The sequence below is a fragment of the Variovorax sp. SPNA7 genome, from assembly GCF_033807855.1.
Lineage (GTDB): Bacteria > Pseudomonadota > Gammaproteobacteria > Burkholderiales > Burkholderiaceae_C > Variovorax > Variovorax beijingensis.
Genome location: NZ_CP138514.1, coordinates 168,237 through 394,298 on the forward strand (window position 1 = coordinate 168,237; position 226,062 = coordinate 394,298).

Consider the following 226,062-nt stretch of genomic DNA (forward strand, 5'->3'; position numbering starts at 1 on the left):
GACCTCTACGACGTCCTGGACCACCAGAGCGCTGCCATGAGCTATCTCTGGGCGATCCCGACCGTCGGGGTGGAAAGCGCGCGGCAGATGCTGATGGACAACGCCGGTGCTCACAGCGGGGATCTCGTTTTGGTGTCGGGGTACCGCGACGTCAGCATGATGCTCGGTTCGAATGTCACGACTCCCTATGTGTTCGCCTATTTCAATCTTTCGCAGCAACCACTCGTCCTGCACTATCCGCGGGGGGCAACGGCGGGATCGTTGATCGACTGGTGGGATCGCCCTCTGTGCGACGTCGGCATGACAGGGCCGGATGCCGGTAACGGTGCCGTTTTCGTTCTCCTCGGCCCGGGCCAGAAGGCACCGTCGGACATTCCGAGCGGCGCGCATGTTCTGCGGTCACGAACATTCAAGGTCCTCATGTTCTGCCGTGGACTCGATGCAGACCTGAAGAAAGTGGAGGCGGTTTTTTCCGCCACGAAGGTTCACCCCTATGGCCAGAAGCCCGCACCAGCAAGCACACGGCTGCTGCGGTTCAAGACGCAGGGAGATCTGACGAGCATGGCCCACCCTCTGGGCCTTCCCTATTGGCAGCGGCTGGCAAATGCAATCCAAGGAGAGCCGGTCGAGGAACGCGACCGCTTCTTTGCCGCCATGCTCAAGCAGCTTGGCATCGAGGCCGACCGATCATTCAATCCAGACGCAAGACAGAAATCGATCCTGGAAGACGCCGCGGTTTTGGGCGAGGCGATTGCGAAGACCCTCGCATTCAAGAAGCGCATTGCGGGCATGCGCTACCGCTCCGACGCTCATTGGGAATACCTCATCGCGCCCAATTTCAACAACGAGCAGGATGTGCCCGGCGGCACGCTGTTCGAGGAGCGTACGGCGTTCTTCTACGAAGTGACCGGCACGTCGGCGGCCGTGCTGACCAAGACGCCTGGGGCCGGCGCAGCCTATCTCGCTGCCTACTACGATGCGACGGGCGCCTCATTCCATGGGGAGCGGAGTTATCGCCTTCGCGTGCCGCAGAACGTACCAGCGAAGCTGTTCTGGTCGATCACGCTGTACGACACGCAGACCCGCGGATTGATTCAAAACGCGCAGCAGCTCGCCGACCGCTCATCGCGTCAGGACCTGCAAAAGAACGCAGATGGATCCATTGACATTGTCTTGGGCCCGACACCGCCGTCCGGCCTCGAGAAGAACTGGATTCCAACGACACCTGGAAAATCCTGGTTCGCCTATTTCCGTCTCTTTGGCCCTCTGGAGTCCTATTTCGACCGCTCGTGGTCACTGCCTGACATTCAGCTTCAGTCGGGCTGATGCTGCCGGGCCGAGCAGACAATCGTACTGATGTCCAGACGTTCTAAGAGCCGTCCCAATCGGTGGGTCGAGATTTCCTGACAGCGTCCGGACCGTGCCTGCCAGTGGCTTGCGTGCCGGTTGCCTGCTGCAGGCCTTCGCTTATGCCGGCCTCGTTGCTCCCACCTGTTGGTACACGGCCGCCTCGAAGTCCATGAGCGTCTTGACGACGGGCATGTCAAAGAAGGGCAGCAACTGGGTCATGAGCACGCCACCGATGCCCTTCGAGCGGTCGATCCAATAGTAGGAGTTGAATAGGCCGGCCCAATCGGCGGTTCCGGCACTGCGCATGCCCGGCACGTCGGCAAGCGTCAGTTGGAATCCGAGGCCCCAGCTCTGCGGAACCGGCGGCGCAGGCACATCGTTCGACAACTCGGGAATGAGGGACTTCATCAGTTCTGGGAGTTTGATTCGCCCGAGGTGGTTCTGCAGCGCCATCTCCACGGTCGGGGCGCCAAGAATGCCGGCGCCATCGTTGAGCCAGGCCTGGACGAAACGCCCGTAATCCTGCACCGTGCCGTAGGACCCGTGCCCAGCGGCGTCCCATTCCGACGTCGGTGGGAGGTCGAGTGCTGACGGCGCGAGCTGACCGTCAATCTGGCGCTGCATCACGCGCAGCAACCGCCCGCGCTGTTCGTCGCTCGGCGTGAACGTCGAGTCGCTCATTCCCAGGGGCCCATACACGTTTTGCTCAAGATAGCTGCTCAATGTATGCCCTGACAGCTCCTCGACGACGAGGCCCAGCCAATCCGTGTTGACCCCGTACTCCCATGCGGTTCCCGGATCGTTGATCAGCGGTGCCGACAGGCTGCGCTTCTGACCGGAAAGCGCGTTGGGCTCTCCCGTGGCCTGGTGATAGCTCATCAGCTTATCGTTTAGAAAGAAGTAGCCCAGGCCCGCCGAGTGCGTCATCAGTTGTCGCACCGTGGCCTGGGTGGCTGGAGCACGCAGGCGTGGTCCGCCGCTATCGAATCCGTCCAGCACCTGCAGCCGACCGAATGCCGGCAGGATCGACTCGACGGTGGCATCCAGACTCAGCCGACCCTTTTCGACTAGTTGCAGCGCCGCCGTGGTGGCAACGGCCTTGGTCATCGAGGCATTGCGAAACATCGTGCGCTCCCCGGCCTCGCCGGCGGCGTGGTGGAACCGCAGGCCGCCGCGATCGACCACCACGGCGGCAATGCCGTGCACGGCACCTTTCGAGACAGCGCCGTCTAGCAGCGCCTTGATGGTCGAACCGTCGAATGACATGGTCGTCTCCTTCGTCGTGGATGGATTACATGTGCCAGAACTCCTCTTGCGCACTGGCACTTCGCGCCCGGCAGTTCGATGCAAGTCCCAGTGGCCCACTCATGCCGCGTTGGTGTCAGCACAAGAGGCGAGCCTCAGCTGGCAATTCGCTGCGCGCAGGATCGGGCCGGCCAAATTGGTGTTGCCCACGTGCGCTTCCTGATGTCCCGGCAACGTGCGCCGAGCACCGGACCCCAAGTTGGGCGCAATGGGTGGTGGTTGCTCAATCTGCCGTGACACCCCGTCCACGCCCCCGCGGATCCGCGACGGGCTTGGGAGTGCCGTTCGTGACCTGGATCGCCTGCACGTCCGTGTCGAACCAGTTCGTCGACACCGTATACCCGCGTGCAACCAGGTCGGCTGCGATATCGGCAGGAATGGGCGCGTATGGCTCGCCTTCGATCACCGTCCCTTGAGGCAATTGATGGTGAAAGCGGCGGTTCTTGACGGCTTGCTCAACATCCATGCCGTAGTCGACCATGTTTGCAAGCACCTGGTACACGGCGGTGAAGATGCGAGAGCCGCCGGGCGTGCCGATCACCGTGATGGGCTTGCCATCCTTCAGCACAATCGTGGGCGACATCGACGACAACGGTCGCTTGCCGGCAGCGACCTCGTTGGCGGTGCCACCTACGACTCCGAGTAAGTTTGGTTGGCCGGGAACAGTCGCAAAGTCGTCCATCTCGTCGTTGAGCACGAACCCTGCGCCACGCACGATCACACCACTGCCGTAAGGGCTGTTAAGCGTGTAGGTGTTCGACACCGCATTGCCCCACTTGTCCAAAATGGAAAAGTGCGTCGTGTGCATCTTCGGCGTGCCGGGTTTCACGTCCGCCGTCGGCGTGATGGCGGTGGGATTCACTTCCGCCGCTCGCGCGGTAATGTAAGTTGAGTCGAGCAGCCCGGTGATCGGCACATCCGTGAAGTCGGGATCGCCGAGGAAGGTTGCGCGATCGGCGAACACGCGCTTCATCATTTCGGCGGTGAGATGGATGTATTGCGCACTGTTAACCTCGACGCCGGAGAAGGTCTTCGAGAGCGCCGATTTCATGCCGAGCAACTGCGCCAACGCGATTCCCCCTGAGCTCGGTGGTGGCGCGCTCAGCACCGTCATGCCGTTCCACTCTATCGAAAGCGGCTCGCGCCAGACGGGCTTGTAGGCAGCGAGGTCGGCCTTCGTGATGATGCCCTTCCCGCCGTCCTGCGTCATCGCCGCCACCAGTTGGTCGGCAGTTTGACCCTGATAGAAGCCGTCGGCGCCGTTGGCGGAAATTCGATCGAGTGTCGTTGCGAGTTCAGACTGCTTGAACAGAACGCCCGTTGACATGCTGCCGAAGTACTCGGTCAGGTTGGCCGGATAGGGCGCTCCGCTGAACGCTTTGAGCATGAACTCGCGCCAGGAGATCGACTCCTTGGCCGGATAGTAGCCATCGCGAGCGAGCGCGATGGCCGGCGTCACGAGTCGTGACCAGGGCAGCTTGCCGAACTTCTTGTGCGCCTCCCAGAGACCCGCCACCGTGCCGGGCACCGCGACAGCCTGGGCGCCCCAGACACTGCTGCTGGGATCCTGTTGGCCGGAGGCGTCCTGGAACTGTAAATAGAACTTCGATGTCGCGGCCGCAGGAGCCGTCTCGCGATAGTCGAGGAAGTACGGCTTGCCGTTCATATAGATCGTCATGAACCCCCCGCCCCCGAGGTTCCCCGCTTCGGGATAGGTCACCGCGAGCGTGAATGCAGTGGCCACGGCTGCGTCGACGGCATTGCCACCTTCGCTGAGGATTTGCTTCGCGACTTGTGCGCTGTAATCGTCCCCGGTGGCTGCCGCGCCGGCGGTCATTGTTGGGGCGCTAGCGGTCGCTACTGCTGCGCCGGTGTTCAGTACGGCGTCGCTACCGCTGCCGCCGCAAGCGAACAGCACGGGCACCGGCATCGCCAGTGCAAAAGCAAGCAGGGAGCGCCGTGAGAGTGCGGAAATCTTCAACATGTGTTGTTTCCTTGAATCGTGACTAAACCCGCACCGCGGGGTGCTGATCGGAAATGGGCGCTCTAGTCCCCTATCACCGTTTCACGGTTCCGCGAATACCGGGACGCTGAATGTCTTGTCGGCAGCGGCCGGAGCTCTTTGTCAATATCGGCGCTGTAAGTCTTGGACCGGGCGAACTCGATAGTGAGGCTCATTGAGAAGTGCTGAACGTTGCTGGCAAGGGAGAACGACACGCCGCCGTCGCCGGCAGTGTGCGATCTCGGCGCGCCGGCCGCGATCCTCTTTGCGCACGAATGTCCGCAACGCGCAGCCCACGGGGGCTCGTTTGCCCCAGGGCCAAAGGCGCGCAGTTCAGACACACCGGCGCGAAGCGCTCGCCGAGCTACGGCCCGTTCCTAGGCTAGTGGCTCATTGGTGCATGTAAGGCGGACGGCGAATTTCGTGCACCGTCGAACGTCGGCGACATTTCCATGAGGCACTTGCCGCTGGCGTTCGCTCTTTCTGTCATCGCTATGGCGTCACAGGCGCGGGCCCCGTCCGATCAGGAACTGATTAATGCCGCTGAAGGACCCGCCGTGCTGAGGTGCAGCGCCGAATAGAAAGCCCAGCGCTACGGCCCGCGGAAGTGGGTTTACACCGGGGACGTCGAGTACCTCGCATCGATATGGGCGCTGAGCACGAACGACAATCTCGGCGATGTCGCGCAACCGGTCGGGCACGAAGGCAGCACCGACGACTCGGCCGGTCGCTTCACCTACAGTTGGCCACAGGCGGTCCTTCCCAACATTGGATCGAATGTCCGCTGTAGAACCGACAGCAGTCGATCCTTTTGCCTTCCAGAAGGATCGTCTGGACCAAAGACCTGCGATTTCAGGAGAAAAGTTCAGTCGCCCTTAAATCCGGAGGTCTTGACGATGCTCCCCCAGCGCAACGCTTCTGCTTTGAGCATGCGATCAGTTTCGGTTCGACCCGCACCCGTCACAGTGAATCCCGCCTCAATCAATTTTTGTCGAACCTCAGGCAACTGAACAGTCCGCACAAGGCCGCGACTCAGCGTGTCCAACGCGGCCTCAGGCGTTCCTGCGGGCGCAAGAATGGCGAGCCATGATGAGAATCTAAGACTTGGCATACCTGCCTCGGCCGTCGTCGGCACAGTGGGGATTAGCTGCGAACGCGTTTGGGCTGTCGTGGCGAGCGCACGCATCTTCCCCCCCTTGAGCTGGGCGCTCGCCACCGCTGTCGAGACCCATGCGCCATCGACATCGCCGGCGATGATGGCTGTGACCGCATCGCCGGTACTTCGGAAGTGAATGGGCTCCACTTTCACATCCGCCTGCGTGCCGAACTCCACGGCACCAAAGTGCCCAGGACTGCCTGCGCCAAACGTTGCGAAGTTCAATGCCCTGGACTTACCCTTGTTAGCGCCGACCATCTCTGCCAGCGTCTTGTATGGAGAGATGACGGGAACGACCAGAACGAAGTCGGCCCAAGCCAACTCCGCCACACCGACCAGTTCGCGCGCCGGGTTGTATGGCAGTTTCTCGAATGCGGTGGGAGCAATACTGACTGACCCAGCTTCAGCCATCAAAAGGTTGTAGCCATCAGCGGCGCTTTTCGCGACCAGCTGCGTGGCGATCTGCCCACCCGCTCCCGGCTTGTTGTCGACCACGACTGGCTGATTGAGAAACTCCGACAGCCGTTGTCCCACGACGCGCGCGAGCAGGTCAGGTCCAGTGCCCGCCGGAAAACCGACGCTGACACGCATGGGACGGTCCGGGTAGCTTTGCGCCGTTGCCGGAAAGGCGAAGGTTGTCGCGATCAACGCGACGCCGAGGGCGGTAAGGGTTCTACGACGTGGTCTTGTCATTCTGTCTCCTGTAGCTTTTTTTGAGGCGATCGGCGCTTTATGCGTTGCGCGTGAGTTCGAGGTTCACCTTGTCTGGCGAGCCTTCGAGGCCGCCCAGCAGTGCCCGCTGATCACCTGGGATGACCATGCTGAATTTGGAGTCCACGGACGTGTACTCGAAGTAGCCCATGCGAGCAATCGGGCGCACCTTCACGATGTCCACCTGTCCGTTGGCATCCAGGACTTCGTCCGCAATGTGAATAGCGACCACCTTCCCGAACACGACGTCCGAACTGCCCATTGGGCCGTTGCCAGGAAAGCGAAGTGTGTTCAGGTATTTGCATTCAAACTGAATGGGCGATCGCTTGACCCGCATCGCTTTCACCAGACGAGAGGGGGCTTTCTCAAGACCGGCGAGTTCAAACTCGTCCACATCCAAAGGCAACTCCTGCGCGCTGATGTTGACCGCTTCGCGCAGATCCCATGCCGCCATGTTCCAAACGAACTCGCCACTTTCCTCGGCATTGCGCACAGTGTCTTTCCGATTTCCCTTGCTGTCCTGGTTGGAGGCGAACATGACAATCGGCGGATTGAACGTCACGTTCTGGAACTGGCTGTAAGGTGCAAGGTTGTGATTGCCCTTGCCGTCGACGGTCGAGATCCATCCGATCGGGCGAGGCACGACGCAGGACTTGAACGGGTCATGCTTGAGGCCGTGGGGGATGTTTCCTGGTTCGTAATACATGGTTCTTGCTTTTGAGTTGAATCGGAAAGAGATCAGGCCTGACGTGTTGCGGCAACGAGCACAAAGAGCATGGTGGCCGGGACTGCACCGAGGTTGCGCCAGGCATGACGCGTGCCTTGCTGGATCACGACGTCATGGGGTTTGAGACGCTTGCGTTCGCCATCGTCCAGTTCGAGATGTATCTCTCCGTTCAGCAACATGGCGTAGTCGACGGTGTCCGTCGTGTGCATGCCGGGATGCTCAACCTCAAAGTGCTCGGCGAGTCCGGGAATCGCCTTCATATACTCCGCGCCCGCAGCGGCAGGATCGAAGTTCGGCGCGGCCATCACGCTGTCCGGTGGGAATGTGACGACCATGAGACGGGTCCCGCCTTCCTCGGGTACCCATGAGGTTGCGTCGGCTGCGGGGTCGCGAGAGCCTTTCGCAGGCACGACGGTGGATTCGTCCGTGCTCCAGATGAGCGAGGTCTCAAATCCCGGCACATGCTCGAAGCGGTGTATGCGTGGTGCTGTGGAGTCCGATGCGAACACCGATTTCCCCGATGCTGCATGCCCAGTCACGATGCGTCTGATTTCCATTTTTGCCTCCTGCAGGTTGCAACGATCAATGCATGATCACGACGTTGGTGAAACCACCGCCGCGCTTGTCTACCGCTTCGAGGGCTTCGTTCACCTGATCGAGCGAGAAGCGCTCGTGCTCGAAGACGCCAAGGTTCAACGTTCCCGCGTGAGCCATGTCGGCCATGTCCTGGCCTTCGGCGGTCGAGAACCACAGGGAACCGATGTACGACTTCTGCAGGCACATCAGCGGGAAAGGCTCGAGCGGGATCGGATCCGCAACGCCGCCAATGTTGATGGCCTTGCCTCCGCGGCGAAGCGCATTGAACGAGTCAAGGACCGTCGCAGGCGATGCGTTCGGACCCAGCGCCTCGATCAACACATCGACACCATATCCGCCTGTCGCTTCCATGACGATCTCGACCGTCGGCCGCTTGCCGAGCTCGATCGGGACGATGCGTGGGTCGAGGCCGCCGAGTTTCTCGAGAAGATTCGTATTGCGACCGGTCGCGAAAATCTTGGAGGCGCCCATCGCAAGTGCAAGGATGACCGCGCCGAGGCCAAGGGTGCCGGTGCCGCCGTCGACCAGCAGTGTTTGACCCGGCGCGAACTGCGCTTTGCGCAGCGCGGAATACGAGGTGCCGAGATAGCCGAAGCGAGCACCTTGCTCGAAGGTGATGCTGTCGTGCAGCTTGACCAGGTTCGCCGCAGGGGCGGTGAGGTACTGACCGAAGCCACCGTAGGGGTAGTCCTCGAAGATCTGCTGCGAGCCTGCGCCGAACCCGAAGTACCCCTGGAACGTGTAGGACGTGCAGTTGATGGGCTCACCCCGTCGGCAAGCCGTACAGTTGCCGCAGGACAGTCCCGGATTCACGTACACGCGATCGCCCACCTTGACCGAGCGCACCTGGCTGCCCACGGCCGCGACAACGCCAGCCGAATCGAGCCCATAGATCGCCGGCAGGCGAGGCAACGGCAAGAACGGAAACCACTGCGAGTAGTGGGTCACGACATTGCGCAGGTTCGGCACCACGCCGGCGGCCTTCACCTCGACCAGTACATCGGTCGGCCTGACTTCGGGCACCGGCACGCTATCCACCTGAAAAGGCTGGCCCTCGACATGCAGGCGCGCAGCACGCATCGACTTCGTCATCTTTGTCTCCTAGATCCGCAGTAGCCCGGTACTTGAGGCGCCCCGGGAGAAGGCGCAAATCGGCGGAGGCTGGTAGCAGCCCTGCTGGAATTTCGCCTTGGCGCTCAGCGGCCCAGGAACTCGACCACCATGCGGTTGAATTTCTCGGCGTGCTCCCACTGCGCCCAATGGCCGCAACGGCTGAACACGTGCAGGTCGGCCTTCTGAAGCCCTGCAACAAGGCGGAGACCGGTGTCCAGCGGCACGAAACGGTCGTCACGACCCCAGATCACCATCGTCTCGGCCGAGATTTCGCCCAGGCGATGGCCCACGTCGGGAAATTGCTTCGGGTTAGCTTCGGCGCTCTTGACGAAGTTCTCGAGGTGTTCGCGGCGCGACAACATGTTGTCCAAGCGCAGTCGGAAGAGATCCTCGGTGAGCGCACTCGTGTCGTACACGAACACATTCATCATTCGCTTCAGGTTCTCGATGCTGGGATCGCGGTACAGCGCGCCGATGAGCTTGATGCCTTCGGTGGGCATGGGAACGAACGAGCTGACACCGCCGGTGCCGCCGCCCATGAGCACGAGCTTGCCAACGCGCGACGGGTTCGCGAGAGCGAATGCCACGGCGCTGTGGCCACCCATTGAGTTGCCGATGAGGTGAGCCTTGTCGATCTTCAGGACGTCGAGCAGGCCTTTCAATGCCGTGGCATTGAGGTCGGAGCGCGACCCCTTCGACACGATGGGGTCGCTCTTGCTCCAACCAGGGGCGTCCATGAGGACGACCCGGTAGCCGGCCGTGACCAGCGGCTCGACGTTGCGGTGGAAATTCGACCAACCACTCGCGCCGGGGCCGGAGCCATGCAGCATGACGACGGTCTGCTCGCCTTTGCCTGCATCGTTGTAGTGGATCTGCAGGTCGAGATCGCCCTCCTTGATGCGCACAAGGCGACTGGTCGATGCATCTGTGATGGTCGTGCTTTCGGTGGTCATGTGGTGCTGTCTTTCAGAAAAGTCTCAAGAACTGGCGAGCGCTGCGGAGCCCAACACGAGCGATACAGGTTGCGCGGGCTTGTTCGCCAAGAGATCGAGCGCCACGTCGACGATCATGTCTTCCTGACCGCCCACCATGCGGCGCTTGCCGAGCTCCACGAGGATGTCGACGGTCTTCAGGCCGTACTTTCTCGCGGCTACTTCGGAGTGGCGCAGGAAGCTGGAATAGACGCCCGCGTAGCCGAGCGCGAGCGTCTCGCGGTCCACGCGCACCGGGCGGTCCTGCAGTGGACGAACGATGTCATCTGCGGCGTCCATGAGCTTGTAGAGGTCAGTGCCGTGGTCCCAGCCAAGACGGGCGGCTGCGGCGATGAAGACCTCGAGCGGGGCGTTGCCGGCACCAGCGCCCATGCCCGCAAGACTTGCATCGACTCGGTCACACCCTTCCTCCACCGCCACAATCGAGTTGGCCACGCCGAGGCTCAGGTTGTGGTGGGCGTGCATGCCCGTTTGCGTCTCCGGCTTCAAGGTGTCTTTGAATGCCCGGAATCTGTCGCGCACGTCGTTCATGCTGAGCGCGCCGCCGGAGTCCACCACGTAGCAGCAGGTCGCGCCGTAGCTTTCCATCAGCTTGGCTTGGTCGGCCAGCGCCTGCGGCGTGGTCATGTGGCTCATCATCAGGAAGCCGACCGCCTCCATGCCGAGATGGCGGGCGTATTCGATGTGCTGACGGGAGATGTCCGCCTCGGTGCAGTGCGTGGCGACACGCACAATGCGCGCGCCGGCGTCGTACGCGGCCTTGAGGTCGTGGACGGTGCCGATGCCCGGCAGCAGTAGCGTGGCGATCTTGGCGTGACGGATGACGCTGGCCACCGCCTCGATCCATTCCACATCGGTGTGCGCGCCGAAGCCGTAGTTGAAACTTCCGCCCTGCAGCCCGTCGCCGTGTGCGACTTCGATGGAATCGACCTTCGCGTCGTCCAGCGCCTTGGCGATTTGCTTGGCCTGTTCGATGCTGTATTGATGGCGGATCGCATGGCTGCCGTCGCGCAGCGTCACGTCCGAGATGTAGATTTTCTTGGTTGGTTTGCTCACGGTAGTTCCTTCAAACGCTTGCGGGCGCGAGCATCCGCTCCGCCATTGACTCGGCAGTGCGCAGCGCGGCGCTGGTCATGATGTCGAGGTTGCCGGCGTAGGCCGGCAGGTAGTGGGCTGCGCCTTCGACTTCCAGGAAGATCGAGGTCTTCAGGCCGTGCAGCCGCGCGCCCACACCGGGGATGCGAATCGGATTGCCGGGCTCGATCCTGTCGAACTGCACCCGCTGCTTGAGGCGGTAGCCGGGCACGTAGGCCTGCACGTCTTTGGCCATGCGCTCGACGGATTCGGAGATCGCGTCCTCGTCCGCCAGCTCGCTGAGCGTGTAGACGGTGTCACGCATCATCAGCGGCGGCTCGGCCGGGTTCAGCACGATGATGGCCTTGCCCTTCGCCGCACCGCCGACGACCTCGATGGCCTTCGAGGTGGTCTCGGTGAACTCATCGATGTTGGCGCGCGTGCCGGGGCCCGCACTCTTGCTCGAGATGCTTGCGACGATTTCACCGTAGTGAACCTTGGCGACCCTGGACACCGCAGCCACCATTGGAATGGTGGCTTGGCCGCCGCAGGTCACCATGTTGACGTTGGGCGCGTCGAGATGAGCGCTTCCATTGACGACCGGAATGCAGTAGGGACCGATGGCCGCAGGCGTCAGGTCGACCAGGCGAATCTCCGGCTTGTGCCGGCGCAGGAACGCGTCGTTCTTGACGTGTGCTCCGGCGGACGTGGCATCGAAAACCACGTCGATGTCCGCGAACACCGGCAGCTTCACCAGGCCCGCGACGCCTTCGTGCGTGGTGGCCACGCCCAGGCGCGCGGCGCGCGCCAGTCCGTCGGACTCCGGGTCGATGCCGACCATCGCGCCCATTTCGATGTGCCTGCCGTGCCGCAGGATCTTGATCATCAGGTCAGTCCCGATGTTGCCGCTGCCAATGATCGCGGCCTTGAGTTTTCGAGTCATGAATACCTCTCGCAACCCGCAGGCTGCTCGTGTGGATGAAGAAGGCGAATCGCTCCGCCGTTACTCGTTGCCGAAGCGTGCGCGGACGCTGCCGACGCCCTCGATGCGGGCCTCGAAGCGGTCGCCTGCTGCGACGGGGACCATCGGGCCCAGAGCGCCTGTGAGCACCAGGTCGCCCGCGCGCAGCGGCTGCCCCAGAGCCGCGAGCTTTCGTGCCAGCCAAACAGCAGCATTGAGCGGATGGCCGAGGCAGGCCTCGCCACTTCCGCTCGACACAGACTCCTCGCCGCGGTGCATGGTCATCTTGGAGAACTTGAGGTCCAGGCCGTTCAGCTTTGTCGGAACACCGCCAAGCACCACCAAGCCACTCGAAGCGTTGTCCGCCACGGTGTCGGTGAAGCGGATGTTCCAATTCGCGATGCGGCTGCCGACGATCTCGATCGCCGGCAGCACGTAGTCGACGGCACTCATCAGCTCGACGAGGGTCGTGTCTGCAGCCGGGAGGTCGCGCTCCAGCACCAAGGCGACTTCGGCCTCGACCTTCGGTTGCAGCGTGCGCGAGAGCGGCACGATCTCATCGTCCCCGTAGAGCATGTCGGCGAGCAGCGTGCCGAAGTCGGGCTGGTCAACGCCCAGTTGCTTCTGAACGGCCAGCGAGGTGAGCCCGATCTTTCGCCCGACGATGCGGCGGCCCTGAGCGACTGCGTGCGCAACGTTCGCCTGCTGGATGGCATAGGCGAGTTCACCACCAGCGTCGTCGCCGATTTCCTCGCGCAGGGGATTGATCGGTTCGCGCTGCTGCTCCGCCTGGCGCAGGCGCTCGGCCCATTGTTCGATTCGTTTGTCCATGGTGTTTACTTTCATTGGGGAGATGACTGCTCGAGGAACATCAAGCCGAAGCCTGCGATGTATTCCGGGATGGCCTGGTAGTGGCGGAAGGTGCAGGGAATGGCCTCATCGGTGCGCAAGGCGCTGCGGCCGACCAGCCAAGTCTTCGATTCGTGGGCCGACAGGCCGCCCTCTTGCTCGATGCTTTGCTCGGTCGTGGCGCAAAGCTCATCGAGTCCCGTGGTGCCTTGCGGCAGAAGGTCCATCCAGCGCTTATCCCAAGCCGGATTGAGCGGCTTCATCCCGCTGGATCCCGCAGCCAAGGCTCGGCCGGCGGCCATCACTCGCTGCGTCTTCGCCTCTCGGTCCTCAGGCGTTGGCTCGCTTTTGATGGTGATGCGCTCGCGCACCGCGAGATCGGGGTGAGACAGCGTCGGTACCGGCGGCTCATGCGACAGGCCGCCCGAGCCGATGAGCAAGGTTCTTTCCGAACGTCCGTCCAGGAACCTTCCAATGGCCCCGCCAAGGGCACGGCACCTGCGCAGGCGTGGGATGCCAGGCTGCGCCACCGCGTTCATGAACAGTGGAAGCAAGGGTGGCGTTGCCAGGCCGCCCCACAGCAACTGAAGTGCCTGCGAGAAGCCGTGGTCGACCTCCATGCGCCGCGACACAGCGATGTCGAAGTCTTCCTCCATCAGGTGTGTGGCCAAGGCCTCCGCAATGACGCCCTCGACGTTCAAGTCGCCAGCTGGCGAAAGGTAGTCGCCGACTGCGCGCGCTTGTGTCCCGAGGCAGAAGGGCGGCATGAGCTGGTTGAAGAAGCCGTTGTAGTGATCGGGTGCCACCAGCACGATGAGCTCCGGATCGAACCTCAGGACGTGCGCGCGTGCGATGGCAACCGCTGCCATCAAGTCACTCTCGACCGCAGGGGGAACCGGGTTCAGTCCCATCAACGGTGAGTGGGACATCCCGAGGAACGCACGGCGGGTCATGCGCGAATCGCCGCTGGTGCTGCGTCGAGCAGGGCAGCGAGGGCGCGCTCCAGTGCGACCGTTGCAGCGTCCACATCGGTGGTGGCGGCATGCTGGCGCCAGGCCACCACGCCATCCGGTCGCACGAGGATCGCACCGGCCTCGTCCACTTCGCGCAGTTCCTGCCAGCTGCAGTAGGAATCCAGGGCGCCCGGAGCTCCGACGACCAGCGTTCGCAGGTACGGACGGTCCATTGCCGCTGCCGCGTCCACCCAGGCCCTGCCGGCGATTCCCGTCAGCAGCGTGAAGCGTCCTTTGCCGACCAGATCGAGCGTGGACACGCGGCGACCATCGGCACCGACCAGCCAGGCGTGAGGCAGCTTCGCGCCTGGCCGCGTCGTGGCCTGAACATGGAGCTGCGGATCGCGCTTCCAGACCTCCTCGGCCGCATCGGCGTCCTGGATCACCGCTGCGGACACGCAGCGCTGGTTGAGCTCGACGCCCTGTGCGTTGAACTCGTAGTTCTTGACCTTGAGCGCATCTGCCAAAGCCGCCCGGCGGGCAAGGCCCTCGGGACCGGGGTCGGCGAGCTTCTGCAGGCCCGCTTCGACGGGGTCAGCCGCATCGGCATCGCGGAAGCACCGGTTCAACGGTGCGTAGTCGACGCGTGACTGATTGGCGCGCGCGACGATTTGGGCGCCGACTGGCGCACGCTCCAGCGTGTATGAGTCCAGCAACCGTTCGCCGGCGTAGCCCTTGACCACGAACGCGAGCTTCCACGCAAGGTTGAACGCATCCTGCATGCAGGTGTTGGAGCCAAGCCCGGACGAGGGCGGGTGGCGGTGCACAGCGTCGCCGCCGCAGAACACGCGTCCTTTGGAATAGATCGGCGCGTGGGCCTGGTTGACGTACCAGACCGATGTGCTCTTCACCTCGAACTCGAGGTCCGGGTCGCCGACCAGTAAGCGCACCTTGCGCTTGATCTCTTCAGGGGAGAAATCTGGCTCTCCCTTGCTCATGTCGAATCCCCATCCTGCGATCCACTCGTCCCACGGATTGATGGCGCGCAACAGGCCCATCCCGATCTCGCCGAAGGCCGCGTTGGAGGTGACGATCCAGTACAGGATGCTGGGCCGATGCGCGACATAGCGCGAGAGATCTGCCTTGAAGAAAACGTAGGCGGTCGCGGCACGTGCGAGCTGACCCTGTACCTGGAGCCCTGCATCGTCCATGACTTTCGAGCGCGCGCCGTCGGCGCCGATGAGGTAGCGCGCCCTGACCTGGTACTCGCGCCCGGTGGCCCTGTCCTGCAAGAAGACGGTGACACCTTCGCTGTCCTGCTCGTGGCGCAGGTACTCGGTGTTGAACGAGAAGACGGCGCCGCGAGCGGCCGCATTCTTCACCAGCAGGGGCTCCATCTTGTCCTGCGGCAGATCGAGCATCGTGCAGGGGCTGCCCTGCAGGTAGTCGCTGATGCGATCGTCCCCGGTACCCCAGGTGCGCAGGCGTGCAATCTCCTGGCCGGCGAGGCTGGTGGTGAACAGGGTGTCCCCCATCCACTCCCAAGGCGTGGCTTCCAGGCGCGCTTCCTTCTCCACGCCGAGATCCCGCAGCACCTCTACGGCGCGTTGGTTGGTGATGTGCGCACGCGGCGTGTTCGCGGTCCAGTTGAAGCGGTTCACCACGTGCACGCGCACGCCGTAGGTGGCCAGCGCCAACGCGGTCGTCGCGCCCATGGGACCGGTGCCCACTACGAGCACGTCGGTCTGGAACTGTTCCGGTCTTTTCACGATGGATCCTCTTCTTTCTTACTTCAGCGTGGCTTGAATGACAGTGCCGTAGGCATCGATGTCCTTGCGCAGGCGCGCGGACAGTTCGGCCGGCTCTGCCGGATAGGGGTCGCCCGAGGCGGACAACTTGTCCTTCATCGAGGGCTGCTTGAGCGCTGCGATGAACGCGGCGCTCAGGCGATCCACCGTGGCCTTGGGCGTGGCGGCGGGCGCGACGAAATACAGGTAGTTGGAGATCGCAAGGCCCGGGTAACCGCTTTCTGCGAGCGTCGGCACGTCGGGCATGAGCGGGTGGCGCTTTTCGCCAAGGGTCGCGATCGCGACCAGCTTGCCGGTCTTGACGTACTGCTGCGCGTAGTGGACCGGCATCACCATGATGTCGATCTGCCCCGCGATGAGGTCAGTCGCCGCGGGCGCCAGGCCCTTGTAAGGGACGTCGACGAAGGTGCCCTGCGTCAGGTTGTGCAGCTGGTGCATGTGCAGGAACCACGGGCTGCCCGAACCCATCGTGCCGAAATTGAGGCCGGACTTGTCGCCGCCCTTGGACAGCTGCACCACTTCCTTGACGGTGCGCGCCTGAACCTTCGGGCTCACGACCAGAACCAGCGGCACCAGGATCATTCCGGAGATCGGCACGAAGTCGCGTACCGCGTCGTAGGGCACCTTGCCACCAAGGATGTCTGTCGCCTTGGGGTTCTTCGCCATGACCTGGTTGATCGCGTGCGAGTCAGAAACGACCCCTATGGTGAGGCCGTCGGCCGGCGCGCGGCTGACGAGTTCGGTACCGATGATCGAGGAAGCGCCGGGGCGGTTGTCGATCAGGATGGTCTGCTTCAGGCTTTCGGAAGCCAGGTTGGCTACGGCACGCGCAGCCGAGTCGGCGTTGCCGCCTGCTGGGTAGGGCACGATGATGCGAATAGGCTGCTTCGAGGACTCTTGCGCCATGGCAGGCGAGATGGCGAGGCCGAGGGCGAGCGAAGTGCACAGAGCGCGTCGGGTGATGTTCATTTCATGTCTCCAGGTGGTGGCCTCTGGGGGCCGATGCGGTTTCTTGCTGACGTAGGGCAGTGTCTGAGCGCAAGTCGACGCCGTATAGTCGGTGCACCTAGTGCACCAAACAGAGAACGAAATGGCGACTTCCCCACGCACTCCGCAGGAGCACCTCTATCGCGAAGTCAGAGGCTTGAGCCGCGGGCTGGCCGTACTTCGGGCGCTGAATGCGTTGCCCGGCGGAATTGGTGGCGTCGTTGAGCTCGCTCGGATCACCGGCATTCACCGGACTACCGTCAAGCGGTTGCTGGAGACGCTGAGATCAGAGGGCCTCGTCCACCACAAGGACGACGGCGCGTCCTATGCGTTGGGCTTTGAAGTGCGTCGGCTCTCCGAGGGCTACGTTGGCGCGGACTGGATCGACCGCGTGGCTGCCCCCGCCATGCGTGCGCATTTGCGGGCGCTCTCGTGGCCCAGCGACTTGGCCACGCCCGACGCTGGCTTCATGATCGTGAGAGAGTCCACCCATCGCGTCAGCATGCTGTCGCAGCACAGAGCCACCATCGGTATTCGAATCCCGATGCTCGTTTCTTCCTTAGGGCGAGCGTGGTTGAGTTGGTGCGCTGATGAGGAACGTGTTGCTACCCTGGCGCTGCTGGCGCAGCGCACGGATGCCATCGGAGAAATGGCGCGCGACAGCGGCTATGTGAAGCGGGTCATTCGCGAAACCCGGCGCCGTGGCTACGCCATGAATAGAGGGGAATGGGCTTCGGAATCGAGCGTCACCGCGATCGGATTTCCGATCCGGATTGGCGAGCACGCCATCGGAGCGATCAACCTCGTCCTGCAGAACAACGTCGTCTCCGACCGAGAGGTGGCAACACGCTATGTTCCGCTCCTGCGCCAGTTGGCGGACGACATCTCCGAGGCGACCAGCAGCGCACCGCGCGGATGACCACTTAAGTAGTGAGGATTAGGGGATAACCCTCGATCTCACCGATCGCGCTGCGCTGTTGTGTGGTACCGCTGATCTCTAACGCTTGTCAATCACGCCAGGGGAGTGCGGAATGTCACTCCGAAAGCACCACTCAAAGAACTGGTCGAGTTCATTCGACTTATCGAACAGGGCATCGGCGCCCAACTCCAGACTTCGGCGCCGCATTTCGTCGGTCGGATAGTTCGTCAAGACAACCATTCGCTGATGCGACGCGCGTTCCTTGCAAGCTCGCAAGACGGACAACCCCGACCCTTCTCGCAAGAAGAGATCCACCACAGCCAAGTCCCACGCGTTGCCGAGATCTTTGAGGACGGTAACAGCGTCGCTTGCCGTTTCGGCCACGGCGACAACTTCCGCACTGGCGAGGTCAGCTAACGCCGGAATCAGCGCCTCTCTGATGGTGGTGCTGTCCTCGATGAGAACCGTCTGGAGCGACATGGCGTTGGAGCAGCGTTGCTCGATCCCACTTGTTGCGATAGGTTGCGGACTGTGAACAGTTATACGTATCGTCCAAGTTGATGATGTAGGTCAAAAGCTTGACCGCGCAGAGGCGACTGAGTCTTTGCTTACTGCCGACTAAACATCGGATTTCAAAGTGAAAGGTGTGTCATGACCCGCCCATCCCCCGACGACAGAGACGCCGCCGATTTGACCAAGGCGCTTGAAGACAACAAGCAAGCAACTGAGACGATCCAGGAAGTTGCGGAGGATCTCTCGGTAGTCCATACAGTGCTTGACAGTGAAGTGCCGAAAGGGACGTTGCATCCCGACGTCGGCCAGGCGATCGAGCAAACAGACCAGCTCAAGGACAAGCTCAGGTCGGCCGAGGAAAAGTTGAAGACCGTGAATGAGGCGCTTGAACAGAAGGTCGCCCCAAACGGCTCTTAAGGCCGCCAGCGCTAGATGATCCCCTGGCGCGCTCCTTGGGGCCCCGCACGCAAAGAGCGAACAACTCGCAAAGCGCGCCGGAGGGGAGGTCACATCATCCGCAGGCCCCGGGGCACCCTCAGCTGCGGTACGGGCGAATGTGATCCAGTTCGGATTCGATGACCTCGCGCACGACTTCCTTGAAGGCTGACACAAGCCGGGAATGAGGCGCATCGGGCGCGAGCAGGAGCGCAAGGCGCACCGTGATGGCAGGCTTGAAGGCTCGCACCTCGAAATCGAGATTGCGCTGCTCCTCGAGCGCCGCCAGCGGATTGATCACGCTCACGCCCAGGCCCGCAGCGACCAGCGAGCAGACGGAGGCGCCCAGGTCGGACTCCAGTACCGTCCGGGTCTTGACGCCGGCGGCGGCCAACACCTGGTCGATGCGTTCCCTCGGGCCGCTGCCCAGCGGGAATGAGATGAAGGCTTCGCCGTCCAGGTCCGATGCACGAACCTGCCTGGCCCGGGCCAGGCGATGTTCCCTGGGAAGCAACGCGACGCAATCCATGCCGAGCAGCGTTTCGACGTGCATGCCGGGCGGATCATCGCCATACAGGATGGCCAGGCCCAGGTCGCACAGGCCCGAGCTCACCCATGTGTCGACGGTCGTGGCCGCACCGGAGTGGATCGTGACGAGCGTCTCGGGGTGGTCGCGCTTGAACCGGACGACCGCCTGGCTGAGGACGCCTCCGGCAATTCGCGCCATGGCGGCCACTGCCAGGCGGTCGCCGCCGAACGTCCGGATGTTCGATGCCGCAGACTCCAGGCCCTGCAGCCCGGCGAATGCCTTCTCGACTTCCTGGAAGAAGCGTTTGCCTTCGAGCGAAGGCGCCAGGCGCGTGCCGCTGCGTTCGAAAAGCGCAAACCCGATGATCGCCTCCAGCTGCGAAACGAGGCGGCTCACCTGGGGCTGCGAGGTGTGAAGCCGGCGCGAGGCTTCGGTCATCGACCCCGTCTGCACGACCACCCGGAAGGCCTCGATGTGCTTCAAGGTCATGCGTCGGCTGCTCATATCAATATTGTATGACGCGCTGTTGAGTACGCATTTGCAGTATTGGCTGCCCGGAAGAATACTCGCGTCCATGCCCGACAAGATCCTGCACGTTGCCGACTCCGGACTGCCGCGCCGTCCATGCGCGGCTGGCGCCGTGGTGGACCTGCGCAGCGACACCGTGACGCTGCCGACCCCGTCGATGTACGGCCGCATGCAAACAGCCGCACTGGGAGACGACGGCCTGGACGGCGACCCGACCGTGCGCGCGCTCGAGGCACTGGCAGCGAGGACACTGGGCAAGGAGTCTGCCCTGTACGTGCCGACCGCCACGATGGGAAATCTCCTGGCCGTGCTGTCGCAGGCGGAGCGCCGCTCGCAGGTCGTGCTCGAAGAGTCCGCACACATGTTCGTCTCCGAGCGCGGCGGCGCCGTGTTCAGCGGCGTGACCTACACCGGCATTCCGGGCGTGGCTGGCGCGATGGACCTGGAGAGCCTCGCGCTGGTGCTGAAGTCGTCCAGCGAATTGCGCACAGATCTGGTCTGCATGGAAACCACGCACGGCAACGCGGGAGGAGCGGTGCTGCCGCTGGACCACATGCGGGCGGTCTGGAAGGCATCCAGTGACGCCGGCGTGCGCGTCCACCTCGATGGCGCCCGGCTCTTCAACGCTGCCGTGGCGCTGGATGTCGATCCAGTCGCGATCGCGTGCTGCGCCGACACGGTGACCCTCTGCCTTTCCAAGGGGCTGAGCGCGCCTGCCGGCGCGGTGCTCGCCGGGCCGTCCGCCACCATGGCCAGCGCCAGACGGTTGCGCAAGATGCTCGGGGGCACGCAGCGCCAGATCGGCGTGGTTGCCGCGGCGGGACTGGACGCCCTGGAAACCATGCCCGCACAGCTCACCCAGGACCATGCGTCGGCGTCGCGCCTGAGCGAGGCATTGCGCGCTGCATTGCCCGACGGGGTCAGCATCAGCACGCCGCCCACCAACATCGTCTTCGTCGACCTGCCCGAGGCCGCACCCGACAGCCTCGCCTGGGCGGAGGCACTCAAGGAATGCGGTGTCCTGGTTCGCCCATGGGGTCCGCGCAGGATCCGGCTCGTGACGCACCGCCACATCGACGCGGCCTGCGTGGATGCCGCCGCCACCGGATTCCGGCGTGCCGCGCAATCGCTGCTTGCCTGAATGCGTTCTCGCACGGACGCGCCTCCCTTCGAACACATCGCGTACTACCAGGAGCCTTGACGACCATGCCTTCCATCTGCCGCCGGGATTTCATCGCCTCTGCCTTCCTGATGGCCACCGGCCTGGGGAGTGGCAACACATTCGCCGGCGGTTTTCCCAGCCGTCCCATTCGCCTGATCGTGCCGTACGGTCCCGGAGGCGGTTCCGATTTTGTGGCGCGGCTGGTGGCCCAGAAACTGACCGAAACGGCGGGATGGAGCGTCGTCGTGGACAACAAGGCCGGGGCCTCGGGGCTGATCGGCACCGATGCCGCGGCCAAGAGCGCCGCGGACGGCTACACCTTGTTCCTTGCGGACGCCGCGCACGCCACCAATGCCGCGGTGCAGCCCAAACTGCCCTTTGATCCGATCAAGGATTTCTCGCCGCTCACGCTCGTGGGCTCTTCGCCGCAACTGCTGGTGGCGCATCCGTCGCTTCCGGCCAACTCCCTGCGCGAACTGATCGCGCTGCCACGTGCCCTTGTGCGCGAATACGGCGTGGGAACACCAGGGCAGGGGTCCGTGCCGCACCTGCTGTGCGAGACGCTCAAGCGCAAGACGGGCATGGAGCTGGTGCACGTGCCCTACAAGGGCGGCAGTGCCGCCTTGACCGATGCTGTCGGCGGGCAGGTCGCCATGGTGATCAATTCCGTGCCGGCTTGCATGCCGCACATCGAAGCGAAGCGGCTCAAGGTCCTTGCCATTGCCAGCGCGGCCCGGCATCCGAAATTGCCGGACGTGCAGACCTTCTCCGAAAGCGTGCCAGGCATGGTGGGCGGCGCATGGTATGGCGTGATGGCCCCTGCCGGGGTGCCCGCAGAGCTGCTGCAGCAGCTGAACGCGGCCATCGACAAGGTGCTGGACCTGCCCGATGTCAAGGCCAGGTTGGAAAGCTCGTTCGTGGATTCCATGCCCCGCGGGCCGCAGGCGTTCTCCAAGTACCTGAATGAAGAAATCGTGCGCTGGAAATCGGTCGTGAAAGAGACGGGGGTCACCATCAATAGCTGAGACGCCCCCAGATTGACATTGCTGGGGCGATGTGGAGGGTTTGCTTCATGGCGAAATCACAGAGAGGCTTGGGCACCTAAGCATCTGAGCCGTACCCTGGCAAATCTGACCGCGAACGCGCGATGAAAAAAGCCTGCTATCTGTCGATAGCAGGCTCTCAGCAACTGCGCGCTCGGTGGTGGTAGTGAGCCTTGCGTGGCTCGAACACCCGATCGCAGATTAGGAGTCCGAAATCAACTCAGGAAACCTACGGCGCTTGCTGCTTGTCGATCTTGCCGCCGCTTCGATCTTCGCCTTGACTTGGGTTGTCACGCGCGGAATGCCCTTGCTTGAGATGTTGAAAACGCGGCCGGGCGCTGCCTTCGCTGCCTTTGCGGGCTTCCTGATGGCTGTGGGGCTAGTCATGGGGACCTCCGACAGAGAATTTCTCACCCGTATAGGTTAGCAGTTTGACCCAGGACCTGCTGCCAGGCCGCAAATCGAAGGTCATCAGGCGCTGTGATCCTTCCGCCTCCCACCATGCCGGATCGACGTCCAGAATATCCTGGACAGTTCGACAGCCCCGCAGGTGCGGCGCGCTGCGCTGTTCATCGGGTAAGAGTGCGGCGTCAAAACCAAGCTTCGGCCAAACCTTGAACCCGACGTGGCGTTCCTGGAACCCTTTGCCGCCCGCGGCGATCAGCGAGATTTCGTCCAGCCCGGCCAAATGAGCGGTGATGGCACCCAAGGTGAAAGCAATGGCGCCCAGACCTTGGGGCGTCTGGTGCTTGTCCAGGAAAAAGTGGTCAATGTGTATGCCCTCGATGAAGAGACCTACAGTGCCAGTCTCTTCACTGAAGATCCCCAATCTGTTTTTGTGGCCCGCCTGGATGACCTTGGCGTTGATCACCGTGAAGTACATGCCTGGCGGCGCATCGTCGCGTCCCGGCCGTCTCTCGGCTTGTCCGTGCACGCGGCTGCCGTCGAAAACGGAGAACAGGTGGACGAACTCCAGCGTCGACAACGTACCGAAAGCGAACTCAAAACTGTTTGTTGGCCCGAGCTCAACGCCATCGAACCTGACGCGCGAGCCAGTCAGGTAAGTTCGCGTGATTTCATGGGCAAGCAGGACTTGGTGCAAGTCAGCGAGGTGTGATCGATAGAAGGGCGTTTGTTGAAGTGGCACGGTCCGAAGTCAAAACTAGATTGAAGCGCTCAGGCCGAGGGCTTCATGTTCATGATGTGGCTTTGCAATTTGCGAGGAATGGGCCGAGTTGGGCTGTAAGGCACGGTGCTCCGGGTTGTTCCACGCACCCAAAGCGATGTCTGCAGGCGTGGGGCCGGTCGGTAAATCGAGCGACGGTGGAATGTGCTTTGGCCTGACGCCGCGCAGGTGTTCTGGCCTCAGATGGGTGTATCGCTTGAGCATCTTCCAGTCCTTGTGCCCAGTCACAAGCGCAGCCTGCTCGATGGTGAACCCCGCCTCGAAGAGGCGACTGGCTGCTTCGTGCCGAAGATCATGGAACTTGAGGTCCTTGATCCCCAATTCCTTGCAGGCCCGACGGAAGGCTGTCCCGACAGAGCGGCCGTTGTACGGAAAGACCAAGCTGCTGTTCCCGGAGAACGGTTTCTGCTCCTCGAGAATGGCCCAGGCATCGAAGCCCGTGACATCGAGCAATGGCACCTTCTGGTCATTGCCGTTCTTGTCCCGTGGATCTTTTCGGTCACGCACGATCACGGTACGAGCCTTGGCATCGATGTCCTCCCATCGGATGCGGCAGATCTCGTCCTGGCGCATCGCGGTGGCGACCGCGAACCGCATGATTCGGCCCAAGGGGATGATCTGCCGTGAATTGCTGGCGAAGTAGTCGGCAAGCGCCTGCAATTCGTCGAGGGTAGGGCGGCGGTCGCGTTCCCGCCCTTTGCCGACCAGGCCCAGGCGCTTGAGCGCGATGCGGGCCAAGTCGATGGGCTCTACCTGAACACGAACCCCGTGGACGGCCGCCGCGTGAGAAACTACCAGCTTGATGTAGCCGATGTCCATGCTGATGGTGACGGGACCGGCGCCTTCCTTGGCGCGGTCCTTGCCGAACTGGATGAGCCGCTCGCGCGTGAGGTCCTTCAGCTTCAGCTTGCCCAGCTTCGTCTTGAGCGCATCGAGGGTGAAGGCCTTGGAGCGCCGAGGCGCCCGCAGCACCTCCTTCATGTCGGTGATGGACAAATCGGAAACCTGAGATAAATCAACTACTTAGGGGCATCCGTGTGCAGCGCGTGTGCACTGGTTTTGGCAAGTTGGAAGCGTTTCAGGTGATCTAGGTCATCGACCACCTGTCTGTCACGTCGGAGGTCGCGGGTTCGAGTCCCGTCCACTTCGCCAATAAATCAACGGGTTGCAGCAGAAATGCCGCAACCCGTTTTTCTTTGGCTGCGTCCGTGGGAACACTTATGGGAACACTTGAACTGGCGTGATGTGTTCTCCTTCTGTTGAGATACGCGGATCTGTGGCTCGAGATTGGACTTAGCCTCCATCGACTGGACCAGTCGAAGAGGCCGCATCGGCTTCAGCGGACGCTCTACGCCGGTCCATGCGACCCGAAGAGCGGTGGTGAGATGGCATTGCCCGTGGTACCGCTCCACGGTCTTCGCCGTGGTGCGAAAACATCCTTGCAGCCGATCGTCGGATTGCCATTGAGGTCTTGACCTCTTCAGGAGGAGGCAACTGCGGAAAGATCAGCGCATTGGGATTCGAGTCGTTGCCGCCTCCGCCGCAAGCGCTCAAAGCGAGCACAAGCAACAATGTACCGGCACATGACGCGGCCGCAGCAGCACGCACTTCTTCTTTTCTGGATGAATGAAGTCGTTGGATGTCTTTGAAGTTGATGGGTCACGATCAGCGCGTCAGATCTCTGTGGTGGCCGATGAACCAGTCGAGGTCCATGGCCAGCCTGTTGTCGTTGGGGGGCAGGTAGTGATCGGTGCGTTGCCAGAAGCGAAAGCCTTGCTGCGCCCAGGTCGCGGGCAGACGCGGCGCATTGCGTTGCGACCAGTCGGCGATCCATAGCGGGTAGCGCGCGAAACGCTCGTCATCGAGCCACTTCGTTCCCATGTCCCAGTTGGTATAGATCATGGGAACGCGATCTCCCTGCCGCTCCAGCGCTTGCAACGCGCGCAGCAGATCGGCCTGCACCTTCTCCTTCGATGGCGGTGCACCGGGAGGGAAGCTCTCGGCCTCGAAATCGAGCGCGGGGGCGATGTCGCCCTGCTCGGACGCGCCGCCCAGCATGCGAAGGTAGAACTGTGCTTGCTGGTCAGCGTCGATATCGACGCGGTAGAAGTGATAGCTGCCCCGCACCAACCCGTTGCTGCGAACCGCGGTCCAGTGGCGATCGAAGGTGGGATCAGCGGTCAGACCATCGCTGGCGCGAACGAAGACGAAGCTGATGCCCGCCAGCGATCCTTTCAGCTGGTCCACCCAATTCCCGTTCCATTTGGACACGTCCAGACCGTACAGAGGGCCCGCAGGTGTAGATGCGGTGGGGGTAGGCGTGGGCGCGGCAACAGCTGGCGTCGGTGCGCTGATGGAAGCCACCGACGCATGCGTGGCAGGCAAATCTTGTTGCATGGACACAGGCGCCGTGCGCACTGCGGCGACAGGCGTGGGGCCAGGCCCGGCCGTGCGTTCGTCAGGACGGACTGCGCCACCCAGCTGGATTCCCGCAATGGCGGCGCACACCAACAGGGTCAGCCAGGTCACCACGTTCAGACGAAGCATGGTCCGCGCAACGGCGGCGATGGTGCGAGATCCACCGCTTGGCGCTCTGGCATGCACTGCTTCCACCGGGACGCAAGCAGGGGCCGGTTGCGGTGCTGGACGCACGAGTGCCAGCAGTTCTTCCAGCGCGAGAGACGCATGCAGCGTCCCGCGCGCCCATTCGCGGGCCAGCGTGAAAGCATCGCCCTCAAGGCGCAGCCCCTCATACGCAACTTCGCCGCGGACACTGAGCACCTGGTGCGGCTCGCAGCTGTAGTCGCCTTGCGCGTTGAGCACGACGCGCGAGCGCTCGGGGCGCACGGCGTCGAAGGCCTCGCCGACCACCAGCAGGGGTGGCGCCATGTCGCCCTCGTCGTGTTCGACGGCGAGATAGCCTTCGCGTCGCAGCCACGCCAGCAAGAGCAGCAGCGCCATGAGTGAACGCCGCTCGTCCTGGGCCGCATCGGCCGTGGCCAGATGTGCGGGCCGCACGTAGCAATAGCCGAAGTGCCCGCGTGGCTGAAGGATCAACGCACGTCCGGCGGCGCGGCTGAAATGCAGGCGTGCCAGGAAGGCCGGGGCCGAGATGGGCCCGATGCGTGCCACCAGCACCAGGCACTCCAGCCAGGCGATTTCCTGTGAGTCGAAGCGGCGCATGGTGTGTCTCCTGTTGCCGGGGCTGCGAGCCGCTCGAGGGAACGCACAGCGCCTGGCCGATGCGTCATCGGGCCGTGGACGCTGGCGTTCCTGCCGGGCTCAGGACAGCACGACGTGGAAATTGAACATGAAGGCGTTCCAGTTGATCAACGTGACTTTGGCCTGGTTCGGATGCGTCGGGTCCGGTCCGCGAAAGCCGTAGGACCAGTTGCCGTTGGGGCCGCCCGGATGCGTCTGGCACCAGATCCGCAGGTTGTTGGCCTGGGCCGCCGGCATCGAGTAGTTGCCGGTGGGGTCCGTTCCGCAGTTGAAGAGCGTTTCGCCGGCCTGGATGCTGCAGGTGACCGGTACGACGCCGTTGTTGGTCGTATTGACGTTGATGGTGCCCACGGTGGGCGGGTTGTGGTCGTACGCGGCGAACGCGGCGTTGATGCAGTCCTGCATGGAGGCGAGGGTGATTTGAGGCATGGCTTGCTTTCGGATGGCTGGTGGAAAGAAAACTGGGCGGCTGTCGGCCCACCCGAGGAGCCGCGTGCGTACTCCGGGAATCGCTGCGCTTCACGCGGAAAACTGAAGCGGGTGCTCCTGTGCGGTCGTCTGGTTGCGCCTCACGGGCAGGTGGCCCTGCCGGTGGCTCCCACTCAGAGCGCGCAGCTCTGCGTGCTGTTGGGCCCCGCACCCGGCGGCGCGTCGATGGGACTCGGGCTCGCGCCCAGCAAGTGGTAGTGCTTGCTGCCGAAGTTCCAGTGCGCCCCGCCCCACCAGAGGAAGTTGGTGATCACGCGCTGGTTCATCGGCATCGCCGGCGGCGGCAGTGCGAACGGGTAGTTGTTGGGGTTGTAGTTGCGGACGATGGGCGCTGCGGCCCAGGCGGCCGGTACCGGCCCCGGCTGCACGGCGTCGACATAGGCCGCAAAGTGAATGACGTAGTTGCCCGCGTGCAGCGCCGCCAGGCTGCGGTGCGAGGGGTCGTGCAACACGCGCCAGTGGCCGGCCGCCAAGGCTGGTGCGGCCGGGTCGACGGCGCTGGCCACGAAGAGGGCGCACCCGTTCATGCCGGTGGTGAACAGCAGGTGCGCGTCGGCCGGGCCGGGCGCGATAGGGATGTCCACATAGGGCAACGCGTTCAACGCCACGCCGCCAATGCCGGCATGGCAGTAGTACGCGTCGAGCGTGGCGAGCGGCGCCAGGGGCGGCTGCGGCACCACGCCACCCGCGGGCACGGCGGCCGGCTGCATGCGCAGCCGCGGCAGGCTGCCAGGCGCCGGCGCCACACCGGGTGCGCCGGTGCTCAGGGTGAAGCGCGAGCGCTGGTTGTTCACCGGCGGGAAGGCCCCGCCCGGCATGTTCTGCCCGATCTGGTCCAACACGATCGGTGACCCGGCGATGAAGGTCAGGGGGTTGGCGAGGAAGGTCGCCGCATTGTCGATGGCCATGGCATTCTCCTGGTTGATGGGGCCGCTCAGGGCACGGAGCCCGTGACGTTCCAGATGGTGCCGCTGTCGAGGCTCTGGTTCAGCGCCGAGATGGCGGCGGCGGCCCCGCCCCTCTGGTTGGCGGCGTCGCCCATCGCCTGGATCGACCCGGCGACGAGTGCGCATGCGGCCGTGCTGTTGCCGATCTGCACCTGCAGGTTCGCGGCGCCGGCGGCGTTGTGCCCCTGCATGTCGAGGCGGGCCACGCCCACGGCATGGAGCGTGCCCGGCCCGCGTCCCAGGTCCGCGAACACGAGTTGGGCGATCACGTCCTGGCAGGCGTTTCGCTGGGCGGCATTGGGAACGATGATGCCGGCGATGGGGTTGCCGCTGTTGGCTTTGACGATGGGCATGATTTGTCCTTTCTGGTCGACTGATGAAATGGGGGGATAGGGCGCTCAGGCTGTCGCCGCCTCGGGCGCCGGCGCGGGCGCGGCGCCAGACGCAGCCGGCGTCGAGTCGTCGCCGGCGATCGCGAGGTAGCGGCCGGGGAAGTACTTGGCGACCCACATCTGCGCGAGCTGCACGCGCGTGATCGGCTTGGTGTAGTACATGATCGGCACGCCGATGTTGCCGGCCAGGGCCTTGTTCACGTAGTCCTCGAAGGCGACCATCATCGAGTTGGTGTCGATGATGTTGTTCTGCGAGTTGTCGATGTCGTTCAAGGCCGACAGTGCAGCGGTCACCTTGGCGTTCTGCATCGCCACGAACTGGCCGCCGGTGCGGGCCGCATTGGCCGAGGCATCGACCGAGTCTTGGTCCGCGGACGTGGCGTTCTGAAGCTTGGCCAGCGCAGCCATGCTGCTGGCGCCGTCGCTGTCGACGAAGCCCTTGACGCTCATCTGCACCTGGTTCGACTTGATCGAAGGGATCGAGCCCATCGCGACCAGGGTGCAATGCGAAGTGATGTTCTGCGCGCTCAGCAGGTTCTTCGCATCGTTGGAGAAGCTGTTCTCCACGCCGAAGCCGCCCTGTTCGTCGGCGAACCAGCCGCCGATCTTGAACGAGGTCTGCAACTTGCTGGCGACCGAGTACATGTCTTCGCTGGAGTCGGTGGTGGTGGTGTTGAGCACGTGCACCATGCCGATGAAGCAGGAGCCGTAGACGGCGCCCGAGAGCAGGGTCAGGCACTTGTCCTGGTCTTTTTCCACCTGCTTGGCGATGGTGGCCAGCGCCGAGGCCGTGGAGGTGTCGATGAAGAGATCCGGGTGGCAGACATTCCAGACCCGGATGGCCTTGTCGACGTCGATGATGAAGGGCGCCAGCAGCTGCGCGTTCTTGTGGGTGCAGGTGGCGCTGATCACCAGCGTGCCGACGACGTCGTGACGCTGGTGCTGGCTGTTGGTCTGGCTTTGTGCGGCCGTGCTCGCGGCGCCGGAGATGGAGTCGCCGAGCCACGATGTTTCGTCGCTGACGAAAGAGGCGATGGTCGCAGCATGGGTCTGGCTGCTCTGCGCATTCTTGTCGAACGCGAAGTACTGGACGTTCATCTTCATCGAGTCGGCCGAAATCGGCATCGACTTGATCTGCGTGCGGTTGTAGTCGATCGGGCTCTCGGGCCCCGAGCCCACTGCCTTGATCTTGCGCTTGAGCGGCAGGATGTCCTGCTCGGACTGGATCTTGGCCTTGCTGTATTCCACCGCGGCAGCCGTGATCTGCTTGTTGACCTCGCCGCGCTGCTTGGCCATGTCGGAGGTATCCACGTCCATGTCCATCAACTCCTGGATGGTCATGTCGAAGCTGCGGCGCAGGGTGATCAGGTCATTGAGGTGATCCTCGGCGTCGTCCGCCGGGCTTTGCTTGGCCGCGATTTGCGAAAGCAGATCGAGTCGCTCCTGCGTCACGAGGTTGCCGAGTGCGAGGGTCGGGTCGTAGGGAATGGTGGAAGGCATGGCGTTCTCCTGTTCGTCGAGGGTTGATCGAGCACTGCGCTCGGTGGTTGGGAATCGGTGGGCTGTTCGTGAAGTCATCGTAGGAACGGAGTGCTCTAAACGGTTTAAAGTGTTGCTAAACGTTCCTAAAGGGTTCGCACCTGCATGCCGCGAATGCGGCGGTGCTCGTGACGAAGCCCATTCGATCGATCAGGCAGGGAGTCGTCTTTCGTTGTCAGCCAGGTCGCCTCGCCAGGGGCGCCAAGGGGCGACCGCACCAGGAGCTTTCAATGGCCGCCTTGCGTCACGTTTGCATTTCCGATTTGCATCTGGGTGCCGGCTACAGCCTGCTCACCGGGATCGACGGTGCGGGCCATGTGGCGCCGGGAGCGCGTTGCGAAACCCTGGTCGCGCTGATGGACGCGCTGGCTTCCACGCTGGCGCCGCTGTGCGACGACGAGCCTCCAACGCTGGTGCTGCTCGGCGATGTGCTTGACATGGGCCTGTCGCCGATGAACACGGTGTCGCAGGCGTTCCGCATGTTCCTGCGCGAACTGGCGCGACTGCGCAGCCAGGGACTGCGCCTGTCGCCGCGAATACGGGTGGTGCCAGGCAATCACGACCATCACCTGTGGCGCATGGCGCAAGACCAGACCTTCGTGAGCCGTGCGAGATCCGGCGCGGATGCCGACATGCCGCAGATGACGACGCTGATGGATGCGCCGGGTCGCTCATGGCCGAGCTGCGAGTTGCTCGCCGCGCTGGCGGGCACCGAGCCGGGGCTGGACGACCTCCGTTTCGAACTGGCCTATCCGAACTTCGGGTTGGTCGATGCGGCCCGCCGTCGTGCGGTGGTGCTGCACCATGGCCACTATGTGGACCCGATGTACCGCGCGATGTCGATCCTGGTTGAGCACCAGACGCCGCGGCCGCCCCATGCGCCGCCGCGGCCGTTGACCGTGGAGCAGATCGAGGCCCGCAACGGCGCGTGGGTGGACTTCCTCTGGTCCGATTTCGGCAACGCCGGTGCCGTGGGACTGGAGTCCGAGAAGCTCTATGAAATCATGCGCGACGCGGGCGCAGCGCAGCGCTGGTCGCAACATCTCGCACGATGGATCACCGAGCGCCTCGGCGAGACCCTGGACGTTGCCGCCGTGATGCCCCTGATCCAGGGCGTCACCGTGCAGCAGGCCGTCAGCGGGGTGGTGGACGCCACGCTGGTCCGTGGCGCCGAAGCCCAGCGCAGAGACTACCGGCACCTGGTCACGCCCGACGACGCCGCTCAACTGCGGTGGTACCTCGGAGGCGCAGTGACGACGCAGTTGAAGAGCGAGGGCATCGATCCGCGGGACATGGACCTGCGCTTCGTCTACGGTCACACGCACAAGCCCTTCCAGGACGAGTTGCCCGTGCCCGGGCTGGTGCGTCCGGTGAAGGTCTACAACACGGGCGGTTGGGTGATGGATCAACCCACGATGACGAGCCCGCAGGGCGCGGCCATCGTGCTGATCGATGGCGATCTCAACCTCGCGTCGCTGCGGCTGTTCAATGATCCGGTTCACGGTGACAGCCCTGCCGTTCACGCTGCCGGCACAGGGACCCCCAGCGATCGTGACAACCCCTTGGTGCTTGCGCTCGATCAGGCCGTGGCGCATCACGCCGACGACTGGGAGCACTTCACCCGTTGCGTGGTGGCCGCTGCACAGCTTCACGCACGTGACTTGCTGGACGAGTTCTTCGACCCTTCGGCAAGCGGTGGCGATACCGGCCCGTCGCAACACCACGCTCGACCACCGGTGGCTGTGAACGGAGGTCCCGTATGAACGGCTACCAGACCATCTCACGTCCGCCCACCGAGATCGGCGACAGCTATGACGTGGTCGTCGTGGGCTCCGGCTATGGGGGCGCCATTGCGGCCTCCCGACTGGCGCGTGCGGGCCGGACCGTCTGTGTCCTGGAGCGTGGACGCGAGATCGCGCCCGGGCACTACCCCAACGACCTGCAAAGTGCACAGGCCGATCTGCAGATGGACGGCCCGCGCGGCAGGCTGGGGCCGCGCGATGGCCTGTTCGATCTGCGCATGAACGACGACATGCTGGCGATGGTGGGCTGCGGACTGGGGGGCACCTCGCTCATCAATGCCAATGTCGCGCTGGAAATGGACCCGCGGCTGTTCGACGACCCGGCATGGCCCGCATTGCTGCGCACCGACCCTGGCGTGCTGGAGCCCTATGCGCAGCGCGTGCGCACCGTGCTGGATGTGCAACCCTACCCCGAAGAGGCACCCGTTCTCAACAAGATGCGGGCGTTGCAACAGTCAGCGCAGGCGCTGCGGCGTCCGTTCCGCCGCGCGCCTCTCGCGGTCAATTTCAAGGAGCAGCTGAATCCCTTCGGGGTGCCACAGCCGGCGTGCAACAACTGCGGCGACTGCACCAGCGGCTGCAACGTGGGCGCGAAAAACACAACGCTGATGAACTACCTGCCCGATGCGTGCCGTCACGGCGCGCAGGTGTTCACCGGCGCGCTCATCACGCACCTGGAACGGGAGGGCACGCGTTGGCGTGTGCATTTCGAGGCCGTTCCACTGCGCTCGGCACGCGCGGGACTGCCATCCGAGCCCGTCTCGGCCGGCAGCGTCCTGGCCGACATCGTGATGCTTGGCGCGGGGGCGCTGGGTTCGACGGAGATCCTGTTGCGATCCAAGGCGCGTGGGCTTGCGTTGTCGGATCGCGTCGGCCGCTCTTTCTCGGGCAACGGCGACGTGCTCGCGCTCGGGTACGACAACTTCTGGCGCAACGGCGAACCGGGTCCGAATGGCGAATGCCAACCCGTCCCGGTCTACGGCATCGGCGCGGGCAGCAACAAGCTGCAGCCCGAGCAAATGCCCGGCCCATGCATCACCGGTGTGATCGACGCGCGCCGCGAAAAGAATCCGCGCGAGGGCCTGGTGATCGAGGAAGGGGTGATTCCCGGTGCGCTGGCGTCGCTGATGCCGCCGTTGCTTTTCGCGGCCAGCGCCATGGTCGGGGGCGAGACGCAATACGGCGCCAGCCAGGCCGCCACGCGTCTCGAAAGCGCGCAGGCACTGGGCGACGTGGTGCAGAACCGCCCCGGGTCCCTCACCGGGCAGTCCTACCTCGGCCCGGTCGCCCGCACGCAGACCTACCTGGTGATGAGCGTGGACGACGCCGGTGGCGAGCTCAAGCTGGTCGACGACCGTCTTCGCATTCACTGGCCGGATGCCGGCATGAGTTCCACCATCGCCAACGACCATCGTTGGCTGGCCGAGGCCAACGAAGCGGTGAAGGGTGTGTTCCTGCCCAACCCGCTGTGGAGCGATGCCCTGGGCCACAAGCTCATCACGGTTCACCCGCTGGGTGGCTGTGGAATGGCGGACGATGCGGAGCGTGGCGTGACCAACGCGGACGGGCAGGTCTATGCCGGCACCAGTGGCAGCGGGGTACACGAGGGGCTTTATGTTTGCGACGGCTCCTTGCTGCCTGCGGCCGCGGGTGTGAACCCGCTGCTGACCATCGGCGCGCTGGCGGAACGCTGCTGTCAGATCCTGTGCGACACGCGCGGCTGGACGCTGGATCTCACGCTGCCCGCTGCCCGGCCATTGCCTTACACGACTGATGAAACGGTGGCGCCGGAGAGCATCACGTCCCTGCAGGTGCAACTGGAGGAGGGCGCCGAGGATCTGCTGAAGTCGGCGTTGCAGCACTTGAAAGAAGGTGCGATCGACGCGGCGCGCAAGCTGTTGTCGCACTTGATCTCTGAGCACCCGGAGTACCTCAGCCCGAGCTTTCGGTTCACCGAGCGCATGCAGGGGTTCGTGAGCCTGGAATGCGAAGACGGTCTGGGCGAGGGCCTGTCGCCCAGGCTGGTCAGCCGCTACGAGCTGTCGGCCGCCTGGGGGCGTGCTGCCGGCCACGCGCTGGACTTCGAGCTCACCATTCGCACCGAGGACCTCTACCGCATGATCAGCGATTCTTCGCACGAGGCGCAGATCACCGGACAAGTGACCTGCGCGGCGCTGAGCCCCACGCCCATGCAGGTGCAAAGCGGCCATTTCCGACTGCTGCCTCCTGCGCCGGAGACGGTGGAGACCTGGACCATGCGCTACGAGATGACCCTCGCGCGGCCGGACGCCACACCGCTGCGCTTTGCAGGCTCCAAATGGCTGCACCAGCAGCCCGGGTCCTCGCCGTGGACCGACCTCACCACGCTTTTCGTGGACATCGATGAAGCGGGTCCCACGCCGCGCCGGATCGCGCAGGGCGTTCTTTCGCTGGGCCTGGAGGATCTCGCCTGGCAAGCCACCACGCTGTCGACGAGCCCGCCGCACGATCTCGACGGGTACCTCGAGAATCTGCTTCCGGAAGCCAGATCGGCCGTCGATCGCGCCTATCTGGCCAAGTTCGCGGGATTCTTCGGCCGCACCGTGTTTCGCGCTTACGGCGGATTGTTGTCGGATCTGGCGGCGGCCACGACAGCATCGACATCGTCCGCACCCCCGATCTCTTCGCGACGTATCCCTAGGCTTCCGGCCGCGCAGGTGTTTCCGCTGGACCTGGCCCATGGCGTGGTGCTGCGGCTCACCCGATACCAGGCGGGCTCCAAGGGACCGGTGATCCTCGCTGCTGGTGTGGCGATGCGGGCCTCATCCTGGACGGTCACGACGACATCGGAAAGCCTGGCCGAGGCGCTGTGCGCCCAGGGCTACGACGTCTGGCTTTTCGACTACCGTGGCAGCCCCGATGCCGTGGGCTCGCAACAAAGCTTCTGCATCGACGACATCGCGCGCACCGACTGGCCGGCCGCGGTGGACTTCGTGCGCCGTGCGACCCGTGCGGACACGGTGCAGGTGATGGGGCATTGCGTGGGTTCGATGAGCGTTCTGATGGCGTTGCTGGACGGCCTGCAGGGCGTGCGCTCGGTGGTTTCCTCGCAAGTCACGCTGCACCCGTTGACCTATTGGCTCAACCAGGCCAAGGCCGACATCGGCCTGGCGCGCTTGCTGGAGCACGGTCGGCAGCTTGGCGGCCTCTTCTCCCCGGTGCCGGGCACGACGCAGGCAGACCGCGAGGTGGACGTCATGGCCTGGAGCGTGCCGGTGCCGCAGGGGCAGACCTGCAAGAGCCCGGTGTGCAAACGGATCAATGCGTTCTTCGGACCGGTGGTCCTGCATGAACATCTGAACGAGGGAACGCATTTCGCCATGGGCGAGATGTTCGGCCCCATCTCCCTGTCCGTCTTCGACCAGCTCGCGCTGATCATGCGGCGCGGACGCGTGGTCGACGCGCAGGGCGGTGACACCTATCTCACGGCCGACAAGGCGCGCCGCATGGCCCTGCCCATCAGCTTCATGTCCGGTGGGTTGAATACCTTGTTCAACCCCGAATCGTCGCTTCGCACCGAAGCCTGGCTTGCGCAGCACAACGGGCCGCAGTGGTACCGGCGCCGTGTGATGGAGCGCTACGGCCATCTGGACAACTTCGTCGGGCGCGACGCCGCGCGCGATGTCTACCCCTGGGTGTTGGCGGAACTGGAGCGAGGAGACGCATCGCCTTGACGTGCCCGGGCGAGCAACATGCGCAGCGCGTTGCCGGCATCGCCCGCGACTTGCTCGCCGTGTGCCAGCGATGCAATGGCGACCTCATCCAGTCGTGCGCCATCGGCATACCAGGAAGCCAGCTCGGTCTGGGTGTGGAATTCAAGCACGCGGTCGCGGACGGCCGAAGCCACTTTCTGTTCCAGCCATGGCGTTGCTTCGCCGCGGTGCTGGCGGCCCGCGATATCGGCACCCTGCAGCATGGCGGCGTCACGCAGGCGCCCCTGTCCCGCCGCGAGGTAAGCCAGGGTGCCGGCGAACTGGCGCGCGCCGGTGGCGCGACGCATGAGCGGCAAGGCTTCTCGCAGGCGCTCCGTCGCGCGGTCCACCGCCCCGCGCTCCACGTCCAGGCGGATCAGGTACGAATGCGCGAAGGCCTCCGAGGCCGCCATCCTGAACTTGGCGCGTGCATCGCGTGAATCCAGGAATGCGAGCAGGCAGCTCTTGGCGTCCTCGAGCCGCCCTGCAAGGTGAAGGGCGACACTGCGGTTGGTGAGCAGGTAGGCCTCCGTGCGCGAGTCACCCGCAGCCTGTGCGAGCGGTATGGCACGTTCGATGCACGCCAACGCCGCGGCCGCATCGCCCTGGCCCAGATAGACAACTGCCGATGGAAAAAGCCAGCGCGCACGCATGGCACCGAGCGCAGGAAACTGGACAAACAAGGGCTCGCACGCATCGAGGTGCTGCTGCGCCTTGGCATATTGCCCGGCGACCGCGCTGATGAAAGCTGTCAGGCAATGCACCGCGACGAGTTTGTCGACCTGGTTGTGCTGCTTGAATACGGCGCCGGCCGAGTTCAGCAGCGCCATGCGCTCGTCGTAGGGCAATGCATAAAGCCCGACGACGGCCAAGCCGAACTCGAAGTTGGCGCGTGTGGCCTCGGGCGTGGTCGAACCGAGCAGCGAGCGCCCGGCCTGGAACCACTGGAGGCATTCGCTGAAGCGGCCGAGCTGGTACATCAGCGGTGCTGCCATTGCCAACAGGTCGAGCGCCAGCGGCGGGTCGCCCTCCGGTCCGCTGGTCCATTCGATGGCTGCACGCAGGTTGTCCACTTCGGGGGCGAAGGTCATCGTCCACTCGTCTTGCGTGATGCGCTCGGTCCCCTGTAGCGAGAGGTGGCTCCGAAGGGCCCGTAGCAGGCCTTTCGCGTGCCGGGTGCGCATCGCAGCCAGCTGGTCGTCCTCGGAGAGCTTCTCCAGAGCATAGGCACGGGCACTTTCGAGCAGACGGAAGCGCGGTCGTGCGTCGTCTTCGACGACCACGAGCGAGCGGTCGACCAGCGCCCCCAGCGCATCGAGCCAGGCGGCGTCGTCCCCACCCGGCGCCGGCTCGGCAACCTGTTCAGCCAACTCGAGGCCAAAGCCGCCGACCATCACACCCAGTCTGCGGAAGGCACTTTGTTCGCTTTCGGAGAGCAGCGCATAGCTCCAGTCGAGCGTCGCGCGCAGCGTTCGGTGACGCGCGTCGCGGTGGCGTTGCGCGCTGGTCAGAAGGCGAAAGCGCCTCGCAAGCTGGCGATGCACCCCGGCCACCCCCAACAGACCCACGCGACCGGCCGCCAATTCGATGGCCAAAGGCAAGCCGTCCAGTTCGCGGCAGATCTTGATGGCGGTGGCGACATTGCTGTCGTCGATGTCGAAGCGGGAGTTGCTGGCGCGCACGCGATCGCGAAACATGGCGATGGCGCCGGCTCTGCAAGCTTCATCGGCGCGTGTTCCGCTGGCCGGGACCTGAAGTGCACCGACTCGCAGCACATGCTCGACGTCCAGTCGCAGCGGCTCCTGGCTGGTGGCGAGCACGTGCACACCGCGCGTGCCGCTCAGCAAGGCCTCCGCGAAGATGGCGGCCTCGTCGATCACATGCTCGCAGTTGTCTAGTACCAGGCAAACTGACTGGTCACGCAGGCGCTCGGACAACTCCTCGATGGCCGGGCGCGTGCCTGCCAACTGGATGCCCAGCACTTGGGCGGCTTGGCTGGCCAGGTCGGCCGGCGGGCGCAAGCCCACGAGCTCAATGAGCCAAACGCCGTCGGCGAATGAAGCCGACAGCGTGTGGGCAGTCGCGACCGCCAATCGGGTCTTGCCAATACCACCAGGACCCACGACGGTGGTGAGCCGATACTCCGTGGCGACTTGGATCAGCTCAGCCAGTTCCCGGTCGCGGCCCAGCAGCGGCGCGCGAACGTGCGCGATGGCGGCGGAACCGCGCCATGCGGACGGTGGCTTCGGCATGGGCGGGGCTGTTGCGTCCGGCGTGACGACAGGTGCGGGACGGGCGGCGTCAGGCACTGCCACACGATCCACCTGCGCGCTGAGGCGATAACCCCGCCCGGGGATAGTCGCAATCAATTTGGCGCCGAGCACTTTGCGCAGTGCGCTGACCTGAACGGACAAGTTGTTTTCTTCAACCACCAATCCGGGCCAGACGCGATCAAGCAGCTCCTGCTTTGTCAGCAGTTGATCGCGGTGCTGGATAAGTACCAACAGCAGGTCGAAGGCGCGGGTTCCGAGAGCGACCTCCTCACCGTCAAGGAATACCGTGCGTTCGGTAGGGCGCACCTCGGCGAGACCGATTCGATAAATCTCTTGCATGTGAGGGTCGGCTGAGAGTTGAATCCGTGCGCAGTCCTGACAAGGGCTCCGCGCAGAACGCGGATGACGTTCACGGCGGATCAAGATTGGCACGAATCTTAAGGGAGCCCTCACCAACCGCGCATTTTCCGCACGATCCAGACGGACGTAGAAAAGATCGCCTCGGGAGTACCAGTCTTTTAGACGAGGGCGGAGTTTTTGTACGTGGCCTCGCATTGCCGACGAGCACAACAGTCGGGTGGGCCGGCCCATGCCAGAAAGGCTGCTGGATCCAATACGTCATGACTCAGAACGGCCGGAGCCGCTGGAAACCCGCCGTTCGCGCATGGACTACGAACACTACCTGACCAGGCAGCTCCAGCTGATTGCCGACAGGTTCCGATTGCGCCAGCAATGCCAAAGAAGAAACGCGGATTAGCGCATGCGGATTTCGCGCTTCGCTTTCCGTGCCAATGCCCGAAGAATCGCCCGTCCTGCCTTCGGGGTGAGTGTCTCCTCGTCGTATCCAAAGCGACGTTCCGCGGGCCCCCTGGGGTCCGTTTTTTTGGCTCGCGCATGCGGCTTCACGACGACTGGCGACTACAAATGAGCTCCTCTTCCACCAATCCCGACCACGCGGCGCAGGAAGCGCTGCGCCTGCTCGGCCCCGCGCCCGCCGACTGGGTGCCCGCGCATGCCGGCATCGATCACAACGTGGTCGTCGTCGGCGGCGGTCAGACCGGCAGCGCCTTTGCCTTCGCGCTGCAGCGCGCGGGCATCGGCGGCGTCAGCGTGATCGATGCGGTGGCCGATGCATCGCAGGCCGGCGTATGGCTCACGAGGGCGCGCATGCACAAGCTGCGCACCCTCAGGAACCTGGTCGGGCCCGAGGGCCCGGTCACGGCGCTGGGCTTCCAGGCCTGGTATGAATCGCGGCATGGGCAAGCGGCCTATGCCGCCATCGACCGCATCCCGCGCACCGCCTGGGCCGAGTACCTGGACTGGTTCCGCAGCATCACCGGCACGGCGGTACGCTACGGCACGCGCCTGATCCGCTTCGAGCCGGTGAGGGGGGTGGTGCCGCACTTGCGGCTGCACCTGGAAGTGAACGGCGAGCCGCGCACCGAGACCGCGCGCAAGCTGATCTTCGCGAACGGCGTGGCCGGCAGCGGCGCACCTTTCATTCCCGACCTGCTGGCAACGGCGGTGAGCCACGGCCTTGCGGCCCACACCGGCCACGCGATCGACTTCGCGGCGCTCGCAGGCAAGACCGTGGCCGTGATCGGCGCTGCGGCATCGGCCTTCGACGCGGCCGCTGTGGCGCTTGAAAGCGGCGCCGCGGCGGTGCACCTGTTCGCACGCCGCGACCGGCTCGCGGCCACGCCTGTCGCACGTGTGCGCGGCTATCCAGGCCTGTACGACAACTATCTTGCGCTGCCCGATGCCACGCGCTGGCACCATGCGGCACGCTACCGCCGCCTTGGCACCACGCCGCCGCTGGATTCGGTGGAGCGCGTGCTGAAGTTTCCGAACTTCCATCTGCATCTGGCCGCACCGTGGCAGGGCGCAGAGGTGCAGGGCGGCAAGGTCGTCGCCTCGGTGCACGACGAGCGCTTCCACTTCGATTTTGCGATCGCTGGCACCGGCTACACCCACGAACTCTCGCAGCGCCCCGAACAGGCGTCGCTGCGCGCTTGCGAGGCAGTTATTTTCCTGCTGCATTAAGAGGGGCGTGACCCCTCGTGGAGAGACCTACGGGGCGCGCTGCTGTGGAAACGGGCCGCTGCCTTCTGCAGTGCCTAACGCGATGGGTGTAGCGTGCTGGCGGCGGTGATCAACAGATCCGCCCTCACAGGCCCTTCCGGCCGCGCCAGAAGCCGTAGATGGCCACGGCGATGAGGAGGACCACCGCCTTGAGGATCATCCATTCGAGCACGCCATGGTCGACTGCCTTTCGATTGAGTGGATCGCAAGCCTAAACCTGCAGCGGCGCGAGCGCGCGGGGTATTTGTCATGTTCTTGCTCGGTCGAGGCAGGGCCTCATCGCGCAGCACACGCAGATTCAAGATGGCCCCGGTTCGTCCCATGACAAAGCATCGGGAACGGGCCGCCGTCCGCCCGGATTCCGGCCGGTGGTGCCGGACCGACGGAGCCTCAGTCCACATTGCGGTGCGGCCTTGCCGGGGTGGGTGGCCAGTGGGCTGGAAGGAGGCATAAAGACTTCTGCTTTAAACCCTACCTTGACAATGGCTTGGCCGGCGCCCACTGTCGCGCCCAATCTTGCCGATCTCTCCGATCTGGCGAGCGCGAAGGATGACCAATGCCGCGAACCCGATGAACACCTGGACCATACGACAGCGCATTCTGGCCAGCTTCGCCGCTGTGCTGGCGCTGATGATCGTCATGGGTGCTGTTGCCTATGCCTGCCTTGCGCGCGTGGCGGAGGACGCGACCGTCATCCAGAAGGATGCCGTGCCGGGGATGGCGGTCAGCGGTCAGTTGAAGGCCGCCTGGCTCGACAATTTCGCGCTCACGCAGAAGCACGTTCTCGAAACCGAAGATGCCGAAATGCGCAGTGTCGACGCGCAGCTGCAGGGCAACCGGGCCAGTCTCGAGAAGCTGTACCGCAGCTACGAGGCCACCATCTTCACGGCCAAGGACCGGGAGAATTTCGACGCATTCCTGAACCTTCGCGCTCCCTACCTGCGCGTGCAGGAGGATGTCCTGCGGTTGAGCACGGACAACAAGAACCAGGAGGCTCGGGCGCTGCTGCACAGCCAGCTCGATCCGCAGTTCGCGAAGCTCCGCGCCGCCCTCCAGGTCATCGCCGACTTCAACACGTCGAATGGCGAGGAGGCGGCCCGGCAGATCATGGGGGCGGTGACGACCGCCATCGTGTCCATCGTGGTCAGTCTTGCTGCTGCCCTTCTGCTTGCGCTGGCGCTCGGCTACGTGCTGCTGCAGTCGATCACGCGGCCGCTGGGCCGCTTGCTCACGGTTGCCGATGCGATCGGCGCCGGCGATTTCACCCAGCGGATGGACCTGGAGCGGCGCGACGAGTTCGGCACGCTGGCGCAGGGGTTCAATCGCATGACGGAGCAGCTGACGGTGCTGTTCGGCCAGGTGCAGAAGTCCGGCATCCAGGTCAACACCTCCGCGACCGAGATCGCCGCCACGTCCAAGGAACAGCAAGCCACCGCCAGCGAGATCGCCGCCACCACCACCGAGATCGGCGCCACGTCGCGGGAGATTTCCGCCACCTCGCGCGAGCTGGTGCGCACCATGAGCGAGGTGTCGGTGGTGGCCGAGGACACGGCCACGCTGGCGGGCGGCGGGCAGGAAGGCCTGCTGCGCATGGCGGAGACCATGCACAAGGTGATGGAAGCCGTCGGGTCGATCAACGCCAAGCTCGCCGTGCTGAGCGAAAAGGCCGGCAACATCAACCAGGTCGTCACCACCATCACCAAGGTGGCGGACCAGACCAACCTGCTGTCGCTCAATGCGGCCATCGAGGCCGAGAAGGCCGGCGAGTTCGGGCGCGGCTTCGGCGTGGTCGCCACGGAAATCCGCCGGCTCGCCGACCAGACGGCCGTGGCCACCTACGACATCGAGCAGATGGTCAAGGAGATCCAGTCGGCCGTGTCGGCTGGCGTCATGGGCATGGACAAGTTTTCCGAGGAGGTCCGCCGCGGCATGCAGGAGGTGCAGCAGGTCGGCACGCAGCTGTCGCAGATCATTGCGCAGGTGCAGGCGCTGGCGCCGCGTTTCGTGGCCGTCAGCGAGGGCGTGCAGGCGCAGGCCACCGGCGCCGAGCAGATCAGCCAGGCGCTCACGCAATTGAGCGAAGCCGCCCAGCAGACCGTCGACTCGCTGCGCCAGTCCGGCCAGGCGATCGACGGCCTGCACCTGGCCGCCGGCGGCCTGCGCAGCGGCGTCTCACGCTTCAAACTGGCGGAGGCGTGAGGCAAGCGAGGGCCGGCCAGATGCTGTTCCTCCTCTTTCAACTCGGCACTGAACGCTACGCGCTCGACGCAGGCCAGATCGTCGCCGTGCTGCCGCGGCTCGGCGTGAAAGAGATCCCCCACGCGCCCCCGGCGGTGGCCGGCCTGTGCCATTACCGGGGGAGCCCGGCGCCGGTGATCGATCTCGGTCAACTGGCGCTCGGCCGCCCGTGCGCGAACCGCCTGAGCACGCGCATCGTGCTCGTGCATTTTCCTGACCCGACCGACGGGCCCCACCTGCTGGGCCTGCTGGCCGAACGCGCGACCGAAACGCTGCGCTGCGACGAGGGCGACTTCGTGCCGGCCGGCGTCAGCATCGATGCGGCGTCCTACCTGGGCCCGGTGATCGCCGACGCGCGCGGGTTGATCCAGCGCATCGAGGTGCGGCACCTGCTGCTGCCGCCGCTGCAGGCGCTGCTGTTCCAAGAGACGGCGGCCGCGTGATGGACGTTGCCCCGTTCGAGCAGCTGCTGAAGCAGACGATGGGCCTGGACGCCGCCTCGATCGGCTCGGCCGTCGTCCGGCGCGCGGTGCAGGAGCGGCTGGCGGCCTGCCGGCTACCGGATGCGCAGGCCTACTGGGAGCGGCTCGGCAGCTCTGCGCCCGAGTTGCAGGAACTCATCGAGGCCGTGGTCGTGCCGGAGACCTGGTTCTTTCGCGATCCGGCGTCCTTCGCGGCGCTGGCACGGCTGGCTGGCGAAGACGGGCGCGCCGCGCAGGGGCCGATGGATCTGCGCCTGCTGAGCGTGCCGTGCGCGACGGGCGAGGAGCCTTACTCGATGGCCATGGCGCTGCTGGATGCCGGTTTTCCGGAAAGCGCGCTGCGCATCGACGCCGTCGACATCAGCACCCGCGCACTGGCGCGAGCGCAGGCCGCGGTGTACGGCCGCAACTCGTTCCGCGGCAGCGATTTGGCGTTCCGCGACCGTCACTTCGTCGCGACCGCAGGCGGCCACGGCCCGGTCGACGCGGTGCGCCGGCGGGTGCAGTTCCGGCACGGCAACCTGCTGGACGGCCTCATGGCCGAGGCGGAACGCTACGACGTCATCTTTTGCCGCAACGTGCTGATCTACTTCGACCGCGCCACGCAGGACCGCGCCATCGCGGTGTTGACGCGGCTGCTCAAGCCGCGCGGCTGGCTGTTCGTCGGCCCCTCGGAGACGGCCTTGCTGTCGGACCACGGCTTCATCTCCGCGAAGCTTCCGCTCGCGTTCGCCTTCCGCAAGGGGCCGGCGGCCGGCAGCGACACCAAGCTCCGTGCGACGCCTGCGCCGTTCATGCCCGTGCGCACGCGGGCTCCGGTGTCCGCGGCCCCGCCCACACCCGCCGCCCGGCTCCGAATGGTCCCCGCTCCGGCCGCGATGCCGCGGGCTGTTGCGGCGCCGGCCGAAGCCTCGACCGGCATCGACCGCGCGCGGCGTCTGGCCGACCAGGGTCACCTGGCCGACGCGGCTGCGCATTGCGAAGCGCACCTGCGCCGGCACGGTCCCTCGGCCGAGGTGTTCCACCTGCTCGGCCTGGTGCGCGACGCGAGCGGCAACGCGGAGGATGCCGCCGACCAGTACCGCAAGGCGCTCTACCTGGAGCCGGATCACCACGAAGCGCTGGTCCACCTCGCACTGCTGCTGCGCAAGCGCGGCGACGAGGCCGGCGCGCAGCGCCTGCAGCGGCGTGCGGGCCGGCTGCACCAGGGCGGCGGAGCCTGATCGATGGATGCCACGCCGATCCTCGCCGAAGGCCCAGGGCGTGCCGCGATCGACGATTGCTGGAATCGTATCGGCGTGCAAGGCGACCGCACCTGCCCGCAACTCAGGCAACACGCGCACTGCAGCCGGTGTCCCGTCCATGCCGCCGCGGCGCTGGCCCTGTTGGACCGGGAGGCGCCGCCCGGCTACCTCGCCGAGTGCACCCGCCACATGGCACAGGCCCCCAAGGCCAGCCCGGCCGACGTGGCCTCGGCGGTCGTCTTTCGCATCGGGACCGAATGGCTGGCCTTGCCGACGCAGGTCTTCCTGGAAGTTGCCGCCCTGCCTGCGATTCATTCGCTGCCCGCCCGGCGCGGGGGCATCGTGCAGGGCGTGGCCAATGTGCGCGGTGAACTGCTGGTCTGCGTGCTGCTCGGCAGCATGCTCGGCCTGGCGCGCGCCGCCGAGACCAGGCACGCACGGCCGCGCGTGGCATTGCAGCGCCTGGTGGTGATCGGCCTCGACGGCCAGCGGCTCGGCTTCGCGGTCGACGAAATGCACGGCATCGCGCGCTTCGATCCTGGCACGCTGAAGGAGGTGCCGGCCACCGTCGCCCGCGCCACGGCCCCTTACTCCAGGGCGATCCTGCCGTGGCACGCCCACATGGTCGGCCTGCTCGACGAGCAATTGCTGTTCTACACACTTCACCGGAGCCTGGCGTGACCGCCAAAGACCTCAGCGAGCTGTCGATGCTGGAGCTGTTCCGCGTCGAGGTGGAGAATCAGGCGCCCTTGCTGACGGCGGGGCTGCTCGCCCTGGAGCGGGACCCGGAGGCGGCCGACCAGCTCGAGGCCTGCATGCGCGCCGCCCATTCGCTCAAGGGCGCCGCACGCATCGTCGACATCGCCGCCGCGGTCGGCGTGGCCCACGCCATGGAAGACTGCTTCGTCGCCGCACAGGAAGGCCGGCTGCGATTGCGCCAGGGCCACATCGACCTGCTGCTCGGCGGTGTGGACCTGCTCGCGCGCTTCGCTCATTCCCCGGAGATGGATCCCCCCGACCCGCCGCAGGTGAAGGCATTTGCCGAGGCGCTGGAAAGCGCGATGCAGGACAACGGCCAAGGCGATCCGGCGCCGGACGCGGCGGTCCCGACACCGGACGCCCTCTCGAGGGCGCCCGCCCTGGCCGAAAGCGCCGCCCAGGACCGCGTCGTGCGCGTCAGCGCCGACAACCTGAACCGGCTGCTCGGCCTGGCCGGCGAATCGCTGGTGGCCGCGCGCTGGCTTCGGCCCTTCGCCGACTCGCTGCTGCGGCTCAAGCGGCTGCAGCACGAAACCGTGCAAAAGCTCGACGCGCTGCACGACGGCGACGTGCCGGCGGCATCTGCGGACGAGCGCGCCCGGCCCGCACTGCACGACATCAAGCGGCGCGTCGTCGAGTGCGAACATCTGCTGACGCAGGGGCTGGCTGATATGGAGACTTTCGAGCGGCGCTCGGCCGACCTGTCGCGCCGGCTGTACGACGAGGCGGTGGCCTGTCGCATGCGGCCGTTCGCCGACGGCGTCCATGCCACGCCGCGCATGCTGCGCGACCTCGGCCGCTCGCTCGGCAAGCAGGTCCGGCTCGAGATCGTCGGTGCCGCGACGCCGATCGACCGCGACGTGCTCGAGCGGCTGGACGCCCCACTGGGCCACCTGTTGCGCAATGCGGTCGGCCACGGCATCGAGTCGCCCGAGCAGCGCCGCGCCGCGGGCAAGCCCGCGGAAGGCGTCGTCCGGCTCGAAGCGCGCCACAGCGCCGGTGCGCTGGAGATCTCCGTCTCCGACGATGGACAGGGCATTTCCCTCGATGCGATGCGCCGCGCCGTGGTCGAGCGCAACCACACCAAGGCCGAGCTCGCGGCCGAGCTGTCGGAGGCCGAACTGCTGGAGTTCCTGTTCCTGCCCGGCTTCACCCTCAGCGACCGCGTCACCGACATGTCGGGCCGGGGCGTCGGGCTGGACGCCGTGCAGGACATGGTGAAGCAGGTGCGCGGCAGCGTGCGCGTGTGGACGCAGGCCGGGCGGGGCACGCGTTTTCAGCTGCAATTGCCGCTCACGCTCTCGGTCGTGCACACCTTGCTCGCGGACGTCGGCGGCGAGCCTTATGCCTTTCCGCTGGCGCGCATCGTGCGCACCTCCAGAGTCGCGCCGCAGCAGGTCGAACTGCTCGAAGGGCGGCAGCACGTCGAGGTCGACGGGCGGCGCATCGGGCTCGTGACTGCGCACCAGATCCTGCAGGCGGCGGAGCCCCAGGCCGCCGGCGGCGACCTCGCGGTCGTCGTCATCGGCGACCACGGCGAGACCTATGGCGTGGTGGTGGACCGCTTCCTCGGCGAGCGCGAGCTCGTGGTGCACGCGCTCGACCCACGCCTGGGCAAGATCAAGGACATCAGCGCCGGCGCGCTGATGGAGGACGGCTCGCCGGTGCTCATCATCGACGTCGAGGACATGATCCGCTCCGTGCAGAAGCTCATCGCGTCCGGCCACCTGAGCCAGGCCCGGCCGGGCCATGCCGCCGCCGATGGCAGCAAGCGCAAGCGCGTGCTGGTGGTCGACGACTCGCTGACGGTGCGCGAACTCGAACGCAAGCTGCTCGCGCAGCACGGCTACGAGGTCGAGGTGGCCGTCGATGGCATGGACGGCTGGAACGCCGTGCGCACCGGCCATTTCGACCTGCTGGTGACCGACGTCGACATGCCGCGCCTGGACGGCATCGAGCTGGTGGCCCTGGTCAAGAAGAACCCCAACCTGAAGTCCCTGCCGGTCATGATCATGTCGTACAAGGACCGCGCCGATGATCGCCGGCGCGGGCTGGAGGCCGGTGCCGACCACTACCTGACCAAGGGCAGCTTTCAGGACGAGACGCTGCTCCAGGCGGTGGTCGATCTGATCGGCGAGGCCGTCGCATGAAGATCGCCATTGTCAACGACATGCCGCTGGCGGTGGAGGCCTTGCGGCGCGTGCTGGCGCTGCGGCCCGAGCACCACGTCGTCTGGGTGGCCGAGAACGGCGCGCAGGCGGTGCAGCGCTGCACCGAGCTGAGGCCCGACCTCGTCCTCATGGACCTGCTGATGCCCGAAATGGACGGCGTCGAGGCCACGCGCCGCATCATGGCCGCGACGCCCTGCGCCATCCTGCTCGTCACCGCCGACATGGGCGCCAACACCGCCCGCATCTTCGAGGCGATGGGCCATGGGGCGCTCGACGTCGTCGATGCGCCGGCCATCGGCAGCGGCGATCCGCGGGCCGGCGCTGCACCCGTGCTGGCGAAGATCGAGATCATCGCCAGGCTGATCGGCGGGCGCGGCCGCTCCGATACCGGCAGGGCGCGGTTCGCCGCGGCACCCGGAGGGGGCTCCCCGGAAAGCCTGGTCGCCATCGGCGCATCGGCCGGCGGGCCGGCCGCGCTGGCCACGCTGCTGCGCGGCCTGCCGGCCGACTTTCCCGCGGCCGTCGTCATCGTCCAGCATGTCGACGAGCAGTTCGCCGCCGGCATGGCGCACTGGCTGGCGCAGCATTCGGTGCTGCCGGTCGAGCTGGCCCGGGAAGGCGAACGACCAACGCCCGGCAAGGTGCTGCTCGCGGCGACCAACGACCATCTGCGGCTGGTCGCGCGCGAGCGGCTCGCCTACACGCGCGCCCCGCAGAGCTATGTCTACCGCCCGTCCGTCGACGTGTTCTTCCACAGTGCCTGCGCGCTGTGGCGCGGCGAGATCGTCGGTGTGCTGCTGACCGGCATGGGGCGCGACGGTGCGAATGGCCTGAAAGCCTTGCGCGACAAGGGCCACCACACCATCGCGCAGGACCAGGCCAGCAGCGCCGTCTATGGCATGCCCAAGGCCGCAGTCGCGCTGGACGCCGCGGTCGACATCCTGCCGATCGAGGCGATTGCGGCGCAACTGTGCAATGTTCTTTCCACCCAGACCGAACCCGGGGGATCACCATGATCAAAACCGAATCGCAGGACGACGGCGTGCCGAGGGCGCCCACTGGCAAGGTCTACCGGGTCATGGTGCTGCTGGTGGATGACCAGGCGATGGTGGGCGAGGCGGTGCGGCGCGCGCTGCTGAATCAGCCGAACATGGATTTCCACTATTGCTCCGATCCGGCCGAAGCGCTCGCGGTGGCCGAGCAGATCCGGGCCACGGTTATCCTGCAGGACCTGGTCATGCCCACCATCGACGGCTTGACGCTGGTTCGCCGGTACCGTGCCAATCCGGCCACCGCGGAGATACCGATCGTGGTGCTGTCGACCAAGGAAGACCCGGCGGCCAAGGGCGACGCCTTTGCGGCTGGCGCCAACGACTATCTCGTCAAGCTGCCAAGCCAGGTCGAACTGATTGCGCGCATCCGCTACCACTCGAAGGCGTATCTGAACCAGCTGGAGCGTGACGAAGCCTACCGAGCACTGCGCGAGAGCCAGCGGCAGTTGATGGAGAAGAACATCGAGTTGCAGCGGATGACCCATTCGGACGGACTCACCGGGGTCTTCAACCGGCGCCGTTTCGATGAATACATCCAGGAGGAATGGAGCCGGGCGCTGCGCGACCAGAGCGCGCTCTCCGTGCTCATGATCGACATCGACGACTTCAAGCAATACAACGACACCTACGGCCACCTGGCCGGCGACGAGGTCTTGAAGAAGGTGGCGAGCACCTTGGAGCTGAATGTCAGCCGATCGACCGATCTGGTCGCCCGCTTCGGCGGCGAGGAGTTTGCGCTGGTCATGAGGACCACGCCCCAGGAGGGCGCGTTCGCCGTGGCCAGGAGGCTTCGCATGTCGGTGGAGGGGATGGGGCTGGTGCACGGCCGTTCCTCGGTGGCCGGGTTCCTGACCGTGAGCGTTGGCGGCGCATCGATGGTCCCTTCGCGCGACGGCTCCTTTCTCGATCTTATCGAGGCCGCCGACAAGGCGCTCTACGAGGCCAAGCGAGCCGGCAAGAACCGGGAGGTGATGTACGAGGGCGGGAGCGGGCAGTGACGGGCCCCTGCCTTCGCCCAAGCGATCCAGCCGGCAGCGGGGTGGCCGCCCACCTTCATCTTTTCGTCCGCCATGGTGTCGTGCTCCTTCAGCAACCCATAGGGTCGGGCTGCAATACCTTGCCATGGACAGCCGGGGCAGGCTGAATCGAGAGACCGCCCGCTTTCCATTCTTCGGAGCGCCAGCCTTTTGCCGAACGATCCCGATCAGGTTTTCACGTTCCCGGACGAAGAGCTGAAACGCCTTCCCCCCGACGAGGTGCTGTCTCCGCTCATCGCCGACTGGGCGCGCGCGGGCAAGCGCCTGGCCATCGTCTGCGACATCGATCTCGATCGCTTCAGCCAACTCAACCAGCGGCTGGGCATGGCCGGCGGCAATGCCGCGCTGGTCGAGGCGGCCCGGCGCATCAAGGCTCAGATGCCGCGCGAGTCGCTGCTGGCGCGCACCGGGGGCGACGAGTTCGCGGCCGTCTTCGCCGGGCTGGGGTTTCCGCAGTGCCACGAGGTGCTGGAGCGCATCCTTGCGGCACTGGCCGAACCTTGGGTGTGGCGGGACCACATCGCCGGCCTTGGCGCCAGCCTCGGCGCGCGGCTGATCGACAGCACCGGCCCGGCACCCGAACTCGCGCTGCGCGACGCCCAGCATGCGGCGTTCTTCGCCAAGCGCGCCGCCGACGGCAAGGTGCATTATTTCGACGCACCGCAGGCCCACGCCGACGCGCAGGTCGTGCGCCAGCGCCAGCGCATCCAGGAGGGGCTGGCGCGCGGCGAGTTCTTCCTGTGCTACCAGCCCAAGGTCGACATGCACCGCGGCGTGGTGGTGGGCGCGGAGGCGCTCATTCGCTGGCATCACCCGGAGCGCGGCCTGCTGCAGCCGATCCACTTCGTGCCCCTGCTGGAGGACGACACGCTGGCCGAGCAGGTCGGTCAATGGGTCATCGGCACCGCGCTGCGGCAGCTGTACGACTGGCGCGAGGCCGGCCTGCGCATGTCGGTCAGCGTCAATGTGAGTCCGCTGCACATGATGCGCCACGACTTCGTCGACCGGCTCACGGAACAACTGGCGCAGTATCCGAAGCTCGGCCCGGGCGCGCTGGAGCTCGAAATCCTCGAGACCACGGCGATCAGCCAGTTTGCCACCGTGGCCAGCTTCGTGGAGGCCTGCCGGACGCTCGGAGTGGCCGTGGCCATCGACGATTTCGGCACCGGCTATTCGTCGCTCACCTACCTGCGCCAGCTGCCCGTGTCGTCGGTCAAGATCGACCAGTCTTTCATCCGCGACATGCTCGGCAGCGAAGCCGACCGAGCGATCGTGCAGGGCATCCTGCTGCTGCTGAAGGCGCTGGGACGCACCGCCGTGGCCGAAGGTGTCGAGACCTTGGCCCATGGTGAGGCTCTGCTCGCGATGGGTTGCACCCTCGCCCAGGGATACGCCATCGCGAAGCCACTGCCGGCCGACCAGATGATGCACTGGGTGGCCGAGTTCGAGCGCGCGCCGCTGTGGGGCCGCGAACTGGCGCCCGAAGGTCTGCCGGCCGCACGGGTCGGACCGGCCTGCCTGCCTTAGGCCGTGGCGGCGTGTCGGGCGTTCTCAGCGCAGTGCCCGCAATCTGATGGTTCGAGAACCGCCTCGAACCAGCAGCAATCTCGCCCTTCGTCGGGGCTCGTCCGCCCCCATGCGCCACGGTCTCCGCTGGAAACTGGTCAATCGTGCACGATGACCGTATTTCGACTCGCTTGCTTGGCAAGGTAGAGCGCATCGTCCGCGGCGTTCAAAAGTTCGAACGGCGTGCTGTCCGGCTGCGGAATCCCGGACGCCACGCCAAGGCTGACGGACACGGTACCCAGCGCTGACGCCGCATGCGGAATTTGCAAGTCGGCCACGGCCAGCCGCGCCCTTTGCGCAACCTCGAACGCACCTTCGGCATCCGTCGCGGGCAACAGCAAAACCATTTCTTCGCCCCCGTAGCGTGCGACAAGATCGCCCGAGCGCCACACGGCCGAGCGCAGTGCCTGTGCGACCCGCTGCAAGCAGTCGTCGCCTTCCAGGTGGCCGTACAGATCGTTGTATTTCTTGAACTCGTCGACGTCGACCATGACGATCGCCAGCTGCGTCTGGCTTGCCAGCGCCTGTTGGAAGTTGAGGACCAGGCGGGCGTCGAAGTAGCGGCGGTTGGCAAGGCCTGTCAGCCCGTCTTCCTGCGCAAGATGTTCCAGCCGCTCGTTGGCCTCCGTCAAGGCGTCCCGGGCGCTCCGCAAGTGCAGTTCGGCCACCAGTCGTCTGCGCATCGAGCGAATCAGATAGCGGTGCTTGCGGCCCAGCAGGAAGAGGGCAGGCAGCGAGCTCAGCCCGCCTGCTGCTGCGTCCAGCCCAAGCGCTGTACCAGTGTGCGTTGCGATGTCATTCAATTGAATTACAATAAATCCATTGTTCTCTGACTTGAGAGGCCCGCCATGGTCGCAAACGCATTGGTACAGACCCGCATCGACGCTGACGTGAAGGAGCGCGCCACCGCAGTGCTCGACAACATCGGCCTCACCGTCTCGGACGTGATGAGGATAGTTCTGACACGTGTGGCCAAGGAGGGCGCATTGCCGGCGGGTTTTACCGTTGACGCTGCGGCCCATGACGCCTGGTTCCGAGCCAAGGTGCAGGAGGCCTTGGATGATCCGAGCCCTGCCGTCCCGCACGAGAAAGTTGAAGCGCATTTCGCCAAGCGCCGGGCAGCTGCGCTGCTCAAAGCGGGCGAAGGTAAGGCGTGAGGCTGGAGTGGTCGCTGTTGGCGATGGATGACCGGGAGCGGATTTTCGACTTCATCGAACAAGACGATCCGCGTGCGGCGATTGCAGTGGACGAGCGCATCGCCACGCAAGTGCTGATGCTGTTTCAGTTTCCAGAAGGCGGGCGTCCAGGGCGCGTCGAAGGGACGCGCGAACTGGTCGTTCGCCGCACGCCGTACATCGTGGCCTATCGGGTTGGAAAGGATTGCGTTCGCATCCTTCGAATTCTTCACAGCGCGCAGTTGTGGCCCGGCGAACTGACAGACCTGCTGTGAAGAGGGGTTGAATGTTGTTCGCCATCTGGTGTTTGCATGGCGAGAGCGTGCAAGGCGAAACCCCGGTTTCGACCTTCAGTTGATGGCGTAACTGACATGCTGAAGCCCACCATCCAACTGTATGAATGGACACGCTCATTGACGAGGGCGCGCGCCTCGTGAGCGGCTATCTCCAAGGCCAGCGCGGAACCAAGGCCACGGCAGGATCTGCTGCCAGCGGCGCGAACAACCGCAGCCTGCTTTGTGCAAGACCCTCATTGCAGCACCGGCGCGGGAGGCACGCGGCCTAAACTTTTGGGCATCCAAAGGACCGGCGCCGTGAACTCCTCCATCATCATCGAACCCCTCCGCAACGCCGGCCGCCTGCACCGCGTGTTCATCGACGGCGAATGGGTGGTACCGCAGGGCCAGGCCCGTGCCAGCGTCATCGACCCGTCGACCGAGGAGCCCATTGCGGATATCGCGCTGGGCAACGCGCAAGACGTGGATGCGGCCGTGGCCGCCGCGCGCCGCGCCTTCACTGCATGGTCCGTGAGTTCCGCCGAAAGCAGGGCCGTGCTTCTCGACCGAGTGCACACACTCATCCTCGAGCGCGCAGAACTGTTCGCGCAGGCGATCTCGCTGGAGATGGGCGCTGCCATCGGTTTTGCGCGCCTCACACAGGTGCCATCTGCTGCGGAGCACATCCGCGTGGCCCGCGACACTGCGCGCAGCTATGCGTTTGTCACCCATCGCGGGGACATGGCGATCGCGCGCGAAGCCATCGGCGTGTGCGGCCTGATCACGCCGTGGAACTGGCCGCTCTACCAGATCACCGCCAAGGTCGGAGCGGCCCTGGCCGCCGGATGCACGGTCGTGCTGAAGCCCAGCGAGCTGTCGCCGCTGAGCGCCTTGCTCTTTGCCGAAGCGATGCACGACGCCGGCATTTCGCCGGGTGTGTTCAACCTGGTGAACGGCAGCGGACCGGAAGTGGGCGCGGCCCTGGCGGCGCATCCGGACGTGGACATGATCTCGTTCACGGGGTCGACGCGGGCCGGTGTGCTGGTGGCCCAGGCGGCGGCCCCGACGGTGAAGCGCGTGGCCCAGGAGCTCGGCGGGAAATCTCCCAACCTCATCCTGCCCGATGCGGACCTGGCGCGCGCCGTGCCAGGAGGCGTGGCGGCGGGCTTTCGCAACGTCGGCCAGTCCTGCAGCGCTCCGACCCGCATGATCGTGCCCCGTGCGCGCCTGCAGGAGGTCGAGCGGATCGCGCTCGAAGCAGCATCCGGCATGGTCGTGGGCGATCCGCGTTCGCAGCAGACCACGCACGGCCCGGTGGCGAACCGCGCGCAGTTCAATCGCGTGCAGGAAATGATCGGCATCGGCATTGCCGAAGGGGCGCAGCTCCTTTGTGGTGGCCCTGGACGGCCGGAGGGCTTGAGCCGCGGCTTCTATTGCCGACCGACCATCTTCACCGCGGTGCATTCCCGGATGCAGATCGCGCAGGAGGAGATCTTCGGGCCGGTGCTCGTGCTGATCCCCTACGACAGCGTGGACGAGGCCGTGGAGATCGCCAACGACACGGTCTATGGCCTGGGTGCGCACGTGCAAGGGCAGGACCTTGCCGCGGCGCGTGCCGTCGCGGTGCGGATCCGGTCCGGGCAGGTGCACATCAACTATCCGGCCTGGAACCCCCATGCTCCCTTCGGTGGCTACAAGCGCTCGGGGAACGGGCGCGAATACGGCATCGAAGGTCTCGGGGAGTACCTGGAAACCAAGGCCATTCTCGGCTTCCAGGATGCCTCGGTGCCCGCTACCGAATGACAGATTTCAAACAAGACATTGCGTATCGCGCAGGAGCAATCATGACCGTGGCCCTCGTACTGCACCGCGCCGATGGAGCACCCCTTTCGACCGCTTTCCGCAGGGCGCCGTTCGGCAAGGACGACCCCTTTGCGCGGCATCGCGAGATCGCATGGGAAGGGCCCGGTGCGATGAGCGCGGGCCGCACCAGCTTCATCGGCGAGCTCGAAGTCGCGAGCTATCCCCACATCGAGACCATCGTCGTGGTCGAGGGCGAGCTGACCCTGACAACGGCCGGAGCGGCCCCGCTGGTGGTCGGTCCGCAGGCGGGCGCCGTCATCGGATGCGGCACCTCGGTGCATATCCAGGCCAAGTCCCGCGCGCGGTTCGTGTTTTGCGCGGCGGCTTGCGAGAGACCGACCCGACGCGGCGTCTTTCCGCTGCAGGCCGACGCCAGCTTCAAGCCCTCCGCCACGCTGCCCGCGGAAGTGCTGCTGGGCCCCTCGCCGGAATGCCGCAGCGACAACGTCTTCACCGACGACGGCGCGCAGTACCTCGCGGGCACCTGGGACTCGACGCCCTACCACCGGATCGTTCGCCCGCATCGCATGAACGAGTTCATGCATCTGCTGGCCGGCAGCGTGCGGTTCGCATCGCCTGATGGCAGCGTGCTTTCCACGGCGGCCGGCGACGCGCTGTTCGTGCCTCAGGGCGCACCGATCGGTTGGGAAAGCAGCGATCGCGTGGCGAAGTTCTACGTGTGCCAAAGCGTCGCGGCTTGAACGGGCGAGCGAGATTCATCATGTCCCCTCCGCTGCGCCACATTCAGACTTCGCCCACGCTGCCGGCTTCGGCCGACGTCGTCGTGATCGGCGGCGGCATAATCGGCGTCTTCACCGCCTACTACCTGGCCCAGCGTGGCCTTTCGGTCGCCTTGGTCGAGAAGGGCCGGATCGGCGCCGAGCAATCGAGCCGCAACTGGGGCTGGTGCCGGCAGCAGAACCGCGATGCCCGCGAGCTGCCGTTGGCGAGCAAGAGCCTCGACCTGTGGGAACAGTTTGCCGCCGAGAGCGGCGAAGACGCGGGCTTTCATCGCTGCGGGCTGCTCTATCTCAGCAATGACGAGGCCGAAATTTCCCGCTGGGCCAGCTGGCGCGATTTTGCAAAAACCGCAGGCGTGACGACCCACATGCTGAGCAGCCGCGAGGCCGCCGAGCGCGGGCATGCGACCGGCCGCGCATGGAAAGGCGGCGTCTTCTCGCCCAGCGATGGCACCGCCGATCCTGCCAAGGCCGCGCCGGCCGTGGCCGCTGCGCTCATCAAGCTCGGAGGCACCGTCCACCAGAACTGCGCGGCCCGCGGCATCGAGATGGAAGGCGGACGGGTCAGCGGCGTGATCACGGAAGCCGGCGTCATCAAGACCCGGACGGCCGTGATGGCTGGTGGCGCCTGGGCGTCGTCGTTCTGCAGGCAGCTGGGCATCCGTTTTCCGCAGGCCTCGATCCGCCAATCCATCCTGAGCGTGTCTGCTGTGCAGCAGCGCCTGCCGGATGCCGTGGTGAGCGCGGGCGTGTCCGCCACGCGCCGCAACGACGGACGCTATGCACTGGCCATCAGCGGCCGCGCGCGCGTGGATCCGACAGGGCAGTTCATGCGCTTCGCGCCGCAATTCGTGCCCATGTTCGCCAAGCGCTGGCGCAACCTTCGCCCGGGCGGCCTGGAAGCCATTCGAAGTGGCCATGAAACGCTGGCGCGCTGGCGGCTGGACGCGCCGACGCCCATGGAACGCGTGCGCATTCTCGATCCGAAGCCCGATCTGTCGGCGATCAGGGAGACCCACCGCCGCGCCATCGAACTGCTGCCCCAGCTTCGCGATGCCACGATCACGCACGCCTGGGCGGGCTACATCGACAGCACGCCGGACGGTGTTCCCGGCATCGGCGAGGTGCCGGGCATGCCGGGCTTCATTTTGGCTGCGGGCTTTTCCGGACACGGCTTCGGCATCGGCCCTGGCGCCGGCCACCTGATCGCGGACCTTGCCAGCGGCGCCGAACCGATCGTCGATCCCGTGCCGTATCGGCCGGAGCGCTTCAGCCACTCGGCATGGGGGAAGGTCGCTGATTTCTAGGCGTCGAGGCCGTCCTTTGCGCAGCTACGCCGACTTCGTCAAGGAGGCCGTTGCCGCTTCGCAGGCGGCGCGCCTCGCGACAGGTTGCGCTTGTGGCGGAGGCAGACATATGCAACCATCGCGCCGCCGTGCGGCGAGGCGAGAAAGCGCATCGCCATCACTCGTCGGGCGTCATACCAACAAGGGGGCCGCGTGGATCAAGGTGTTCAAAAGAAGGCATTCGTACTATTGCGCGGATTGCACGCGGCTCCTTCGGTTCTCTTGATTGCGGCGGCAATGCTGGTTGCCGCTTGCGGTGGTGGCGGTGGGAATGGCGGCGCTGTTCTTCCGATCGTCGGCATTCCACCTGCAAATGGCGGCGTGAGCCCTCCGGACAACGGCAACTCCGACGGCTACCCGCATGCGCTGGAGCCCATCGGCACGGTGCGCCAGATCTACGACGGTGCACTCTCCGCCGAACTGGCGGTCAACACCTACCGCAACATCGACCGCTTGTTTCCCACGCGCACTGTCGAGCCCGGCGGCACGCCGCTTGCGTTGCCCGCTGCAGCCACGCGGCTCACGCAGGTGAACTTCACTGTGAGTGCCGCGACCTACAGTCTCGCCAACTTCATGTCGGTGAATCGTGTTGCCGGTCTGCTCATCCTGAAGGACGGCAAGATCGCCAACGAGACCTATCAGTACGGCAACACGCAGCGCACGCGCTGGATGTCGATGTCGGTGGCCAAGTCGGTCACCTCGACGCTGATCGGGGCGGCCGTGAAAGATGGCTACATTGCCAGCATCGATGACCAGGTCACCAAGTACGTGCCGCGGCTGGCGGGCAGCGCCTACGATGGTGTGACGGTGCGCAATGTGATGATGATGGCCTCGGGCGCGCAGTGGAATGAGACCTACACCAACCCGAACTCCGACCGCCGCCAGTTGCTCGAGGCACAGATCAGCCAGAAGCCGGGCTCGGCCATGGATCTCATGAGCAAGCTGCCGCGCGCGGCGGCACCGGGCTCCGTCTACAACTACAGCACCGGTGAAACACAGGTGGCCGGCGAGATCGTCTACAACGCGGTCAAGAAACCCCTGGCGCAATACCTGTCCGAGAAGATCTGGTCGAAGGCCGGGATGGAGGCGCAGGCCAACTGGTGGCTCGACTCGCCCAACGGTGTGGAGATCGGCGGCAGCGGCCTCAGCGCCACCTTGCGCGACTACGGCCGCTTCGGCCTGTTCGTGATGAACGATGGCGTGGCTGCCGGCCAGCAGGTGGTGCCGGTCGGATGGGTCACGGAAGCGGGCACGCCCAAGGTGCTGACCGGTGGCAACCCGATCAACTATGGCTACCTGTGGTGGATACCGCCGAGTGGCCCGTCGGTCGCAGACGGCGCCTTCTACGCGAACGGCATCATGGGCCAGCAGATCTACATCAACCGCAAGGAAAAGGTGGTCATCGTCGTCTGGGGCGCGCAGACCGATCCCGCGGGAAACGGCACCTTGCCGGTGGTGCCGTTCTTCGATGCCGTCGTGGCGGCGCTCAGGTAGGCGGTGCGAATGTCCAGGCCAGCCGCAGTGCGCGCTCAGATCACGCCGTCGCGCTGCAGCCTGCCCAGCGCCTCGCCGCCAAGGCCCAGCGCCCCGTAGACCTCCGCGTTGTGTTCGCCGGCGGCCGGCCCGGTGCGCGGCGCCGCGGGCTTGAAGCCCGAGAAGCGCGGCACGATCGCGGGGGCGGGCAGCGATCCGAGGTCCGGATCGGGCAGGCGGATGATGGCTTCGCGCGCAATGAAGTGCGCATCGGCCATCACGTCGTCCACCGCATAGACCTTGCTGTGGGGAACGCCGCCGCGGGTCAGGGCCTCGGACAGTTGCGCGAGCGTCTGGCATTCGCACCAGCCGGCCACGATCGCATCGATCTCGTCGATGTTGCGCACCCGGTCCGGCGTGGTGGCAAAGCGCGGATCGTGCGCCAGCGCCGGTCGGCCCATGGCCTGGCAGATGCGCTTGAAGATGGGGTCGGACGATCCCACGATCGTGACCCAGTGGCCGTCGGCCGTGCGGTACATGTTGGACGGGGCCGTGTAGGTGGCCCGGCTGCCCGAGCGGCTGCGCGCCTGCCCCAGCACCTCGTGCTCGACCGGCAGGGCTTCGAGCAGCCGGAACATGGCCTCGGTCGCCGCGAGGTCGATCTCCCGGCCCGGTGCGTCCGGGTGGCGATGGCGTTCCGCGATGGCGGTGGAGATGGCGAAGGCACCGAACAGGCCCGCGATGACGTCGCCGAGCGGATAGTTCATGTGCTGCGGACTGCGGCCGCTTTCGCCGGTCAGGTGGGCGAAGCCGCTCATCGCCTCGAAGATGCGCGCGAAGCCCGGGCGCTGCGCATAGGGGCCGGTCTGGCCGAAGCCGGTGACGCGCAGGATGATGAGTCTGGGGTTGACCGACCACAGCGTCGGCGCGTCGAGCCCCCACTTGTCGAGCGTGCCGGTGCGGAAGTTCTCGACCAGCACATCGAAGGACGCGATCAGCCGCAGGAACAGTGCGCGGCCCTCCGGCTTGCGCACGTCGAGCGACACGCCTTTCTTGCCGCGGTTCGAGACCTTCCAGAACAGCGCATGATCCGGCGTGGTGGGCGAGAGCGAGCGCAGCGGGTCGTTGCCTTCGGGCAGCTCCAGCTTGACGACCTCGGCGCCCATGTCGGCGCACAGCGAGGCCGAGAAGGGCGCCGCGATCACGGTGGCCATGTCGAGGATCCGGATGCCGGCCAGCGGCCCCTGCGGCGTGGCGGGCGGTGGCGCGGGCTCCGCGGCTGCTGCGGTGTGTTTGGAGGTGTCGGATGGCATGCATCGAAGTCTGTTGGCGCGCTCCATTTGCCGCAACTCATGTTTCGACATCCTGAACGCGGCGCTGGCGCGCGCTATCGCAGGCCCAGCGAGAGCTCGATGCTGTGCGCCAGCGTGAGCAGCCGCGGCGCGACCTCCCGGCGCATCTGCGCGAAGCTGCCGCGCTTGGTTGCGACGGCGCAGTTCAGCACGAACTGCATGCCATCCACCAGGCCGTGCAGCGGCACGGCAAAGCCATGCCGGTTCGGCTGCCAGTCGGCGCGGGCACTGCAGAAGCCGTCGCGCGCCAGTTCTTCGCGCGCCAGCTCGGCGGCCACCGCGTGGCGCTCGAACTCGGCCGGCACGGCAACGCGGATCTGGTTCAGCACCGACAGCCGCTCCTCGGGCGCGGCGCGCGCGAGCCAGGCGCGGCCGATGGCCGTGGCCAGCATGGGAAGCGGCGCGCCGATGTCGGGCGTCAGCACGAAGTCTTCGCTGCTGCGCGCGGTCTCCACGTACACCATGTGGATGCGGTGGCGCAGCCCGAGCGAGACGGCGCCTTCGATCTCGCGCGCCAGTGTTTCCATCATCGGCCGCGCGACCGGGCGGATGCGCATGCTGGCCAGCAGCGGATGGCTCAGGCCGAGCACGGCCGCGCCCAGCCGGTACCTGGCGCTGGCCGGGTCGCGCCGCAGGTAGCCGAGCAGCGCCAGCGTGTGCGTCAGGCGCGCGACCGTGGGCTTGGAGAGGCCGGTGCGCTGCGCGAAGTCCTTGTTCGCGAGGCTCGATTCGCCCGGATGAAAGCACAGCAGCAGGTCGATGCCGCTCGCCAGCGTGGTGGCGAACTGGCGGTCCTTGGTGTCCACGTCTTTCATGGCACGGCATCCAGGTCGGCTTCGACGCTGCGCGCGAGCGCGACGAGGCGCGGGCCCACGCCTTGCTCGAGCTGGCGCGGGCCGAGCCGCGACGTGAGCACGCCGCAATTGAGCACCAGGGTCTCGCCGTCCTGTGGAATGCGGATCGGCACGCCGACCGCCTGCACGTCGCTGCGCCAGGCGCCGCGCGACACGCAGAACCCCTTGCGCTTGAGGTCGGCCTGCGCCCGCGCCAGGTCGGCTTCGTATGTTTGCACCTGGCCCGGTTCCGACGCTTCGATCTGCGCGAGCACGGCGTCGCGCAGCTGCTGCGGCGCGTGCGCGAGCCAGCTGCGCCCCATGGCTGTCGGCAGCATCGGCACGGCCGCGCCGATGTCTGGCCGCCACGCGCTCAGGTCGTGGCCGCGGCAGGTTTCGATGTAGACCATCCGCGTGCGGTCGCGCATGCCCAGCGAGACCGAGCCGCCCACCTCGTCGGCCAGCTGCTTCATGCGGCCGCGCGCGACCTGCCGGATGCGCAGGCTGGCCATCAGCGGATAGCCGATCGTGAGCGCCGTGGAGCCCAGGCGATAGCGCCGCAGGTGCGCATCGAAGACCACCAGGCCGCGCGCCGCCAGCGTGTAGGTCAGCCGCGAGATCGTCGCCTTCGACAGCCCGGTGCGCTCCGACAGCTCCTTGTTGCCGAGCGCGGGCTCGCCGACGGTGAAGCAGTGCAGCACCTGCAGGCCGTGCTGCAGCGTGGTGGCGAAGTCGGGGTCGGGGTGGCGTGCGGCAGGCATGTGGGGCTCGTGTTGCGCGCTGAATGCTACGTCCGGCAGGGCGCGCTGGCGAGCGGCGGCATTCAAGATAGAGAAACATCGTTTTCCATATGTCATGCCGCTGCGTAGTCTCCGGGCCCTGGCAAAGAATCAACCGGAGACTCCCATGCGCAAGATGTTCATGCTCGCTGCCGCCTGCCTGCTGGCCGCGGCTTCCGCGGTGCACGCCGACCCGGCCGCCTATCCGGCCAAGCCGGTCCGCCTCATCGTGCCCTTTGCACCGGGCGGCTCCACCGACGTGCTGGCGCGGCTGCTGGCCGCGGCGCTCGTGCCCGAGCTGGGGCAGCCCGTCATCGTCGAGAACAAGGCCGGCGCCGGCGGCAACATCGGCGGCGACTACGTCGCCAAGTCGGCGCCCGATGGCTACACGCTGCTGATCGCGGCGGCCGGCCCCACGGTGATCAACCCGAGCCTCTACGCGAAGATGCCCTACGACCCGGCCAAGGACCTGCGGCCGGTGACGCTGCTGATCCAGGAGCCCAACCTGATGGCGGTCCACCCCAAGATTCCGGCGAAGACGGTGCCCGAGTTCATCGCCTACGCCAGGTCCAGGCCCAACGACGTCAGCTTCGGCTCGGCGGGCAATGGCAGCCCGTCCCACCTGGCCGGCGAATGGTTCAACCAACTCACCGGCACCCGGATGGTCCACGTGCCGTACAAGGGCACGGGCCCCGCGATGAACGACCTGCTGGCCGGCCAGATCGCGATGATGATCGACAACATGCCCGCGCTGTGGCCGCATGTGCAGGCGGGCAAGCTCAGGGCGCTGGCGGTGTCCACCGACAAGCGGGCCACGGCCGCGCCCGAGGTGCCGACCGTCGCCGAGTCCGTCAAGGGCTTCAGCTTCGGTGCATGGAAGGGCCTGATGGTGCCTGCTGCAACGCCCGCGGCCATCGTCGAGCGCCTGCACGCCGCCACCACCAAGGCGCTCGAAAAGCCCGAGCTTCGCCAACGGCTGCTGGCGCTGGGCGCCGAGCCGGTCGGCAACACCCCGGCGCAGTTTGCCGAGCTCATCAAGGCCGACACGGCTTCGTGGGCCGCGCTGGTGAAGTCCACCGGAACCAAGCTGGACTGAGGTCCGCGCGCATCCACCCCCTGAAGCAAGGAGCAACACATCATGCAGCGTGATCCCGCCGCCTTCGAACAATTCCTGGTCAGCCTGCGCAGCTACGTGCGCGAGCGGCTGGTGCCGAACGAGGCGCGCGTGGCCGACGCCGACGAAGTGCCCGCCGACCTGGTGGCCGACATGGCGGCGCAGGGCCTGTTCGGCTATTCGATCCCCGAGGCCTATGGCGGCGCAGGCATGACGACCGAGGAGCTGGTGCTGGCGGCAATGGAACTGTCGCAGTGCTCGGTGGCCTTTCGGGCCCGTGTCGGCACCAACACCGGCATCGGTTCCGAAGCCCTGGTGGCCGACGGCACTGAAGAACAGAAGCGGCGCTATCTGCCCAGGCTGGCCAGCGGCGAGCTGACCGGCGCGTTCGCGCTGACCGAACCCGAAGCCGGCTCGGACGCCGTGTCGCTGCGCACATCGGCGCGGCGCGAGGGCGACCACTACGTGCTCAACGGCACCAAGTGCTTCATCACCAACGCGCCGATCGCCGGCCTTTTCACGGTGATGGCGCGCACCGATCCCCACGACCTGTCGGCGCGCGGCGTCACGGCCTTCCTGGTCGAGCGCGGCATGCCCGGGCTCAGCACCGGGCCGGCCTACAGGAAGATGGGACAGGCGGGCTCGCCCGTGTCCGAGGTGCACATGAGCGACTGCATCGTGCCGGCGGAGAACGTCATCGGCGGGCGCGAAGGGCAGGGCTTCAAGACGGCGATGAAGGTGCTGAACAAGCAGCGCATCCATCTGGCGGCCCTGTGCATCGGGCCGGCGATCCGCATGCTGCAGGACGCGGTGGCGTTCGTGTCCACGCGCAAGCAGTTCGGCCAGGCGCTCTCGGGCTTCCAGCTGATCCAGGCCTTGATCGCCGACAGCCAGACCGAGATCCATGCGGCCCGGGCGCTCGTGCTGGACACCGCGCGCAAGCGCGACGAAGGCATCGACGTGACGATGGAGGCGTCGATCTGCAAGTATTTCGCGTCCGAGATGTGCGGCCGCGTGGCCGACCGCAGCGTGCAGATGCTGGGCGGCTACGGCTACATCGCCGACCACGGCATGGAGCGCTTCTACCGCGACGTGCGGCTGTTCCGGCTGTACGAAGGCACGAGCCAGATCCACCAGCTCAACATCGCCAGGCGCACGCTGGCCAAGGCCGGCTACGGCGGCGAAGGCGCCTCCTGATGTTCGGCTACAGCGAGCGCCTTCCGGCGCTGCGCGAGGCGGTCCGGCGCTTCGTCGAGGAAGAGGCCATTCCGCGCGAGCACCCGGCGCTGGCCCACGACCTGGACGCGCTGGAAGCCGCGGTGCGTTCGCTGCGCGCCAAGGCCATGGAGGCCGGCATCTACGCGCCGCAGCTGCCGGTGGCGTGGGGCGGCCTGGGCCTGTCCTGGCGCGATCGGTCGGTGCTGCTCGAAGAGGCGGGCCGGAGCTTCCTCGCGCCATTGGCCATGAACTGCGCACCGCCGGACCAGCCCAACATGATCAACCTGCTGGCCGAAGGAACGCCGGCGCAGCAGCAGCGCTACCTGGTGCCGCTCGCGCGCGGCGAGGCCCGCTCGTGCTTTGCGATGACCGAACCCGAGCCCGGCGCCGGGTCCGACCCGTCGATGCTGCAGACGGTGGCCGAGCGCCGACCCGGCGGCTGGGTCATCAACGGCCGCAAGTGGTTCATCAGCGGGGCGGTCGGCGCCGCGTTCGCGCTGGTGCTGGCGAAGACCGGCGAGGGCGCGACGATCTTCATCGTCGATGCCGGCAACCCCGGCTACCGCGTGGTGCGCAACATCGCGAGCATCGACGGCTTCCAGATCGGCGGGCATGGCGAGATTGAACTGCAGGACTGCTTCGTCGAAGATGGCGCGGTGCTGGGCGAGGCGGGCCAGGGCTTTGTCCAGGCGCAGGCGAGGCTCGAACCGGCGCGCCTGTCGCACTGCATGCGCTTCATCGGCCGCGCCTCGCGCGCGATGGCATTGGCGCAGGACTACGCCAACCGGCGCCACTCGTTCGGGCAGCCGCTCGCGCAGCTGCAGCAGGTGCAGGCGATGGTGGCGGACTCGCACATCGACCTGCATGCCGCACGCCTGATGACATGGCACGCGGCCGCAAAGCTCGATGCGAAGCAAGGCATCAAGCACGAGTCGGCCATGGTCAAGGTGTTCGTGTCGGAAGCCGTGGGGCGCGTGGCGGACCGCGCCGCGCAGATCATGGGCGCGCTCGGCATGTCGGAAGACTCGCCCGTGTCGATGATCCTGCGCGAGATGCGGCCCTTTCGCGTCTATGACGGCGCGTCGGAGGTGCACCGCTCGACGCTGGCGCGGCGCATCCTGAAGGAATCGCTGCGTCCTTGAGACCTCACTCGCCGGAAGTCAGCAGGACGGTGCCGTGCGCGAGCACGCGGGTCCGGTCGTCCGATCCTTTCATGCATCCCTGCAGCTCGATGATGCTGCCGCCCTTTGGACGGGCCGCGATCGACGAAACGCTCCACTCGATCAGCACCGTCTCGCTCGCCAGGACCGGCCGCAGCAGATCGACGGAGAAGTTGATGCCCAGGACATTTCCCTTCTTCGCGAAATGCGTGGCGGTCAGACCCATCAGCAGCGAGGTGGTGTGCGTGCCGCTGGCGATCATTCCGCCGAAGCGCGTGCCTCTTGCGAACGCCGCATCGTGGTGCAGCGGGTTCTCGTCTCCCGCGGCCAAGGCAAATGCCCTGACCTGCTCTTCGTCGAAAGTGTGGGTTCGCGAGAAGCGGTAGCCGGGCTCGACAGGTGCACCGGCAGCGGGCTCGAACTCAACCATGGTGCGCGAGGCCGGTGATGGCCTGCCGGCTTCCGGCCTGCTCGCGCAGGCGGAACTTCTGGATCTTTCCGGTGGCCGTCTTCGGCAAGCTGCCGAACATCACCCGGCGCGGACACTTGAAGTGGGCCAGCCGCTCGCGGCAGAACGAAATGATCTCCTGTTCGGAAGGCGCCGGAACGCCTGCCCTGAGCTCGATGAACACGCACGGAACCTCTCCCCATTTCTCGTCGGGCTGGGCAACCACGGCCGCATGCAGGACGGCCGGGTGCCCATGAACGACATCCTCGACCTCCACCGAAGAGATGTTCTCGCCGCCCGAAATGATCACGTCCTTCGAACGGTCGGTGATCTGCGCATAGCCGTTGCCATGAAGAACCGCCACGTCGCCGGTGCGGAACCAGCCGTTGGCGAGCGCCTTGCGCGTGGCCGCCTCGTTCTTGAAGTAGCCCATCATCACCGTGTTGCCGCGCAGCATGAGCTCCCCCGTGGTCTTGCCGTCGCGGGGAACCGGCTCCAGCGTGTCGGCGTCGCCGACCATGAGGCCTTCGAACATGGCGGCCCGCACGCCCTGGCGCACCCGCAGCTTGCCTTTATCGGCCGGCGCGAGATCGTCCCAGCCGTCCTGCCACGCGCAACTCACCGGCGTGCCGCAAACCTCCGTGATGCCGAACACGTGCTCCACGTCGAAGCCCATGGCCAGCACGGCGTTCAGCACGGCCAGCGGCGGCGGGGATCCCGCGGTCAGCACCCGCACGCTGCGGGACAGCCTGATGTTCTGGGCTGAATCCGAGAGCATGGCCATCACGACCGGCGCCGCGCAGAGATGGTCGATCTGGTGCGTGTCGATGGCCTCCAGCACCGCTTCGGCGGAAACCCGGCGCAGGCAGACGTGGGTCCCGGCCGCCGCCGTCACGGCCCAGGTGAAGCACCACCCGTTCGCATGGAACATGGGCAGTGTCCACAAGTATTTCGGCGCCCGCGGCATCGCCCAGTTCGTGATCTGCAGCAGGCTCATGAGGTACGTGCCGCGGTGGCTGGCGACCACGCCCTTCGGGTCTCCCGTCGTGCCCGAGGTGTAGTTCAGCGCGATGGGCTGCCACTCGTCGCTCGGCCAGCGGCCGGGGAACGCCGGGTCGCCGCTTGCCAGCAGCGATTCATAGTCGGTCTCGCCGATGCGTTCGCCGGGCGGTGCGAGGTGGTCTTCGATGTCGATGACCGGGGGAGGGTTGTCCAGAAGTTTCAGGGCGGCGGCAACCGTTCCGGAGAATTCGCGGTCGACCATCAGCAGCCTGCATTCACCGTGGCGCAGGATGAACGCGATGCCTTCTGCATCCAGGCGATGGTTGATCGCGTTGAGCACGGCACCTGCCAGCGGCACGCCGAAGTGCGACTCCAGCATCGCCGGCGTGTTGGGCGCCAGCACCGACACCGTGTCGCCCGGCTGGATGCCCCTGGCCACCAGCGCCGACGCCAGGCGATGGCAGCGCTCGCGCGTCTGTCCCCAGGTTCGCGTCAGCTCGCCGTGCACCACGGCCACGCGGTCCGGATGCGCCAGCGCGGCGCGCTCGAGAAAGCCGAGCGGCGTCAGCGGCACATGGTTGGCCTCGCAGCGGTCGAGCCCCTTTGCATAGGATTGAGCGCTCATGTCCTTGTCTCCTTCATGCTGTCGTGGAACGTCGTGAATGCGGAAACCGGCTCCCGTTCGGTGACCAGCGAGTTCTCGATCGAAGCGTCGTCGGCATAGCCCAGGCTCATGCCGCAGACGAGCATCCGGCCCGCGGGAATTCCCAGGAACTCGGCAATCTGGCGATGGAACTTCAGGAACGCGGCTTGAGGGCAGGTGTGAAGGCCGCGGCCGCGCGCGGCGATCATCACGCTCTGCAGGAACATGCCGCAGTCCAGCAGGCTTCCTTCCTGGAGCGTGTGGTCGATCGTGAAGAACAAGCCCACGGGCGCATCGAAGAAGCGGTAGTTGCGCCCATGCTGCTGGTGCATGCGCTGCTTGTCGCCCTTGGCAATGCCGAGCAGCCCGTAAAGATCCCAGCCCACCTTGCGGCGCCGCTCCAGGTAGGGGGAGAGCCATTCGCGCGGGTAGTAGTCGTAGGGCTCGAGCAGTTCCCCTGATCTGCCGGGATCGTCGTCGAGCGCGGTGATCGCAGCGGACAGGCCGGCCTTCGCCGCCCCGGTCAGCACATGCACATGCCAGGGCTGCATGTTCATGCCCGAAGCGCTGTAGCGCGCGGTCGAGAGGATCGCTTCGATCTCTTCCTGCGGCACCGGCCTGGGCAAGTAGGCCCTGACGCTGCGCCGCGTGGCAATCGCCCAGTCGACGGCGCCTCGCAGCGCCTGCGTGCCCAGCGGCGGCGCCATCATTCGGTTCATTGCGGGTTTCCTCGTTGCTGGATTGCCGAGGAGCTTAGTGCCGCAAGCATTCGATGCCCATGCCCGCAGGCCTCGATCTGGCCGGGGCTTTCGGGCATGCGGATGTCTCATGGGCGGGCGCGGGCGCCCGGGGCTCATTCCCGCGCGTGCGCAGAGGAGCGATAGCTTCCGGGGCTCACGCCTGTCCATTTCTTGAAGGCGCGATGGAAGGCGCTGGTCTCCTGGAATCCGGTGCGGGCGGCGACTTCCGCCACCGTCAGCGTGGCGCTCGACAGCAGATCGATCGCGATGTCCCGCCGCAGGTCGTCCTTCACCCGCTGGTAGCTCAGCCCCTCTTGCTGCAATCGGCGCTGGAGCGTGGTGCCGGAGACGCAGAGCTCTTGCGCAAGCTTCTCCAGTTCGGGCCACGCATCGGGCATCTGGCTGCGCAACCGGTGCCGCACCTGTGCGCTGGTGCTCGAGTCATTGCGGTACTTGACGAGCAGGTTGGCGGGCGCGGCCCGCAGGAAGTTGTCGACGGTCTGCGGAGATTCCGCGATCTTCAGGTCGAGCAGCTCGCTTGCGAAGGTGATGTGCGTGGTCTCCGCGTTGAACTTCAGGTTCTCGCAGAAGCGCGTGCGGTAGTGGCTGTCATCGGCCGGAGGCGGGCAGCGGAACCGCATCTCGCGCAGGGGAATCCGCCGGTGCACGAGCCAGCATGCCAGCCCATGGACGAGGATGAACCAGGTGCCGTAGCCGAACAGCCGGCGCAGCACGCCACCGTCGTGCAGGATCACGCGCGCCTCGTCCGCCGATCGGACCAGCTCCCCGCGAAAGTCGTCCAGGGTGGCGTGAAGAAACCGGAGGATCCGTCGCAGCGCGTGCTCCAGGTTCTCCGAGTTGACCGCCGCGCGCGTCATGAGCGCATAGCTTCCACGGCGCAGCCCGTGGCTGTCCAGACCGAAGAACTCGTCATCCATCAGGTCGGCCAGGGCCACCCACATGCGCGAGTACGCCGCCGCCGGAATGCGCGCGCGCGGCGCGTTCAGCAGATCGCGGTCCAGCCTGGCGATCTCGAGCACGCCGCTGATGTCCATGTTCCTGAGCGCGGCGGCGCGAATCGCCTCGTGCACGAGCTCGATGGAAACGGTGCCCTTCAGCCCTGCTGACTTCATGCGAACTCTCAAAAAGCGAGATGGAACACTAGCGGCGGGGTTTCCAGTTCGAAACGGCCTGAAGGAAGGCACGCGTTTCCGCATAGGGCTCGGTGCGGCCCGGTGGCATGTAGCTGAGTTTCACGACCACCGTGCGAGTGGCCGGATCGACGTACGTGAACTGACCCTGCAGACCAAGGGCATAGTACGCGCCGGTTTGCGGAAATGTCCACCATTGATAGCCATAGCCGCCGTTCGGCGAGTTGCTGCCGGGGACCGAAGCGGTCGCGGCCTTGACCCACTTCTCGGGGACGATCTGCTTCCCATTCGCATAGCCGTTGTTCAGGAACAGCAGACCGAAGCGCGCCCAGTCCCTGGCAGTTGCGTTGAATCCCGCCCCCGTGAACTCACGGCCTGCGCCCGGAGCACCGTCCATGATGAAGAAGCCGTTGCTCGCCGCGCCCATGGGCTCCCACAGCTTCTCGCTCATGTAGCCCGCGAAGGTGGTGCCCGAGACGCGCTCGACCAGCCAGCCGAGCACTGCCGTGTCGATCGTCTTGTAGGCGAAGTGGCTGCCGGGGGGATGTGCACGCCCTATCGTCATGGCGACATCGGCAAAACGCGAGGTGTTCCGCACCAGGGACGACATGTGGTTGCTCGCTGCAATGCCGGGATTCTGGAAGTCGTACCGCTCCTCGTAGTCCACGCCGGACCGCATCTCCAGCACCTGCCGGATCGACACGTCCTTGTAGGCACCGCGCGCAAGCTCGGGGAGGTATTTGGCGATCGGATCCTCGATGGATGCGATGCGCTTTTCGTTCAGCGCGATGCCGACCAGCGTGGAAACAATGGATTTCGTCATGGACCAGCCCATGAATCGCGTGTCGCCGTCGCTCAGGTTTCGGTAGTTCTCGTAGACGATGGCGCCGTCCTTGATCACCAGCAGTGCGTTGGTATAGGTGCGATCGAGAAACTCCTCCGGGGTATAGGCGGTGCCTTCGAACTCGTATCTGAAGTCCAGGGGCGCATCGTTGCGCGGGATCGCCCATACCGCACGCCGGTGGGTGACTTCCCGGGTGTCGAAGATCCGGTCCATCGAGCGGAACGTCAATGCGTTGATGCCCGGATTCAACATCTGCCAGCGCACTTCCTGCAGCGCGATGGGAACCGAAGAAGTCGGTGCGCCTGCGGGCGCGGGCGGCATCGGTTGCGAATGAGCCGCGCAGGCAAGCAGTGCCACGCTGCATGCCACTGCAAGTCCGCGGGGTCGCAGGCAATTGGCCATAGTTCGGAAGCCGAGTCTCATGAGGAAATTCCTTGTGTCGTGTTGCCCGCTCTCGCAGGCTGGGGCTTTGGAGCCGGCAGCGTAGCGAGCGGCCTTCGTGGCCAGGCCTCTGCAAATGCGGAGGGGGCGGGAAACTACGGGGCCTCGCGGGTTCCCAGGCCCAGGGCTGAGCCAAGCTCGACCTTGTTGCGCACGCCGAGGCTGGCATACACGTTGCGCAGGTAGGTCCGCACGGTCGCAGGGCTCAGATCGAGCCGCTCGGCAATCTCCTTGTAGGAGCGGCCCTGAGCGTACAAGGTGGCGGCGCGACGTTCCCGCGGGGCGAGCGGATTCCCGGCACTTCGATCTTCAAGCACCAGCGCGAGCAGACGACCACAGGGCGCAACCGTCAGGCGATTCGATCGGCCCACCGCGATGGAGTACGGCGCCTGATGGGCCAAGTCTGCGATGGTTGGGGGCAACATCGTTCCCTGCCAGCCGGGATTGGCCTGTTGGAGAACTTGGCCCAGCCGTGCGCCCAGGTAGAGGAGACGGCCGCCTCCATCGGCGAACGCATACGTGTTCCACATGCGACCTGGCAAGGCACCTTGAAGACGGTCGAGCACGTCCCGCCAGTGCTGCACGAGGTGGCGGGTGAACTCGCCGAAGATGACCGCTTCCTCGTCGCGGAAGGCTGGACCGGCAGCGCGCCGATAGATCGCTACGAAGAAAAGCAAACCGCTCGACGGCAATTCGAGCGTGATCGCCATGGCGTGATGGAGGCGGTGTCGTTTGCAAAACCCGTCGACCGTGCCACCCGGCGTGTGCCTGCCGTCGCCTGCACCGCCGCGCAGTACCACGCCGCAGCGTGCAATGGATGCTCGGGCGAACTGGTCCGCATCTGCGAGCGCGTTCCATTCCTCTGCAAAGCCGGTGCTCAGCCCGATGCTGCCGTGCAGCCAGTTTCTCGGCGGGCTGTCGGTAGATCCGGGCGAAACTTCGCCCCACCATGCTGAGTCGAAGGAAACCAGCCGTTTCAGCACCTGGAGCGCCTCGCGGTGCATGTCTTGCGCATTGCCTGAACGCGCGAGAGTGACCAAGGCCAAAAGGCCCATCCCGAACTCCCTCAGCATGGCGAGAGCGGATCCCGTCGGCCCACTTTCAAGGAGGGCCGAGGTGGATGGAGTTTGCACGGTCATACGGATGGAAGCTGGGGAGCTTTCGGGCGTTCGTTCGAAAAGTGTACCGGCAGGTACCGGTCCAAGCGATTGGCGGTCGGAGCGCCTCGACGAAAGCGCGGTGGTCGACCTTCCGTTCTGACGGCAACCGCGGCGGGGGGTTGCGTCGCGGAAGGCAGAATGCGGACCAGAACCCGACGTTCGACTGCGCCTCTGAGTACGCTACAACTTAAAGCCGATGGCTACCTACTACGTCTTTGCCACCGCGACCCAGTCGCCTCCTACACCCAAAGCGTTCGACAACGCGCCAGGGGCGCCATGAAACGCGGGTTAGCTCTGCCGGAACTTAGTCCGACCCTTGGCCCTCTCGGCCGACGCACCAGGTTCTTTGGTGCATTCGTCACCGTCGTCATCTGCGTATGGGTTCTTGTTCGCCCTCAGCCTTATTGGGCGGCAATCTTGGCGGCGTATGCGGCCATCTTCAGTATCACTGTTGCGCCACTTGTGGCGAACGACTATTTTCGATTGCGGGAGCCTCGTGGTAATCCTCCGGATAAGACACGAATCAACATCGCAGCGCCCTTGAGCTGCCTTTCAGCGGTACTCCTTATCCGCGCGGTCCTGGACATGGACACGGTGGAGTTTGCGAAAGCAATATTTTTTGGACTTCTGGCGGGTTCGATGTACGCACTGCTGCTATGGGTCATAGTTCGGCGCGCATCCGTCGGCATCGCCGTTTTGATTGGTGTGTTTCTTGGGCCAGCCGCTTTGCTTCACACGAACGCCGCAACGCTTTCGGCCGAAGGTTATATGGAACGAGGTGTCGTTTCGGACAAGTACGTGAGTTCGAAGCCACGTCGCCACGTTCTTGTGGCATCCGTAGGCTCGAGCAAAGTGGAGCTAAGCGTTCCGAAAGAGTCGTTTTCGAACTATGCAGCAGGCCAAGATATATGTACGGAAGTGCGCACTGGTGCATTCGGCATACATGTTCGTTTCATTCGGGCTTGCTGACGGCCTACACACCCTTGCTCACATGTCGCGACAGGCTGCAGACGACCAATACCGTTGCCGGCCAGGAACGATCTCTTGCCAGATGTGCGGAATCTGCTTGGATCCGGTCATTCGTAGACGAATGAACACAGTTTCAAAGGAACGTGGTGGCGCTTTGGGCTCCTGATGCTCTCGTCGAACTGCGGCTGTTCCCCCCGGACGCGGGTGGGCGAGCGGGACCGACTTCCACCGCTTGGTGGGGATGTCCGCTGAGCATCGACGGAGAGCTTTTTGACGGGCGATTCGACCTTTCCGAAATAGAGCCGCTTCAGCCAGGAGAGTCACGCGTCGTGCCTGTGAAATTCCTCAGACCAGATCTCGTGGAGCCTCGCATCGCCGAGGGCCAAAAGTTGCGAGTTTGGGAAGGACGGTTCATCGGGGAGGCCACAGTTCTAAGTTTGTACTGGTTGGCCGCACCCGGCGACTAGCCGGGCGTTGCGGGCACTCGGTAGAGAACGCCGTCGCGCTCAAGTCTTGCAGCGTTGTCCCACCACTGAATTTCTCCAGTCCGCCGGGGATCCGTAAGTTCGCCAACGATAGTAGTCGGGCCTCTCCAGAATCAACTCCCAGATAACGAGATCGCCGTTGCGAGTCTTCCTTGTCTCCCCTTCAAGAAAGAGCATTACCCGATCTTCTTGCTCGTACAGCACCTTGTACGTGTACTCCTGAATTTTTCCATTCGGACCATCGATGGCTTTAGCGTGCTTGATGGTGACCCGATCTTTGTGTGGAGACACCACCATCGTGTGCTGATATTCGTCGGACTCACATGTGGGCTTGTCGATGGGCATCGTGTCCCAAGTTCCCGACAGTCGATTGAGTACACCTGCCGAAGCCGTTAGCGAGGCAAAGGTCGTTGAAGCGATGATGAGGGCTTGAAGTCCGTTCATGAAATTCCCGTCTGCGTCTGATTGATTCTGTCTTGACCGGGAGCGGCTTGCTCCTGGCCGATAGTACCCCTCCGATCGGCGGCATCGAACGGCAGCAACCAGCCGAAGCCGAAGTTCAGTTTTTCCCAAAGCGGTCGCTGGCCTCGCCGGCTACGCCAACAGATCAAGGCAGCGAAGGTCTTCCACTGCGTGCTGAACGCGCATGAGTTGAGGCCACCACACGTAGGCCGACATGCTCTTGGCAAATCGTGCGATCGGCGTGCGCATGTGCAGGAGCACGGCGAGGCGGTAATCTTCTTGAAGTGCCTCGCGCGAATACCCTGTCACGCCGGACGCAGTGAGCGCTGCGTGATAGCGGTCCAGCAACGGCATCTCAAAGCGCTGGCGTACCCCGCGGTCCCATTGAGCGGCCATCATGTAAGCGAGGTCCCAGACGCCAGCGCCCAAATGCCAGCCGTCCCAATCGATAAGCTTCGGCGTGTCGGTCGCAACGTCGCATGGCAGCATCCAGTTCCAGACGTGAGCATCCCCATGAATGAGCGTCTTCCCCTGAAGTAGATCGGCTCGCTCGACGAGCGCCGGAAAGTCAAGCAGAAACCGCGCATAGGCATCTCGCGTGCTGTCATCCAGAGCATCTCCTGCCTTGGAAAACAAGCGATCACATGCCGCTGAGAGCCAGTCTGAGGACCGAAGCCGCTCCCACAGCGTTGGGCCGATGTCGTGCCACTCATCTTTGCCCCATCCAGCAGCATGAAATTGTGCGAGTGCTTCCACGATATTTGCACTCCGCGCGAACGTTGGCGGCAACGGCGGGTCGCTGGGACGCTCGTGCGAGCCGGAGAGATCCTCCATCAACAGCCACGTTCGTCCCGTGGGTTCGTCCACTCCACCTCCGTAGAACTTGGGGATGACCTGGCAGTTCAAGCGGCTCGAAATGTTCTCGTAAAACGGCAGCTCCGGCTGCCCATATCCAACGTGAGACACCTTCAGCACGGTGCGAGTCGGAGCTCCGATATGTCCGTTCCACGTCAGCGTCACGCCCACCAAGTCGGAAAGGTAGCCCGGCGCGTCGATGTTCCTGGACGTTGCTGATAGCAGTACGGCGCCCTCTAAATCCAAGCGACTTGCAATTTGCGCCGTCAAGGTCGCCGGCGCGAGTAGGCGCTCCAGAATCAAACTGTCCAATGTGAACCCTCAGTTGACGTGAACGACCGCTCCTGGCTGATAAATGCAGGTGTGGTGCACGTAATCTTCAAGGCGAGTCCTCAGTGCGTCATATGCGCGTGAAGTGCGCTTGAGAACCGCATGTAGGCGTCAATGAATGGGGAGCTTTGGTCACCAGATCGCCGCTTCGCGTCCTCCAGCACATTGCATAAGTATTCTGACGCGAGGCCGAATTCTCCGTCCAAGTACAGAACGACTGGAGCATAGTGGTGAAAGCGGCACGTCACAGGGTCTTCAAAAATGCCAGCGCAGGCGTTATCAACCAGCAAGCGAACGCGCGCCCGATCCGTATACGCCATCATCTTGGCGAGCCCCGCGTCGAAAGTCGCCATCAGCGTTTCGAAAGCTGTGGCTTCGAATTGGGCTTCCGATTCAAAGTCCCATCCACTGGCGGTCTTTCGGTCAACCAAGTGCCGAAGATCGGCGCCAAGAGTTCCCGTCTCCCGCATCAATGGTTCGCCCATCGCCTCGGCACAGGCCTTTTCGATTTCCTCAAAGCGGACTCCGAGGCCAAATTCGAGCCAGAAGCTTTGTACGCTCCGCGTCGACCGAAGGCGAACATGGAGTTCGACGCCTGGTTCGACCGCGAGAGTCCAGGCTTCCGGCTCAAGCCGCTTGAGACCACGAGCCTCGAGTTCGGCTGAGATTCTCTTTAACAGTGCAGGTTTCATTGCAAGGATTTCAGATCGCCTGTCACGGTCGTTCGATGATTCCTTCACATGCGTGCACCGGATAGCTGATCATCGTGAAGATCTGCTCATGGCCGGTGGCCGTTATCCTAACTAGCTGCCCGAGGGGAAGGAGATTTCAATTTTCGTCTTCGTCAGGCGGCGCCCGTTCGATCACCCACTGCTCTTCAGGACCCGCGCGAGTGGCTTGGAAGCCGGGCGCAAGGTCGGCGAGTTGAGCTATTGCAGGGTCGATTTCTAGGACATGACCTAAACCAGCAAGCGCAACGTCTTCCAACTCCTCGCTGACTCCGTCCAGGAACTGCCATCCATGATCATCTTTGTCATGTGAAACCAGCAGGATCGGCCTACTACGATTTAAGACACCTTTCGAGAAAACCGTCGCGCAGTTTCGAGGCTGATCGAATGGCCATTTCATAATGTCGCTAGCATCTCTTGATAGGTCTGTGGTCGCGCTAAGTTACTTCTGATGGCCGATCTCAGTCGCCCCGCCATTTCAGCTGACCGCCGACCCTTATCAAGTCGCTTGTTTGAACCCCAATTGCATCTCCAGCTGCCTCGAGATCCAACGGTTCGAAATGAACCAGGTGCTCCAGCCAAATCTCAGAAAAGCCCGGCTGCAGCTCTCGGCAGAAAAGGCACATTTTTCGCCCTGTCGTTAACTCGAACTCCCAGCACAGGCTTGGTCCGAGACCTGCCTCCACATAAGCATCGGCATCGTCTCTGCGAAGGTGGAGTCCTTTCCAGGACCTCTTGCAATAGGCGGCGCAAATCAGACCAGCTGGTAAACCCATAGATTCATGTTCCTCGGGTTGTCAGACGTTTGGATCTTGCTCTCGCTATGGATGGCCTGACGTCGCCGCATTCTGCCTTCGGTTTCGACTCGGCCTCGGGAGAGACAAAGCTCTTTGAAGGTCAGCCTTGAGCCTCTGCAGTTCGTCATTCCTTTTCGCCGGCTGCAACTCTAGCCTCGTGCATTTATCGCGCACAGACGCGACGATTTATTGCGGTGCGCTTCATTTGGGCGAGATCTAATGTCTCAGATGGGCTCGCAGCGGACTTCGCGGCCTGCGATCTCAGCCGCTGGAAGAAGACCAAATCTAGGTCTTTGTGTTGGTCTTGTGGCGCCCTACGTGCGCCACCAGCGCGACCTTTTCCTCCTTGTGCCAGGCCCAGTGGATTGAGAGGCACGTGTCGGGTTGCTTCGCGCCCAAAGTGATGTGTGGCGAGATGTCCAGTTCCTGGCCGTTGTAGGTTGCGGTGTACTCGCTCCCCCATTTGCCCTTAGAGGTCTGCGATACATCGTCGGCATAGTCGAAGCCTCGCGCTTTGAAAAGCTGGCGAACGGAGCCGCCCGCTTTGCCGGAGCCGACGGTCTCGGCCCAGATCGACGCCACTTCATCCAGTGCGGCAAGCGCTTCCAGCACGCGTTCTGGATGCTTATAGGGCGAACCTGAAGCGGAAGAATAGGCCGACGGCAGGAAGCGAAGGTTCTTTGACGTGGCCTCTGCCTGCCGCACTGCCTCTTCAACGCTCACCGGCGCCACAGGTTCGGAGGAGCCAGCTGGCGCTTGCCCTTGCGAAGTCGGTGCGCTGTCCTTCCAACCGCTATACGCCACGAGTGCCGCGGCATTCTCGCGTAGTGTCTTGTTGTCCTGCAGCAGCTCCGCATTGGCAGCCTCTGCCATCTTGAGCTTCTGCTCCATCTCGACGAGGTCGTCGAGGAGTTCGTCTTCAGACTTCGCTCTGCTGTTGCGAGCCGCCTCGCGTGCCTCTCGCTCCGCCGTCGAGCGCACTCTCGAGATGGCGAGGGGCTCCACATGTCTGAAGGCGGCTGCGTCGAAGATCATGCTGCAGAGTTGACCGAGCGTGCGCTCGGTAGCATCCGCATCCTTGAACTGCCAGGGCATCCAGAGCGGATGCATGAATGGGTCTACTTGGTCATTGAAGCCGGGCCAATAGAGGCGAATAGCGCCGCCATAGCAGGAGAAGGCCTTGCCCACCTCTTCGGCCAGTCTGAACGCCGCCCACTTGTCGGCCAACTCGTAGACCTTAGCCACGCCTGCAAGACGTTCCGCAAGCTCGTTCGAGTTGATCAAGGGCATGTCATCCTGAACACGTTTCGACACGAGAACGATGGGATGAGGGCGGGTCGAGTCCATCAGCTCGCTCACCAGCAACTCGACGTGCTCCGCGCCGACAAGCTCGGGCGTCACACTGTAAGGGTGGCCTCGAAGGCGCACCGAGCGAAGACGGGCGATGTCGCGGATGACCCGAGGCGAGCCGAGCTTGATGCTTGCAGGTGCTATCACCAACTGCAAGCCGGTCACCGCCACCTCCAGCGACAGTACTAGTCCATCGCCTTGCCTGAGCAGGGATAGAGCGATGATCCATCCCAAACTCTTGTCGTATTGGTCTGGGTACGTCCAACGAAGGTCAACCAGTTGCTCACCCGGTGCTTCCTTGCTGGCATGGTGCCGAATGGAGAGCTGATGCCCTTCGGCGGGAGTGACTGCCAAGTCACCCTTCCCGAGGCTTTCAAACACGTCAACTGAAAGGCGCTGACGGAGGTACCAGTCCTGTATCCACCGACCGATGTAGTTCAGCGAGACTGAAACGTCGGATTGGGCGCCGACCTCCAGCGCTGCGGCATAAACGGTTCTCATGCTTGTTGCCTCCTCCGATGTAGCGGCTCGGCCCTGCCGGCAGGCAACGGCGGTTTCTTTAACTTTACTGCCAAAACTGGCGGCACCTGCCAAAGATGGCGGCAATCGACGACTGTCAAGGCCGTCGCCAATTACTGCCAAAGCCGATGGAAATCACTGCCAAAGGTCGCGGCGCGCTTCACTTCACGGGCGCCGGGTGACCGCCGCCGCCCGCCCCAACGACGCCTGGCAATATAATTGCAAACGATTCTCATCCACTTCTTCCGATCCGCTTGCCGGAACCGTTCCATGCCCGCGGCCACCCATCCTCCCGAGCCCATCGAAGTTCTCTACAGCGACCACCACGGCTGGCTGCTGGGATGGCTGCGCCGCCGCCTGGGCGACGCCTGCGATGCGGCCGACCTGGCGCACGACACCTTCGTGCGGCTGATGGCATCTTCGCGCACCACCAACCTCGGGCACGAGCCGCGCGCCTTCCTGACCCATGTCGCCAAGGGGCTGGTGGCGGACCATTGGCGCCGGCGCGAGGTGGAGCGGGCCTACCTGGAAGCGATTGCGCATCTGCCCGAGCCCGAGGCGCCGTCGCCAGAGGCGCGGATGCTCATCATCGAATCGCTGCTGCGCATCGAGGCCATGCTGGCCGGCCTTCCGGGCCGCACGCGGCAGGTCTTCCTGCTGGCGCAGTTCGACGAGCTGACGCTGCAGCAGATCTCCGAGCGCATGGCCATGCCGGTGATCACGGTGCGCCGCCACATCCACAAGGCGCTGGTCGCCTGCATGTCGGTCGCGTGAGCGAAGCGGTGCGATGAGCAGCCAGCAGCCGAGCGGGGCGCAGGCCCGCCCCGATCCCGCGCTCCTGAGCGAGGCGGCCGACTGGATGATGACGCTGCGCTACGGCGACGACGCCCAGAAGGCGCAGGCGAACTTCAACCGATGGCGCGAGCAGAGCCCCGCGCACGGCGAGGCCTGGGCGCGGGCGGAGGCCCTGCTGGGGGTGCTCGCACAAGTGCCGGCGGGCATCGGCAAGGAGGCCTTCCAGGCCCTGCAGCAGCAACCCAGCCGCCGCCGCGGCATGGGCATGCTGGGTGCGTTGCTGGTTGCTGCGCCGGCCGGCTGGCTCGCCTGGCGGCACATGCCCTGGCGCGAGTGGGCCGCCGATGTTGCAACGGCCACGGGCGAGCGCAGGTCGATGACGCTGGCCGACGGTTCGCGCCTGGTGCTCAACACCGCGAGCGCGGCGGACATCGTGTTCACGGCCGCCGAACGGCGCATCCGCCTGCAGGCGGGCGAGATCCTCGTGACCACGCACGCCGACCCGTCGCCCACCTACCGGCCCTTCCTGGTGCAGACCCCGCAGGGCACCGTGCGGGCGCTGGGCACGCGCTTCAGCGTGCGCCGGCTCGACGACCGCACCACGCGCGTCGCGGTGTTCGAACAGGCCGTCGAAGTACGTCCCGTGGACGGCGCTTCGCGCATGCTGCGCGCCGGCGAGCAGGTCGATTTCGAGGCCGGGCGCATCGGCCCCGGGGCCACTGTCGAGAACAGCGCCGCGCTCTGGGAGCAAGGCATGCTGCTTGCGAGAAGCATGCGGCTGGCCGACGTCGTCGCCGAAATGAGCCGCTACCGCAGCGGCGTGCTGCGCTGCCATCCCGCGGTGGCCGAGCTGCGCGTATCCGGCGCCGTCTCCCTGGCCGACACCGATGCCGGGCTCGCGCTGCTGGCGCGCTCGCTGCCGCTGCGCATCGAGCAGACGACCCGCTACTGGGTCACGGTGGCGCCGCGTTAGCCGGCGCAGGAAAAAAATCCACCCGGGAGTGATCACTTTTTCTGTTTCGTCCGGTGTGAGAGGGAATGACGCATCGATGCCGATGCGCCGACCACCATCACAGACATCACAGGACGCAGACAAATGGGATCGCAGCACAGCGCACGCCGGCACCGGCACACCGGAAAAATCATGGCCGCCCTCGCCACCGCTGCCATGCACGCGGCACTGGGCGGGGCCGGCGCGCTGGCACTGCTTGCAGCGCCCGTGTTCGCGGCCGAGCCGGCGGGCGCCGGTGTGCGCCAGTACGCCATTGCCGGCGGCTCGCTTGCCGACGTGCTGGCGCAGTTCGCGGCCGCCACGGGCGTCCAGCTGATCTTCGAGCCCGGCATGCTCGCCGGGCTGCGAAGCGGCGGGCTGCGGGGCCGCTACACGGCGCAGGAAGGCTTCGAGCAGGTGCTGCGCGGCAGCGGCTACGAAGTGACGGGGCAGGGCAGCGGTGCCTACGCGCTGCGCAAGGCGGCGGCGCCCGTGGTGCGCAGCGGCGCGGCCGACAGCGCTGCCACGCTGGCACTCGTCACGGTGACCGCCGCGCCCGAGCGCGAAACGCCCACGGGCCGCGTCAACGGCTATGTCGCCAGGCGCAGCGCCACGGCCACCAAGACCGACACGGCGCTGATCGAGAACCCGCAGTCCGTCTCCGTGATCACCGCCGACGAAATCGGCGACCGCAAGGCGGAGTCGCTCGACGAGGCGCTGCGCTACACCGCCGGCGTCACGCCCAATCTCAAGCCCTGGGCGGTCGACGAGTTCTCGCTGCTGCGCGGCTTCGAGCTCGGCACCGCCGGCGTCTTCATGGACGGCCTGCTGACCTCCGGGCGCTCCTATGCCGCGCCCATCGAGCCCTACGGCCTCGAACGGCTCGAAGTGCTGCGCGGGCCGGCGTCGGTGCTGTACGGAAAGATGCCGCCGGGCGGCATGGTCAACGCCGTGAGCAAGCGGCCGACGGCGGAGACCGTGCGCGAGATCGGCATCGAGTACGGCACCTACAACCGCAAGCAGCTGAAGGCCGACATCGCTGGCGCGCTGGACAGCCGCAACGAATGGACCTACCGCCTCACGGTGCTGGGGCGCGACTCCAACACCCGCCTGGACCACGACCGCGACAACCGGCTCTACATTGCGCCCGCCCTCACGTGGCAGCCCAGCGCCAGCACCAAGCTGACGCTGCTCGGGCGCTACCAGAAAGACAACCAGGCCTACGCCTGGCAGAACCAGCTGGAGCAGCCCGGCGTGTTCGGCCAGCCGAGCCCGCGCGTGAACATCGGCGGCTACGACAACCGCTGGCGGCGCGACAACAAGATGCTCGGCTACGAGTTCGAGCACAGCTTCAATGACACCTGGTCGATGCAGCAGAGCATGCGCTACAGCGAACTCGACCGCTCGGAGACCAACGTGTTTCCGCGCGGCCTGCGCGCCGATGGCTACACGCTCAACCGCAGCTTCTCGCCGCGCGAGACGCACTGGAAGGGCTTGCTGCTGGACACGCGCGTGCAGGCGCGCTTCGACAGCGGCCCGCTGAAGCACACCGTGCTGGCCGGTGTCGACTACGCCAGGTCGCGCACCACCGACGAGTTTCCGTACGACCGCCCCCTGCTGGCGCCGATGAACCTGTTCGCGCCCGTGTACATGCACCAGCCGCTCGCGCCGGCCGCCGATCCGTATGTCGACCGGGTGCCATCGAAGCAGGTCGGCTTCTACCTGCAGGACCAGATCAAATGGGACCGCTGGGTTCTCACGGCCGGCGTGCGGCATGACAAGGCGGACGCCACGGGCACCCGCACCTTCGGCAACACCGGCGACAGCAGCGAGGTCTACGACACCTCGGCCAGCGCCACCACCGGCCGCGTCGGTGTCGTGTACCTGTTCGATTCCGGATGGGCGCCCTATGCGAACTACGCCACCTCCTTTTCGCCGGAGATCGGCAAGGACCTGAACGGCAACCTGCTGAAGCCTTCGAAGGGCCGGCAGATCGAAGCCGGCGTGCGCTACCAGCCGACCGGAAGGAACGCCAGCTACACGGCATCGGTGTTCGACATCGTGCGCAGCAACGTGACCACGGCGGCGCCGCAGGCGCCCGGCGAAGTCATCCAGACCGGCGAGGTCCGGTCGCGCGGGCTCGAGCTCGAGGCCCGTGCCGACGTGACCAGCAACATCAGCCTGATCGCCCAGTACACCTACCTGGACACCCGCATCACGCGCAGCAACGACGGCGACCTGGGCCTGCCGCAGATGAGCGCGCCCAAGCACAGCGCATCGGTGTGGGGCAAGTACTCGTTCCCGGTGGGCGACTCGACCCGCGCGTTTGCCGCCCTCGGCGTGCGCTACCTCGGCAAGGCGCGTTCGGCCTGGGACACCGGCAACGCCAACATCACGAACCCGAGCATCGCGCTGGTCGACCTGGCGCTCGGCTTCGACCGCGGCCCCTGGCGCGTCTCGCTCAATCTCAACAACCTGCTGAACAAGCAGTCCCTGATGGATTGCAACGGCAGCATCTGCTACCGCAGCGCGGAGCGCACCGCCAACCTGAGCGCGCTCTACCGCTTCTGATGCGGGCGACGCGTGGCGCCGTGCGGCGTGCCCGAGGCCCGCTGCTGTCGCGGATCGCGGCCGCGCTGTTCGGCGGCTATGCGCTCGCGGTGCTGACCAGCGTCGCTGCGCTGGCGCTGCCCATGGGCACCGTCGAGGCGGTGCTCACGGGCATGCAGGCCAGCTTCGTGGTGTATGCAGCCGCGGTCATCTGGGTGTTTGCGGCACGCAGCGCGCGCCGGGCGTGGCTGGGCCTGGCGCTGGCCGCGCTGCCGCTGCTGGCGGCGGCATGCTGGGTCTGGCGGGTGCCGGGCGCATGAAGACGGCGGCAAAGAGCCTGCGCCAGTCGATGGCCGGCCTTCACACCTGGACCGGCCTCGTGTTCGGTTGGGTTCTCTACGCGATGTTCCTCACCGGCGCGGTGAGCTACTTCCGGGAGGAGATCTCCCAGTGGATGCGGCCCGAAGTGCCGGCGCTCGCGCAGTTGCCCGACGCGGCCGCGAGCGCTGCCCAGGCCATCGCAAGCCTGCAGGGGCTCGCACCGGGCGCAGCCCAGTGGGTGATCGACCTGGCGGACGAACGCAGGAACGTCGTCGCCGCATCGTGGCGCGCCGGCGGCGGCGCCAGCGACGGCAGGGCCATGCTCGATCCGCTGAGCGGCAAGCCGCTGCATGCGCGCGAGACCACCGGTGGAGAGTTCTTCTACTACTTTCATTTTTCGCTGCACTACCTGCCGCGGGTCGCGGCGCGCTGGCTGGTGGGACTGGCCACCATGTTCATGCTGGTCGCGGTGGTCAGCGGCGTGATCACGCACAAGAAGATCTTCACCAACTTCTTCACCTTCCGTCCCGGCAAGGGCGCGCGCTCCTGGCTGGATGCACACAACATGCTGTCGGTGTGGGTGCTGCCCTTTCACCTGCTGATCACCTACACCGGCCTGGTCACGCTGATGACGCTGTACATGCCCTGGGGCCTGGACAGCGCGCCCGATGCGGCGCAGACGCGCCAATCGCTGCGCGCCGAAATGACGGCGCTCATGCCTCCGGGCACGCCGCGCGGCACGGCGGCACCGCTGCCCGACGTGGGCGCGATGGTGCGCGAGGCCGAGCGGCGCTGGGGCATCGGCAGCGTGGCGCGCCTGGTCGTCGATCACCCGGGCGATGCCGCATCGCGCGTGAAGGTCGTGCGCAGCGAGGCATCGCGCGTGTCCGTCAGCCCGCGCTACCTGGCGTTCGAAGGTCCGCAGGGCGCGCTGCGGCAGGTCAAGGACCACTCGGGCCCCGCCGCAGAGACGCGCGGCGTGCTCTACGGCCTGCACATGGCGCGCTTTGCCGGCACCACGGTGCGCTGGCTGTACTTCATGGCGAGCCTGGCCGGTGCCGCCATGGTGGCGACGGGGCTCGTGCTGTGGACCGTCAAGCGGCGCGCCAAGCGGGCCGATCCTGAACACGCGCCGGCCGGTCGCCGCCTGGTGGAGCGGCTCAACGTCGCGGCCATCGCGGGGCTTCCCGTGGCGATGGCGGCGTTTCTCTGGGGCAACCGCCTGCTGCCGGCGGAGCTCGCGGATCGCCGCGGGTGGGAAATCCACCTGTTCTTCGCCGTGTGGGCGCTGATGCTCTTCCACGCGGGCGCAAGGCCTGTCCAGCGCGCATGGACGGAACAGTTCGGCGCCGCTGCCGTGCTGTGCGCGGCGCTGCCGCTGTGGAACCTGTGCGCCGGCGGCCGCCACCTGTTCGCCAGCATTCGCGCGGCGGACTGGGTGTATGCGGGAATGGAGCTTGCGCTGCTGGCAACGGCGGCGCTGCTTGCCGCGATGGCGATGAAGACCGCGCGCAGGGCCGGCAGCTAGCACCCTGCCGCAGCCATCCGTTGCACGGCCGCAGCCTTGTGGCGATCACTGCGCCGTGATGCAACGATGCTGCCCCGCGCGCTGTTCGACCTTGTAGCAATGCAGCGGGAAAACCCGCGCCCGGCGGCCCGCGCGATGCGCGCAAGAGCCCCTGGAAGGCCGCATCGCGCGTGGCATGGAGATTGCCCTTGACTCCCGTGAAGGCATGCCCGCGTGGCACGCCCGAGCCGCTATCCACACCCACGAGGAGACACCACATGCAATTGAAGCTCTTGAACGCGCTCATGGCCATCGGCCTGGCCGCGGCCGGCGGCGCCGGCGCACAAGTCACGGACAAGATGATCCAGTCCGAAGCCACGGCGAACGGCAACGTCCTGACCTGGGGGGTCAATACCCAGGGCCAGCGCTACTCGCCGCTGAAGCAGGTCAACACCGGCACCGTGTCCCGGCTCGCGCCGGCATGGGCCTTCTCCTTCGGCGGGGAGAAGCAGCGCGGCCAGGAATCGCAGCCCGTGATCCACAAGGGCAAGATGTTCGTCACCGCCTCGTACTCGCGCATCTACGCGCTCGACGCCATCACCGGCAAGAAGCTGTGGAAGTACGAGCACCGCCTGCCCGAGGGCATCATGCCCTGCTGCGACGTGGTCAACCGCGGCGCGGCGCTGTACGACAACCTGGTGATCTTCGCCACGCTCGACGCGCAGCTGGTGGCGCTCGACCAGAACACCGGCGACGTGGTCTGGAAGGAGAAGATCGACGACTACGCGGCCGGCTACTCGGCCACCGCGGCGCCGATCATCGCCAACGGCCTGATCCTCACGGGCGTGTCGGGCGGCGAGTTCGGCATCGTCGGCCGCGTCGAGGCGCGCGACGCCCGGACGGGCAGCATGGTGTGGTCGCGTCCCACGGTGGAAGGCCACATGGGCTACACCTACGACAACGACGGCAACAAGAAGGAGGCGGGCGTCTCGGGCACCGTCAACAAGAGCTGGCCGGGCGACCTCTGGAAGACCGGCGGCGCCGCCACCTGGCTGGGCGGCACCTTCGACGCCAAGACCGGCCTGGCCTACTTCGGCACCGGCAACCCGGCGCCGTGGAACAGCCACCTGCGCAAGGGCGACAACCTGTTCTCGTGCGCGACCGTGGCCATCGACGTGAAGACCGGCCAGATCAAGTGGCACTACCAGAACACGCCCAGCGACAGCTGGGACTTCGACGGCGTGAACGAGTTCGTCACCTTCGACATGGACGGCCGGCGCGTGGGCGGCAAGGCCGACCGCAACGGCTACTTCTACGTGAACGACGCCACCACCGGCCAGCTGCTCAACGCCTTCCCCTTCGTGAGGAAGACGACCTGGGCCAACGGCATCGACCTGAAGACCGGCCGCCCGAACTTCGTGCCCGAGAACCGCCCGGGCGACCCCGTCGCCAGCGGCGACGGCAAGAAGGGCAACTCGGTGTTCGCCGCGCCGGGCTTCCTGGGCGGCAAGAACCAGATGCCGATGGCCTACAGCCCCGACACCAAGATGTTCTACGTGCCCGCCAACGAATGGGGCATGGACATCTGGAATGAACCGGTGGCCTACAAGAAGGGCGCGGCCTACCTCGGCTCGGGCTTCACCATCAAGCCGCTCAACGAGGACTACATCGGCGCGCTGCGCGCGATCGATCCCAAGAGCGGCAAGATCGCCTGGGAGATCAAGAACAGCGCGCCGCTCTGGGGCGGCGTGCTCACCACCGGCGGCAACCTGGTGTTCTGGGGCACGCCCGAGGGCTACCTGAAGGCGGCCGACGCCAAGACCGGCAAGGTGCTGTGGGAGTTCCAGACCGGCTCGGGCGTGGTCGCGCCGCCGGTCACCTGGCAGCAGGGCGGCGAGCAGTACGTGGCCGTGGTCTCGGGCTGGGGTGGCGCGGTGCCGCTGTGGGGCGGCGAGGTGGCCAAGAAGGTCAACCTGCTGGAGCAGGGCGGCATGGTGTGGGTCTTCAAGATCCCTTCGGCCGGCAGCGCGCGCACCGCCCGGGCGGGCGAGGCCCGCGTGGCGTCCAACTGAAGGAGGCGGCATGACGGATCGCAACAGCGAAGGGGGCCGCGGCGCCTCCCGCCGGGAGTTCGTCGGCCGCGCGGCCGGCGGCGCCTGCCTGCTGGCGGCGCTGCCGGTGCGCGTGCTGGCCGCGCCGCCGCGCGCCGAGGAAGGCGACGAGACTTCGGTGCAGCTGGGCTACAGGCACGACACCAAGAGCGTCGACAAGAAGAAGTACCCGCGCCACGCGGCCACGCAGGAGTGCGTGAACTGCGCGATGTGGCAGGGCACGCCCTCCGATGCCTGGGCGGGATGCGCGATGTTCGGCCGCAAGCAGATCGCGGCCAAGGGCTGGTGCATGGCGTGGGCGCCCAAGCCCGCCTGAGCGCCGCAGCTACAGCATCGGCCGCCCCGCGGCCGGCTCGATCTGCAGGCCGGGCGTGGCCTCCCAGCGCCCGGCCTTGTCGATCCACAGCGCATCGACCTGCCACTGGCGCGCGACCTGCCGCGCCTGTGCGGGCCCGGCAACGAAGAACACCTTGGTGAGCGCATCGGCCAGCGCGCCGCTGGGCGCCGCCACCGTCACGGCCGACAGGGCCGGCGGCGAATAGCCGGTGTGCGGATCGACGATGTGGTGGTGCCGGCGGTCTGCGCTGAAGAAGGCCTGGCTGTCGGCCGAGGTGGCCACGCAGCGCCCGTCGGCCAGCAGCCGCGCGATCAGCGCCGATTCGGCCTGCGGGTCGGCGATGCCGAGCGACCAGGCCTGCGTGCCGCTGCGCAGCCCGAGCGGCGCGAACTCGCCGGCATCGACCAGCGCATGCCGGATGCCGCGCGCCGCCAGCGCCTGCCGCACGCGGTCCGCCGCATAGCCCTGCGCAATGCCGTTGAGCGTCACGGCCATGCCCGGCGCGTCGAAGCGCACCAGCCGGCGCCGCGCATCGAGCGCGCGCCAGTCGACCCGCGCGCGCGCCGCCGCCACTTCCCGCGCGTCCGGCAGGCGGCCTTCGCGCTGGGCGGCCGCGAAGGCCTCCCACAGCGGCTGCACCGTTACGTCGAAGGCGCCGCGGCTCTCGCGCGACACCTCGTGCGCGATGCGCAGCACCGCCAGCAGATCTTCCGGCGGCGCGGCCAGCCGGCCCTCGCGGTTCAGCCGCGAGAGCGCGCTGGCGGGATCGAACAGGCTCATCTGCGCCTCGATGCGGCGCAGCAGCGCCACGCCCTCGTCCAGCGCGCGTTCCACCACCGCCTGGCGCTCGTGCCCGGCCTGCAGGCTCAACGCGGTGCCAAAGCCCAGCAGGTCGCGCCGGCCCCAGTGCAGCGCGGTGACGGCCGGCGCCAGGGCCGCGCCACCGGCCAGCACGCCCAGGCCGAGCGACAGGCGCAGCAGCCGGCGCCGCTTCATGCCGCACTCCGGACGGCGGCCGCCGCGTGCACCGGAATCACCCGCTGGCGACCGCGCGCGATCAGCGGCGCGCAGCGCTGCGGGCTGTCGTGGATGGCCACGCAGTCCAGGCACTGGAAGCACTCGCCGTAGACGATCGCGCCGTCGGGCTTGATCGCCTGGTACTCGCAGCGGTGCCGGCAGGTCTGGCAGGGCGTGCCGCATTCGGCGCGGCGCGGAATCCACTTCAGCAGCCGCGCATGCCCGAGCAGCTTGAGCCCCGCGCCGAGCGGGCACAGGTAGCGGCAGAAGCCCTTGTAGAGCACCAGGTTCAGCAGCACCAGGCCGCCCGCCCAGGCCACGAAGGGCCAGGCGCGCACGAAGTTCAGCGTGATCGCGGTCTTGAAGGGCTCGACTTCCACCGCCCGGTCGGTCCATGCGGGCGAGACGGCCGCCAGCGCGAGGATGACTGCCAGCACCGCGTACTTGAGCCGCTTGAACCGCGCATCGAGGTCGCGGTGCAGCCGCAGGCGCTTCCTGCCCAGGCCCGCGCGCCGCGCGAGCTGCGCCGCGAGTTCCTGCAACGCGCCGAAGGGGCAGAGCCAGCCGCAGAAGGTGCCGCGTCCCCAGACCACCAGCGTGAGTGCGACGAAGGCCCACAGCGCCACGCTCATCGGGTCGTACAGCAGGAAGCCGAGCGAGCGCCCGGCCGCCAGCGCCTGGATCGCGGCGGTGACGTGGACGACCGAGAGCTGGCCCTGCGCGAACCAGCCGATGAAGACCAGCGTGAAGACCAGGTAGCCGGTGCGAAAACGCGCCAGGCGCGCGGGCGTGGCGACGATCCAGCGCGGCCGCGCCAGCACCACCGCCAGCAGCGCCAGCGCGCCCGTGAGCACCGCCAGCTCCCAGGCGCGCGCATGCCACACGGCCTGCCAGCCCTTGGTGTCGTCCTGCGGCGCAATCACCTGGTCGGCCGGCAGCCGGTAGGGCAGGGCGAAGTCGCGGCTCACCCGCTCGCCGTAGAGCATGCCCTTCTCGCGCGTCACGCGCAGCGCAAAGTCCAGTGGCCGGGCCGGGTCCAGGCCGGCCGGCCCGATGACGCGGAAGACCTTGGCATCGGCATGCCGCAGCGCGGCCGGCAGCCGCAGCGGATCGTCCAGGTCGAGGTCGCGAAGCTCCAGCGGCAGGTCGCCCTGCCTGAGCGTCAGGCGGTCCGGCACCGCGCCGCGCACGAAGCGGTCGCCCACGAAGGTGTAGCGGCCGGTGGCGATCGCCAGCAGCGCATGGTCGCCCTCGTCGATGCGGCCGAGCAGGTGCTGCCAGCCCGCTTCCGACAGCAGGTTGCGGCCCACGGCCGGAACGTTCAGGTAGGCCAGGTACAGCTCGCTGAAGGTCTCGCCGGAGGCCGCGCCGGCGCCCTCCGCCTCCTCGACGCCGGTGCCCGCGAAGGCCCGTTCCACCTGGCCGCGCGAGAGCCGCACGCGCTGCACCAGCCCGGCCTGCAGCAGCGCGTCCCAGTCCATCGGCCGGAAGCCGTCGCGCCGCACGCGCGCCAGCAGGGCCGGGTCGCTGCCGGCGCCAAAGCCGAGCCGGGCGCGCGCCACTTGCAGTGCCGAAGCGAGCAGGCTCTGGTGGAGGATGCGCACCGACGCGGTGGCCTTGGCGACCCCGTCGATGTAGACGTTGGCGCTGCCCTGCTGCTCGCCGCGGTTGGCGTTGGAGCCGATCTTGATGTTCTGCCGCAGCGACAGCCCCTTGTACTGCTCGGCGAAGCGCAAGAGCGGCCCTTCGCCCAGCCCCTCGAGGAACACCGGCTCGTGGTGCGAGAGCACGCGCACGTCGAGGAACGCGCCCTTCGCATCCAGCGCCACCAGCAGGTTGATCGGCGTGCCCGAGAAGCCGGGGATCGGCGCCAGGTCGATCGACTCGAAGACGTAGCCCGCGAGCACCGGGCTGGTCATGTCCTGCTTGAAGATCGGCCAGACCGGCAGCTGCGCATCCTTCTCGCCCACGGTCCACGGCGGCGGGAAATGCCGCTGCAGCGCGGCGCGCGTCATCATGCCCGCCTGCGCCGCCAGCGCCAGGCCCATCAGCAGCAGCGCCGCCAAGAGGCGCCGCCCGGTCACAGCGAGATCTCCATGCCGTCGTAGGCCACCTCGATGCCATGGCCTTCGAGCAGCTGGCGCTGCGCGCTCGCGGCATCGAGGATCGGGTTGCTGTTGTTGATGTGGATCAGCACCTTGCGCCGCGCCGGCGTGGCCAGCAGCGCGTCCACCATGCCGGCGCGCGGGCCGGTGCCGGTCTGCGGCAGGTGGCCCATGTCGCTGGCGGTGCGCGTGCCCAGGCCGGCGTGGCGCATCTCGTCCTCGGTCCAGAAGGTGCCGTCCAGCAGCAGGCAGTCGGCATCGTGCATCCAGCGCAGCTCCTCGGGGCCGACCTCGGCCAGGCCCGGCGCGTAGAAGAGGCGCCGGCCGCCCTGCAGGTCCTCGATCAACAGCGCGATGTTGTCGCCCACGGTCTGCTCGCGGCGGTGCGGCGAATAGGGCGGCGCCTTGCCTGGAATGGCCACCGCGGTGAAACGCAGCGAAGGAAAGCCGGCCACGCCGAAGTCGACGCGCGTCTGCGTGCCGGCCACCGCCAGCATGTGCCAGCGCGTGCCGCAGTAGTGCTCCAGCACGCCGAGCACGGGAAAGGAGGTGGTCAGGTCCTCGAACACGCAGGGCGTGGCATAGAGGTCGATGCAGGGCCCTTCACGCAGGCCGAGCAACCCGGCGACGTGATCGATCTGCGCGTCCATCAGCACCACCGCCTTGATCGGCGTGTCGCGCAGGCCATGGCGCGGATGCAGCTGGGGGTGGCTGCGGATCTGCTGGCCGATGTCGGGCGAGGCATTGAGCAGCACCCACGATTCGCCGTCGGCGGAGACCGCGATCGAGCTTTGCGTGCGCGCGCAGGCATCGAGCACGCCCTGGCGCTGGCCCGCGCACAGCCGGCAGTTGCAGTTCCATTGCGGAAAACCGCCGCCCGCGCCGGAACCGAGGACCAGGACTTTCATGAATCCTCGAACGCAGGGGCCGACCGTTGCATGAAGTCTCCTCGTGTGGGCTGCACGAGTGGCGTGGCGCAAGTCGCATGCCTGCGCGAACTGCTCCAGGCTGGTACAGCGCCGTGCGGCGCTGGCACAGGGTTTCCCCCGGCCCTCACAGGGCCTGTGTCAGTCGGCCTTGTTCCAGCGCAGCTTGCGGTAGATGGTGTTGCGGCTGATGCCCAGGCGCTTGGAGGCGACCGAGATGTTGCCGTCGGCCGCCGCAAGGGCGCTGCGGATCATCTCGATCTCGGCTTCCTCGAGCGTGCGCGGGGCGCTCGGGGCGGCAGCGGGCGATGGCTCGGCGCCTTGCGCGGGTTGGGGCAGGGGCTCGGGCACGGCGACGGCGTACGCCGTCTGCGTTGCAGCGGGCTCCGGTGCGGGAGTGGGCGCGGGTGCCGGTGCGAATGCCGCCGCAGCGGTCGCAGCTTGGGGCCGCACGCGCCGCACATCCTCCAGGAAGTCGTCCGACAAGTGATGCTCGCAGATGTGGCCTTCGCCCGCGGCCATCACGGCGGCGGTGCGCAGCACGTTGGCCAGCTGGCGCAGGTTGCCGGGCCACGCATAGGCCTTGAAGAGCGCGAGCACCGAGGGCTCGATGCCGGGCGTGTCCTGCGGGCATTCGGCCAGCAGGATGCGCCGCGCCACCACGTCCAGGTCGCTGCGCTCGCGCAGCGCCGGCAGCCGCACCACCAGGCCGTTGAGGCGGTAGTAGAGGTCTTCGCGGAAGGTGCCCGCATCGATCATCTCGCGCAGGTTGCGGTGCGTGGCGCCGATCACGGCAATGTCCACCGGAATCGACTTGAGGCTGCCCAGCGGCGTGACGTTGCGCTCCTGCAGCACCCGCAGCAGCCGCGCCTGCAAGGGCAGCGGCATGTCGCCGATCTCGTCCAGGAACAGCGTGCCGCCGTTGGCCTGCACGATGCGCCCGACCGCGCCCTTGCGGCGCGCGCCGGTGAAGGCGCCGTCCTCGTAGCCGAACAGCTCGGCCTCGATCAGCGATTCGGGAATGGACGCGCAATTGACCGCCACGAAGGGCTGCCGGGCCCGGTTCGAGTCCTGGTGCACGGCGCGCGCGAGCAGTTCCTTGCCGGTGCCGGTCTCGCCGAGGACGAGCAGCGGAATGTCGCGGTTGATGACGCGCCGCACCTTCTGCAGCGTGGCCGCGATCTGCGCATCGCCGGTGTCGAGGTAGCGCAGGCCGGAGAAGGGGGCCTGCGCCGAAGGGCAGGGCGGCCGCGCGGCCGCGGTGGCGGCATCGTGGGCGGGCGTGGGCATGCGCGCTTCCACCGAGGTCACGGGCATGTCCAGCACCACCGCGCGTTGCGGCCCGTTGAAGCGGGCGCTGACGTGGAACTGCTGCCCGTTGGCCGCGTGCAGCATCATCGGCGTGGGCAGCGGCGTGCGGAAGTGGTCGAACACGGCCGAGGCCGTGATGCCGAACAGGCTCGGCAGGCTCTGCATGCGCAGCGCGGCAATGCTCATGTCGAGCTGGTCCAGCGCGCTGCGGTTGGCGCCCAGGATCTTGCCGTCCACGCCCACCACGATGATCCCTTCGAGCAGCGTGCCGATGAACTCCGCGCGGCCATGGAAGTGCAGCCGCAGGCGGTTGCCGTAGTCGTCCGACAACCACTGGTTCTCGATCATGCGCGCCGACATGCGCACCAGGCCCATGGTGTGCTGGTGGTAGGAGCGCTGGTCGCCGGTGACGTCGAGCACGCCCAGCATCTCGCCGCGCGGGTCGAAGATCGGTGCGGCCGAGCAGGTGAGGAAGTTGTTGGCGTGGATGAAGTGCTCGCCGCCGTGCACGACCGTCGGCGTCTCCTCGACCAGCGTGGTGCCGATGGCGTTGGTGCCCTTGGAATGCTCGGCCCAGCTCACGCCCGGCGTGAGCGCCACCTTGTTGGCGCGCTGCAAAAACCTGTCGTCGCCCACAGAGTGCAGGATGGTGCCGGTGGTGTCGGCCAGCACGATCATGCTGTCGGTGTCGACGATCTGCTCGAGCAGCATCTCCATGACCGGCGCCGCATGCGTGAACAGCCGCTGGTTGCGCTCGCGCGCCACCACGAGGTCGCTGCGCCGCAGCGGATCGAAGTCCGGCCGCTCCACGCGCGACAGGCCCAGCGCGGCGCAGCGCTCGTGCCACTGCTGGATCAGTTCGCTGCGGCCGGCCTGGGGCGGAGTGACGGCCAGCCCCGATGGCTGGATCCAGCCATGGGAAGGGCTGGCTGGGGCATGAAAGGCATCAACCATCTGCTGTCTCCTGTCCCGCTTTTTTTGCGGGCGACTTGTCTCTGGCCAGTTCGAATGCTGTTCACTGGTCGCTTCATTTTGGAACACCCGTCGTGGGCCAGGTGTTCCGTCCCGGCGCTGCGGCGGCAAGGATGCCACAGCAACCGGCCCTTGTGGGCACTGTCCAGCGGCCTGGACGCTACAGCTAAGGCAAGTTGTGTTCCTGCTTGAAGCAATGGCCCTTGGCACAGCGATTGCGAATTTGTGCGGGTTCCCCATCACCACAACGGAGACCCGACATGATGAATCCCGATCCACGAACCCTGCGGCCCCTGGCCCGCGCCGCGCTGGCGGCGGCGATGCTGGGCATGGCCCTTTCCGGCGCTGCCCGGGCCCACGGCGACGTCACGCCGCAGGCCGTGGACACGTCCTCGCTGCCGAAGCTGGGCGAGCAGTGGCGCGCCGAGAACCCGTTCCGCGGCAACAGCGGGGCCGTCCAGATCGGCACCTCCGCCTACAACCAGAACTGCGCACGCTGCCATGGCATCGACGCCATCTCCGGCGGCATCGCGCCCGACCTGCGCAAGCTCGACAACGACTGCGCCACTCTCAAGGACGCGGCGCGCAAGGCGGCCTGCGTGAAGGAGACCGACGACCTCTACCTCACCACCGTGCGGCGCGGCCGCACGCGCAACGGCGCCGTCTACATGCCGCCGTTCGAAGGAACGATGAACCAGGAGGCGATCTGGGCCATCAAGTCCTTCCTGGAGACGCGGCGCGACAAGCCGATGTGAGACGGCTGCCATGCACACACCTCCTTCTTCTTTCCCGCGACTCTCGCGCCGCGCCTGCCTGCAGTGGGCCGCGGCCGCCGGCGTGGCCGCGCTCGCCGGCATGGCGCGTGCGGGCGCGCTCGACCGGATCCGCGCGCGCGGCACGCTGAGCGTGGCGATCTACCAGGACATGCCGCCGTTCCACCTGGCCGGCGAGGGCATCGACATCGAGCTGGCGCGCGCGCTGGCCGGCGCGCTCGATGTGAAGCTCTCGCTGCTGCCCTTCCTGGCCGACGAGAACATGGGCGACGACCTGCGCCACATGGTGTGGCGCGGCCACTACCTGGGCTTCGGCCCGGCCGACGTGCTGCTGCACGTTCCGGTGGACCGCCCGCTGATGGACGAGACGCCGCAGGCGCTCATCTTCGCGCCGTACTACCGCGAGCGCGTGGTGCTGGCGCGGCGGCTCGACCGCCTGCCGCAGCTGGACACGCTCTCGGCGCTCGGCGATGCGAAGGTGGCCGTTTCCGGCAAGACGCTCGCGGGCTGGCTCATGATCGGTGCCGACAACGGCGCCTACCGCGACCAGCTCGACACTCAGCCGAAGGACGGTACCGAGGCCGCACGCGCCCTGCAGCGCGGCGAGGTGGCCGCGGCCGCGGGGCTCGCGTCCGAGATCGAGTCGGTGCTGCGCGGCGACGCGCGCTTTGCGATTGCGCCGCTGCCTTCGCCGCGCATCCAGCGCAACGGCTGGGCGGTGGGCATGGCGGTCAAGAAGGACGCCACCGACCTGGCCCAGGCGCTGCAGGCCAGCGTCAATGCGCTGGTCCAGGGCGGGCGGCTGCGCACGATGTTCGAAGGAGGAAACGTCGCCTGGCAGGCGCCGTGAACCGGCGAGCCATGGCACTCGACCTTGCGCATTCCAGCGGATACCCACAACCACCACACCCAACGACGGACGACGTGTCCGAACACCCATGAGCCTGCCCAACCCCATCGAATCCGTCCTGGTCGAGAACCGCGTGTTCCCCCCCGACGCCCGCGCCAGCACCGGCGCCCGCATCGCCGGCATGGCCGCCTACGAGGCCCTGTGCCAGGAGGCCGAACAGGACTTCGAAGGCTTCTGGAGCCGCCTGGCGCGCGAGAACCTGGACTGGACCCAGCCCTTCACGAAGACACTCGACGAGTCGAAGGCGCCGTTCTACGAGTGGTTCGGCGACGGCGAACTCAACGCCAGCGCCAACTGCCTGGACCGCCACATCGGCACCCCCGTCGAGCACAAGACCGCCATCGTCTTCGAGGCCGACGACGGCGCCGTCACCAACGTCACCTACAAGGAACTGCTCGCCCGCGTGAGCCAGTTCGCCAACGCCCTGAAGGCCGCCGGCATCGGCAAGGGTGACCGCGTCATCATCTACATGCCCATGACCATCGAGGGCGTGGTCGCCATGCAGGCGTGCGCCCGCATCGGCGCCACCCACAGCGTGGTGTTCGGCGGCTTCTCCGCCAAGGCCCTGCAGGAGCGCATCATCGATGCCGGCGCCGTGGCCGTCATCACCGCCAACTACCAGCTGCGCGGCGGCAAGGAGCTGCCCCTCAAGGCCATCGTCGACGACGGCATTGCCCTGGGCGGCTGCGAATCCATCCAGACCGTCTTCGTCTACGAGCGCACCCCCAGCGCCTGGCCCCGCGTCGACGGCCGCGACAAGACCTTCGCCGAGGCGCTGGCTGGCCAGAGCACCGACTGCCCGCCCGTGCCCGTCAACGCCGAGCACCCGCTCTTCATCCTCTACACCTCCGGCTCCACCGGCAAGCCCAAGGGCGTGCAGCACGCCACCGGCGGCTACCTGCTGTGGGCTCGGCTCACCATGGACTGGACCTTCGACATCCGGCCCGAGGACGTCTTCTGGTGCACCGCCGACATCGGCTGGATCACCGGCCACACCTACGTCGCCTACGGGCCGCTCGCCGCCGGCGCCACCCAGGTCGTGTTCGAGGGCATCCCCACCTTCCCGCACGCCGGGCGCTTCTGGCAGATGATCGAGAAGCACCAGGTCAGCGTCTTCTACACCGCCCCCACCGCCATCCGCTCGCTCATCAAGGCTGCCGAATCGGACGAGAAGGTGCACCCGAAGAACTGGAACCTGGACAGCCTGCGCATCCTCGGCTCCGTCGGCGAGCCCATCAACCCCGAGGCCTGGATGTGGTACCACCGGCACATCGGCCATGAGAAATGTCCGATCGTCGACACCTTCTGGCAGACCGAGACCGGCGGCCACGTCATCACGCCCTTGCCGGGCGCCACGCCGCTGGTGCCGGGCTCGTGCACCTTGCCGCTGCCGGGCATCGCGGCGGCCATCGTGGACGAGACCGGCAAGGACCTGCCCAACGGCGCGGGCGGCATGCTGGTCATCAAGCGGCCCTGGCCCTCGATGATCCGCACCATCTGGAACGACCCCGAGCGCTTCAAAAAGAGCTACTTCCCCGAGGAGATGGGCGGCACCATCTACCTGGCCGGCGACGGCGCGGTGCGGTCCGCTGGCGGACCCTCCGGTTCCGGGGCCGACCGCGGCTACTTCCGCATCACCGGGCGCATCGACGACGTGCTCAACGTCTCGGGCCACCGCCTGGGCACGATGGAGATCGAATCGGCGCTGGTGTCCAAGACCGACCTGGTGGCCGAGGCCGCGGTGGTGGGGCGGCCCGACGACGTGACGGGCGAGGCGGTGTGCGCGTTTGTCGTGCTCAAGCGCGGGCGCCCGAGCGGCGAGGAGGCGAAACAGATCGCCAACGAGCTGCGCGCCTGGGTGGCCAAGGAGATCGGCCCGATCGCCAAGCCCAAGGACATCCGCTTCGGCGACAACCTGCCCAAGACGCGCAGCGGCAAGATCATGCGGCGCCTGTTGCGCAGCATCGCCAAGGGCGAGGCCATCACGCAGGACATCTCGACGCTGGAAAATCCGGCGATTCTGGAGCAGCTCGCGCAGAAGAACTGAGCCGAAGTGCGCGCATTCGACATGACCCTTTCAACCCTCTCCTCGCGATGGCTATCCAGCCGTTCTCGTTCGCTGAGATTCGTCTCATGACAATCTCGTTCGCGGGATGACCCGATCTGCTGTGAGAAGAGCCCGCGATGCCCAGCAATGAATTGAATCTGCCCGAACGCTTCGACTTCCAGGGACACGCCGTTGCGTGGGGCTCCCTCGGGGAGGGGCCTCCGGCCGTGCTTCTTCACGGCACGCCATTTTCCTCGGCCGAGTGGCGGCGGATTGCGCCATGCCTTGCCCGCGAGCGGCGCGTCTTCTATTTCGACATGCTGGGCTATGGCCTCTCCGACAAGCCGGATGCGGACGTCTCCCGCGGCGTGCAGAGCGAGCTCTTCGCTGCCCTGTATCGGCATTGGGGGCTCAGCAGTCCCGACGTGGTGGCGCACGACTTCGGCGGATCGAGCGCGCTGCGCGGCCACCTGCTGAACGGCCTGGACTATCGCTCGCTGGTCCTGGTCGATCCGGTGGCGATCAGCCCGCAGGGCTCGCCGTTGGTGCAGGCGGCCAGGAAGCATGAAGAGGTGTTCGCGAGCCTGCCTGCCTACATCCACGAGGCCATGCTGCGGGCGTACATCGGCACGGCCGTCGGGAGCGCGCTGCGCGAAGACGAAATGCAGCGCTACCTCGCACCCTGGCTCGGCGACGAGGGGCAGAAGGCGTTCTGGCGGCAGGTCGCGCAGATGGACGACAAGTACACCGAGGAAGTCGAGTGGCGCTATGGCGAGATGCGCTGCCCCGTCGCCATTCTGTGGGGAGAGGAAGACGAGTGGATCCCGATGGCCGACGGGCGCGAACTGGCAAGGCGCATGAGCGCTGCGTCCTTCACGCCGGTGCCCGATGCCAAGCACCTGGTGCAGGAAGATGCACCCGAGGCCATCGTGGCTGCGGCCTTGCGGTTGTGGGCGGCGGTCGATCGATAGCTGCCGGGTGCCGATCGCAGGTCAGAGCAATCGCAATCCCCTGGGAAATCGAATGAAGGTCTGCGCCGGTTCGGGCACCTTGCCCGCCCTGGCGATCTCGGCAAAGCCTTCTTCCGTGATGCGGGTCACCGTGGCCACCTGCCATACGGCTTGCCGCGCCCGCGACCTGATGGCTGCGAACTCGGCTTCGATCAGGCCGGTGGCCACCAGCATCGAGACCTGCCGGACTTCCTCGGGGTCGGTGACGCGGACGGGCAGCTGCACGCGGTGCAGCCTCAACAGAAGAAAGAGTGGCATTCGGTTCTCCGATGGCCGGCTCGGGGGAATGCCTCGAATGCCGTCCGCTTGGAATAGTTGAATGTGAATTTGTCACATTCAAAACCGCCACGAGCGTCAGAATAAGTCGATCGGCCGTGTCCGCCACCGCCGCCTCGCAGACAGGTCCTAGCCCGGGCGCAGGACCGAGGGGTTGAGCGCGTCCTTCAAGCGCCCTGCGGCAAACGCGTTGACGTGGTCGAAGGCGATGCCGAAGTAGCGCTCGTAGTTGTCGCGCTCGACATAGCCGATGTGTGGCGTGCACAGCGCGTTGGGCAGTTCCAGGAGCGGATGCTCGCCTGCGCGTACGGGCTCTTCCTCGAACACGTCCACGGCCGCGAAGCCCGGCCGGCCCGCCACCAGCGCGCGTTCCAGCGCACCGGGCGCGACCAGCTCGGCGCGGCTGGTGTTCACCAGCAGGGCGCTGGCCTTCATGCGGGCCAGGTCTTCGTCCGAGACCATGCCCCGGGTGTGCTCGTTGAGCCTCACATGCAGGCTGATCACGTCGCTCTGTGCAAAGAAGGCCTCGCGTGAGGGCGCCACTTCGAAGCCGTCCGCGCGTGCCGCCGAAGTCGAGCCCTCGCGCCCCCACACCCAGACCTTCATGCCGAAGGTGCGCCCGTAGGCGGCCACCTGGCGGCCGATGCGCCCGTAGCTCCACACGCCCAGACGCTGGCCGCCGAGCTGCTGGCCCAGGTGGCCCTGCCACCGGCCCTGGCGCAGACGCGTGGCTTCCTCGACCAGGTGCCGGCGGCTTGCCAGCGCGAGCGCCCAGGTCAGTTCGGCGGTGGCCGAACCTGCGCCGCTGCCTTCGGCCACCGCCACGCCGCGGGCCGTGCAGGCCGCGACATCGACGTGGCCCGCCAGCTTGCCGGTCTGGCTGATGAGACGCAAGCGGGGCAGCCGCTCGAGCAGCGCCGCATCGATGCGCGTGCGCTCGCGGGTGAGCACGATCGCCTCGGCGTCCGCGAAACGCGCCGCGAGTTCATCGGTGCTCTTCACCGTGTCGTTGAAGATGCGGACCTCGTGCCCATCGAGCTTGCCGAAGCAGTCGAGCGTGCGGACGCAGTCCTGGTAGTCGTCGGGGATGACGATGCGCATCGGGCGGCGCTCCTTCATTGCAAGGTGATGTTCAACTGCTCGACCGTGCGCTTCCACAGCGCGAGGTCGTCGCGTATCAGCGCCGTGAAGTCGGCCGGAGGCATGCCGCCGGGCTCGATGCCCTGGGCCTGGAAGATCTCGCGCACTTCCTGCGTATCGAGCGAGCGCTTGACCTCGGCATAGAGCCGCTGCACGACCGGCGCGGGCGTGCCGGCCTTCAGCAGCAGCCCGTACCAGCCATGCACGTCGAAGCCGGGATAGCCCTGCTCGGCGACGGTCGGCACATCGGGCAGGCCGGTGAAGCGCGACTTCGGCGCGACTGCGAGCGCGCGCAGCCTGCCCGCCTTGATCTGCGCGAGTGCCGAACTCATGTCGAGGAACATGAACTGGATCTGGCCGCCCAGCAGGTCCTGCACTGCGGGGCCGGCGCCCCGGTAGGGCACATGGACCGCACGGATGCCGGCGCGTTGCACGAACAATGCGGCGCCCAGATGCGCAGAGGTGCCGTTGCCCGAGGAGCCGTAGGAAAGGCCGCCGGGCTGGGCCTTGGCCATCGCGACCAGCTCCTGCAGGTTCCTGGCCGGGAAGTCCGGCTTCACCACCACTGCATGCGGAATGAAGCCCACCACCGTGAGCGGCGCAAACTCGCGCAGCGTGTCGAACGGATAGTTCGGCATCAGCGCCGGATTGGTGACCGCGAGGATCGAGGGAAAGACCATCGTGTAGCCGTCGGCCGGGCCGCGGGCGATCTCGCTCATGCCGATCACGCCGCCGCCGCCGGGCTTGTTGTCGACGATCACCGGCTGGCCGAGGCTGGGGGCCATGTTCTTGGCGATGGCGCGCGCCATCAGGTCGGTCGGGCCGCCGGCTGCAAAGGGCACGACGATGCGGATCGGCTTCGACGGAAAGGCGGACTGTGCGTTCGCGAGCGGGCCCAAGGCCGCGAGCGCGAGGCCGGCGCCCGCAGCGGCGTGGAAGCCTCGGCGCGACATGCGATTCGGGTTCATGGTGTCTCCATTTTTTGTCATGCACCGGATCACGGGGCGAGCACGGCCACGACGCCGTCGGCGTCGCGCACGGATGTCTCTCTTTCCCGCTTGTCGGTATGGCCCGAGCTTAGGACGCATACTCCGCCAGCGCACCTGCCTTCTTCCACTGCGTGGAATTGAAGGGCTGCCGCGAGGAGACATCGAATGCCCACCCCATCCAACCGCTCGCTCGAACGTGGAATCGAGATCCTGCGTGCCTTCCGGCCCGGCTCCACGCTGCTGGGCAACGGCGAGCTCGCGGAGCGCACCGGCCTGGCGCCAGCCACCGTGAGCCGCCTGACGCAGACGCTGGTCGGCGCGGGACTGCTCGAGCACGACCGGCCCGCGCGCGCCTACCGGCTCGCGGCGCCGGTGCTGAGCTTCGCGCACGCCATGCGCACCGGCTCCACCGTGCTGCAGGTGGCCGCCCCGCGGATGCGGGCGCTGGCCGAGAAACTGCGCATCAACGTCGGGCTCGCGGTCGCCGATCGTTCCGAGATGCTGTACCTCGAGTCGATCCGCTACAACAAGAAGGCGTCGCTGCGCAGCGTGGTGAGCGGACAGCGCGTGCCGATCGAGCTCACCTCGCTCGGCCGTGCCTGGCTGGCAACGGCGCCGCTGGCGCGGCGTGCCGAACTGGCGAAGGAGTTCGAGGCGCGCCGCAGCAATTGGCCGCGGCTTCGCAGGGAGATCGACAAGGCCATCGAGAGCGTGCGCCGCCGCGGCTGGTGCGTGGCCTCGTGGCAGCCCGAGATCGTTGCGCTGGCCATGCCGCTGGCGCTTCCGAACGAGCGCGTGCACGTGCTCAATGCGAGCCTGTCCACCAGCGAGCCGGCGAACGAGGTGGCGCTCGAACTGGGCGCACCGCTGCTGGCGCTCGGCGAGCAGATCACCCGCGAATTCATCGCGCGTGGCGGCAGCCTGGCGTAGGCCGTTCGCCGGATGATGGAGAGAAGCTCGTAGGACGACGTTGACGAGGCTGGCGTGCAGGTCCACCATGGCCGGGCCGCCGTCCGGAACTTCAAGGAGATCACATGGCTGAGAGCGACAAGGTGTTCGCGGGCTCGATCCCGAAGTTCTACGACACGCTGATGGTCCCCTTGATCTTCGAGGCCTATGCCGCCGACATGGCGGAGCGTGTCGCGGCCTTCTCGCCCGGTGCGGTGCTCGAAACGGCGGCCGGCAGCGGCGTGGTCACGCGGGCGCTGGCGCCAAGGCTCGGCGCCGGTGCGCGCTACGTGGTGACCGACCTCAACCAGCCCATGCTCGACTACGCCGCCAGCCGACAGGGCGCCGACAGCCGCATCGAGTGGCGGCAGGCGGACGCGCTTCACCTGCCGTTCGACGATGCCTCGTTCGACGTTGTTTGCTGCCAGTTCGGCGCGATGTTCTTCCCCGACCGCAGTGCCGGCTACGCCGAGGCGCGCCGCGTGCTGAGGCCGGGCGGGCGATTCGTCTTCAATGTCTGGGACCGCATCGAGGAGAACGCCTTTGCCGACGAGGTCACCCACGCCGTCGCCGCCGTGTTTCCGCACGACCCTCCGCGGTTCCTTGCCCGCACGCCGCACGGCTATCACGACACCGCACGCATCCGCGAGGATCTGGGCCGGGCAGGATTCACCGGCATCGAGATCGAGACGCGTGAGGAGCTGAGCCGCTCGCCCTCGGCGCGCGAGGTGGCCACCGCCTACTGCCAGGGGACGCCGCTGCGCAGCGAGATCGAGGCGCGCGACGCCAGCCTGCTTCAGCGCGCGACGGACCGCGCGGCGGAGGCGATCGTCAGCCGCCATGGCGAAGGGCCGGTGGAAGGCAAGATCCAGGCGCATGTGATCGTGGCGGCGGGATAGCGCAGCCGCGGCGCAAGCCGAGTTCCATCGGCCCGCGGCCAGCGCTGCACCTTGGCGCGCGCCTGCAATTGAAATTTATTGTTGGCGAAGCCGGCCCAGATACACAGGCATACGCAAGGCCGCCGCCAGGCCGCCTGCGGGCAGAACAATCTCTCCACCACTTCGGATTCCAGGAGATCTCAATGATTGTTTCGCCCCCGTTGCCGCGCCGTTCCTTCCTCGCCAAGGCGGCGCTCGGCGTCGCTGCCGCCCAGCTGAGCTCGATCGTTCCCGCCTTTGCCCAATCCGCCGGCACAGGCGGTTCGAGGCGCCTCGAACCGCTCAAGAACATCGATGCGGGCTCGCTCAGCATCGGCTACTACGAAGCCGGCCCCGCCGACGGCGCGCCCGTGATTCTTCTTCACGGCTGGCCCTACGACATCCACATGTTCGTCGACATCGCCCCGCAGCTTGCGGCTGCGGGCTTTCGCGTGATCGTGCCCTATCTGCGCGGCTACGGCAGCACCCGCTTCCTGTCGGCCCACACGCCGCGCAACGGGCAGCAGTCGGTGGTCGCCGTGGACATCATCGCGCTGATGGACGCGCTGAAGATCAAGTCCGCCACCGTGGCCGGTTGCGACTGGGGCGCGCGCACGGCCTGCATCATGGCCGCGCTGTGGCCGGAGCGCGTGAAGGCGCTGGTGTCGGTCAGCGGCTATCTCATCGGCAGCCAGCAGGCCGGCAAGAACCCGCTGCCGCCCGCGGCCGAGCTGCAGTGGTGGTACCAGTACTACTTCGCAACCGAGCGCGGCCGTGCGGGCTACGAGAAGAACCGCCACGACTTCGCCAAGCTCATCTGGCAGCTGGCCTCTCCGAAGTGGAACTTCGATGCGGCCACTTTCGAGCGCAGCGCCGTGGCCTTCGAGAACCCCGACCACGTGGCCATCACTGTCCACAACTACCGCTGGCGCCTGGGCCTGGCCGACGGCGAGGCCAGGTACCAGGCGCTCGAGGACCGGCTGGCCAAGGCACCGGTGATCGGCGTGCCGACCATCACGCTCGAGGGCGACGCCAACGGCGCGCCGCATCCGGAGCCCAGCACCTACGCGAAGAAGTTCTCGGGAACCTACGAGCACCGGCTGGTCAGCGGCGGCATCGGCCACAACCTGCCGCAGGAAGCGCCCGAGGCCTTTGCCAAGGCAGTGCTCGACGTGGCGCGCGGCTGAGGCGGCGGACCCCATGTGGAACATCGACCAGGCCTACATCGATGGCGCCTTCGTGCCCGTGCAGGGCAGCGAGCGGCTGGAGATCTGCAACCCCGCGACCGAGCGGGCCATCGGCACGGTGACGCTGGCGAACCGCGAGGATGCGAAGCGCGCCATTGCCGCGGCGAACCGCGCCCAGCCGGCGCTCGCGCGAAGTACCAGGGCGCAGCGCATCGACATGCTCCGGCGCCTCGAGGCCGCGGTGCTGGCACGCACCGACCGGATCCGCGAGGCCACCATCGAGGAATACGGCGGCCCGCTGGCCCGCTCGCAGTGGGTCAGCAACTACGCCTCGCAATGCTTCGCCACCACGGCGCAGGCGCTGCGGGACTATGCCTTCGAGCGCCGCCTGGGCGAGGCCACCGTGGTGATGGAGCCGGTCGGCGTCGCCGGCCTCATTGCGCCCTGGAACGCCGCCGCCGGAAGCATCTGCAGCAAGCTGGCTTCGGCAATTGCCGCGGGCTGCGCCTCGGTCATCAAGCCGAGCGAGCTGGGCCCGCTGCAGGTGCAGGCCGTGACCGAGGCGCTGCACGACGCGGGCCTGCCGCCCGGCGTCTTCAATGTGCTGCTCGGGCGCGGCAGCGATGTGGGCGACGAGATCGCCACCAGTGCGGGCATCGCGAAGATCTCGTTCACCGGTTCCACGCAGACCGGAAAGCTCATTGCACGCGCGGGCGTCGACACCATGAAGCGCGTGAGCCTCGCGCTCTCGGGCAAGTCGGCCGCCCTGGTGCTGGACGACGCCGACCTGGCCGCCACACTGCCCCTGGCGCTGAATGCCGCCTTCATGAACAACGGCCAGGCCTGCGTGGCGGGCACCCGCCTGCTGATCCCGCACGCGCGCATGAAGGCTGCTATTGAACAGGTGCGAGCGGCGGTGGCCGCACTGCGCGTGGGCGATCCGCGTGACCCTGCCACCGCGGTCGGACCGCTCGCGAGCCAGGCGCAGTTCGATCGCGTGCAGCACTTCATCCGCCGCGGCCTGGCGCAGGGCGCAACCCTCGTGGCCGGCGGCGAGGGTCGGCCGGCCGGTTTCGAGCGAGGCTGGTTCGTGCGGCCCACCGTGTTTGCCGAAGTGCGCAACGACATGGACATTGCGCGCGAGGAGATCTTCGGGCCGGTGCTCTCGATGATCGGCTATGGCGACGAGGCCGAAGCCATCGACATCGCGAACGACTCGCCCTACGGCTTGCAGGCCTACGTCTTCTCGTCCGACGCGCAGCATGCCCTGCGCGTGGCCTCGCGGCTGCGGGCCGGCACCGTGCTGGTCAATCGCATCGTGCCCGAATTGGCTGCGCCCTTCGGCGGCGTCAAGCAGTCGGGCGTCGGCAGGGAGTTCGGCGTCTTCGGCATGGAGGCTTTCCTGGAGCCGAAGACCATCGCCGCCGCGGACGGCATGGCGTGAAAAAGGAAAGACGATGAAAGCAGTGGTGATGAACCAGGCCGGCAACGTCGACGTGCTGGCGCATGTGACGCGGCCGGACCCGGTGCCCGGCCGTGGGATGGTGCTGGTGGAGGTCGCCGTCGCCGGCGTCAATTTCATGGACATCGGCGTGCGCCAGGGCATGGCGTGGAGCGAGATGCCCAACCCGAAGATCCTGGGCGTCGAGGGCGCAGGCCGCGTGCTGGCCGTGGGCGAGGGGGTCGAGGGCTTCGCCACCGGGCAGCGCGTGGCCTGGGTCTATGCGCCCGGCAGCTATGCGGAGCAGATCGCCATTCCGGCCACGTCGCTGGTGCCCATTCCCGATGGCATCGACGACAGGACCGCGGCGGCGGTGATGATGCAAGGCCTGACCGCGAGCCATTTCGCCACCGACTTCTATCCGGTGCAGCCCGGCGATATCGCCTTCGTCCACGCGGCAGCCGGCGGCCTCGGGCTGCTGCTGACGCAGATCGTCAAGCTGCGCGGCGGCAGCGTGATCGGCCGCGTGTCGTCGACGGACAAGGTGGCGGTGGCCACGGCGGCCGGTGCGGACCACGTGATCGTCGACAGCGAAGGCAGCTTCGCCGAGCAGGCGCGGCAGCTGTCCGGCGGCGAGGGCGTGCACGTGGTGTTCGACGGCTCGGGCCCCACCACCTTCCAGGGTTCGCTGGACGTGCTGCGCCGCTCGGGGACCTTCTGCTGGTACGGCCCGGTGCTGGGCGGGCCGGGTGCCATCGACATCATGAGCCTGCCCAGGAGCATCAAGCTGGGCTACGCGGTGTTCTCCGATCACATCCCCACGCCGGAGCTCTTGCGCGCGCACTCGGCGAGGCTGTTCGGCTGGATCGCCGAAGGCAAGCTCAAGGTCCATATCGGCGGCGTGTATCCGCTGGCCGATGCCGCCAGGGCCCACGCCGACATGGGCAGCCGCGCGACCACGGGCAAGCTGCTGCTGGTGCCCTGAGGCCGAGGAAGTCAGGAGGCGCGCAGCGCCCGGGTTTCCGAGGGCCGCTCGCCGAAGCGGGTGCGGTACTGTGCCGCAAAGTGGCCCATGTGAAGAAAGCCGTACTTCGCCGCAACGTCGCGCACGCCGGCATGGCTCGGCATGCGCAGCTCGGCGCGCACCTTGTCGAGGCGCTGCTCGCGCAGGAATTCCATCGGGCCCAGGCCCGCATGCTGGCGGAACGCGAGTTGCAGCGCACGCGCGCTGCAGCCCACTTCGCGGCAGACGTCGGCCAGCGACAAGGGCTGGTCGGCGTGCGCCGCCATGTAGTCCTGCGCCCTGCGGACCACGCGCGGCAGCAGGCTGCGCTGGGCATCGCCGGCCAGGGCGCGCGAATGGTTGTGCGCCGCGGACATCAGCAGGCTCGCCATCAGGTATTCCTCGGCATGCTCGGCCAGGCGGCCGCCGGCCTGCAGCGCGGTGCCGCTGTCGAGCGTGAGCCGCAGGTAGTCGATGAAGTGCACCACCGGTGCCAGCGCGGGGTTGTCGAGCGGCACGCCCAGGTCGAACACCAGGTGCTGCCGGACGGGCGCCTGGAGCAGCGATTCGAGCCGCGAGAGCAGTGCGGAGCGGGCCAGCCGCACGATCAGGTGCGGGCTGTCGTCGGCCCAGCGCATCGACAGCGGCTCGGTCGGCGAAGGCAGCGAGGCCAGGCGCGGATTCGCCTCCACATGCTGCGCGCCGCAGCGGATCTCGGCGCCGCCGCGCAGCGGAATCTGCAGCAGGAAGAAATCCTGCAGGTAGCCTGGGTCGATCTGCACGCCCGGGCCGTACTGCACGTAGTTGAGGCTCACGTCCCGATGCAGCCGCGCGCTGTGGTGGCAGGCGTCGAGCTCGGTGCGCGGCCGCAGCATGACCAGGCCGTGCGGGCAGAACACGCGGGCCACGCTTTCGCGCGCCTCGTCCATGTCGTGGCTCTCGAAAAGCCGGTAGCGCTGCAGCGGCAGCGGTGGGGTCGTGGCGGTTTCCATGGGGCGAGGCCACCCTAGCAAAAACCATCCCCGGCCACAATTCGGACCAGCCCTCGATAAAAGCTGCGCGCCAGGGACAGGCGCTGCGTTTGCGGGACTCGCCGAAGGCCCGCTGGCTCGTAAGGTTCGCTCCCACACAGGCCATCCCGGCCTGCCCGACCGAACCGAGGAGAGCAAACGCCATGTTCAAGGGACTCGAGGGCAAGAGCGCCATCGTCACCGGTGGCGCCACACTGATAGGCGCCGGCGTGGTGCGCGCGCTGCACGCGGCGGGTGCGAAGGTCGTCGTTGCCGACATCGATGCGGCCAACGGCCAGGCGCTGGCGGATTCGCTCGGCGCCGGCGTGCGCTTCGTGCGCACCGACATCACCGACGATGCGCAGGTGCAGGCTTGCGTGGCCGAGGCCGCCGCGCGGCACGGCGGTGTGCACTTTCTCATCAACCTGGCGTGCTCCTACCTGGACGACGGCTTCAAGTCGCCGCGCGCCGACTGGCTCGCTTCGTTCAACGTGAACGTGGCCAGCGCGGTGGCGATGCTGCAGGCCGCGCATCCACACATGGTCGCGGCCGGTGGCGGGGCGGTGGTCAATTTCACGAGCATCTCGTCGCGCGTGGCGCAGACGGGGCGCTGGCTCTATCCGGTGAGCAAGGCCGCCATGGCGCAGCTCACCCGCAACATGGCGATGGACCTGGCGGCGGACCGCATCCGCGTGAACAGCGTGTCGCCGGGCTGGACATGGTCGGCCGTGATGGACCGGCTCAGCGGCGGCGACCGCGCCAAGACCGACCGCGTGGCCGCGCCTTTCCATCTGCTCGGGCGTGTCGGCGATCCGGACGAGGTGGCGCAGGTGGTGCTGTTCCTGTGTTCGGACCATGCCAGTTTCGTGACCGGCGCCGATTACGCGGTGGACGGCGGCTATGCCGCCATGGGCCCCGAGCAGGCCGTGCCCGCCATTCCCAGGTTGATGGACTAGCTCCCCACGGAGCATCAAGGAGCAGATGAAATGAAGCGAATCGCAATCGTCGGCGCGGGCCAGTCGGGCCTGCAACTGGGGCTCGGTCTGCTCGACGCAGGCTACGAAGTCACGATGTTCAGCAACCGCACCGGCGAGGACATCCGCCGCGGCAAGGTCATGTCGAGCCAGTGCATGTTCCACACCTCGCTGCAGATCGAGCGCGACCTGGGCCTGGACCTATGGGCGCACGACTGCCCCACCGTGGACGGCATCGGCCTGGCCGTGCCGCATCCCGAGCAGAAGGGCGCCAAGGCCATCGACTGGGCCGCGCGGCTGAATTCGAGCGCGCAGTCGGTCGACCAGCGCGTGAAGATCCCCGCCTGGATGGATGCGTTCCAGAAGAAGGGCGGCGAACTCGTCTTCAAGGACGCGGGCATCGACGAGCTCGAAGCCTGCACGCAAAGCCACGACCTCACGCTGGTGGCCAGCGGCAAGGGCGAGATCTCGAAGCTCTTCGAGCGCGATGCCCACAAGTCGAGTTTCGACAAGCCGCAGCGCGCGCTGGCGCTGACCTATGTGAAGGGAATGGTGCCGCGCGAGCCGTTCTCGGCCGTGTGCTTCAACCTGATTCCCGGCGTGGGCGAATACTTCGTGTTCCCGGCGCTGACGACGACGGGCCCCTGCGAGATCATGGTGTTCGAAGGCGTGCCCGGCGGGCCGATGGATTGCTGGGCAGACGTGAAGACGCCGCAGGAGCACCTCGCGCGCAGCCAATGGATTCTCGACACCTTCACACCGTGGGAGGCCGAGCGTTGCAAGAACATCGAACTGACCGACGACAACGGTATCCTCGCGGGCCGCTTCGCGCCGACGGTGCGCAAGCCGGTGGCCACCTTGCCATCCGGGCGCAAGGTGCTGGGCCTGGCCGACGTCGTGGTGCTCAACGATCCGATCACGGGGCAGGGCTCCAACAACGCGGCCAAGTGCGCCGACACCTATCTGAAGAGCATCCTCGCGCGCGGCGACGGCGCGGCCGATGCGGCGTGGATGCAGCAGACCTTCGACCGCTACTGGTTCGGCTACGCGCAATGGGTCACGCAGTGGACCAACATGCTGCTCGCGCCGCCGCCGCCCCATGTGCTCACGCTGCTCGGCAGCGCCGGTGCGATACCGCCGCTGGCCAGCGCCTTTGCCAACGGCTTCGACGATCCGCGCACCTTCTTCCCGTGGTTCGCGGATCCCGCGGAAGCGCAGCGCTACATCGAAACCTGCGCGGCCGCCGCGTAGGCCGGAGCGAAGGCATGAAGCGACGCGTGGCCATCGTCGGCGCCGGCCAGTCCGGCATGCAGCTCGCGCTTGGCCTGCAGCGCGCGGGGCACGAGGTGACGGTTTTCTCGAACCGCACGGCACGGGAGATTCTCGAAGGGCCGGTGATGTCGAGCCAGTGCATGTTCGAGACCGCGCTGCAGACCGAGCGCGAACTGGAGCTGGACTGGTGGGCGCACGAATGCCCCGCCGTGGAGGGCATCGGCATGGCGGTGCGCAACCCCGAAGGCGGCAAGGCCATCGAATGGAGCGCGCGGCTCGACGGAGCCGCGCAGTCGGTCGACCAGCGGCTCAAGATACCCGCCTGGATGGCCGAGTTCGAGCAGCGCGGCGGCCGGCTGGTGCTGCAGGAGGTGGGGCTCGCCGCGCTGGAAGCCTGCGCTGCAACGCATGATCTCGTGGTCGTCGCCAGCGGCAAGGGCGAGATCTCGCAGCTGTTCGAGCGCGACACGGAGCGCTCGCCCTTCGACCAGCCCCAGCGTGCACTGGCGCTCACCTATGTGAAGGGAATGAAGCCCGCATTGCCGTATGCACGCGTGTGCTTCAACCTGATTCCCGGCGTCGGCGAATACTTCGTGTTCCCGGCGCTGACGACGACCGGGCCCTGCGAGATCATGGTGTTCGAGGGCGTGCCCGGCGGGCCGATGGATTGCTGGGCAGACGTGAAGACGCCGCAGGAGCACCTCGCGCGCAGCAAGTGGGTCCTCGAGACCTTCCTGCCCTGGGAGGCCGAGCGCTGCGCGGACATCGAACTGACCGACGACAACGGAATCCTCGCGGGCCGCTTCGCGCCGACGGTGCGCAAGCCGGTGGCCACCTTGCCATCCGGGTGCAAGGTGCTGGGCCTGGCCGATGCAGTGGTGCTCAACGACCCGATCACCGGGCAGGGCGCCAACAACGCGGCCAAGTGCGCCGACATCTATCTGAAGCGGATCCTCGAAAACAGCGATGCGCCATTCGACGCCGCGTGGATGCAGCAGACCTTCGACCGCTACTGGGAAGGCTACGCCCGCTGGGCCACCGACTGGACCCACAGCCTGCTCGCTGCGCCGAAGCCGCATCTGCAGAAGCTGCTGCAGAGCGCCATCCACATGCCCGCCGTGGCGAGCACCATCGTCAACGGCTTCGACGATCCGCGTGCCTTTGCTCCCTGGTGGTTCGATGCCGCCGAGGCGGACCGCTTTCTGGAGACCCGGGCGCGCGAAGCCGCTGTCGACCGCTTCGACCGGCGCGACTTCCGCAAGGCCCTCGGGCAGTTCAGCACCGGCGTGACCGTCATCACCACCCGGGCCATCGATGGCCGCCGCGTGGGCATGACCGCCAATTCGTTCTCGTCGGTCTCGCTGGATCCGCCGCTGGTGCTGTGGAGCCTGGCGCGGCAGGCGCCGAGCGTGGGCGACTTCACCGGCGCCAGCCACTTCGCCATCAATGTGCTGGCGGCGCACCAGCATCACCTGTCGCGCCAGTTCTCGACGCCGCAGGCGGACAAGTTCGGCGGGGTGGATTGCTGCGAGGGCACGGCCGGCGTGCCGCTGCTCAATGGCGTCATCGCCCGCTTCGTCTGCCGCAACGTGAAGCAGTACGACGGCGGCGACCACCTGATCTTCATCGGCGAGGTCGAGCGCTACGATCGCTTCGACGGCGAGCCGCTGGTCTTTCATTCGGGCTACTACCAGGTGACGACGCGGCACCCGGAATGCGTGCAGTGAGCGCGCGGCCCGCAGCATCCAACCCTTGAACGGAGAAACTCGCATGCAGGAACAAGAACCCGGCACCACGCACCGCATCCGCATCCAGGCCAGCGATGGCAGCGGCAGCTTCAACGGCTACCTCGCCGTGCCGCGCTCGGGCAGCGGCCCCGGGCTGGTGATTGCCCAGGAGATCTTCGGCGTCAACCACACGATGCGCGAGGTGGCCGACTACTACGCCGAGGAAGGCTATGTGGCGCTCGTGCCCGACCTGTTCTGGCGCCAGCAGCCCGATGTGGAGCTCGGCTACAGCGAGGCCGACTGGCAGCGCGCCTTCGGCTTCTACCAGGGCTTCGACGAGGCCAAGGGCATGCAGGACATGCAGTGCGCCATCGATGCGCTGCGCGCCCTGTCCGAGGTGAGCGGCGGCAAGGTCGGCGTGCTCGGCTTCTGCCTGGGCGGCAAGCTGGCTTATCTTGCGGCCTGCCGCACCGATGCGGATGTGTCGGTGGGCTACTACGGCGTCGGCATCGAGGCCGCGCTGGACGAGGCCGACCAGATCAGGCGGCCGCTCACGCTGCACATCGCCGAGCGCGACAGGTTCTGCCCGCCCGAAGCGCGCGAGCGCATCGTGCAGGCCCTGCAGGGCCGCCCCGGCGTGGCGCTGCACGTGTACCCCGGTGTCGACCATGCCTTTGCACGCGCCGGCGGCGAGCATTTCCACAAGCCTTCGGCGCTGATGGCGCACGAGCGCAGCATTGCCGCGCTCAAGGCCGCCATCGGCCCGCACCACGACCTCTCGGCGCTGTGGGACAAGCACTGCGAATACGAGTTCGGCACCCGCAACGTGGACGACACCATGGCCACCATGGTGGCCGAGCCGTATGTCAACCATATTCCAACGATGACCGGCGGTGTGGGCTACAAGGCGCTGCACAGCTTCTACAGCCAGCATTTCGTCAACAGCAATCCGCCCGACACCGCGCTCGTGTCGATCTCGCGCACGGTGGGCGCCACGCAGGTGGTGGACGAACTGCTCTTCAGCTTCACGCACACCAGCGAAATTCCGTGGATGCTTCCGGGCGTGGCGCCCACCGGCAAGCGCGTGGAAATCCCGCTGCTCGCGGTGGTGAAGTTCCGCGGCGACAAGCTCTACCACGAGCACATCTACTGGGACCAGGCCAGCGTGCTGGTGCAGGTGGGCCTGCTCGATCCGAAGCTGCTGCCGGTGGCAGGCGTCGAAACAGCGCGCAAGCTGCTTGATGAAACCCTGCCTTCGAACACGCTGATGCATCGGGCATGACGCAAGCCCAGGGTGGGTACCGTGGGCTTGCCGCCGGGGCAAGGGCCGGCCCGCCGGGGTACCCACCAGATGCGGTCCACCGCACACCTGTCGTACGATAGATTTCGGTCGCTGCAGCCTTGAGAGCACTCTCCAGGGCCATCCGCCAGGTCAGGCAGCAGCCGACGAGACGTACTGCCATCGTGACATGAGCCCGGTATTCCTGTTGCTTGTTCATGCGGATCCACAGCAGGCGAAGCGCTTGCTGAGGCGGCTGGTTTCGGTCGGCCGCTGCATCGTCCATGTCGATGCCAAGGCCGACTTTTCCGCGTTCCGGATTGACGATCCACGCGTAAATTTCGTGAAGGACCGTGTCGACGTGCGCTGGGGCGCCATCTCCCAGGTCGATGCCACCCTGAGGCTCATGCGCACCGCGCTCGCGCAGTGCGAGGTGTCGCAGGTGAGCCATTTCTTGCTGCTTTCGGGGAACTGTTATCCCTTGCGTCCGCTGGAAGAATTCCGCGCCTTCTCGCAACTGCATGCAGACACGAACTTCATCAAGATGATTCCTCTGGCAAGCACGCGCAAGCTGCATGAGAGAGTTCGCCACTTCTGGTTCTACGAGGACCTTCCGGTGGACGGAAGGAAATTCACCCTGGTAAGGCTGTCGCGTGGCCTTCTGCAATTCGCCGGCAAGCTCGGGCGCCGTTCGTTCCCGCTCTTTGCGCAGTGGCACTTCGGTTCCCAATGGTGGGCGCTGACCCCTGAAGCCGTGCGCTACCTCGCGTCGTATCCGCATGAAACGTCGGTGAAGCGATTTCTCCGGTTCTCCAAGGCGCCCGACGAGATCTACTTTCATACGCTGCTCGCAAACTCCCCGCTGCAGCACACCGTGGAGCCCGTCAGCGGAAGCGGCGTCTGGGACGCGGCGAACCTGCACCTGATCGATCCGTCGCTGTCGCGCTGGTTCCACACGTCCGACTACGAGGAGATCGTCGCGTCGGGCAAGTGGTTCGTGCGCAAGGTCGGCAGCGGCATCTCCAGCGATCTGTGCGACAGGCTGGACCGCAACGGCAATCACAGCTTGGTCGCGCAAGCGGGCAAAGAGACCGCGTAGCCGTGGGCGCCGCTCCAGCCCGGGACCCTCATCAGGGCGAAGGGCAGAATGCGGGCAGGAGCCGTCGTCCGGCAGAGGAGTTGCAGCGCATGAAGATCGAACCACGGTCCACGTTCACCGGGAGAAAGCCCGATGCCTTCGAGCTGAAGATCCGATTTGCATGCGGGGCGCTGCTGGGCCTTGTGGTCGGCCTGGGCATGTGCGCCAGGCTGTGGCCGCTGAGCACCTTCGAGGCATGCGTGCTCGTGGTGCTCGCCGTCGCCGCCTGCGGCTTCTGCGCCGCGCGGTTTGGTGACAGGTTCTGGGCCAATCTGCGGTGGCTGCAGTAGAGCACTTGCCATGAGATGGCTGAAACTGCTACGCAGCGTTCTGCGCGTGTTGTGGTGGGCAGCGGCAGCGGCCATACCGGTTGTGCAATACCGTTTCCGCGAAAGCTACCGCCGCGCAATCGGGTGCCCCGCCTCACCGGATTGCTACGTGCCAGGCGCCGAGCTCCTGATCGACATGCTGCTTCTCGCCGCGGGTTCGGCTGTCGTGCTCTGGCCGCTCAGCGCGTGGTATGCCATCGTCAAGCCATGGCTGGCCCGCCGGGCGTCGCTCAAACAGTGACAGGAACTGCATCGGATGTTCTTCTCTCGCAAACCGAAGCCGCCTTCCTCGAGGCTCATGCAACTTCACGAGTACATCGACCTGCTCCACGGAGGCACCGAGGATCACGCCGGAAGCGATGCGGTCAAGCAAAGCGCCGTGGCACTTGTGCACAGCCTTCGTGGGCCCCTGCAATTGAAAGCATGGACGGCCCCGGCGCTCGCGCAGGTCTTTGCCCGCCGCTCGCAGGCGCACGATGCATTGCTGGTTCATGTGCCCCTCGACATCCGCGATTGCTTCCTGATCGCCATATTCAGGAACGGCGAGTCCACCGCGCAGGAGCATCTTCTTTTCGACATTGGCGCGGAATACCAGGAGCCGATGCTGGATTGCCCCGAGTTCGGCGTGGCGGAACCGGCGAACGAAGCCAACATTCGTCACTGGATTCCATTGCTGCAGGGCAGCCCGTCGGCGTTCGCAATCATTGAACGGCGCGGCGGAACCTACATGCAGGTGTTCGCCGACGCCGAGGGCTTTCATCTGGAGCATCAGCTGGTCACCACCGGCGCGCACTACCGCTCGGTCGAGCCGGTCAGCGCCGAGGAAGCCGTCGGCATCCTGGTGTCCTATGCGTGCGAAAAATACGAGTGGGCCTACAAGCCCTGGGAGCGGCTCGAACTGCCGGCCACGTGATCCCTCTTGCAGCGGGCGGCCGGGGCTCACAACGATAGACTCCAAAGGAATGAATTCCCCCGCACGGAACCTGCTTGCAATAAGCGACCTCAGGCCCGCTGACCTGGTCTCGATCCTTGCGCGTGCCCAGGCGATGGAGAGCCTTTGGAATGACCGATGCATGCCTCAGGGCCTTGCGAACAAGCGCGTGGCGCTGGTTGTGAATGACAGCGGGTGGCGCAACACAACGGCGTTCGATCTGGGCATCCAGGCCATGGGCGGCCTGTGCATTCATGCACCGCTGCGTTGGGATTCAGGGGAGGAACTGGAGGATCTGGCGGCATATCTTGGCAACTGGTTCGACGGCGTCGTGACCCGCGCGCCAGACCTGTCATCGATGCGCTCGCTAGCCGGCGCCTTCAACGGTCCCGTGATCAATGCACGCACACGATTCAACCACCCCTGCGAGACGCTCGGTGACCTTGCCTTTGCCCTGCATCGCCGCGGGCGTATCGACGGAGTGAAGGTCGCCGTCGTATCGCCGATGGCAAACATACTGGGCTCGTGGATCGAGGCCGCAGCGGCGCTGCCACTCGAGGTCGTGCAGGTCTTCTCGCCGACCTGGCATGCAGCTTCTGCGGATTCCACAAGTCGGTTTCGCACGAGCTCTGACATGGGTGAACTGGCGGATGCCGACTTGATCGTGACGGACTGCTGGCCGAGCAATGCCGAACCTGACGAGTTACGGAGGTTCCAGATTACTGCGGATCTCCTCGAGAAGTGCCGTCCTGAGGCGAGCTTTGTTCCTTGTCCACCCGTTGCCAGGGGCAAGGAGGTGTCGGCGGAAGCGATGCTCCACCCAAAGTGCCGCGTCGTCGCTGCAAAGAGGTTTCTGCTTCACGCACAGAACGCAGTTCTGGAATGGGCGTTCGCTACTCCGTGAATTGACTTCGGCAGCCTCGGGGAGGTTTGCCAAAATTTGCCAAACAGAATAGACTTCTCTCATGAGCACCATGAACGTGTCCCTTCCGGAAGCCATGAAGTCGTTCGTGGATGAGCAAGTGGTCGAACGTGGCTACGGCACAAGCAGTGAGTATGTGCGCGAGCTCATCCGACGGGACCAGCAGCGGCTCCAGCTGCGCAGCCTGTTGCTTCAGGGAGGCCTCTCGGCGCCCGCCGCCGGGGCAGACGCAGCCTACTTCAATGGCTTGCGTGAGAAGGTGCGCAATGCGGGCAAAAAATCAGCCAGGGCCGGCGGCAGGTGAAGGCGAAAGCAGTCATCCCGCGAAAACAGGCCAACCAGGACGTCGACGACGCGATCGCCTATTACCTGAGTGAAGGTGCAGGAAGTGCCGCACTCGATTTCATCGACGAACTCGAAAAGGCCTACAGCCATGTCGGCCGCCATCCCGGGACGGGCTCCATGAGCTATGCCCATGCACTCGATCTGCCGGGGCTTCGTTTCTGGCCATTGACTCGCTTCCCGTATTTGGTCTTCTACTTCGAACAGTCGGACTGCATCGATGTCTGGCGCGTCCTCCATGGCCGGCGCGACATACCTGCATGGATGCAGACGTCGGGAACCGATGCTTGATCAGCAGGCTGGTCGGGCGGACATGGACTGCGCCCGCATGACCCCAACCAATTGCGACGCGACTGCGCATTCCAACGACTCACTTGCGATTTCCGCATACGACTGAGCTTTGCAGGTCTCGCTCCCGCCCTAGCGCTCCAGAAAGAGATCGGCAATCACCGACCTCAGCCACTTGTTGGAAGGGTCCTGCTGATACCGCTCGTGCCAGTGCTGCTTGATGGCGAATCCCGGCAGCGTGAAGGGCGGCTTGAACATCTTCACTTCGGCGATTCGCAGCAAGGTTTCGGCCACGCGTTCAGGCACCGTGATCATCAATTCCGTCTGTGCCACCAGCGCGCCGATGCCCAGGAAATCGGGAAGGTGCAGGCTGATGTTCCGCTGCACGCCGAGCCGGTCGAGTTCGCGCTCGACCAGCTCGTTGCCGGCTCCGGCCGCCGACACCACCACATGCTGCTCTCGCTTGAACATGCCTTGCGTCAGGCGGGCATGAATCCGGGGATGGTCCTTGCGTACGACGCAGACGAAGCGCTGATCGAACAATTTCTGTTGGTAGAAGCCCGCCTCCAGTTCCGGCATGAAGCCCACGGCCAGGTCCGCATCCCCGGCTTCCAGCATCTTGGGCGTGCGAGCCGAGATGTGCGTGATCTCGACCCGGACCGACGGGGCGACCTCGCTCAGGCGGTTCATGAGCTGGGGCAGCAGCACGAGGTGCGTGATGCCGGTCATGCACACGCGAAAGGTGCGCTGCGCCTTCGCCGGATCGAAGATCGCCTGCTGCCGCGTCACGGCACGCAGCAACTCCAGCGCCTGCCGGACCGGCGCGACCAATGAAGTGGCGTGCGGCGTCGGCTGCATGCCGTCGGAGGTACGGACAAAGAGCGGATCGCCGAAGTGCCGCCGCAGCCGCGCCAATGCGATGCTGATCGACGACTGCGGCATGCCGAGGTTCTCGCCGGCCCGCGAGACGCTGCGGGTCTTGTAGACCTCGTCGAAGATGCTGAGCAGTTTGAGATCCATTATTCAGATTCCTGATCTGGCGTATTTGGCGTATGCCATGTTCTAAATACTGCCACAGACCTAGGATCGCCGGATGACACTGAAACCGCTGATCGTGGCGTGCGCCTTCCTTCCTCTTGCCACGCTTGCGGATGTTTCCTCGGCACCAGCGCAAGCCGAGCCGCCGGCCGTGAGCGCCTTCTATCGCCACCCCGAGCACTGCGCCTATATGGCGGGACTTCCCGAGAACGACTCGCCCGAGTTCATCGCGCGCTTCGAGATCGACGTCCAGGCGGTGGTGGAGGCCTTGCGGGTCCGGAATCCGTCGCTGCAACTGACGGATGCCCTGTTCCATCTCAAGGCTGGCTGCGACCGGGCCTTGGCAAGGATGAAATAGCGACAAAGCGCTTGACCCTCTCGTGGCGGCAGGGTCTAGGATGCCTTCAACTTGAGAGGGAAGGCATGTTCTTGAAGATCGGCGAACTTGCCCGGCGCGCCGGGCTGACGGTGCGCGCATTGCGCCACTATGACGACATCGCACTGCTGGTGCCATCCGAAAGATCGAGTAGCGGATACCGCCTGTATGGCCGGAAGGATGTGGCACGCCTTTACCGCATCCAGGCGCTGCGGCGACTCGACTTGTCGCTCGCGGACATTCAAGGCCTGCTCGACAACGCGGCCGGCGGGCTTTCGGAGGTCGTGGCCGGGCAGGTGGCGCAACTCGACCGTGAAATCCTGCAGGCATCGGCACTGCGCGCCCATCTGCTTGCACTGCAGGACCAGCTGCAGGCCAGCAAGGAGCCCGGCATCGACGACTGGCTCCTGGCACTCGAGAGCATGGTCGCCGGTGCGAAGTACTTCAGCGACGACGAACAGCGCGTGCTCAACACGCAACGCAATGGCCTCGCGGATGCGGCGGTGCCCGAGCGCGCCGAGCTGACGAACTGGCTGCACCGCCTGGTCGCAGCCGGCGCATCGCCCGAGAGCCCGCAGGCGCAGGCCCTGGCGCAGCGTTGGATTGCGCTGCTGCTCGAAGAAGCCGGGGGCGACGAAGGACTGCTGATGAAAATCTACGCCATGCACTGGAACGAGCCGTCGCTCCATGCGATGACAGGGGTGGACCGCGCCGGCATCCGGTACATCTCGCACGCGATGGCGTTCGCGCGCCTCGCGCTCTACGCGCCTTACTGCAGCGCCGGCGAGATGGCCACGCTGCGCCAGCACTACGTTGCGCAGACCGACGCGTGGCCGCCGCTCATCGCAGAGGTCCGGCAACAGATGTCGGCGGGCGTCCCCGCCGATGGCGCGGCCATGCGCGCGCTGGCGCAGCGTTGGCAGGCGCTGTCGCTGGCCAAGGCCGGCGGCAAGGCGTCGCTGCACGCGAAGCTGCAGCGGGCGTTCCGCCACGACGCGGCCCTGCGGTCCGGCTCGGGCATCGATGAGACCCTGGCAGCCTACGTGGGACAAGCGATGGCCTGCCTGGACGGCACACAGGTCTCCTGAATGCACCCCGAAAGGCACCACGTGAACGCACAAGCGCAGGCGAACCCTCATTTCTTTACCGGCAACTACGCACCGCTGACCGAAGAGCACGACATCGCGGCGCTCGACATCGAAGGTACGCTGCCGCCCGGGCTGTCGGGCAGCCTGTACCGGGTCGGCCCCAGCCCGCAATACGCACCGCGCGACGACAGCTACCACTGGTTCTCCGGCGACGGCATGGTGCATGCCTTCCACATCGGCAAGGGCAGGGTGTCGTACCGCAACCGCTGGGCGCGCACGCCGAAGTGGCAGCTCGAACATGAGGCCGGGCGCGCGCTCTTCGGCACCTTCGGCAACCCCGCCACCAGCGACCCGCTGGCGCAGGGCCGCAACGGCGGCACCGCCAACACCAGCATGCTGTGGCATGGCGGTCGCCTGTTCGCGCTCGAAGAGTCGCACCAGCCTTTCGAACTCGACGCCTTCACGCTGGCGTCCAAGGGGCACCAGAGCTTCGGCGACCGCCTGGCCTCGCGCTGCACCGCACACCCGAAGGTCGATCCCGAGAGCGGCGAACTGCACATCTTCGCGTACTCGCCCGACGGCCCCTGTTCGCCGACCATGCTCTACGGCGTGATGGACAGGCACTGCGAGGTCGCGCAACTCCAGTCCTTCACGGCGCCCTATGCCAGCATGGTGCACGACTTCATGGTGACGCGCCGGCACGTGCTCTTTCCCGTGACGCCGCTGACGCTCAGCGTCGAGCGCGCCATGCAGGGAAAGCCGCTGCTGGCATGGGATGCCGCCAGGCGCACCCACGTCGGCGTGATGCACCGTGGCAGCGCAGTCGATACGCTGCGCTGGTTCGACACCGACGCCTGCCATGTGTTCCACGTGATGAATGCCTGGGACGACGGCGACACCATCGTGGCCTACGTGATGCAGTCGGACACCGCTCCCGGACTGCCCGACGCCGAAGGCCGCCCCGGCGACCCCGATGCCATGGCCGCGCGCCTGTGCCGGTGGACCTTCGACATGGCCGGCAGAAGCCGCGGCTTCCAGCGTGAATACCTCGACGACCTGGTGGCGGAGTTTCCACGCATCGACGAGCGCTACACGGGGCGGCGCAACCGCTGTGGCTTCTACACCTGCCATGCAACGCCGCGCGCGCGGGACGATTCGCAGAGCGTGCTCTACGACAGCCTGGCCCGATTCGACTTCGACACCGGCAAGCGCAGCTTGTACACGCTACCGACCGGCGACGTCGTGTCCGAACCGGTGTTCGTGCCGCGCGATGAAAGCTCGACGGAGGGCGACGGCTGGCTGCTCGCCGTGGTCTGGCGTGAGCAGGAAAGGCGTAGCGACCTGCTGGTGCTCGATGCCACGGACCTGCCTGCGGGACCTGTTGCGGTGGCCCGTTTGCCGCACCGCGTGCCGTTCGGCTTTCACGGGACCTGGCGACCTGGCTTGTAGCGCCTGGCCGGCAAGCACTGGGAACTTCGCGGCCGCGATCGCTATATTCCTCCCTTCGGAGTTGTTCTGTACAACCCCAATCGAGAGGAGCTCGCACCTTGAAGCCATCCCCCAAAAAGCAGGCCGGCCTGAACTTTCCCAGGCCGCTGGTCACCGTCGACGTGGTCATCTTCACCGTGCTGGAAGATGCGCTGAAGGTCATGCTGGTACGCCGCCCGAACGGTCCCGACGATCCCTTTCCGGGGCGCTGGGCGCTTCCCGGAGGCTTCATCGATGTCGACAAGGACGCCAGCCTGCACGGCTGCGCGCTGCGCAAGCTGCGCGAGAAGACCGGCGTTGCCGCACCCTATCTCGAGCAGCTGGGCAGCTGGGGCGGCGCGCACCGCGACCCGCGCGGCTGGTCGGCCACGCATGCCTTCTTCGCGCTGATGCCGGCCCAGGACCTGTTGCCCGAAAAGGGCGTGGATGCTCCGCAGGCCGAATGGATGGACGCCATGGCCGCGGGCCGCAAGCGCCTGGCGTTCGACCATGCGGAGATCCTGGCCAGCGCGATCGCGCGGCTGCGCAGCAAGGTCGAATACACCTCGCTGCCGGCCTTCCTGCTGAACGAGCCCTTCACGCTGCCGCAGCTGCAGCACACCTACGAGGTCGTGCTCGGCCGCGCCGTCGACAAGAGCGCCTTCCGCAAGCGGATGCTCGACGGCGGCTTCATGGAGGAGGCCGGCACGGTGGAGGGCGCCTCGGGCCGGCCGGCGATGGGCTACCGGCTGCGCGACCGCTCGCAGGCCGCCTTGTTTCCCCGGACCTTCAGCCCGCGGGATGCCGAGGCGCCGGACACTTGACTTTTTCTTTCATGGTTGTACAGTGCCACCAATAAGAGTTGTACAGTACAACTAACAAGAGGACGCCGCCATGAAGCAGAACATCCATCTCCTCGTGATCGATCCGCAGAACGACTTCTGCGACCTGCCGGCCGACTGGCTCGGCACCGACGCCGCCACGCGCGCGCCGCTGCAGCCGGCCCTGCCGGTGGCCGGTGCCCACGCCGACATGCTGAGGCTGGCCGGCCTGATCCGCGAAGGGGCGGGCGGCATTGCCGGCATCACGGTCACGCTGGACTCGCACCACAGGTTCGACATCGCGCACCCCACGTTCTGGCAGGCGCGCGGCGGCGGCGCCGTGGCGCCCTTCACCCCGATCACGGCGGCGCAGGTTCGCGCCGGCGACTACCGGCCCCGCGACGCCGCGGCCCTGCCGCGCGCGCTGGCCTACCTCGACGAGCTCGAGCGCAGGGGCCGCTATACGCTGATGGTGTGGCCGGTGCACTGCGAGATCGGCAGCTGGGGCCATAACGTGCATGCCGCGGTCAAGGCCGCCTACAACGCCTGGGAAGACGCACAGGCCGGCCTGGTGGAAAAGGTCGCCAAGGGCAGCAATCCCTGGACCGAGCACTACAGCGCCATCCAGGCCGAGGTGCCGGATGCGGACGATCCCGGCACTGCGCTCAACATGCCGCTGGTCGAGTCGCTCGACCGCACCGACCTGGTCGTGATTGCCGGCGAAGCCAGCAGCCATTGCGTGAAGGCCACCACCGAGCACATCGCCGCCCACCTGCCGTCGGGCAGGCCCGAAAAGCTGGTGCTGGTCACCGACTGCATGAGCCCGGTGACCGGCTTCGAGGCGCAGCACCAGGCCTTCCTCGACGACATGGCCGCACGCGGCGCGCAGCTTCGCACCAGCGCCGAAGTGCTCGCACTGCTGGCGGCCAACGCCTGACGCCAACCGGTCCAAGGAGCACACCATGCAACCGATCATCCAGAGCCTGCTCGACACCGACCTGTACAAGTTCACGATGTGGCAGGCGATGCTGCACAGCCACCCGCAGACGCAGGCCGAGTACAGCTTCGTGTGCCGCAACCAGCCGGCCTATCCGCTGGCCGAGCTGCTGGCGGACGTCAACGCGCAGCTCGATCACCTGTGCACGCTGCGTTTCGCGCCCGGCGAACTCGCCTACCTGCGCAGCCTGCGCTATATCAAGAGTGACTTCGTCGACTTCCTGCGCATCTTCAGCTTCCAGCGCGAGTTCATCACTGCCGCGGCCGATGGCGATGCGCTGCGCATCCGGGCGGTCGGCCCGCAGGTGCACACCATGGCGTTCGAGATCTTCGTGCTCGCGATCGTCAACGAGCTGTACTTCCGCCGCTTCGATGCCGAGGCCGCGCCGGCCGAGGGCCGCCGGCGCCTGCAGGCCAAGATCGAACTGCTGCGCGGCTTCGCCAGGGAGCCGTCGGCGCGGCATCCATTCGAATTCTTCGACTTCGGCGTGCGCCGCCGCTTCTCTCGCGACTGGCAGCGCGAAATGGTCGGCACGCTCAAGCACGAAGTGCCGATGTATTTCAAGGGCACCTCCAACGTGCTGCTGGCCAAGGAGCTGGAGCTGGTGCCCATCGGCACCATGGCGCACGAGTACCTGCAGACCTACCAGGCGCTCGGCGTGCGGCTGCGCGACTTCCAGAACGCCGCGCTGGAAGGCTGGGTGCAGGAATACCGCGGCGACCTGGGCGTGGCGCTGACCGACGTGGTCGGCATGGATGCCTTCCTGGCCGACTTCGACCTGTACTTCGCCAAGCTGTTCGACGGCCTTCGCCACGACTCGGGCGATCCGGTCGCCTGGGGCGAAAAGGCGCTGGCGCACTACGCCAGGCTGCGCATCGATGCGCACACCAAGCGGCTGGTGTTCTCCGACGGGCTCGACCTGCCAACGGCGATCGGGCTGTACCGCACCTTCGCCAACCGCACGCAGACCGGCTTCGGCATCGGCACCCACCTGAGCAACGATGTCGGTCTCACGCCGCTGAACATCGTGATGAAGCTCACGGGCTGCAACGGCCAGCCGGTGGCCAAGCTGTCGGACAGCCCGGGCAAGACGCTGTGCGAAGACCAGACCTTCCTGGCCTACCTGCGCCAGGTCTTCCAGATCGAGGGGTGAGGCCATGCTCCGCATCACTGTCGCCCAGCTCAACCCCACCATCGGCGACCTGGCCGGCAACGCCGCGCGGATGATCGAGGCCGCGCGCCGGGCCGCGGCCGAGCAGGCCGACCTGGTGGTCTTTTCCGAGCTGTCGCTCACCGCCTACTACCCGGCCGACCTGCTGGAGGAAGAGGGCTTCATGGAGCGCGTGGAGGATGCGTTCGCGCAGCTGCTCTCGGCCTCGCGCGAGATTCCGGCGCTGCACTGGGCGGTCGGACTGCCGGCGCGGCGCGAGGGCGCAGGCAAGAAGCTTCGCAACGTGCTGCGCGTCATTTGCGCGGGCGAGGTGCGGCTCGAATACGCCAAGCAGCTGCTGCCGACCTACAACGTCTTCGACGAGCGCCGGCACTTCGAGCCGGGCCCCGATGTAGCGCGCGTGCTGCGCATCCGCGGCACGCGCGTGGGGCTCCTGATCTGCGAGGACGGCTGGAACGATGAGGGCCAGGACTACCTCGTCAATCCCTTCGACCGCATGCGCGACGCCGCGCCCGACCTCGTGGTGTCGATCAATGCGAGTCCGTCGAACATCGGCAAGCGCGAGCAGCGGCACCGCATCTTCGGCGCGGCCAGCCGCCGCAACGGCCTGCCCATCTTGTACGTCAACCAGGTGGGCGGGCACGACCAGCTGGTGTATGACGGCGCCTCGTTCGCGGTCGAGCCGCAGGCCGGCGTGGTGTACGAGGCGCGCCGCTTCGCGGAGGACCTGGGCACCTTGCGCTTCGAGGACGGCCGCTTCCTCACGCCGGCCGGCGAAGCACTGCCGCCCGTGCCTCCACAAGGCCTGCCGACGCTCGAGTTCTACCGCCAGCAGATCGTGCTGGGCCTGCGCGACTACGCGCGGCGCTGCGGCTTCCGGCAGGCCGTGGTCGGTTCGTCCGGCGGCATCGATTCGGCGCTGACGCTCGCGCTGGCGGTCGAGGCGCTGGGCGCGCAGAACGTCGTGGCCATCACCATGCCGTCGTCCTTCTCCTCGGCGGGCTCGGTGGGCGATTCCGAAACCCTGTGCCGCAACCTCGGCGTGCCGCTCGAGGTGCATGCCATTGCGGGCATCGTCTCGCAGTTCGAGCAAGGCTTCGAGACGGCGTTCGAGCGCGGGCTGCAAGGCGTGGCACTCGAGAACCTGCAGGCGCGCGTGCGCGGCACGATCCTCATGGGCTACTCCAACAGCTTCGGCCACCTGCTGCTGACCACGGGCAACAAGTCCGAGATCTCGGTCGGCTACTGCACGCTCTATGGCGACACCAACGGCGGCCTGGGCCTGATCGGCGACCTCTACAAGACCGAGGTCTTCGCGTTGTCGCGACACTTGAACGCACAGGCCGGACGCGAACTCATCCCGCAGGCCATCCTCGACAAGGAACCCTCCGCCGAGCTGGCACCGGGACAGAAGGACGCCGACAGCCTGCCGCCGTACGAAGTGCTCGACGAAGTCCTCAAGCTGCTGATCGAAGGCCAGCGGCTCGCGAAAGATGAGTACGAACAGGCGCGCGCCTTCGTCGACCGGCTGCGTGCCACGCCCGAAGGCGAGGCGCTGGTCGAGCGCATCCGCGGCATGGTTGCGCGCAACGAGTACAAGCGGCGGCAGTCGCCGCCCATCGTTCGGGTCAGGCCGCGGGCATTCGGCTCCGGCCGCCAGATGCCGATTGCGGCCCGCTGGAACTGAGGATAAAAAATGACAAGCACGAACAAGGCGCCCGATGTCGCCGTCTACATCGGACGCTTCCAGATCTTCCACAACGCCCAGCTGGCGCTGCTGCGCCGCGCGCTGGCGGCCGCGCCCGAGTGCGTGGTGGTGCTCGGCTCGGCCTTCCAGGCGCGCACGCCGCGCAATCCCTTCACCTGGCAGGAGCGCGCCGAGATGATCCGCGTCGCGCTGCCGGAAGCGGACCGCCAGCGGCTGAAGTTCCTGCCCGTGCGCGACCACTACGACTCCGCGCGATGGGTCGCGGCGGTGAAGCAGGGCCTGGCCCGGCTGTATCCCGGCCAGCCGTCGGTCGTGCTGGTCGGGCACCTGAAGGATGCGACCAGCAGCTACCTGCGCGACTTTCCCGGCTGGGCGCTCGACGACGCCGGGCGCCGCGGCGACATCCATGCAAGCGCGCTGCGCGACGCGTATTTCGGGGCGGCCCGCGACGGTTCGCTCGAGCCGGCCCTGGCAGCCCTCGTCGGCCAGGCGCCCGAGAGCACGCTGCAGTTCCTGCGCGCCTGGGCCAGCCTGCCGCCCTATGCGGTGCTGGCGCAGGAATGGGAGAGCCTGCGCCGCGAGAAGGCGCTGTGGTCGGGCTCGCCGTACCCGCCGGTCTTCGTCACGGTCGATGCCGTTGTCCAGTGCGGGCGCCAGGTGCTGCTGATCCGGCGCGGCCGCTCGCCCGGCAAGGGCCTGTTCGCGGTGCCGGGCGGCTTCCTCGAGCCGCGCGAGACCGTGTGGCAGTCGGCCTTGCGCGAGCTGGAAGAGGAAACCGGCCTGCGGCTGCTGGACAGCGACATCGAAGCCGCGTTCAAGGCGGTGCAGGTGTTCGACCACCCCGACCGCAGCCAGCGCGGCCGCGTCATCACCCATGCGCACTGGTTCGACCTGGGCCCGCGCCGCCCGCCCGAGCTGACCGCCGGCGACGACGCCTCGGAAGCCCGCTGGGTGCCCATCGACCAGTTGGCCGGCATGGAGGACCAGTTCCATGACGACCACTTCCACATCCTCGACTTCTTCTTCGGATTGACGGCCGAGGCCGCACAAGGCGGCGCCGCATGAACGACCGGGAGCGATACCGCGGGTGCCTCCTGGGACTGGCCTGCGGCGACGCGGTGGGCACGACCGTCGAGTTCATGCCGCGCGGAAGCTTCGAGCCCGTCACGGGCATGGCTGGCGGCGGCCCGTTCAGGCTGCAGCCGGGCGAATGGACCGACGACACCTCGATGGCGCTGTGCCTGGCGACGAGCCTGGTCTGGCGGCGCGGCTTCGATGCCGTCGACCAGATGAACCGCTACTGCAATTGGCGCAGCGTCGGCTACCTGAGCAGCAACGGCGAGTGCTTCGACATCGGCATCACGGTGGCCACGGCGCTGGACCGCTACCTCGTGACCCGCGATCCGTTCGCTGGCGACCCCGACCCCAGGACGGCCGGCAACGGCGCGCTGATGCGGCTCGCACCGGTCCCGATGTACTTCCGCGCCAGCGCGGAACACACCTTCCGGTTTGCCGGCGAAAGCACGCGAACGACGCACGGCGCGCGCGAAGCCATCGATTGCTCGCGGCTCTTTGCGCTGCAACTGCGGGCAGCGTTGATGGGCGCAAGCAAGGAGCACATTCTTGCGACCACGGTCCCCGAACCCCTGTCCGACAAGGTCGCAGCCATCGCGTCGGGTGGCTACGTCGGCAAGCCGCGCGAGGCCATCAAGGGATCGGGATACTGCGTCGATTCGCTCGAGGCGGCCCTTTGGTGCTTCTTCGGCACCGCGTCGTTCGAGGAAGCCGTGCTGGCCGCGGCCAACCTGGGAGACGATGCCGACACCACGGCCGCGATCTGCGGGCAGCTGGCCGGTGCGCACTACGGCGCGTCTTCCATTCCGGCAGACTGGCTCGAACGATTGGCCCTGCGCGGCGACATCGAAGGCCTCGCCGATCAACTGCTGGAAGGCGCCGGGCCGTCCTGAGCCGGCCCCGCAGGGCCACTGTCTGCATCCACATGCACTGAAGTGCGCCCCATCGCCCGACATTTGGCGGCCCCGGCCGAGCGTGAATCTCCGCTTTTCACTTCGTGTGGTTTCCCCCAGCGTGGAAATCGCTTTGAAGATGCAACATCGTGCAGCCCTGGTGCGCCGGGGCTCGGACGGATGAATCTTCATCTGCAGTTTATTTCCAGTCTGGAGACCACGATGGCCGTCAAAAGATCAGGCGCTTCCAAAGCCGCCGCTTGCTGTTGCATTGCAGCATTCGTCACTGCCTGCGGGGGCAGCGGCGGCTCCCGCGGCTTTCCCATCGTGGGCATTCCGCCGGACACGGGCGCACCGCCGGCGCAGAAGCTGGCGTGCGACGACAGCATGAAGACCCGCTTCGCGCCGGATGCGTCGACCACGGTCCTGATGGTCAAGGCCTTCAACAAGGGAGACGCGCTGCTGCTGACGGGTGCCGCGTCGCCGAGCACGCCGGTGGCGCAGAACGACCTGTGCTTCGTCAAGCTCAATGTCGGCCCCGGCAACCCGGGCGTGGCCGGCGCGCCCTCCACCTCGCCGGGCATCGGCATCGAGATCTGGCTGCCCACGGCGGCCAACTGGAACAAGCGCATCCATGTGAAGGGCGGCGGCGGCTGGGCCGGCGGCACCCATGGAACCCTCACCGGCATCACGCCGGTCTCCGGCAGCGCGGGTTCGGCCAGCGAAACCGCGGGCGTGGAGGGCGCCGTTTCCGCCACCACCGACACCGGCCATGCCATCAGCAACGGCGCTTTCGCGATGAACCCCGACGGCACCGTCAACACGGTCCTGTGGAAGGACTTCTCGGAGCGCGGCATCCACGAGATGGCCGTCAAGACCAAGGCGCTGGCCAAGGCCTACTACGGCGAGGACGCGAAGTACGCCTACTGGAACGGCTTCTCCACCGGAGGACGGCAAGGCCTGAAGGAGGCGCAGGCCAATCCCGCCGACTTCGACGGCATTCTGGCCGGTGCGCCCGCCAACAACTGGACCAGGTTCATCACCACCGAGCTCTATCCGCAGATCGTGGTCCAGCGCGACCTGGGCGGCGTCGCGATCACGGCGGCCCAGCACGCGACGGTCTCGAATGCCGCGATCCATGCCTGCGACATGGTCGGTGGCGTTCACCTGGGCTACGTGCCGGATCCGGCATCGTGCCGCTATGACCCGACCGCCGATGCGTCCGTGATCTGCACCGCCGATGGCGGCACCAACGCCACCGCGGGCTGCGTGACGCCGGCCCAGGCGCTCGCGTTCAACAAGTTCTGGTACGGCCAGACGGCGGACGGCTCGGTGCCCAGCCCCGCGGCCGACAACGGCTTCGCGGCTGCCACCGCAGCTGCGCAGAAATGGTACGGACTGGCGCGCGGTTCCAGCCTCATGGGCCTGGCCGGCGCCGCGCCGTTCCCGATCTCCAGCGACATGGTGGCGCTCGAGTTGCAGGACCCGACGATCGCGACGCCCAGCTTCCTCAATGCCACGGGCAATGGCGCCGACGGCTGGAAGTCGCTCACCTACGCGCAACTCGCCAACGCATGGGACCGCGGCGTGGCGCTGCAAGGCGCGTTCGCCAACATCAACACCGACAGCGCGGACCTGAGCGCCTTCCGCGACCGCAAGGGCAAGCTGATCTCCTACCACGGGCTCGCCGACACGTTGATCCCGCCGCAAGGCACGATCAACTACTACAGCCGTGTCGCCGCGCAGATGGGAGGCGTCGCGGCCACGCAGGGCTTCTACCGGCTCTATCTCGTTCCCGGCATGGGACACGGCTTCAGCAACGGCACGTCGAATGCCAACGCGAATCCTCCACTGCCGAGCAATGCGCAGCTCTACGAACTGCTGACCACCTGGGTCGAAAAAGGCATCGAGCCGCCGGCGCGCGTGGAAGTGGCCACGGTGGCCAGCGCCAGCTTTCCGGCCGTGAAGTCGCGGCCGCTGTGTCTCTATCCGCTGAAGGCGAACCACACCTCGGGCGACCCCAACCTGGCCGCGAGCTACAGCTGCTCCTGAGTGGCGCCATCCGCCTCGCCCGGGCATTGCGGTTAGCATATTCGGCTGCATACGGCCGGGGCGAGAATCAATGCGGATACTGCTGGTGGAAGACGACAAGGTGCTGGCCGACGCGCTCTCGCGTGCGCTGGTGCAGTCCGCCCACGCGGTGGATATCGTCTCCACCGGCGAAGAGGCCGACCATGCGCTCGCCCTCGGCATCTACGACCTGGCGATCCTCGACATCGGCCTGCCCAAGCTCAGCGGGCTGGACGTGCTGCGGCGGCTGCGCGCGCGCAAGTCCACCATGCCGGTGCTGATGCTGACCGCCTTCGACACCCTGCAGGACCGCGTGCGCGGACTCGACCTGGGCGCCGACGACTACCTGGCCAAGCCCTTCGACCTGCCGGAGCTGGAAGCACGCGTGCGTGCGCTGCTGCGCCGCAGTACCAACTCCACGCCGTATCTCGAGCACGGCCTGCTGCGCTTCGACACGGTGGGCCGGCGCGTGTTCTACGACAAGAAGCCGCTCGACCTGTCGCCGCGCGAACTCGCCGTGCTGGAGCTGCTGATGATGCGAGAGGGCCGCGTGGTGGGCAAGGAGCAGATGGTCAACCATCTCTACGGATGGGGCGACGAGGTCGGCGACAACGCGATCGAGGTCAACGTCTACCGGCTGCGCAAGAAGCTCGAACCGCTCGGGTGCGAGATCCGCACCGTGCGCGGCATGGGCTACCTGATGGACAGCAGCGATGCGCAAACCTGAGCCCAGGCTGCAGCGCAAGCTGCTGGCCTGGCTGCTCGGTCCGCTCGCTGTGCTGCTGGTGCTGGACACCGGCGCCGCCTACTGGAACTCGCTGCGCTTTTCCAACCTCGCCTACGACCGCGCGCTGTACGAGATCGGGCGCGAGATCGTGCTGCACGTGAAGCTCGACGGCCTGCAGCCGCGGCTCGACCTGTCCGAGGCCGCGGGCAACATCCTGCTGCTCGACCAGGACGACCTGCTCTTCTACCGCGTGGCCAGCGAGGACGGCAAGGCGCTGGGCGGCGATGCGGAAATGCCGCCGCCGCAGCAGCGCGCAGGCGACCCCGCCAGGCCGCGCTTCTACCGCGACACGGTGCGCGGCGAGCCGGTGCGGATGCTGGTGGCCTGGATGCCCATCGGCGGCAACCCCGAGGCGCCGAAGGTGCAGGTGCAGGTCGCCGAAACCCTGCACAAGCGCACGCGCCTGGCCTGGGAGATGCTGGCCAACGTGGTGGTGCCGCAGCTGCTGCTGATCGTGATGGCCACGGCGGTGGTCTGGTTCGGCATCTCGCGCGGGCTCGAGCCGCTGCAGCGGCTGCGCCGCGCGGTGTCCGACCGCTCGCACCTGGACCTGAGCCCGATCGACATCCACGACGTGCCGGGCGAGGTGCGGCCGCTGGTGGACGAGGTCAACGAGCTGATGGCGCGGCTCGGGCGCACCTTCGACTTCCAGAACCGCTTCGTGGCCGATGCCGCGCACCAGCTGAAGACACCCGTGAGCGGCCTGAAGGCGCAGATCGAACTGGCACTGCGGGAGAACGATGCCGAGCGCGTGCGCCATTCGCTCGCGCAGCTCTACATCAGCGCCGACCGGCTCTCGCGGCTGGTGCGCCAGCTGCTTTCGCTCGCGCGCAACGAGCCCGGCGCGCTCGACGCCATGCAGCTGCAGCCGCTCGACCTGAACGCCTACGCGCTGGAGGTCAGCATGGACTGGGTGCCGCAGGCCCTCAAGCGCGACATCGACCTGGGCTTCGAAGGCGCCGAGCATCCGCTGGTGATCAACGCCGATCGCGACCGGCTGCGCGAGCTCATCAACAACCTGATCGACAACGCGGTGCGCTACAGCCAGCCGGGCGGCCGTGTGACCGTGCAGGTGGGCGGGAGCGACAGCGACCAGTGCCGCCTGGCCATCAGCGACGACGGCCCGAGCGTGCCGGTGGAGGAGCGCGCGCGCATCTTCGAGCGCTTCCACCGCCTGCTCGGTACGCAGGAGGACGGCAGCGGCCTGGGCCTGGCGATCGTCAGCGAGATCGCCACGCTGCACGGCGCGCGCATCACGCTGGAGGAAGACATCGACGGCGTGGGCAACACCTTCAGCGTCTTCTTCCCGCTGCGCAAGGCCTGAGCCGTGCCGCTCGGGTCGCCTCTGTCAGCTGGCTGACAGCTGGCGGACATGTGGCTGACAGCCGGCCGGCAGAAAGGTGACAGCGCAGGTCCGTAGCCTCGAACACGCCGGAACCGCCGTGGTTCCGCGTCCACCTCGAGGAGACAACCCCCATGTCGTTTTTGACCCATCCGGATTTCTGGATTGCCCTGTCGCAGATCATCCTGATCAACATCGTCCTGAGCGGCGACAACGCCGTCGTCATCGCGATGGCCTCGCGCTCGCTGCCGCCCACGCAGCAGAAGAAGGCGATCCTGTTCGGCAGCATGGGTGCCATCGTGCTGCGCGTGGTGCTGACTTTCTTTGCGGTCTACCTGCTGACGCTGCCGTACCTCAAGCTGGTGGGCGCAGCGCTGCTGTTCTGGATCGGCGTCGGCCTGCTCAAGGGCGACGACGGCGAGGAAAACCTGGAAGGCCATTCGAGCCTGGCCGCGGCCATCAAGACCATCGTGGTCGCCGACCTGGTCATGAGCCTGGACAACGTCGTCGGCGTCGCCGCCGCGGCCAAGGGCAATGTGCCGCTGCTGGTGTTCGGCCTCGTGATCAGCATTCCGCTGATCATCTTCGGCAGCACGCTGATCCTCAAGCTGATGGACCGCTTCCCGATCATCATCACGCTCGGCGCCGGCCTGCTCGGCTGGGTGGCCGGCGAAATGGCGATGTCGGATCCGTCCATTGCCGGCTGGGCCGCCAGCCATCACGCCTTGCACAACGTGGTTCCCGCGATCGGCGCCATCTCCGTCGTGTTGATCGGCAAGTGGCTGACCAGCCGCCAGCAACAGCCGGAACCCGCCAACCAGTCGGCCTGAAGGTGTCGGCGTGAGACGCATCCTGGTTCCCATCGATCCCACCGAGCCGGCCCGCACGCGCTCGGCCGTCGAGCAGGTGGTGCGCATCTGCCGGCAGGAGCCGGCGGCGATCCGGCTGCTGCGGGTGCAACCCGTGGTTTCCGGCCACGTCGCGATGTTCTTCGACCCGCACGAACTGCGCGAACTGCAGCACAGCGCGGGCGCCGAGGAACTGCAGCTTGCGCGGAACCTGCTCGCGCTGTCCGGCGTGTCCTGTACCAGCACCGTAGTGATCGGGCGCAGTGCCGAGAGCATTGTTTCGGCGGCCCGCGACTTCGGCTGCGACCGCATCGTCTTCGGCCGCAGCGAGCCCGGCCTCGCGGGACGGATCTTCGGTTCGCTCGCGCAGCAGGTGCGCCAGCTGCTCGGCGCGAGCGGCGACCTGCAGGTCATCGGCTCCTGACACGTGGCGGCGGCGGCGCCGTCACGACGCGCCTTTCTTGGCCAGCTTGGTCCAGCGCGCATCGGTGTGCCTGCCGGCGTATTCCCGGTCGATCTCGTCGATCAGGACATCGGCGTTCTTCGGGTCCACCGCCGCCAGGATCGCATCGATCTTGGCTTCCATGCGGTCGTCGCCTTCCTTGGACTGCGGCGAGCCGACATAGAGCAGGAAGGCCAGCCCGCCGATCTGCCAGAGCAGCTGCAGGAACTCCGACTGCCAGTTCTCCAGCGTGTCCCTCGACATCTGGATCAGGTAGCCCGACATCTCCGGCGGCACGCCGATGTTCTTCTGCTCGTCCACGTACGCGAACCAGCCGAAGACCCAGTGGCCCACCAGCGACAGAAGGAAGAAGCCGAGCGTGACCCAGCCATAGCCGTACAGTTTCCAGATGGATTTCTTCATGCCTTGCTTTCCGTTTGCGCAGCTTCCGGGATCGGACCCTTGTGGCCGCGCCGCGCGCGCTCGTTGCGCGTGCGGTCGAGCGCCGCATGGCTCTTCTTGGCGGCCGCTTCGCATTTCTCGTGCAGCTCGGCCAGTTCCTTGTCCGTGAGCTTCTCGATGCCCATGAACTCGTCGCCGGCATTCGACGACCGGATCAGCTCGTCGAGCTTGGTCTGAAGCGCCGCGCCGTCGCGGTTTTGCGTGTTCTGGATCAGGAACACCATCAGGAAGGTGACGATGGTGGTGCCGGTGTTGACGGTCAGCTGCCAGTTCTCCGAAAACTGGAAGAAGGGGCCCGACACCGCCCAGGCAATGACCAGCGCGACACAGACCAGGAATGCAATTGGACTTCCGGCAGCGTGCGCCGTGGCATTGGCGAAGGATGCGAAGAACTTGTCCATGTCGCGCAGCGTGCTGCGTCAGGAACTGCAGGGCGTCATCCATCGCCGATAAAAGGAGTTTGAATTTTTCCCTTGCGCTTGTGAGACGGCAGCCGGGGAGTAGGAAAGTACCGACCCGCACTGGCGGCACTTGCTTGCGCGGGCCCGGCCGCGGCTGCCGCTCAGATGGCGGGGTTCAGGCAATGGAGGTGATCCCATGCACGCAAGAGTTCGTTTCCTCGGCCACCCGGTGCACCAGATGCTGGTGGTGTTTCCGCTCGGGCTGCTTGCCACGGCCGTGGTGTTCGACATCATCTACCTGGCGGGCGGCAACCCGGTCATGGCCGCCGTGTCGTACTGGCTGATCGCGGCCGGGCTGGTGGGCGGTGTGCTCGCCGCGCCTTTCGGAACCCTCGACTGGCTGGCCATTCCGTCGGGCACCCGGGCCAAGCGCATCGGCGCCATGCACGGCGGCGGCAACGTGCTGGTCCTGCTCCTGTTCGCTTCGAGCTTTCTGCTGCGCGACCGCGACTATGCGCCGCAACTGGGCCAGATGGTCTGGGCCTTCGCGGGCGCGGCCCTCGCGATGGTCACGGCCTGGCTCGGCGGGGAGCTGGTGGACCGGCTGGGCATTGGTGTCGACGAGGACGCCGGCATGAACGCTCCGAGCTCGCTGCACAAGCGGCACGCGGCCGTCGGCAAGTAGGGCAGGCGCGCAGGCGCCGGCCGGGTCTCAGAAGTCGATGCTGGCCGAGAGGCTCAGCGTGCGCGGCGAGCCGACGAACAGGTAGCCGGCCGTCGACGTGCCCCAGTAGTCCTTGTCGAACAGGTTCTCCACGTTCATGCGGAAGGTGACGGGCTTGCCGCCGAGCCGCGTCGCGTAGCGCGCGCCGGCATCGAAGCGGTTCCAGCCGGGGATGTGCAGGGTGTTGGCAGGATCGACGGCGGTCTTGCCGGTGTGGATCATGCGGCCCGTGAGCGTCAGCCCGGGAAGGAACGGCATGTCCCATTCCGCACCGAGGTTCAGCTGCCAGTCCGGCACGCCGATCGCCTTCTTGCCTTCCAATGCGCTCGTGGCCGCCTTGGTGATGACGCCGTCCATGTAGGTGACGCCGCCCAGCACGCGCACACCGCGCGCCAGCTCGCCGGCCAGGGTGGCTTCGACGCCGCGGTTGCGCTGCTCGCCGAAGACACCGAAGGTCGAACCCGAGAGGCCGGCGCTGGGCTTGGTCAGCTCGAACAGGCTGACGGCCGCCACCATGCCGCCGTCGAGGTCGAACTTGACGCCGATCTCCTTCTGCTTGGACTTGTACGGCGGCATGACCGCGCCCGGATTGCTGATCGCCGCGCTGATCGGCGCGACCTCCCCGCGCGACAGGCCCTCGATGTAGCTCGCATAGAGCGAGATGTTCGGCTGGAGCTTGTAGACCACGCCGGCCACCGGCGTGGTGGCGCTCTCGTCGTAGTAGGCGCCGCTCGCCTGGCCGGTGGAAAAGTCGTAGTCCTGCCCGGCCACCTGCTGGCGGCGCAGGCCCAGCGTCACGCGCAGCCGGTCGTCCATGAACGACAGCGTGTCCGCCAGTGCCAGGCTGGTCAGCTTGGTGTCGAGGTAGGGGCGCAGCGGGTTGCTGATGCCGGCCGTGGACGGCGTCGGAAACAGCAATCCGGCATACAGGTTGGAACTGCCGCCCGGGTAGCCGGTGTAGAAGCCCAGCGTCTGTTCCTGTTCGAGGCGCGAGAAGCTCAACGCCACTTCGTGCTTCACCGGGCCGGTCGAGAACCTGCCGCGCAGGCCCGCGTCCAGCGACTTGCTCTCGACGGACATGCGTTGCCAGCCGCCGAAGAACGAGTAGTTGCCGGCGGTGTCCATGATGACCGGGTTGGATGCGACCGCGCCCCAGTTCAGCTTGCGCTGTCCGTAGCTGGCATAGGCCGTGAGGTTGTCGCTCAGGTCGTACTCGGCCTTGAGCACCGCCGAGCCGTTGCGCCCGTCGGACCAGCCCAGGCCCGGATAGGGATGGGTGTTGTCGGGCGCGCGCGGCACGGCGGCGAGCGTCGGACCCGCCTGGAATTGGCGCACGACGTTGTCGATGCGCTCCTTCTGCGCCAGCAGGTCGAGCGAAGCGCGCAATGCGCGGCCCCGGTAGTCCAGCGCAACGGCGCCCAGGCTCTCGCGCGTGGACTGTCCCTTGATGGCCGTGTCGCCTTCGCGCTGCATCGCGTTGATGCGCACACCGAACGCGCCGTCCGGCCCGAAGCGCCGGCCGATGTCGACATGGCCGCCGAACACCGAGTCGGACGAGGCACTGCCGGTGAAGCGCGTGATCGGCTCGCTTTCCGCGCGCTTGGGTACGAGGTTGACGACGCCGCCCACGCTGCCGCCGGGCGTCATGCCGAACAGGGACGCGGACGGGCCCTTGATGATCTCGACCCGCTCCACCGCCTCCAGCGGCGCGCGCCAGTAGGGCGTCACGCCGAACACGCCGTTCAGCGCAAAGTCGCTGCTCGGGACGCCGAACCCGCGGATCGTGATGTCTTCGTTGATATTGGATCGCGCGCTGCCCATGCGCACGGACGGGTCCGCCGACAGGACGTCGGCCACTGAGCGCGCCTGGTCGTTCTCGATCGTCTGGGCGGTATAGCTGGTCACGCTGAAGGGCGTTTCCATGACGGAGGCGTTGCCGAGGATGCCCATGCGCGCGCCGCGGCCCACCTGGCCTCCGCGGATCGCAGGCGGCGGCGCATCGATCGAATCGCTCTGCTCGGTGGCAGTGACCAGCGGCAGCGTCGCCGTTGCGGCCGGAGCAGCTTCGTTCGCCGGCCTTGTTGCCTCCGCCGTCTGCGCCAGCGCGGCGCCTGCGTACCATGCCGCACTGGCCGCGAGCGTTGCCTGCGCGGCGACTGCCAACCTCGATTTCACGCCGCGCCGGCGCCCATACAAATGATCGACCATAAGCACTTCTTCAATTGACGATAATGAGAAGTATTTACATTTGTATCATCAAAGTCAAGATGCTTCCCTGGGGATCGAGGGGGAAAGGCGGTGAATGCCGGCAGTTAGGATATGCAGCGCACAACACCAAGCCATGAACAAAGCCATTCCTCCGCCCGGCAAGGCAAGGGTTGCAGTCCCGTTCGGCCGAGGGTTCAGCCGCCAGAACCTGCAGCAGATGCGCTCGTTCTTCCTGACCTGGCCGATTCGCCAGACAGTGTCTGGCGAATCTCCTGCACCGCCGCCGCCCGGTGAGCCATTGCTCATCGGCGTCGATCCTGCCGGCGCTCCCGGATCATGGCCGTTGGAAGACCTCGCGCGGATGTTCACGCTGCCCTGGTCCGCCTACGTTCGGCTGCTGTCGGTCAAGGACGGCAACGCACGCCGGTTCTATGAAGCCGAGGCGCTGCGCGGCGGATGGAGCGTGCGCCAGCTCGACCGCCAGATCGGCAGCCAGTTCTACGAACGCACCGCGCTCTCCAGGAACAAGGCCGCGATGCTCGCGAAGGGCGCGGTCCCGAAGCCGGAGGATGCGGTGACGCCTGACGACGCAATCAAGGACCCCTACGTGCTGGAGTTCCTCGATCTCAGGGACGAGTACTCCGAATCCGACCTGGAGACGGCCCTGATCCATCGGCTGGAAGACTTCCTGCTCGAACTCGGCGGCGATTTCAGCTTTGTCGGGCGGCAGCGAAGGCTGCGCATCGACCAGACCTGGTACCGCGTGGACCTGCTGTTCTTTCACCGGCGGCTGCGCTGCCTTGTCATCATCGACCTGAAGCTGGGCGGGCTGACGCATGCGGACGTGGGGCAGATGCACATGTATTGCAACTACGCCAGGGAGCACTGGACCCTGCCCGACGAGAACCCGCCGGTCGGCCTGATCCTTTGCGCCGACAAGGGCCAGGCGTTGGCGCGCTATGCGCTCGAGGGTCTGCCCAGCAAGATCATGGCCGCGAACTACCGCACCGTGCTGCCGGACGCCGAGCTGCTGCAGAGCGAACTGGAGAAGACGCGGCGCATGCTGGAGACGCGCGGCGCCTTCCGCGGCAAGGACCAGGCGGACGGCACGGCCGGGCCGTAGAAAAAGTCCTGCGGAATTTTGTCCGCGCCGAATCCTTTTGGCCCTGAAGCGGCCTCCATGCAAGGGTCAACAATCACCGGAGCCCGCACCATGTTTCATCTCAAGCGCAACGTCCCGTCCTGGGAGCGCGCAGTTCGGCTGTGCCTCGGCGTCTTCGCCGCCCTTGGCGCCTTCTACTTCTTGCCGGCCGGGGCGCTTCGCATGCTGGGGTTCGGCGCCGCGGGCATGCTCGCGGCCACGGCCATCGTCGGATTCTGTCCCGCCTGCGCGATGCTCGGCCGGAAGGCCGCGGGTCCGGCCCGATGATCGGCGCGTCCGCCGCGCTGATCGAGGCCGCCCGTGCAGGGGACGAGCGGGCGCTGTCGCAATTGCTGCGCGCCTGCCAGCCCGACCTCAGGCGATTCGCGCGCCGCACCTGTTCGAACAGCGAGGACGCCGAGGATGCGGTGCAGGTGGCGCTGTGGCAGCTGCACCGCAAGATCGGCACGCTCGGCACCGTGGCGGCCTTTGCCACCTGGCTGTTCCGCATCGTCGAGCGCGAGTGCTACCGGATCTTCAAGCACAGCGCCGCCAAGGCGCCCCTTTCAGCGCCATTGGCAGAGGAGCTGGCCGCGCCGCAGATTCCCACGGACCTGCGCCTCGATCTCGCGCGGGCCATTGCCGCGCTGCCGGAGGCCTATCGCATCGCGCTGATCCTGCGCGACGTGGAGGAGCTGACTGCCCCCGAAGTCGCGGCAAGCCTGGGCCTGAGCGTGCAGGCCGTGAAGAGCCGGCTGCATCGCGCCCGCGCGATGATGCGCGAGAGCCTGATGAACGGCGGCTACTGGGATCGGGATGGCGAATCGGGGCAGGGTCCGCGGGCGGACATCGGGTAGCCCTCTTTTTTCACTCGTCCAGGGCGGCATCCCTGCGCGTGCGTGCCAGCAGGCTGCGCACCGAGGACTCGAGTTCGCGCAGCTGCAGCGTGATGTCGTGCAGCTGCTCGGCAAGGGTGGTGAATCCGGCCGGGTCCTCCGTCCTGGCGGCAGCCGGGCGTGCCGGCCTGTGCGAAGCCCCCGGGCTCACGACATGCATCATGGCGGCGACGCTGGCCGCGGTGGCGTCGGCTGCACGGCGAAGCGCGTCGACGGCCTGGTCGACCTGCACGTCGCGCCTTGCCATGGCATCCGCCACGCTGCCGCGCCAATCGTCCAGCGCGCGGGGCTCCTTGCCGAACAGGTTGTCGCTCTCCTTCATACCCCCGATTTTGTCGGAGAACGGGGTTCACATCACGCATGGCCGCCGACGGCTCCCGGACAGGCCTTGGCTTAGGATGCGCTGATGCCTCTTTCGCAACTTCCGGCGGATCGCCCCGAAGGGCGCCTTTCTTCATGAGGCCCGCCGGCCCCGTCGCGAGACTGCTCTGGCGCGCGCTGGCGCTGGTGTTCGTCGTCCTCGGCCTGATCGGCGCCTTTCTTCCCGTTCTGCCGACGGTGCCGTTCCTGCTCGCGGCCGCCTGGGCGGCCGGACGCGGCTGGCCCGCGCTCGAACACTGGCTGCTCGCGCATCCCCGCTATGGCGAGTACATCCGCCAGTGGCGCCAACGCGGAGCGGTACCCCGCCGCGCGAAATGGGCCGCAACGGCCATGATGGCGCTGAGCTCGGCCGTGCTGCTGGCCACCGCCGCACCCGTCGCCGTGAAGATCGGCACGCCGGTGCTCATGGCGGCCGTCGCGATCTGGCTGTGGAGCCGGCCCGAAAACTGATCGTCAGACGACCTCGGCCGGACCGGTGAGCACGCGCTGGTACTTGCCCATTGCCTCGGGCTCCACACCGAGCCAGCGTGCTACCTGATCGAGCGTGGCGCCCCTGCGCAGCTGGCGCAGCGCGAAGGTGTGGCGCAGCAGGAAGGAGCCGCCGCCGGCAGCTTCGATGCCCGCATCCTGGAGCACCTGCTTGGCGGCAACGTACTGCGCCTCCTTGCTCCAGGGCTTGCCGGTGCGCGTGGCCGGGAACAGGAACTCGCCCGCGATCAGCGTCTCGGCGCGTACCTTGAGCCAGTGCTGCAGCAGTTCGCCGGCCCAGGGAGCGACCGGCGCCTCGCGCGCCGGCGAATTGCCGTTGCCCGGCACCGCAACTTTCCAGGGCCGATCGCGCCGGCCGGCCATCTGCGATGTCGGCGCATCGAGCCGCAGCAGGCGGACGTCGCCTGGCGTGAGCCCCGCGCCCAGTTGCAGGGCAACGGCCGTGCGGTTGCGCAGCGCCTGCCAGCTCAGCGCGGCCTGGGCATGCCGGTCGCCCGCCGCGCCGGGGCGTGGCCGGGCGCTCGAGAGAAAGACGATGAGGTGCCGCGCCTCGGAGACCGAGAGGAATTCCGGCAGCGGATCGGCCCGCGCCGAATCCGCGTAGCGAATCTCCGGCTGGGTCGCGATCCAGTCCGCGGCGGCGGTGTTGACCGCGGTGTCGTGGGTCTTCGCGTGGTGGCGCAGCACCCGGTCGATCAGCCGAAGCAGGCGCAGCGCATAGCGCGGCGACAGCGACAGGTCGTCGCTTTTCATGCCGAAGCGCGCCTGCTGGAACGCCGACAGGTCGCCCTTGTCCAGCGAGGCCAGCGTCACCGCGGGCGACTGGCCCAGGCACCAGGCCGTGAAGCTGCCCCACATGTCCCGGTAGACCGCGATGGAAGAGGGCTGCCGCAAGGCGCCGTTCTCCTGCTGCGCGGCCAGCCAGCTGGCAAACGCCGCCTGATGCGATTCGCCGGAGGGTTCGGAGAAGAGGGAAAGGGACGACATAAAAAATACGCTAACGGCAGCGGTTTAAGCTGTTGAGCAGGGGTGATTGGGCGCAGCCTTGTGTGAGGGTCTATTTCGAATCGGTTGCCGTTAGTGTATTTGGCTGTCGATCTCCGCGCCACCCCTTCGCCGGCGCAGCAAATACCACGCAGCCGGAACGACCAGCATGCTCAAGAGCGGCGCGGTGACCATGCCGCCCACCATGGGTGCGGCAATACGCGTCATCACCTCCGAGCCGGTGCCGCTGCCAAGGAGGATGGGCAGCAGGCCGGCCATCACGACCGCCACCGTCATGGCCTTGGGCCGCACGCGCAGCACGGCGCCTTCGCGGATCGCGGCGCGCAGGGTCTGGTCGTTCATCGGCTCTCCGGCCTCGAGGCGCCGCGCCAGCGCGTTCTTCAGGTAGACCAGCATCACCACGCCGAATTCGGCCGCCACCCCGGCCAGCGCAATGAAGCCCACCGCCGTGGCAACGGAGATCGAGTGGCCCATGGCCCAGACGAGCCAGAAGCCGCCGACCAGCGAGAAGGGCACGGCCGCCATCACCAGCGCCGCATCGCCGAACGACCTGAACAGCAGGTAGAGCAGCACGAAGATCACCGCCAGCGTCGCCGGGACGACCAGCTTCAGCCGCTCGGTCGCACGCTCCAGGTATTCGAATTGCCCGGACCACGACACCGCGTAGCCCGCGGGCATCTTCACGGCGCGGCCGACGGCTGCCTGCATATCGGTGACCGCCGAGCGCAGGTCGCGGCCGCGCACGTCCACATAGACCCAGCCCGACAGCCGCGCGTTCTCGCTGCGCAGCATCGGCGGGCCGTCTTCGATGCGGATCGTTGCGACGTCGCCCAGCAGCAGTTGCGCACCCCTGGCCGTGAGGAAAGGCAGCTGCCGCAGGCGCTCGAGCGAGTCGCGGACCTCGCGCGGATAGCGCACGTTGATCGGATAGCGCTCGCGCCCCTGGATGACTTCGCCCACGTTGTCGCCGCCGATGGCCGTGGACACCACGGCCTGCACGTCCGCCACCGAGAGCCCGTGGCGCGCCGCTGCGAGCCGGTCGACGTCGACATCGATGTAGCGCCCGCCGGTCAGCCGCTCGGCCAGTGCCGACGACACGCCGGGAACGCCCTTGACCGCTGCCTCGATCTGGGTGGTCAGCGCATCGATGGTGGCCAGGTCCGTGCCTGCCACCTTGATGCCGACGGGGCTCTTGATGCCCGTGGCCAGCATGTCGATGCGGTTGCGGATCGGCGGCACCCACACGTTGGTGAGGCCCGGCACCTTGACGGCGCGGTCCAGTTCCTCGACCAGCCTGTCAGCCGTCATTCCCGCGCGCCATTGCGCCCGGGGCTTGAACTGGATGGTGGTCTCGAACATCTCGAGCGGCGCCGGATCGGTGGCCGTGTCCGCGCGGCCCGCCTTGCCGAACACGCGCTCGACCTCGGGCACCGTCTTGATCAGCCGGTCGGTCTGCTGCAGCAGCTGGGACGCCTTCGACACCGAAAGCCCGGGCAGCGCGGACGGCATGTAGAGCAGGTCGCCCTCGTCCAGCGGCGGCATGAACTCGCCGCCGAGCCGCATCATCGGCACCGCGGTGAGGGCCAGCAGCACGGCGGCCACGGCCAGCGTTCCCTTGGGGAAGCGCAGCACCAGCTCCAGCGCGGGCCGGTAGGCCGCCATGAGAAAGCGGTTCACCGGGTTGGCGGCTTCATGCGGAATGCGTCCGCGGACCAGGTAGCCCATGAGCACCGGGATCAGCGTGACCGACAGGCCCGCCGCAGCCGCCATGGCGTAGGTCTTGGTGAAGGCCAGCGGCGAGAACAGCCGCCCCTCCTGCGCCTCGAGCGAGAACACCGGCACGAAGGACAGCGTGATCACCAGCAGCGAGAAGAACAGTGCCGGCCCCACCTCCACGGACGCATCGGCCACCAGCTGCCAGCGCTCGGCCACCGCGGGCTGCCGTCCCTGCGCGGCCTCGAAGGCCTCGATGTGCTTGTGCACGTTCTCCACCATGACGATCGCGCCGTCCACCATCGCGCCGATGGCGATCGCGATGCCGCCCAGCGACATGATGTTGGCGTTGACCCCCTGCCAGTGCATGACGATGAACGCCGCCAGCACGCCGATGGGCAGCGCCACCACCGCCACCAGCGCCGAGCGCAGGTGGAACAGGAACACCGCGCAGACCAGCGCCACCACGATGAACTCCTCGATGAGCTTGGAGCGAAGGTTCTCCACCGCGCGGTCGATCAGCAGCGACCGGTCGTAGGTGGGCACGATCTCCACGCCCGGCGGCAGGCCCGGCTTGAGCGCCTCGAGCTTCGCCTTGACGGCCTCGATGGTCGAGCGCGCGTTCTTGCCCGAGCGCATGACGACCACGCCGCCGGCCACTTCGCCTTCGCCGTCCAGTTCGGCGATGCCGCGGCGCATCTCGGGGCCGATCTGCACGGTGGCGACGTCGCGCAGCAGCACCGGCGTGGCGCCTGTCACTGCGAGCGGGATGGTCCGGAAATCGTCGAGCGAACGCAGGTAGCCGCGCGAGCGCACCATGTACTCCGCCTCGGCGAATTCCACCACCGAGCCACCCGAGGCCTGGTTGGCCTTCTGCAGTGCCTCCACCACCGCCGGCTGCGTGATGCCGAGCGCGCGCATGCGGTCGGGATCGAGCACCACCTGGTACTGCCGCACCATGCCGCCGATGCTGGCCACCTCGGCCACATCGGGCACGGTCTTCAGCTCGAACTTGAGGAACCAATCGTTGAGCGCGCGCAGCTGCCCGATGTCGCGCGTGCCCGTGCGGTCGACCAGCGCGTACTCGTAGACCCAGCCCACGCCCGTTGCGTCGGGGCCGAGCGAAGCATTCGCGCCCGCGGGAAGCCTGGCCTGCACCTGGTTGAGGTACTCCACCACGCGCGAGCGCGCCCAGTACGGATCGGTCTTGTCGTCGAACAGCACATAGACGAACGAGTCGCCGAAGAACGAATAGCCGCGCACGGTCCTGGCGCCGGGCACGCTGAGCATGGTGGTGGTCAGCGGATAGGTGACCAGGTCCTCGACCACCTGGGGCGCCTTTCCGGGGTAGGGCGTGCGGATGATGACCTGCGTGTCCGAGAGATCGGGCAGGGCGTCGAGCGGCGTGTGCGCCACCGACCACGCTCCCGCGGCCATCAGGAACAGGGTCGCGGCCAGCACCAGGAAGCGGTTGCCGACCGACCAGCGGATCAGGGCCGCGATCATTTCCTGGCGCCCGGTTGCAGCCGCTGGATGGCGACCAGCTCGTAGCCCATGGGGCCGCCTTCCCTGAACTCGAAGCGCACCGGGTCGCCCGGCTTGATCTCGGGGAATGCATCCGAGGCGGTCTTGGCAAAGCCCATCGTCATGGCGGGCCACTGGAGCGTCGCGACCGGCCCATGCGAAATGGTGATGCCGTCGGGCGCCACGCTCTCGACCTTGCCTTCGGCCTGGTGAGTCACCACGGCCGTTGCCGAGACGCTTGCGGTCGGAGAGGCCGCAGGTGCCGCCATGTTGCCGAGCACGGAGCGCAGCCGCGCTTCCGAGTCGATCAGGAACTGGCCGCTGGCCACCACCTCTTCGCCCTCGGCCAGGCCCGAGATGACCTCGGTGTCGTCGCCCAGGTCCGTGCCCGGCGAGACGTCGCGCGGCTCGAAGGCGCCGTCGGCCTTGCGCACGATGACGACGGCACGCCGGCCGGTGCGGATCAAGGCCTCCGAAGGCACCACCAGCCGGCTGCTCGCGGGCCCGGCTACCTGCAGCCGCAGCAGCATGCCGGGCGTGAGCTTTCCACCCCTGTTGTCGACCTCGAAGCGAGCCTTCAAGGTGCGGGTGGCGGTGCTGATCTCGGGCAGGATCTCGTCGAGCGCACCGTCGAACGACTGCGATGCGTCGGCCTGCAGAACGGCCTTGGCCTTCTGCCCGCGCGCGAGGCGAAGCGCCTGCGCCTCCGGAATCTCGGCCACCGCCCAGACCTTCTGCAGGCCCGCGATGCGGAACAGCGTCATGCCGGGCGTGACCGCGACGCCTTCGCGCACGCCCAGCTCGGCCACCACGCCATCGACCGGCGCCGTGAGCACGTAGCGCGCCTGCGCCGTGCCGCTTTCCTCGCTGCGCCGGATGAGTTCGGCCGGAATCGACAGCGCCCGCATGCGATCGCGGGCCGCCTCGACGAGATCGGGTGAAGCGCCCGCGCGCCTGAGCGCGAGCCACTCGTTCTGCGGCCCGAGCCAGTCGGGCGCGAAGAGGGTGGCCAGGGCCTGGCCCTTGCGCACGCGCTCCATCGGTGCGCGAACCGACAGGCGCTCGACGTAGCCGGCCACGCGGGTCTGCACCGCGGCGTTGAGCCGCTCGTCGAACTGCACGGAACCGATGGCTTCGAACGAGGACGATGCTTCGGTGCGCCGCACCTTCGCATACCGGATGCCGAGGTTCTGCTGCACGGCGGGGCTGACCTTCACGCCCGCCTCGCCGGCAGTGCCGGTGTCGGCATACACGGGCACCAGCTGCATGTCCATGAACGGCGACTTGCCGGGCTTGTCGAAGCGCGGGCCGGGCACCATCGGGTCATGCCAGTAGAGGACCTTGCGACCATCGGGCGTGGTGGTCGCGGCCATCGAAGCATCCGTGGCGTGACCCGTCTTGCGGCCCAGGTAGAAGGCGCCGGCGGCGAGCAGCAGGGCGGCCAGCAGCGATACGCCCACGGTGAGTTTTCGGTTCATTGCGCCACCTCGGCAGTGAGCGGCCGGAAGGCCAGTTGGATGCGGGTCCGCGCGAGATCGCGCTGCAGCGCCAGCAGCTTGCGCTGCGCCTCGAGCTCGGCATGCCGCGCCTCGAACAGAGTGACGAGGCTCGCCTGGCTGGAGCGGTAGGCCGCCGTCGCGGCAGCCGTCCTCTGGCCGGCAGGAACGACGACACCGGCGCGATAGCGCTCGATGCGCTGCTGCAGGCGCTCGGCATCGCTCGCGAGGGCGCGGTATTCGGCGCCGGCCGCGCGAGTGGCCTCGGCCAGATCGGCTTCCGCCTTCTCGACCAGCGCCAGCCTCGCGGCGGTGTCGCGGTCCTGCCGTTCGCCAGGCGCCACGGGCAGCGGAATGCTCACGCCGACCGACACCATGTCGGCATAGCCGCTGCGCTGGCCGTAGGCGAGCTCCCAGGTCCAGTTGGGCTTGCGGTTGGATGCGGTGACCGCCGCCGCCTGCCGGGCCATGTCCACGTCGCGCTGCAGCGCGGCCACCGTGGCGTGCCCGGCCACATAGGCCTCTTCAGCGGGCACCGGAAGCTCGCCGACCGGCATCAGCTCGTCGGTTCGCACGCCCACCCAGCGTTCGAGCGCCACGCGCGCGGCGTTCTGCTGCTGCCGGATGTCCGCCGCATCGTCCTCCGAGACGCCTCTTGCACCCGCCATCGCCAGCACCTCCTGGCTGCTGCCGGCGGCCGATGACAGGCGCGCACGCGAGGCTTCCAGCTCTTCGCGCGCGTGGTGTTCCGCGAGCACGGCGAGCTTCAGGGTTTCGCCGGCGTAGAAGGCGTCCAGGTACGCGAGCGCGGCCTGCAGGCGGACCTGGGCCGCGGCCACTTGCGCCTGCACCCTTTCGCGTCCGACCGCCGCATCGGCAGCGGCCTGGCGCGCCGCGCGCTTGTCGGCGGACAGCCATTCCTGGCTGATGCCGATGCGCTTCATCGTCATCGATTCGCGCGCGGTGTGAAAGCGGTCCGGCCCCGTCGCGGGCAGGTTGTCGATGCCGACGCGCAGCACGGGATCGGGAAGCTGGGCCGAGGCCTGCGCCGCTTCGGTGGCGCTCAGCACGCCGGCGCGGGCGGCGCGTGCCGTCTCGGAGCGTCGGGCGGCCAGCTCGAGCGCGGCATCGAGGGACAGGGGCGCGGCCGTCGCAAGGCACGGCAGCAGCACAACAGCCAAGGCGGTTGCGCGGGAAAGGAAAATGGACATGGCAACTCCGCGGACGAACGAGGCAATCGCTGGCAAGCGGACGCGCCGCACCAGCACCGGTCAGCCGACGGAGGGGTCAGACGCGAAGTCTGAGGGTCGCAAGAAAAACAGGATCAGGCGGCGGATGCTGCCGCTCGGGCAGCGCCTGGCGCGGAAGCGGCTCGGCAAGCGCTGCCAGCACCAGCGGCACGGCCAGCACCTGCACGATGGCAGGCAGCGAAGGCGTGGCGGCCTTCACCGGCTCGAACGACAGCGACATGTCGGCGGCATGCTGGTGGCACAGCACGGGCTGGGCGCTGTCCATGCCCTCGCAGGGCTCGCCCGGCGCCATGGCCATCCCGGCCGTCGCCGCTGCGTCCGCTGCCCCGGGACAGACGTAGCTTGCCAGCGCCAGCTGCGAGAACAGCAGCGACAGGACCACGAGGAACGCGGTCATGCAACGTCGGGGGAAGCGATAGCCGCTCATGAGGCCACCAGTGTATCGCCGGCAACAGAATGTTCCGAGGCCTTCGATCGCAGGGGTAATAGAAAGGATGGACTGTCGGGCTTGCCCGCTCGCCGATAAGATTTTCGAGCGGCAACGTCGCCGCGGCCCTGCAGCAACCACCGACATGAGCACAGCGCCGACAGCCCTTCGTCGTTCAACTTCGAGGCTTGCTGCACTGTCCTGGCGGCGACACGGCTCTGGCGCCGCGCTTCTCGCAGCGCTCTGGCTCTGGCCTGCTGGTGCGCCGGCCATGCCCGCAAACTCCGCGCCGGATGCGCCGCAGGCGAGCACCTTCGCCGACGGCCTCGAGTCGCCCTGGGGCATGGAGTTCATGCCCGACGGCAGCCTGCTCGTGACCGAGCGCCGGGGGAGGCTGCGCATGATCAGCGCCGATGGGCGCGAGATCTCGTCCGTCCAGGGCGTTCCGCGCGTGGATCACCGCGATCACGGGGGCCTGCTGGACGTCACCATCGATCCGGCGTTCGCCTCGAACCGCCTCGTCTATCTGAGCTACACCAAAGCCGGCCGCGGACTGCATGCCGACCGCAACGGCCTGACGGTGGCACGCGCGCGCCTCAGCGACGACGGATCGCGCATCGATGAACTCAAGGTGCTGTTCCGCCAGACGCCGGGCGCGGTGAACGGGCAGAACCTCGGCGGACGGCTCGCTGTTTCTACCGACGGCCATCTCTTCGTCACGATGGGCGACCGCCACGCGCCGCAGGACCGCATGCGCGCCCAGGCGCTCGCCTACTACCAGGGCAAGACCGTGCGCATCCGCACCGACGGCACCGTGCCCGACGACAACCCCTTCGCCGCAGGCCACGGCGCGCGTCCGGAAATATGGAGCCGCGGGCATCGCAATCCGCAGGGCGCATTCGTTCATCCCCGGACCGGGCTGCTCTGGGTTGCCGAGCACGGACCGCAGGGCGGCGACGAGATCAACATCGTGCGCAGGGGCCTGAACTATGGCTGGCCGGTGGTGACCTTCGGCTGCGAGTACGACACCTGCGCCAAGATTGGCGAGGGAACATCGAGGCGAGGCATGGAAGCTCCGCTGGCCTTCTGGAAAACGCCGAAGATCGCACCGAGCAACCTCATCCTCTACACCGGCGACCAGTTTCCCGCATGGAAGGGCAACGTCTTCGTCGGTGCACTGGCCGGCAAGGCCGTATGGCGCTTCGAACTCGCGGGCGAAGACAGCGCTCCGCGCGTGGTTCGGCGCGAAGCCCTGTTCGCCGAACTGGGAGAACGCATCCGCGACTTGAGGCAAGGGCCCGATGGCGGCCTCTACCTGCTCACGGACGGTGCCAAGGCGCGCATCGTTCGCGTGGCGCGGGCGGACTCAATGCTGTAGCTGGCGGCGTTCCCGATCTCGTTCGCTCGGAAAAAAAATCTGCCGAATCGCGCAGGGCCCTGTAACCCCGGCCACGCACATCGCGAACTAGCAAGTGACTGCGCATTGGGCGCGGTTGCAATTTCTCAATCAATTTTTTGGAGTTCATCCATGATCAACCGTTCTTTCGCGATCACCGCTCTTGCACTGGGTGCCCTTGCCGCGGGCTCTGCCATGGCGCAGGACAAACCGATGGCCGACAAGATGGCCGCCATGGAAAAGTGCTACGGCGTCTCGATGGCCGGCAAGAACGACTGTGCCGCCGGCCCCGGCACCACCTGCGCGGGCACCTCCAAGGTCGACTACCAGGGCAACGCCTGGAAGAACGTTCCGGCCGGCACCTGCACCACCATCAAGACGCCCAAGGGCATGGGTTCGCTGGCGCCGATCAAGTCCTGATCGCGGCACTGCGCACGCTGCCATGTCCGACATCCTCGCGGCCGGCGTCGGCCTCAAGCCGGAGCACTACGAGGCCGCGCTCGGCGCGCATGCCGAGGGCCTGTGGTTCGAGGTGCACCCCGAGAACTACATGGTGGCGGGCGGCCCGCGCATCGGATGGCTCGAAGCGATCCGCGCGCGCCATCCGGTGTCGCTGCATGGCGTCTCGCTCTCGCTCGCAGGGGAGGCAGAGCCCGATGCCGCGCATCTCCAGCGGCTGGCGGCGCTCGCCCGGCGCATCCAGCCTGCGCTGATCTCCGAGCACCTGGCGTGGGCCACATGGAACGGCCAGTACTTTCCGGACCTGCTTCCTTTTCCGCGCAGCACCGCCGCGCTGCACCGCATCGCCGGCAACATCGCGCGCACGCAGGACGCGCTGGGCACCGCGATCGCCATCGAGAACCCGTCCCACTACCTGCACATCGACGGACATGAATGGGACGAGATCGATTTTCTTGCCGAGCTGTCGCGCCGCACCGGCTGCAGGCTGCTGCTCGACATCAACAACGTGTACGTGTCCGCATGCAACCTGGGCGTCTCGGCCGCGGAGTGGGTCGACCGCTTTCCGCAGGCGCTGGTCGGCGAGATCCATCTCGCAGGCCACAGCGCCGACCCCACGCTCGGCGATGCGCTGCTGATCGATTCGCACGATGCGCCCATCGCACCGGAGGTCTGGCAGCTGTACCGGCGCTTCGTCGATCGCGCCGGTGCCCGGCCTACGCTGATCGAGCGCGATGGCAACGTGCCGGCGTTCGAGGAACTCATGGCCGAGCAGCAACAGGCCGTGGCCGTGCTGCAGCGCGCGGCGCAGGAGGCCATGGCATGAACACGCCGACCGATCAATTCCAGCAGGCCTTTGCGCAGGCCCTGTTCGTTCCGCAGGAAGCCGCGCATCCTGCAGTGCGGGCGCTCGCCATGCAGCCCGCTTTCGCGGTGTACCGCAACACCGTGATGAAGGCCTGCATCGATGCGCTGCAGGCCAACTTCCCGACCGTTGCGCAGCTGGTGGGCGAGGAGTGGTTTCGCGCCGCCGCCGCACTCTACGTGGCGACGGATCTGCCGAGCGACGGACGCCTGCTGCACTACGGTGCGGGCTTCCCTGATTTCCTGCGCGGCTTCGAGCCGGCGGCGGAGCTCGCCTACCTGCCCGGCGTGGCGCAGCTCGACACGCTCTGGCGCGAAGCCCATGCGGCACAGGACGCACCGGCCGCCGACGCCGCATGGATCGCCCGCCGCACGCCGGAGCAGATGGCGGCCCTGGCCCTCGCGCCCCATCCGGCAGCCCGCTGGGCCTGGTTCGACGAGCAACCGGTCTACAGCATCTGGGAGCGCCATCGCCGGCCGGGCGCGGTTGGCGACGAACTGGCCTGGCGAGGCGAGGGCGCATTGCTGACGCGGCCCGGCGACACGGTGAACTGGCACGAGATCACCCGGGCCGGCTGCACCTTTCTCGACGCCTGCGCCAGCGGCGCAAGCCTCGCCGAGGCGGCGGAGCGCGCGCTGGCGGCCGACCCGCAGGCCGACATCTCGGCCATGTTCGCAGCCCTGCTGCGCGCCGGTGCATTCGCCGGCGCTTCGGCTTCGCCTGCATCCAACGAAAGAACACCATGAGCACCACCTCCCAGGCTTCCGCGTCAATCGAAGGCGGCAATCGCCGCGGTCTTCGTGCGCACTGGAACGCAGTGGCCGAACGCCTCACGCGCCTCGTGGCCCACGACGCACTGGCACTGGCCACGCGCGTGGCCGTGGCGGCCATCTTCTTCTACTCGGGCCGCACCAAGGTCGAGGGCTTTCTCACGCTGACCGACAGCGCCTACGAGCTGTTCCGCACCGAATACAAATTGCCATTCGTGCCGCCCGAGATCGCCGCGCACCTGGCGGCCTACTCGGAGCATCTGTTCCCGCTGCTGCTGGTGCTGGGCCTCTTCACGCGCTTGTCGGCGCTGGCCCTGCTGGGCATGACGCTGGTGATCCAGGTCTTCGTCTACCCGGATGCATGGCCGACGCATCTCTCATGGGCCGCGCTGCTGCTGTACCTGGCGGGCCGCGGCGCCGGCCGCCTGTCGCTCGACCACGCGCTGGGCATTCGCTGACCGGCCGGCGCGCGGCCTGCGGGCTTCCACCCTGTTGAATCGGACGCGGCTTGCCTATATTGGGCCGCCATGCCTTCCACCTGGTTTCTCGACACGCCACCTGCGGGCCAGCTGCTGGACGCCGGCGCCGTCGCGCACCTGCTCGATGCAGGCAATGAGCAGGCGCCCGCGCTCCACATGCTCGACTTCATCAACCACCTGATGCCGGTCGAATACATCTCGCTCGTGCAGTACATCGACGGCGTGCCGTCGCAGGTCGAAGGGCATGCGATGGGCCGGCGCGACAACATCACGGCCGAGTGCTTCTCGCTCTACAAGAAGCGGTTCCGGCAGGCGGACGACATGACCCGCCTGGCTGCGCGCATGGGCGGGGAGGCGGCGGCCCATGCACCCGTCACCGCCTTGCTGTACGACGCGGCAGACATCCCCGACCCGGCATGGCGCGAGCAGATCTTCATCGGCCGGCAGTTGACGGGGCGGCTGAGCTTTCTCTACGCGCCCGTGCCGCGCACGATCTTTGCGATCAACCTGTACCGCAACCGGCAGAACGGCAGGTTCGCGGAAGCAGATGTCGCGCAGCTGCTCGGCCTGGCGCCCCTGCTGAAGCGTGCGCACCGCAATGCGCTGTTCGCGCAGCTCGCATCGCCCGATACGCCGCTGCGCGTGGCGGGCATCGAGCGCACGCTGCAGCGCACGGCGCCGCAACTGTCGCCGCGCGAGCGCGAGGTCTGCGCGCGCATCGCCTGCGGGATCGGCGCCGACGGCATCGCCGCGGACCTGGGCATTGCCGCGTCGAGCGTGGCGACGCTGCGCAAGCGCGCCTACCTGAAGCTCGCGATCCACGGACGCCAGCAGCTCCTGCGCTTCATCCACTAGGGTCGACCCGGAGCCTTTTGTACCCTTCTACAGGGACAGACGAAAGCCGCGCGAATTCCTACATTGCCTGGACTCTTGGAGACAGGCATGTGGGTTCGAAACTGCTGGTACGTCATTGCGTGGGATCACGAAATTTCCGCGGATGCGCTGTTCACGCGCACGGTGCTCGACGAGCCGCTCCTGGTCTATAGAACCGAAGGCGGCGAACTCGTTGCGATGCAGGACCGCTGCTGCCACCGGCATGCGCCGCTGTCGCGCGGACGCAGGGAAGGCGACTGCGTGCGCTGCGGCTACCACGGCCTCAAATTCGCCGCCGATGGCGTCTGCGTGGAGGCACCGGGGCTGGCCAGCATTCCCGTGAAGGCGCGCGTGCGGACCTACCCGGTGGTCTCGCACAACAAGTGGATCTTCGTGTGGATGGGTGATCCGTCGCTCGCGGACCGCGCGCAGCTGCCGGACAACTTCTCGTGCGACCACCCCGACTGGCGCTACAGGCCCGGCTATGTCCACTACGACACGCCTTACCTGCTGGTCTGCGACAACCTGCTGGACTTCTCGCACCTGAGCTATGTGCACGAAGGCACGCTGGGCGGATCGACCGCCATCGCCCAGGCCGTGCCGAAGATCGAGAAGGTGCCGCGCGGCATCCGCGTGACGCGGCACGTGCCCGACGTGCCCCCGTCTCCCTTCTGGAAGTCGTTCCAGAGCTTCGACCGCAACGTCGACCGCTACTTCATCTACGACTTCCTGCTGCCCGGCACCTTGCTGATGAAGTCGGGCGGGGCGCCGGTGGGGCAGGCCGAAGGCGAGCAGCGCGGCGGCGTGCAGCTGCACAGCTGCCAGGCGCTCACGCCCGAGACGGCAACCACCACGCACTACTTCTTCCAGCAATCGCACCGAAGCAGCATTGCCGACCCCGCTGTCACCGAGACCATCTACCGCGGTCTGGTCACCGCGTTCGAGGAAGACCGCGACATGATCACCGCGCAGTACCTGAACATCGATCCCGACGTGCGGATGCTGCCGCTCGCGATGGACGCCGCACTGGTCCAGTACCGGCGGCTGCTGCAGGAAGAAGTCGAGCGCGAGCAGCGTGCCTCGCAGGCCGGCTGACGCGCCGCGCCGCCCCACATCCAGAACAACTCCAGGAGACCCCCATGCGCCGCCGCTTTCTCACCCTCGGCTTCACCATGCTCGCCGCGCTGCCGCTCGCCGGGCTCGCGCAAGGGAGCTTCCCGGGCAAGCCGATCCGCATCGTCGTCACGGCCCAGGCCGGCGGCGCCAACGACTTCGTCGCGCGCCTGATCGGCGAGCATGCCGCGAAGGCGCTGGGCCAGCCCTTCGTGGTCGACAACCGGGCCGGCGCCAACGGCGCGGTGGGCCTGGGCGAAGTGGCGCGGGCCGCGCCCGACGGCTACACGATCGCTGTCACGCTCGGCGATTCGCTCATCAACAACGTCGCGCTCTACAAGACACTGCCCTACGACCCGCAGCGCGACTTCGTCTTCCTGACGCAGGTCGTGCGCAGCCCGGCCATCCTGTCGGCCAACCTGGAGCTCGGCGTGAAGGACATGGAAGGCTTCCGCAAGCTCGCGGCGCGGCCGGGCCAGCAGCTCAGCTATGGCACCTGGGGACCGGGCGGCCTCGGCCACCTGGCGGGCGAAGCGCTCAACCGCAAGCTCGGTGCGCACATGGTGCACGTGCCGCAGCGCGGCGAGGCGCCCGTGATGGCCGACCTGCTGAGCAACACCGTGAGCGTCGGCCTCACGTCGGCGGGCCTCGCGCGCCAGCATGTGCAGGCGGGCAAGGTCGTTCCGCTCGCGATCATGGGGCGCGAGCGCTCGGCCGTGCTGCCGCAGGTGCCCACGATGCGCGAATTGGGCTTCGACGATCCGCTGTTCGAGGCGGCGGTGTGGATCGCGTTCGTCGCGCCCGCCAAAACGCCGCCCGCGGTGGTCGAGCGGCTGACGCTGGCGCTGCGCAACGCCGCCGCCATGCCCGAGGTCCAGGCGCGGATGGCGGAGCGCGGGCTGGAGATGCTCAACACCACGCCCGAGCAGTTCAGCGCGAACTACCGGCGCGACTTCGACGTGATCACCCGGCGCATGCGGGAGTTCGGCATCGAGGCGCAGTAGCCGCGCCGCATCGGCGTCGAAGTGCCGGCGCTGGGTGTACTTCACCAAGCCGTCTTTGCAAAAAGAGAAATGTCATTATAGTCAACCACTTGGTTCACTATTTTCAACCTTCTCCGGGAACAAGACGATGAACATCCCTGCCACCGCGCGTCCGGCCGACGCGCTCGATTCGAACTGGTCCCTCGTGGCCGCCGGCGCGCTGATGACCTGCGTGGCCATCGGCGTGCTGTTTTCGCTGGCCGTTTTTCTCGAGCCGATGAGCGCGGCCACTGGCTGGTCGCGCGCGGGCATTTCCAGCGCCATGACGCTGGCCTTCCTGAGCATGGGCGTGGCCGGCTTCGGCTGGGGCGCCTTGAGCGACCGCTACGGCCCGCGCGTGGTGGTGCTCGCGGGCACGGTGCTGCTCGGGCTCTCGACGGTGCTGGCCAGCCGCGCGTCGACCTTGCTCGAGTTCCAGCTCTTCTACGGCGTGCTGATGGGCATCGCCGCCGGCAGCTTCTTCGCGCCGGTGATCGCCACGACTGCGTCCTGGTTCGACAGGCACCGCAGCCTGGCCGTGTCGCTGGTGTCGGCGGGCATGGGCGTGGCGCCCATGACCATCTCGCCGCTGGCCGCGTGGCTGGTGACGCACTACGACTGGCGCACGGCCCAGCTGATCATCGGCATCGGCGCGTGGATCGTGCTGCTGCCCGCGGTCTGGCTCATCCGCGCGGCACCGCGCACCGCCCACACCGCTCCCGGAGGCGCAGCCCCCGCGCCGGAAATGAAGGTCGGACAGGCGCTGCGCTCGCGCGCCTTCCTCGTGCTCGGGATCACGTTCTTCGCCTGCTGCGCCGCGCACTCCGGGCCGATCTTCCACACGGTCAGCTATGCCATCGGCTGCGGCCTGCCGACCTTCGCGGCCGTCACCATCTACAGCATGGAAGGGGCGGCCGGGCTGGGCGGGCGGCTGCTCTTCGGCGTGCTCGCGGACCGGCTGGGCGCCAAGCGGGTGCTCGTGGCCGGCCTGCTGATCCAGGCCTTTGCCGCCGCGAGCTACCTGCTGGTGAACCAGCTCGGCGGCTTCTATGCCGTGGCCATCGTCTTCGGCCTGGCCTATGGCGGCGTGATGCCGCTCTATGCGGTGCTGGCTCGGGACTATTTCGGCGCCCGCATCCTGGGCACGGTGCTGGGCGCGGCGTCGATGCTGTCCAGCCTGGGCATGGCGCTCGGCCCGGTACTCGGCGGCTGGCTGTTCGACCGCTACGGCAGCTACGCCTGGATGTACATCGGCTCGATGGCCGTGGGTCTCGGCGCCGTGGCCATCGCGCTCATGTTCCCGCGGACCGACGCCGCCAGAGAGCCGCGGCTGCAGCCGGCCGGCTGATTCGTAGATCCTTCAAGTCGACGATAGAGTCGGCGCAGTCCTGACAGCGACCGGCTCACTTTGCACGGGCCCGTGCAATCTGCACGGTGAATACGATCACCCCAAGCGGCGAAGCCAGCGGGCCCCGGCATCGAAGCCGCGACAGGCGCCCACGGCAATCGCACCGGTGACCGCGAGCATGGCCGCGGTGTGAACGCCGACCGCCGCGAGCGCCAGCAACAGCGAGTCCGACGCGCTGAACGCCGGCGTCGCCCCCTCGCCCATGCACAGCGGGATCAGCGCCGGCACCAGCATCAGGCCGGCGCCATGGGCGGTGGACACCATGAACGACCAGAGCGCCATCCCCGCATGCCCCGCCGGTGCGCGCGCTGCGCTCGGTGTGCGGCCCCACAGGTGAAGCCCCGCGAAGACCACCACCAGCACGCCCGCCAGCACCTGCAACAGCGCGCGGTCCAGCGACAGGCCGAAGGCCACCGCGCCGGCCACCAGCGCCACCGAGGCGGCATGGCCGATCGCAATCGGCAGCAGCGCCCGCAGAGCCTGCCTGCGGTCGCGCGAACGCAAGCCCCAGGCGGCGGCCCAGATCCAGCCGCTCGCGGGGTTCAGCCCGTGCAGGGCGCCGATGCCCGCAACCGCGAGCCACGGCCAGAGGCTTGCCATGATGGTGTGCCTGCCGATTCAGCGCAGTTCAGTCGGATGCATGGCAGCACGACCCCGCCGCGGCCGCCGGCTTTGCGATCGGTGCCGGTTCGTAGCGGTCGTGGTGGCGCACCCAGTCCATCGCATGGACCGGGTTGGGCTCGTCGCGGCCCTTGGGCATGAGGTCGAGCAGGCTGTAGGTGCCCATCATTGCCTCCACGCCGCGCTCGTAGGTCGAGTAGGTGTGGAAGACCTCGCCTGCATCGTTTCTGTAAAACACGCTGATGCCGGGCGCCTCTTGCGCCGGAAAGGGCCGCACGTTGTAGTTGTAGTAGACCTCGCCCCGGCCCTCGGCCCACTGCTGCGGCGTGAAGCTCACGTTGAAGTCGTAGTTGAAGTCGCTGCCGTGCGCGGAGATCCACCTGAACTGCCAGCCCATGCGCCGGCGGAAGCGCTCGATCTGCTCCAGCGGCGCGCGCGAGACGACCAGCAGCGTGACGTCGCGGTTCTCCAGGTGCACCTTCATCCCGCCAAGGTGGTCGGACATGTAGGAGCAGCTCGGGCAGCCCTGCTCCCAGTCGGGGCCGAGCATGAAGTGCTGCACCAGCAATTGGCGGCGGCCTTCGAACAGGTCGGCCAGCGCGCGCGGGCCCTCGGGCGTGTCGAAGACGTAGTTCTTCTCGACGCGGGTCCACGGCATCGCGCGGCGTTCGCGGGCGACCTGGTCGCGCAGGTGCGTGAGTTCCTTTTCGCGCGCCAGCAGCGCCTTGCGCTGGGCCAGCCACCGGTCCTTCGAGACGACGGGGTGGTTTGTCACGGTGCTCTTTTCGGCAATGGCGGTGTTCATGCGTTTCTCCTTGGGCTCGGTGAGCCGATGTGGGTTTCGTCCATGCGCGGCTCCACCCGCCTGGTGGCCGGCGCGCTCGTCTTCGGCAGCAAAGCCGAAAGGGGGTTGTCGCGGTGGGCCGCTCAGGCCCGCGCAGCTCTCGGGCGCCGCACGGCGCGGACCTTGCCGGTGCCGCCGCCACCGCAATAGAAGAGGTCGGCGCCGTCGGACTCGAGCCCGCTCACGTTGGCGCCGCGCGGCATCTCCAGCCGCTCGAGCACGGCGCCGCTGTCGGGGTCGACGCGGCGCAGTTCGCTCTCGTCGCCTTCCCAGGTGGCGTGCCACAGCTCGCCGTCAACCCAGGTCACGCCGGTCACGAAGCGGTTGGACTCGATGGTGCGCAGCACCGCGCCGCTCACCGGGTCGATCTGGAGGATCTTGCGGTCGCGGTACTGCCCGATCCAGAGGCTGCCCTCGGCCCAGGTCAGGCCCGAGTCGCTGCCGTGGCCGGGCGTGGGAATCGACGCGAGCACCTTGCCGCTGGCCGGATCGATCTTGTCGATGCGCGCTTCGGCAATTTGATAGAAGTAGGTGCCGTCGAAGGCGGTGCCGGCATCGCAGGCGCAGTCGAGGGTGCGCGTGGTCTCGCCGCTCGCGGGATCGAAGGCCACCAGTTGCGCGCCGGTGGCCGCCCAGACGCGCTCGCCGTCGTGGGTCACGCCGGCCACGCTGGGGGCGCCGGCGAAGGGGCCGTACTCGCGCACGATCTCGGCCGTGCGCGGCGCGGCCTCAGGCTTGTCTTTCTTGCTCGCTGCTGTGCTGCTGTTCATCGCTGGCTCCTGGTGTGGCGGCTCCGGAATCGGCGCCTTGGAGACAACTCTATTCAATCGGCAGCGCGGCGGGGAGTAACAAGATCGTCGTGAATCCCGCCAGCGGCGGCGCCAGCCAGCGCTGCGCCCGCGCCCGGCCGATGGCGCGCACCCGTCCCTCGGCCTCGAGTTCGGCCAGCGCGCGCTGCACCGTGCGCTGGCTCGCGTCCAGCGCCAGTGCCAGCGCCGAGGTCGACCACGCCGCGCCATCGGACAGCAGCGCCACCAGCGAGGCCTGCTCGCCGTCGATCGGCGGCGCGAGCACGACCACCTCGCGTGCGTCGCGCGGCCTGAGCGCAAAGCCGCGCGCCGTGGCCTCGATGCCGGCCTCGGCCGCGACCAGCGCGCGCAGGCGGCCGATCTCGACCCGCAGGCGCGCGCGCAGCGTCTCGTCGGGATGGCGGGTGTTGAATGCGTAGGCGATCAGCGCCTCGCGGTCGACGTCGCCGGGCCAGGCCTCGGCGAGCGCACGCGCCAGCGCGAACAGCACCGGCCGGCGCGCCAGCGGCCGCCATGCGGCGCCGGCGCCCACGCCACGGCGGCAGGCGTCGACCACCAGCGCATCCGAGGCCCGCAGCACCGCGACCTCGTCGAGCCGCAGCGCCTCTTCGCCGCCGGCAAAGAGCCGCCGTGCCGCGGGACGATCAAGCGCAGCCCGCGCCTCCGCCACCTCGGCCGAGAGCGCCGGCACGCGTGCGCGGTCGGCCGCCGCCTGCGCACGGGCCAGTGCGGCGCGCGCCGGGCCGACGTGCAGCGAGCGCAGCGCCAGTTCCATGGCGGTCAGTTCGGCCACCGCCGCGAGCGCGGGCGGCAGGTCGCGCACGTCGAGCGGCGCCAGCGCGGCCCGGGCCGCCTCGAGCCGGCCGAGCAGCAGCAGTTGGCGCGCCGCGATGAGCCGCGCCTGCAGCGCGTTGGCATGGTCCGCGTGCGCTTCGAGCGTGGCCGCCGCTGCCGCCAGTGCGCGCGGCGAGCCGCCGAGCTCGCGCATGGCCATCGCCACCTCGGCCTCGGCCACCACGCAGCGCGCGCGCGCCAGTTCCTCGTGGGCGCCAAAGCCGCGCGCGGCGCGCCGCAGCAGTTCGCGCGCGCGCGGATGCTCGCCGAGCTGGGCCATCGCGATGCCGCGCAGGGCCAGCGCCGGCGGGTCCTCGCGCAGCGCGACCCGCTTGAGCGCGCCAAGCGCGTCGCCGGCGGCCAGGGCGCGGGCGGAGGCGGCAATCAGGGAATCCATGGCGCGAGGCTACACCGGCGCCAACACCGATCTCGGCCTGCAACAGGTCTTTCGAACGCTTGAGGGGATCGCGGTCCGGATATTTCTCCAACGTCAGCTTGACGTCCACGAAATCCATGGGATGCATGGTGTTCATGAGCGCCATCTCACCGGTCGTGGAGACCACATCTGCTGACCGTGGAGAGGCGAGGTCTAGCTTCCTTTCACTGCAAACAGACGATTTCAAAGAACATGGTGAAAGTCCATATAAATCAACCGTTTAGATAGAAATCTCAAGGCAAGACACGTGGTTTCTGGCGGCCATTGGCTGGCCGTCTCCTCTCAATGAACCTGCTTTATGAAGCCTGGCTTCACAAGGCATGCAATATTCGCCACTGTTTCTTTCTGATGCTTCTTCCTACAGTCGCCTCCAGCGCCGTCCGGCGCCACCACCCCACGAACAAGAACGGACCCCACCATGAGCGCGCTCAATGTCAACGGCCGCGACCACACGGTCGACGCCGATCCCGGCACTCCCATCCTCTGGGCCCTGCGTGACACGCTGGGCATGACCGGCACCAAGTTCGGCTGCGGCGCGGCGCTGTGCGGCGCCTGCACCGTGCATCTGGACGGCCAGGCCATCCGCTCGTGCATCACGCCCATCTCGGCGGCCGAGGGCAAGAAGATCGTCACCATCGAAGCCGCCACCGACGGCAGCGACCCGGTCGGTGCCGCGGTGCACACCGCGTGGATCAAGCATGACGTGGCGCAGTGCGGCTACTGCCAGAGCGGCCAGATCATGAGCGCCACGGCGTTCCTCAAGTCGCAGCCCAAGGGCAAGCAGCCCACGGCGGCCGAGATCGATGCCGCCATGGCCGGCAACATCTGCCGCTGCGGCACCTACGCCCGCATCCGCGCCGCGGTGGCCGATGCCGCCAAGACCCTGGCCTGAAGGAGCACCCGCCATGTTGCCCACCCACATCGATTCCACCGAACTGCCGCGCATCCTGCAGCGCCTGATGGCCGAAGCAAGCCAGCAACAACCCGAAGACACCGCCGCACTGCCGCGCCGCAGCTTCCTCAAGCTGGCCGGCGCGGGCGGCCTCGCGCTCGGTGCCTTTCCCCACATGGCCATGGCGCAGGCCACCGGCAAGCAAGCGGCGGCCAGCCCCCTCAAGCCGACGCAGCAGCCTTCGGCCTTCGTGCAGATCGCGCCCAACGGCGAAGTCACCGTGACGCACAACCGGCTGGAATTCGGCCAAGGGGTGCAGACCGGCCTGCCGATGATCCTGGCCGAGGAGCTCGATGCCGACTGGAGCCTGGTGCGCAGCAAGAGCGGCACCAACGACGCCGCCTACCACGACCCGGCCTTCGGCATGCACCTGACCGGCGGCTCCAACTCGATCAAGAACAGCTTCACGCAGTACCGCGAGCTCGGCGCGCGCGCCCGCGCCATGCTGCTGTCGGCAGCCGCGGCGCGCTGGAACGTCGACGTGGCCACGCTGCGCACGCAGGCTGGCACCGTGCTGGGCCCGAACGGCCGCAAGCTGGGCTACGGCGAACTGGCCGAAGCCGCCATGGCGCTGCCGGTGCCCGAGAAGGTCACGCTCAAGGACCCCAAGGACTTCAAGCTCATCGGCCGCCCGACCACGCGGCTGGACGCGCGCGCCAAGAGCAGCGGCCGGCAGGACTTCGGCATCGACGTCAAGCACGCCGGCCAGCTCACGGCCGTGGTGGCGCATCCGCCGGTGTTCGGCGCGCGGCTTGCCTCGGTGGACGACAGCGCGGCGCGCGCCGTCAAGGGCGTGAAGGCCGTGCTGCGCGTGCCGCTGGACCGTGGCGCCGAGGGCGTGGCCGTGGTGGCCGACGGCTACTGGCCCGCCAAGCTGGGCCGCGACGCGCTCAAGCTGCAGTGGGACACGGCCGCCGCCGAGAAGGTCGACAGCGACAGGCAGCTGGCCCAGTACCGCGAACTCGCCAAGCAACCCGGCGCGCGCAAGTTCGACGCCGACATGGCGCCGCTGGCCAAGGCGCCGCGGCAGCTGGACGCCGAGTTCGTGTTTCCCTACCTCGCCCATGCGCCGATGGAGCCGCTGAACTGCACCGTCAAGCTGTCGGGCGACAGCGCCGAGCTGTGGGTCGGCACCCAGTGCGCGGGGCTGGACGGCGCCGCGGCGGCACGCACGCTCGGCCTCAAGCCCGAGCAGGTGCGCGTGAACGTGCAGATGGCGGGCGGCGGCTTCGGCCGGCGCTTCGTGAGCACCAGCGACGTGATCGTGGAGGCCTGCGAGATCGCCAAGGCCGCGCGCGCCGCCGGGCTCGATGCGCCGGTGCGCCTGCTGTGGAGCCGCGAGGACGACATCAAGGGCGGCTACTACCGCCCCATGCACCTGCACCGCGCGCGCATCGGCTTCGACGAGCGCGGCAAGGTGCTGGCCTGGGACCACGTCATCGTGGGCCAGTCGATCACCGCCGGCTCCGTGTTCGAGCCCTTCCAGGTGAAGAACGGCATCGACGCCACGGCCACCGAAGGCATGCGCGATCCGTACCCGCTGCCGATGCGCCTGACCGTGCACCATCCCAAGGTCAACGTGCCGGTGCTGTGGTGGCGCAGCGTGGGTTCCACCCACACCGCCTTCGTGATGGAGACGCTGCTCGACGAGATCGCGCGCAGCACCAGGCAGGACCCGGTGGCCTACCGCATGCAGCTCTTCGGCGACAAGCACCCGCGCCACCGCGCCGCGCTGCAGCTCGCCGTCGACCGGAGCGGCTACGGCAAGAAGCAGCTGCCCGCCGGCCGCGCCTGGGGCGTGGCGGTGCACGAGTCCTTCGAGTCCGTGGTGGCCTATGTGGTGGAAGCTTCGGTGAAGGACGGCCAGCCGGTGCTGCACCGCGCCACCGCCGGCGTGCACTGCAACCTGGCCGTCAATCCGCGCAGCGTGGAAGCGCAGGTGCAGGGCGCCGCGGTCATGGGACTGTCGATGTGCCTGCCGGGCGGTGCCATCACGCTGAAGGACGGCGAAGTGCAGCAGGGCAACTTCGGCGATTTCACCGTGCCGCGCATCACCGACATGCCCGAGTTCGCCGTGCACATCGTGCCGAGCGCGGAGCCGCCCAAGGGCATCGGCGAGCCGGGCCTGCCGCCGCTGGCGCCGGCCTTCGCGAACGCCATCGCGCAACTGACGGGCAAGCCGCTGCGGCAGCTGCCCTTCAACCTTTCGGACGCAAAACCGGCATGACCCGCAACAACGATCGCAAGCAAGGCCTCGCAGCTTCTCTCGCCCTGGCCTTGGGGCTCTGCGCAGGCACGGCCTGGCCGGACCGCGCTGCGGCCAGCCAGGCACTCGCGCAGAAGCACGCCTGCATCGCGTGCCACCAGCCCGCGGCCAAGGTGGTGGGCCCGTCGTGGAAGGAGATCGGCGCGCGCTACGGCGACGGCAAGACCAGCGCGGCGCAGCTGGCCGCGAGCATCAAGGCCGGCAGTTCGGGCAAGTGGGGCGCCATGCCCATGCCGCCGCAAGGCCGGGTCCCCGACGCCGACCTGCAGTCGCTCGCGCAGTGGCTGATCGACGGCGCGCCGTGACCGGCATTCCCTGAGCTGCGGCTGCCCGCAAGGCGGCGCAGACCGCTCCCTAGAATGCCGCATGGAAACCCGGCAGATGCGTTGTATCGTGGCCATCGCCGAGGCCGGCAGCCTCACGCGTGCGGCGGAGAACCTCGGCCTCGCGCAGCCGGCGCTGACGCAGACGCTGAACCGGCTGGAAAGCGAACTCGGCACCCGGCTCTTCACGCGCACGCGCCGCGGGGCCACGCTCACCGAGGCCGGGCTCGCCGTCGTCGATGACCTGCGGGCGAGCCTCGCCTACGGCGACGCGGCCACCGAGCGCATCCGCGCCATGAGCGCCGGACGCGCGGGCCGGCTCACCATCGGCTTTGTCACGCATGCCGTCTACCAGGTGCTGCCGCGTGCGCTGCAGCGCCTGCGCGCGGCGTATCCGCAGCTCGACATCTCCCTGCGCGAGATGAGCAATGCCGAGCAGGTCGAGGCGCTCGAAGGCGGCCGCATCGACATCGCGCTGCTGCATCCTCCCGTGGCCGTCAACGCGCGCGTGCACGAGAAGCGGCTCGGCGAGGAACGGCTGGTGGCGGCCATTCCCGCCGCCCACGAGCCCGGGGCCGATGGCTGCGTGTCGCTGGCGGAGATTGCCGCGCATGGTCTGGTGTGGTTTCCGAGCCTGCAGATGTCGGCGCTGCGCACCCAGGTGCTGGCGGCGTTTCGCGCCGCCGGACACGAGCTGCGGATCGTGCAGGATGCCAACCGCACGCTCACGGTGCTGTCGTGCGTGGCGGCGGGCCTGGGCTGGTCGCTGCTGCCGAGCTCGGTTCGCGCGCTGCGCCACGAGGGCGTGCGCTATGCCGAGGTGCGCGACGGCGCAGCGCTGCCGCCTTTCGAGCTCTCCGCGATGTGGCTTGCAAAATCGCGTCCCACGTTCGCGGACGCCTTTGCGGCCATGCTCGATGCGTAGGCCGTGCCGCTAAGGCCGCCGAAGCGACGCTTCCTCGGCCAGCCGCGTGACGATCGCCTGTTCGACCACCCTGCGAGGAGCGAGCTGCAAGCGGCCGCACTGAGCGCAGCGATAGAGCCGCCGCGAAGGGAACAGACGCATCCACAGGCTCCGCTGGAGGCGCTTCAGGTGGCCGAAGCCGCACGGGCAACTTGAAAACAGGTTTTCCAAGACAAGCTCCAAATGGATTCGCAGTACCGAGCTTGTCTCTCGCTAGAACTTCTCGGCTTCCGGCAGCTTCGTTGCGTAAAGTAATTATTTGTCTAAATTTCGTCCGATTGTGTGGAGATTGGTAACGATCAACACTCCCACAAAGTAGGGAGTGAGCTGAAGCTCAGTCGAGCGCGATCCTGTTGGCCTTCGCGACCTGGGTCCATTTGGCGATCTCGGCGCGGCGGAAGGCGTCCAGCTCGGCCGGGGTGGAGCCGATGACCTCGGCGCCCATGCCTTCGAGGCGCGTGCGCACATCGGGCTCGCGCAGCACGGCGGCCAACTCCCTGGACAGCCGGTCGACCACGGGCGCAGGCGTTCCGGCCGGAACGAACACGCCGTTCCATTCGTAGACCTCGTAGCCCGCGAGCCCCGCTTCGGCCACCGTCGGCACCTGCGGCAGCACCGGCGAGCGCGCCTTGCCCGTCACCGCCAGCGCGCGCAGCTTGCCGCCCTGGATGTACGGCAGGCTGGAGGCCAGGCTTGCGAAAAAGATCGGCACCTGGCCCGCCATCACGTCGGTGAGCGCGGGCCCGCCGCCCTTGTAGGCCACGTGGGTCATGCGTACGCCGGCCATCGCACCGAAGAGTTCCGCGGCCAGGTGCTGCGCCGAGCCGTTGCCCGACGAGGCGTAGTTGATCTGCTCGGGCCTGGCCTTGGCCTGCGCGACGAGATCCTTCACGCCCGCGATGGGTGCAGCGGGATTGGCCACCAGCACGTTGGGCACCCGTACCAGCAGCGAGACCGGTGCCAGATCGCGCAGCGTGTCGAACGGCATCTTGCTGCGCAGCGCCGGGTTCTGCGAATGGTTGGAGGCGTCGAGCATGACCGTGTAGCCGTCGGCCGCGCTCTTGGCGACCAGGTCGCCGCCGATCGCGCCGCCCGCGCCCGCGCGGTTGTCGATCACCACCGGCTGGCCGAGCCGGGCCGAGAGCTTGGGCGCGATCACGCGCGCCACCGCGTCGACCGTGCCGCCGGGCGGATAGGTCACGACCATCTTCACGGGCTTGGCGGGCCAAGCCTGCGCGGCGGCGCCCAGGGCCGAAAGGCACAGCGCGGTGCCAATGCAGGCGGCGGGGAGCCACGCGCGCAGCTTGCGGGTTGTTGTTGCATTCATGAGGTTGTCGTCTCCTTGGAAAAACCGAAAAGCGCGGCTGGCGTGTCGACCAGGATGCAGCGCCGTGCGTCGGCCTCCGGAATCCAGTGGTTCAGCGCGGTGCGCGTGTGTGCGTAGCCCGTGTGTTCACGGTGCTGGGTGTGGGGCCAGTCGCTGCCCCACAGCAGGCGCTGCGGGCCGCAGGCGTCGAGCAGCGATGCCGCGGCGCGGCACGCCTCGGCCCCGAGCGGATCGCGCCAGCTGCGGTAGGCGGCCGACAGCTTCACCCAGGTGCGGCCGCCGGCGGCGGCGCGTACGAGCCAGTGGAAGCCACAGTCGGCCGCGGTGTTTTCGCCCGGGCGTCCGAAGTGGTCGACGACCAGCTTGCAGCCGGCATCGAGCACGGGCTGGCCCGCCGCGGCCAGGTCCTGCGATGGCCGGTGCAGCTCGACGTGCCAGTCCAGCGCCCGCACATGCTGCAGCAGCGTTTGCCACACGGGCCGGGAAAGATCCGGCATCGGCAGCCCCACGAGGTTGAGCCGCAGGCCGCGGATGCCGGCATCCGCGAGCACCCGCAACTCATCGAGCGGCGTTGCGGGTTCGACCACCGCCACGCCGCGCAGGCGCTGCGGGTGGGCGCGCAGCACGCCGAGCATGTAGCTGTTGTCGGTGCCGAGGAAGCTGGGCTGCACCAGCACGCCGTGCGACACATCGTGCGCATCGAGCAGGCCGAGGTACTCGCCGGGCGTGGCGTCGTAGTCCGGCGCATGCCGGCGCTCGGGAGCGAGCGGCAGGCTGCCGAGGAAGACATGCGCATGGCTGTCGATCGCGCGCACATCTCGCAGACCGTCGCGGGCCGCCGATCGCTGCGGCAGGGGATGGGAAGAAAACAGATCGCGCCTCCTGGATGAAGTGAGGCGGAAGTATCGGCAGGGAGGCGCCGCTGCGGAATCCGCGCGCGCGTTCCTTATTCATAAGCGCCGCTTATGCCGCGGCCGACCCGTTCAGGGCGTGCCGCCTGGCCGCGGCACACCGAGCTTGCGCAGCGTCCGGTGGAAGTTGCTGCGGTCGATGCCGGCTTCGCGCGCCGCATTGGCCACGTGCCCGCGATGCCGCGCCAGCGCATCGGCGAGCCAGGCCCGCTGGAATGCCTCGGTGGCTTCGCGCAGCGTGGCGCCGGTGGCGCCGGCAAGGCCCGCGTGCTGCCCTGTTGGCACCGGCGCAGGTGGCGTCGACGGTTTTGCAGGAGCGCCGGCCGCCGCGGCCTCCAGCGCCAGGTGATGCGGCTCGATCGCCGTCCAGCGCGCGCCGCGTCGCTGCTCCCTGAAGGCGCGCAGCGACGCGCGGCTGATCACATGCTCGAGCTCGCGCACATTGCCGGGCCAGCCGTGCGCGAGCAGCGCGGCCTTGGCGGCCGGCGACAGCCGCAGGTTGCGCGCGCCCAGGCGATGCTGGTTCTCCTCGAGAAAGCCGCCCGCGAGCGCCACCACGTCGCGCCCGCGCTCGCGCAGCGGCGGCACGACCAGCGGATAGACCGAGAGCCGGTGGTAGAGGTCGGCACGGAAACGCCCCTGCGCGATGGCCGCGGGCAGGTCGCGGTTGGTGGCCGCGATCACGCGCACGTCGACCTTCAGCGTGCGGTCGCTGCCGGGCCGCTGCAACTCACCGCTCTGCAGCACGCGCAGCAGCTTGGCCTGCACCGTCAGCGGCAGCTCGCCGACCTCGTCGAGAAAGAGCGTGCCGCCATCGGCGATCTCGAACTTGCCGTTGCGGTCCTGCACCGCGCCGGTGAAGGCGCCGCGCTTGTGGCCGAAGAGCTCGCTGTCGGCCAGCGTCTCGGGCAGCGCCGCGCAGTTCACCTGCACCAGCGGCTGGTCGCTGCGGCGCGAGCGCGCATGCAGGCGCTGCGCCACCAGGTCCTTGCCCACGCCGGTCTCGCCGAGCACCAGCACCGTGAGGTCGGACACCGCGACCGTGTCGATCTCGCTGCACAGCTGCTTCATTGCCGGGCTGCTGCCGAGCAGTTCGCGCGCGGCGCCACGCCCTGATCGCAAAGCCTGCGCCACGGCCTGCTCGCGCATCGCGCGCGCTTCCATTTCCTGGATGGTGTGGGCCGATTCGATGCCGGTCTCGACCAGCGCCACCAGCGCGTCGAGCTGCGCCGGGCCCACCGCCTCGAAGGCGCCGGCATCGAGCGCGTCCAGTGTCAGCAAGCCCCAGGTGGCGCCGCGCAGGCGCAGCGGCGCGCCCATGCAGTCGTGCACGGGCAGGATGCCCGGCTGGCCCGCGACGAGGCCGTCGTACGGGTCGGGCAGGCCGCAGTCGTGCGGGAAGCGCAGGCCCCGCTCGCTCCCGAGCAGGCGGGCAAAGCGCGGGTGCGAGGCCACGGGGAACTGCCGCCCCATGGTTTCGTCGCTCAGGCCGTCCACGGCCAGCGGCCGCAGCACGTCGCCGTCGAGCCGCAGCAGCGCGGCGGCATCGCATCGAACGAGGCCGCGCGCAGCGGCGAGAAGCGAGCGGTAGCGCTGCGCCTCGGTGGCCGCGGCCGCTTCGACTGTGGTGGTATTGACACTGATTGTGGTCATAAATACAACATAAATCCTGTTGCGAATTTGACCACGCATCAAAAATCCCCAGTGGCGGCGGGCACTTGCGCGAGGCCGGGGGCTGGCACGGATCGTGAAAAGGAAAGGCATCTCCATTGCCGATCACGAAAGCCACAGATGACCCCGCAAACCATCGCCATCGTCAAAGCCACCGTTCCCGCGCTCCAGGCGCACGGAGAGGCCATCACCAGCCACTTCTACCGGATCATGTTCGAGACCCATCCGGAGGTGAAGGCCTTCTTCAACGAGGCGCACCAGGCCGCCGGCAGCCAGGCCCGCGCACTCGCGGGCGCGGTGCTGGCCTATGCCACGCACATCGACCGGCTTGACGAGATTGCCGGCGCGCTGCCGCGCATCATCCAGAAGCATGCCGCGCTGGGCGTGCTGCCCGAGCACTACCCGGTGGTCGGCGGCTGCCTGCTGCAGGCCATCAAGGACGTGCTCGGCGACGCCGCGACCGACGAGATCATCGCGGCCTGGGGCGAGGCCTACCAATCGCTCGCGGCGCTGCTGATTGCCGCGGAAGAGGAGGTCTACCGCGCCAATGCCGCACAGGCCGGCGGCTGGCGCGGCGAGCGCGAGTTCCGCGTGGCGCGGCGCGAGCAGGAGAGCGACGTCATCACCTCCTTCTACCTGGAGCCGACCGACGGCGGCCCGTTGCTCGCGTTCTCGCCCGGCCAGTACCTCACGCTGGTGCTGAACATCGACGGCGAGCCGCTGCGGCGCAACTACTCGCTCTCCGATGCGCCGGGCAAGCCCTTCTACCGCATCAGCGTCAAGCAGGAAGAGGGCGGGCGCGCATCGAACTGGCTGCACGAGAAGGCCGGCGTCGGTACCTTGCTGCAGGTGCAGGCACCCTGCGGCGACTTCGTGCTGCAACCCGCGGGCGAGCGCGTGCGGCCGCTGGTGCTGGTGACCGGCGGCGTGGGCATCACGCCGGCCATGAGCATGCTCGAGTCGGTGGCGCACACCGGCCGGCCGGTGCACTTCATCCATGCCGCGCGGCATGGCGGCGCCCACGCCTTCCGCTCGCGCGTCGATGCACTGGCGGCCCGGCATGCCAACGTGAAGCCGCTCTATGTCTACGACGCGCCGCGCGAATCCGACCGGCCGCATGCGACCGGCTTCGTCACGCGCGAGCTGCTCGCGCAGCAGCTGCCGGCCGACCGCGACGTCGACCTCTACTTCCTCGGCCCGAAGCCGTTCATGAAGGCGGTGTATGCAAGCGGCCTGGCGCTCGGCGTGCCGAAGCAGCAGCTGCGCTACGAGTTCTTCGGTCCGCTGGAGGCGCTGGAGGCATGAATAAGGCGGGCTACCCCATCTTGTCGACGCTTCGGCGGCGCCGGTATACGATGAAAGTGCACTCCTGAGGAGATCCCAAATGCCCAACCTGAAAGCGCCCGAGAGCAACAGCACCCGCGCCGTCGAACGCGCGCTGGACGAAAGCAGGCAGGTGAAGAAAACGGTGGAGGAAGCCGCGGATGAGCTCGCCGTCGTTCACGTGGTGCTGGACAAGGGGGTCTCCGAGGACGCGCGCAGCGACGACCTCGACCGCGCGATCGAACAGACCGACCAGATCGAGAAGAAGCTGTCGAAGTCGGTCGACCTGCTGGAGAGGGTCGCCGAAGCGCTGGAGACCGAAAGCCACAAGAAGGCCTCATGAGACAGCCGCTGCGCCTTGCGCCGCGGGCTTCCTGGGCGCCGTCCCCAAGTCGGGCGGCCTGCCTACAAGGATGAAGAAACCCCGGCCGTAAAAAGAATCGATTGGTGGTTGCGTCCCGTTGCCCCAGCGCCTCCAGACGCCGAAAGCGTATGCATGCCGCTCAATGCGATCCTTGTCGAGGACAGCCGGACGATCCGGGACAACCTGATTCCCGCGTTGGAAGAGTTGGCCGGCGTTCACGTGGTGGCCACCGCCGAGACGGCGCAAGCGGCCATCGATGCGCTTGCGCTGCAGGGTTCCTGGCAATTGGCCATCGTCGATCTCTTCCTGAAGGAGGGCTCGGGACTGGCGGTCGTCCGCGCCTGCCAGGGCCGCTCCAGGGACAGGCACCTGATCGTCCTGACGAACTACCCGAGCCCCGAGATACGCCGCCGGTGCCTGGCGCTCGGCGCCGATGCGGTCTTCGACAAGTCCACCGAGCTCGACGCGTTTTTCGCGCACTGCCTGGGCTACCAGGCCCCCTGAGCTCGCGTGCGGATGGCCCTCCATGAAGAACGCTCCCACAAGAGGCCTGGCCCGCTCTCGCTGGGTTCCGGGCAACCGGGTCTCGCTGCTGGAGAACGGAGAGGAGTTCTTTCCGCGCGTGTTCGAGGCCGTGGAGCATGCGCAGCACGAGGTGATCATCGAGACTTTCATCCTGTACGAGGACAAGGTCGGCACGCAGCTGCATGCGTGCCTGTGCGCGGCCGCCAGGCGCGGCGTCCGGGTCGACCTGCTGATCGACGGCTTCGGCTCGCCGGATCTCTCCGGCGCCTTCATCGAAGAGATGGCCTCGGCCGGCGTCCGGCTGCGGGTGTTCGATCCGGGCCACAGCATCCTGGGACAGCGGCTGAACCTGCTTCGCCGGATGCATCGCAAGATCGTGGTGGTCGACGATGCATGCGCCTTCGTCGGTGGCATCAACTTTTCCGCCGACCAGCTGCTCGATTTCGGAGACACGGCAAAGCAGGACTACGCGGTGGAACTGAACGGGCCGATCGTGCAGCTGATCCATCGCTTCGCCGCGCATGCGGTTGCGGCCGGCAAGAAGGCGCAAGCCGTGCGCAACCATCGCCCCGGACCGCCGGAGCACCAGCGGGCAAGCAGTGGCCATGCGCGTGCCGGCGAAGCCGAAGTGTGCCTGGTCACCCGCGACAACTGGCGCCATACGAACGACATCGAGCGCCACTATCGCGTGGCCATCCGCAGCGCAAGGCAGCGCGTCGTCATCGCCAATGCCTACTTCTTTCCCGGCTACCGCCTCGTCCAGGACATGCGCAACGCAGCGCGGCGGGGCGTCGACGTGCGCCTCATCCTGCAGGGCGAGCCCGACATCCCGATCGTCAGGGTCGCGGCCCGCATGCTGTACCACCACCTGCTGCTGGCCGGCGTGAGCATCTTCGAATATTGCGAACGGCCGATGCATGCGAAGGTGGCGCTCACGGACGACTGCTGGAGCACCGTGGGTTCGAGCAACCTGGATCCGCTGAGCCTGGCACTCAATCTCGAGGCCAACGTGGTCGTGCACGACCCGGCGTTCAATCGCGCCCTGTTCGAGCGGCTCGAGCACATGAACCGCAGTTGCAAGCGGATCGAGGCCGCAGACCTGGACAAGTGGAGCAGCTGGCGGCTGGTGCGCAGCTTCGTCGTGTTTCACCTGCTGCGCTGGTATCCCTCATGGATCGCATGGCTGCCGCGCCATGCGCCCCGCGTGACGCCGCTCGGCCGCTGAACCCGGCGTTCACTGGCGCTCGGCCTGCGCCACCCACACCGTCTTGATGTTCACGAACTCCTTGATGCCGTAGCCCGACAGCTCGCGGCCGTAGCCGCTGTCCTTCACCCCGCCGAAGGGCAGCCGCGGATCGGAGCGGACGGCGTCGTTGACGAAAACGCAGCCGGCCTCGATCGACTCGGCCGCGATGCGCTCGCCGCGGGCCGGGTCGCGCGTGATGACGGCGGCGCCCAGGCCGAACGACGAGTCGTTGGCGACGGCGATGGCCTCTTCCTCGTCCCGCACCGGAATGACCGCGGCCACGGGACCGAACAGCTCTTCGTCGTACGCGGGCATGCCCTTGGCGACATCTGTCAGCACGGTCGGCGGATAGTAGGCGCCCGGGCCGGGAGGAACCTGCCCGCCAAGCAGGCAGCGCGCGCCGCGCTGCACGCTCTGCTCGACCTGCCGGTGCAGGGCGTCGCGCAGGTCGTGCCGGGCGAGCGGGCCGATTTCCGTCGCCATGTCCAGTGGATCGCCTTGCCGCACCGCCTTCATCTTCTGCACGAAGCGCTGCTCGAATTCGCTTCGCACCGGCTCGACGACGATGAAGCGCTTGGCGGCAATGCAGCTCTGGCCGCCGTTGACCAGCCGGCCCTTGGTGCACACGCTGGCGGCCAGGTCGAGGTCGGCGTCCTCCAGCACCAGGTAGGGATCGCTGCCGCCGAGTTCGAGCACGGTCTTCTTCAGCATCTCGCCGGCCTTGCGCGCCACCGCGCTCCCGGCCGGGCCGCTGCCGGTCAGCGTGACCGCGCGCACCAGCGGATGCCCGATGGCCGCGTCAACCTGCGCATTGCCGATCAGCAGCGTGCGGAACAGGTGCTCAGGCATGCCGGCCTCGCGCAGGATCTGCTCGATCGCGAGCGCGCAGCCCGGCACGTTCGACGCATGCTTGAGCACCGCGGCGTTGCCTGCCATCAGCGCAGGCGCGGCGAACCGGAACACCTGCCAGAACGGGAAGTTCCAGGGCATCACGGCCAGCACCACGCCCAGTGGATTGAAGGTGACGAAACTCGTGCGCGCTTCGGTGTCGGCCGGCTCGCGCGCCAGCAGCCGCGCCGCGTTGTCGGCGAAGAATTCGCAGCACGCCGCGCACTTCTGCGCCTCGGCAATGCCGTCGCGCAGCGGCTTGCCCATTTCGCGCGCCATCAGCCGGCCCCAGGTGTCGGACTTCGTGCGCAGGATCTTCGCCGCCTCGCGCAGGTGCTGCGCGCGCTGCTCGAACGAGGTGCCGCGCCAGGCCAGGAAGGCCTCGTCCGTCTTGCCGATGGTGTCGTCGACCGCGGCGGCGGACATCTGCGCATAGGTTTCGAGCTTCTCGCCGGTCGCGGGGTTGATGGGTTCGAGGGCCATCTCGCTGGGCTCCTTCTGTTGTTGGATGCAACGTGCCTGCCATCACTTGCCGGCTTTGTGCGCGGCCTTGCGGGCGGTGGCATGCATTTGAAATTCCACTCTAGGCCGCCGGCGTGCTGTGGCTGTAGGGCGCCGCGACCTCGTCGATGTAGGCCTTCGACGATGCAGGCGATCACGCGCGCGGGGCGCGGAGTCCTACAGATGGGAGGCGGCAATTTTTCGCAAAGTGTTCACGAGGCCCGGGCGCCGGCCGCCTCGGCCGGATCTGCCGCGTGGCCTTTCAACCACAGAGGAGATTTCTCATGCACACGATCAAGGATGTGATGAGCCGGGACGTGCAAGTCATCAGTCCCGAGGCGAGCATTGCCGAAGCCGCGCGAATGATGCGCGACGGCGACTTCGGCATGATGCCGGTCGGCGCGAACGACCGGATGATCGGTTCCATCTCGGACCGCGACATTGCCGTGCGCGCGGTGGCCGAAGGCCGCGGCGCCGACACCAAGGTGCGCGACGTGATGTCCGACCGCATCCGCTGGGCCTACGAGGACGAACCGGTCGAACGCGCTGTCGCGATCATGGGCGAGTACCAGATTCGCCGGCTGCCGATCGTCAGCCGCGACAAGCGCCTGGTGGGCATCGTGGCGCTGGGCGACCTTGCCGTCAGGGAAGCCGAGCCCGAACCCGCGGCCGAAGCGCTGTGCGAGATTTCGGAGCCCGCCTGAACACCCACGCTGGCGCCACCGTTGGCGATTTCCTACAGCGCTTCCGCATCCCGCTGACAGAAGTCGGCGGCGCGGCGGCGCAGTCTGGTGTTGGATGTGGTGCGCCCCTCCGGGGCTCCGACGGTGCTCAGGTGGAATCGAGCGAGCACGACGAGAACGGGGCCGGACAGGCCGGCGCAAAGGCCAATGAGCGTGGCTCGTGGGCAAGGCGCATGGCATGAAAGGCGCACCACGTCCCCCCCACTTGAAGAGCAGCGGCCGGCCGCTGCTCTTCATCTCTCTTGAAAACACGGCCGAAAGGATTTCCCCCATGAGCAAGACCCAACTCGACGGCGCCAAGGTCGCCATTCTCGTGGCCGACGGCTTCGAGCAAGCCGAGATGACCGAGCCGCGCAAGGCGCTCGACGCGGCCGGCGCCGCCACCAAGATCGTCTCGCCGAAGGACAACACCGTGCGCGGCTGGAAGCACCACAAGCCGGCCGATGAGTTCAACGTCGACATACCGCTGCCGCAGGCCGCCGCGCACGAGTTCGATGCGCTCGTGCTGCCCGGCGGCGTCATGAACCCCGATGCGCTGCGCATCAACGAGGAGGCCATCGCCTTCGTGCGCGATTTCTTCAAGGCCGGCAAGCCGGTGGCCGCGATCTGCCACGGACCGTGGACGCTGATCGAGGCCGGCGCGGTGCGCGGCCGCACGCTGACCTCGTGGCCCTCGCTGCGCAGCGACCTCACGAACGCCGGCGCCAAATGGGTGGACCGCGAGGTCGTGGTCGACGGCAATCTCATCACCAGCCGCAAGCCCCAGGACCTGCCGGCCTTCGACCGCGAGATGGTCAGGCTGTTCGCAGATGCGCGGGCGCACGCCTGAGCATGAAGGCCGTCGTCTTTCATGGTGTCGGGGACATCCGGCTGGATGAAGTCCCCGAGCCGCAACTCCAGGCGCCGACCGATGCGATCGTGCGCATCACGGCCAGCGCGATCTGCGGGACCGATCTCCACTTCGTGCGCGGCACGATGAGCGGCGTCGAGCCAGGGACCGTGCTCGGGCACGAAGCCGTCGGCGTGGTCGAGCAGGTGGGCAAGGGCGTGCGCAACTTCCGGCCCGGCGACCGGGTGGTCGTGCCCTCGACGATCGCCTGCGGCTACTGCTCGTACTGCCGCGCCGGGTATTTCGCCCAGTGCGACAACGCCAATCCCAACGGAGCGGGAGCCGGCACCTCGTTCTTCGGCGGCCCCAGGATGGCTGGGGGCTTCCACGGATTGCAGGCCGAGAAGGCCCGCATTCCGCATGCCAACGTCGGATTGATCAAGCTGGCGGACGACATCTCGGACGACCAGGCAATCCTCTTGTCGGACATTTTTCCCACCGGATACTTCGGCGCGGACCTGGCCGACATCAAGCCCGGCCGCAGCGTGGCGGTGTTCGGCTGCGGTCCGGTCGGACAGTTCGCCATCGCGTCGGCCCTGCTCATGGGCGCGGGCCGCGTGTTCGCGGTCGATGCATTGCCCGATCGGCTCGAGATCGCGCGCACGCAAGGCGCCGAGGTAATCGATTTCGGCCGCGAGGATCCGGTCGAGGCGCTGCGGTCGCTCACCGGCGGCATCGGCGTGGATCGCGTGATCGACGCCGTGGGCGTCGACGCGCAGCGGCCGCATTCCGGGCCCGCCGCAGCCAGCGCGGACAAGCTCGCACCCGAGTTCGAATCGGAGCGGCAGCAGGTCGCGCCGAGCCCACGGCCCGACGGCGCGCTGTGGCAGCCCGGGGACGCGCCATCGCAGGTCAGCAGGTGGGCGGTGGAAGGCGTGGCCAAGGCCGGCACGCTCTCGATCATCGGCGGGTACTCGCCCGAAGCCTCCGTCTTTCCGATCGGCAAGGCGATGAACAAGAACCTCACGCTGCGGATGGGCAATTGCAACCACCGCAAGTACATCCCGCGGCTGCTGGAGTTCGTGCGCACCCGCGCCTTCGATCCGCGCGGGCTGGTCACCCAGCAGCAGGAGCTGGTCTCGGCCATCGACGCGTACAAGAACTTCGATACGCGGCAGCCCGGCTGGCTCAAGGTCGAGTTGACGCTGCCGTCCGGGCAAGGGCCGGGCGCATGAGGGCGGCGTGCCGCCACGTGCATGCGCCGCTGCCCGTCGGATGCGCCCCGCTCAATGCAGCGGGCGCCCGGCGGGCTCGGTGCGGCCCTGCAGCTCGGAAATTCCCTCTGCCGTGTCGTGGCAGCTGAGGTCGTTGGTCACCGCCTGCACCCCCCGCATCTGCTTCAGCTCGTAGAGCAGGTCGTCGAGTTCCCGGGTCAGGATGTGGCCCCGCAGGTGGACGCGGCCGCGGTCGACTTCCACCTCGATCGACTTCGGATGGCTCACGACCCGCCCGAGCCGTGCGCGGACGCGCTCGTTCAGTTGGGAGTCGGTCTCGGGCTCGCCGCCTCCGGTGCGGTCGAACCGGCCGGTGGCCATGTACCCCTTCAGATGGTCCGCCGCTCTCTTGCCTGTGGCTTCGGCCATGTCCGCGGCCTCGTGCCCGGCCGCAACGACCTTGTCGCGCGCGAGCGCCCGGCGCCGCCGGCCGCTCTGGTGATCGAGGTAGTACATGGCAACAGTGCCCGCAGCCACGCCGGCTGCGAAGGAAACGAAATCGCGCATGGTGGTGCTCCTGTTCCTGGTGTGTGGACGACTTTTCACTTTGCGCGGGCCGCGATGCCCGTCTGTCGGACATCGTTGACGGATGGCAGCCGGAGGAACTGTCGTTGCAGCACACCCTGAATTCCTTCGCACACGTTTCCCTGAAATGATGCGCCGCTGGGCGCGGCCGCTGCAGATGCTCGACGATGTGGACGTACCGTCCGTCTCGCGCGACTTCACGCTCGGCAGCGAGGTGGACGACGAGACCGTCTTCCTGGAGAAGGCCCGGCCTTTCGTGGAGCCGGCGGCGTAGCGCCTTCGCGGCGGCCGTTGTGCGGCACGTTCCTACACGCAGCGGATGGCGAGGGTGCAGCATGGCATCGTCATGAGCACGAGGATCGTTCAGTTCCTGGCCATCGCGATCGGCGCGCTTGCGCTGATCCCTTCGGGCGCGCACCTGGCGGCGCTTCCGAACAAGATCGGCCTCGGCCAGTCGGAGTATTTCCTGGTGCAGGGCATCTACCGCGGCTGGGCCGTGCTCGGCTCTCTGTGGGTGGCGGCGCTGGTGGCGAACATCGCCCTGGCGGTCGTCGTCCGCTCGCAGCCCGTGCCATTCTGGCTCGCGCTCGGTGCCGCGGCCTGCATCGCCGCGATGTTCGCGATCTTCGTGGCGTGGACCATGCCGGGCAACCAGGCCACGCAGAACTGGACCACCGTCCCGGCGAACTGGGAGACGCTGCGGCGCCATTGGGAGTACTCGCATGCGGTGAACGCGGCCATCGTGTTCCTCGCGCTCTGCCTGGTTACCGCGTCGGCGTTGTGCTGGCGGCGGGCGTGACTTCCGCGGTAGCCTCCCCAGGCTGCGTCGAATAATCGACGGCGCGTCTCACCATGTGTTCGGCCAGCGTGTCGTAGAGCGGCCGGCTGATCATGCGCGAGACCAGGCTGGCCAGCATGGCGGCCGCCATCAGGCTCAGCACCATCGAATGGCCGTCGACCATCTCCATCACGATGATGAAGGCGGTGAGCGGCGCCTGCGTCACCGCGGCCAGGAAGCCGGCCATGCCCATTGCGATCAGCGCAGGACCGAGATCGCTGCTGGCCAGCGAGGCCACCGCGTCGCCGATGCCCGCGCCGATGGACAGCGAAGGCGCGAAGATGCCGCCCGGCACGCCGCTCCAGGCCGTGAGCCAGGTGGCGACGAACTTGAGCACGGTGTTGAGCGGCGTGAGTTCGTCATGCCCCTGCAGCATCTGCTTCACCGCCTCCGATCCGGCGCCGAAGGTGACGCCGCCGGTGACGAGCCCGATCACCGCCACGGCCAGGCCGCAGGCGGCCGCGAAGCGCACCGGAAAGCGGGCCCGCCAGCGGTTGAAGCGCCCCGGCGCACCCGTGAGCGAGGCGATCAGCAGCCGCGCGAACAGGCCGCCCGCAGCACCGCTGAGCAGCGTGACCAAGAGGCCTGGCCCGAGCGCGTCCCACCCCAGCCGCGGGACGCGGATCACGCCGAAATAGCTGCTGTTGCCAAACACCGAAACGGCCACCAGGCCCGCCAGCACGATGGCGGTGATGATCAGTCCGCTGGAGCGCGCCTCGAGGCGGCCCGAAAGCTCCTCGATCGCAAACACCACGCCGGCGAGCGGCGCATTGAAGGCGGCCGCAATGCCCGCCGCGCCGCCGGCCACCAGCAGTGCGCGCCCGTCGATGGTGGTGCGGGGCGACAGCCAGCGCCGCGCATGCTGCATCACCCCGGCCGCCACCTGCACCGAAGGCCCTTCGCGCCCGATCGAAAGCCCCGCCGCGAAGCCCGCCGCGCCGAGCCCGATCTTGGCGACCGTGAGCCGCAGCGATGCGAAGCGGAAGCGCCGTTCCTCCGGCAGGGTGGCATGCAGCGCCGCCTTGATCTGCGGAATGCCCGAGCCTCCCGCACCCGGGAAGAAGCGCAGCGTGAGCCACACGATGGCGGCTGTGAGCAGCGGCGTCGTCAGCAGCACGGCCCAGGGCCACGCGCCGTGGAAGCGCAGGAACGCGCCGAACACCCAGTCGCTCGCGAGCGTGAAGCCCACCACGAAGAGCCCGGCCGCAATCGCATAGCCCAGCACGATGGCACGGTCGAGCCAGATGCGGCCGCTCGAAAGTTCGGCCCGCAGGTGCTCGAGGAAGTCTGGCTCGCGGTTCATGGGGTGCGAGCCAGTTTACGCAACCTTCGTGCCGCCTCAGGCCGGTGGCTGCTCCAGCAGCTGCTCGCCGCGCGCCGGGTAGTCGTTCTTGATGACGAAGTCCAGCGCCTGCACCATCTCGGCGAAGTTGGGCCGCACGAAGGGCATCGATTGCACGGACAGGTAGTAGACGGTGTTGTCGGGCCTGACCAGGAACAGGCCGGGCTCCGAGAACAGCGCCGGTTCGTCGATGCCGATGGAGGTCTTGCCCCGGCTCGCCGAGATGTACAGCCCCCACTTCCTGGCATCCGCGAGCGACAGGCCGTGGCCGATGCGCAGCTTGGCCGCGCCGATCTTGTCGGCCATCGCGCGGGCGCGTTCCTCGCCGTCGGAACTGATCGCGATGGTGGTCACGCCGCGTTCGGCGAAGGCCGGCGTCAGCCGCTCGAGTTCCTTCAGGTAGCTGGCGCAGATCGGGCAATGCAGCCCGCGGTAGAAGCACACCAGCGTCATCCGCTCGGGCTTCTCTTCGATCAGCCGGAACCGGCCGGCGGCGAGGGTGTCGACGCTCAGGTCCGGGGCTTGTTGGCGTGGAATCAGCATGGGGGTGCTCCTTGAAAAAAGAGGGGGGTTGCAAACAAGGCCCAAAGATCTCATGCTCGGCGCAATGAAACGTCCGACTTTCATGACTCAAAGTCCGAATCCACCCAAGATGGACCGCCTCGCCGCCTTCGTCGAAGTGTTCAAACTGCGCGTGGCGGTGCTTGCGCCGGGGGAGCCCGGCGTGCCGGCCCTGCTGCTCGCGGGCCCGGAAGACGGCATCGCAGGCCGGGTGATCTTCCGGCCCGGCGGCTTTTCCGAACTGCCGCCCGACGCGCGCATCGCGGCCAGCGTCGACTTCGACAACGATGCCAATCCGCTGATGAGTGCGATGCCCGAGGAGGTGTCCGTGCCCCTGGACGGCTCGCCGTCGCTGCAGGCCACCGCCGCCGCCTTCATGGCGGAAGCGGCGGGGAGCCGCTGCGGCCGCAGCGCGGCGCTGAACCGGCTCGCCGAGGTGCTGGTGCTGATGGCGCTCAGGAGCGCGATCGATGCGGGCACGCAGAAGCCGGGCTTGTTCGCCGCGCTCGCGCATCCCTCGCTGCATCGGGCCGTGGTGTCGATCCACGACATGCCGTCGCGGCAGTGGACCATCGATGACCTGGCGAGCCGGTCGGCCATGTCAAGGAGCACCTTCATGTCGACGTTCCGCACGATCGTCGGCACCACGCCCATGGCGTACCTCGGCGCATGGCGCCTGACGCTGGCGCGCCGCTACCTGATGGCCGGCGATCCGGTCAAGCTCGCGGCACGCCGCACCGGGTTCGGCAGCGCCGAGGCGTTTTCCAGGGCCTTTTCAAGAGCGTACGGCCATGCGCCCGCGGCCCTGAAAGCGGCGCGAGGCGGCCAGCCGATGGCCTGACGCAAAGGCGTTGCCTCGCTGCCGGGCGAGGCATCAGCGGCTGTTGCTGCGAACCGCGTCGACCACGGACAGCACCGCATCGGCCACCACCTGCGGCCGGTCGAGCTGGATGTCGTGCCCGGCGTCGGCCACAAGCAGGTGGCTGCCGCGCGAGGACCAGGCCGCCATCTCCTCGTGCATCTGCTTCCAGATCGCCTGGACCTGCCGGCCCTGCTCGGACGTGATCTTCATGCCGCGCAATTCGGCGGCGGTGTACGGTGCCATCGCGGTCAGCACCACCAGCGGACGATCGCCCAGGTCGCGGAAGCCCTTGACGTCGGCGAGCGAGGCATCGGTCGCATCGCTCTCCGCGAGCTGCGTGCGCAGCGACTTGGGCGCGAAGGCGCGGATCGCCTGCATCTCGTGCGCGCTTCGATGCGGGGGCTGCGGCAGCAGCGCCGGCGCGGCCGCGCGCAGCACGCCGAAAGGCGCAAACGCCACGCCGATGCGCGAGCGCATCGAGCGCGATTCGGTCATGAAATGTGCGACGCGTTCGACCTGCTCCGGATGCGACGGATCGACCAGCACCAGCCCCGCCACCTCGGCACCGAAGTCGCGCGTGAAGCCCACGCTGTAGAGCCCGCCCAGCGATTGCCCGACCAGCACGAAGGGGCCACGCTCGCCCGCGTTGGCCAGCGCGGCGCGCAGGTCGCGCACCGCCTGCCTTGCGCCGGGGGGAGCGTTCGAAGGATCGCTCCACATCAGCCCCGCGCGGCTGTAGGCGCATGCGCGCGTGTGCGCCGCGACCTTCGGCTGGACGGCCGACCAACTCAACGATCCGTCGACGCTCAAGCCTGCTTCGAACACCACGGTGGGAGCGCCGGTGCCGCGGCAATCGAGCTGGATGCGGCGCCCGCCGCCGATGTCGATCATCTTTCCGGGCGCGGGAAAGTCCCGCGCCGCGCGGTAGCGGCCGATCTGCTCGTAGGCGGCGCCCGCGAGAGCCGCTGCGACGACGATTGCCGCAACCGCGGCAAGGCCGGTGCGCAGGGTGCTGTGTCTTGAAGTTCTCACTGTGCGGCTTTATGGCACGAAGGCGCCGTCGCGGGAACCGGGAGACGAGAAAAAGATGACGCGAGGTTTCAACAACAGCGATGGAGCCAGCGCAGGACGGCCTCGCATTGCATCTCGATGGTCCAGCTTGCGTCGATCCACAGTGTCGCGGGCTCGTCGACGGGCGGCTCCAGCGTCGCGAACTGGTTGTCCACCAGACTCGCAGGAAACCAGTGCGAGGTTCGCGCCGCCACGCGGGCGCGCGCTTCTTCGGGCGTGATGTCGATGTAGACGATCAGCAGCGCCGGTTCCGCCGCGCGCAGCCGCTCTCGGTAGCGGCGCTTGAGAGCGGAGCAGGTGACGACCACGTGGCCCGTGGATTCCGCCGCAAGGGCACCGAGCCGATCGAGCCAGGGATCGCGATCCGCATCGTCCAGCGCGATTCCGCGGCGCATCTTCTTCTGGCTTTGCGCAAGGTGATGGTCATCGCCCTCGATCATCAAGGCGCCCAGGGCGCGTGCGAGTGCAGCCGCGGTGGAAGACTTGCCGCATCCCGACACGCCCATGACCAGCAGCTTGCGAGGCATCATCGAAGAGTCCGGCACTTCAGGATTGATGGTGTTGCCCCGCATCGAATGCCGACACGGCACGCAGGCTTCAGTTGGCGCAGCGCGACTCGAGCGCATCGATGAAGGCGCGGTCCCAGCGGCCTTCCTTCATGGCCCGGATGGTCTCCGCTTCCGTCGCGAGGTGCGCGCGCGCCTTTTCGATCAGCAGCTCAGCCTCGTCTGGCGCGAAGGCCATCAGCCCGTCCTGGTCGCCGACCACGATGTCGCCGGGATTGACGACCATCCCGCCGACGGACACCGGCACGTTGATCTCGCCAGGCCCGTCCTTGTAGGGGCCGCGGTGGGTGACGCCGCGCGCATACACCGGGAACTCGCGTGCCCGGACCTCGGCCACGTCGCGGATCGCGCCGTCGATCACCACGCCCACGGTGCCGATGTGCGCGGCGTAGAACGAGAGGATGCCGCCGACCACCGCGTTGTTGAGGTCGCCGCCCGCATCGATCACCAGCACGTCGCCGGGCCGGCAGAACTCGAGCGCGCGCAGGTACGTAAGGTTGTCGCCTCCGCGCGAGCGCGCCGTGACGGCCGTGCCCGCCATGGTCCGTGCCGCCGGGCGGTGGTAGGGATGCAGGCCGGTGCTGCCGATGTTGCGGTGCATGTTGTCGCTCAGCGCCGCAACCGGAATCTCCCGCAGTGCGGCGAGGATCTCGGGCGCCACCGGTGCGGCCGACGGGTTCTTGCGGATGGCTTTGTAGGGCATGGGTGTTGTCCTCGGAAATTCAGTCAGGGGCGCGTCAGCGCAGGGCGGCCACGGCCCGCGCGATGCGCGTGCAGCCTTCTTCGAGCGTCTCGATCGACGTGGCGATGGAAAGGCGGAAGTAGGGCGCCAGCCCGTAGGCCGTGCCCGCGACCACGGCCACGCCTTCGCTCTCGAGCAGGTACATCACCACGTCTCCGTCTTCGTCCAGCCGCTTGCCCTGCGGCGTGGTCTTGCCGATCAGGCCGCCGCAGTGGATGTAGAGGTAGAAGGCGCCGGGCGGCGGGGTGCAGCGCAGGCCGGGGATGTCGTTGACGAGCGCCAGGGTGCGGTCGCGGCGCTGCTTGTAGACGGCCACGCTCTCGGCCACGAAGCCCTGGTCGCCATTCATGGCGGCCGCGGCGGCCGCCTGGCTCACCGAGCAGCAGTTGCCGGTGGACTGCGACAGCAGCGTGTCCATCGCCTGGACCAGATCCACCGGACCGGCCGCATAGCCGATGCGCCAGCCCGTCATCGCATAGGTCTTGGAGACACCGTTGACCACCAGCGTGCGCTCGCGCAACGCGGGCGCGACCGCGAGCAGGTGCGGCGTTGGCTGGCCATCGAAGCGGATGTGCTCGTAGATGTCGTCGGTCATCACCATCACTTGGCGGTGGCGCTGCAGCACCTCGGCCAGCGCGCGGTATTCGTCGGCGGTGTAGCTGGCGCCGGTCGGGTTGCTGGGCGAGTTGATCAGCAGCCAGCGCGTGCGCGGCGTGATGGCCGCCTCCAGCTGCGCGGGCGTCAGCTTGAAGCCGCTGGCTTCGGGGCAGGCCACGGTGATCGGCGTGCCATCGCAGGCCAGCACCATGTCGGGGTACGACACCCAGTAGGGCGCGGGAATGATCACCTCGTCGCCCGGCTCCAGCGTGACGGCAAGCGCGTTGTAGATCGCGCTCTTGGCGCCGCTGGTGGCGATGATCTCGTTCATCGCGTAGCGCAGGCCGTTCTCGCGCTCGAGCTTGGCGGCGATGGCCTGGCGCAACTCCACCGTGCCGGCCATCAGGGTGTAGCGTGTCGCGCCTTTCTCGATGGCGGCGGCGGCGGCCTGCCGGATGTGGGGCGGCGTGTCGAAGTCGGGCTCGCCCACCACAAGGTTCACGATCGACTTGCCCTGGCGGCGCAGCTCGTTGGCGCGGTCGGCGGCGGAGGTGCTGGGCGAGGGCTTGATGCGCCGCACGCGGGCGGCAATGCGGGAGGGCGTCACTTGTCTTCCTGGGTTGGCGATGGCATGGACCGAACGGTACGCACATCGATCCCGCGAGGCCAAGACGAGATTGCACTGGTTGTATAGGCAGAGCTTATGGTGGGTCCCGATGGCCGCTGCGCGGGGGCGGTGCTAGGCTCGGCTTTTGCTTGGGGACACGGCGTGAACCTGCGACGCCTCAAATATTTCGTGAAGATCGTGGACATCGGCAGCCTGACGCAGGCGGCCGAGGTTCTTTTCATCGCCCAGCCCGCGCTGAGCCAGCAGCTGGCCACGCTCGAGGGCGAGGTGCGCCAGCAGCTGCTGGTGCGCACCAAGCGCGGCGTCACGCCCACCGAGGCCGGCAAGGTGCTGTACCGCCATGCGCAGATCATCCTGCGCCAGTGCGAGCAGGCACGCGTGGACATGGAGGCGGCCGGCGAAGGGCTGTCGGGCCAGGTGTCGGTGGGTCTTGCGCCCGGCACGGCGGCCTCGGCGCTGTCGCTGCCGCTCTTGCGCACCGTGCGCGCACGCCACCCCGGCATCCTGCTCTACCTGAACGAGAACTACGGCACCACGCTGAGCGAGCTCATCATGAACGGCCGCATGGACCTGGCCGTGCTCTACGGCGACAAGGCGATCCACGGCCTCACGTTCCTGCCGCTGCTCAAGGAGCCGCTGTTCCTGGTCGGGCCGGCGGCCATGCCGGCGCCGGCGCAGCCCGTGAAGCTGGCCGACCTGCGCGACATCGAGCTCTTCCTGCCGCGCCCCTACAACGTGGTGCGCAAGCTGGTCGACGCGGCCTTCGTGCGCGCGGGCATGGTGCCGCGTGTGGTGGCCGAGATCGAATCGGCCTTCACGCTGACGGCCGCCATTGCCGACGGGCTGGGCGCCACCATTCTGCCGGCGTCGATGGCGCGCGAAGTGGTGGCGGCCTGCGGGGCCTGGCAGTTCCAGATCGTCGATCCGGTCATCGAGGCGCCGCTCGCGCTGTGCCAGTCCGACCACCTGCCGCTCTCGGAACCGGCGCAGGCCGTGAAGAGCATCCTGCTCGAACTCGTGGTCGACCTGGCAGGCACCTTCGCGGCCACGCCCGAACCCGAGCTGGCCGCGCTGTCGTAGCGCTCCGTCATAAGCCGCCCTTATCCCGGCACAGCCATTCCGTCTTGGGCTTTGTGCCCGCGGGCCGCTACCGTTCATGCCTGCCGTCACGCGTTCGCGGAATGCGTCGGCCACCCCAAGGATGTTCTGTCGCCACAGGCAGCCCGGCATGAAGCAGGAACAGATCAAGACGCTCATCGACGCACTCGCGGCCTCGGACCTCGCGGAGCTGGAGTACAGCGAAGACGGCAGCACGCTGCGGCTGGTGAAGCAATCGGCGCTGGCGGCCGTGCCCACGGCGCGGCGCCCGGCTGCTGCTGCGCGCAAGGCGCCCGCCGCAGAGTCCGTCCAGCAGGCACCGCCGCCAGTCGCCGCGGCCGAATGCCTCGCGCCGCTGTACGGCGTGGTGCACCTGCAACCCGCGCCGGGCGAGCTGCCCTTCGTGCAGCCGGGGCAAGCCGTCGAGGCCGGGCAGATGCTCTGCGTGATCGAGGCCATGAAGATGTTCAACGAAGTCCGCGCCGACGCCGCCGCCACCGTGCAGGCCGTGCTGGTGCATTCGGGCCAGGAAGTGGAAGCAGGCGAGCCCCTGTTCCGCTTCGGCTGAGGAAGGCCGCGCGATGTTCGACACCGTCCTCATTGCCAACCGCGGCGAAATCGCCCTGCGCATCCTGCGGGCCTGCCGTGGACTGGGCCTCAGGACCGTGGTCGCTCATTCCGAGGCCGACAGCGAAGCCAGCTATGTCGCACAGGCCGACCAAGCGCTGTGCATCGGGCCCTCCGCGCCGGCGCAGAGCTACCTGAACCAGTCCGCGATCCTGTTTGCCGCCGAAGTCAGCGGCGCCCAGGCCATCCACCCGGGCTACGGCTTCCTGTCGGAGAACGCGGGCTTTGCCGCGCGCGTGGAGCAGGCCGGCCTGGTCTTCATCGGCCCCAGCGCCGCCTGCATCCGCACCATGGGCGACAAGGTCTCGGCGAAGCGCGCGATGCGCAAGGCCGGCGTGCCCTGCGTGCCGGGGCCCGACGAGCCGCTGCCGGACGACCCGTCCGCCGTGCAGGCCCTCGCGCGCGAAATCGGCTACCCGGTGATCGTCAAGGCCGCGGGCGGCGGCGGCGGGCGCGGCATGCGCGTGGTGCAGGGCGAAGCCGCGCTGCTGGATGCAATGGCGCTCACGCGCGAGGAAGCGCGCCAAGCCTTCGGCAACCCCGAGGTCTACATCGAGAAGTTCCTGCTGCACCCGCGCCACGTCGAGATCCAGGTGCTGGCCGACAGCCACGGCAACGCCGTCTGGCTGGGCAGCCGCGACTGCTCGCTGCAGCGCCGCCACCAGAAGGTGATCGAGGAGGCGCCCGCGCCCGGCATCGACGAGGCGCTGATGGCCGAGGTGGGCGAGCGCTGCGCGGCTGCCTGCCGGCAGATCGGCTACTGCGGCGTCGGCACCTTCGAGTTCCTCTACGAGAAGGGCGCCTTCTATTTCATCGAGATGAACACCCGCCTGCAGGTCGAGCACCCAGTGACCGAGATGACCGCGGGCATCGACATCGTGCAGCAGCAATTGCGCATGGCGCGCGGCGAGCGCCTTGCACTGATGCAGCGCGAGGTGCGGTGCCAGGGTCATGCGATCGAGTGCCGCATCAACGCCGAGAACCACTACACCTTCGCGCCTTCGCCCGGGCGCATCACCGGCTGGCAGGTGCCGGGCGGCTTCGGCGTGCGTGTCGATTCGCATGCCAATTCCGGCTACCGCGTGCCGCCCTATTACGACTCGATGATCGCCAAGCTGATCGTGCACGGCAGCACGCGCACCGATGCGCTCGATCGCATGCGCCTCGCGCTCGCAGAGATGCACGTCGAAGGCATCGCGACCAACGTGCCGCTGCACCGCGAACTGCTGCGCGACGAAGGCTTTGCCGCCGGCGGCGTGGACATCCATCACCTCGAACGCTGGCTGCAGCAAAGGAGCGCGGCATGATCGCGCAGCAGCCGTCGATCAGCCTGCTGGGCACGACCGCGCTGATCTTCGAGGCGCCCGGCGAGATGAATCTCAACTCGCAGCAGCGCATCTGGGCGCTGGCGCGCGAGGCCCAGGCCTGGCCCGAGATCCGCGAAGCCGTGCCGGGCATGAACAACCTGATGCTGACCTTCCTGCACCCGCCGCGCGGCGCCGGCGCACTCGAAGCCCTGGAGGCGCGCCTGCGCGATGCATGGGGCGCGGCCGTCGCACTGCCGAGGGAAGGCCGGGTGGTCGAGCTGCCCGTGGTCTACGGCGGCGCGGGCGGCCCGCACATGGCCGACGTGGTGGCGCACACCGGCCTGAGCGTCGAGCGCATCGTCGAGCTGCACAGCGCGCCGCTCTACCCGGTGTATGCGCTCGGCAGCCATCCGGGCTACTGCTACCTGGGCGGCATGGACGCGCGCATCGCCACGCCGCGCCGCAAGGTGCCGGTGCTGAGCATTCCGGGTGGTGCGGTGTCGATCGGCGGCGCGCAGACCGGCGTGTCGGCCTCGGCCGGGCCCAGCGGCTGGAACACCATCGGCAGCACCTCGATGTGCTTCTTCGATCCCGCGCAGGACCCGCCCGCGACGCTGCAGCCGGGCGACATGATCCGTTTCCGCGTGGAGGACATCGTCCGATGATCGAAGTGCTTTCCTCCGCCGCGCTCGCCACCGTGCAGGACCTGGGGCGCACCGGCAGCCTGCGCTGGGGCGTCGGCACCTCGGGCGCCATGGACAACCTGGCACTCGCGGCCGGCAACCTGCTGCTGGGCAACGCGCCGGGTGCAGCGGCCATCGAAGTGCCGGTGTTTCCCTTCAAGGTGCGCTTCGGCGAGGACTGCGCCTTCGCGCTGACCGGCGCCGATTGCGCAGCCCGGCTGGACGACCAGCCGCTGCTGCCCTGGTGGGTTCACCAGGCGCGGGCCGGGCAGGTGCTGGCGCTGGGCCTGCCGCAAGGCGGCGCGCAGCAGCGCGGCAGCCGCGCCATGCTGTGCCTGGCCGGCGGGGTCGACGTGCCCGAAGTGCTGGGCTCGCGCAGCACGCAGCTGCGTGGTGCCTTCGGTGGCCATGAAGGGCGCGCGCTGCGCCGGGGCGATGTGCTGCGCGCCGCCGGTGCAGGCGCTGCGAGCAAGACTGGCTTCGGCCTCGTGCCGCCCGCGCTCGCATTGCTGCTGCAGCAGGGCGGCGTGGCGGCCGTGCGCGTCTTGCCCGCGGCCGAGTACATGGCTTTCGAACCCGCGTCGCGCGCCGCCTTCTGGGCCGGCGAATGGAAGATCACTTCCCAGAGCGACCGCTACGGCTACCGCCTCGAAGGCGAGGCGCTGCGCCCCATCGCGCCGATGGAGCTGCGCTCGCACGGCATCGTGCCGGGCGTGATCCAGGTGCCGCACAGCGGGCAGCCGATCATCCAGATGCGCGACGCCCAGCCCTCGGGCGGCTACCCCAAGTTCGGCACGGTGATCGAGGCCGACATGTGGCGCCTTGGCCAGGCGCCCATCGGCAGTCGCGTGCGCTTCATCGAAACCACCTGGGACGAAGCGCTGGCCGCGCTCGACGAAGTGCGCGCCTGGCTCGACAAGGTGGCACGCATGGTGGAACTGCACCGCGGTGCGCCTGTGTCTATAGCGAGGCAACCGGGATGACGCCTTGCTCTTCGATTCGCCGTGTTGTGTTTGGAGTGTTCTGTTCAGGGCGCGCTCCCGCCGACGGGGTACCTTGCTCCGCGAATGTCCCCCGGCCTGCGGCCTCCTCCTTTATTTCGCTGCGCAAGGCACCCCATCGACGGGAGCGTTGGACAGAGCAGTCGTTGATCAGCGATGCACAACGAGCGTGCCCAGGTGCACAGGGCATCGGGTGCTCCCCGCAGCGAAATAAAGGAGGAGGGGGCGCAGCCCCCGGGGGACATTCGCGGAGGGGAGTACCCGGTGGCCTGTGCACGCGCCCTGGACAACAGCGGCCCGAACAAAAGCGCCCCGGAAGAAACTGACATGCAGGACACCGCACTGCGCACCCCGCAGCTGGCCGCCTGGCTGGCCGGCACCAACATCGGCCTACTCGAACTGCGCACGCCGCAGGGCACGCTGCGCCTCGGTCGGCAAGGCGACGACATCGTGGAACTGCCGGCGGAAGAAGCCGAACCGGAGCGCTTGCCAATCCACGCCCCCTCGCTCGGCGTGTTCCTGCACAGCCATCCGCTGGCTGCCGCGCCGCTGGTGCGCATCGGCGAGCACGTGGAAGCCGGCCAGACCGTCGGCCTGCTGAAGATCGGCCCGCTGCTGCTGCCCGTGACCGCGCCGCAGGCCGGCATCGTCGACGGCATCCACGCGGCCGACGGCCTTGCGGTCGGCTTCGGCACGCCGCTCGTCGACCTGCTCCCCCTCTGACGAACGAGAGAGAAAAAGGACTCCCATGGACATCGACCTGAACGCAGACCTCGGTGAAGGCTTCGGACCCTGGCGCATGGGCGAGGACGAGGCGCTGCTCGACATCGTTTCTTCCGCCAACGTGGCCTGCGGCTTCCATGCGGGCGATCCGGTCATCATGGACCGCACCGTGCGCATGGCACTCGCGCGGGGCGTCGACGTGGGGGCGCACGTGGGCTTTCCCGACCTGCTCGGCTTCGGCCGCCGGCCGATGCAGATCGAACCGAAGGAACTCGTCGCCTACGTGCTCTACCAGCTGAGCGCGCTGGACGGCATGGCGCGCACCGCCGGCCACCGCATGACGCACATGAGCTTTCACGGTGCGCTCGGCAACATGGCCGCGGCGGACGCCGCACTGGCCGAGCCGCTGGTGCGCGCGGTGGCGGATTTCGATCCGATGCTCATCGTGAGCTCGTCCGCCAGCCGCGCCATCGAGGACGCCGCCGCGCGCTGCGGCCTGCGCGTGCGCACCACCTTTTTGGCCGACCGCGCCTGCGGCGACGATGGCCTGCTGGTGCCGCGCAAGCAGCCCGGTTCGGTGATCCACGACCAGGGCACGGTGCTGGCGCGCGTGCGCCAGCTGCTGGAGGAGGGCACGGTCACCAGCTACAGCGGCAAGAAGATCCCGATGCGCGCGCATTCGATCCTGCTGCACGGCGACACGCCCGGTGCGGTGGACCTGGCGCGCGCGGTGCGCGGCGTGGTCGAGCAGGCCGGACGCGTGGTGCCCATTTCGAAGCAGCCGGACTAGCCCGGACTTGGTGCTTACCCTAGGCTGCGCGCACGAACACGGGGCAACATAAGGGCGGCTTATCGCTCCACAGCCAATCCGTCTTGGCGCCGCGAAGAGGCGCTCGATACAGTGAATTCGAAGCAGTGATCTCCAGTTCCACGAAAGAAACAAGATGCCCTTCTCTGACTACAAGACCGCTCTGGTGACGGGGGCCTCCTCGGGCATCGGCGCTGCCGTCGTCGAGCGCCTCTGCAAGGAAGGCCTGGAGGTCCACGCGCTGGCGCGCAGCGCCGACAAGCTGGCCGAACTGGCCGCGCGCACCGGCTGCATTCCGCACGCCATCGACGTGAGCGACCTTGCCGGCATCACCCGCCTCACGCAGGAGGTGGAATTCGACGTGCTGGTCAACAACGCCGGCGTGGACCGTCCCGGCTCCATCCTCAAGGCCGACGCCGAGGGCATCGACCTGCTGGTCGACGTGAACCTGCGCGCCGTGCTGCACCTGTGCCGGCTCGTGGTGCCCGGCATGGCCGCGCGCGACCGGGGCCACGTGGTCAACATCAGCTCCATTGCCGCGGCCTACAACTTCGGCGGCAACAGCACCTACCACGCAACCAAGGCGGCGGTGAGCATGCTGTCGCGCCAGCTGCGTATCGACGTCTTCGGCAAGCGCGTGCGCGTGACCGAGATCTGCCCGGGGCGCGTGGCCACCGACATCTTCGCGCACGTGCATGGCGACTCCGAAGAAACCCACAAGCGCTTCGTCGAAGGCTACGAGCTGCCGCAGGCCGAGGACATCGCCAACGCCATTGCCTTTGCGATTGCGGCCCCCATCGCGGTCAATGTGGGCCACATGGAAATCACGCCCACGCTGCAGGTGCCCGGCGGGCTCTCGACCGCGCGCCCGGAAGCGCCGCAGGCCTGAGCGCCCCGCATGGCCACGCCAAGGAGCAGCACATGAAGGACTTCGACCTGCTCGCGATCCTGCTGAAGCCGGAGTTCGGTGCGATGCTCTGGCACGGCCTGCAGGAGACGCTGAAGATCGCGGCCGGCTCCTGGCTGCTGGCGATGGCCATGGCGGTCGTGCTGCTGGTCGTGCGCCTCACGCCGAGCCGGCTGGCCGAACGCGTGGTGGCGGGCTATGTCTCCTACCACCGCAACGTGCCGACGCTGGTGCAGCTCATGCTCTGGTACTTCGGCATCTTCAGCCTGCTGCCCGATGCGCTGCAGGGCTGGCTGTCGGCGCACAACGCCGAGACCATTCTCTCGATCGTCGCGCTCGGGCTCTGCCAGGCGGCCTATTTCAGCGAGGACATGCGCTCGGGCCTGCGCTCCATCCCGGCCGGACAGGCCGAGGCCGCGCGCGCGCTCGGCCACGGCTACATCGGTTCGATGCGCCACGTGATGCTGCCGCAGGCCATCCGCAACGCAGTGCCGGCACTGGTGAACCACAGCGTGTCGCTGTTCAAGAACAGCAGCCTGGCGATGGCCATCGGCGTGGCCGAACTGACCCATGCGGTGAAGGAGATCGAGAGCCAGAGCTTCCGCACCTTCGAGGCCTACAGCATGGCGACGGTGCTGTACCTGGTGTGCTCGCTGCTCATCATGGCCGTGGGCGGCTGGCTGTCGCGGCGCTACCGTATCGTCGGGGCGAGGTAAGAGGCCATGTTCAGCGTCTTTGAAATCCTCCGCGACAACTGGCTGCTGCTGCTCATCGGCCAGTATCCCAGCGGGCCGCTCGGCGGCATCGTCGCCACGCTGATCCTGTCGGTGCTGGGCATCGTGCTGGCGTTTCCGCTGTCGGTGCTGCTGGCGCTCGCGCGGCTGTCGCCCTGGCGCCTTTTGCGCTGGCCGGCCACGGTGCTGGTCTACGTGGTGCGCGGCGTGCCGCTCCTGATGGTGATCCTGTGGGTCTACTTCCTGGTGCCGATCCTGATCGGGCGGGACGTGTCGGGCTTCACCACCATGCTGTGCACGCTGGTGATCTACGAGGGCGCCTACCTGTCGGAGGTGGTGCGCGCCGGCATCCAGGCGCTGCCCAAGGGCCAGGCCGAGGCGGCGCGCGCGCTCGGCCACAGCCACCTGGGCACCATGTGGTTCGTGATCCTGCCGCAGGCGCTCTACAACATGCTGCCGAGCATGCTGAGCCAGTTCATCTCCACCATCAAGGAGACCACGCTGGGCTACGTCATCAACGTGCAGGAGCTCACCTTCGCGGCCAACCAGATCAACAACCAGCTGCTGACCAAGCCGTTCCAGGTGTTCTTCATCCTGGCGATGACGTACTACGTCGTCTGCTTCAGCCTGACGCAGCTGGCGCAATGGCTGGAGCGGCGCGTGGCCCACAAGCGGCTGGGTGCCGTTTCGCCGAAGGCATCCGAAGACGGCGCTTCGTTGCCGCCGCCGGTGGTGGTGAATCCATGAACCCCGTTCCACACCCTGCAGGGGATGACACCATGATCCTGTTCTCCAACATCAACAAGTGGTATGGCGACTACCAGGCGCTCGCCGACGTCAACGCCGAGGTGAAGAAGGGCGAGGTGGTGGTGGTCTGCGGGCCCTCGGGCTCGGGCAAGTCCACACTGATCCGCACCGTCAACCGGCTGGAGGAAGTGAAGTCGGGCCGGTTGCTGTTCGACGGCCACGACATCCATGCGCCCATGAGCAGCGCGGCGCTCAACAAGCTGCGCAGCCGCATCGGCTTCGTGTTCCAGAGCTTCAACCTGTTTCCGCATCTCTCGGTGCTGGAGAACATCATGCTGTCGCCCATGCGCGTGCTGGGCCTGAAGCGGGCCGACGCGAAGGCGAGGGCGGCGCAACTGCTCGAGCGCGTGGGCCTGTCGAACAAGGCCGGCGCGTACCCGGCCCAGCTCTCGGGCGGGCAGCAGCAGCGCGTGGCCATTGCGCGCGCGCTCGCGATGGAGCCGCCCGCAATGCTGTTCGACGAACCCACCAGCGCGCTCGACCCCGAGATGGTGGGCGAGGTGCTGTCGGTGATGCGCGGCCTGGCCCACGACGGCATGACCATGATGTGCGTCACGCACGAGATGAACTTCGCCCGCGAAGTGGCTGACCGTGTCTGGTTCATGGACGCCGGCCGCATCCTCGAGAAGGCCGACCCCGAGGCCTTCTTCAAGAGTCCGCAGCATCCGCGCGCGCAGCGCTTCCTGTCGGATTTGCGCGCGCACTGATTTTTTTCCCCGCATCTCCTCAGGAGCTCACCATGTCGAACAGAAACGCCTTCCGCCTCACCACGATCGGGGCCTGTCTTTGCGCCGCATCCCTCGTGGCCCACGCCGACCAGTGGAGCGACATCAGCGCGCGCAAGGAGCTGCGCTGCGGCACCTTCGCCGACGTGCCGCCCTTCGCCGCACCCGATCCGAAGACACGCGAAATGGTGGGCCACGACGTAGACCTGTGCCACGCGCTGGCCAAGGAACTCGGCTTGACGGCCAAGGTCACGCCGCTGTCGGTGGAGGCGCGCGTGCCCGAGGTCAAGCTCGGGCGCGTCGACGTGACCATTGCCAACCTGGCCTACACCAAGAGCCGCGGCGAGCAGATCCAGTTCAGCGACCCGTACTACGTGGCCAAGGAAATGCTCGCGGTGAAGGCCTCCGACCCCGGCACCGCCAAGGCCGACTTCAAGGGCAAGCGCCTGAGCTCGACCAAGGGCTCGACCTCCGAGCTGTCGATCAAGATGAACGGTTCGGAGCCGGTGACTTTCCAGGACACGGGTTCGGCCTTCATGGCTGTGCAGCAGAACAAGTCGGTCGGCATGGTCGCGAACACGATGACCATCACCAAGCTGGTCAACCAGTCGAAGACCGAGGGCGTGGCGCTGAAGATGATCAAGGAGCCGATGGTGCTGCAGCCCATCGGCGTCGGCATGAAGAAGGACGAGCCGGTGCTGCTGGCCAAGGTGAACGGCGCGCTCTACGCGCTCGAGAAATCGGGCGAGCTCGACAAAATCTGGGCGAAGTGGCTCGGCCCGAACACCGAATACAAGATGACGCGCGAAGAAAAGGTCATGCCGCTGGCCGACCTCAAGTTCGAACTCCTGCCCTGAGCGTTCGCTTCGCCGCGCCGCGGACGCGACTGGTTATAAGCAGTAATCATTAAAACGAAACTGCGTATTGTTTTTACCCCGTTTCGTCGGCATCATCACCGCATGGAGAAGACCAAGGCCCTGGTGACGGTGATCGAGATGGCACGCGCCGGGCTCGGCTTTACGCCCGCCGACGCCCTCGACCACATCGCCACGCTCATTGCGCAGGAGGATGCGCAGAGTGCGTTCTACGACCGCAGGGTCGAAGAACTGCTTCGCCTCGGAGCCTGCATCTGGAGCCTCCGGCGCGACCTCGTGGCTCCGCGCTGAGCTTCTTCGCTCCACCCCGCTTCCTGGCACGCACGGGCTATGCCGTGTGGCCAGATGCAAGAAAGGGTACTTAAGGCTACATTCCTCAGAACCAAAAAAGCCGGCATTTTTGGATTGGACAAGCGCCGGCAATCGGAGGATTGAATGCCGCTCTTGTTCCTGCTGAGGTTGAAGCACACGCTGCTGCCCGTCCGAGTCGCGCTTCCGGAGGAAGTGCGGATCGTCTCGGTGCTCGTGGCCACGGGCTTGATCGAGGCCGAATTCGCACCCGTCAGGCCGGCGGGCCGGGATACCGCATCGCGCATCGCGACGGTGAAGCGCATCACCGAGGAAGGCCTCGCCGAGCTCGCCCAGATGAGCGACGCGCCCAAGTTCGTGAAGACCTCGATGCAGTTCGCGCGGGGATTGCGCTTGATGTAGCAACGGGGGCCCAGGCCAACCACGGTAGCCGCCGCAACCGCTCGCGCTTTTCTTCCTCGTCGAAGTATGCGACGGCCTCCCTGCGGGGCCAGGCACTGCACTTTCCTGAACGCGTGATGCTGTCGTCGCCGGTCCGCCATGCCGATGAACTCGCGCCATCGAGCAAAAATAACTGAAACGCGGCGCGGTGCTGCTTCATCCAATGGGAAAGAGAAGCACACATGTCCCACGCCGCCCCCTCTCCACTTGCTGCACCGGCGAGCCCCGCACAGGGCTCCGACCGCGAGCTCGCGGCGCGCGCCGCGCAAGGCGATGCATCGGCCTTCGAGTGCATCATGCGGCGCCACAACCAGCTGCTGTTCCGCACGGCGCGCAGCATCCTCAAGAGCGACGAAGAAACAGAAGATGCGCTGCAGGACTGCTACCTGCGCGCCTGGCGCGCCATCGGGAGCTTCCGCGACGATGCGCAGCTCTCGACCTGGCTGGTCCGCATCGTCATCAACGAAGCCCTGGGGCGCCTGCGCCGCCGCGGTGCGCAGGTGATCCCGCTCGACGGCGGTGCCGCGCCCGGCCTCGACGAGGAGGGCGAATCGACAGCGGCCGACGATCCCGACAGACAACCGGAACGCCACGCCATGCGGGAAGAGCTTCGCCGGCTGATGGAGCAGCGCATCGACCGGCTGCCCGACGCCTACCGCACGGTCTTCATGCTGCGGGCCGTCGAAGAACTGAGCGTTGCGGAAACGGCCGTGGCCCTTGCATTGCCCGAAGCCACCGTGCGCACCCGCTTCTTCCGCGCGCGCAGCCTCTTGCGCGAAGGCCTGTCCCGCGACATGGACGTGGCCGTGGGCGACGCATTTTCATTCGACGGCGCACGCTGCGATCGCATCGTGGCGCGCGTGCTGGCGAGCCTGGCCGACGAGCGGGATTCACCCCGCCCATGACGCTCCTACCCACGATCACCACGAGGAAAACAACCATGTCCTTCTTTCAGATGCCTTCTCCCATCGCTGCGCGGCGCATGTTCCTCGGCCGGTCGGGGCTGGCGCTGTCCGGTGCCGCAGTCGCGCTGCTGGCCGGCCGCGACGCCCTGGCCGCCAAGGCCGATGGCGGCACCGGCAACGACGTGCAGATCCTCAACACCGCGCTTGCCGCCGAACTCGAGGCCATTGCGGCCTACCAGGCCGGGGCCGAGAGCAAGCTGCTCGAAAAGCCCGTGCTCGACCTGGCCCTGAGCTTCCAGGGCCACCACAAGGAGCATGCGGAGCTGCTCGCCAAGACGGTCGCCAGGCTCGGCGGCCGTGCCGTGGCAGCCAAGGCCAGCTACAGCTTTCCGCTGGAGCAGCTGAAGTCGCAGGCCGATGTGCTGCGCTTTGCGGCCAAGCTCGAGCAGGGCGCCGTGAGCGCCTACCTGGGCGCCGTGCCGCTGTTCGGCAACCGCGATCTGTCGAAGGCGGCTGCGAGCATCCTTGGCGATGAGGCCATGCACTGGGCCGTGCTGCGACAGGCGCTCGGCGAAACGCCCGTGCCTTCGGCCTTCATGTCGTGAGCATCGGCCGGTGGCTCCTTGCGGCCGCCGCGTTGGCCGCGAATGCACAGGCCTGGGCCTTGCCCGACGCGGTGCGCGGCGAGCAGGTCTACGCGCGCTGCCTGGCCTGCCATGCGCTCGCGGTCGACCGTGTCGGGCCCAGGCACTGTGGCCTCTTCGGCCGGTTGGCCGGCAGCGTGCCCGGCTTCACTTATTCGGAGGCCATGAAGAAATCGAAGATCGTCTGGAACGACAAGACGCTCGACCGCTTCCTGGCCAAGCCATTGGCCATGGTGCCCGGCACCGCCATGACCTACGACGGCGTGGCCGACCCTACGGAGCGCGCGGACCTGATCGCCTATCTCAAGCGTGCCGACGAAGCGCCACCGTGCAGCGGCCGCGCACGCGAATGAGCGCCAAGCCCATCAGCCGCCGCATGCCCCATCCCGCTTCGGTTGCTTGATCGTCCACAGCGCGAGCGCCATCAGGGCAACGCCCGCAAGCTGGACGGCATCCAAGGTGCGCCCGTACACACCCCAATCCACCAGCACCGCGGTCAGCGGGTACACGAACTGCAGCACGGCGATCCTGCCGAGCGAAAGCCGGGCCATGCCCGCGAAAAGAATCGCGTAGGCCAGGCCGGTGTGCAGCGCGCCCAGTCCTGCGAGCCACGCCCAGGCCGAGGCCGAATCCGGCCAGCCGAACACAAAAGGCACCCACGCCAGGACGACGACCCCGGTCACGCACTGCCACCAGGCCAGCGCGTAGGACGTGATGGTTTTTTCCGTATTGGCGAGGATGGTCACCGCGGCATAGCACAGCGAGCCGCCCAGGCACATGAGCAGGCCCAGCGCGTAATCGCTGCCCCATGAGGCCACCGATGCCAAGTTGCCGACCAGCCCGGTCGTCAGCGCCAGCCCGCACAGCGCGGCCAGGGTCGCAGCCCACTGGCGCGGCGACACGGCTTCGCGCAGGACCAGTGCGCCGAAGAGAATGATCCACACCGGCTGGATGTGAAAAACAATGGTGGCCACCGCAATCGAGATGCGCGGGATGGCCGCGAAGAACAGCGCCCAGTTCACGACCATCAGGCAGCCCGTCGCACAAGCGATCCACCCGCTCTTGCCGCGCAGCCGCAGCTCGTTCATTCGACCGGTTGCCAGGCCCCACGCGAGCAGGGCCAATGCACCGAAGGCGCAGCGAAACAGGACCGTGACCAGCGGGTGCTGGTTCGCCTCTTCCACGAAGACACCGACGGTGCCGAGCAGCATGCCACCGGCAATCAGCAGCCATTGGCCCGTGCTTTCCCGTTTCGATTGCTGCTGCGCCGCCCGGAACGCGGGGAACATCTGGGCCTTCTTTTGCATGAGGCGATCGTCCGTCGACTCATCGACCTCGTAAAGCGCATAGTTCGAACGCCTATCATTCGAAGATCGAATGAGAGCGACGATGAAATATCCCGATTTCCAGATCGACTGGCTGCGCGCCCTGGTGGCGGTGGTGGATGCCGGCTCGCTGTCGGCCGCGGCACCCCTGGTCCACCGCTCGCAGTCGGCGGTGAGCATGCAGGTCAAGAAGCTGGAGAACGCGCTCGGCCAGGCCGTGCTGCTGCGCGGCCCGCGGCACCTGGAAGTGACGCCGGCGGGCGCGCAGCTGCTGGGCTATGCACGCCGCATGCTCGAACTGCAGTCGGAAACGCAGAACGCGATGTTCGGGCCGGAACTGGCCGGCCGCGTGCGGCTCGGCGTGCCGGACGACTACGCCTCCACCTACCTGACGCCGGTGCTGCGCAGTTTTGCCGGCCGCTACAAGGGCGTGGAAATCGAGCTGACCTGCGAGCAGTCGACCTCCCTCATCCCCAAGATCGCGCGGGGCGAGCTGGACCTGGCGCTGATCTCCCGCGACAAGCCGCAACGCGGGCAGCTCCTGTTCCAGGAACCGCTGGTCTGGGTGGGCACGGCGCAGCATGAAGCCTGGCGCCGCAATCCATTGCCGATTGCGGTCTACGAGGCGGGCAGCATGGCCCGGATCGCGGCGCTCTCGAGCCTGGCGGCCAGGCGGCGCGCCTACCGCATCGTCTATCACAGCTCCAGCCTCGCCGGCCAGCTCGCGGCCGTGGAGAGCGGCCTGGCCGTGGCCGTGTTCACGCGCTGCAGCGTTCCGGCCCACCTGCAGATATTGCAGAACCTGCCCGCCGGCTTCGATCTGCCCAGACTCAAGTCGATGGATGTGGCGGCACTGCGCAGCAAGGTGTCGCTGCGCTCGCCCGCGGTCGACGCCATGTACGAGCAGATGGTGCGAACCTTGAGCCCCGCGTAGGCGAGCGCACCGGCGCCATCAACCGCCGCCGCCCTGCGGCCGCGTCAGGGTCTCGGCAAGCTCCCACAGCGAGCCCATCTGCCCTGAATGAAAAAGCAGGGGCGGCGCATCGGTCCGCGAGAAGCGCTCCACGCGGCCGAGGATGATGGTGTGATCGCCTTCCTGGTGGCGCGAGTAGGTCGAGCATTCGAAGGTCGCGACGCTGTCGACCAGCCTCGCGCAGCCATTGGACCCGACCTCGAAGGCCTCGGCGAAGCGCTCGAACTTGTCGGCCGCCGGCTTGGCGAAATGCCAGGCCAGGTCGCGCTGCTCGGCGGTCAGCACGCTGAGGTTGAACGGCCGCGTTGCCAAAAATGCATCGGCGCTGCGCGTGTCGTCGCGGATGCTCCACAGGATCAGCGGCGGGTCGAGCGACACCGAAGCGAAGGAGTTGATCGTCATGCCTTCGCGCTTGCCGTCCGGCGTGGTGGTGGTCACGAGGCACACCCCCGTGGGAAAGGCGCCGAGCGCCTGCCGCAATTGGCGCGCATCGACCGTCTCGGCCGCGTCGCCCGTGATGAGAGCCCAGGAGTACATGGCCGGTGCCTCGGTCAGTACTGGCCCTTCGGCTCCAGGCCGAGCAGGTATTGGCCCACCATCGAGGAGACCGCGTCCCAGTTGAGGCTGATGTGGCGCGAGATGGCGTTCGTGTCGCGCCACATGCGCTGGATCGGCTGGTTCAGTGACAGGCCCGCGCCTCCGACGCTCGCGAACACCGCCTCGACGGCATCGCGCGAGAGCCGCGCGGCAAAGGCATGGTCGCGCCGGTTGCGGATCCGCTGCTCGATGCTGATGACGTGGCCGTCCATGGCCATCTGCTCCACCTGCGCCGTGTCGCGGTAGAGCAGCAGCCGCGCCGCATCGACGCTCGCCGAGGCTTCGGCCAGGCGCGACTGCACGGGAAAGAATTCGCTGAGCCGGCTGCCGCCGCCGGCCACGGCCCCCCGGGTGACGCGCGTGCCGGCCAGTTCGATCAACTCGTCGACCGCGCCTTGCGCGGTGCCGACGATCGGCGACACCAGGCAGACCGGCACCGCCGACAGAAAGGGAATGCGGTAGATCGGATTCGCGTTGACTTTGGCGCCCGGCGGATTGTTGGAGGAGGCCTCCGCGAACGTCAGCTTGCGGTGCCCCGGAATGAACACCGGCTTGTCAATGACGATCGCCTTGGACCCGGTGCCTGCCTGGCCGGCCACGTGCCAGTTGTCCTCGATGGCCCAGTCCGGGCGCGGCGCGAGCAAAAAGCCGGCTGTCGGCGGAGCGCCCTTTTCTTCAGGCGGAAACTGCACGCCCAGCAGGGCCCACTGGGAGTTGTCCACGTTCGAGGCAAAGAGCCACTTGCCTTGCACCCGATAGCCGCCGTCGACCTTCTCGGCCATGGTCGCGGGCGCATACGAGCCGCAGACGATCGCGCGCGGGTCCTTGCGCCAGACGTCGTCCTGCGCCTCTTCCGGAAAGATCGCGACCAGCCACTGGTGAATGGCACCGAGCGAACAGCCCCACGACGACGAGGTGCAGCCCCGCGCCAGTTCGCTGACCACGTCGATGAACGCGGTGAACCCGTATTCGTAGCCGCCGTAGCGCGCGGGCTGCATCAGCCTGAAGAAGCCCGCGTCGTGGAACGCCTGCGTGGTGGCCTCGGAAACGCGGCGGTCCTGTTCGGTCTGCTGTGCCCGCTCGCGGAGCGTCGGCACCAGATTGCTTGCAGATGCAGCTATTGTTTCGATGGAGGGCGCGTCCTTCACGGGCGACTTTCGACCCGGTGCGGGGAGGTCCACGCGGTCTAGTTGGGCAAAGGGGTTGGCGGCTTCAGTCATGGCGGTCTCCGGATGGTGGATGGGAACTCGACGGGGCAAGGCCTCGATTGAAGCGCATGAAACTTGCAAATGCAATTAATAAATGCCTGGGGTTTACGCTATATCGATGTCGGCATTCGCCTGTAGCATTCGGCATGGCCATCAGAAAACAACCCGCAGCGAAGCCTCCACAGGCGCGCAAGGCTCGCACCGAGGCACCCTCCAAATTGAATGCAAGTGCAGACAAATCGACGGATCACGACCTGGAGCGGGCCATTCCGTATCTGCTTGCCCGCGCAGGCATGCGCATGGGGCAGTCGTTCAGCAAGGAACTCAGGCAGTTCAAGCTCTCGCTGACCGAGTGGCGGGTGTGCGTGGCGCTGCACCACAAGGCGCATCAGCGGCTCTCCGACCTGGCGCTGCACACGTCGACTGACGCTTCCACGCTCTCGCGCGTGGTCGACGGCCTGCTGCAGCGCGGCGTGCTGGTGCGCGACCGGTCGGACGAGGATGCGCGCGCGCTCGCGCTGAGCCTGACCGAGGCGGGCCGCGATCTCACGCTGCGGATCATTCCGCTGGCCCAGGTGTATGAACGCGTCTCGCTGGCCGGCTTGACCACTGTGCAAGCCGAATCGCTTCGGGACATGCTCCGGATGGTCTACGACAACCTGGCAGTGCTGGACAACGAATGACCGTTCGGTGAAGGAGGCGGCGCCATGAACATCAACTCCATCGACCTGAATCTTTTCCTGGTGTTCCAGGCGATCTACGCCACGCGCAGCGTCACGCTCGCGGGCGACCGCCTCGGCATGACGCAGTCCGCAGTCAGCAATGCTCTCAAGCGCATGCGCGAACGCTTCAACGACGCGCTGTTCGTGCGCTCGGCCGACGGGATGGTGCCCACGCCCGTCGCCGAGCGGCTCATCGCTCCCATCGAGGAAGGCATCGCCTGCCTGGTGCAGGCGGTCGACCAGGGACGGACCTTCGAGCCCGAGACCTCGAGCCGCACGTTCCGGATTGCCGTCAACGACATCGGGCAACTGGTCATGGTGCCGGAGCTGCTCTCGGTCGCGCGCGGCATTGCGCCGGGGGTTCGTTTCGAAACCGTGGATGTCTCCGTGGCCGAGGCCCGGCAGCGCATGCTCCACGGGCAGATCGACGTCGCCCTGGGCAGCTGGGAAGCGATGGGGCCATCGTTCTACCAGCAGCGGCTGTTCGACGAGACCTTCGTCGTGCTGATGTCGAAGGCGTCGCCGCTGGGCACGCGCGAGCGCATCGAGCTCGACGACTACCTCTCGGCCGAGCACATCGCCTACCGGCCGCAGGGCACCACCGACTTGCAGCTTCAGCAAACCCTGGAGAGGGCCGGCGCGCTCGACCGGCGACGGGTCGTTCTTACCGCGGCCCATTCGCTCGGCCTGACGTCGATCGTCGCCACGTCGGGGCTGCTGCTGACCGCGCCGGCACGCCTTGCCAAGGCCATGGTGGCGTCACGCGCAGACCTGCACAGCGTCGAAGCGCCGTTCGAGGTCAGGCCCTTCGAGATCCGCCAGCAGTGGCACGAGCGCTTTCACCAGGACAGCGGCAACCGCTGGCTGCGCGAACTGATCTTCGGGCTCTTCCATGAGCGGTCGAGCCGGGAGCCTGCACCGCAGGCGCGAGCCACCTGATCAGGCTCGCGGCGGCGCACCCTCCCATGCGCGGTCGAGCAGGGTGCGCAGCGCCGCCTTCTCGAGCGGCCGCGGATTCGGATATTGATTCGAGACGGCCAGATCGGCTGCATGCTCAAGACCGGCGGCCGGCATGCCGATCGCCTTCAGCGACACGGCGGCGCCGTGCGTTCTTGCGAGTTCGAAGAACCCCATGGCCGCGTCCGCGACGCCCAGGGCTTTTGCGATGCGCGCCATGGCTTGCGGCGCCGCGCTCGCGTTGTACGCAAGCGCATGCGGAAGGACCACGGTGTGCACCTGCGCATGCGGCAGGTCGAAGGTGCCGCCCAGCGTGTGGCACAGCTTGTGGTGCAGGCCCATCGACACGGCACCGAGCACCGTGCCGCACAGCCAGGCGCCGTAGAGGGCCTGGCTGCGGGCGGGCAGGTCGCGCAGGTCATCCCGCAGCGGCTGCAGCGCCGCCGCGCAAGCGCGGATGCCTTCTTCGGCCATCAACGAGATCACCGGGTTGCCGTCGTAAGCGTACAGGCCTTCGGCCGCGTGCGCCATGGCGTTGATCGCGCTCGTGACCGTCAGGTCCAGGGGCAGCGACAGCGTGAGCCTGGGGTCGTAGATCACCACGCGCGGAAGCACGCGCGCGTCGCGCCCGGTCTTCTTCAGGCCCGCTTCCGTGATGCCGTAGATGGGCGTCGCTTCGCTGCCCGCGTAGGTCGTCGGCACCGCGATGATCGGCAGCCCGGACTCCAGCGCAATCGCCTTGCCGAGCCCGATGGTGGAGCCACCGCCGACCGCCAGCGCGCAATCCGCCTTCAGCTCCGAAGCCAGTGCGCGTGCCTTGCGCGCGGTCTCGATCGGCACGTGCATGGCCGCTTCGTCGAAGATCCCTGCGACACGGCCGGGCAGGCGGTCGGCAATGGCTTGCGCCTGCTCGCGCTGGTTGGGGGTGCACAGGACGAGGGCGCGCGTGGCACCCAGGCGCTCGATTTCCGCCGGCAGCTGGTCGATGCTGTCCGCACCGAAGACGATGCGCGAAGGGCTTGCGGTGTAGACGAAGCGCTCCATGCCTCTAGTCCCTGGATGCGTTGTTCAACACGAAGTCGTAGTCGAGCGTGTAGAAGGGCACCTTCATGTGCGTTCCGTCCGGCGCCACGCCGGGCTCGTGGCGCTTCCAGTCGGCGATGAGGGAGGAGCGCACGCCGAACACGGCGTCCGAGCCCAAGTAGCTGCCGCCCGAGCGGAACACGTGGGTGATGAGCGTCTCGTAGCCCGGCGCCTTGATCATGAAGTGCAGGTGCGCGGGACGCCACGGGTGGCGGCCGAGCTGCTCCAGCATCTGGCCGACCGGGCCGTCGTGGGGAATGGCGTAGGGCACGGCCACGATGGACCTGAAGTGGTAGCGCCCGGCCTCGAGGCTCTTCAGGTGGCCGCGTCCCTGCGCATGGTCCAGCTCGGGACGCTGCACGTCGTACCAGCCTTCATCGTCGGACTGCCACACGTCGATGCTCGCATGGCCGATCGGCTCGCCGCCGATGCCCCGGATGGTGCCGGCGACGAAGCAGGGCTCGCCGCTCGCGCCATTGGAAATGTCATCGCCGTTCTCGTATTCCGGTGCATCGGGCACGTAGAAGGGGCCGAACACCGTCGCCTCGGTGCATCCCGTGGGGCGCCGGTTGCACTGCGCGGTGACCAGCGTCGAAAGCCCCAGCACGTCGGACAGCAGGATGAACTCCTGGCGCTTGTCGTCCGTGATCTTTCCGACCCGCGTGAGAAAGTCGATGCCGCAGGCCCACTCGGCCTCGGTGAGCTGCACCTCGCGCGCAAAGTCGTGAAGATGCCGCACCAGGCTGTCCATCACGGCCTTCAGGCGCGGGCTGGGCGTTGCGGCTTGCGCCTTCAGGGCTGCGCTGGTGATGGTCCATTCGTCGATGTCGATCATGGGTGCCTGTGCCTTGTCGATGAGTGCCTCGGGATCAGGCCAGCTTGAACAGCGACATCGCGTTCGTCCGGCCGATCTTCTTGCGGTCGGCCTCGCTGATGCTCGTGTCGTTGAACCAGTTCGAGGCATGGTCGATGTTCTCGAACGGCCAGTCGGTCGAGAACAGGATGCGGTCCGATCCAACCTCCAGCATCGCATCGATCAGCGTCTGGGTGCGGAAGTTTCCGGAGGTCGTGAGATAGAAGTTTTCCTGGAAGTACTCGCAGAGCTTGCGCTTGGCCGGATAGCCCTTGGGCGCCTTGACCCAGGCGTTGCGGTGGTCGACGCGCCACATGTTGTAGGGCAGGCCCTCGCCCAGGTGGCCGAGGATGATCTTGAGGCCCGGATGGCGATCGAAGAGGCCGCTTGCCATGAGCCGCAGCGCATGAACCGCGGTCTCCTGCGCAAAGGCCCAGGTGGGGCCGAGCAGCCAGGGGTGGCCTTCGTAGATCTGCGCCCAGCTCGCGATGGGGTTGCGCGGATGCAGGTAGAACGGCGCATCGAGCCGCTCCGCCGCGGCCCAGAAGGGCGCGTACTGCGGCGCGTCGTAGTAGGCGACGTTGTCCGGCGTGCCCACCTGCGAGAAGCCGTTGACCAGCGCGCCGCGAAAGCCGAGCACGCTCATGCAGCGCTCGAGTTCCTGCGTGGCCTTCTCGGGGTCCTGCATCGGCAGGGCGGCAAAGGCTTGGAAGCGGTCGGGCCTCTTCGCCACCTGCTCTGCGAGAAAGTCGTTGGCGCGCACCGCGAGCTCGTACGCTTTCACCGGATCGGCCACCGCCTGAACGGCTGGCGCATTGAGCGAGAGGATCATCATCTCCATGCCGTGTTCATCCATCTGGCGCAGGCGCCCGTCGTGGATGTCGAGAAGGCGGCTGCTGAGCTCCTTCCAATAGACGCCGGGCACGAAGCCCGCCGAATCCTGCAGCGTCTGTGGAATTGCGAAATGTTCTTCGAGACCGATCTTTCCTTGCATGCCTATCTCCTGTGTGCGGGCGGATGGGCCAATCTATGAGCGGCGGCAGGCACGGTCCAACAAAAAACGGTGATAGCGCGCATTCGAAGATCGCATGGAGCCGCAACCCATGGGTAGACCCGCCCCACCATTTACAGGCTGCATAGAGGACATCCGGAAAATGCGTTGGACCCTCGAAACCGGCACGCCCATGATCGCAGCCACTGCCAGCCAAGCCTGGCCGCGATCTTTGCCATTCGAAGGAGACAAGAGCCATGCGCCAAATCGATCTTCACAAGCTGGCCGACGATGCCCGCTTCAACCGCTTCCACGGCCTCGTGCTGTTCTGGTGCGCGCTGATCATCGTGTTCGACGGCTACGACCTGGCGGTCGTGGGCATCGCGCTGCCTTCGATCATGAAAAAGATGGGCGTCGACGCCACCAATGCCGGCTTCATGGTCAGCTCCGCGCTTTTCGGAATGATGTTCGGCGCGATCTTCATGGGGACCATTGCCGACCGGATCGGCCGCCGCTGGGCGATCGCCATCTGCGTGGGCCTTTTCAGCGTGTTCACTGCAGCGGCGGGGCTGGCCGAGAGCCCGATCACATTCAGCGCGATGCGCTTTCTTGCCGGGCTCGGCATCGGTGGCGTGATGCCGAACGTCGTGGCGCAGATGACCGAGTACTCGCCGAAGAAGATCCGCGCCACCCTCGTCACGCTGATGTTCAGCGGCTATGCGGTCGGAGGAATGATCGCGGCGATTCTCGGCAAGGGGCTCATCGAAAGCTACGGCTGGCAATCGGTGTTCTTTGCCGCCGGCCTGCCGATCGTGCTGATTCCGCTCATCCTCAAGTCGGTTCCGGAATCGATGCCGTTCCTGCTGGCCCGGGGCCGCACCGAAGAGCTGAAGAAGATCGCCTCGCGGCTCGACCCGAGCTACACGCCGCAGGCGACCGACCGCTTCGCCGTGCCGGCCAAGGACCGGGCCGACAGCGCGCCGATCAAGCACCTCTTCTTCGATGGCCGCGGCTTCAGCACCGTGATGTTCTGGATCGCGTTCTTCATGTGCCTGTTCATGGTCTTCGCGCTGAGCTCATGGCTGACCAAGCTCATGGCGAGCGCGGGCTACAGCCTGGGTTCGGCCTTGACATTCGTCCTGGTGCTGAACGCGGGTGCGATGGTCGGCGCCATCGCGGGTGGCTGGCTCGCCGACCGGTTCCACATCAAGTACGTGCTCGCGGGGATGTATGCGCTGGCCGCGGTGTCGCTCACGCTGCTGGGCTACAAGATGCCCACGCCGGTGCTGTTCGTCCTGATCGGGCTGGCCGGCGCATCGACGATCGGCACGCAGATCGTGGCCAACGCCTACGCCGGCCAGTACTACCCGATGGCCGTGCGCGCCACCGGCCTCGGCTGGGCATTGGGCGTGGGCCGCAGCGGCGCGATCCTGGCGCCGATCCTGATCGGCGTGCTGGTCGGCATGAACCTTCCGCTGCACCAGAACTTCATTGCCATCGCCATTCCGGCGGTCATCGGCATGGTCGCGGTGCTGCTCATCCAGCACGACCGCTCGGCGTCGGTGCTGAGGGCGGAGGCCGGTCCTGCGCTGGGCAAGGTTGCGGCGGGCGTCTCAGGAACGGCCGGGAGTTGACCGGGCAGCGCAGGCCGCCCGCGCCTATCTGTTCGGATCGGCTTCCGCAAGCGGGCGCGTCAACGCCGCCGCCGTGTCCAGCAGGACGACGGCGCGGTCCGGGTCGTGGCCCATGTAGGGGCTGACCAGCAGTTGGCCGATCAGCCGGTCGAAACCGTACCTCACCTTCGCCGGCTCGGGGTGCGCCGCATACATGGCGCGCAGCATCGACACCACCGCACTGACCTGCGTTCCCAGGACCTCCATGGCGCCCAGGCGGCCGCTCGCCTCGAAGACTGCTTGTGGATCTGTGGTGGTCATGCGGGGCTCCCGTCTCGGTGTTGAAGCGCCAGAACGTAAAAAGAGGCCTAATGGATTACATTCGGATCTGAAATACCCAAAACTGGTGACATTTAGGCCCGGCAGTGTGAAATATGTCACGCCCGGCGCAGCCGGCAACTCCTCATAGACTCGTCCGATGAACGTGCGTTTTCTCGAAGCTTTCGTCTGGGTCGCCAAGCTGGGCAGCTTCAAGGCGGCCGCCGAGAAGATGCACACCACGCAGGCCGGCATCTCCAGCCGCATCGCCACGCTGGAAGAGCAGTTCGGCGTGCGCCTGTTCGACCGCGAGCACCGCGGCGTCATGCTCACCTACCAGGGCACCGAGCTCATGCCGCATGCCGAACGCATGATCGAGATGCAGGCGCGCATGGTTGCGGCCATGGGCCAGGCCGATGCCTTCTCGGGCATGTTGCGCATCGGCGTGATCGAGACGGTGGCCCACACCTGGCTGCCCGACCTGTTCTCGCGCTTTGCCGAGAAATACCCCAACGCCACGCTGGAGCTGATCTCCGACATCACGCCCAGGCTGCGCGACGACCTGCTGCGCGGCACACTCGACTGCGCCATCCTGTCGGAAGAGATCACGCCGGGCTTCATCGACAACCGGCGCATCGCCAACCTGGCGATGCGCTGGGTCACGAGCCCCGCGCTGGCGCTCAAGTTCCCGTCGCGCAAGCTGCTGTCCTTTGCCGACATCGCCACGCAGCCCATCATCTCGTTCCACCGCGAATCGAGCGTCTACCGCAACATCGCCCAGAACGCGAGCGGCTGCACCAACCTGCGCGTGAGCTACTTCTCGTCGCTGGGCGCGATGATCGACCTGGCGCGCACGGGCTTCGGCACGGCGCTGCTGCCGCTGGCCGTGATCCAGCAGGACCTGCTGCACGGCAAGCTGGTGGTGCTGGACGTCGACCCGGTGCCCATTGCGCTGCCGCTGGTCGCGAGCATGCGGCTGGAGCCCGCATCGCCGCTGGCCGAAGCGCTGGTCGGCATGGCGCAGATATCGTGCGACCAGTTCATCGCCACCTGCCGGGACGACGTGCTCGCGCCCTGATCCGGCCCACGCCGCGCCCGGCGCTGGGGCGCCTTGATGCGCCAGGGCTGTGCATCACGAAATCCTATCGCCGGCCCAAAGAATTTCCCGTTTGACCCTGCAGGGGCGCGCGACAACACTGCGCGCCATGCACAAGCTCATGACCGGAAAAAGACATCGCGAGTTCTTCGCGATCCGCCCCGATGCCGATGACACCGAATGGTCACCGGTGGTTTCCACCGCAGGACGCATCGAGGAACTGCTGCTGGCCGACAACCTCGACACCGCCGCATGCACCGGCTCGCGCACCCGCCTGGCCCGCTGGTCGGCCGGCGCGCTGATCGACCGGCCCGTGGTGCACGACTTCCATGAAGAGGTCTTCATCGTCGAAGGCGAGCTGGTGGTCGGCTGCGACGCGGAAGGCGAGGGCGGCGAAGCCTTCGGCCCCTACACCTTCGCCTGCCGCCCGCCGGGCGCGGTGCACGGCCCCTTCGTGTCGCGCACCGGCTGCGTGCTGTTCGAGATCCAGTACTACGAATGAACACCCGTTCCCAATCCCGCCCTTTTTCTTGTTCCAGGAGTTCCTGATGAAGCGTTCGCTGTTTTCCCTTGCATCCGTCGCCGTGGCCGCCGCGCTGCTGGCCGGCGCCGCCGCCGCCCAGGTGCCGGCCGGCCCGAAGCTCGCCGTGCAGGCCATCACGCAGGTGGCGCCCAACCTGCCGCAGTACACCAAGGTCGACCAGCCGCTGCTGCGCGACGGCATCGCCAAGGCGACCGGCGGGCGCGTGGAAGTCACGCTCTCGTCCTGGCCCGAGCGCAACGTGAACGGCCCCGAAGTCCTGCGCCTGGTGCGCTCGGGCCAGGTCGACATTGCCGCCGCGCCGCTGACCACCGTCTCGGGCGACGTGCCGATGCTCGACGGCGTCGACCTCGCAGGCATGAACGCCGACATCGCCCAGGCCCGCAAGGTGGCCGACGCGATGGTGCCGGTGGCCAACAAGGAACTGCAGCGCCTGGGCATCAAGCTGGTCGCGACCTATCCGTTCTCGGGCCAGATGCTGTTCTGCCGCAAGCCGGTGGCGAGCCTCGCCGACCTCAAGGGCCTGAAGGTGCGCACCAACGGCCCGTCGGCCTCGGACCTGATCAAGTCGCTCGGCGGCCAACCGGTGTCGCTGGCTTTCGGCGAGGTCTACACCGCGCTGGAACGCGGCACGGTCGACTGCGGCATCACCGGTGCCGGCTCGGGCAATGGCGTGAAATGGCCCGAGGTCACGACGCATCTCTACACGCTGCCGCTGTCGTGGTCGACCTCCGGCTACTTCGTGAACCTGGCATGGTGGAACAAGCTCGACCCGGCCATCCGCGCGCAGTTCGAGAAGACGCTGGGCGAGGTGCAGGAAGCGCAGTGGAAGCTGGGCGTGGAAGCCACCAACGACGGCATCGCCTGCAACGTGGGTCGCACCGCCGACTGCAAGCTGCACACGCTGATGAAGAAGCCCATGGTCGAAGCCAAGCCCGAGGCCAGCGTCGGCGCGTCGCTGCAGAAGCACCTGGCCGATGACGTGCTGCCCGGCTGGATCAAGCGCTGCGGCGAGCGCTGCGCGGCGGTCTACGCCGAGGTGATCGCGCCGATCACCGGCATCAAGTACGCCGCGAAATAAGGCTCGCCCCCAGTCTTCGCGCACTTCGTGTCGCTACGCCAACCCCCTACCGGGGGCAACACCAGCGGCCCGGCAAAGCCGGTTCCGCGGTGTTCCTGGCAATGCGACGCAAGCGCTCATGAGGCTGGACGCGTGTGTCCACTGGAGAAATTCGTATGTTCAAGATGCTTGAATGGGTGAGCGCCAAGGCGATGACCGTCGCCGGCTGGTGCTACCTCGTGATCACCCTGCTGATCTGCTTCGACATCGCGGCCCGGCGCCTGCTGGGCTTCTCGACCGAGGCGACGACCGAAGTCACCGGCTACCTGATGGCCATCGGCATGAGCTGGGGCCTGGCGGGCACGCTGTTCGAGCGCGGCCATGTGCGCATCGACGTGCTGGTGCAGAAGATGCCGCTGAAAGTGCGCGTCTGGCTGCACCTGGCGTCGCTCGTCGCGCTCATGGTCGCTTCGGGCTTTTTCGCCTGGGGCGCCTTCTCGCTGGCCAAGGATTCGTGGGACTTCAGCGCCACCGACCTGTCGGCGCTGCACACGCCGTTGGCGCTGCCGCAGGGCCTGTGGGCCGCGGGCCTGGGCCTGCTGTTGCTGGCCGTGGTCGCGCTGGCCGCGCGTGCGGTGCGCCAGCTCGCCACCGGCGACGCCGACGGCATGGACCGCATGCTGATGTCGCGCACCTACATCGACGAAGCCGCCGAGACGCTGGAGGCCGTGGCCGAAGCGCAGCAGGGCATGCAGCAACCCGCCATGCCCACGGCGGCAGCAGGAGCCTCCCGATGATCGCCATCGTCTTCATCGTCGCCATCGGCATCCTGATTGCCGGTGCGTCGCTCTTCGGCGTGCAGGGCCAGGCGGCCGCGGCCGCTTCGGCCAGCGTGCCCTGGTGGGCACTGGCCGCGGTGCTGGTGGCCTTCGTCGGCTTCTTTGCCGGCGGCATCTACGTGGGCGCGGCGCTGGCCGTGCTCTCGCTGCTGGCGGGCTTCGGCCTGTCGGACCGGCCGTTCTGGAACTTCATCGGCGAGATGATCTGGAGCCCTTCGACCAACTTCGTGCTGGTGTCGGTACCGCTCTTCCTGCTGATGGGGGAGGTGATGCTGCGCGCCGGCCTCTCGGAGCGGCTGTACCGCGCGCTCAACATCTGGATGGGCCGGCTGCCTGGCGGGCTGTTGCACACCAACATCATCTCGTGCGGCGTGTTCTCGGCCGTGGCCGGCTCCAGCGTGGCCACCGCCGCGACCATGGGCTCGGTGGCGCTGCCGTATTTCGAGAAGAGCCACTACCCGCCGAAGCTGGTGCTGGGCTCGCTTGCTGCCGGCGGTGCGCTGGGCAACCTGATCCCGCCGGGCATCACCTTCATCATCTACGGGCTGATCACCGAGACCTCGGTGGGCGCGCTGTACCTGGCGGCGGTGGGGCCGAGCATCCTGGTGGTGCTGCTGTTCACCGCGGTCATCCTGTACTACAGCTACAGGCTGAAGCTGCACGGCGACGAGGCCTCCAGGGCCATCGGCTGGAAGCACCGCATCGCGAGCCTGTCGGACCTGGTGCCCACGGCGCTGCTGATCGCGCTGGTGCTGGGCACCATCTACGCCGGCTGGGCCACGCCCACCGAATCGGCCGCGCTGGGCGTGGCGGGCAGCCTGCTGCTGGCGCTGGTGGACCGCAAGCTCAAGTGGAAGATGCTGGCCGAGTCGATGCGCGCCACCGCGCGCACCACCTCGATGATCGCGCTGATCCTGTTCGGCGCGTACTTCCTGAACTACATCCTGTCGTCGCTGGGTATTCCGCAGATGCTCGCGAAGTTCCTGACCGGGCTGCCGTTCCCGGGCTGGGTGATCATGCTGGTGATCATCGGCTTCTACCTGGCGCTGGGCACCTTCATGGAAGGCATGTCGATGGTGATCACCACCATTCCGCTGCTGTTCCCGGTGGTCACGGCGCTCGGCTACGACCCGATCTGGTTCGGCGTGGTGATCACCATGCTGGTCGAGATCGCCATGATCAGCCCGCCCGACGGCACCGTGCTCTATGTGCTGCAGGGCATGCGGCGGCAGCCCGGGCCCATCACCGACGTCTTTGCGGGCGTGCTGCCCTTCATGTTCGTCTACATGCTCGCGATCATCGTGCTGATGGTGTTTCCCGCCATCGCGCTGTGGCTGCCGGCCCATCTCATGTGACCCCCTGTTCCCGGAGCCTTTCATGTCATTGACCCTTTCCTTCGCCTGCGAAAGCGTGGCGGCCGACGGCACGCGCTCGTCGCAACTGCTCGCGGTGCCGCCGCGCCAACTCGTGATTGCCGGCTGGACCGGCCGCGACGCCGCGGCCATTGCCCACCACATCGAAGAGCTCGAAGCCATCGGCGTGCCGCGGCCGTCGAGCGTGCCGCTGTACTACCGCGTGAGCGCCGGGCTGCTCACGCAATCCGCCGCCATCGAGGCGCTCGGCGCGCAGAGCTCCGGCGAAGCCGAGCCGATGCTCTTCTGCGCCGCCGGCGAGTGGTGGCTCACCGTGGCCTCCGACCACACCGACCGCCGCGTCGAGACCTACTCGGTCGCGGTGTCCAAGCAGATGTGCGCCAAGCCGGTCGCAACCACCGCCTGGCGCTGGCGCGACGTGGCGCCCTACCAGGACGAGCTGCAGCTGCGCTCGCGCATCCTGGAGGAGGGCCGGTGGATCGACTACCAGCAGGGCACCTTCGCCTCGATCCGCCCGCTGGCGGCGCTGCGCGACGGCATCTACCAGGCCGAGGGCGGCGACGAAGGCCGCTTCATGACCTGCGGCACGCTCGGCGCCATTCCCAACGGCAAGGGCGAGGGCATCCGCCCGGCCACCGAGATGGAGCTCGAGATCCACGACCCGCGCCTGAAGCGCAGCATCGTGCACCGCTACGCCGTGCAGGCGCTCGAGGTGGTCGCGTGACGGCCGCCGCCGGCATGGACATCGCCACGCTGCGCGGGCGCATCGCGCGCGGCGAGGTGTCGCACGAGGCCGTGGTGGCGCGGGCGCTCGAAGACTCCGAGCTGCCTTCAGCGCAGCACGTCTTCACGAAGCGCTACGCGCAAGCGGCGCTGGCCGCCGCGCGCCATGCCGATGCGGCGCAGCGCGCCGGCGTCGTTCTGCCCATGCTGGCCGGACTGCCCGTCACGGTGAAGGACCTCTACGACGTGGCCGGCGAAACCACCATGGCCGGCTCGGTCGTGTGCGAGGGCGAACCCGCGGCGGCCGCAGACGCCGTGGCCGTGGCCCGCCTGCGCAGCACCGGCGCGGCCATCATCGGCAAGACCAACATGACCGAGTTCGCCTTTTCCGGCGTCGGCATCAACCCGCACCACGGCACGCCGCGCAATCCCGCGGATACCGCCGTCGCGCGCATTCCCGGCGGTTCGTCGTCGGGCGCCGCGGTATCGGTGGCGCTGGGCCTCGCCGTGGCGGGCCTGGGCTCCGACACCGGTGGCTCCATCCGCATTCCCGCGGCGCTGTGCGGCCTCGTCGGCTTCAAGAGCACCCAGGCCCGGGTGCCGCGCACCGGTGCCTTCGAGCTCGCGCGTTCGCTCGATACCGTCTGCGCCATGACGCGCAGCGTGGCCGATTGCCTCGTCGTCGATGCCGCCATTGCCGGCACGCCGCTCGCGGTGCGCCGGCGTCCATTGCAAGGCCTGCGCCTGGCCGTGCCACGCACGCTGATGTTCGACGGCATCGAGCCGGCCGTGGCGCAGGCCTTCGACCGCGCGGTGAGCGCGCTGTCGAAGGCGGGCGCCATCGTGGTCGATGTCACGCTGGCGGAACTGGCCGAGATCGCCGGGATCAATGCGCCGGGCGGCTTCTCGCCCGTCGAGGCATCGGCCGTGCATCGCGCGCGCATCGATGCGCAGCGCGAGCGCTTCGACCCGCGGGTCGCGGCCCGCGTGGATCTTGGCATGTCGGTCGGCGCCGCCGACTACATCCTCATGCAGGACCACCGCCGCGAATGGATCGGCCGCGTCGAAGCCGCGCTCGAAGGCTTCGACGCCTTGCTCTGCCCCACCGTGCCGATCGTCGCACCGGCCATCGACGCGCTTGCGGCCGATGCCGAATTCTTCAAGGCCAACGGCCTGCTGCTGCGCAATACCTTCGCCATCAACTTCCTCGATGGCTGCGCCTTCAGCCTGCCGTGCCATCGCGCGGGTGAACTGCCGGTGGGGCTGATGCTCTCTTCGGTTTGTGGAGACGATGCGCGGTTGGCGGCTGTTGCGCTGGCGGTGGAGGAGACGTTGCGCACCTGATCCAGCGGATGAATTCTTTTATCTATCAGGGTTTTTATTTCTTCTTTTTCAGTTCTCAATCCCTCCAGTTCTCATTAGAGTTGCGGACAAGAAACGGCATGTAAGTCGTTCGCAAAAGTGTCAAATATTTGCAACTTTGCTCACAATCGTCACTACATCGTTTCCGGTGTTGGTTGACATCTGAGCGGGGAGGGAACCATGAACAAATTGAACGTTGGATGGGTGCGTTCTCGCGCGCCTGCCTGGAACAGGGCCGGGCTTTTCGCTAGAGGGGCATGCGTTGGCCTTCTCATGCTGGGTGGCCTCGCAGCCCATGCGGGCTCCGTGAGCTACAGCTACGACGCGCTCGGCCGCCTGGCCACCGTCATCTACAACAACGGCACCGCCACCACCACGATCAGCTACAGCTACGACGCTGCTGGCAATCGAACGTCGGTGGCAACCACCTCGCCCTAACTCCTCGCGGTATCCATCTGCTCGACCGCCCGTGCGCTCCATGCGCTGCGGGCGGCGATGGTGGTCGCGCGCGCCAAACAAACGCTCAGGAAGAAACATGCACAAGACAACATGGCTGCTGGTGAAAGGCATTTGCATCGGAACGCTGGCCGCAAGCGGCTGGGTCCATGCGCAAATTCAGAACGGCGGAGCCCGCAAGGTCGCTGAGCCCGCGACAACCGCCGAGGGTGTTGCATTGGGCGTGCCAATTGCATTGCCCGGCAGTGCGGCAACCTCCACCGGCCTGGCAACCAGAGCCGCTCCCGTGGCGGGCAGCCCGGTCACATTCGCCAGCGGCAAGCCCGCCATCAATTACCGGCCCGAAGACCTGCATGGCGCCAACGACCCCATCCAGCGCGAGACCAGTCCTTCTGCCAGCGCTGCGCGCAGCACCGCTGCACCCGGCCGCGAATTCGCCCCCGCGCCCGGCACCCTGAGAGCCAACTTGCCGCCTGTGAGCGCGCAAGAGTGGAAGCGCGTCACCGGCAGCAGAACATGGCCGGTCAACCTCAATCAAGGGGTTTCCACCTCCGGCACGAGCACCACCACTTCAAAGACCCTCAGCACATCGAGCGGCGATGTCTCGGCGATGCGCATCAGTGGAGACGCCAACGCACTCGGCCCCGCATCCATCGCCGAGCTTGCAAGGTCGCTGCGCAACAACCCCGACCTGATCTACCAGTACGTGCGCAACAACATCGAGTACTACCCCAACTTCGGCGTGCAGAAGGGCGCGCTGGGTGCGGTGCTCGACAACCAGGGCACGGCACACGACCAGGCAATGCTCATGGTCCAGCTGCTGCGCGCCTCGGGCTACACCGCCAACTACGTGCTCGGCGTCGCCAAGATCACCGGTGCGCAAATGACCGAATGGTGGGGTGTCAATACATCGAGCGTGTGCGGCGTGCTCGGCCTGCTCGGCCAGACGCAAACCCCGATCTACGAGATCAACGCCACCAGCGGCGGCAGCTGCCCGGGCCTGTCGGCCGCCATGACCGATGTCTCGTTCGATCATGTCTGGGTCAAGGTCAATATCGGAGGCACCGACTACGTCTTCGACCCCAGCTACAAGCCGCATACCTTCAAGACCGGCATCGACCTGGCCAGCGCCAGCACCACCGGCTACAACGCGGCAACCTACCTCAGCTCCGCCCAGAGCGGCGCAACCATCACCGCCGACTACGTGCAGAACATCAATCGCACGAACATCCGCAACAACCTGACCACCTACGCCAACAACCTGGCCAACTACCTGCGCGCCAACAAGCCGGCCGCAACGCTCGACGACGTCATCGGCGGCAAGACCATCGTGCCGTTCTACAACGCCTTGCGGCAAACGGCGCTGCCCTACCAGAATACGGCCTGGTCCTCGCAGGTGGTGGCCGAGCTTCCGAACACCTTGAAACCCACGGTGCGCCTCCAGTACCTGGGTATCGACCAGACCTACACCTCCGACGCCATCTACGGCAAGCGGCTGACCCTGACCTACAACGCGTCGAACCAGCCCGTGCTCAAGCTCGACGGCGTGGCCGTTGGCAGCCCCGGCACCGCGGCCACGCCCGGCAGCTCGACCACCATCAACTTCACGGTCACGCACAACGCCTACGCCGCCGCCTTCGCCAACCACAGCTTCAGCCAGCAACTGAAGGCCGGTGGCACCAACACCTACCTGGTCGCCAACGGCTGGGGCCCCACGGGGCGCGGCCTTGCGGAGAACTACAGAAGAGTGCAGGGCGACCTGCGAGCCTCGGGCGCGGCGGATGCCTCCGAGCCCCTGCTGGGATCGACCCTGGGCGTGATCGGCGCGCAGTGGATCGCGCAGAACACCCATGCCGGCTACGTTACCGAACGCCTGGCGGACACCACCCTGGTGCAGCAGCACCAAGTGGGCATCGTGGGCTATGTGACCAATGCCTATGTCGATCTGCCGAGCAACGTGCTGTCGGTGGCCAGCCTCGCAGGCAACGGCGACAAGGAAAGCGCGGCGTTCACCACGTGGGCCATGCACCTGAGCATTCTGGAATCGACTGCGGTGCAGCAGACCACGGGGGTTTCGGCCGTTTCCACGGTGAAGCTGATGGACATTGCGTCGGCAGCGGGCCAGCGCATCTACAACGCCACGTCGGCCAACTATGCGAGTGCCGTGCAGCCCAATCTGGTGGGATGCAGCGCGCACCTGGGCAACTTCAACAGCTACCTGGCATCGGGCCTGCGACTGATTCTCCCGGCCCGCTGCGACAACGGGGAGGGCAGCTGGCACGGCGCGGGGTATTTCACCGTGGGCTCCGGGCTTTACCTCGGGTCGATCATCAGTGACGGGTTGTCGGGTGGTCTTTCGACGCAGAACCAGACGGCGCCGCAAGTCAATGTTTTCTCCGGAAATGCCCAGATCTTTTCGCCTGGGCTGCGACCGGACTCGGGCTTCCATCTCAACGACCCCATTGACATGGTGTCGGGCAGTTTTCTCTACGAACACGAAGACATCAGCGTAGGTGTCGGCGATTCCCCCCAAAGCTTGGCGTTTCAGCGGCTGTACAGCTCCAGCTTCCGCAATCAAGCCGGCTCGATGGGCAAGGGATGGACGCACAACTTCATTGCCACGGCTCTGTCCAATTCGGATGGTTTTCAATCGATGGGCGAAGACTCTGCCCTCGATGCCGTCGGAACTCTTGTCGAGCAGAAGGCATCTTTCGACCTGTTGATGGACAGCACGCGTCCCGTCGCGAAGATGGTGATCGGGGCATTGGGGCAGCGCTGGTTCGGCGACCAGTTGATCGACAACACCGTGATCGTGACCCAGGGCCTCAATGGCGAGGTCTTCGTCAAGTTGCCCGATGGTTCTTACAACGCGCCTCCCGGGAAATCAGCAAAGCTGACCAAGAACGCCGATGGCACCTACAGCTACCAGACGCTCAACAAGGCGGTGCTCAAGTTCAATGCCGCCGGCAAGGCCGAGAGCTTTACCGATGCAAGCGGCCTGCAGGTCAAGTACGCCTACACAGGCACCGATCTCACGAGCGTGACCAACAGCCTCGGGCGCACGCTGACCTTCACGAACACCAGCGGCAAGATCACCCAGGTGGGCGACGGCACCCGCACGGTCAAGTTCGTCTACGACGCCAGTTCGAACCTCACCACCTTCACCGACACGCTGAACCAGAACACCACCTATCAATATGGGGTGCTGCCTGGACAGATGACCAAGCTCTTCTATCCGAGCTTCCCGACGGTGGCAGCCGCGACCAATGTCTACGACACCCTCGGAAGGGTCAAGACGCAGACCAATGCGCGCGGAAAACTTTACGACTACTACTTTGCCGGCTCCCGCACCGAAGAGATCGGTCCGGGCGGCGTGACCAAGACCAGCTACATCGATGGATCGGGCAACATCATCCAGTCGAGAACGCCGACCGGCTACTACACGGTCAACACCTATGACGGCCATTCACGGCTGCTGACCAAGATGCTGCCCGAGGGCAACTACACGCAGTACGCCTACGACGACGCAACCTGCGCCAGCGCAGACAAGCGCTGCACCCACAATGTCAAGACCATCACCAGCGTCGGCAAGCCCGGCTCGGGCCTGGCGAACCGGGTCCAGAGCTTCACCTACGAAAGCGCCTTCAACAAGGTGGCCACGGCCACCGATGCGCGCGGCAAGGTCACCAGCTACACCTACACCGCGCAAGGGCTGCCGCTGACGGTCACGTCTCCGGTGGACGCCGCCGGCGTGGCACCGCAGAGCAGCTACACCTACGTGGCCTACACGCCCAGCGGCTTTCCCACCTTCTACCTGCCCGCAACGCAGACGGTGAAGACCACCGCCACCAACTCGGTCGTCACGGCCACCACCTACAACACCGCCAACAAGTACGTGCCCGCCACCAGCGTGGCCGACTCCGGCACCGGCAAGCTCAACCTCACGTCGACCTTCACCTACGACGCGACCGGCAATCTGACGGTGGCCAATGGCCCGCGCACCGATGTCACGGACACCGTCACCACCGCCTACGACAGCGCGCGGCGCGCCATCCAGGTCACCGATGCCGCCGGCAAACTGACCAAGACCACCTACGACAAGGACGGCCGCCCGACCATCGCCGCGGCGCAGCTAGGCACCCAGTGGCTGGTCAGCTGCAGCCGCTACAGCGAGACAGGCAAGGTCACGCGCGCCTGGGGACCGGCCCTGACCGCGGCGGCCACCACCTGCCCGACGGAGGCCGCACCGGTGCCCATCACCGACACCGCCTACGACGACCTGGATCGCGCCTTCCGTACGACCCAGTTCGTGCCGGCCGCCGACGGTGGCAACCGCGTCACCGAAACCGTCTACAACGCCGACGACACCGTGCAGATCGTCAAGAAGGCCGTGGGCACCACGCTGGCGCAGAACTACGTCACCTATACCTACACGCCCAACGGCAGCGTCGACACCAGCAAGGACGCCAAGAACAACCTGACCGTCTACCTGTACGACGGCTTCGACCGGCTGGGCCGCACGCACTATCCGCTGCCGGCTACGCCCAACCTGGCCAACGCGAACGACTACGAAGAGAACACCTACGACCCCAACGGCAACGTCACGGCCCTGCGCAAGCGCAGCGCCCAGACCATCACCCAGACCTGGGACAACCTCAACCGCCTGACGGCGCGCACCTACCCGGTGGCGGCCGACAACCTGACCTTCGGCTACGACCTGCGCGGCCTGCGCACGGCCGCGCAGTACGCCAACGGCAGCCACACCATCACCTATGCGTGGGACAACGCCGGGCGCCAGCTGAGCACCACGGCCGGCGGCAAGACCGTGGCCTACCAGTACGACCCGGCCGGCAACCGCACGCGCACGACCTGGCCGGGCACCTTCTATGTCGCCACCAGCTACGACGCGCTGAACCGTCCCAGCGCCCTCACGGAGAACGGCAGCGTCAGCCTGGCCAGCTATGCCTACGACGACCTGAGCCGGCGCACCACCGTCACGCTGGGCAACGGCACCACGGTGCAGCGCACCTACGACAACCAGGGCGCCATGGCCACGCTGAAGAACTTCCTGGCCTCCACGGCGCAGGAGGTGCAGTACACCTACGTGCGCAACCAGATCCGCGAACTCAAGAGCGTGACCTGGAGCAACAACATCTACCAGTGGGCCGGTGCCGCACCTGGCACGCAGAGCTACACGGCCAATGGCCTGAACCAGTACACCGCGGCCGCGGGCGCCACCCTGGGCTACGACACCAACGGCAACCTCATGGGGGACGGTACCTGGACCTACACCTACGATGCCGACAACCGCCTGAAGACCGCCAACAAGACGGGCACGGCCGCGACGCTGGGCTATGACCCCGAAGGCCGCCTGCGCACGACAACGATCAACGGCACGACCCTGGGCCTGTTGTACGACGGTGCCAATCTGATAACGGAATACGACGCAGCGGGAACCACGGTGCTGCGCCGGTACGTGCATGGCCCGGGCACGGACGAGCCGATCGTCTGGTACGAAGGGGCGGGCACCACGGCCAAGAACTGGCTGTATGCGGACCACCTGGGCAGCATCGTCGCCACGGCGAACAGTGCGGGGGCGAGCACGGCCACCTACACCTACGGGCCCTTTGGCGAGCCCAATGTGACCACGGGCATCCGGTTCAGGTACACGGGCCAGCAGCTCATTGGCGAACTGGGTCTGTACTACTACAAGGCGCGCTTCTACTCACCGAAACTGGGAAGGTTCCTGCAGACGGATCCGATTGGGTACAAGGACGATCAGAACCTGTATGCGTATGTCGCCAATAACCCGGCTAACAAAACTGACCCTACTGGCAAGGCCGCTGTGGGTGGCAGTGTTGCGGGATACCGAGCGGATCAAATACGAGCTGTTAATCAAATCGCAGCACAAGTTGGACCTCTGATGAACTCTCCCTTTATTCGATCCATCTGCGGTGAATGCTCTACTGAGAGTTTTAATCAAGTTACCTACACGGTGCCCTTGGTCAATCGCCCCACAACTGACTATGCAAACTACAATTCAAGCAACAACACTGCAACTTTCAATCAAGGTTTTTTTGCTTTACCCCGCCCTTCTCAAGCAGGTGTTGTGGCACATGAGTACTACCATTCAACGCCATCAAATATTGCATTGCAAACAAATGCAACTCCCGCCGAAGTCGAAGGCGTGAATTCTGGGCGAATTATTCCAGAGAACGCTTCTTGGGAGTCACCCGCATATGCCTTTAATCGCGCATTTGTCCCCTTCTTTGCTAACTTGATGTATGGAGGACGCTGAGGAAAATGAAAAAAATCAATGCCATTTTTTTCTGCGTTATGTGCTTCATGGGAGGAGGGCTTTCCCTTTCTTCTTTTGCAAACACACAAGGAAACTTAACAAGAGAAGTGTTGAGTGTCCAAGAAAATAAAAAATTATCCACCGAAGCAATTGAGACCTTAGAGAAGATGGTGAAATTTTCTCGAGAAAAATGCACCCCTCCCTATCATGACTATGTGGTTATATATATATCTGGCATTTACGAAAGAGCAAATAAATCGGAGAAAAATTCAGCTCGTCGTCGCGCATTGAGGGTGAAAAGATTTGTCGAAAGCGAATATAAAACAAACTATAGCTTAGAAATTTCCATCCAGTCAATAAACTCTTCCGAAATAAGACTTGGGGGAATGGCGGATGTTCTTCAGGAGACCTCGAATGCAGTTTATGTGGCGATTTCTTGCTGAAATTGAAATGAAAATTTAAAGTTAATGAATTTTATTCTTCGAGAAGACAATGAAAAAATTCATTCTATAAAGAAGCGTAAATTCAGTCTTCTTGAAATCTTTGTTTTCTCTTTTTCCCCGCTTGCTCGGCGATATCAATAAATCCGAAGCCACCACAGCCAAGGCCCAGATCGCAACGCCTGAGATGGGGGCGGGAATGGGCGGCTTTTTTCGATTAGATCAGTTGCCAAAGTAATAACCGTATGACCCGGATACATGGAGTTAGAAGGTGGAGCCTTGTCCAATATTACTTTGGTACTTCCGCTACAAAATGAAAGCTCAAATTCGCTCAAGGTATATCTTGAGCCAATGCCTGAGTATTTCATTTTGAAGCCTGGGCAGAAGGTGGAAATTTATGCCATCTTCGACGAGCAAACAAAAAATACAAACTTTACCATCGCGCCGAATGATGATTTTCTGACCGTTTATATGCCGGGAGAAATTTCTGGCTACGTAGATAGTTTTGTGATGTGCAATGGAATTCGCTTGATCCCAGACGGAAATTAATCATCGCCCGCTCGTGACACACGAATAATTTATTAGATACGATTTCGGAGAATTTACTCAATGAGCCGCGGACGCGATTGTTGGAATCGAAGATAGAAGGCAACAATTAATGCCGAACTCGAAAGTATTTTCTCTCAAATTCGTCCAGCCCAATAGGAGCGCAAGGTGATGGAATGGACTCAACTCTCTTACCCCTGATTAGCAGGCGATTACTTTATTCAAAAGGGGCCACAACTTTAGCCCAGAGTTGAAGACTGCGGATCACCATTTGCCGCAACCGGACACGCTTCCATTAACTTTCATCGTGCACTACGGGCAGTTCAGCACTCCTTTTAGAGGGAAAAGCCCTGCCAATTGCCATAAATACTTCGTGTGGAGACATCCTTCGATTCTTCGGAGTCTCTGAATGATCAAACCAATTAGCGCCATCTCATGGCCTCCAGAGCGCGGCAATGCTGTGAACGAGCTTCAGCGCTACATGCTTGCCGTTGTCGATCAACTTGGAATTGAATTTGAAACATCGACCGATTCACCTGTCGCTCTTGTTAACCAAATCATTGATGGATCTGCTACTGAGTCAGAGCGGCAAACCGCTTTGGCTGATTGGTGGGGATTGATTGATGAGAAAGGGATTCGAGACTTAAGTAGCAGAGATCTACTCATCGCCCGGCTTGCAGTCAGCTTGTTGTCCCCAACTGCGGTTGATTCGCACAACCTTGGTGAGCAGCTTTCGTGGTTTTTGGAGGTTCTGGGCTTCCTTGGCCTCGACGTTGATAAGGCTATTGACGTGATGCAAGTTCATTTTGATTTCATTGCCAACTAGTTGCAACAAAAGGAGCAGCCAATCCCGGACATATTCCGCGCCCAACAACCATAAGATTGCTTGGGCAAACGCCAGGACTCAGAATGATTGACTGTCTATATGAAATGTCAAAATCGCGCTTGAAGCAAGAGGAGCGATATTTAATAAAGCAATATGCGGAACTGCTTCCCCTTGCAGCGCAAGAGCTGATTTTGGCGGATCTTCAAGTTGCGCAGATCAAAGAGTGTGCCTCGAATAGATCATGGATCATTTTTTCAATACCAGGGTATGAGCGGCCAATCTATCAAGGGCAACACACCGTCGAGGTAGAAGGGAAGCTGCTAGACAAAGACGGCGCAGAGGTCTCAGCTATTCTTTACGTGGATGAAAACAACCGTTTGTACGAATTGGAGTTCGTCCGATGGGATGCAAATGAGCTGATCGATCTACAGTGGAGCACATTGGAGATATTCCACTGAAATAGGGTCATTGACCCAACACCAAAGAGAATGAGGGAGTCAATTCAGTGCAGCGTTATTTTTTACGAAAAGCTTCAGCACGTCGGCCGGCGGCGCATCAACTGGCCATCTGCGTGCTAGGCGCAACAAGCTGCGGCCTCCTGGCGCCCGCATCCGCGCAGGAGAAGACGCCTCGTCTTGAAGATCTGGTCCGCAGCGAAGTCGTCGTTGTGACCGGACCGTCCGTATTCGCCGGCGTGGTCACCGCGCCGGGCAAGGTCGCAACCCTTTGCCATCGCCTGGCAGGTGCTGCTTCCTACGAGGTGCAGGCCATCGATGGGCCTCGTTATCCGGCACGCCTCGTCGCATCGGACCAGGACCGCGACGTGTGCATCCTGCAAGCCGACAACTTGCCCGCGCGCGCCGCGGACATTGCCAACGCACAAAGCTCCGACCAGACGAGGGTGGCGCGCGTGCTGATCAACAAGGATGGCCATTACCGCTTCGGTGACCTGCAAGTCGCCTACCAGGGAAGGGTCGTGGATGGGATCTACCTCGAACTCAAGCCCCCGATCCTCTCGAGCGAATCGTTCGTCGTACGCGACGGGGCCGGTGTCTACGATTGGAAGGGCCGCCTGGTCGGCATGGCTTCGGTGGACACGTCGGGGCCGTCGTCGCTGACCATGGCGCTGCCGGTGGAGTGGATCGCGCATGTCGACTCAAGAATGCCCCCGCCCGAACTGCCGCTGACGGCCGCCGCCTGGATGAACCAGGCGCGCGCGCTCGAAGCCCGCGGCAACAGGGATGGCCTCTTGCGGAACAACCTGCGCTGGACCGAAGACCGTCCGCAAAGTGCCTGGGCCTGGAACAACCTGGGCAACGCATACATGTTCAGCAGGGAAGCGGACAAGCTCCCCCGGGGCATGGCGGCGTATCAGCGCGCGGTGGAGCTCGATCCACGGCTGGCAGTGGCATGGAGCAACCTCGGCAATGCCTATGCGGAAACCCGCGACGTCCCGCGTGCGATCGATGCCTACCGCACTGCCACCCGCATCGATCCCGCCTACAGCCTCGCATGGAAGAACCTGGCCAATCTGTACATCAAGACGGACCAGCGTTCAGAGGCCATCTCCACGCTGAAGCTGGCCGCCAGCGCCGGCAAGGGGCAAAGCCGGGCACAGGCGCTCAATGACCTTGCACTGATGCAGACCGATCCGCGCGAGGCCGCGGAAACGCTTCGCCAGGCAGTGGCCGAAACGCCCGGCGATCCGCTCCTCTGGAACAGCCTGGGTGCCACGTGGCAGAAGGCCGGCGATCTGGACAAGGCGATCCGGGCCTATGAAGTGGCCGTGCAGGCGGGCCCGCGCTTTCTTGCTCCGTGGGTCAATCTGGGCAACGCCTATGCGCACGCGAAGCAGCCGGCGCCGGCTCTGCAGGCGTTCCGCATGGCAACGGCCATCGACCCCAAGTATGGATTGGCGTGGAAGTGGCAAGGCGTTCTGCTTGCCGGGCATGAACGGGACTACAAGCGCGCCATCGCCGCATTCATCGAGGCGTCGAAGAATGGCGAAAACGGCGCGGACCTTTGGAGCGAGCTCGGTGCGTCCTACCAGCAGGACGGGCAGCTGGACAAGGCGCAAGAGGCCTACGGCAAGGCCGTCGAACGCGAGCCGAAAGCAGCGCTTCACCGCGCGCGCCTGAGTTGGCTCTATCTCGCACAAAGGCGATTGGCCGATGCCTCGCAAGCTGCGGAGGAGGCGGTCAGGCTGGGTCCGCTCGAAGCCATACCCTGGGATACCTTGGGCTCCGTGAGGACTCACCAGGGCCAGTGGCCGCAGGCTGTTGCGGCGCACCGAAGGGCGACCGAGCTCGATCCCAGGATGGCCAGCGCGTGGATCAACCTGGGGACCGCCCTGAACGAAACCGGGCAGTTCGCAGAAGCCAAGGAAGCCTCGATGCAGGCCTTGCGCCTTGAGCCGGGCAACCGCGCGGCACAGACCACGCTCGGCGTGTCCTATATCCGCAGCAAAGAGTTTGCCCCCGCAGTGGACCTGTTCGAGAAGCTGAACCGCGAGAACCCCAACGATGCGCTGGTCCTGGCCAACCTGACGTCGGTCTATCGGCGCACCGGAAAAACGGAGGAAGCACTGAACGCGCACACCCGCTTGCAAAAGCTGGACATCGGCCTCGCTCAACGCGTCTATGACCAGGAACTCAAGGCGCAGCCATGACAAAGCCGTTTTGGACAGCCTTGGTTTTTATCTATGGCCTTTCGGCTCCCGCTCTATGAACAACTGCAAGTGGAGAAAACGCCAAAGCCGAGGATTCACCTTGCTGGAACTCCTCGTCGTGCTGGTCATCATCGGCCTGCTGGTCGGCATCGTCGGCCCGCGCCTTTTCGGCAACGTCAGCAAATCTGAAATCACCACCGCCAAGGCCCAGATCGACGTCTTGAGCAAGGCGCTGGATCAGTTCCGCCTGGACGTGGGGCGCTATCCCAGCAGCCAGGAAGGATTGGCGGTCTTGTTTGCGCCGGTTCCTGGCGAGATTCGCTGGCGCGGCCCCTACCTCCGCAAAGACGTTCCCTCGGATCCCTGGGGCCAGCCCTACCAATACAAGTACCCCGGCAACAAGCAGACCGACGACTTCGACCTCTATTCCTTCGGCCCCGACAAGGCCCCCGGCGGCAGCGGCGACAACGCGGACATCGGGCGATAGCGCGCGCGGGCAGGCATTGCATGGCAACCTTCAAGGTGCGCGGTCTGACCGCCCAGGGCGAATTGCAGATGCGCCTGGTCACCGCCGGCAGCCGCATCGAGGCCGAACAGTCGGCCCGCCAGGGTGGCTTGATGCGCGTGCTCGACGTGCAGGGAGAAGGCTTCCGCTTGTCGCTGGCCTCGCAGAGAAGCGGCTTTGATCTTTCCCTGTTTGCCCACGAACTTGTCGCGCTGCTGGGCGCTGGCCTGTCGCTGATCGAAACCCTGGAGACCCTGGCCGAGCGCCAGGAGCACGCGGCGGCACGCGCCGGGTCGGTGCTCAACGACCTGGTGCGCCACATGCAGGAAGGACAGTCTTTCTCGAGCGCGCTCAAGAGCTTTCCTGCCATCTTTCCGGAGCTCTTCATTGCTTCCATTGCGGCCAGCGAGCACACCGGCGAGATGGTGCCCGCGTTGCAGCGCTACCTGCGCTACCACGAGCAACTGGGCATCATCCGGCAGAAGATCATCAGCGCCTCGCTCTATCCGGCGATGCTCTGCGCCGTGGGGTCGGCCGTCGCATTGTTCTTGCTGTGCTTTCTGGTGCCGCGCTTCAGCCACGTCTACGAGGGCATGGAGGACAAGCTTCCACTGGCCTCGCGCTGGCTCATGCACTGGGGCACTTTTGCCAGCGAGCACTGGGTGCTGATCGCCGGACTCCTGATCGCCCTGGCTGTCGCCTTGCCCATCATGCTGACTCGCCCGGGCGCGCGCGCCTGGATGGGTGCGGCCCTGCAGAGCAACCGATGGCTCGGCGGGCGCATCAAGCTGATGCAGCTGTCGCGCTTCTATCGTTCGCTCGGCCTCTTGCTGGGCGGCGGCATTCCCGTGATCAAGGCCATGCACATGGCGCAGGGGCTGTTGCCGTTGCGACTGCAGCCCGCGGCCCTGTCCGCCACGCTGGAAGTCACCCAGGGCCGCAGTCTCAGCGACAGTCTTCACACCGTGGCGTTGACCACACCCGTCGCGCTGCGCTTGCTCCGGGCGGGCGAGCGCAATGGCCAGATGGCTGAAATGCTCGAACAGGCCGCCGCCTTCCACGACAAGGAAATCGCGCACTGGATCGATCGCTTCGCGCGCCTTTTCGAACCCGTGCTGATGCTGGTCATCGGCCTGGCGATCGGCGGCATCGTGATCCTGCTGTACCTGCCGATCTTCGAACTGGCGGGGAGCCTGGGATGAACGCCATCGTCCAGCCCCCGGCCGACTGGTTGACGCCAACCCTGCTGAATGAGGCCACGGCCGCGGCATCGGCCGAGGGAGAGTCCGTGCTGGTGTCGCTCCAGCGCTTGAGCTCGCGTTCCCCGGAAGAGGTACTGGATGCCGTCGGGCGCCATGCCGGCCTGCCGGTGGTTTCGCTGCCTGAGCTGGAAGCGATGACGCCGGATTTCTCGCTGGTGAGCTACGGGGAGTGCCTGGAGCGCGAATGCCTCCAGATGACCGATGCGCAGGGCGTGCGCCACTTCGTAAGCGGCAACCCGCTCGACAGCGCGCTCTACACCTGGGCCACGCACCGGATCCCGGGCTACTTCCGGCTCGCGTTCTCCCACCCGCTCGAACTCAAGGCCATGCTGTCGCGCCTGGAGGCGCACCAGCAGGCGATCTCCCAGGTCATTCGCCTCGAGCAAGGCGCCATCTCCCGGGGAAATGGAGCCGAGAGCGAAGAGATTTCGCTGCGCTCGATTGCCCGCGACGAAAGCCAGGTGGTCCGGCTCGTCAACTCGACGCTCTATGACGCCCACAAGAGCGGCGCCAGCGACATCCACTTCGAGAACACGCCGCTGGGCCTGGTCATCAAGTACCGCATCGACGGCGTGCTGGGCGCCGCGCGGCAGTTGCCGGACGTGAGCCTGGCCGAGCAGGTGATCTCCCGCCTGAAGGTGATGGCGGAGCTCGACATCGGCGAGAAGCGCATTCCCCAGGACGGCCGCTTCGCCGTCAACATTGCCGGACGGGAGATCGATTTTCGCGTGTCGGTGATGCCCGGCCTCTTCGGCGAAGACGCCGTGCTGCGGATTCTCGACAAGCAATCGCTGACCGCCGAACTGGCGCAGCTCAACCTCGATCTGCTGGGCATCGAAGCAAGCGTGCAGCAGACCATCCGCAGGCTGGCGAGCCAGCCCTATGGCATGTTGCTGGTCACGGGCCCCACCGGCTCGGGCAAGACCACGACGCTCTACGCCACGCTCAGCGAAATCAACCACGGCGACGACAAGATCATCACGATCGAGGATCCGGTGGAGTACCAGTTGCCGGGCGTGCTGCAGATTCCGGTCAACGAACGCAAGGGATTGACCTTTGCCAAGGGCCTGCGTTCCATCTTGCGCCATGACCCCGACCGCATCCTGGTGGGCGAGATCCGCGACCGGGAAACTGCCGAGATCGCCGTGCAGGCGGCGCTCACGGGGCATCTGGTCTTCACGACCGTGCATGCCAACAACGTCTTCGACGTGCTGAGCCGCTTCCGGCACATGGGCGTGGACGCCTACAGCTTCGTCACCGCATTGAACGGTGTTGTTGCACAGCGGCTGGTGCGCCTGAATTGCTCGCACTGCCTGGAGGCCTATGAGCCCGACGACGAGTTGCTGCAGGCATCCGGCATCGCGCGCCAGGTGCTTGCCGGGCATGTGCTTCAACGGGGCAGGGGCTGCGCCCATTGCCGCGGCACCGGCTACAAGGGGCGCCGGGCCCTGACCGAGGTTCTGGTGCTGAACGACGAAATGAGGGAGCTGATCCTTCAGCAGGCACCTATCGCCCGCCTCAAGGAGGTGGCACGGGTCCACGGCATGGCCTCGATGCGGCAGGAGGCGCTGGAGGCCGTCAAGCGGGGGCAGACCACCTTGCAGGAGATCAATCGTGTCACGTTCGTGGAGTAGTGCGTGGAACCCTCGCCGCCGGTACAGAGTGCATCTGGCCGCCGACGCGCTGATGGCCTGCGAGGTGCAGGCACAGCGCGGCACGCGCCGTGTCGTCCGCAAGGAACGGTTCGCCTTTGCCGCCGGTGAGCGGGCAGCCGCCCTGCAGTCGCTGCGCGAATGGATGGGCGCAGGCGGATGGCGCGCGTCGCAGGAATGGGTGCTGGGGGTATCCGACGCCCGCTACCTGCTTCTCCAATGGACGCCCGACCTGGCCGACAGGAAACTGCGGGAGGCATTTGCCGCGGCACTGTTCGAGCAGCAGTTCAAGCAAGACCCCGGCACCTATGCCATGCGCTTCGCCAAGAGCGCTTACGGCCGCGCGCAGCTGGTCGCGTTCGTTTCCAACGATCTGCTCGCAGAACTCGAGGTGCATGCACAAACGTCGGCGATCCGTCTGGCGAGCGTGGCTCCCAGCGTTGCGGCGGTCTGGGACCGATTCCGTTCCGTGCTCGAGAAGGAAAGCGGCGCACTGTGCGTGATCGATGGTGACCGCCAGGTCGTTCTTCATCACGCGCAAGGCGATGTGGAGGCAGTGGCGCTGCGGCCCTTCGATGCAGCGCGCATCGAGGCGGTGCCTGCGATGCGCGCAGGCGAGAACCGGTTGCGGCTTTTCTCGTCCACGCCGATGCGGAGCGGCGTGGGCGGCGGCCTCTCGCTCGCAGATGGCGAGGGCTTCCTCACGGCCCGGGACACGGCCTATGCCTTTGCCCTGTGCGGGGTGTTCTGATGGAGATGAAACTGGAATTCGCATCGAGGTCGCCTTGGCGGAAGACCACCGTGGTGCTTCTCGTGATCGGTGTGGCTTGCAGTGGCTATGCGCTGGCAACGCGCCACAAGCTGCTCGAGCGCCGGGATGCCCTCGTGGCGCAGCTCGACACACAGCAGCGGGCGAGTGACAGAACACGGCCGGCGCAACAGTCGCCAATCCGCAAAGAAGCCGTGGACGAGACGCAGCGATTGGTGTCCGGCCTGCAGCGCCCGTGGGAGTCGATGCTGAACGCGCTGCAAGCCTCGCTAAGGGATGACGTGGTGGTCAACCGCGTGCAGCCGGAAACCGATGCGTTCCGGCTGCGCATATCCGGCCAGGCGGACAGCAGCCAGGCTTTTGTGGAGTTCGTGCAGCGCTTGCGCGGCGATGCTTCCTGGCGCGCTGTGGAGCCGCTGTCCGAGGCGAAG

General features: G+C 66.9%; 211 protein-coding genes and 3 pseudogenes (1 of these 214 cut by a window edge). 135 read left to right on the forward strand and 79 right to left on the reverse strand.

Annotated features, from left to right (window positions below; translation table 11 throughout):
• Positions 1-36: 36 nt before the first annotated feature.
• Positions 37-1,326 (forward strand): DUF1214 domain-containing protein, encoded by a 1,290-nt coding sequence (locus tag RZE77_RS28535; RefSeq protein WP_319443068.1) that lies wholly within the window; start codon positions 37-39, stop codon positions 1,324-1,326.
• A gap of 141 nt (positions 1,327-1,467) precedes the next feature.
• Here the strand turns inward: RZE77_RS28535 and RZE77_RS28540 are convergent, their stop codons facing one another.
• The 13 genes from RZE77_RS28540 to RZE77_RS28600 form a co-directional block, all read right to left on the reverse strand.
• Complete coding sequence (locus RZE77_RS28540) at positions 1,468-2,616, reverse strand: serine hydrolase domain-containing protein (RefSeq protein ID WP_319443069.1); 1,149 nt, start codon at positions 2,614-2,616, stop codon at positions 1,468-1,470.
• 262 nt (positions 2,617-2,878) lie between these two features.
• Positions 2,879-4,585, reverse strand: coding sequence for a gamma-glutamyltransferase (gene ggt / locus RZE77_RS28545; RefSeq protein WP_405547990.1), 1,707 nt, complete (start codon positions 4,583-4,585; stop codon positions 2,879-2,881).
• 937 nt (positions 4,586-5,522) lie between these two features.
• On the reverse strand, positions 5,523-6,506 hold the full coding sequence (locus RZE77_RS28550) for a Bug family tripartite tricarboxylate transporter substrate binding protein (RefSeq protein ID WP_319443071.1): 984 nt from the start codon (positions 6,504-6,506) through the stop codon (positions 5,523-5,525).
• A 37-nt stretch (positions 6,507-6,543) separates the two neighbouring features.
• On the reverse strand, positions 6,544-7,230 hold the full coding sequence (locus tag RZE77_RS28555) for a flavin reductase family protein (protein WP_319443072.1): 687 nt from the start codon (positions 7,228-7,230) through the stop codon (positions 6,544-6,546).
• A 32-nt stretch (positions 7,231-7,262) separates the two neighbouring features.
• Positions 7,263-7,808 carry a cupin domain-containing protein gene (locus tag RZE77_RS28560; RefSeq protein WP_319435141.1) on the reverse strand — a complete coding sequence of 182 codons (546 nt, stop codon included), beginning with the start codon at positions 7,806-7,808 and terminating at the stop codon, positions 7,263-7,265.
• A 25-nt stretch (positions 7,809-7,833) separates the two neighbouring features.
• Positions 7,834-8,940: an alcohol dehydrogenase catalytic domain-containing protein gene (locus tag RZE77_RS28565; RefSeq protein ID WP_319443073.1), complete on the reverse strand. Its 1,107-nt coding sequence runs from the start codon at positions 8,938-8,940 to the stop codon at positions 7,834-7,836.
• 104 nt (positions 8,941-9,044) lie between these two features.
• Positions 9,045-9,914: an alpha/beta fold hydrolase gene (locus tag RZE77_RS28570; RefSeq protein WP_319443074.1), complete on the reverse strand. Its 870-nt coding sequence runs from the start codon at positions 9,912-9,914 to the stop codon at positions 9,045-9,047.
• Positions 9,915-9,938: 24 nt separating this feature from the next.
• Positions 9,939-11,009 carry a 4-hydroxy-2-oxovalerate aldolase gene (dmpG, locus tag RZE77_RS28575; RefSeq protein WP_319443075.1) on the reverse strand — a complete coding sequence of 357 codons (1,071 nt, stop codon included), beginning with the start codon at positions 11,007-11,009 and terminating at the stop codon, positions 9,939-9,941.
• A 10-nt stretch (positions 11,010-11,019) separates the two neighbouring features.
• The gene (locus RZE77_RS28580; RefSeq protein WP_319435144.1) at positions 11,020-11,970 is read right to left on the reverse strand and encodes an acetaldehyde dehydrogenase (acetylating); all 951 of its coding nucleotides are present in this window, start codon (positions 11,968-11,970) and stop codon (positions 11,020-11,022) included.
• A 60-nt stretch (positions 11,971-12,030) separates the two neighbouring features.
• On the reverse strand, positions 12,031-12,819 hold the full coding sequence (gene mhpD, locus RZE77_RS28585; RefSeq protein ID WP_405547882.1) for a 2-keto-4-pentenoate hydratase: 789 nt from the start codon (positions 12,817-12,819) through the stop codon (positions 12,031-12,033).
• Positions 12,820-12,830: 11 nt separating this feature from the next.
• Positions 12,831-13,790, reverse strand: coding sequence for a 3-carboxyethylcatechol 2,3-dioxygenase (locus tag RZE77_RS28590; protein ID WP_319443077.1), 960 nt, complete (start codon positions 13,788-13,790; stop codon positions 12,831-12,833).
• Positions 13,787-15,505 (reverse strand): FAD-dependent monooxygenase, encoded by a 1,719-nt coding sequence (locus tag RZE77_RS28595; protein WP_405547992.1) that lies wholly within the window; start codon positions 15,503-15,505, stop codon positions 13,787-13,789. The genes RZE77_RS28590 and RZE77_RS28595 overlap by 4 nt, the downstream gene beginning before the upstream one ends.
• Before the next feature lie 72 nt (positions 15,506-15,577).
• A complete protein-coding gene (locus RZE77_RS28600) occupies positions 15,578-16,567 on the reverse strand; it encodes a Bug family tripartite tricarboxylate transporter substrate binding protein (protein WP_307640226.1) in 990 nt (329 codons plus the stop codon).
• Between the two features lie 121 nt (positions 16,568-16,688).
• On the opposite strand from RZE77_RS28600, the gene RZE77_RS28605 reads away from it, so the two are divergent.
• Positions 16,689-17,504, forward strand: coding sequence for a DNA-binding transcriptional regulator (locus tag RZE77_RS28605; protein ID WP_307640227.1), 816 nt, complete (start codon positions 16,689-16,691; stop codon positions 17,502-17,504).
• Positions 17,505-17,582: 78 nt separating this feature from the next.
• Here RZE77_RS28605 and RZE77_RS28610 read toward each other — a convergent pair whose 3' ends face one another.
• Complete coding sequence (locus tag RZE77_RS28610; RefSeq protein ID WP_307640228.1) at positions 17,583-17,984, reverse strand: response regulator; 402 nt, start codon at positions 17,982-17,984, stop codon at positions 17,583-17,585.
• A 171-nt stretch (positions 17,985-18,155) separates the two neighbouring features.
• On the opposite strand from RZE77_RS28610, the gene RZE77_RS28615 reads away from it, so the two are divergent.
• On the forward strand, positions 18,156-18,434 hold the full coding sequence (locus RZE77_RS28615) for a hypothetical protein (protein ID WP_319443079.1): 279 nt from the start codon (positions 18,156-18,158) through the stop codon (positions 18,432-18,434).
• 118 nt (positions 18,435-18,552) lie between these two features.
• Here RZE77_RS28615 and RZE77_RS28620 read toward each other — a convergent pair whose 3' ends face one another.
• The gene (locus tag RZE77_RS28620) at positions 18,553-19,470 is read right to left on the reverse strand and encodes a LysR substrate-binding domain-containing protein (RefSeq protein WP_405547994.1); all 918 of its coding nucleotides are present in this window, start codon (positions 19,468-19,470) and stop codon (positions 18,553-18,555) included.
• 85 nt (positions 19,471-19,555) lie between these two features.
• Between RZE77_RS28620 and RZE77_RS28625 the strand changes: the two genes are divergently transcribed.
• A complete protein-coding gene (locus tag RZE77_RS28625; protein WP_319443081.1) occupies positions 19,556-20,650 on the forward strand; it encodes a threonine aldolase family protein in 1,095 nt (364 codons plus the stop codon).
• Between the two features lie 65 nt (positions 20,651-20,715).
• Positions 20,716-21,696, forward strand: coding sequence for a tripartite tricarboxylate transporter substrate binding protein (locus tag RZE77_RS28630; protein ID WP_319443082.1), 981 nt, complete (start codon positions 20,716-20,718; stop codon positions 21,694-21,696).
• 397 nt (positions 21,697-22,093) lie between these two features.
• On the opposite strand, the gene RZE77_RS28635 is transcribed toward RZE77_RS28630, so the two are convergent.
• From RZE77_RS28635 to RZE77_RS28665, 7 genes and pseudogenes are all read right to left on the reverse strand, one after another.
• Positions 22,094-22,816: a hypothetical protein gene (locus RZE77_RS28635; protein WP_319443083.1), complete on the reverse strand. Its 723-nt coding sequence runs from the start codon at positions 22,814-22,816 to the stop codon at positions 22,094-22,096.
• Positions 22,817-22,876: 60 nt separating this feature from the next.
• Positions 22,877-23,899, reverse strand: a pseudogene (locus RZE77_RS28640) (site-specific integrase); the annotation flags it as partial.
• Positions 23,900-24,565: 666 nt separating this feature from the next.
• A complete protein-coding gene (locus RZE77_RS28645; RefSeq protein WP_319443085.1) occupies positions 24,566-26,083 on the reverse strand; it encodes a glycoside hydrolase family 25 protein in 1,518 nt (505 codons plus the stop codon).
• 99 nt (positions 26,084-26,182) lie between these two features.
• Positions 26,183-26,551, reverse strand: coding sequence for a hypothetical protein (locus tag RZE77_RS28650; protein WP_319443086.1), 369 nt, complete (start codon positions 26,549-26,551; stop codon positions 26,183-26,185).
• Between the two features lie 173 nt (positions 26,552-26,724).
• Complete coding sequence (locus RZE77_RS28655) at positions 26,725-27,519, reverse strand: hypothetical protein (protein WP_319443087.1); 795 nt, start codon at positions 27,517-27,519, stop codon at positions 26,725-26,727.
• A gap of 26 nt (positions 27,520-27,545) precedes the next feature.
• The gene (locus RZE77_RS28660) at positions 27,546-27,911 is read right to left on the reverse strand and encodes a hypothetical protein (RefSeq protein ID WP_319443088.1); all 366 of its coding nucleotides are present in this window, start codon (positions 27,909-27,911) and stop codon (positions 27,546-27,548) included.
• A gap of 45 nt (positions 27,912-27,956) precedes the next feature.
• On the reverse strand, positions 27,957-29,450 hold the full coding sequence (locus RZE77_RS28665) for a hypothetical protein (RefSeq protein ID WP_319443089.1): 1,494 nt from the start codon (positions 29,448-29,450) through the stop codon (positions 27,957-27,959).
• Between the two features lie 269 nt (positions 29,451-29,719).
• Here RZE77_RS28665 and RZE77_RS28670 point away from each other — a divergent pair, with 269 nt between their 5' ends.
• Both RZE77_RS28670 and RZE77_RS28675 read left to right on the forward strand, forming a co-directional pair.
• A complete protein-coding gene (locus RZE77_RS28670) occupies positions 29,720-31,252 on the forward strand; it encodes a metallophosphoesterase (protein ID WP_319443090.1) in 1,533 nt (510 codons plus the stop codon).
• Positions 31,249-35,004 carry an alpha/beta fold hydrolase gene (locus RZE77_RS28675; RefSeq protein WP_319443091.1) on the forward strand — a complete coding sequence of 1,252 codons (3,756 nt, stop codon included), beginning with the start codon at positions 31,249-31,251 and terminating at the stop codon, positions 35,002-35,004. The genes RZE77_RS28670 and RZE77_RS28675 overlap by 4 nt, the downstream gene beginning before the upstream one ends.
• Here the strand turns inward: RZE77_RS28675 and RZE77_RS28680 are convergent.
• Positions 34,956-37,634 (reverse strand): ATP-binding protein, encoded by a 2,679-nt coding sequence (locus RZE77_RS28680; RefSeq protein ID WP_319443092.1) that lies wholly within the window; start codon positions 37,632-37,634, stop codon positions 34,956-34,958. The two genes, RZE77_RS28675 and RZE77_RS28680, sit on opposite strands and share 49 nt — an antisense overlap.
• A 555-nt stretch (positions 37,635-38,189) precedes the next feature.
• Here RZE77_RS28680 and RZE77_RS28685 point away from each other — a divergent pair.
• The 9 genes and pseudogenes from RZE77_RS28685 to RZE77_RS28725 form a co-directional block, all read left to right on the forward strand.
• Positions 38,190-39,302 (forward strand): annotated as a pseudogene (locus tag RZE77_RS28685) (SidA/IucD/PvdA family monooxygenase); the annotation flags it as partial.
• Positions 39,303-39,947: 645 nt separating this feature from the next.
• A complete protein-coding gene (locus tag RZE77_RS28690; RefSeq protein ID WP_319443093.1) occupies positions 39,948-41,576 on the forward strand; it encodes a methyl-accepting chemotaxis protein in 1,629 nt (542 codons plus the stop codon).
• Positions 41,577-41,596: 20 nt separating this feature from the next.
• Positions 41,597-42,058, forward strand: a complete 462-nt coding sequence (locus RZE77_RS28695) for a chemotaxis protein CheW (RefSeq protein ID WP_319443094.1) — start codon at positions 41,597-41,599, stop codon at positions 42,056-42,058.
• Entirely contained in the window at positions 42,058-43,320 is a 1,263-nt protein-coding gene (locus tag RZE77_RS28700; RefSeq protein ID WP_319443095.1) for a CheR family methyltransferase, read from the forward strand. Before RZE77_RS28695 ends, RZE77_RS28700 begins: the two co-directional genes overlap by 1 nt.
• Positions 43,321-43,323: 3 nt before the next feature.
• Positions 43,324-44,022, forward strand: a complete 699-nt coding sequence (locus RZE77_RS28705) for a chemotaxis protein CheW (protein WP_319443096.1) — start codon at positions 43,324-43,326, stop codon at positions 44,020-44,022.
• Complete coding sequence (locus RZE77_RS28710) at positions 44,019-46,250, forward strand: hybrid sensor histidine kinase/response regulator (RefSeq protein ID WP_319443097.1); 2,232 nt, start codon at positions 44,019-44,021, stop codon at positions 46,248-46,250. Before RZE77_RS28705 ends, RZE77_RS28710 begins: the two co-directional genes overlap by 4 nt.
• A complete protein-coding gene (gene cheB / locus RZE77_RS28715; RefSeq protein WP_319443098.1) occupies positions 46,247-47,287 on the forward strand; it encodes a chemotaxis response regulator protein-glutamate methylesterase in 1,041 nt (346 codons plus the stop codon). Before RZE77_RS28710 ends, cheB begins: the two co-directional genes overlap by 4 nt.
• Positions 47,284-48,321 (forward strand): PleD family two-component system response regulator, encoded by a 1,038-nt coding sequence (locus RZE77_RS28720; RefSeq protein WP_319443099.1) that lies wholly within the window; start codon positions 47,284-47,286, stop codon positions 48,319-48,321. Before cheB ends, RZE77_RS28720 begins: the two co-directional genes overlap by 4 nt.
• Positions 48,322-48,579: 258 nt before the next feature.
• Complete coding sequence (locus RZE77_RS28725; protein ID WP_319443100.1) at positions 48,580-49,887, forward strand: putative bifunctional diguanylate cyclase/phosphodiesterase; 1,308 nt, start codon at positions 48,580-48,582, stop codon at positions 49,885-49,887.
• 137 nt (positions 49,888-50,024) lie between these two features.
• On the opposite strand, the gene RZE77_RS28730 is transcribed toward RZE77_RS28725, so the two are convergent.
• On the reverse strand, positions 50,025-50,729 hold the full coding sequence (locus RZE77_RS28730; protein WP_319443101.1) for a diguanylate cyclase: 705 nt from the start codon (positions 50,727-50,729) through the stop codon (positions 50,025-50,027).
• Between the two features lie 45 nt (positions 50,730-50,774).
• Between RZE77_RS28730 and relB the strand changes: the two genes are divergently transcribed.
• The 6 genes from relB to RZE77_RS28760 all read left to right on the forward strand — a co-directional run bounded on the left by relB (position 50,775) and on the right by RZE77_RS28760 (position 56,819).
• A complete protein-coding gene (gene relB, locus RZE77_RS28735; protein ID WP_319443102.1) occupies positions 50,775-51,083 on the forward strand; it encodes a type II toxin-antitoxin system RelB family antitoxin in 309 nt (102 codons plus the stop codon).
• Positions 51,080-51,376 (forward strand): type II toxin-antitoxin system RelE/ParE family toxin, encoded by a 297-nt coding sequence (locus RZE77_RS28740; RefSeq protein ID WP_319443103.1) that lies wholly within the window; start codon positions 51,080-51,082, stop codon positions 51,374-51,376. Before relB ends, RZE77_RS28740 begins: the two co-directional genes overlap by 4 nt.
• Positions 51,377-51,694: 318 nt before the next feature.
• Positions 51,695-53,179, forward strand: a complete 1,485-nt coding sequence (locus RZE77_RS28745; protein WP_319443104.1) for an aldehyde dehydrogenase family protein — start codon at positions 51,695-51,697, stop codon at positions 53,177-53,179.
• A gap of 41 nt (positions 53,180-53,220) precedes the next feature.
• The gene (locus tag RZE77_RS28750) at positions 53,221-53,940 is read left to right on the forward strand and encodes a cupin domain-containing protein (RefSeq protein ID WP_319443105.1); all 720 of its coding nucleotides are present in this window, start codon (positions 53,221-53,223) and stop codon (positions 53,938-53,940) included.
• A gap of 20 nt (positions 53,941-53,960) precedes the next feature.
• On the forward strand, positions 53,961-55,286 hold the full coding sequence (locus RZE77_RS28755; RefSeq protein ID WP_319443106.1) for an NAD(P)/FAD-dependent oxidoreductase: 1,326 nt from the start codon (positions 53,961-53,963) through the stop codon (positions 55,284-55,286).
• A 360-nt stretch (positions 55,287-55,646) separates the two neighbouring features.
• A complete protein-coding gene (locus tag RZE77_RS28760) occupies positions 55,647-56,819 on the forward strand; it encodes a serine hydrolase domain-containing protein (RefSeq protein ID WP_319443107.1) in 1,173 nt (390 codons plus the stop codon).
• 35 nt (positions 56,820-56,854) lie between these two features.
• Here the strand turns inward: RZE77_RS28760 and RZE77_RS28765 are convergent, their stop codons facing one another.
• The 3 genes from RZE77_RS28765 to RZE77_RS28775 all read right to left on the reverse strand — a co-directional run bounded on the left by RZE77_RS28765 (position 56,855) and on the right by RZE77_RS28775 (position 59,744).
• Entirely contained in the window at positions 56,855-58,111 is a 1,257-nt protein-coding gene (locus RZE77_RS28765; protein WP_319443108.1) for a CaiB/BaiF CoA transferase family protein, read from the reverse strand.
• Positions 58,112-58,185: 74 nt separating this feature from the next.
• Positions 58,186-58,965 carry an IclR family transcriptional regulator gene (locus RZE77_RS28770; RefSeq protein ID WP_319443109.1) on the reverse strand — a complete coding sequence of 260 codons (780 nt, stop codon included), beginning with the start codon at positions 58,963-58,965 and terminating at the stop codon, positions 58,186-58,188.
• Positions 58,962-59,744 (reverse strand): IclR family transcriptional regulator, encoded by a 783-nt coding sequence (locus RZE77_RS28775; protein WP_319443110.1) that lies wholly within the window; start codon positions 59,742-59,744, stop codon positions 58,962-58,964. The genes RZE77_RS28770 and RZE77_RS28775 overlap by 4 nt, the downstream gene beginning before the upstream one ends.
• A gap of 145 nt (positions 59,745-59,889) precedes the next feature.
• Here RZE77_RS28775 and RZE77_RS28780 point away from each other — a divergent pair, with 145 nt between their 5' ends.
• Genes RZE77_RS28780 through RZE77_RS28790 form a run of 3 tightly spaced genes read left to right on the forward strand, consistent with a single transcriptional unit; the run spans position 59,890 to position 63,236 of the window.
• On the forward strand, positions 59,890-60,858 hold the full coding sequence (locus tag RZE77_RS28780) for a Bug family tripartite tricarboxylate transporter substrate binding protein (RefSeq protein WP_319443111.1): 969 nt from the start codon (positions 59,890-59,892) through the stop codon (positions 60,856-60,858).
• Positions 60,859-60,900: 42 nt separating this feature from the next.
• Positions 60,901-62,073, forward strand: a complete 1,173-nt coding sequence (locus RZE77_RS28785) for an acyl-CoA dehydrogenase family protein (RefSeq protein WP_319443112.1) — start codon at positions 60,901-60,903, stop codon at positions 62,071-62,073.
• Positions 62,073-63,236, forward strand: coding sequence for an acyl-CoA dehydrogenase family protein (locus RZE77_RS28790; protein WP_319443113.1), 1,164 nt, complete (start codon positions 62,073-62,075; stop codon positions 63,234-63,236). Before RZE77_RS28785 ends, RZE77_RS28790 begins: the two co-directional genes overlap by 1 nt.
• Before the next feature lie 4 nt (positions 63,237-63,240).
• Here the strand turns inward: RZE77_RS28790 and RZE77_RS28795 are convergent, their stop codons facing one another.
• From RZE77_RS28795 to RZE77_RS28820, 6 genes are all read right to left on the reverse strand, one after another.
• Positions 63,241-63,684 carry a MaoC family dehydratase gene (locus RZE77_RS28795; protein WP_319443114.1) on the reverse strand — a complete coding sequence of 148 codons (444 nt, stop codon included), beginning with the start codon at positions 63,682-63,684 and terminating at the stop codon, positions 63,241-63,243.
• Positions 63,677-65,329, reverse strand: a complete 1,653-nt coding sequence (locus RZE77_RS28800; RefSeq protein ID WP_319443115.1) for an AMP-binding protein — start codon at positions 65,327-65,329, stop codon at positions 63,677-63,679. The genes RZE77_RS28795 and RZE77_RS28800 overlap by 8 nt, the downstream gene beginning before the upstream one ends.
• Positions 65,326-66,066, reverse strand: a complete 741-nt coding sequence (locus RZE77_RS28805; RefSeq protein WP_319443116.1) for a nitroreductase — start codon at positions 66,064-66,066, stop codon at positions 65,326-65,328. Before RZE77_RS28805 ends, RZE77_RS28800 begins: the two co-directional genes overlap by 4 nt.
• Positions 66,067-66,200: 134 nt before the next feature.
• Positions 66,201-67,220, reverse strand: a complete 1,020-nt coding sequence (locus tag RZE77_RS28810) for an AraC family transcriptional regulator (RefSeq protein WP_319443117.1) — start codon at positions 67,218-67,220, stop codon at positions 66,201-66,203.
• Positions 67,221-67,248: 28 nt separating this feature from the next.
• Positions 67,249-68,439 carry a serine hydrolase domain-containing protein gene (locus RZE77_RS28815; protein WP_319443118.1) on the reverse strand — a complete coding sequence of 397 codons (1,191 nt, stop codon included), beginning with the start codon at positions 68,437-68,439 and terminating at the stop codon, positions 67,249-67,251.
• Positions 68,440-68,618: 179 nt separating this feature from the next.
• Positions 68,619-69,662 carry a helix-turn-helix transcriptional regulator gene (locus tag RZE77_RS28820; protein WP_319443119.1) on the reverse strand — a complete coding sequence of 348 codons (1,044 nt, stop codon included), beginning with the start codon at positions 69,660-69,662 and terminating at the stop codon, positions 68,619-68,621.
• A gap of 297 nt (positions 69,663-69,959) precedes the next feature.
• On the opposite strand from RZE77_RS28820, the gene RZE77_RS28825 reads away from it, so the two are divergent.
• Positions 69,960-70,652 (forward strand): hypothetical protein, encoded by a 693-nt coding sequence (locus tag RZE77_RS28825; RefSeq protein WP_319443120.1) that lies wholly within the window; start codon positions 69,960-69,962, stop codon positions 70,650-70,652.
• A 506-nt stretch (positions 70,653-71,158) separates the two neighbouring features.
• Here RZE77_RS28825 and RZE77_RS28830 read toward each other — a convergent pair.
• The 5 genes from RZE77_RS28830 to RZE77_RS28850 form a co-directional block, all read right to left on the reverse strand.
• A complete protein-coding gene (locus RZE77_RS28830; protein WP_319443121.1) occupies positions 71,159-71,581 on the reverse strand; it encodes a hypothetical protein in 423 nt (140 codons plus the stop codon).
• A gap of 150 nt (positions 71,582-71,731) precedes the next feature.
• A complete protein-coding gene (locus RZE77_RS28835) occupies positions 71,732-72,766 on the reverse strand; it encodes a phosphotransferase family protein (RefSeq protein WP_319443122.1) in 1,035 nt (344 codons plus the stop codon).
• Positions 72,767-72,846: 80 nt separating this feature from the next.
• The gene (locus RZE77_RS28840) at positions 72,847-73,476 is read right to left on the reverse strand and encodes a hypothetical protein (protein ID WP_319443123.1); all 630 of its coding nucleotides are present in this window, start codon (positions 73,474-73,476) and stop codon (positions 72,847-72,849) included.
• A gap of 136 nt (positions 73,477-73,612) precedes the next feature.
• The gene (locus tag RZE77_RS28845) at positions 73,613-73,912 is read right to left on the reverse strand and encodes a hypothetical protein (protein ID WP_319443124.1); all 300 of its coding nucleotides are present in this window, start codon (positions 73,910-73,912) and stop codon (positions 73,613-73,615) included.
• A gap of 682 nt (positions 73,913-74,594) precedes the next feature.
• Positions 74,595-76,160 (reverse strand): hypothetical protein, encoded by a 1,566-nt coding sequence (locus RZE77_RS28850; protein ID WP_319443125.1) that lies wholly within the window; start codon positions 76,158-76,160, stop codon positions 74,595-74,597.
• A 288-nt stretch (positions 76,161-76,448) separates the two neighbouring features.
• On the opposite strand from RZE77_RS28850, the gene RZE77_RS28855 reads away from it, so the two are divergent.
• From RZE77_RS28855 to RZE77_RS28885, 7 genes are all read left to right on the forward strand, one after another.
• The gene (locus RZE77_RS28855; protein WP_319443126.1) at positions 76,449-76,952 is read left to right on the forward strand and encodes a sigma-70 family RNA polymerase sigma factor; all 504 of its coding nucleotides are present in this window, start codon (positions 76,449-76,451) and stop codon (positions 76,950-76,952) included.
• Positions 76,953-76,965: 13 nt separating this feature from the next.
• The gene (locus RZE77_RS28860; protein WP_319443127.1) at positions 76,966-77,946 is read left to right on the forward strand and encodes a FecR domain-containing protein; all 981 of its coding nucleotides are present in this window, start codon (positions 76,966-76,968) and stop codon (positions 77,944-77,946) included.
• A gap of 171 nt (positions 77,947-78,117) precedes the next feature.
• Positions 78,118-80,535, forward strand: a complete 2,418-nt coding sequence (locus tag RZE77_RS28865; protein ID WP_319443128.1) for a TonB-dependent siderophore receptor — start codon at positions 78,118-78,120, stop codon at positions 80,533-80,535.
• Positions 80,535-80,834 (forward strand): DUF3649 domain-containing protein, encoded by a 300-nt coding sequence (locus RZE77_RS28870; RefSeq protein ID WP_319435183.1) that lies wholly within the window; start codon positions 80,535-80,537, stop codon positions 80,832-80,834. The genes RZE77_RS28865 and RZE77_RS28870 overlap by 1 nt, the downstream gene beginning before the upstream one ends.
• The gene (locus RZE77_RS28875) at positions 80,831-82,363 is read left to right on the forward strand and encodes a PepSY-associated TM helix domain-containing protein (protein WP_319443129.1); all 1,533 of its coding nucleotides are present in this window, start codon (positions 80,831-80,833) and stop codon (positions 82,361-82,363) included. The genes RZE77_RS28870 and RZE77_RS28875 overlap by 4 nt, the downstream gene beginning before the upstream one ends.
• Positions 82,364-82,620: 257 nt before the next feature.
• Positions 82,621-84,414 carry a PQQ-dependent methanol/ethanol family dehydrogenase gene (locus RZE77_RS28880; protein ID WP_319443130.1) on the forward strand — a complete coding sequence of 598 codons (1,794 nt, stop codon included), beginning with the start codon at positions 82,621-82,623 and terminating at the stop codon, positions 84,412-84,414.
• 10 nt (positions 84,415-84,424) lie between these two features.
• Positions 84,425-84,769: a high-potential iron-sulfur protein gene (locus tag RZE77_RS28885; RefSeq protein ID WP_319443131.1), complete on the forward strand. Its 345-nt coding sequence runs from the start codon at positions 84,425-84,427 to the stop codon at positions 84,767-84,769.
• A gap of 9 nt (positions 84,770-84,778) precedes the next feature.
• On the opposite strand, the gene RZE77_RS28890 is transcribed toward RZE77_RS28885, so the two are convergent.
• From RZE77_RS28890 to RZE77_RS28905, 4 genes are all read right to left on the reverse strand, one after another.
• Positions 84,779-85,786 carry an FAD:protein FMN transferase gene (locus tag RZE77_RS28890; RefSeq protein ID WP_319443132.1) on the reverse strand — a complete coding sequence of 336 codons (1,008 nt, stop codon included), beginning with the start codon at positions 85,784-85,786 and terminating at the stop codon, positions 84,779-84,781.
• Entirely contained in the window at positions 85,783-87,891 is a 2,109-nt protein-coding gene (locus tag RZE77_RS28895; protein WP_319443133.1) for a 4Fe-4S binding protein, read from the reverse strand. The genes RZE77_RS28890 and RZE77_RS28895 overlap by 4 nt, the downstream gene beginning before the upstream one ends.
• On the reverse strand, positions 87,888-88,820 hold the full coding sequence (gene pqqB / locus RZE77_RS28900; protein WP_319443134.1) for a pyrroloquinoline quinone biosynthesis protein PqqB: 933 nt from the start codon (positions 88,818-88,820) through the stop codon (positions 87,888-87,890). The genes RZE77_RS28895 and pqqB overlap by 4 nt, the downstream gene beginning before the upstream one ends.
• Positions 88,821-88,979: 159 nt before the next feature.
• Positions 88,980-91,103 carry a sigma-54-dependent Fis family transcriptional regulator gene (locus RZE77_RS28905; protein WP_319443135.1) on the reverse strand — a complete coding sequence of 708 codons (2,124 nt, stop codon included), beginning with the start codon at positions 91,101-91,103 and terminating at the stop codon, positions 88,980-88,982.
• Between the two features lie 278 nt (positions 91,104-91,381).
• On the opposite strand from RZE77_RS28905, the gene pedF reads away from it, so the two are divergent.
• The 4 genes from pedF (at position 91,382) to RZE77_RS28925 (ending at position 95,822) form a co-directional block, all read left to right on the forward strand.
• Positions 91,382-91,876 carry a cytochrome c-550 PedF gene (gene pedF, locus RZE77_RS28910; RefSeq protein ID WP_319435191.1) on the forward strand — a complete coding sequence of 165 codons (495 nt, stop codon included), beginning with the start codon at positions 91,382-91,384 and terminating at the stop codon, positions 91,874-91,876.
• Positions 91,877-91,886: 10 nt separating this feature from the next.
• Positions 91,887-92,744: a substrate-binding periplasmic protein gene (locus RZE77_RS28915; RefSeq protein WP_319443136.1), complete on the forward strand. Its 858-nt coding sequence runs from the start codon at positions 91,887-91,889 to the stop codon at positions 92,742-92,744.
• 88 nt (positions 92,745-92,832) lie between these two features.
• Positions 92,833-94,851: an acetate--CoA ligase gene (acs, locus tag RZE77_RS28920; protein ID WP_319443137.1), complete on the forward strand. Its 2,019-nt coding sequence runs from the start codon at positions 92,833-92,835 to the stop codon at positions 94,849-94,851.
• A 137-nt stretch (positions 94,852-94,988) separates the two neighbouring features.
• Entirely contained in the window at positions 94,989-95,822 is an 834-nt protein-coding gene (locus RZE77_RS28925; protein ID WP_319443138.1) for an alpha/beta fold hydrolase, read from the forward strand.
• 21 nt (positions 95,823-95,843) lie between these two features.
• Here RZE77_RS28925 and RZE77_RS28930 read toward each other — a convergent pair whose 3' ends face one another.
• The 3 genes from RZE77_RS28930 to RZE77_RS28940 all read right to left on the reverse strand — a co-directional run bounded on the left by RZE77_RS28930 (position 95,844) and on the right by RZE77_RS28940 (position 98,245).
• A complete protein-coding gene (locus RZE77_RS28930; RefSeq protein ID WP_319443139.1) occupies positions 95,844-96,119 on the reverse strand; it encodes a hypothetical protein in 276 nt (91 codons plus the stop codon).
• Positions 96,120-96,266: 147 nt separating this feature from the next.
• Positions 96,267-97,238, reverse strand: coding sequence for a D-2-hydroxyacid dehydrogenase family protein (locus RZE77_RS28935; RefSeq protein WP_319443140.1), 972 nt, complete (start codon positions 97,236-97,238; stop codon positions 96,267-96,269).
• Between the two features lie 14 nt (positions 97,239-97,252).
• Positions 97,253-98,245, reverse strand: a complete 993-nt coding sequence (locus RZE77_RS28940) for a Bug family tripartite tricarboxylate transporter substrate binding protein (protein WP_319443141.1) — start codon at positions 98,243-98,245, stop codon at positions 97,253-97,255.
• A gap of 186 nt (positions 98,246-98,431) precedes the next feature.
• Between RZE77_RS28940 and RZE77_RS28945 the strand changes: the two genes are divergently transcribed.
• The 5 genes from RZE77_RS28945 (at position 98,432) to RZE77_RS28965 (ending at position 103,744) form a co-directional block, all read left to right on the forward strand.
• Positions 98,432-99,196 (forward strand): IclR family transcriptional regulator, encoded by a 765-nt coding sequence (locus tag RZE77_RS28945; RefSeq protein ID WP_319443142.1) that lies wholly within the window; start codon positions 98,432-98,434, stop codon positions 99,194-99,196.
• A 104-nt stretch (positions 99,197-99,300) separates the two neighbouring features.
• Entirely contained in the window at positions 99,301-100,113 is an 813-nt protein-coding gene (locus tag RZE77_RS28950; RefSeq protein ID WP_319443143.1) for a class I SAM-dependent methyltransferase, read from the forward strand.
• 182 nt (positions 100,114-100,295) lie between these two features.
• On the forward strand, positions 100,296-101,318 hold the full coding sequence (locus RZE77_RS28955) for an alpha/beta fold hydrolase (RefSeq protein ID WP_319443144.1): 1,023 nt from the start codon (positions 100,296-100,298) through the stop codon (positions 101,316-101,318).
• 13 nt (positions 101,319-101,331) lie between these two features.
• Entirely contained in the window at positions 101,332-102,762 is a 1,431-nt protein-coding gene (locus tag RZE77_RS28960) for an aldehyde dehydrogenase family protein (RefSeq protein ID WP_319443145.1), read from the forward strand.
• 13 nt (positions 102,763-102,775) lie between these two features.
• A complete protein-coding gene (locus RZE77_RS28965; protein ID WP_319443146.1) occupies positions 102,776-103,744 on the forward strand; it encodes a quinone oxidoreductase family protein in 969 nt (322 codons plus the stop codon).
• Between the two features lie 11 nt (positions 103,745-103,755).
• Here RZE77_RS28965 and RZE77_RS28970 read toward each other — a convergent pair whose 3' ends face one another.
• Positions 103,756-104,754: an AraC family transcriptional regulator gene (locus tag RZE77_RS28970; protein WP_319443147.1), complete on the reverse strand. Its 999-nt coding sequence runs from the start codon at positions 104,752-104,754 to the stop codon at positions 103,756-103,758.
• Between the two features lie 182 nt (positions 104,755-104,936).
• On the opposite strand from RZE77_RS28970, the gene RZE77_RS28975 reads away from it, so the two are divergent.
• The 11 genes from RZE77_RS28975 to RZE77_RS29025 all read left to right on the forward strand — a co-directional run bounded on the left by RZE77_RS28975 (position 104,937) and on the right by RZE77_RS29025 (position 113,977).
• Positions 104,937-105,728: an SDR family oxidoreductase gene (locus RZE77_RS28975; RefSeq protein WP_319443148.1), complete on the forward strand. Its 792-nt coding sequence runs from the start codon at positions 104,937-104,939 to the stop codon at positions 105,726-105,728.
• A gap of 30 nt (positions 105,729-105,758) precedes the next feature.
• A complete protein-coding gene (locus RZE77_RS28980; protein WP_319443149.1) occupies positions 105,759-106,997 on the forward strand; it encodes a styrene monooxygenase/indole monooxygenase family protein in 1,239 nt (412 codons plus the stop codon).
• Between the two features lie 14 nt (positions 106,998-107,011).
• Positions 107,012-108,745 carry a styrene monooxygenase/indole monooxygenase family protein gene (locus tag RZE77_RS28985; RefSeq protein ID WP_319443150.1) on the forward strand — a complete coding sequence of 578 codons (1,734 nt, stop codon included), beginning with the start codon at positions 107,012-107,014 and terminating at the stop codon, positions 108,743-108,745.
• Positions 108,746-108,788: 43 nt separating this feature from the next.
• Positions 108,789-110,027, forward strand: coding sequence for a dienelactone hydrolase family protein (locus RZE77_RS28990; RefSeq protein ID WP_319443151.1), 1,239 nt, complete (start codon positions 108,789-108,791; stop codon positions 110,025-110,027).
• 187 nt (positions 110,028-110,214) lie between these two features.
• Positions 110,215-111,123 carry a beta-1,6-N-acetylglucosaminyltransferase gene (locus RZE77_RS28995; protein ID WP_319443152.1) on the forward strand — a complete coding sequence of 303 codons (909 nt, stop codon included), beginning with the start codon at positions 110,215-110,217 and terminating at the stop codon, positions 111,121-111,123.
• 89 nt (positions 111,124-111,212) lie between these two features.
• The gene (locus RZE77_RS29000) at positions 111,213-111,452 is read left to right on the forward strand and encodes a hypothetical protein (RefSeq protein ID WP_319443153.1); all 240 of its coding nucleotides are present in this window, start codon (positions 111,213-111,215) and stop codon (positions 111,450-111,452) included.
• A 10-nt stretch (positions 111,453-111,462) separates the two neighbouring features.
• The gene (locus RZE77_RS29005) at positions 111,463-111,732 is read left to right on the forward strand and encodes a hypothetical protein (protein WP_319443154.1); all 270 of its coding nucleotides are present in this window, start codon (positions 111,463-111,465) and stop codon (positions 111,730-111,732) included.
• A gap of 57 nt (positions 111,733-111,789) precedes the next feature.
• Entirely contained in the window at positions 111,790-112,404 is a 615-nt protein-coding gene (locus tag RZE77_RS29010; protein ID WP_319443155.1) for a hypothetical protein, read from the forward strand.
• Between the two features lie 49 nt (positions 112,405-112,453).
• Entirely contained in the window at positions 112,454-113,326 is an 873-nt protein-coding gene (locus RZE77_RS29015; protein WP_319443156.1) for an ornithine carbamoyltransferase, read from the forward strand.
• Between the two features lie 61 nt (positions 113,327-113,387).
• Complete coding sequence (locus RZE77_RS29020; RefSeq protein ID WP_319443157.1) at positions 113,388-113,648, forward strand: type II toxin-antitoxin system ParD family antitoxin; 261 nt, start codon at positions 113,388-113,390, stop codon at positions 113,646-113,648.
• Positions 113,645-113,977 carry a type II toxin-antitoxin system RelE/ParE family toxin gene (locus tag RZE77_RS29025; protein WP_319443158.1) on the forward strand — a complete coding sequence of 111 codons (333 nt, stop codon included), beginning with the start codon at positions 113,645-113,647 and terminating at the stop codon, positions 113,975-113,977. The genes RZE77_RS29020 and RZE77_RS29025 overlap by 4 nt, the downstream gene beginning before the upstream one ends.
• A 129-nt stretch (positions 113,978-114,106) precedes the next feature.
• Here the strand turns inward: RZE77_RS29025 and RZE77_RS29030 are convergent, their stop codons facing one another.
• Positions 114,107-114,994: a LysR family transcriptional regulator gene (locus RZE77_RS29030; protein WP_319443159.1), complete on the reverse strand. Its 888-nt coding sequence runs from the start codon at positions 114,992-114,994 to the stop codon at positions 114,107-114,109.
• Between the two features lie 73 nt (positions 114,995-115,067).
• Between RZE77_RS29030 and RZE77_RS29035 the strand changes: the two genes are divergently transcribed.
• From RZE77_RS29035 to RZE77_RS29100, 14 genes are all read left to right on the forward strand, one after another.
• A complete protein-coding gene (locus tag RZE77_RS29035) occupies positions 115,068-115,370 on the forward strand; it encodes a hypothetical protein (RefSeq protein WP_319443160.1) in 303 nt (100 codons plus the stop codon).
• 71 nt (positions 115,371-115,441) lie between these two features.
• Positions 115,442-116,476 carry a MerR family transcriptional regulator gene (locus RZE77_RS29040; protein ID WP_319443161.1) on the forward strand — a complete coding sequence of 345 codons (1,035 nt, stop codon included), beginning with the start codon at positions 115,442-115,444 and terminating at the stop codon, positions 116,474-116,476.
• A gap of 21 nt (positions 116,477-116,497) precedes the next feature.
• Positions 116,498-117,925: a carotenoid oxygenase family protein gene (locus tag RZE77_RS29045; protein ID WP_319443162.1), complete on the forward strand. Its 1,428-nt coding sequence runs from the start codon at positions 116,498-116,500 to the stop codon at positions 117,923-117,925.
• Positions 117,926-118,023: 98 nt separating this feature from the next.
• Positions 118,024-118,767, forward strand: a complete 744-nt coding sequence (locus tag RZE77_RS29050) for an NUDIX hydrolase (RefSeq protein WP_319443163.1) — start codon at positions 118,024-118,026, stop codon at positions 118,765-118,767.
• 70 nt (positions 118,768-118,837) lie between these two features.
• Complete coding sequence (locus tag RZE77_RS29055; protein ID WP_319443164.1) at positions 118,838-119,701, forward strand: cysteine hydrolase family protein; 864 nt, start codon at positions 118,838-118,840, stop codon at positions 119,699-119,701.
• Positions 119,702-119,726: 25 nt separating this feature from the next.
• Positions 119,727-120,914 carry a nicotinate phosphoribosyltransferase gene (gene pncB / locus RZE77_RS29060; RefSeq protein ID WP_319443165.1) on the forward strand — a complete coding sequence of 396 codons (1,188 nt, stop codon included), beginning with the start codon at positions 119,727-119,729 and terminating at the stop codon, positions 120,912-120,914.
• 4 nt (positions 120,915-120,918) lie between these two features.
• Positions 120,919-122,619 (forward strand): NAD+ synthase, encoded by a 1,701-nt coding sequence (locus RZE77_RS29065; protein WP_319443166.1) that lies wholly within the window; start codon positions 120,919-120,921, stop codon positions 122,617-122,619.
• A gap of 9 nt (positions 122,620-122,628) precedes the next feature.
• Positions 122,629-123,705 carry an NUDIX domain-containing protein gene (locus tag RZE77_RS29070; RefSeq protein WP_319443167.1) on the forward strand — a complete coding sequence of 359 codons (1,077 nt, stop codon included), beginning with the start codon at positions 122,629-122,631 and terminating at the stop codon, positions 123,703-123,705.
• The gene (locus tag RZE77_RS29075; RefSeq protein ID WP_319443168.1) at positions 123,702-124,607 is read left to right on the forward strand and encodes an ADP-ribosylglycohydrolase family protein; all 906 of its coding nucleotides are present in this window, start codon (positions 123,702-123,704) and stop codon (positions 124,605-124,607) included. Before RZE77_RS29070 ends, RZE77_RS29075 begins: the two co-directional genes overlap by 4 nt.
• Positions 124,608-124,829: 222 nt before the next feature.
• A complete protein-coding gene (locus tag RZE77_RS29080; RefSeq protein WP_405547910.1) occupies positions 124,830-126,659 on the forward strand; it encodes a tannase/feruloyl esterase family alpha/beta hydrolase in 1,830 nt (609 codons plus the stop codon).
• Positions 126,660-126,729: 70 nt separating this feature from the next.
• Positions 126,730-127,404 carry a response regulator transcription factor gene (locus RZE77_RS29085; RefSeq protein ID WP_319443170.1) on the forward strand — a complete coding sequence of 225 codons (675 nt, stop codon included), beginning with the start codon at positions 126,730-126,732 and terminating at the stop codon, positions 127,402-127,404.
• Entirely contained in the window at positions 127,391-128,788 is a 1,398-nt protein-coding gene (locus RZE77_RS29090; protein ID WP_319443171.1) for a sensor histidine kinase, read from the forward strand. Before RZE77_RS29085 ends, RZE77_RS29090 begins: the two co-directional genes overlap by 14 nt.
• A 152-nt stretch (positions 128,789-128,940) precedes the next feature.
• A complete protein-coding gene (locus tag RZE77_RS29095) occupies positions 128,941-129,636 on the forward strand; it encodes a TerC family protein (protein ID WP_319443172.1) in 696 nt (231 codons plus the stop codon).
• Positions 129,637-129,646: 10 nt separating this feature from the next.
• On the forward strand, positions 129,647-130,078 hold the full coding sequence (locus tag RZE77_RS29100) for a universal stress protein (protein WP_319443173.1): 432 nt from the start codon (positions 129,647-129,649) through the stop codon (positions 130,076-130,078).
• A 21-nt stretch (positions 130,079-130,099) separates the two neighbouring features.
• Here the strand turns inward: RZE77_RS29100 and RZE77_RS29105 are convergent, their stop codons facing one another.
• The gene (locus RZE77_RS29105) at positions 130,100-130,519 is read right to left on the reverse strand and encodes a DUF6766 family protein (protein ID WP_319443174.1); all 420 of its coding nucleotides are present in this window, start codon (positions 130,517-130,519) and stop codon (positions 130,100-130,102) included.
• Positions 130,516-130,959, reverse strand: a complete 444-nt coding sequence (locus RZE77_RS29110) for a low affinity iron permease family protein (RefSeq protein WP_319443175.1) — start codon at positions 130,957-130,959, stop codon at positions 130,516-130,518. The genes RZE77_RS29105 and RZE77_RS29110 overlap by 4 nt, the downstream gene beginning before the upstream one ends.
• 196 nt (positions 130,960-131,155) lie before the next feature.
• Here RZE77_RS29110 and RZE77_RS29115 point away from each other — a divergent pair, with 196 nt between their 5' ends.
• Positions 131,156-131,644 carry a DUF2231 domain-containing protein gene (locus RZE77_RS29115; RefSeq protein ID WP_319443176.1) on the forward strand — a complete coding sequence of 163 codons (489 nt, stop codon included), beginning with the start codon at positions 131,156-131,158 and terminating at the stop codon, positions 131,642-131,644.
• A gap of 27 nt (positions 131,645-131,671) precedes the next feature.
• On the opposite strand, the gene RZE77_RS29120 is transcribed toward RZE77_RS29115, so the two are convergent.
• On the reverse strand, positions 131,672-133,891 hold the full coding sequence (locus tag RZE77_RS29120) for a TonB-dependent receptor (protein WP_319443177.1): 2,220 nt from the start codon (positions 133,889-133,891) through the stop codon (positions 131,672-131,674).
• Positions 133,892-134,024: 133 nt separating this feature from the next.
• On the opposite strand from RZE77_RS29120, the gene RZE77_RS29125 reads away from it, so the two are divergent.
• The 3 genes from RZE77_RS29125 to RZE77_RS29135 all read left to right on the forward strand — a co-directional run bounded on the left by RZE77_RS29125 (position 134,025) and on the right by RZE77_RS29135 (position 135,889).
• Positions 134,025-135,014, forward strand: coding sequence for a PDDEXK nuclease domain-containing protein (locus tag RZE77_RS29125; RefSeq protein ID WP_319443178.1), 990 nt, complete (start codon positions 134,025-134,027; stop codon positions 135,012-135,014).
• A 90-nt stretch (positions 135,015-135,104) separates the two neighbouring features.
• On the forward strand, positions 135,105-135,320 hold the full coding sequence (locus RZE77_RS29130) for a YgaP family membrane protein (RefSeq protein ID WP_319443179.1): 216 nt from the start codon (positions 135,105-135,107) through the stop codon (positions 135,318-135,320).
• A complete protein-coding gene (locus RZE77_RS29135; protein ID WP_319443180.1) occupies positions 135,317-135,889 on the forward strand; it encodes an RNA polymerase sigma factor in 573 nt (190 codons plus the stop codon). Before RZE77_RS29130 ends, RZE77_RS29135 begins: the two co-directional genes overlap by 4 nt.
• Positions 135,890-135,899: 10 nt before the next feature.
• Here the strand turns inward: RZE77_RS29135 and RZE77_RS29140 are convergent, their stop codons facing one another.
• Positions 135,900-136,250, reverse strand: a complete 351-nt coding sequence (locus tag RZE77_RS29140) for a hypothetical protein (RefSeq protein ID WP_319443181.1) — start codon at positions 136,248-136,250, stop codon at positions 135,900-135,902.
• Positions 136,251-136,384: 134 nt separating this feature from the next.
• On the opposite strand from RZE77_RS29140, the gene RZE77_RS29145 reads away from it, so the two are divergent.
• Positions 136,385-136,759: a YbaN family protein gene (locus RZE77_RS29145; protein WP_319443182.1), complete on the forward strand. Its 375-nt coding sequence runs from the start codon at positions 136,385-136,387 to the stop codon at positions 136,757-136,759.
• A gap of 3 nt (positions 136,760-136,762) precedes the next feature.
• Here RZE77_RS29145 and RZE77_RS29150 read toward each other — a convergent pair whose 3' ends face one another.
• The 5 genes from RZE77_RS29150 to RZE77_RS29170 all read right to left on the reverse strand — a co-directional run bounded on the left by RZE77_RS29150 (position 136,763) and on the right by RZE77_RS29170 (position 144,213).
• Positions 136,763-137,785, reverse strand: coding sequence for a tyrosine-type recombinase/integrase (locus RZE77_RS29150; RefSeq protein WP_319443183.1), 1,023 nt, complete (start codon positions 137,783-137,785; stop codon positions 136,763-136,765).
• 90 nt (positions 137,786-137,875) lie between these two features.
• The gene (locus RZE77_RS29155) at positions 137,876-141,022 is read right to left on the reverse strand and encodes an efflux RND transporter permease subunit (protein WP_319443184.1); all 3,147 of its coding nucleotides are present in this window, start codon (positions 141,020-141,022) and stop codon (positions 137,876-137,878) included.
• The gene (locus RZE77_RS29160) at positions 141,019-142,518 is read right to left on the reverse strand and encodes an efflux RND transporter periplasmic adaptor subunit (RefSeq protein ID WP_319443185.1); all 1,500 of its coding nucleotides are present in this window, start codon (positions 142,516-142,518) and stop codon (positions 141,019-141,021) included. Before RZE77_RS29160 ends, RZE77_RS29155 begins: the two co-directional genes overlap by 4 nt.
• Positions 142,515-143,747 (reverse strand): TolC family protein, encoded by a 1,233-nt coding sequence (locus tag RZE77_RS29165; RefSeq protein ID WP_319443186.1) that lies wholly within the window; start codon positions 143,745-143,747, stop codon positions 142,515-142,517. Before RZE77_RS29165 ends, RZE77_RS29160 begins: the two co-directional genes overlap by 4 nt.
• Before the next feature lie 76 nt (positions 143,748-143,823).
• A complete protein-coding gene (locus RZE77_RS29170; protein WP_319443187.1) occupies positions 143,824-144,213 on the reverse strand; it encodes a hypothetical protein in 390 nt (129 codons plus the stop codon).
• Between the two features lie 271 nt (positions 144,214-144,484).
• Here RZE77_RS29170 and RZE77_RS29175 point away from each other — a divergent pair, with 271 nt between their 5' ends.
• From RZE77_RS29175 to RZE77_RS29215, 9 genes are all read left to right on the forward strand, one after another.
• Positions 144,485-145,591, forward strand: a complete 1,107-nt coding sequence (locus tag RZE77_RS29175) for a PQQ-dependent sugar dehydrogenase (protein WP_319443188.1) — start codon at positions 144,485-144,487, stop codon at positions 145,589-145,591.
• A gap of 150 nt (positions 145,592-145,741) precedes the next feature.
• The gene (locus tag RZE77_RS29180; RefSeq protein ID WP_319443189.1) at positions 145,742-146,029 is read left to right on the forward strand and encodes a BufA1 family periplasmic bufferin-type metallophore; all 288 of its coding nucleotides are present in this window, start codon (positions 145,742-145,744) and stop codon (positions 146,027-146,029) included.
• A 22-nt stretch (positions 146,030-146,051) separates the two neighbouring features.
• Positions 146,052-146,894: an MNIO family bufferin maturase gene (gene bufB, locus RZE77_RS29185; protein ID WP_319443190.1), complete on the forward strand. Its 843-nt coding sequence runs from the start codon at positions 146,052-146,054 to the stop codon at positions 146,892-146,894.
• Entirely contained in the window at positions 146,891-147,679 is a 789-nt protein-coding gene (locus RZE77_RS29190) for an HvfC/BufC N-terminal domain-containing protein (protein WP_319443191.1), read from the forward strand. The genes bufB and RZE77_RS29190 overlap by 4 nt, the downstream gene beginning before the upstream one ends.
• Positions 147,676-148,161 carry a DoxX family protein gene (locus tag RZE77_RS29195; protein ID WP_319443192.1) on the forward strand — a complete coding sequence of 162 codons (486 nt, stop codon included), beginning with the start codon at positions 147,676-147,678 and terminating at the stop codon, positions 148,159-148,161. Before RZE77_RS29190 ends, RZE77_RS29195 begins: the two co-directional genes overlap by 4 nt.
• 69 nt (positions 148,162-148,230) lie before the next feature.
• Positions 148,231-149,037: a helix-turn-helix transcriptional regulator gene (locus RZE77_RS29200; RefSeq protein ID WP_319443193.1), complete on the forward strand. Its 807-nt coding sequence runs from the start codon at positions 148,231-148,233 to the stop codon at positions 149,035-149,037.
• Between the two features lie 87 nt (positions 149,038-149,124).
• A complete protein-coding gene (locus RZE77_RS29205; protein WP_319443194.1) occupies positions 149,125-150,150 on the forward strand; it encodes an aromatic ring-hydroxylating dioxygenase subunit alpha in 1,026 nt (341 codons plus the stop codon).
• A 44-nt stretch (positions 150,151-150,194) separates the two neighbouring features.
• Positions 150,195-151,172, forward strand: a complete 978-nt coding sequence (locus RZE77_RS29210) for a Bug family tripartite tricarboxylate transporter substrate binding protein (protein WP_319443195.1) — start codon at positions 150,195-150,197, stop codon at positions 151,170-151,172.
• Positions 151,173-151,299: 127 nt separating this feature from the next.
• Positions 151,300-152,538, forward strand: a complete 1,239-nt coding sequence (locus RZE77_RS29215) for an MFS transporter (RefSeq protein WP_319443196.1) — start codon at positions 151,300-151,302, stop codon at positions 152,536-152,538.
• 96 nt (positions 152,539-152,634) lie between these two features.
• Here RZE77_RS29215 and RZE77_RS29220 read toward each other — a convergent pair whose 3' ends face one another.
• The 5 genes and pseudogenes from RZE77_RS29220 to RZE77_RS33360 form a co-directional block, all read right to left on the reverse strand.
• Positions 152,635-153,198, reverse strand: coding sequence for a hypothetical protein (locus RZE77_RS29220; protein ID WP_319443197.1), 564 nt, complete (start codon positions 153,196-153,198; stop codon positions 152,635-152,637).
• A 28-nt stretch (positions 153,199-153,226) separates the two neighbouring features.
• Positions 153,227-154,024: a DUF899 domain-containing protein gene (locus tag RZE77_RS29225; RefSeq protein ID WP_319443198.1), complete on the reverse strand. Its 798-nt coding sequence runs from the start codon at positions 154,022-154,024 to the stop codon at positions 153,227-153,229.
• Between the two features lie 122 nt (positions 154,025-154,146).
• Positions 154,147-154,833: a Vgb family protein gene (locus RZE77_RS29230; RefSeq protein ID WP_319443199.1), complete on the reverse strand. Its 687-nt coding sequence runs from the start codon at positions 154,831-154,833 to the stop codon at positions 154,147-154,149.
• A 49-nt stretch (positions 154,834-154,882) separates the two neighbouring features.
• Positions 154,883-156,103 (reverse strand): helix-turn-helix domain-containing protein, encoded by a 1,221-nt coding sequence (locus tag RZE77_RS29235; protein ID WP_319443200.1) that lies wholly within the window; start codon positions 156,101-156,103, stop codon positions 154,883-154,885.
• 40 nt (positions 156,104-156,143) lie between these two features.
• A pseudogene (locus tag RZE77_RS33360) lies at positions 156,144-156,329 on the reverse strand (hypothetical protein); the annotation flags it as partial.
• A 231-nt stretch (positions 156,330-156,560) separates the two neighbouring features.
• Here RZE77_RS33360 and RZE77_RS29240 point away from each other — a divergent pair.
• The 4 genes from RZE77_RS29240 (at position 156,561) to RZE77_RS29255 (ending at position 160,608) form a co-directional block, all read left to right on the forward strand.
• The gene (locus RZE77_RS29240; RefSeq protein WP_319443201.1) at positions 156,561-157,034 is read left to right on the forward strand and encodes a (2Fe-2S)-binding protein; all 474 of its coding nucleotides are present in this window, start codon (positions 156,561-156,563) and stop codon (positions 157,032-157,034) included.
• Between the two features lie 13 nt (positions 157,035-157,047).
• Positions 157,048-159,321: a xanthine dehydrogenase family protein molybdopterin-binding subunit gene (locus RZE77_RS29245; RefSeq protein WP_405547921.1), complete on the forward strand. Its 2,274-nt coding sequence runs from the start codon at positions 157,048-157,050 to the stop codon at positions 159,319-159,321.
• The gene (locus RZE77_RS29250) at positions 159,318-159,665 is read left to right on the forward strand and encodes a c-type cytochrome (protein ID WP_319443202.1); all 348 of its coding nucleotides are present in this window, start codon (positions 159,318-159,320) and stop codon (positions 159,663-159,665) included. The genes RZE77_RS29245 and RZE77_RS29250 overlap by 4 nt, the downstream gene beginning before the upstream one ends.
• A gap of 61 nt (positions 159,666-159,726) precedes the next feature.
• Complete coding sequence (locus RZE77_RS29255; RefSeq protein ID WP_319443203.1) at positions 159,727-160,608, forward strand: LysR family transcriptional regulator; 882 nt, start codon at positions 159,727-159,729, stop codon at positions 160,606-160,608.
• Between the two features lie 373 nt (positions 160,609-160,981).
• Here RZE77_RS29255 and RZE77_RS29260 read toward each other — a convergent pair whose 3' ends face one another.
• The 3 genes from RZE77_RS29260 to norR all read right to left on the reverse strand — a co-directional run bounded on the left by RZE77_RS29260 (position 160,982) and on the right by norR (position 164,538).
• Positions 160,982-161,974, reverse strand: coding sequence for a tripartite tricarboxylate transporter substrate binding protein (locus RZE77_RS29260; protein WP_319443204.1), 993 nt, complete (start codon positions 161,972-161,974; stop codon positions 160,982-160,984).
• Positions 161,971-162,789, reverse strand: coding sequence for an amidohydrolase family protein (locus tag RZE77_RS29265; RefSeq protein ID WP_319443205.1), 819 nt, complete (start codon positions 162,787-162,789; stop codon positions 161,971-161,973). Before RZE77_RS29265 ends, RZE77_RS29260 begins: the two co-directional genes overlap by 4 nt.
• 168 nt (positions 162,790-162,957) lie before the next feature.
• Positions 162,958-164,538 carry a nitric oxide reductase transcriptional regulator NorR gene (gene norR / locus RZE77_RS29270; protein ID WP_319443206.1) on the reverse strand — a complete coding sequence of 527 codons (1,581 nt, stop codon included), beginning with the start codon at positions 164,536-164,538 and terminating at the stop codon, positions 162,958-162,960.
• Between the two features lie 138 nt (positions 164,539-164,676).
• Here norR and hmpA point away from each other — a divergent pair, with 138 nt between their 5' ends.
• The 4 genes from hmpA to clsB all read left to right on the forward strand — a co-directional run bounded on the left by hmpA (position 164,677) and on the right by clsB (position 167,993).
• Positions 164,677-165,861: an NO-inducible flavohemoprotein gene (hmpA, locus tag RZE77_RS29275; protein WP_319443207.1), complete on the forward strand. Its 1,185-nt coding sequence runs from the start codon at positions 164,677-164,679 to the stop codon at positions 165,859-165,861.
• A gap of 79 nt (positions 165,862-165,940) precedes the next feature.
• Entirely contained in the window at positions 165,941-166,222 is a 282-nt protein-coding gene (locus RZE77_RS29280) for a hypothetical protein (protein WP_319443208.1), read from the forward strand.
• Between the two features lie 153 nt (positions 166,223-166,375).
• On the forward strand, positions 166,376-166,747 hold the full coding sequence (locus RZE77_RS29285) for a response regulator (protein WP_319443209.1): 372 nt from the start codon (positions 166,376-166,378) through the stop codon (positions 166,745-166,747).
• Positions 166,748-166,769: 22 nt separating this feature from the next.
• Positions 166,770-167,993 carry a cardiolipin synthase ClsB gene (gene clsB, locus RZE77_RS29290; RefSeq protein ID WP_319443210.1) on the forward strand — a complete coding sequence of 408 codons (1,224 nt, stop codon included), beginning with the start codon at positions 166,770-166,772 and terminating at the stop codon, positions 167,991-167,993.
• A 9-nt stretch (positions 167,994-168,002) separates the two neighbouring features.
• Here clsB and RZE77_RS29295 read toward each other — a convergent pair whose 3' ends face one another.
• The gene (locus RZE77_RS29295; protein ID WP_319443211.1) at positions 168,003-169,385 is read right to left on the reverse strand and encodes an NAD-dependent succinate-semialdehyde dehydrogenase; all 1,383 of its coding nucleotides are present in this window, start codon (positions 169,383-169,385) and stop codon (positions 168,003-168,005) included.
• Positions 169,386-169,687: 302 nt separating this feature from the next.
• On the opposite strand from RZE77_RS29295, the gene RZE77_RS29300 reads away from it, so the two are divergent.
• From RZE77_RS29300 to RZE77_RS29310, 3 genes are all read left to right on the forward strand, one after another.
• Positions 169,688-170,107 carry a CBS domain-containing protein gene (locus RZE77_RS29300; RefSeq protein WP_319443212.1) on the forward strand — a complete coding sequence of 140 codons (420 nt, stop codon included), beginning with the start codon at positions 169,688-169,690 and terminating at the stop codon, positions 170,105-170,107.
• A 310-nt stretch (positions 170,108-170,417) separates the two neighbouring features.
• Positions 170,418-170,975, forward strand: coding sequence for a type 1 glutamine amidotransferase domain-containing protein (locus tag RZE77_RS29305; protein WP_319443213.1), 558 nt, complete (start codon positions 170,418-170,420; stop codon positions 170,973-170,975).
• 2 nt (positions 170,976-170,977) lie between these two features.
• Positions 170,978-172,210 (forward strand): zinc-dependent alcohol dehydrogenase, encoded by a 1,233-nt coding sequence (locus tag RZE77_RS29310; protein ID WP_319443214.1) that lies wholly within the window; start codon positions 170,978-170,980, stop codon positions 172,208-172,210.
• Positions 172,211-172,261: 51 nt separating this feature from the next.
• Here RZE77_RS29310 and RZE77_RS29315 read toward each other — a convergent pair whose 3' ends face one another.
• Positions 172,262-172,756: a BON domain-containing protein gene (locus RZE77_RS29315; protein ID WP_319443215.1), complete on the reverse strand. Its 495-nt coding sequence runs from the start codon at positions 172,754-172,756 to the stop codon at positions 172,262-172,264.
• A 145-nt stretch (positions 172,757-172,901) separates the two neighbouring features.
• Between RZE77_RS29315 and RZE77_RS29320 the strand changes: the two genes are divergently transcribed.
• A complete protein-coding gene (locus tag RZE77_RS29320) occupies positions 172,902-173,048 on the forward strand; it encodes a hypothetical protein (protein WP_319443216.1) in 147 nt (48 codons plus the stop codon).
• 72 nt (positions 173,049-173,120) lie between these two features.
• Positions 173,121-173,573, forward strand: a complete 453-nt coding sequence (locus RZE77_RS29325) for a DUF1772 domain-containing protein (protein WP_319443217.1) — start codon at positions 173,121-173,123, stop codon at positions 173,571-173,573.
• On the opposite strand, the gene RZE77_RS29330 is transcribed toward RZE77_RS29325, so the two are convergent.
• Both RZE77_RS29330 and RZE77_RS29335 read right to left on the reverse strand, forming a co-directional pair.
• Positions 173,539-174,915, reverse strand: coding sequence for a chloride channel protein (locus RZE77_RS29330; protein ID WP_319443218.1), 1,377 nt, complete (start codon positions 174,913-174,915; stop codon positions 173,539-173,541). The two genes, RZE77_RS29325 and RZE77_RS29330, sit on opposite strands and share 35 nt — an antisense overlap.
• 36 nt (positions 174,916-174,951) lie before the next feature.
• Positions 174,952-175,497, reverse strand: a complete 546-nt coding sequence (locus tag RZE77_RS29335; protein WP_319443219.1) for a peroxiredoxin-like family protein — start codon at positions 175,495-175,497, stop codon at positions 174,952-174,954.
• On the opposite strand from RZE77_RS29335, the gene RZE77_RS29340 reads away from it, so the two are divergent.
• Positions 175,496-176,356: a helix-turn-helix transcriptional regulator gene (locus RZE77_RS29340; protein ID WP_319443220.1), complete on the forward strand. Its 861-nt coding sequence runs from the start codon at positions 175,496-175,498 to the stop codon at positions 176,354-176,356. The genes RZE77_RS29335 and RZE77_RS29340 overlap by 2 nt on opposite strands.
• Before the next feature lie 33 nt (positions 176,357-176,389).
• On the opposite strand, the gene RZE77_RS29345 is transcribed toward RZE77_RS29340, so the two are convergent.
• The 4 genes from RZE77_RS29345 to RZE77_RS29360 form a co-directional block, all read right to left on the reverse strand.
• Positions 176,390-177,409: an alpha/beta fold hydrolase gene (locus RZE77_RS29345; RefSeq protein ID WP_319443221.1), complete on the reverse strand. Its 1,020-nt coding sequence runs from the start codon at positions 177,407-177,409 to the stop codon at positions 176,390-176,392.
• Between the two features lie 68 nt (positions 177,410-177,477).
• Positions 177,478-177,975, reverse strand: coding sequence for a gluconokinase (locus RZE77_RS29350; protein ID WP_319443436.1), 498 nt, complete (start codon positions 177,973-177,975; stop codon positions 177,478-177,480).
• Between the two features lie 70 nt (positions 177,976-178,045).
• Positions 178,046-178,717, reverse strand: a complete 672-nt coding sequence (locus tag RZE77_RS29355; protein WP_319443222.1) for an RraA family protein — start codon at positions 178,715-178,717, stop codon at positions 178,046-178,048.
• 34 nt (positions 178,718-178,751) lie between these two features.
• Complete coding sequence (locus tag RZE77_RS29360; protein ID WP_319443223.1) at positions 178,752-179,960, reverse strand: aspartate transaminase; 1,209 nt, start codon at positions 179,958-179,960, stop codon at positions 178,752-178,754.
• Positions 179,961-180,122: 162 nt separating this feature from the next.
• Between RZE77_RS29360 and nac the strand changes: the two genes are divergently transcribed.
• The 17 genes from nac (at position 180,123) to RZE77_RS29445 (ending at position 192,928) form a co-directional block, all read left to right on the forward strand.
• A complete protein-coding gene (nac, locus tag RZE77_RS29365) occupies positions 180,123-181,061 on the forward strand; it encodes a nitrogen assimilation transcriptional regulator NAC (RefSeq protein ID WP_319443224.1) in 939 nt (312 codons plus the stop codon).
• A 148-nt stretch (positions 181,062-181,209) separates the two neighbouring features.
• A complete protein-coding gene (locus RZE77_RS29370; RefSeq protein ID WP_319443225.1) occupies positions 181,210-181,647 on the forward strand; it encodes an acetyl-CoA carboxylase biotin carboxyl carrier protein in 438 nt (145 codons plus the stop codon).
• Between the two features lie 13 nt (positions 181,648-181,660).
• The gene (gene accC, locus RZE77_RS29375) at positions 181,661-183,013 is read left to right on the forward strand and encodes an acetyl-CoA carboxylase biotin carboxylase subunit (RefSeq protein WP_319443226.1); all 1,353 of its coding nucleotides are present in this window, start codon (positions 181,661-181,663) and stop codon (positions 183,011-183,013) included.
• Positions 183,010-183,678, forward strand: a complete 669-nt coding sequence (pxpB, locus tag RZE77_RS29380; protein ID WP_319443227.1) for a 5-oxoprolinase subunit PxpB — start codon at positions 183,010-183,012, stop codon at positions 183,676-183,678. The genes accC and pxpB overlap by 4 nt, the downstream gene beginning before the upstream one ends.
• Positions 183,675-184,679 (forward strand): 5-oxoprolinase subunit C family protein, encoded by a 1,005-nt coding sequence (locus RZE77_RS29385; protein ID WP_319443228.1) that lies wholly within the window; start codon positions 183,675-183,677, stop codon positions 184,677-184,679. The genes pxpB and RZE77_RS29385 overlap by 4 nt, the downstream gene beginning before the upstream one ends.
• A 345-nt stretch (positions 184,680-185,024) precedes the next feature.
• Positions 185,025-185,420 carry an acetyl-CoA carboxylase biotin carboxyl carrier protein gene (locus RZE77_RS29390; RefSeq protein WP_319443229.1) on the forward strand — a complete coding sequence of 132 codons (396 nt, stop codon included), beginning with the start codon at positions 185,025-185,027 and terminating at the stop codon, positions 185,418-185,420.
• 25 nt (positions 185,421-185,445) lie between these two features.
• A complete protein-coding gene (locus tag RZE77_RS29395; RefSeq protein WP_319443230.1) occupies positions 185,446-186,210 on the forward strand; it encodes a LamB/YcsF family protein in 765 nt (254 codons plus the stop codon).
• A 154-nt stretch (positions 186,211-186,364) separates the two neighbouring features.
• A complete protein-coding gene (locus tag RZE77_RS29400) occupies positions 186,365-187,117 on the forward strand; it encodes an SDR family oxidoreductase (protein WP_319443231.1) in 753 nt (250 codons plus the stop codon).
• Between the two features lie 32 nt (positions 187,118-187,149).
• Positions 187,150-187,851: an amino acid ABC transporter permease gene (locus tag RZE77_RS29405; protein ID WP_319443232.1), complete on the forward strand. Its 702-nt coding sequence runs from the start codon at positions 187,150-187,152 to the stop codon at positions 187,849-187,851.
• A gap of 6 nt (positions 187,852-187,857) precedes the next feature.
• Positions 187,858-188,616 (forward strand): amino acid ABC transporter permease, encoded by a 759-nt coding sequence (locus tag RZE77_RS29410; RefSeq protein ID WP_319443233.1) that lies wholly within the window; start codon positions 187,858-187,860, stop codon positions 188,614-188,616.
• A gap of 32 nt (positions 188,617-188,648) precedes the next feature.
• Positions 188,649-189,383, forward strand: a complete 735-nt coding sequence (locus RZE77_RS29415) for an amino acid ABC transporter ATP-binding protein (RefSeq protein ID WP_319443234.1) — start codon at positions 188,649-188,651, stop codon at positions 189,381-189,383.
• Between the two features lie 32 nt (positions 189,384-189,415).
• Positions 189,416-190,258, forward strand: a complete 843-nt coding sequence (locus RZE77_RS29420) for an ABC transporter substrate-binding protein (RefSeq protein ID WP_319443235.1) — start codon at positions 189,416-189,418, stop codon at positions 190,256-190,258.
• A 102-nt stretch (positions 190,259-190,360) separates the two neighbouring features.
• Complete coding sequence (locus RZE77_RS29425; protein WP_319435299.1) at positions 190,361-190,567, forward strand: hypothetical protein; 207 nt, start codon at positions 190,361-190,363, stop codon at positions 190,565-190,567.
• Between the two features lie 144 nt (positions 190,568-190,711).
• The gene (locus RZE77_RS29430; protein ID WP_319443236.1) at positions 190,712-190,987 is read left to right on the forward strand and encodes a hypothetical protein; all 276 of its coding nucleotides are present in this window, start codon (positions 190,712-190,714) and stop codon (positions 190,985-190,987) included.
• Positions 190,988-191,208: 221 nt separating this feature from the next.
• The gene (locus RZE77_RS29435) at positions 191,209-191,931 is read left to right on the forward strand and encodes an RNA polymerase sigma factor (protein WP_319443237.1); all 723 of its coding nucleotides are present in this window, start codon (positions 191,209-191,211) and stop codon (positions 191,929-191,931) included.
• A 35-nt stretch (positions 191,932-191,966) separates the two neighbouring features.
• Positions 191,967-192,536 (forward strand): ferritin-like domain-containing protein, encoded by a 570-nt coding sequence (locus RZE77_RS29440; RefSeq protein WP_319443238.1) that lies wholly within the window; start codon positions 191,967-191,969, stop codon positions 192,534-192,536.
• Positions 192,533-192,928, forward strand: a complete 396-nt coding sequence (locus tag RZE77_RS29445) for a c-type cytochrome (protein WP_319443239.1) — start codon at positions 192,533-192,535, stop codon at positions 192,926-192,928. Before RZE77_RS29440 ends, RZE77_RS29445 begins: the two co-directional genes overlap by 4 nt.
• Positions 192,929-192,940: 12 nt before the next feature.
• Here RZE77_RS29445 and RZE77_RS29450 read toward each other — a convergent pair whose 3' ends face one another.
• Entirely contained in the window at positions 192,941-193,882 is a 942-nt protein-coding gene (locus RZE77_RS29450; RefSeq protein ID WP_319443240.1) for a DMT family transporter, read from the reverse strand.
• A gap of 82 nt (positions 193,883-193,964) precedes the next feature.
• On the opposite strand from RZE77_RS29450, the gene RZE77_RS29455 reads away from it, so the two are divergent.
• Positions 193,965-194,834 (forward strand): LysR family transcriptional regulator, encoded by an 870-nt coding sequence (locus RZE77_RS29455; protein ID WP_319443241.1) that lies wholly within the window; start codon positions 193,965-193,967, stop codon positions 194,832-194,834.
• An 18-nt stretch (positions 194,835-194,852) separates the two neighbouring features.
• Here the strand turns inward: RZE77_RS29455 and RZE77_RS29460 are convergent, their stop codons facing one another.
• Positions 194,853-195,410 (reverse strand): flavin reductase family protein, encoded by a 558-nt coding sequence (locus RZE77_RS29460; protein ID WP_319443242.1) that lies wholly within the window; start codon positions 195,408-195,410, stop codon positions 194,853-194,855.
• 14 nt (positions 195,411-195,424) lie between these two features.
• Positions 195,425-196,690 carry an acyl-CoA dehydrogenase family protein gene (locus RZE77_RS29465; protein ID WP_319443243.1) on the reverse strand — a complete coding sequence of 422 codons (1,266 nt, stop codon included), beginning with the start codon at positions 196,688-196,690 and terminating at the stop codon, positions 195,425-195,427.
• A gap of 134 nt (positions 196,691-196,824) precedes the next feature.
• Here RZE77_RS29465 and RZE77_RS29470 point away from each other — a divergent pair, with 134 nt between their 5' ends.
• Both RZE77_RS29470 and RZE77_RS29475 read left to right on the forward strand, forming a co-directional pair.
• On the forward strand, positions 196,825-197,361 hold the full coding sequence (locus RZE77_RS29470; protein WP_319443244.1) for a MarR family winged helix-turn-helix transcriptional regulator: 537 nt from the start codon (positions 196,825-196,827) through the stop codon (positions 197,359-197,361).
• Between the two features lie 24 nt (positions 197,362-197,385).
• Complete coding sequence (locus tag RZE77_RS29475) at positions 197,386-198,339, forward strand: LysR family transcriptional regulator (RefSeq protein WP_319443245.1); 954 nt, start codon at positions 197,386-197,388, stop codon at positions 198,337-198,339.
• On the opposite strand, the gene RZE77_RS29480 is transcribed toward RZE77_RS29475, so the two are convergent.
• From RZE77_RS29480 to RZE77_RS29490, 3 genes are read right to left on the reverse strand one after another with little or no spacing between them, the layout of a single operon-like run.
• A complete protein-coding gene (locus RZE77_RS29480) occupies positions 198,340-199,401 on the reverse strand; it encodes a maleylacetate reductase (protein ID WP_319443246.1) in 1,062 nt (353 codons plus the stop codon).
• 4 nt (positions 199,402-199,405) lie between these two features.
• A complete protein-coding gene (locus RZE77_RS29485) occupies positions 199,406-200,275 on the reverse strand; it encodes an intradiol ring-cleavage dioxygenase (protein WP_319443247.1) in 870 nt (289 codons plus the stop codon).
• A 34-nt stretch (positions 200,276-200,309) separates the two neighbouring features.
• On the reverse strand, positions 200,310-201,287 hold the full coding sequence (locus RZE77_RS29490) for an amidohydrolase family protein (protein WP_012748726.1): 978 nt from the start codon (positions 201,285-201,287) through the stop codon (positions 200,310-200,312).
• A gap of 254 nt (positions 201,288-201,541) precedes the next feature.
• Here RZE77_RS29490 and RZE77_RS29495 point away from each other — a divergent pair, with 254 nt between their 5' ends.
• Complete coding sequence (locus RZE77_RS29495; protein WP_319443248.1) at positions 201,542-202,918, forward strand: MFS transporter; 1,377 nt, start codon at positions 201,542-201,544, stop codon at positions 202,916-202,918.
• Positions 202,919-202,942: 24 nt separating this feature from the next.
• Here RZE77_RS29495 and RZE77_RS29500 read toward each other — a convergent pair whose 3' ends face one another.
• Positions 202,943-203,218, reverse strand: coding sequence for a hypothetical protein (locus RZE77_RS29500; protein ID WP_319443249.1), 276 nt, complete (start codon positions 203,216-203,218; stop codon positions 202,943-202,945).
• A 157-nt stretch (positions 203,219-203,375) separates the two neighbouring features.
• Between RZE77_RS29500 and RZE77_RS29505 the strand changes: the two genes are divergently transcribed.
• From RZE77_RS29505 to RZE77_RS29595, 19 genes are all read left to right on the forward strand, one after another.
• Positions 203,376-204,293 (forward strand): LysR family transcriptional regulator, encoded by a 918-nt coding sequence (locus RZE77_RS29505; RefSeq protein ID WP_319443250.1) that lies wholly within the window; start codon positions 203,376-203,378, stop codon positions 204,291-204,293.
• A gap of 127 nt (positions 204,294-204,420) precedes the next feature.
• Complete coding sequence (locus tag RZE77_RS29510) at positions 204,421-204,813, forward strand: cupin domain-containing protein (protein WP_319443251.1); 393 nt, start codon at positions 204,421-204,423, stop codon at positions 204,811-204,813.
• 46 nt (positions 204,814-204,859) lie between these two features.
• Entirely contained in the window at positions 204,860-205,933 is a 1,074-nt protein-coding gene (locus RZE77_RS29515; protein WP_319443252.1) for a TRAP transporter substrate-binding protein, read from the forward strand.
• 155 nt (positions 205,934-206,088) lie between these two features.
• Positions 206,089-206,709: a TRAP transporter small permease subunit gene (locus RZE77_RS29520; RefSeq protein WP_319443253.1), complete on the forward strand. Its 621-nt coding sequence runs from the start codon at positions 206,089-206,091 to the stop codon at positions 206,707-206,709.
• A complete protein-coding gene (locus tag RZE77_RS29525) occupies positions 206,706-208,106 on the forward strand; it encodes a TRAP transporter large permease (RefSeq protein ID WP_319443254.1) in 1,401 nt (466 codons plus the stop codon). Before RZE77_RS29520 ends, RZE77_RS29525 begins: the two co-directional genes overlap by 4 nt.
• Before the next feature lie 22 nt (positions 208,107-208,128).
• Complete coding sequence (locus RZE77_RS29530; RefSeq protein WP_125966590.1) at positions 208,129-208,848, forward strand: DUF2848 domain-containing protein; 720 nt, start codon at positions 208,129-208,131, stop codon at positions 208,846-208,848.
• A 14-nt stretch (positions 208,849-208,862) separates the two neighbouring features.
• Positions 208,863-210,191, forward strand: a complete 1,329-nt coding sequence (locus tag RZE77_RS29535; RefSeq protein ID WP_319443437.1) for an amidase — start codon at positions 208,863-208,865, stop codon at positions 210,189-210,191.
• A gap of 291 nt (positions 210,192-210,482) precedes the next feature.
• Positions 210,483-210,647: an RHS repeat domain-containing protein gene (locus tag RZE77_RS29540; protein ID WP_124961689.1), complete on the forward strand. Its 165-nt coding sequence runs from the start codon at positions 210,483-210,485 to the stop codon at positions 210,645-210,647.
• Between the two features lie 97 nt (positions 210,648-210,744).
• Positions 210,745-216,963 (forward strand): RHS repeat-associated core domain-containing protein, encoded by a 6,219-nt coding sequence (locus RZE77_RS29545; protein ID WP_319443255.1) that lies wholly within the window; start codon positions 210,745-210,747, stop codon positions 216,961-216,963.
• Positions 216,964-216,968: 5 nt separating this feature from the next.
• Positions 216,969-217,406, forward strand: coding sequence for a hypothetical protein (locus RZE77_RS29550; protein ID WP_319443256.1), 438 nt, complete (start codon positions 216,969-216,971; stop codon positions 217,404-217,406).
• Between the two features lie 255 nt (positions 217,407-217,661).
• Positions 217,662-217,952, forward strand: a complete 291-nt coding sequence (locus tag RZE77_RS29555; protein WP_319443257.1) for a hypothetical protein — start codon at positions 217,662-217,664, stop codon at positions 217,950-217,952.
• Positions 217,953-218,358: 406 nt separating this feature from the next.
• A complete protein-coding gene (locus RZE77_RS29560; RefSeq protein WP_319443258.1) occupies positions 218,359-218,775 on the forward strand; it encodes a hypothetical protein in 417 nt (138 codons plus the stop codon).
• Positions 218,776-218,858: 83 nt separating this feature from the next.
• Positions 218,859-219,233, forward strand: coding sequence for a DUF6984 family protein (locus RZE77_RS29565; protein ID WP_319443259.1), 375 nt, complete (start codon positions 218,859-218,861; stop codon positions 219,231-219,233).
• Between the two features lie 47 nt (positions 219,234-219,280).
• Positions 219,281-221,443, forward strand: a complete 2,163-nt coding sequence (locus tag RZE77_RS29570; RefSeq protein ID WP_319443260.1) for a serine protease — start codon at positions 219,281-219,283, stop codon at positions 221,441-221,443.
• Between the two features lie 55 nt (positions 221,444-221,498).
• Positions 221,499-221,930, forward strand: coding sequence for a type II secretion system major pseudopilin GspG (gspG, locus tag RZE77_RS29575; RefSeq protein WP_319443261.1), 432 nt, complete (start codon positions 221,499-221,501; stop codon positions 221,928-221,930).
• Between the two features lie 20 nt (positions 221,931-221,950).
• On the forward strand, positions 221,951-223,150 hold the full coding sequence (locus RZE77_RS29580) for a type II secretion system F family protein (protein WP_319443262.1): 1,200 nt from the start codon (positions 221,951-221,953) through the stop codon (positions 223,148-223,150).
• Entirely contained in the window at positions 223,147-224,844 is a 1,698-nt protein-coding gene (locus RZE77_RS29585) for a GspE/PulE family protein (RefSeq protein WP_319443263.1), read from the forward strand. Before RZE77_RS29580 ends, RZE77_RS29585 begins: the two co-directional genes overlap by 4 nt.
• A 28-nt stretch (positions 224,845-224,872) precedes the next feature.
• The gene (locus tag RZE77_RS29590; protein WP_319443264.1) at positions 224,873-225,613 is read left to right on the forward strand and encodes a hypothetical protein; all 741 of its coding nucleotides are present in this window, start codon (positions 224,873-224,875) and stop codon (positions 225,611-225,613) included.
• Positions 225,613-226,062 carry the 5' portion of a PilN domain-containing protein gene (locus RZE77_RS29595; protein WP_319443265.1) on the forward strand. It continues 72 nt past the right edge of the window, so 450 of the gene's 522 nt are visible here — the first part of the coding sequence; its start codon is at positions 225,613-225,615; the stop codon falls past the right edge of the window. Before RZE77_RS29590 ends, RZE77_RS29595 begins: the two co-directional genes overlap by 1 nt.

Excerpts from the sequence above, each read along its gene's own strand:
- RZE77_RS28535 (WP_319443068.1), top strand. The coding sequence starts at position 37 with ATGAGCTATCTCTGGGCGATCCCGACCGTCGGGGTGGAAAGCGCGCGG.
- RZE77_RS28540 (WP_319443069.1), bottom strand. The coding sequence starts at position 2,616 with ATGTCATTCGACGGTTCGACCATCAAGGCGCTGCTAGACGGCGCTGTC.
- ggt (WP_405547990.1), bottom strand. The coding sequence starts at position 4,585 with ATGCCGGTGCCCGTGCTGTTCGCTTGCGGCGGCAGCGGTAGCGACGCC.
- RZE77_RS28550 (WP_319443071.1), bottom strand. The coding sequence starts at position 6,506 with ATGACAAGACCACGTCGTAGAACCCTTACCGCCCTCGGCGTCGCGTTG.
- RZE77_RS28555 (WP_319443072.1), bottom strand. The coding sequence starts at position 7,230 with ATGTATTACGAACCAGGAAACATCCCCCACGGCCTCAAGCATGACCCG.
- RZE77_RS28560 (WP_319435141.1), bottom strand. The coding sequence starts at position 7,808 with ATGGAAATCAGACGCATCGTGACTGGGCATGCAGCATCGGGGAAATCG.
- RZE77_RS28565 (WP_319443073.1), bottom strand. The coding sequence starts at position 8,940 with ATGACGAAGTCGATGCGTGCTGCGCGCCTGCATGTCGAGGGCCAGCCT.
- RZE77_RS28570 (WP_319443074.1), bottom strand. The coding sequence starts at position 9,914 with ATGACCACCGAAAGCACGACCATCACAGATGCATCGACCAGTCGCCTT.
- RZE77_RS28580 (WP_319435144.1), bottom strand. The coding sequence starts at position 11,970 with ATGACTCGAAAACTCAAGGCCGCGATCATTGGCAGCGGCAACATCGGG.
- mhpD (WP_405547882.1), bottom strand. The coding sequence starts at position 12,819 with ATGGACAAACGAATCGAACAATGGGCCGAGCGCCTGCGCCAGGCGGAG.
- RZE77_RS28590 (WP_319443077.1), bottom strand. The coding sequence starts at position 13,790 with ATGACCCGCCGTGCGTTCCTCGGGATGTCCCACTCACCGTTGATGGGA.
- RZE77_RS28595 (WP_405547992.1), bottom strand. The coding sequence starts at position 15,505 with ATGGGCGCGACGACCGCGTTGGCGCTGGCCACCTACGGCGTGCGCGTG.
- RZE77_RS28600 (WP_307640226.1), bottom strand. The coding sequence starts at position 16,567 with ATGAACATCACCCGACGCGCTCTGTGCACTTCGCTCGCCCTCGGCCTC.
- RZE77_RS28605 (WP_307640227.1), top strand. The coding sequence starts at position 16,689 with ATGGCGACTTCCCCACGCACTCCGCAGGAGCACCTCTATCGCGAAGTC.
- RZE77_RS28610 (WP_307640228.1), bottom strand. The coding sequence starts at position 17,984 with ATGTCGCTCCAGACGGTTCTCATCGAGGACAGCACCACCATCAGAGAG.
- RZE77_RS28615 (WP_319443079.1), top strand. The coding sequence starts at position 18,156 with ATGACCCGCCCATCCCCCGACGACAGAGACGCCGCCGATTTGACCAAG.
- RZE77_RS28620 (WP_405547994.1), bottom strand. The coding sequence starts at position 19,470 with ATGACCTTGAAGCACATCGAGGCCTTCCGGGTGGTCGTGCAGACGGGG.
- RZE77_RS28625 (WP_319443081.1), top strand. The coding sequence starts at position 19,556 with ATGCCCGACAAGATCCTGCACGTTGCCGACTCCGGACTGCCGCGCCGT.
- RZE77_RS28630 (WP_319443082.1), top strand. The coding sequence starts at position 20,716 with ATGCCTTCCATCTGCCGCCGGGATTTCATCGCCTCTGCCTTCCTGATG.
- RZE77_RS28645 (WP_319443085.1), bottom strand. The coding sequence starts at position 26,083 with ATGCGCCGCTTCGACTCACAGGAAATCGCCTGGCTGGAGTGCCTGGTG.
- RZE77_RS28650 (WP_319443086.1), bottom strand. The coding sequence starts at position 26,551 with ATGCCTCAAATCACCCTCGCCTCCATGCAGGACTGCATCAACGCCGCG.
- RZE77_RS28655 (WP_319443087.1), bottom strand. The coding sequence starts at position 27,519 with ATGGCCATCGACAATGCGGCGACCTTCCTCGCCAACCCCCTGACCTTC.
- RZE77_RS28660 (WP_319443088.1), bottom strand. The coding sequence starts at position 27,911 with ATGCCCATCGTCAAAGCCAACAGCGGCAACCCCATCGCCGGCATCATC.
- RZE77_RS28665 (WP_319443089.1), bottom strand. The coding sequence starts at position 29,450 with ATGCCTTCCACCATTCCCTACGACCCGACCCTCGCACTCGGCAACCTC.
- RZE77_RS28670 (WP_319443090.1), top strand. The coding sequence starts at position 29,720 with ATGGCCGCCTTGCGTCACGTTTGCATTTCCGATTTGCATCTGGGTGCC.
- RZE77_RS28675 (WP_319443091.1), top strand. The coding sequence starts at position 31,249 with ATGAACGGCTACCAGACCATCTCACGTCCGCCCACCGAGATCGGCGAC.
- RZE77_RS28680 (WP_319443092.1), bottom strand. The coding sequence starts at position 37,634 with ATGCAAGAGATTTATCGAATCGGTCTCGCCGAGGTGCGCCCTACCGAA.
- RZE77_RS28690 (WP_319443093.1), top strand. The coding sequence starts at position 39,948 with ATGAACACCTGGACCATACGACAGCGCATTCTGGCCAGCTTCGCCGCT.
- RZE77_RS28695 (WP_319443094.1), top strand. The coding sequence starts at position 41,597 with ATGCTGTTCCTCCTCTTTCAACTCGGCACTGAACGCTACGCGCTCGAC.
- RZE77_RS28700 (WP_319443095.1), top strand. The coding sequence starts at position 42,058 with ATGGACGTTGCCCCGTTCGAGCAGCTGCTGAAGCAGACGATGGGCCTG.
- RZE77_RS28705 (WP_319443096.1), top strand. The coding sequence starts at position 43,324 with ATGGATGCCACGCCGATCCTCGCCGAAGGCCCAGGGCGTGCCGCGATC.
- cheB (WP_319443098.1), top strand. The coding sequence starts at position 46,247 with ATGAAGATCGCCATTGTCAACGACATGCCGCTGGCGGTGGAGGCCTTG.
- RZE77_RS28720 (WP_319443099.1), top strand. The coding sequence starts at position 47,284 with ATGATCAAAACCGAATCGCAGGACGACGGCGTGCCGAGGGCGCCCACT.
- relB (WP_319443102.1), top strand. The coding sequence starts at position 50,775 with ATGGTCGCAAACGCATTGGTACAGACCCGCATCGACGCTGACGTGAAG.
- RZE77_RS28750 (WP_319443105.1), top strand. The coding sequence starts at position 53,221 with ATGACCGTGGCCCTCGTACTGCACCGCGCCGATGGAGCACCCCTTTCG.
- RZE77_RS28755 (WP_319443106.1), top strand. The coding sequence starts at position 53,961 with ATGTCCCCTCCGCTGCGCCACATTCAGACTTCGCCCACGCTGCCGGCT.
- RZE77_RS28765 (WP_319443108.1), bottom strand. The coding sequence starts at position 58,111 with ATGCCATCCGACACCTCCAAACACACCGCAGCAGCCGCGGAGCCCGCG.
- RZE77_RS28770 (WP_319443109.1), bottom strand. The coding sequence starts at position 58,965 with ATGAAAGACGTGGACACCAAGGACCGCCAGTTCGCCACCACGCTGGCG.
- RZE77_RS28775 (WP_319443110.1), bottom strand. The coding sequence starts at position 59,744 with ATGCCTGCCGCACGCCACCCCGACCCCGACTTCGCCACCACGCTGCAG.
- RZE77_RS28780 (WP_319443111.1), top strand. The coding sequence starts at position 59,890 with ATGCGCAAGATGTTCATGCTCGCTGCCGCCTGCCTGCTGGCCGCGGCT.
- RZE77_RS28785 (WP_319443112.1), top strand. The coding sequence starts at position 60,901 with ATGCAGCGTGATCCCGCCGCCTTCGAACAATTCCTGGTCAGCCTGCGC.
- RZE77_RS28790 (WP_319443113.1), top strand. The coding sequence starts at position 62,073 with ATGTTCGGCTACAGCGAGCGCCTTCCGGCGCTGCGCGAGGCGGTCCGG.
- RZE77_RS28795 (WP_319443114.1), bottom strand. The coding sequence starts at position 63,684 with ATGGTTGAGTTCGAGCCCGCTGCCGGTGCACCTGTCGAGCCCGGCTAC.
- RZE77_RS28800 (WP_319443115.1), bottom strand. The coding sequence starts at position 65,329 with ATGAGCGCTCAATCCTATGCAAAGGGGCTCGACCGCTGCGAGGCCAAC.
- RZE77_RS28805 (WP_319443116.1), bottom strand. The coding sequence starts at position 66,066 with ATGAACCGAATGATGGCGCCGCCGCTGGGCACGCAGGCGCTGCGAGGC.
- RZE77_RS28810 (WP_319443117.1), bottom strand. The coding sequence starts at position 67,220 with ATGAAGTCAGCAGGGCTGAAGGGCACCGTTTCCATCGAGCTCGTGCAC.
- RZE77_RS28820 (WP_319443119.1), bottom strand. The coding sequence starts at position 69,662 with ATGACCGTGCAAACTCCATCCACCTCGGCCCTCCTTGAAAGTGGGCCG.
- RZE77_RS28825 (WP_319443120.1), top strand. The coding sequence starts at position 69,960 with ATGAAACGCGGGTTAGCTCTGCCGGAACTTAGTCCGACCCTTGGCCCT.
- RZE77_RS28830 (WP_319443121.1), bottom strand. The coding sequence starts at position 71,581 with ATGAACGGACTTCAAGCCCTCATCATCGCTTCAACGACCTTTGCCTCG.
- RZE77_RS28840 (WP_319443123.1), bottom strand. The coding sequence starts at position 73,476 with ATGAAACCTGCACTGTTAAAGAGAATCTCAGCCGAACTCGAGGCTCGT.
- RZE77_RS28845 (WP_319443124.1), bottom strand. The coding sequence starts at position 73,912 with ATGAAATGGCCATTCGATCAGCCTCGAAACTGCGCGACGGTTTTCTCG.
- RZE77_RS28850 (WP_319443125.1), bottom strand. The coding sequence starts at position 76,160 with ATGAGAACCGTTTATGCCGCAGCGCTGGAGGTCGGCGCCCAATCCGAC.
- RZE77_RS28855 (WP_319443126.1), top strand. The coding sequence starts at position 76,449 with ATGCCCGCGGCCACCCATCCTCCCGAGCCCATCGAAGTTCTCTACAGC.
- RZE77_RS28860 (WP_319443127.1), top strand. The coding sequence starts at position 76,966 with ATGAGCAGCCAGCAGCCGAGCGGGGCGCAGGCCCGCCCCGATCCCGCG.
- RZE77_RS28865 (WP_319443128.1), top strand. The coding sequence starts at position 78,118 with ATGGCCGCCCTCGCCACCGCTGCCATGCACGCGGCACTGGGCGGGGCC.
- RZE77_RS28870 (WP_319435183.1), top strand. The coding sequence starts at position 80,535 with ATGCGGGCGACGCGTGGCGCCGTGCGGCGTGCCCGAGGCCCGCTGCTG.
- RZE77_RS28875 (WP_319443129.1), top strand. The coding sequence starts at position 80,831 with ATGAAGACGGCGGCAAAGAGCCTGCGCCAGTCGATGGCCGGCCTTCAC.
- RZE77_RS28880 (WP_319443130.1), top strand. The coding sequence starts at position 82,621 with ATGCAATTGAAGCTCTTGAACGCGCTCATGGCCATCGGCCTGGCCGCG.
- RZE77_RS28885 (WP_319443131.1), top strand. The coding sequence starts at position 84,425 with ATGACGGATCGCAACAGCGAAGGGGGCCGCGGCGCCTCCCGCCGGGAG.
- RZE77_RS28890 (WP_319443132.1), bottom strand. The coding sequence starts at position 85,786 with ATGAAGCGGCGCCGGCTGCTGCGCCTGTCGCTCGGCCTGGGCGTGCTG.
- pqqB (WP_319443134.1), bottom strand. The coding sequence starts at position 88,820 with ATGAAAGTCCTGGTCCTCGGTTCCGGCGCGGGCGGCGGTTTTCCGCAA.
- RZE77_RS28905 (WP_319443135.1), bottom strand. The coding sequence starts at position 91,103 with ATGGTTGATGCCTTTCATGCCCCAGCCAGCCCTTCCCATGGCTGGATC.
- pedF (WP_319435191.1), top strand. The coding sequence starts at position 91,382 with ATGATGAATCCCGATCCACGAACCCTGCGGCCCCTGGCCCGCGCCGCG.
- RZE77_RS28915 (WP_319443136.1), top strand. The coding sequence starts at position 91,887 with ATGCACACACCTCCTTCTTCTTTCCCGCGACTCTCGCGCCGCGCCTGC.
- acs (WP_319443137.1), top strand. The coding sequence starts at position 92,833 with ATGAGCCTGCCCAACCCCATCGAATCCGTCCTGGTCGAGAACCGCGTG.
- RZE77_RS28925 (WP_319443138.1), top strand. The coding sequence starts at position 94,989 with ATGCCCAGCAATGAATTGAATCTGCCCGAACGCTTCGACTTCCAGGGA.
- RZE77_RS28930 (WP_319443139.1), bottom strand. The coding sequence starts at position 96,119 with ATGCCACTCTTTCTTCTGTTGAGGCTGCACCGCGTGCAGCTGCCCGTC.
- RZE77_RS28935 (WP_319443140.1), bottom strand. The coding sequence starts at position 97,238 with ATGCGCATCGTCATCCCCGACGACTACCAGGACTGCGTCCGCACGCTC.
- RZE77_RS28940 (WP_319443141.1), bottom strand. The coding sequence starts at position 98,245 with ATGAACCCGAATCGCATGTCGCGCCGAGGCTTCCACGCCGCTGCGGGC.
- RZE77_RS28945 (WP_319443142.1), top strand. The coding sequence starts at position 98,432 with ATGCCCACCCCATCCAACCGCTCGCTCGAACGTGGAATCGAGATCCTG.
- RZE77_RS28950 (WP_319443143.1), top strand. The coding sequence starts at position 99,301 with ATGGCTGAGAGCGACAAGGTGTTCGCGGGCTCGATCCCGAAGTTCTAC.
- RZE77_RS28955 (WP_319443144.1), top strand. The coding sequence starts at position 100,296 with ATGATTGTTTCGCCCCCGTTGCCGCGCCGTTCCTTCCTCGCCAAGGCG.
- RZE77_RS28960 (WP_319443145.1), top strand. The coding sequence starts at position 101,332 with ATGTGGAACATCGACCAGGCCTACATCGATGGCGCCTTCGTGCCCGTG.
- RZE77_RS28965 (WP_319443146.1), top strand. The coding sequence starts at position 102,776 with ATGAAAGCAGTGGTGATGAACCAGGCCGGCAACGTCGACGTGCTGGCG.
- RZE77_RS28970 (WP_319443147.1), bottom strand. The coding sequence starts at position 104,754 with ATGGAAACCGCCACGACCCCACCGCTGCCGCTGCAGCGCTACCGGCTT.
- RZE77_RS28975 (WP_319443148.1), top strand. The coding sequence starts at position 104,937 with ATGTTCAAGGGACTCGAGGGCAAGAGCGCCATCGTCACCGGTGGCGCC.
- RZE77_RS28980 (WP_319443149.1), top strand. The coding sequence starts at position 105,759 with ATGAAGCGAATCGCAATCGTCGGCGCGGGCCAGTCGGGCCTGCAACTG.
- RZE77_RS28985 (WP_319443150.1), top strand. The coding sequence starts at position 107,012 with ATGAAGCGACGCGTGGCCATCGTCGGCGCCGGCCAGTCCGGCATGCAG.
- RZE77_RS28990 (WP_319443151.1), top strand. The coding sequence starts at position 108,789 with ATGCAGGAACAAGAACCCGGCACCACGCACCGCATCCGCATCCAGGCC.
- RZE77_RS28995 (WP_319443152.1), top strand. The coding sequence starts at position 110,215 with ATGAGCCCGGTATTCCTGTTGCTTGTTCATGCGGATCCACAGCAGGCG.
- RZE77_RS29000 (WP_319443153.1), top strand. The coding sequence starts at position 111,213 with ATGAAGATCGAACCACGGTCCACGTTCACCGGGAGAAAGCCCGATGCC.
- RZE77_RS29005 (WP_319443154.1), top strand. The coding sequence starts at position 111,463 with ATGAGATGGCTGAAACTGCTACGCAGCGTTCTGCGCGTGTTGTGGTGG.
- RZE77_RS29010 (WP_319443155.1), top strand. The coding sequence starts at position 111,790 with ATGCAACTTCACGAGTACATCGACCTGCTCCACGGAGGCACCGAGGAT.
- RZE77_RS29015 (WP_319443156.1), top strand. The coding sequence starts at position 112,454 with ATGAATTCCCCCGCACGGAACCTGCTTGCAATAAGCGACCTCAGGCCC.
- RZE77_RS29020 (WP_319443157.1), top strand. The coding sequence starts at position 113,388 with ATGAGCACCATGAACGTGTCCCTTCCGGAAGCCATGAAGTCGTTCGTG.
- RZE77_RS29030 (WP_319443159.1), bottom strand. The coding sequence starts at position 114,994 with ATGGATCTCAAACTGCTCAGCATCTTCGACGAGGTCTACAAGACCCGC.
- RZE77_RS29035 (WP_319443160.1), top strand. The coding sequence starts at position 115,068 with ATGACACTGAAACCGCTGATCGTGGCGTGCGCCTTCCTTCCTCTTGCC.
- RZE77_RS29055 (WP_319443164.1), top strand. The coding sequence starts at position 118,838 with ATGAAGCAGAACATCCATCTCCTCGTGATCGATCCGCAGAACGACTTC.
- pncB (WP_319443165.1), top strand. The coding sequence starts at position 119,727 with ATGCAACCGATCATCCAGAGCCTGCTCGACACCGACCTGTACAAGTTC.
- RZE77_RS29065 (WP_319443166.1), top strand. The coding sequence starts at position 120,919 with ATGCTCCGCATCACTGTCGCCCAGCTCAACCCCACCATCGGCGACCTG.
- RZE77_RS29070 (WP_319443167.1), top strand. The coding sequence starts at position 122,629 with ATGACAAGCACGAACAAGGCGCCCGATGTCGCCGTCTACATCGGACGC.
- RZE77_RS29075 (WP_319443168.1), top strand. The coding sequence starts at position 123,702 with ATGAACGACCGGGAGCGATACCGCGGGTGCCTCCTGGGACTGGCCTGC.
- RZE77_RS29080 (WP_405547910.1), top strand. The coding sequence starts at position 124,830 with ATGGCCGTCAAAAGATCAGGCGCTTCCAAAGCCGCCGCTTGCTGTTGC.
- RZE77_RS29085 (WP_319443170.1), top strand. The coding sequence starts at position 126,730 with ATGCGGATACTGCTGGTGGAAGACGACAAGGTGCTGGCCGACGCGCTC.
- RZE77_RS29090 (WP_319443171.1), top strand. The coding sequence starts at position 127,391 with ATGCGCAAACCTGAGCCCAGGCTGCAGCGCAAGCTGCTGGCCTGGCTG.
- RZE77_RS29095 (WP_319443172.1), top strand. The coding sequence starts at position 128,941 with ATGTCGTTTTTGACCCATCCGGATTTCTGGATTGCCCTGTCGCAGATC.
- RZE77_RS29105 (WP_319443174.1), bottom strand. The coding sequence starts at position 130,519 with ATGAAGAAATCCATCTGGAAACTGTACGGCTATGGCTGGGTCACGCTC.
- RZE77_RS29110 (WP_319443175.1), bottom strand. The coding sequence starts at position 130,959 with ATGGACAAGTTCTTCGCATCCTTCGCCAATGCCACGGCGCACGCTGCC.
- RZE77_RS29115 (WP_319443176.1), top strand. The coding sequence starts at position 131,156 with ATGCACGCAAGAGTTCGTTTCCTCGGCCACCCGGTGCACCAGATGCTG.
- RZE77_RS29120 (WP_319443177.1), bottom strand. The coding sequence starts at position 133,891 with ATGGTCGATCATTTGTATGGGCGCCGGCGCGGCGTGAAATCGAGGTTG.
- RZE77_RS29125 (WP_319443178.1), top strand. The coding sequence starts at position 134,025 with ATGAACAAAGCCATTCCTCCGCCCGGCAAGGCAAGGGTTGCAGTCCCG.
- RZE77_RS29130 (WP_319443179.1), top strand. The coding sequence starts at position 135,105 with ATGTTTCATCTCAAGCGCAACGTCCCGTCCTGGGAGCGCGCAGTTCGG.
- RZE77_RS29135 (WP_319443180.1), top strand. The coding sequence starts at position 135,317 with ATGATCGGCGCGTCCGCCGCGCTGATCGAGGCCGCCCGTGCAGGGGAC.
- RZE77_RS29140 (WP_319443181.1), bottom strand. The coding sequence starts at position 136,250 with ATGAAGGAGAGCGACAACCTGTTCGGCAAGGAGCCCCGCGCGCTGGAC.
- RZE77_RS29145 (WP_319443182.1), top strand. The coding sequence starts at position 136,385 with ATGAGGCCCGCCGGCCCCGTCGCGAGACTGCTCTGGCGCGCGCTGGCG.
- RZE77_RS29150 (WP_319443183.1), bottom strand. The coding sequence starts at position 137,785 with ATGTCGTCCCTTTCCCTCTTCTCCGAACCCTCCGGCGAATCGCATCAG.
- RZE77_RS29155 (WP_319443184.1), bottom strand. The coding sequence starts at position 141,022 with ATGATCGCGGCCCTGATCCGCTGGTCGGTCGGCAACCGCTTCCTGGTG.
- RZE77_RS29160 (WP_319443185.1), bottom strand. The coding sequence starts at position 142,518 with ATGAACCGAAAACTCACCGTGGGCGTATCGCTGCTGGCCGCCCTGCTG.
- RZE77_RS29165 (WP_319443186.1), bottom strand. The coding sequence starts at position 143,747 with ATGTCCATTTTCCTTTCCCGCGCAACCGCCTTGGCTGTTGTGCTGCTG.
- RZE77_RS29170 (WP_319443187.1), bottom strand. The coding sequence starts at position 144,213 with ATGAGCGGCTATCGCTTCCCCCGACGTTGCATGACCGCGTTCCTCGTG.
- RZE77_RS29175 (WP_319443188.1), top strand. The coding sequence starts at position 144,485 with ATGCCCGCAAACTCCGCGCCGGATGCGCCGCAGGCGAGCACCTTCGCC.
- RZE77_RS29180 (WP_319443189.1), top strand. The coding sequence starts at position 145,742 with ATGATCAACCGTTCTTTCGCGATCACCGCTCTTGCACTGGGTGCCCTT.
- bufB (WP_319443190.1), top strand. The coding sequence starts at position 146,052 with ATGTCCGACATCCTCGCGGCCGGCGTCGGCCTCAAGCCGGAGCACTAC.
- RZE77_RS29190 (WP_319443191.1), top strand. The coding sequence starts at position 146,891 with ATGAACACGCCGACCGATCAATTCCAGCAGGCCTTTGCGCAGGCCCTG.
- RZE77_RS29195 (WP_319443192.1), top strand. The coding sequence starts at position 147,676 with ATGAGCACCACCTCCCAGGCTTCCGCGTCAATCGAAGGCGGCAATCGC.
- RZE77_RS29200 (WP_319443193.1), top strand. The coding sequence starts at position 148,231 with ATGCCTTCCACCTGGTTTCTCGACACGCCACCTGCGGGCCAGCTGCTG.
- RZE77_RS29205 (WP_319443194.1), top strand. The coding sequence starts at position 149,125 with ATGTGGGTTCGAAACTGCTGGTACGTCATTGCGTGGGATCACGAAATT.
- RZE77_RS29210 (WP_319443195.1), top strand. The coding sequence starts at position 150,195 with ATGCGCCGCCGCTTTCTCACCCTCGGCTTCACCATGCTCGCCGCGCTG.
- RZE77_RS29215 (WP_319443196.1), top strand. The coding sequence starts at position 151,300 with ATGAACATCCCTGCCACCGCGCGTCCGGCCGACGCGCTCGATTCGAAC.
- RZE77_RS29220 (WP_319443197.1), bottom strand. The coding sequence starts at position 153,198 with ATGGCAAGCCTCTGGCCGTGGCTCGCGGTTGCGGGCATCGGCGCCCTG.
- RZE77_RS29225 (WP_319443198.1), bottom strand. The coding sequence starts at position 154,024 with ATGAACACCGCCATTGCCGAAAAGAGCACCGTGACAAACCACCCCGTC.
- RZE77_RS29230 (WP_319443199.1), bottom strand. The coding sequence starts at position 154,833 with ATGAACAGCAGCACAGCAGCGAGCAAGAAAGACAAGCCTGAGGCCGCG.
- RZE77_RS29235 (WP_319443200.1), bottom strand. The coding sequence starts at position 156,103 with ATGGATTCCCTGATTGCCGCCTCCGCCCGCGCCCTGGCCGCCGGCGAC.
- RZE77_RS29240 (WP_319443201.1), top strand. The coding sequence starts at position 156,561 with ATGAGCGCGCTCAATGTCAACGGCCGCGACCACACGGTCGACGCCGAT.
- RZE77_RS29245 (WP_405547921.1), top strand. The coding sequence starts at position 157,048 with ATGTTGCCCACCCACATCGATTCCACCGAACTGCCGCGCATCCTGCAG.
- RZE77_RS29250 (WP_319443202.1), top strand. The coding sequence starts at position 159,318 with ATGACCCGCAACAACGATCGCAAGCAAGGCCTCGCAGCTTCTCTCGCC.
- RZE77_RS29255 (WP_319443203.1), top strand. The coding sequence starts at position 159,727 with ATGGAAACCCGGCAGATGCGTTGTATCGTGGCCATCGCCGAGGCCGGC.
- RZE77_RS29260 (WP_319443204.1), bottom strand. The coding sequence starts at position 161,974 with ATGAATGCAACAACAACCCGCAAGCTGCGCGCGTGGCTCCCCGCCGCC.
- norR (WP_319443206.1), bottom strand. The coding sequence starts at position 164,538 with ATGACCACAATCAGTGTCAATACCACCACAGTCGAAGCGGCCGCGGCC.
- hmpA (WP_319443207.1), top strand. The coding sequence starts at position 164,677 with ATGACCCCGCAAACCATCGCCATCGTCAAAGCCACCGTTCCCGCGCTC.
- RZE77_RS29280 (WP_319443208.1), top strand. The coding sequence starts at position 165,941 with ATGCCCAACCTGAAAGCGCCCGAGAGCAACAGCACCCGCGCCGTCGAA.
- RZE77_RS29285 (WP_319443209.1), top strand. The coding sequence starts at position 166,376 with ATGCCGCTCAATGCGATCCTTGTCGAGGACAGCCGGACGATCCGGGAC.
- clsB (WP_319443210.1), top strand. The coding sequence starts at position 166,770 with ATGAAGAACGCTCCCACAAGAGGCCTGGCCCGCTCTCGCTGGGTTCCG.
- RZE77_RS29295 (WP_319443211.1), bottom strand. The coding sequence starts at position 169,385 with ATGGCCCTCGAACCCATCAACCCCGCGACCGGCGAGAAGCTCGAAACC.
- RZE77_RS29300 (WP_319443212.1), top strand. The coding sequence starts at position 169,688 with ATGCACACGATCAAGGATGTGATGAGCCGGGACGTGCAAGTCATCAGT.
- RZE77_RS29305 (WP_319443213.1), top strand. The coding sequence starts at position 170,418 with ATGAGCAAGACCCAACTCGACGGCGCCAAGGTCGCCATTCTCGTGGCC.
- RZE77_RS29310 (WP_319443214.1), top strand. The coding sequence starts at position 170,978 with ATGAAGGCCGTCGTCTTTCATGGTGTCGGGGACATCCGGCTGGATGAA.
- RZE77_RS29315 (WP_319443215.1), bottom strand. The coding sequence starts at position 172,756 with ATGCGCGATTTCGTTTCCTTCGCAGCCGGCGTGGCTGCGGGCACTGTT.
- RZE77_RS29320 (WP_319443216.1), top strand. The coding sequence starts at position 172,902 with ATGATGCGCCGCTGGGCGCGGCCGCTGCAGATGCTCGACGATGTGGAC.
- RZE77_RS29325 (WP_319443217.1), top strand. The coding sequence starts at position 173,121 with ATGAGCACGAGGATCGTTCAGTTCCTGGCCATCGCGATCGGCGCGCTT.
- RZE77_RS29330 (WP_319443218.1), bottom strand. The coding sequence starts at position 174,915 with ATGAACCGCGAGCCAGACTTCCTCGAGCACCTGCGGGCCGAACTTTCG.
- RZE77_RS29340 (WP_319443220.1), top strand. The coding sequence starts at position 175,496 with ATGGGGGTGCTCCTTGAAAAAAGAGGGGGGTTGCAAACAAGGCCCAAA.
- RZE77_RS29335 (WP_319443219.1), bottom strand. The coding sequence starts at position 175,497 with ATGCTGATTCCACGCCAACAAGCCCCGGACCTGAGCGTCGACACCCTC.
- RZE77_RS29350 (WP_319443436.1), bottom strand. The coding sequence starts at position 177,975 with ATGCCTCGCAAGCTGCTGGTCATGGGCGTGTCGGGATGCGGCAAGTCT.
- RZE77_RS29355 (WP_319443222.1), bottom strand. The coding sequence starts at position 178,717 with ATGCCCTACAAAGCCATCCGCAAGAACCCGTCGGCCGCACCGGTGGCG.
- RZE77_RS29370 (WP_319443225.1), top strand. The coding sequence starts at position 181,210 with ATGAAGCAGGAACAGATCAAGACGCTCATCGACGCACTCGCGGCCTCG.
- accC (WP_319443226.1), top strand. The coding sequence starts at position 181,661 with ATGTTCGACACCGTCCTCATTGCCAACCGCGGCGAAATCGCCCTGCGC.
- pxpB (WP_319443227.1), top strand. The coding sequence starts at position 183,010 with ATGATCGCGCAGCAGCCGTCGATCAGCCTGCTGGGCACGACCGCGCTG.
- RZE77_RS29385 (WP_319443228.1), top strand. The coding sequence starts at position 183,675 with ATGATCGAAGTGCTTTCCTCCGCCGCGCTCGCCACCGTGCAGGACCTG.
- RZE77_RS29390 (WP_319443229.1), top strand. The coding sequence starts at position 185,025 with ATGCAGGACACCGCACTGCGCACCCCGCAGCTGGCCGCCTGGCTGGCC.
- RZE77_RS29395 (WP_319443230.1), top strand. The coding sequence starts at position 185,446 with ATGGACATCGACCTGAACGCAGACCTCGGTGAAGGCTTCGGACCCTGG.
- RZE77_RS29400 (WP_319443231.1), top strand. The coding sequence starts at position 186,365 with ATGCCCTTCTCTGACTACAAGACCGCTCTGGTGACGGGGGCCTCCTCG.
- RZE77_RS29405 (WP_319443232.1), top strand. The coding sequence starts at position 187,150 with ATGAAGGACTTCGACCTGCTCGCGATCCTGCTGAAGCCGGAGTTCGGT.
- RZE77_RS29410 (WP_319443233.1), top strand. The coding sequence starts at position 187,858 with ATGTTCAGCGTCTTTGAAATCCTCCGCGACAACTGGCTGCTGCTGCTC.
- RZE77_RS29415 (WP_319443234.1), top strand. The coding sequence starts at position 188,649 with ATGATCCTGTTCTCCAACATCAACAAGTGGTATGGCGACTACCAGGCG.
- RZE77_RS29420 (WP_319443235.1), top strand. The coding sequence starts at position 189,416 with ATGTCGAACAGAAACGCCTTCCGCCTCACCACGATCGGGGCCTGTCTT.
- RZE77_RS29425 (WP_319435299.1), top strand. The coding sequence starts at position 190,361 with ATGGAGAAGACCAAGGCCCTGGTGACGGTGATCGAGATGGCACGCGCC.
- RZE77_RS29430 (WP_319443236.1), top strand. The coding sequence starts at position 190,712 with ATGCCGCTCTTGTTCCTGCTGAGGTTGAAGCACACGCTGCTGCCCGTC.
- RZE77_RS29435 (WP_319443237.1), top strand. The coding sequence starts at position 191,209 with ATGTCCCACGCCGCCCCCTCTCCACTTGCTGCACCGGCGAGCCCCGCA.
- RZE77_RS29440 (WP_319443238.1), top strand. The coding sequence starts at position 191,967 with ATGTCCTTCTTTCAGATGCCTTCTCCCATCGCTGCGCGGCGCATGTTC.
- RZE77_RS29450 (WP_319443240.1), bottom strand. The coding sequence starts at position 193,882 with ATGCAAAAGAAGGCCCAGATGTTCCCCGCGTTCCGGGCGGCGCAGCAG.
- RZE77_RS29455 (WP_319443241.1), top strand. The coding sequence starts at position 193,965 with ATGAAATATCCCGATTTCCAGATCGACTGGCTGCGCGCCCTGGTGGCG.
- RZE77_RS29460 (WP_319443242.1), bottom strand. The coding sequence starts at position 195,410 with ATGTACTCCTGGGCTCTCATCACGGGCGACGCGGCCGAGACGGTCGAT.
- RZE77_RS29465 (WP_319443243.1), bottom strand. The coding sequence starts at position 196,690 with ATGACTGAAGCCGCCAACCCCTTTGCCCAACTAGACCGCGTGGACCTC.
- RZE77_RS29470 (WP_319443244.1), top strand. The coding sequence starts at position 196,825 with ATGGCCATCAGAAAACAACCCGCAGCGAAGCCTCCACAGGCGCGCAAG.
- RZE77_RS29475 (WP_319443245.1), top strand. The coding sequence starts at position 197,386 with ATGAACATCAACTCCATCGACCTGAATCTTTTCCTGGTGTTCCAGGCG.
- RZE77_RS29480 (WP_319443246.1), bottom strand. The coding sequence starts at position 199,401 with ATGGAGCGCTTCGTCTACACCGCAAGCCCTTCGCGCATCGTCTTCGGT.
- RZE77_RS29485 (WP_319443247.1), bottom strand. The coding sequence starts at position 200,275 with ATGATCGACATCGACGAATGGACCATCACCAGCGCAGCCCTGAAGGCG.
- RZE77_RS29490 (WP_012748726.1), bottom strand. The coding sequence starts at position 201,287 with ATGCAAGGAAAGATCGGTCTCGAAGAACATTTCGCAATTCCACAGACG.
- RZE77_RS29495 (WP_319443248.1), top strand. The coding sequence starts at position 201,542 with ATGCGCCAAATCGATCTTCACAAGCTGGCCGACGATGCCCGCTTCAAC.
- RZE77_RS29500 (WP_319443249.1), bottom strand. The coding sequence starts at position 203,218 with ATGACCACCACAGATCCACAAGCAGTCTTCGAGGCGAGCGGCCGCCTG.
- RZE77_RS29505 (WP_319443250.1), top strand. The coding sequence starts at position 203,376 with ATGAACGTGCGTTTTCTCGAAGCTTTCGTCTGGGTCGCCAAGCTGGGC.
- RZE77_RS29510 (WP_319443251.1), top strand. The coding sequence starts at position 204,421 with ATGCACAAGCTCATGACCGGAAAAAGACATCGCGAGTTCTTCGCGATC.
- RZE77_RS29515 (WP_319443252.1), top strand. The coding sequence starts at position 204,860 with ATGAAGCGTTCGCTGTTTTCCCTTGCATCCGTCGCCGTGGCCGCCGCG.
- RZE77_RS29520 (WP_319443253.1), top strand. The coding sequence starts at position 206,089 with ATGTTCAAGATGCTTGAATGGGTGAGCGCCAAGGCGATGACCGTCGCC.
- RZE77_RS29525 (WP_319443254.1), top strand. The coding sequence starts at position 206,706 with ATGATCGCCATCGTCTTCATCGTCGCCATCGGCATCCTGATTGCCGGT.
- RZE77_RS29530 (WP_125966590.1), top strand. The coding sequence starts at position 208,129 with ATGTCATTGACCCTTTCCTTCGCCTGCGAAAGCGTGGCGGCCGACGGC.
- RZE77_RS29535 (WP_319443437.1), top strand. The coding sequence starts at position 208,863 with ATGGACATCGCCACGCTGCGCGGGCGCATCGCGCGCGGCGAGGTGTCG.
- RZE77_RS29540 (WP_124961689.1), top strand. The coding sequence starts at position 210,483 with ATGCTGGGTGGCCTCGCAGCCCATGCGGGCTCCGTGAGCTACAGCTAC.
- RZE77_RS29545 (WP_319443255.1), top strand. The coding sequence starts at position 210,745 with ATGCACAAGACAACATGGCTGCTGGTGAAAGGCATTTGCATCGGAACG.
- RZE77_RS29550 (WP_319443256.1), top strand. The coding sequence starts at position 216,969 with ATGAAAAAAATCAATGCCATTTTTTTCTGCGTTATGTGCTTCATGGGA.
- RZE77_RS29555 (WP_319443257.1), top strand. The coding sequence starts at position 217,662 with ATGGAGTTAGAAGGTGGAGCCTTGTCCAATATTACTTTGGTACTTCCG.
- RZE77_RS29560 (WP_319443258.1), top strand. The coding sequence starts at position 218,359 with ATGATCAAACCAATTAGCGCCATCTCATGGCCTCCAGAGCGCGGCAAT.
- RZE77_RS29565 (WP_319443259.1), top strand. The coding sequence starts at position 218,859 with ATGATTGACTGTCTATATGAAATGTCAAAATCGCGCTTGAAGCAAGAG.
- gspG (WP_319443261.1), top strand. The coding sequence starts at position 221,499 with ATGAACAACTGCAAGTGGAGAAAACGCCAAAGCCGAGGATTCACCTTG.
- RZE77_RS29580 (WP_319443262.1), top strand. The coding sequence starts at position 221,951 with ATGGCAACCTTCAAGGTGCGCGGTCTGACCGCCCAGGGCGAATTGCAG.
- RZE77_RS29585 (WP_319443263.1), top strand. The coding sequence starts at position 223,147 with ATGAACGCCATCGTCCAGCCCCCGGCCGACTGGTTGACGCCAACCCTG.